Origin of the sequence: Neobacillus cucumis (assembly GCF_016908975.1) — a bacterium.
Classification (GTDB): domain Bacteria; phylum Bacillota; class Bacilli; order Bacillales; family Cytobacillaceae; genus Neobacillus; species Neobacillus cucumis.
This window is the reverse complement of sequence record NZ_JAFBEX010000001.1, coordinates 1-230686: the sequence shown is the minus strand read 5'-3', so window position 1 is coordinate 230686 and position 230686 is coordinate 1. Positions and strand designations below refer to the sequence as shown.

Genomic DNA, 230686 nt, shown 5'->3' with positions numbered 1-230686 from the left:
TTGAAAAATACAAACAGCTGGTTGAGGAATACCTGAACGAACCGATTCCAGAAAGTATCGACGTAAAGGATGAAGATTAGTTTTGGCGTGGTGTCAGGCACCATTCGTGGACACTGTCCGTGTGGAAGAGACAGAGTGAGGTGATTATATGTGTAATATTTTCCTTAAAAGGGTTTATGAACCATATGACGAGATGGATGGCTGCAGAATCTTGGTGGACCGGCTGTGGCCTCGGGGGATCTCGAAGGATGCTGTGAAGTTGAATTATTGGTTTAAGGAGGTTGCCCCGAGTAATGAGTTGCGGAAGTCTTTTTGTCATATACCCGAACTATTCGAAGAGTTTCGCAGCAGGTATCTCGAGGAGCTTCGCAGTGATGAAAAGAAACGTGATTTGGTAGGGCAGATACTTCAGTTGGCAGCTGAGGGTAGAGTGACACTTTTGTATGGTGCCAAGGAGCCTATCTATAATCATGCTCGAGTGCTGGTGGAGGAACTTAACAGACAAACTGTTGAGTGAGGGAAAATTAATCCAAATGAGGTGTTCATGAGGACAACCCAATGAGCTTGGAGAGGGTACCCTGTCCTCATGAAGTGATCATGAGGACACCTCGACGAGTTAGAGAGGGAAATATATCCAAAAGTAACCTTTTTGCAAAATAAAAAACGCCCTGTTTAAGTGGCGTTTAAATGACGTATAGGTAAACGGATAGAAAATGCGCTAAGGTCCCAAGTAAGATGAAAATATGAAAAATCTCATGGAAGCCTAAATGTTTAGTCTCTATAAATTTTGGTTTTGCCCCGTAAATGACTCCGCCGATGGTGTAGAAAATACCTCCGATAATAAGCAAATACAAGCCGTTGGGGTTTATACTTCCAGATAGTGGAGAGAAAACAAATACAACCATCCAGCCCATTGCAATATACAAGACTGTTGAAATCCAGCGCGGACATTTAAACCAAACCATTTTAAACACCACACCGCTAATCGCAACAGCAGAGATAATCGAAAATAACATGGCCCCTGTTTTACCATTTAAACTAATAAAACAAAATGGTGTATACGTTCCCGCAATCAAGACAAAAATCATCGAATGATCTAGCCTGCGTAAAAAGGCGATGACCTTATCCTGTGCAATGACCATATGATAGGTTGCCGATGCGGAGTAGAGCAAAATCATACTCACCCCAAAAATAATCACAGCTGTAAGGGCTAGCGGAGTTGGGGTTGTCATCGCCGCTTTAATGACCATTGCCAGCAAGCCAACGAACGATAAAACAGCTCCTGCTAAATGGGTTAATCCATTTATGGGTTCCCGAATGTATTGATGCATTTATTTACCTCCTAACACATTATGTAGTTTCGATAACTACTTATAATAATACTAATAAAACAACACCTAGTCAATCTTTAACTTATTATGTATAATAAAATTATCGATTAAGTTAGTGGGGTTTATAAAATGAAAAATATCAAACATATCGTCGATTCGTTAGCTCTTGAAACTAATTTAACTTTGGATGAAATACCTAACATTGATTTATATATGGACCAGGTTATTCAATTGTTTGAAAATAAATTTAACGACACAAAACGGAATCAAGAAGATAAGATTCTGACTAAAACCATGATCAACAATTATGCAAAAGGAAAATTAATTTTTCCGATTCAAAATAAAAAATATTCGAAAGAGCATCTAATATTAATGAGCCTAATTTATCAGCTGAAGGGGGCTCTTTCCATAAATGATATAAAAGTGACACTAAGTGGTATTAATAAAAAGATGATGAATGAAGGAATGGATTTAGATACTTTTTATTCGAGTCACCTACAACTTACTAGCCAGAATGTTGTTGAATTTATGGAAGATATTGAAGAGCTAACGGAAGATGTAAAAGAGCAAGTTACAAAAGCTAACCAGGAAGATGCTGGGTATTTGGAACAGGTACTTATGATTTCGTCCCTTGTTCATATGAGTAATTTATACCGAAGATTGGCTGAAAAGCTGGTAGATGAAATAGTGATTGAAAAAGAAGGTAAGCGTCAAAAATAAGATTTGACGCTTTTTTCAATTCGCTCCTTTTGTTTTGATGATAATCTCTTGAACGCCTGACCCTACCACAATGTCTTCTGGAGAGCAGTCTTGTATTTTAATGGAATCAGCGCGGTTCTCTCCACCAAAAACCTTAATGCTTGCCCCGCGGTTTTTGAAATTTTTTATCGTAACGTTATTCAAAATCACATTTCTTGCTCGATATTGCACTGCAATCACCGGGTTGCCCCTAAAGTCGTATTCAGGATCCCCAATAACGGTAAAATGGTTTATCACAACATTTTTATAGGCAGAGATCACCATGGCGCGTGGTGTAGAATCCTGATATAAATCAGAAAAAACGGGTGCAATTGAAACGAGGTTTATAGCAGTAATATGATAAGCACTTTTCGATTCCGAATCGTTCAGTTTATGATGGCCGATATGGCGGAAGTTAAACGAACGATTATCATTTATCGAAATATGGCCAATGATTGTGACATTTGATGCTGCAGAGGAATTCTCATGAGCCTTTACCTCTACACCGCCAAAGCATCTGGCACTTGAATTGTTCACTAATAAAACATTCCGTGAACCGTCATCAATTTCAAATCCATTTGAATTAGAGAAGCCTTGTTGATGGGCTCTGCCGCTTGGATCGCACATATGAGAATTGGAGATGTAAATATAATCACTGTGATGTGTTGTGATTCCGTCGTCACCAAAACCGTAACCAGTCAAATGGTCTAGCCAAATGTATTTACTGCCGCCCCGAGCTCGATATCCGTCACCAGCATAATTGTATATTGTTGAAGAAATATCAAAACAATGAAGACCAGGATTGATGGCTTCCACGTCTTTCACCCAGCCATAGGTAACATTTGCATAGGTTAAACAGCTGGAATGGTTCCCCCTTGTACTTGTTTTAGGTACAGCGCCGAGCCTTTCGACATTCCAATCTAGACTAACTCCCTGAACGCAAAGGTGATGGTTACCTTTCCAATGTTTCGCATTTGTAATTAATCTTGTTCCCTTAGAAGCGTTTTGGTGAAGTTTAATTGTGGTCTTGCCCATTCCTGAGCCAATAAGCCATGTCCAGGATGGCAGTCTAATCCCTTTCGTGATATAGATTCCAGGGGGGACAAGTACCTTAACTCTGCCGTTTCCGATTGCCTTTTTAAAAGCAGCGGTACAATCTGTTTTTCCATCACCAATGGCACCACAATCCACTACATTGATTTCTTTTTTAGTATTTTCATCTAATTGCTTATATTCTTTATCTAGGGTTTCCTTCCAATCGGGAATAACATTGCCATGATGGTCTAGCATTACTTGTGTTGGTTCTAAAATTTCATACCGTTCAGCAGTTAGTTTTTTAGAAATAGATACGGAGGGGGTACCGAAGGGCTTAGGTACAATGGAATTGTTACATGATCCAAGCAATAAAGATTCATGGATCAATTTATCTAAATCTAGCCTGTTTCCAGCCATTTGTTCAAGTAGCACTTTATTTTGGCGTGGATCATGGGTTTTATCAAAATTCGGCATTTGTTTTCACTCCAAAAAGGCTTATTAAAATGTAGTATAACCTGTTCAGGATTGAATTTGAAAATCCGTGATTTGCACCTAACATAAGTAGGAGAAATTTCCGAATTTTTTGTGAAAAATTAGTGTGTTCTTAGAGAAAAGGAACTATTTGGTTTACGATGGGAGTGAGGATGATTAAAGGAGGGAACAAGATGAAAAATCTACAGTCGATAAGTTATTGGTCGTACTGATTTCTCTGTTTTCTTTTGTTGCTGCTGCCTTTGCTATAGTTAAAAACCAAGGTCAGAGACAATATGAATTTAAGTCTATTTTTGGGGAAAGTGTGCCGATTTATGGAAAAGGACTCTATCAGCACGATTCCATTGCAATGGCCACACAGACTATCGCACAGGATTATGTGACCTTATTTTTAGGCATTCCTTTGCTCATATTTGCACTTATTTTAACTAAAAGAGGTTTGGTGAAGGGGAGGTTGCTTCTAACAGGAACACTTGGCTACTTCTTATATACCTACGCTTCTTATTCATTCCTCTCTATGTATAACCCCATGTTTCTTGTTTATGTGATGATCATGTCGGCTAGTTTCTTTGCCTTTACCATAACGATGATGTCCATGGATATTCCGAGCTTGCCACGTGTTTTTAAAGAGTTACTTCCAGTTAAATTTATCAGCGGTTTCTTATTTGTTGTTTCTTTTGTGTTTGGATTGATGTGGCTTGGGAAAGTCGTTCCGTCCTTGATAAACCATACGGCACCCGAGGGTTTAGAACATTACACCACCCTAATCATCCAAGCATTAGACCTTGGCTTTGTGGTACCGGTGGGAGTCCTTGCTGCCACTTTACTCATGAAACGAAAACCATTTGGCTATCTCCTAGCAGCTATAATTACCTTTAAAGATACAACCCTACTAACAGCCCTAACCGCCATGGTCATTCTACAAGTCCTAACAGGTATACACATCAACCCAGTCATTATTGCCCTCATCATCATCATCAACATCATTTTCATTTTAACCATGATACTCATCATGAAAAACGTAAAAGAGGTGACAGGCACCGACCATGACAATAGTAAAATACAATCATACTAATATGAAATCGCTATCAATGAAAATATTGATTTTTTATTAAAAATACAAAAAATATTTTATAACAGAAATTATAGTGGGTGAGGATATGGATTTTCGGGATTTTGACATATTGCAAATTCTATTCGAGGAGAAAAATATAAAAAGGGCAGCAGAACGTTTATATCTTTCACAGCTAGCCATAACGTACCGAATTAATAAGTTGGAAAGAGATTTAGATATTCCGATTTTGATTAGGGGAAATAAGGGTGTCCAATTCACGCTGCAGGGGGAATTTCTAGTAGAAAATTCTAAGAGGCTCTTACATGACAGGGATAGCATGATTGATCAAGTCCAAAATTTGGCCGAGGATGTACAAGGAACTTTAAGGCTTGGGGTTTCGAATAACTTTGCCATTTCAAAGTTCCCGCCGATTATAGCCAGTTTCAACAAGGTCTTTCCGAAAGTGAAAATTCAACTCCAAACAGGGTTAGGTATCGAAATCATGAAACTATTGGAAGAAGGGGAAATCCATATCGGTATCGAGAGTGCGGGGTAAAAGGTTTTAATTGATAGTAGCAAAATCTGCTTAATTTCAAAAGAAGAAATGACTTTGCAAGACTTGCCTTCCGAGAATATGATTTATATTGCAACCCCGTCCATCAAAAAGGTGTTCACCAACTGGTGGCCAGCTATGTTTAAAACCGCACCAATGATTACGATGGAAACAGATTATGTAGAAACAGGCAAACGGATGGTGATAAATGGATTAGGTGTTGCCTTTGTACCAGCGTTTTGTCTAGAGCCGAGTGATCCTGTCCATATAATCGAACTAGATCAAATGGCAAAAGAAGAATATATCATGGAGAGCTGGATGAATTATAGGGAATCCACAGTCGAACTATCAGTGGTAAGAGAATTTATTCAATTTATGAAGGACAGAATCTAAAAATTCATTCCTTGAAAAAAACCTTTCATAGCGATTTATAAAGGTTTCCGTTTTGAGGTGCTTTTTTAAAAATAGGTACCTAAAAGACAGTCATATTGGCATCCATATTGGTATATAAAAAATAAAACTCACTCCTCTTTAAATAAGATGTCTTGTCCTTAATTGAGTAACCATCGAAAGTGAAATAAGCGGAAATTTTTCGGTTAAATGTAGCATGGAGCTCGTTTCGGGGTAAATAAGCGGAGCATTTCCGCTTATGCAAGGCAAAATTCCCTATTTTCGTATTTTTCGAGTCAATAGGCGGAATCTCTCCGTCTATTTAAGCCTTTTTTAATAATAGTTTCTAATTAAGCGGAATTTTTCCGTTTATTTATCAGATCGGGTGCTTAACCTGATCCCCCCAACCGATAAGTGCGGCTCTACTCGATCCTAGATGCAGGAATCAGCAGATAAAAGCTCTATAAAATTGGTACTCAAAACAGCATTGCAATCTTTTCGAACATTTTTTGACATTTTGAAAGTAATGGATAAATGATATCAAAATGAAAAAAACTAACAAATGTTCGGAGGTGGAAGAAATGGAAGAGAAAGATTATCAAAAAATTTACGAAGAGTATAAGGCACAAAGTGAGAAGCAGGCACAAATCGAAGCAATGCAAGGCAATAGCTCCGGAAAAGAGGAATTTGTGGCTGTTAAAAAAAATGATGATGGTGATATTATTGCTTTTAAAACAAGTTCGGGGCGGGAGCTTGATTATGTAACCGCATTAAGTGAAGCAAAGGCAGGGAAGCTCGCTCATGTTGATGTTTTTCATAAATACGGGCGGGACATCATCCGGAGTGAGCCGGATGGCATCAAAGAAAACAATCTTGATCGGCTGCCAGAATTTTAAAATGAAAAATGCGCTAGGGCTTATAGGCCCTGCGCATTATCTTTTAGTTGCTTCGTATTGATTAATTTTATCTTCGTAGGTTAAAGTTACGCCAATTTCATCCCAGCCATTTAGCAGCATTTCTTTAGGGTATGGGGCAATATCAAATGTAAGTTCAAAGCCCTCATTGTCGTATACTTTTTGTGCCTCAAGGTCAACAGTTAATGTATATTCAGTAGACTCAGCCTTTTTGATAATAGTCTGAACCTGATCCTCACTAGCAACAATCGCGAGAATCCCATTTTTCACACAGTTGTTTTTAAAAATATCAGCATAGCTTGGGGCAATAATGATTTTGAATCCAAAATCTTGAACCGCCCATGGGGCATGCTCACGAGAAGAGCCGCAGCCAAAATTTTCACCAGAAACTAGAATGGAAGCTCCCTTATACTTGGCATCGTTCAGAGAAAAATCAGGGCGTGGATTCCCATTGTCATCAAAACGCCAGTTATAAAATAAAAATTGACCAAAGCCACTGCGTTCAATCCGTTTCAAAAACTGCTTAGGGATAATTTGGTCAGTATCAATATTAGTCCGGTTTAATGGATAGACAAGACCTTGATGTTGACGTAATGGTTCCATATTAAATGACCTCCTGTGCAGTAAATTGACGAACATCAACAAAATGGCCAGCTACCGCAGCCGCTGCAGCCATTTCTGGGCTTACAAGGTGTGTACGGGCACCATTTCCTTGACGACCTTCAAAGTTACGGTTAGAAGTAGAAGCACAGCGTCCGCCTGGAGGAACGATATCATCATTCATCGCAAGACACATACTACAGCCCGCTTCACGCCATTCAAAACCAGCTTCGATAAATACTTGATCGATGCCTTCTTTTTCAGCAGCCAGTTTAACGCTGAAAGAACCTGGAACGACAATCGCTTTGACACCAGAATTTACTTTTCGTCCGCGGATAACTTCAGCGGCTTTACGTAAATCGCTTAATCTTGAGTTGGTACAAGAACCGATAAACACATGATCGATTGCCACACTTGAAAGAGGCTGTCCAGCTTCTAGTCCCATATATTCAAGGGCACGGTTAATTTCGTCTTTTTCACTTGGCTTGTCCGCATCCTCAGGACTTGGAACGTTAGCGGATACTGGAAGACACATGCCAGGGTTTGTTCCCCAAGTCACCTGTGGTTCCACTTCAGCTGCTTCAATTTCAACGACTGTATCATAAACTGCGCCTTCATCTGTTGCAAGTGCACGCCATTTTTCTACAGCCTTTTCAAACTCTTCACCTTGTGGGGCATACCTGCGACCGCGTAAGTATTCAAAAGTCGTTTCGTCTGGAGTAATTAATCCTGCTCTAGCACCAGCTTCAATTGACATGTTACAGATTGTCATACGCTCATCCATAGAAAGTGCTCGGATGGCTTCACCAGTGTATTCAATGACATAACCAGTTCCAAACTGAACACCAAATTTACCGATAATCGCTAAGATTAAATCTTTCGCTGTAACACCTGTACCAAGTTTTCCATTTACCTTTACATTTAAGGTTTTTGGTTTTGCCTGCCAAAGGGTTTGGGTGGCAAGAACATGTTCTACTTCGCTTGTTCCAATACCAAAGGCTAAGGCACCAAATGCACCGTGCGTGGAGGTATGACTGTCACCACAGACAATGGTTTTACCTGGTTGGGTAAGACCAAGTTCAGGTCCGATTACATGGACGATTCCATTATCAGGATGATGAATGTCGGCAAGTTCTACTCCGAATTCCTGACAGTTCGTTTGTAGGGTATCGATTTGATTTTTTGAAACAGGATCATTAATAACAAGCCGCTGACGTGTTGGTACGTTATGATCCATGGTCGCAAAAGTTAAATCAGGGCGGCGTACCTTGCGCCCGTTCATTCGTAAGCCCTCAAATGCTTGAGGGGAAGTTACTTCATGAACTAAATGTAAATCAATATAAAGTAAATCTGGTTTTCCTTCTTCTTGATGAACGACATGTTGTTCCCAAATTTTTTGGATAATCGTTTTTGGTGTTTGCATAGCCACACTTCCTCACGATAGTAGATTTATATAGATGGAAAAATTGTGGGTAAACCATTTAACAAAATGGTTTACCCTATAAAAGAATTAATAATAACAACTAGCGATGCATTTAGACGCATGTTGCGATTTAATATAATCAACAATTAACTTCGTCATTTCGGCAGTTCCTACTTGGCGTCCCTCTGCAATTTGAAGATCGCCTGTATGGAACCCTGAGTCAAGAACCGACTGCACTGCATCTTCAATCACTTTTGCTTCATTGTTTAGATCAAATGAATAACGAAGCATCATCGCAGCGGATAAAATCATCGCAGATGGATTAGCAATTCCTTTGCCAGCAATGTCAGGTGCAGAACCATGAACTGGTTCGTACAGTCCAACGCCGTCTTCACGCAAGCTTGCTGAAGGAAGCATGCCAATCGAGCCAGTTAAAACAGAAGCTTCATCACTTAAAATATCCCCAAATAGATTTTCTGTCACAATAACATCAAACTGAGTTGGGTTCGTGATTAGTTTCATTGCAGCGGCATCAACTAGGAGATGTTCAACCACAACATCTGGATATTGAGCCTTTTTCTCTTCAACTACTTCACGCCACATTTTGCTGGATTCAAGGACATTGGCCTTATCAACAGAAGTAAGGTGACCCTTGCGTTGCTGAGCAGCCTGGAAGCCTTTTTCTACGATTCTTTCAATTTCTTTGCGAGTATAAGAAAGAGTGTCGACTACAGAAGTTCCATTATCGCGCCGTTCACTTGGTGTACCGAAATAAAGCCCGCCTGTTAATTCACGTACAATGAGGAGGTCGCTTCCTGCCACCACTTCTTCTTTCAGTGGGGATGCATGAAGAAGATTTTTGAATCCCTTAATCGGCCTTAAATTTGCATATAAATCCAGTGCTTTCCGAATCCCTAGCAAGCCACGTTCTGGACGAAGATGGGAAGGATTTTGATCCCATTTTGGTCCGCCCACGGCACCTAGTAAAACAGCATCTGCTTGTTTACAAGCTGATACTGTTGAATCCGGAAGGGGAGTGCCATGCAGGTCAATGGCTGCTCCTCCGATTTCATGGGTTTCAAAGCTAAAATTGTGATTAAATTCTTCCGCGATCGCTTGTAATACGTCTTTTGCGGAATTAATGACTTCCTTGCCAATCCCATCACCGGGAAGTAAGACAATATGTTTTTTCACTAGAAGCAACCTCCTCATTTTTCTATTATAACTTTTTATAGTACTGGTTCTTGAATCAATGCTTTTTGGTTAAAAAATACACGATTGACTGCATTCAAGAAGGCCTTTGCTGATGCCGCCAAGACGTCCTGTACAGAGCCATGTCCACTGACAGTTGAGTTGTTTACTGTCATTTTTATATGGACCTCAGCGAGTGCGTCCCGTCCTTGCCCGACAGAACTTAGTCTGAAATCAGTCAAATGTATTTCTTCATCAATTAGTGCTTCAAGAGTGTTCATTAATGCTTCAACGCTTCCAGAACCCATCCGTGCTGTTTCAACCCGTTTTCCTTCAGGGGTTGTTAAGGCAACAGTGGCAGTAGGGAGGTTGGCTGAACCATAATGGACTTGAAAAGCAACTAATTCATATTTTTTTTCATCGATTGTCGCTGTTTGAATATCCGTTAAAATTGTAAATAAATCCTCATCGGTTACTTCCTTTTTACGACCGTTAATTGTTTAAATGAAGTAAACGCTTCGGCAAGTTTATCAGCAGATAAGGTATAGCCCAATTGTTCAATCTTGTCTTTAAAGGCATGCCTACCGGAATGTTTTCCAAGAACTAAATCATTGTAAGTAACTCCGACTAATTCAGGGGTGATAATCTCATAGGTTAAGGCGTTCTTTAAGACGCCATCCTGATGGATTCCAGATTCATGAGCGAAGACATTTCGTCCGACAACTGCTTTGTTAGGAGGGACCATCATGCCTGTCAATCGGCTGACTAAATTGCTAGTACGTTTGATTTCCTTTAAGACGAGATTTGTTGTAAAAGGGTACTTATCTTTACGGATATTTAAGGCAACGGCAATCTCTTCTAAAGAAGCGTTCCCCGCACGTTCCCCGATTCCGTTAATCGTACCTTCGACCTGGGTAACCCCGTTTTCAATCGCCGCCAAGGAATTGGCAACGGCCATTCCTAAATTATCGTGACACGGACAAGAAAGAGCAGCTTTATGAATATTAGGAACATTTTCTCTAATATAACGGAACATCCGGCCATATTCTTCAGGAGTTGTATATCCTACGGTATCTGGGAGATTGATGACAGTTGCACCTGCATCAATTACCTTTGTAATAATTTGAACTAGAAAATCAAATCAGATCGTGATGCATCTTCAGCAGACCATTCGATATGCGGGAATTTCTGTCTCGCATATCGAACCATGTCTACTGCTGAGTTAATGGATATTAACGTGAACCATTACCCACTGTTTCTTTCTTTGCGTTTACAGGCTTTTTAATAAATGGCATTAAGGCACGAAGTTCGCGGCCAACAACCTCGATTTGGTGATTGTTTTCTGCGCGGTTAATCGCATTGAATTGCGGGCGGTTTGTTTGGTTCTCTAAGATCCAGCCTTGAGCAAACTTACCAGTTTGGATATCTTTTAATACTTCTTTCATACGTGCTTTTGTATCTTCGTTTACTACACGTGGTCCAGAAACGAAATCTCCCCATTGTGCAGTGTCAGAGATAGAGTAACGCATGTTTTCTAATCCACCTTCATATAAAAGGTCAACGATTAATTTTAATTCATGTAAACACTCGAAATAAGCAACTTCAGGCTGATAACCTGCTTCTACTAATGTTTCGAAACCAGCTTTGATTAGGGCAGTAGCACCACCGCAAAGAACCGCTTGTTCTCCGAATAAATCTGTTTCTGTTTCTTCTTGGAAAGTAGTTTCCAATACACCTGCACGTGCAGAGCCAATACCTTTTGCATAAGCAAGTGCAACATCACGCGCTTGACCAGTGTAGTCTTGGTAAACTGCATATAGAGCTGGAACTCCGGCACCTTCTGTATAAGTACGGCGAACTAAATGTCCTGGACCTTTTGGTGCTACTAAGAATACGTCAACATCAGCTGGAGGAACGATTTGGCTGAAGTGAACATTAAAACCATGTGCAAATACTAAGGCATTACCAGCTTGAAGGTTAGCTTTAATGCTTTCTTCATATACTTTTGGTTGCATTTCATCTGGAAGAAGAACCATAACTACCTCAGCAGCAGCAGTTGCTTCAGCAACAGAAGTAACTTCTAAACCATCTTCAACTGCTTTATCCCATGATTTTCCTTCACGTAAACCAACTACTACATCAAAGCCGCTTTCTTTTAAGTTTAAAGCATGAGCATGACCTTGAGAGCCATATCCGATAACTGCAATTTTCTTTCCTTGTAAAACCTGCTCTTGAATATCTCCGTTATAAAGTACTTTTACCATTGTGAATCATCCTTTCAGGAATATTATTATTTTAATAGTGCGTGTGTTGCTAGATCGTTTACTTGCGGCTGATGACCACGTTGGAGGGCGGTCAAGCCAGTTCTGGCAATTTCTTTAATGCCATATGGCCTGAGCAGTTCAATTAAGGCATCAATTTTATCAGGACGACCTGTAATTTGAACCGCTAGACTATCTTTACTTACATCAATAATTAAGGCACGGAACGGATCAATGATTCCGTTGATTTCACTGCGAAGCTGGCTTGTAGAAGCTACTTTTATTAGAGCGAGCTCACGTGCCACAATTGCTTTATCAGTAATATCTGAAACCTTTAAAACATCAATTTGCTTGTTTAATTGTTTCGTCACCTGTTCAAGGCGCTGTTCGTCTTCAACCTCTACTACTAAGGTCATTTTTGAAATGCCCTCTGTTTCAGATGGACCAACAGATATACTTGAAATATTGAACTGACGTCTTTGTAAGAGACCAGTGACGCGGTTTAAGACACCGCTTCGATCTTGGACTGTAGCTGTTATGATCCGTTTCATGGTTTCACCCCAATCATCTCATGAATTCCTTTTCCAGGGGCAATCATCGGGAATACTTTTTCTTGCTGCAGGACACGACAATCAACTAATACCGGACCATTATGAGCAAATACTTCCGGTAAAACTGTAACAAGTTCTTCCTCATTATTAACCCGATAACCCTTAATCGAATAGCTGTCTGCAAGTTTGACAAAATCAGGCTGTGTATGAAGGATCGATTCTGAAATCCGGTTTCCGTGTAAGAGTTCCTGCCATTGGCGAACCATACCTAGGGCACCGTTGTTGACAATAATGATTTTTACAGGAAGATTTCTTTCATAGATAATCCCTAATTCCTGAAGTGTCATCTGGAAGCCGCCATCACCAACAATTGCCACAACCGTACTATCCGGTTCAGCAATTTGTGCGCCAATCGCAGCAGGGAAGCCAAAGCCCATAGTTCCAAGTCCGCCAGAAGTGATCCAGCGATGCGGCTGCTTAAAGGTGTAATACTGTGCAGCCCACATTTGATGCTGCCCTACATCGGTAGAAACGATAGCATCACCGTTTGTTACTTTGTGGACTGCTTCAATTACCCATTGCGGACACATGCCATTTGGATCATGTTTATACCAAAGCGGATATTCTTGTTTATTTTGGCGTAATTTTTCAAGCCATTCAGCCGTATTTGGTGATTCAAATTCTTGCTCTAGCAGTTCGTTAAGTGCCTCTTTTGTATCAGAAACGATTGGAAGATGTGTTGGAACATTTTTACCAATTTCAGCAGGATCGATATCGATATGCGCCACTTTTGCAAATGGTGCAAAGTGCTTTAAGTTACCTGTTAGTCTGTCATCGAATCGTGCTCCGAAGTTGATAAGCAGATCACATTCGTAAATTGCCATGTTTGCTGCATATGTTCCGTGCATTCCACCCATTCCTAATGAGAGGGGGGTATCTGCTGGAAAGGTGCCAAGTCCAAGTAAAGTAGTAACAACTGGAATTTGATGTTTTTCTGCAAAAGCTGTTAACTCGGCAGATGCTTTTCCATGGAGAACACCGGCTCCAGAAAGAATGACAGGTTTCGTTGCTTTCGAAATAGAATCGGCAAGCTTTTTAATTTGTATTGGATTAGGCTTTGTTGTTGGCTGGTATCCAGGTAAATCTATGCTTGCTTCTTCAGGTTCTTCGGTTAATAGTCCAGCTGAAATATCCTTAGGGACATCGACTAAGACTGGTCCAGGCCGTCCGGTAGAAGCAATATGAAAAGCTTCCTTGACGATGCGCGGGAGGTCCTCGATGGATTGTACCTGATAGTTATGTTTGGTAATTGGTGTCGTGATAGCCATAATGTCAGCTTCTTGGAAGGCATCCGTTCCGATTATGCTTCTGGCCACCTGCCCGGTGAAAACAACAAGGGGCAGGGAATCCATCATTGCATCAGTAATTCCTGTCACAAGATTGGTTGCCCCAGGTCCTGAGGTAGCAATGACGACTCCAGGTTTGCCAGTAACTCGGGCATACCCTTCAGCAGCATGGATCATTCCTTGTTCATGTCGGAAGAGAACATGCTCGATTGTACCCCGGGCCCGGTAAATGGCATCGTATATTGGCAGTACTGCGCCTCCGGGATATCCAAATAGTGTATCTACCCCTTCTTTTTTTAGTAAGTCGATGAGTAGGTCTGCGCCGGTTCTCGGCTCGGTACTAGTTTGGACCTCAAGCTTCTTTGCTTCTACTTTCACGTCTTAATCCCTCCTTAAAGGTAAAAATTGAATGTAGATGTCGAAAAATTGCGATTTGTGTAAATATGTCGTTTTTTATTATTATAATATAGAAATTTGTAAATAAACAGAAAATTTTAATGGTAAAACTTGATACTTGTAAATAAATCTTTGTAACATAGTAAAAAAGACCTATTCTCCTCGAATTAACTGCATGCATCATAACAACAAAGCAGAATAATCGGGGAGAAAAGGTCTTTCATTTTCTCGGTACCACCCGTTTTTTACAGTATCCTCACGAATACTGCCTTAGGAAGCGTTACTAAAGATAACGCTTCTTTTGGTAACAGGTGGATCAAGAATACCACCTGATTGAACCTACTTTGAAAATCATTTCAGTCCAACACTCAGGGATGATGTCAGAATAAGTTGTATTACTGGGCTTCCAGCAACCCCAGCTCTCTGAAAATACAAATTCTTATTCCTTTATTCCCGTCATCGATTTCAATTATTTACTTTTCAAAAATAAAATCACACATGTAGTACTTTAGCTTCCTTAAGGAAGGGGAGGAGTACTAGGTATTCCCATGGTCTTTCAAAATTCTATATCTTCATTACCCCGCCTGTGTTAGCAGAGGTTACGAGTTTAGCATATCGTGCAAGATAACCAGATTTAATTTTTGGTTCTGGTTTAATCCAGTTTTGACGTCTCTCTGCTAACACTTCTTCATCCACGATAAGTTCAATGGAACGTGCATCGAGGTCAATTATTATTTTGTCACCATTTTCAACGAGACCGATTGGTCCACCTTCTGCTGCTTCAGGTGAGATATGACCAATGGAAATTCCGCGGCTTGCCCCCGAGAAGCGACCGTCAGTGATGAGGGCAACTTCTTTTCCTAAGCCTCGGCCCATAATAGCTGAGGTTGGAGCTAACATTTCCGGCATTCCTGGACCGCCTTTAGGACCTTCGTAGCGAATGACCACTACATGGCCGGCTTTAACCGTTCCATTATGAATGCTTTCTAATGCCTCATCTTGGGATTCAAACACAATGGCTTCACCTAAGAATGTTTTAATGGAAGGATCTACAGCACCAACTTTGATTACGGCGCCATCTGGAGCAATGTTTCCATATAGGATGGATAGTCCACCAACTGGGCTATATGGATTATCTTTTGTCCGGATGACAGCTTCATTTGTGATTGTTGCGTCCTTCACATTTTCACGAAGAGTTTTTCCAGTAATCGTTAGGCAGTTATCATGCAAAGCACCTTCAACTTTATAAAGTTCATTGATGATGGCACTTACACCGCCTGCGCGATGAACATCGTCCATCGAATAATCAGATGCTGGCATAATCTTGGAAAGGTATGGAACTCTTTCAGCAATTTTATTGATTTCGCCAAGATCATAATCAATACCAGCTTCATAAGCAATCGCCAATGTGTGTAACACCGTATTAGTTGAACCGCCCATTGCCATATCGAGTGCAAAAGCATTATCAATGGCTTCTCTTGTAATGATATCGCGAGGTTTAATATCTTTTTTGATTAAATCAATCAAATGTCTAGCTGCTTGTTTAATTAGTTCATGTCTTTCTTCGGAAGTGGCAACCATCGTGCCGTTACCAGGAACCGTCATTCCTAAAACTTCCATTAAACAGTTCATGGAGTTTGCTGTGAACATTCCTGAACATGAGCCACAAGTAGGGCAGGCATTTGTTTCAATCTCAAGCAACTGGGCTTGGCTGATTGTGCCATTATGGTAAGCACCAACACCTTCAAAAACTGAAGTAAGGGAAAGATTTTTTCCTGTAGATGGTGAGACACCAGCCTCCATTGGACCGCCAGAAACGAAAACAGATGGTACGTTTGTTCTTGCGGCTGCCATTAACATCCCTGGGGTGATTTTGTCACAGTTTGGAATGTAAAAAACACCATCAAACCAGTGTGCGTTAATTACTGTTTCAGCACTGTCGGCAATGATTTCACGGCTTGGAAGGGAGTAACGCATTCCAATATGTCCCATGGCGATTCCATCATCGACACCGATTGTATTAAATTCAAATGGAATACCTCCGGCTTCCCGGATCGCTTCTTTAACAATTTCACCGAAATGATTAAGGTGTTTATGTCCTGGGATAATATCAATATACGAGTTACAAACTCCAATGAATGGCTTTTCGAGGTCACTCGTTTTTACCCCTGTTGCATATAATAAGCTGCGGTGGGGAGCACGATCAATTCCCTTTTTAATCATATCGCTACGCATTTTTTTAGCTCCTAACTGACAAAGGTATGGTTTTAGGATACCAAACCACTCCGTCGATTATGACAATTTTTCTACCAACTTCTTTTTCCCATTGTGTAGGAATAAAGGCTGGGTGTTAATTGATGATTTAGTTTCGATTATCATACAACCAAACGAGAACATGGTCAATATAAAAATCTGACAATTCAAACAAATCTAAAAATCTGGTAGCGTTTTCATTATTGGTCTAATAAGGAATTTATGAATAAAAAATTTTTAAAAAATTTTTTATTCTTTGAAAGTGAGAGGAGAAAATTCGGGGTAATTTCAGGTATAAGTAGGGAAGAGAGGGATAAAAGTTTGGTTGGAAACTACTAAACAAATCAGGGAAAATGTTAGATTAGTATAGTAGTTCATCAACCAATTTTTGCCAAATATTCATAAACCTGTCTTAAATACTGGAAACCCATTTCCTCTGCCAGCTGTAAATAATGTTTCCAAATTTTTGCTGTCATAATTGCGTCACTTAGGGCGTGGTGGCGATCTGCTACCTTTATGCCGCATTCCTCGCAAACTTCTTCCAGTGGAGCTGATTTCATATAGGGGTTTGAGAGACGGATGAGAAAAGAAGTATCTACAATACGGTGGTCAAATCGTGTTCGTAATACATCGCTGGTTATTTTTTTCATAAAAGCCTGCTCATGACTGGCGTGGTGGGCAACAAGAAGATCGCTTTTTATAAATTGGAAGAATTGCATTAGGGCTTCTGCTGCTATTGGGGCGTTTCTTAAGTCTTCATCATATATATTCGTTAATGCCGAAATCTCCTCCGATAGTGGAAGAGTTGATTGGACTAACGTATAAAATGTTTCTTGTTCTCGGAGTTGGTTTCCCGTCATCTTGACGGCACCAATTGAAATGATTTGATCGCCTTTTTCCGGATAAAAACCGGTCGTTTCTAAATCGAAGACTACGACTTTTAACTCATTTAATGGGACGTCTAAGTTGTTCTTTTGTTTCATTTCTCTTTGTAATTCTCGAAGGAAAGCCATCTGCTGCAGAGAAGATTGGTTTTGTAAGCTTGCGTAAAGGTTTGAATTCACTTTTCCGGATAATTGGCGAAAAAATTGAATCATATTATTCATCCTCATTTGAACCATCCTTTTCTAGTAACCTTTTCATATGATGAAAGAGGGCAGCTCCATTTTTAATGATGTCTTTTAATTCTCTTATCTGTTCTTTTGTTAGCTTATTAATAGTTAAATAATGTCCGGAATCATAGTCTTTATGGTCTGAAAATAGTAGTCGATAGTTTAGCAGTTTAATAAATTGTTGTTTTAAAAATGCTTTTTCTCCTGCAGGAAAATAGAATGCTGGTATTTTTTCGAGTCGAAATAATGAAGATGTTTCGTGTAATTTTTCTTTCATCGAAAGGAGGCGGATTGCATTCACATATGGAAAAAGGCCGATTTCTTTGATATTTAATTTTCCAGTGTGAACTCCGTGAGTTTCTACTAAAAGTTGACCTAAGACGTTAATCCCTTTTTTTAGATGAAGTGTATTACTTAGTGATTTTGCTAATAGGTTATGTTGATTCATGTTTAAATAAATGTGGTCTTTAAGCTTTTGAAGAAAGGTATTTTCTCCATACATTGTTCTGCCGTCTAGAAAGATGAGTAAATAGCGAATTGATTCCCATTTCGATTCAACTATCCATTTCGATAATTCCTGCTCCCATTCGTGAAGTGATTTACACCAGAATGGATTGCTAGCCATAACACCGCCGTCACAATATCTGTAACCAACTTGATAGAGGCCTTTTGAAATTTCTTTTCCTAATTGTAAAAAGTAAGATTTGTTTTCATCGGATGAATCAAGATAAATAATCCCATGGTCTTGATCACTCCACACTGATTGTTCTAATCTGCCGGCACTACCCATTACAAAGAAGGTGAACGGTGAAGGTGGTGGTCCACTATGATCAGTGACTTGTCTAAGTGCAATCGATACTACCCGCTGAAAGATTTCATCATGCAATGCATTTAATTGAAAGTGGTCATGACAAACATGTTGCATAGCTGACCCTCGGTATTGAAGAGTTTCCAGATATGGGCTCTCTAGCATCGTGTACCCCCCTAAAAATTCAAATAGCAGTCAGACCCTTTAGAAAAAAGGGAATGACCGCTGTAATAAAAATTGTCTAGTTCCAGCGCCTAGGGGCTCGGGGTCATAAGCCAATCCGTCAAGAAGGCTAAAGAACAGCCTTCCCGCCGGCTCGTCTTATGCCTGTCGCCCCTGTTCAAGGCGCTTCCGCTTTTCTTATTTATTGAACCTTAAATTGCTGTTCTGCTTTTACTAATTCAGGGTATCCGTAGCTGCCATGTTCACTCATATCAAGACCGATGATTTCCTCCTCTTCAGTGACACGTAATCCATTCATTACTTTCTTCATGATGGCTAAAATAATAAATGAGGCAATAAAAGCGAATGCTCCACAAGTGAAAACCCCTAATGCTTGAACCCCAAGTTGATGTAATCCACCGCCATAAAATAATCCTGGCGCACCAACAGTGGCTAATTTTTTTGTAGCAAAGAAACCAGTTGATAAGGTTCCCCAAACACCGGCAGTCCCATGAACGGATAGAGCTGCAATTGGATCGTCAATTTTAAATTTCTCGAAGAAGCGAATGCTATAAAATACTAAAATTCCAGAGATAAAGCCAATTACTACTGCTGCCCATGTATCAACGAAAGCACAAGATGCTGTAATGGCAACAAGACCTGCTAAAGCGCCGTTTAACATCATTGGCACATCTGCTTTACCTAATACCATCCAAGAAATAATCATAGCAGCGACCGTTCCAGCTGCAGCAGCTAGATTTGTATTTAAGGCAACAAATCCAAAGAATCCTTTGTCAACAGATAGTGTGCTACCGGCATTAAATCCAAACCAGCCAACCCATAAAAGTAGTACACTTAATGCTGTGAATACTTGGTTATGACCTGCAAGGTTATTAGCAGAACCATCTTTGTTGTATTTCCCAATCCTTGGTTTTAATATAATGGTAGCCGCAAGTGCTGCCATTGCACCAGTTAAGTGAACAACCGTAGATCCAGCGAAGTCTTGATCACCATGCTCAGCTAACCAACCGCCGCCCCAAATCCAGTGAGCGATAGGAGGGTATACGATGGCTGAGAAAAGCACTGAAAATACTAGGTATGCACTGAGTTTAGCTCGTTCAGCAAATCCCCCAAATGCAATCGTTAAAGAGATACCAGCAAAAGCTAATTGGAACATAAAGAATACAGCACCTGAAAGTGACAAACTATCTATCTCGTAACCTGAGTAGAAAAAATCGGATAATCCAATCAGTGGGTTGCCTTTTCCGAAAATCAACCCAAACCCAACTGCCCAGAAAATAATAGAACCGATACTAAATGTTAAGATGGTTTTACCTGCAATATGACCTGCGTTTTTCATCCGGGTAGAACCTGTTTCTAAAAGAATAAAACCTCCGATCATTAAAATAACAAGTATCGCACCTAACATAACCCAAAGGCTGTTCATTAAGAATGTAGTATCCATTTGTACTCCCCCTTTATTAAATGATGTTAATTTTTATAACATCCTCTGTAGTTGTATTTTCACATGAATGAGGGGGTGGTATCTATAAATGTGGTAGATTTTCTAACATGGTTTTTAAAATAAGGGGAAAAATCTTACCAAATAGGCAAAGGAAAAGCCTCGTTTCTGTGTGGAAATCGAGGCTTTTGAAAGTTAAGGGGAGCTTCTTCGTAACCCAAATTGAGCATTGAGTTGTCCTTGTATCATTTTGCGGCGAATTTCATCTTGATTTTGTTTCTTCTGTTCCCTAAGCATTTCTTTTCTGATTTCATGTGTTTGAATTCCGTCCTCAATTTTGTTAGCGATGTCCATTAATAATTCTACATCGGAAAAGGAGAATTTGCGGCTACCGCCAGCCGATCTTTCAGGGAATATTAGTTTTCTTTCTTCGTAATATCGTATTTGTCTTTCGGAAAGTCCCGTCAAATCTCTGACAATGCCAATCGTTATAACTTTTTTGTCTTTGTAAGATAAGTCTTTTCCCATTTTAGTTGCTCACCACACCCCATGTTACCTATAGTTTGAATATTTTTATTATTATATGTTACATTTCCTTACATGAAAATGGATACTTGTGCTTATTTGCCTGATTGATTGGAAAATATCATATTGGAGTAGAAGGACATTATTTATTGGAGGACATTGACTTTTTATATAGAATTTCCAGTTCGCTGACTGTCAGAGATTGAAGCTCAACAGGTGTATAAAATAAATCTGTACTCTCTAATTTTTTTATATAAAATTGCTTTAGTCTTTCAAGGCCTCTTCGTAAGTGGGTTGTCACTTTCTTTCCCTCCTTTAGATACTAGGCATTTTGAAGTTTTCTTAAAAGTTCATGTCCTTTCGAGCCCATTGTTTTCATGAGTTCTTCATATAATTCATCTCGTAATTTATCTAACTGTAAGATTTGCAGCGCTAATTTAATTTCATGTTTCTGATTCATCCGATTATCCCCCTTCGATATGTTTATAATCAAAAATTAACTGATTTTTCTGCTTTTGTCAGTGAAGATGTTAGAAAGGTTGACAGGATATTTTGAAAAGTCTGGATTGATTTTGAAAGAAATTCTAACCAATGAAAAGAACCGGCTGTAGACCGGTTCTTAGGCTGTTGAAAAACGCTCGTCAGCATATTGTTTTATTCAATTACTTTAATAATTCCCTGCGTTAATTTGTTTTAATATGATTAGTATATTTCGGCTTTTCAACAAGAGTGTTGATTAACGCTCCAGGCTCTTCGCTTTCCGCGGGCGTGCCGGGGAGCCTCCTCATCGCTTCGCTCTTGCGGGGTCTCCCCTGCCCCGTACTCCCGCAGGAGTCTTCGTGCCTTCCGCGCCAATCAACAGAGTGTTTTCAATAAGGATTTCAACCAAACTAGTGGAAATTTACATATGTAAAATAACAAGATTTATACATTTGACCTAATAGCCAGGAATTAACATACAGAACAACAACTTGTAAGGGTTATGAGAATCCAAGAAGAGTCCACTACTATCCTAATGTACACGCTCAAAAAATAAGATTGCAATACACTTGGCAAGGTTAGAAAAAGTTCGTTGCAATAATTAGGTTGATTTGCCTTCCGGTTGATTGGAGCGGAGGGCACTCGACTCCTATGGGATAGAGAGGTCACTGGAGACCCCGCAGGCGCCATAGCGCCGAGGTGGTTCCAGGACCTCCCTGCGGAAAGCGAGTGCCAGGAGCGGAAATCAACAGGCCCAAATGTAAGGGCATCTCATCAATGGATTTGGTAATTAGATACTGACATAATAAAAAAATTGCCTAGAAAAATACCAATTCTCGACAATCTAAGAACCGGCTGTAGACCGGTTCTTAAGATGAATTAAAATTCTCCGTCAAAGGGTGTAAATGGAATATGGAGGCGATTCTCAACTGCTCTTAGACGTTGATTTACACGTTGGAGCCGTCTTTGAAGCTGATTAATTTCTCTTTCTTGACGCTCATTTTGCCTTTCAAGCTGATTAACTCGACGTTCAAGCTGCTGAGGTTGCCGATTCGGGTCGTATAGGTCAACTGGTGTATAGGAATCGACTGGTGTATAGGAATCGACTGGTGTATAGGAATGAATAGGTGCATAGGAATGATATTGATCTACTGGAACATAGGTGTGATACTCAACGGGTATTTGTGGACATTGATAATAACCGTAGGGATTCATCATATAGGCATCTCTCCTTATATATAGTACGTTATAGATTATGTGATGGGGTATAGAGAGAAACGGCGAATGCCTATGGGAAATGGTCCTGAACTCAGCAATTTGAACTATTTATCTATAAAAGATTTATATTTTACATAATTTTGGAATTATAATTTTTAGAGATAAATGCTTAATGTTTATTTTTATGCATGGTAATTTCTACAATAATAGTTTTAAACAAACGCTTACATTAATGAATTTCGAATAAAACCTACTATATAATAGGTTGAATTTAGTCTACTAACGTATTAATATAGTAAGAAAATAAAATATTGAATAAAAAAACAAAACAAGTTATAATCATTTATAGTTTAAAAATTAAAAATAAAATTATTATAAAAAAATAAATAGGAGGTTTAAGCATGAAAAAATTTAAATTTGTTTCTACTTTAATGGTGGTCGGTTTACTTCTGCTCCTATCAGCGTGTGGTACTAGTAAAAATGAGGGAAGTGCGAAGAAAACACTCAGAGTTGTGACCGACGCGGCCTATGCGCCATTTGAATACCAAAAACAAGGGAAAGTCGTTGGTTTTGATGTGGATTTTGTTAACGCAGTTGCTAAGGAAGCTGGATACAATGTAAATGTTGAACATGTTGGCTGGGATCCAATCTTTGTTGAGATTGAAAAGAAAACAGCAGACTTTGCTGCATCTGCGATTACCATTACACCAGAGCGTCAACAGAGCTATGACTTTACAGTTCCTTATTTCTTATCCAAAAATGAAATCTTAGTTCCAAAAGGAAGTTCTATTAAAAGTGCAAAGGATTTAGAGGGCAAAAAGATAGCCGTACAAAATGGAACAACTGGACAAGCAGTAGTAGAAAAATTATTTGGAAAAAATAACCCTAATATTAAGAAGTTTAAAAATAACAATCTAGCCATTCTTGAATTGGAAAATGGCGGAGTTGACGCAGTTGTTGCTGATAACACAGTTATTGAAACCTATGTTAAAAATAATCCAAAAGATAATTTCAAATTCATTGAAGATGATACTGCTTTTTCAAAAGAATTTTATGGTCTACTATTACCAAAAGACAGTAAGTTGAAGCCTGAACTAGATAAGGCAGTCAAGGCAGTCATTGACAATGGAACATATGCAAAAATCTATAAAAAGTGGTTTGGTGTGGAACCAGATACACAAACATTAAAAGAACAACAAAAGTAAACTAATGAAATTGCGTAACTTCTATATTCATAGGCAGTTACGCAATTTTTGCTTAACTAAACTAATTAGCCTACTCAGATGGCGGAGGGATCATAATGGATTTCAGGTGGGATATTATTGTAGATTATGCGCCCTTACTTTTAAAAGGGACATTATTAACGATTGGTTTTTCAATCGCAAGTATTATTATTGGTACTATCCTTGGTTTATTTATAGGTTTGGGGAAAATGATGAAAAAAAGGCTATATTCCTTGCCTTTTAGATGGTATATAAACTTTTTCCGAGGCACACCGTTAATGGTGCAAATTCTATTAATTCATTTTGCTGTAGTACCAGCAATACTCGGTACGACAAATGCAATCGTGGCCGCAATCTTAGCACTTTCCTTGAACTCGGCAGCGTATGTAGCAGAAATCTTCCGAGCAGGTATTCAATCGATTGATAAAGGGCAAATGGAAGCTGCTCGTTCGCTTGGGATGACACATGTACAAGCTATGAGGTATGTGATTCTGCCGCAAGCTATTAAACGAATGATTCCTCCACTTGGAAATGAATTTATCGTATTAATAAAAGATTCTTCATTGGCGGCATTGATTGCAGCTCCTGAGTTAATGTACTGGGGACAGGCTATGCAAGGGGAGTATATGCGTCCGTGGGAGCCATATCTTTCATCAGCGGCAATTTATTTGATGTTAACTTTATCTCTTAACTTCCTATTAGGTAAACTTGAAAGGAGGTTTGCAACAGAATGATTCAGGTGAAAAATTTAAAAAAGTCATTTGGAACCAATGAGGTTCTTAAGGATATTAATGTAACGGTTAAGCCCCAAGAGGTTGTAGTTGTCATTGGTCCCTCTGGTTCTGGAAAGTCGACGTTTCTTCGCTGTATCAATATGTTAGAAACCATTACGGGCGGACAAATCCTAATTGAGGGTGTAGATATTACCGATAAAAAAACGGATATTAACAAAATTAGGACCGAAGTGGGGATGGTGTTTCAACAATTTAACCTTTTTCCTCATAAAAAGGTGATTGAAAATATCATGCTAGCTCCTATGAAGGTAAGAAATATTCCTGCGGATAAGGCAAGAGCAAAAGGGATGGAGCTGTTACGGAAAGTTGGACTAGAAGATAAGGCGGATGCCTATCCTGATTCTTTGTCTGGCGGGCAGAAACAGCGCGTGGCGATTGCCAGGGCTCTTGCGATGGAACCAAAGATTATGTTGTTTGATGAACCTACATCTGCTCTCGACCCTGAGATGGTTGGAGAGGTACTAGAAGTAATGAAGGACCTTGCCAAAGAGGGAATGACGATGGTGGTGGTTACCCATGAAATGGGTTTTGCCAAAGAAGTGGGCGATCGCGTTATTTTTATGGACGGCGGCTTGGTTGTGGAAGATAAGGTTCCGAGTGAGTTGTTTGACAATCCACAAGAGGAACGGACGAAGACATTTTTGAGTAAGGTATTATAGATTGGATGGGGGCCTTTTAGAAAGGCCCCTTTTGTTGTGCTCAGGGAAGTGAATTATTTTATAATATGAAAAGATAACCATATATTAATCATTCAAAATGAAACACTTCCGTAATTTTATCTGCTCTAATCCGATTTTGACACAACTTGAACAGCTGTGTGAGGAATTCTTCCACTTCTGTTGGTTTAGTTGGCAGTTTAATATGAACAGCAGTCGATCCAAACATTTTTTTAAAGTAGGCTTTTCTTTGGTCATTTTTTCCGTCCCGTTTTAATGGGTTGTAGGACCAAATCAAATAAAATCCATCTTCAAGTTCTTTTAATTGCCGTATCTCCGCGCAAGTGGTGGATTTATTATGTGTATAAATGACTAAATAAAAGTTGTCATTACGATGCCAATCAATGAATAAAAGATAATAGCCAGTCTCACGATCCGAGCGGATCACTTCATATGCGTCTAATACTTTCTTTCCATTTGTCCATTGGTGAAACTTGGGCAGCATCCCGCCAACTGTTTTTAGCTTTTTAATCTCGTATCCGTATGGATTAGAAAGCTCTATTTGTCTGATTATTTGGATAGCCTGTTCTTGTTCCAACTCTATTTTCCCCTTAAGTTATTTTGTTTCATTATACGGTGCAAAATGGAAAAAAAGGAAGTTTGCGTATATTTATTTTTCACCGGAAGGAAAAGTGCTATACTTAGTTTATTAATAATTCTGAAAAGCTGGTAAAGTGTTTGTCTTTAAAATGAAATACAACTGACATGATTTTAAAAAATTCCTTTGTTAGAATCGATTTAATTGGGACTTAAAATTCATTTGTACGTCGTATAGTATATGGAATAATTATGGCTCTTTTCCATATGAATGACATAGAGTGTTTGCAATTGGAGGGAAAGAAATGACGCTAGAGGATCAGTTAAAACAAAAAACGTATTATAAAATGTTCATAAATGAGCATGAAGAGATTCATCCGATTCGCGTTCTAGGTGAAGAGTTTCAGGAAGAGGCAAGCAAGGACCTCCCAAATCTATCAGCAATACGCTTTGCCCAAGGGGAAGTGTATTTTCATCATAAAGATTACGAAGCTGCCATTTTTAAATGGGAAAACATCACGGATGAACTCGTGCCATGGGCAAAGAAAAATACAGCGGATGCCTATTATGAACTGGGATTACTATCTACAGCAGAAGATATTTACACTACCATATCAACTGACAATGATACATTAAATACAGAAGTCGCATTGCAGCTATTTTCACTGTATTTTGAGCGCGGTAAGACGGACGCAGCCATTTCTACGATCAAAAGGACCATTGCCGCAAACCCAGAATATCCAAACGTGACTGAGATTGCCCGAGCCTTTTTTGAAGGACAGCAGGATTGGAATAATGCTGTGGAATTGGCCATATCCGAAGCTATGCGTTCTGGGGAGCTAAGTTGGTTTGAAATACTAAACGACTATGTAGACAAGGGAGTTACCAAAGCCCACGCCCCGGGCTATTTTACCCAAGCCTTAATTCTATTGTTTCAAATTGATAAGAAAAAGTTTGAACAACTCGTATCCTCATTATGGAAAAGCTACCAACATGAAGAATCCTATTTTACGTGGATTAGAGAAATAAACCAGTTATTCTTCCAACTGGATTTAGAAAGAGAAGATAACTGGCACGAGCTATCAAAGCTTCATAAACATGAATATTTCGATTTGATTGAAGGCAGATATTATATAAAAATGCTGCAAGAATTTGTTCCAGATTTGTTGACCAACTGGCTTCGCTTAGCGGATGAAAGAAATGTCGTGATAGCCGCGGCGGCAGTGCTTTCCTGGAATGAATTGTTTCCAACAAGTATTAGTTTATCCATTGTTACTGAGGCGGAAAAGCTGATTAGTGTAACTGAGACTGATATCGATGAACTTGAAGAAAGTTTAGCCCTTTTTGACACCATCATTGATTGGGCAGTGGCACATGATATGGGTGCGAATAATCGTTATAAATGGCTGGTTGAACAATTAGTCGATTTTGATAGACAACATCTTCTTGTTACCGGCTTATCAGGAAGTGGAAAATCGACTTTTGTGAACAGTGTTTTAGGAGAAGATCTCCAGGATAGCCCAACCTCTTCTATCGTTATGTTTAAGGATGGTAAAGAGGAGGAAATAATTGAAATTACCGATCGAGAGATTTCTAGATTAGAAGGCTTTACTGAATTTCAAGAGCGAATGGACCGCCGCCGTCATGCTCTAGAATCAATTATTGATTTCAAGCTTCCAAATCAATTTTTGCAGGAAAATAAACTGGCCTTTATTGATACCCCAGGATTAAAGGGGAACCACAATGACCGCTTTGAAGTGTTGAAAAACTTGCATGTGGCCGATGCTGTTTTGTTTGTGATTGATGGGAATGCACCGTTTAGGGATAAAGAACGCGGGATATTGGTGCAAATTCAAGAATTGGCACCTGATATTCCGGTCCACTTTCTGTTAAGCAAGATGGATACTATTGCCGATGAGCAGGAAGCTCTAAGAATTTACCAAGAAACCAAGTCCTTGATCCAATCAATTTTACCGGATGCAACCGTGTTTGCCTTCTCTTCGCAATACGAGAGAGGTCAGCAGATGAAGGATATTAAAGAGTTTCTGCAGTCAATCAAAGTGACTAGAAACTTAGAGGATAAACGTCTGGCAAAGCTGTTGTATTTTATCCGAACCACTATTGCTAGTCTTTTACAAAGACGGATTGATGTTGAAAATCAATTGGTAGAATCGATCCGCTGGAATGAAGAAATGCACACGAAATTAAATGGGGCGGTTAACCAGGTTAAGGATACAGTAGTACAGAAAACACGTGCCATTTCTAACTCGTACCAGACCATTAGGGAATCAATTCAAAAGGATATTGAAAAGGCCGTTCCTGCCATGTTAAAAGAGTGCTCTTCTCTTATTAAAGAGGATAGCAACTTTAGTAATATTCATCTGGACTTGAACAATGAAATGAACCGCCGACTACAAGAATACTTGGAACTAACGGTTCTGCCTAAATATTATCACTCCTTACAGGAATGGATTAATACTAGTAAAGAGGAATTTGATCAGGCTCAGGAATATTTAAATGAATTGAGTGAGGGCTTCAATCTAATGTATGGGGAAGATCATCTAGCACTTGTTTGTGATATTAAGGTTCTGGATGACTGGCTTCGTGACATAGATCGTATGACTAGCCGATTCCAGCTAGAAGCTGTCAATATCCTTCTCCGCCGCACGCCATCACAATTTTTATTAAAAAGCGCTGGCAAATTGTTTGGTGCAATATCGCAAAATACAGCGATGCTTTATAACAAGTACAAAGCTTTTGTAGAAAATGATGATTACGCCGAAACGATTGCCGATGTAAGTAAGCAATTTTTCCAGCCGTTTGAGTTATTTGAAAAATCTCTAGAGCGGGATATTACTTTATTTTTCAGAAATCCGTTAAATAGATTAACAGCTGCTGTAGATGAAGCAAGAGTAGGTATTGAGTCCAACCAGGATCTACTTAATAAAATGAACGCCAATCCAGAGATGTTCCGCGATCCGTTAACCCTATTCGGAGTAAGACTTCGTCAATTTGAATGGATGACAGTGGCTGGTAAAGGAATGCAAACCATATATTAAAAAAGTAGAAAAAAACATTCCGTTTTTATTTCGGAATGTTTTTTTCTATTATTTATTATTCTGTGACAGCCATTCTGCCATTTGTTGTGATATTCTTTTAGATAGTAAATTCCGTTTTTGCTGTCTTTCTAACACCCATTTAATAGCCTTTATGATAATTAACCAAATTAATGTTCGGAATTTTTCCGTCTAGATAGGTCTTTAAATTTGGAATGAGAATATTCTCAATGACTCGTTCATTATAGTGCTCTGTGGACCCTGAAGTGTGTGGAGTAATAATGACATTGTCCATCTCCCATAATGGACTTTCTGGCATGAGTGGTTCTGTCTCAAATACGTCGAGGCCTGCACCTGCAATGGTGCCTTCTTGTAAGGCCTGTACTAGGTCCTCCTCCACAACAACTTCTCCTCTTCCTATATTGATAAAATAGGCAGAGGACTTCATTTGATTGAATTGCTTTTCCCCAAATAAGTGATGGGTTTCTGGTGTAAGGGGTAGTATGGCCACTACATAGTCACATTTGGGCAGCAGCTGATCTAATTGGTCTGAAGTATACATCTCATCGACAAAGTCAGCAGGTTTTCCGGAGTGCCTCGCACCAAGTACCGTCATGCCAAATGCCTTGGCAATTTTAGCCGTTTCTTTTCCAATTTCGCCAACGCCAATAATTCCAATTGTTTTTTCATGAATCTCGAGTTTGATGCTGGAATGGTCCCATGTTTTTGTTTGTTGATTTTTTACATAGGTATGGATTTTTCTTGTTAGACCTAACATTAAGGCAAAAATAGTTTCCGAAATCGGGTAGGCATGTACACCGTTGGCGCTCGTTAATATCGTATTTTTTATTTGAAGCCGCTCGAGGGGAAGTGAATCTACTCCGGCACTCCAAGTTTGCAGCCATTTAAGACTGGACACTTCTTCAAGACAATAATCTGCTAAACCACCTTTCCAGCCGACAATGATTTCAGCATCTTTAGCATGTTCCTTCCATAGGGCTGGCTCTTTGCCGACAATAACGTCCCATTCAGGGACCATGTGTTTTATTTGTGCTATGTGTTCCGGTTTAAGGTTTTGTGTAATTACAATTTTCCGTTTGCTCATATTAGTAACTCCCACCTTATTGTTGATATAGAATAATCATATCGTATTTACGGTTGAAAATTAATCCTTTCCGCTGAGGATTCTCTCTTTATGGGTTATGAATCTATTTTTTTTGTGCCGTTGCATAAATAAGTGCAAAAAAATTCAAAAGAATTTTTACTTATTACAATAGAAGTACATAGTGCGTTATCATGCAGAATAGAAATTAATATAAATAATGGAAGAATTTCTCTTTGTTTTTGGAGGAATTACCATTTTGTATGTAGAATTGTCCCCATAATTGTGGGAAATTCCTAAATTTCCCTATGCATATGTAGAATCCCACACGGCTACTACCTATTTATACCGGAATGTTAATAATCTTGGGTTATAGGAAGGAAGAGTGAAGATGCGTGATGTAGTAATTATTGAAGGTGTCCGTACACCAGTAGGAAGAAAAAATGGGATGTTAAAGGATATACGGCCTGATGATCTGGCTGCATTAACCTTACAAGAGCTGGTTAATCGGGCAGGAATTGATCCAGCGATTATTGATGACGTTATTTTAGGGTGCGTTACCCAATCAGGAGAACAGGCCGGTGATATTGCACGGGTAGCTGCGTTAATTGCCGGATTCCCAATCGAGGTTCCAGGTACGACAATCGATCGTCAATGCGGCTCCAGTCAACAAGCCGTTCATTTTGCGGCACAAGCTATCCTTTCCGGAGACATGGATGTGGTTATAGCCGGAGGGGTTGAAAGTATGTCTCGTGTTCCAATGGGGTCTAACTACAAGGGAGCTGACGAACCGTTTAGCCCGAATTTACGGTCAAAGTATGAAATGATTCATCAGGGATTTTCTGCGGAACGGATTGCTGAAAAATATCGATTTACCCGTGCTGAGCTGGACCAATTCTCGCTTGAGAGTCATCAAAAAGCTCTTAAGGCACAGAAAGAAGGATATTTTTTCAGAGAGATTTTTCCAATCGAAGTGACCCTTCCAGACGGAACAACGGCTGTGATTACAGAGGATTCTGGACCAAGAAAAGGAACTTCTCTAGAAGCTTTGGCGGGGCTACGTCCATCCTTTAAGGAAGACGGGGTAATTCATGCCGGAAACTCCAGCCAAATTAGTGATGGTGCTGCTGCTATTTTATTGATGTCTCGGGAAAAAGCGGAGGAACTTGATTTGCAACCGCGTTTCCGCGTCCATACACGAGTGGTTGTCGGGTCTGACCCAACTTTGATGCTGACTGGACCGATTCCGGCGACACAAAAGGCCTTAGAAAAATCAGGTCTCTCGATTCATGATATTGATGTATTCGAGGTCAATGAAGCTTTTGCACCAGTAACGCTAGCGTGGTTGAAGGAGACAGGAGCTGACCCGGCAAAGCTAAACCCTAACGGCGGCGCCATCGCCTTAGGCCATCCTCTTGGCGGCAGCGGTGCACGCTTAATGGTTACGATGATGCACGAGCTCGAGCGGACTAGCGGACGATATGGATTACAAACGATGTGTGAGGGACACGGGATGGCGAATGCCACTATTATAGAAAGATTAGATTAATCCTAAAGTGCTGCAGGAAATTTGGTTTTAGATTAGAGATTTTAAGTAATATTTTTAAATAAAAACAATCTAAGACTATTGGTGATACCGATAGTCTTATTTTTTGTGTTGATAGAAGGGGGTTACTCGCGGATAAGAAGAAAATACTCTCGCATAAGAGGAGATTACTCTCGTTTAGAAAAAATACTCTCGGATAGGAGAAAATTACTCGTGGATAAGAAGAGGTTACTCGCGGATAAGAGGAAAATACTCTCGGATAAGGGGAGATTACTCTCGTTTAGAAAATACTCTCGAATAGGAGAAAATTACTCGTGGATAAGGAGAGGTTACTCGCGAATAAGAGGAAAATACTCTCGGATAAGAGGAGATTACTCTCGTTTAGAAAAAATACTCTCGGATAGGAGAAAATTACTCGTGGATAAGGAGAGGTTACTCGCGGATAAGAGGAAAATACTCTCGGATAAGCGGAGATTACTCTCGTTTAGAAAAAATACTCTCGGATAGGAGAAAATTACTCGTGGATAAGAAGAGGTTACTCGCGGATAAGAGGAAAATACTCTGGGATTGAATAAGTTTACTCTCGTTCAATAAAACATACCCTGAGATAATAAATTATTAAAGCACCTCCCTCCCTAAAGCAGTATAATAAAGACAGTTACTTAAATTGTATTTTGAGAAAGGAGAACTCATTTTGTTCGATCAAGCACTTTCCCTGCTAAAAACTCACTTCGGATACAGCGCCTTCCGGAACGGACAAGAGCAAGTCATCCGGTCGGTATTAACAGGACGGAATACCATTTGTGTCATGCCGACAGGAGGTGGGAAATCCATTTGTTATCAAATTCCAGCCCTCGTCCTTTCAGGTACCACAATCGTGATTTCCCCACTCATTTCCTTAATGAAGGACCAAGTCGATGCCCTCATCCAAGTAGGAATCCCAGCTACCTTTATTAATAGCTCATTAAGTTTTTCAGAAGCCAATAGGAGAATTAATCAAGCAAAAGAGGGGAAATACAAGTTATTATATATAGCTCCTGAAAGATTAGAGTCATATGATTTTATTGAGGACCTTCGCCAGATGGAAATTCCATTAGTGGCGGTGGACGAAGCACACTGTATTTCCCAATGGGGGCATGATTTCCGCCCTAGCTATCGTCATATTCAGCAGATGGTCAACAGCCTTCCGCAAAAACCAGCAGTCCTTGCCCTAACCGCAACGGCAACACCAAGAGTTCGGGAGGACATTTGTTACTCACTTCAAATTGACCAAGCAAATAGCATTATCACCGGATTTGAACGGGAAAATTTATCATTCTCAGTGATCAAAGGTCAGGATCGGCTAAAGTATCTCCTCAGTTATCTTAAAAAAAATCAACAAGAAGCGGGCATTATCTACGCTGCCACAAGGAAAAATGTTGATCAGCTCTACGAAAAATTGCGTAAGGAACAAATAAATGTTGCTAGGTATCATGCAGGGATGGGAGATTCTGAGCGGGCTCGTGAACAAGAACGCTTTTTGGAGGATAAAGCATCTGTTATGGTGGCGACCTCCGCGTTTGGAATGGGAATTGATAAATCCAATATTCGTTATGTCGTTCATTTTCAAATGCCGAAAAATATGGAAAGTTATTATCAAGAAGCCGGCCGTGCGGGGCGAGACGGGTTGGCTAGTGAATGTGTTTTACTTTATTCCCCGCAGGATGTACAAGTTCAACGTTTCTTAATCGATCAATCCAGTGACCGAAGCAGGATGACGCAAGAACTGGAAAAACTGCAGCAGATGGCCGATTATTGTCATACGGAGAACTGTCTCCAGGAGTTTATTTTAAAATACTTTGGTGAAACGGAAACAGAGAGCTGTGGCAGATGCGGAAATTGTTTGGATGCTAGAACTAAAATCGATGTAACTAAAGAGGCACAAATGGTCTTGTCCTGTGTGATTCGTATGGGGCAACGATTTGGAAAAAATCTTACAGCGCAAGTCTTAACAGGCTCAAAGAACAAAAAAGTTACCGAGTTAGGCTTTGATCATCTGTCTACATATGGAATTATGAATAATCAGAGTACAAAAGAAGTGGGGGAATTTATTGAGTTTCTCATTTCACAGGAATTAATCGCTATTGAGCAAGGGCAATTTCCAACGATCTTTGTGTCACCGAAAGGAAAGGATGTCCTTTTAGGCAAGCAGCAGGTGTATCGAAGAGAAGCAGTCCAGGTTAAACAAGTTTCAAAAAATGATCCGCTGTTTGAAGAATTACGAGAAGTTCGGAAGCGAATTGCTGAAGTGGAACATGTGCCGCCATTTGTCATCTTTTCGGATGCAGCTATTAAGGATATGTGTGCTAAACAGCCGAAAACAAGTGAGGAATTTTTACAGGTAAGTGGAGTAGGTGAGAACAAGCTGAAAAAATATGGCCTAGAATTCCTGCAAGCCATTCGTGATTTTCTCGAAGAACATCCAGATTATCAAAGCGAGGTACTCCCGGCAACAAATACAACGAAAAAAACGGCCAAAAAGACCGTTCGGGATTCTCATATCGAAACGTATAACTTGTACCAAGAAAATCTTTCGCTCCAAGAAATTGCGAAACGCCGAGACCTATCACTCCAAACCATTGAGGAGCATATGATTCAATGTGCACAGCAGGGAATGAACATTAATATCAGAGAATGCATTCCGGATGAGTACTTGCCATTATTAGAGCAGGCTGTAGCAGAAGTCGGGAGAAGTCGCTTAAAACCAATAAAAGAACTTCTTCCTGAAGAAGTCAGCTACTTTATGATCAAAGTGTACCTTAATGTGTTAAGTAGAGAATAGTGGGCTGGAAAATATCCAGCTCTACTAAAACAATTATTATTTTTAGAATATTCATAATTGTTGTCGATAACTCATTGTTTTTGTTGATATTTCCCTGGGAATTTGTCGATATGTTAAACAGGGCCTAATTTTTAATCTCCTGTTCCTTATCATACTCCGCTAAGTAAGGCTTATTGGCATAATAATACATCATCGCCATGAAAACCGCACCGCCAATTAAATTGCCAATCGTAACAGGCACTAAATTATGAACAACCCCCGCCCAAGATATGGTCCCAGGATGATTTAATACAAGTGCGATGGCGAATGTACACATATTGGCAATACTATGCTCGTATCCTGAAATAAAGAAACAAAATACAAATAACATCATGGCAAACATCTTTGGTCCATCACCTTTTAAACCCATTGGAAGGAAAAAGGCCATACAAACTAGCCAGTTACAAAGAATTGCTCTAAAGAATAACTGAGTTGTTGGAACCTGCATTTTCACTTCTACGACATGAAGTAAAAAGCCATTAACAGAAGCATCTGCATATAGTCCGGTAGTGAAAATAATAAAGGCGAACACGGCTGCTCCTAAAATATTTCCGATATAGCTGCAAATCCATAGTTTTATAACATCCACCCAAGCCATTTTTTTACGCAGTGCAGCATAGGTGTAATAGAAAGTATTACCCGTAAATAAATCACCGCCACCGTATGCAATTAAAATAATTGCTGATCCAAAGGTAAGTGCTGCCATAGGATAGGCAAGAGGAGAATCTTTAAGAAAGAAGAAATTGCCTGTCTTGAAGGCTACAATTACACCAAAACCGATAAACATGCTCGCAAGCATTGCCCGTAAAAGATAACGAAGGATGCTTTGTCGGAAGATTTTAATCTTTTTTAAGGCCAGCTTTTCCGCTTCATGTAAAGGTTGCATTTCCATAAAGATTACCACCATTCTAACGTTTAATATTATTTGTATATTGTAAACGAAAAAGGTCGGATTATGTGTCTTTTTGGATAATGTTCCTTGAATAGACACATTTTTTCATACATAGAATTTTGTAATAGTTAATACAACCGTTTTACCTCTAAATCAGATATAATAAAAAAAGTTTTTAAGACAGATTTTTAAGGAGTTTATATGTTAACTAGAAAAAAAATAGCCCCCCAATATGACCCATGGGAAGCTTATTTAGATGTTGAAGAGTATGGGAAGACACTACTTTCGAATATCGAATTTACCACGACAACACTTTGCAATATGCGGTGTGAACATTGTGCGGTTGGCTATACACTACAGACAAAGGATCCCGAAGCATTGCCGTTAGATTTGCTTTTAAAAAGATTAGATGAGATTCCGGCACTTCGTTCCATAAGTATTACAGGCGGAGAACCAATGCTTTCCTTATCCTCCGTAAAAAATTATGTGGTACCAATTTTAAAGTATGCTCATGAGCGTGGCGTACGTACCCAAATCAATTCCAATTTAACCCTTGAATTAGGACGATATGAACTAATTGTCCCTTATTTAGATGTTTTACATATTTCACATAACTGGGGCACAGTCGATGATTTTGTCGAGGGCGGTTTTGCAAGAATGGAGAAACGGCCTGATTTTAAACAACGGGAAGCATACTTTACGAGAATGATAGAAAACAGCCGTGAGCTTGTGAAAGCAGGAATCATGGTTTCGGCAGAGACTATGTTAAACAAGCGAACTCTTCCACACTTAGAAAAAATTCACCGGCAAATCGTTGACGAGATGTTATGTCAACGACATGAGGTTCATCCTATGTATCCTAGTGATTTTGCTAGTAATCTTGAAACACTTCCACTAGAGGAAGTAAGAGCGGCAATTCATCATTTACTGGATATTAGGGATGAAGATGTATGGATGTTGTTTGGGACGTTGCCATTTTATGCATGCAGCATCAACCCGGAAGATTTGAAGTTGTTGGAGCGGTTATATAAAAGCAAAAATGTAACGGTTCGGAATGATCCGGATGGTCGGTCGCGGTTGAATGTTAATATCTTTACAGGGGATATTATCGTGACCGACTTTGGTGACACACCGCCTCTTGGGAACATTCAAACCACTACTTTACTTGATACCTATCAAACTTGGCAATCCTCAAATATAGCAAAGGGATTGAGCTGCCATTGTCCGCAAGTTGCCTGCTTGGGACCTAACATACTGGTAAAGAATAGTTATTATCAAAATGAAGATTTTACGATGAGAAAGGCGAAAATTACTAAGTTATAGTAGTTTACTAAATGGTGACCTTAATAGGCCACCATTTTTACTTTTCAAAGGATACTAGATTGTTTATTATAAACTTTAGTAAATAGGAAGTGGATATTATTTCTGGAAAATGACCCCATATGCTTTGATTCAACATCCTGTACAAGAGGAAATTATTTACGGAAAATTACTAATTGTCATTTAGCATTACTATTGTATATTATTTAGTAGTAGAGTGTAATTTTTCTAAATATAAAGGTTAGGGAAGAATGAACATACAGGAGAGGCCATGATAAGAACCACAAAAATTACAATAACAAAAAAATATTTGCTCATTTTTTCCGCTGTTTTTCTGATTCCTTCTTTTGTGATCTATCAGGTCATTGTCGGATATGCGCATAAAGTATTGGAAGCGGATATTATTCATCGAAATAAAATCAGTGCAGGAGCCCTTGTTAATAGGTTAAATAATGAGGTCAACAACGTCGTACTCCAGCTGCAGTTGGTTGCTGATACAAAAAGCCGGGAAACCATGTTTGAACGGGCGAAACATACCATTTCCCAGAGCTCCATTATTCATTCTATCTACCTGATTGATGCCAATAAACAAGTGCAATTTGAGGCGCCTTTTAATGAAAAAGGAAACGGACAAATCTATCAATACCCACAGTTTGAACAAATGCGCTGGACTTATACATATACTGTTTCAGGGCTAATCCAAAATTATCGAAAAGAAGATGCGGTTACCGTAGCTATTCCGCTTATTACGGCAGGTCACACCTTCCAAGGAGTCCTTGTAGCAGAACTAAGCCGTGACTATCTGTCAGATGTCCTTAAAAGTATTAGCGACACACAAGGCGGTTTTTCCTCTTTACTTGACGAGGATGGTCGCGTGATTGCTTCGACTGACAGGAAGGAATGGGGTAAGAAGATGGACACAGATGCTGTTCAAAGTCAGCTTGCGCTCGACGAAGAAGGAACAAAGGAGAGCACCTATCACGGACAAGCCAGCATCGTAGCATACCAGACAATGTGGAGTAATTGGGGTCTTACACTAGGTGTACCAGAGAAGGTAGCTTTTCAACCCATTACCAAACTTTCACTTGCTTTAAAAGCAGGTTTTGCTGCGGTTTTCTTGTTTTCCATCTTTTTTATCATCTTTGGCTTGCGTAGTTTGATCTACCCTATTGTACTGCTTACCAAATGGGCTAAGTATTATCAAAAAGGGGACTTTTTCCAGAGGGTGCCAATCAAAAAGCGCAAAGATGAATTGGGTATTCTGTACACCACTATGCATAAAATGGGCGAGGGTCTAAAGAAGAACGAGCGCTTCTTGCATGATGTCATTGAATCTATTCCGTACGCTCTTATTACAGTTGACCCGAAAGGAACCATCACCCATATAAACGGAAATTTTGCTAGATTAAGCGGTATAAATGTTCAACAATTAAAGGGCAAAAAAATGATATCGCTTCCATTTGAACTGCCTTTATACCCAGTAGGTGAAAAAGAATTTCAGCTTACCGACTTAAAAGGAAAACGGCACATTATAAAACTAGTAACTTCACCATTTGAAGATGGCATGATTGCCGTTCTCCAGGATATCTCTCAATTGAAGTTGTGGGAAACCCATTTTCAGCAAAGTGAAAAACTGGCAACCATTGGTCAAATCACCACTGGTATTGCCCATGAATTGAAAAACCCGCTTGCAGTGCTGGCTAGTACTACAGAACTGCTCAAGGAGGAGTTTTGCGAAGGAGCAGAACCGGACATTATTGCCACTTTTATCGACGACATTGATGAGGAAGTACGTCGGATGAGCGGAATAGTGGCAGATTTCCTTAATTTTGCTCGTACGAAAAATGACGATGAAACCTGGGTGAAAATGGACCATCTGCTTGATAGGGTGATTCATTTGCTGAGGATCAAATTCAACGAAGCGGGAGTAGAGGCGGTACGCGATTATCCACAGTTGGTTCCACCGATTCTCGCGAAACCAAACAAACTGATGCAGGTTTTCTTAAACCTCTTTCTTAATAGTATGGAAGCTATGCCAAACGGTGGGACTGTCCGAATTAAAATTCGCAAGGTGGAAAATGCCACTTTAATCGTCACTGTGAGTGATACGGGAGAGGGCATTTCTCAGCAAGACCTTGAATGGCTGTTTAATCCTTTCTATTCCACTAAAAAACAAGGATCAGGCTTAGGCTTGACCATTGCTAGAGATATTATGATCGAACATGGGGGATCCATTAAAATCGAAAGTAATACGGAAAAAAGACAAGGTACGACGATTCAATGTATTTTTCCAAAACGAACTGGGAAGGGGACTGACAACAGTGATTACCACAAAGTGGAGCGAACAATTGGTTAATCCGACAGTTGTACTTGTCGTGGACGATGAAGTTAAACTGTGCCGAAATATTGCATACAAACTAAAAAAGGAAGGTTTTTCCACACTTGAAGCGTATCAAGGCAAGACGGCAGTTGACATTGTAAAAAAGACAAAAGTCGACGTTGTCATTCTTGACTTTATGCTTACAGATACAACCGGACTTGATGTACTTCATCAAATTAAACAGATTTCTCCTGAAACTGTTGTCTATATGTTGACTGCTCATGGGAACATTGAAAATGCAGTTGCAGCCATGAAACTTGGAGCTGAGGATTTTTTTAACAAACCAATTGAACTTAAAGTTCTAACTGAAGCAGTTAAAAGGCTCTCCTTAAATCCTGTCCACCCGGGAAAAGAAGAGTTGATTTGGCAAAGTAAAAAAATGAAACAGGTGCTTCAATGGTTGGAACCGATTACTCAAACCGATGCAAGCGTTATGTTGCTGGGAGAAAGCGGTGTTGGCAAAACAGCGTTGGCCAAATGGATTCATAGCCACAGCGAGAGAGCAGAAGGGCCTTTTATCTCGATCAATTGTGCGGCTATTCCTGAGAACCTGTTGGAGAGTGAACTGTTTGGTGTGCAAAAAGGGGCGTTTACAGGTGCCACTGAATCTCGTGCCGGCAAATTTGAAGCGGCAAATGGAGGAACTATTTTCTTGGATGAAATTGGTGAAATTTCCTTGCCGATGCAAGCAAAACTTTTGCACGTAATCGAAGAGAAAAAGCTGATGCGCCTCGGGAGCCATACAGAAAAAGCCGTTGATATTCGCATTTTGTCGGCAACAAATAAACCGGTTCGCCAGCTTGTCCAAGATGGGAAGTTCCGCAATGATCTCTATTATCGGCTGAATGTTGTAGAAATTGAGATTCCCCCGCTCCGCGAGCGGAAGGAGGATATTCCTTTCCTGCTAAACCAGCAGCTTCAGCGCCTAAATCAAAAATATAAAAAAGCCCTTTCCTTTTCAACTGAAGCGGTGCAAGCACTTTGCGAGTATGCCTGGCCGGGCAATATTCGTGAACTCTTAAACGTAACGGAGCGGACGCATATTTTAAAAAGGTCAGGAAGCATTGAGCCGGAAGACCTAACATTTGATGAAACAATTAAAAAAGAGATGGTCAAAAAAGATTCTACTTTTTCAAATATAAACCTGCAAGAAACCTTAGATAATGTGGAGGTGCAGTTGATTGAAAAAGCCCTTCAGGAAAGTGGCGGAAACCAAACGAAAGCTGCTGACCTGCTTGGCATCTCCCGTAACACGCTAATTTACAAAATGAAAAAGCTGAGAAAAGCATGAAGATTGGACGCGTTTGCTTGATCCTCATGTTGCTAAGTGTTTTAGGCGCATGCAGTCCTTTGAGCAAGGGATCCTACATTTCTGGTTCCAAAGGACGACCCGTTCAAAAAGGGGAAATTACCATCGGCTCAAAGTCAATGACTGAGCAGTACCTTCTGATGAAAATAACATCTTTAGTGTTGCAGGCACACGGTTATCATGTGAAAGAATTGGTATTTTTGGATAGTCCAGCAATCCGTTCTGCCATGGAGAATGGCAAAGTTGATTTATATTGGGAATATACTTCCACGGCTCAGGTTAACTACCTAAAAAGGCCCCCAATATTTAATCCGGATAAGGCATATCAAGCGGTAGCAAAAGAGGATGGGAAAAGGGGCATCATATGGCTGCCAAGGAGTCAGATGAACAGCAATTGGGCGGTCCTCGTAAACGAGGATTTGGCCAATAAACTTCATATAAAAACCATAAGCGATCTTGCTGACTATATTCGTCGTGATAATGGTTCGATAAAAATCGCCATGAATGAGGAGTACCTGAATAGGGTAGATGGATTTAAGCAATTGGAGCAAGTGTACCAGTTTTCCGTACCAAATGATAAAATTATAGCCGTTGATACCAGTCTCTTATCGCAAGCGGTACTAGAAGGGCGGGTTGAAGTGGCGGTCGGCATGGCGAATGATGCACGAGTTAAATTCAATCATCTCGTCATACTTAAGGATGACCGTCATGTTTTCCCTCCTTACGATGCGGCCCCTGTGATCTTAAACCAAACATTGACGAAAAAACCGGAACTGCGGGAAATTCTCACACAAATTTCAAATGTCCTGACGAACCAAAATATGCTGGAACTTTTATACAAGGTAGACATTCAACACCAGGACATTGCCCAAACGGCTTGGACTTTTTTAAGAGATCACCATCTATTGCAGCATTAGACTTGTTATTGTGAGGCAATAGTATTATCACCAACGAAATGGAATATCCCTCGAATTTATCAGCGAATATAGATGAGAAACAGGTCGAAAGGACGTCCTGTTTCTTTTTTTTGCAAAAAAGTAAGCGGTTGCACAAAAATCCAACAACAAAACTGTAAAATTTTTGTGCAGTTCACTTTGAAATTTAGCGGAAAATGCTCAATAATGTGTCGAAATAGTGACATTACAAGGTATATGTAAAGTTGGCACGGTACTTGCATTAATAAAAGTATAAACAAAGAGAGGTGAGAGTATTTGGGATGGACACCAAAGAAAATGAAGTGTGGGAAAAAGAGGGTGAGAGAACATGAAATTTTTATTTACTAACTTTGACAGTGTTTGGCAGCTTTTTTTACAGCATTTATCGATGACAGTCATTGCATTGGGGATAGCGTTGCTCATTGCGATTCCACTCGGTATTCTTGTCAGCAAGTTTCAACGATTGTATTTTCCTGTGACAGGCTTTTTCGGAATCCTTTATACCATTCCAAGTCTTGCATTATTCGCATTTTTGATACCGGTTACAGGACTTGATGTACAGACCGCTATAGTAGGTTTAGTAGCTTACTCGCAAATGATCTTGATCCGCAATGTCGTCGCGGCAATCAAGGGAATTGACCCACTGATGTTGGAAGCGGCCAAAGGGATGGGGATGAATCGAGGACAAGTCCTCATGAAAATTGAGATTCCGCTAGCTGTTCCTGTTATTATCGCCGGCATTCGTGTGGCAGCTGTTTCAACAATCAGTATTGGTTCCGTGGCAGCTTGGATTGGAGCTGGCGGGCTTGGTACTTTAATCTTCGATGGACTGTATCGTTCCTACCCAGACAAAATTATCGCCGGTACAGTCAGTATTGCCGTTTTGGCAATTCTTGCAGATTTATTATTCCGCGGAATTGAATGGATGTTCCGTCCGAAAATGGCTTAGGAAAGGGGGATAGTAATCATGTTCAGTGAAATTCAAAACTATTTTTCTACCAATGCACACGCTTTTTACTCAAATCTCATTCAGCATATCGCGTTGAGTCTAGTTTCCATTCTTGTAGCGATGGTCATTTGTATTCCGTTGGGAATTTACATCTCAAAGACTACAAAAATAGCAGAACCTGTTATAAATCTTGTTAACATCACACGTGTTATCCCGAGCCTTGCGATTCTGGCCTTGGCCATGCCAATTCTCGGTGTTGGATTTAAGCCAGCTTTGTTGGCCTTAACAGTTCTTGCTTGTCCGCCAATTTTGATTAATACCTATGTGGCCTTCAAAGAAATTGATCCCTTAATTAGGGAAGCAGCATATGGAATGGGAATGAGTAGAATTCAAACCACTGGTAAAGTCGAATTCCCTTTAGCTTTGCCTGTCATGCTAGCCGGCATTCGAACCGCTTCGGTTGAAGTTATTGCTAGTGCCACTTTGGCCGTCTTAATCGGTGGCGGAGGATTAGGGAATTACATTATGAATGGGATTGCAATGTTTGATACTGGGCTTTTAATGATAGGGGCAGTTCCCGTGGCCTTGTTAGCTGTCCTAAGTGAATCATTGTTTGGCTTGCTATTAAAAAGAGTAACGATTTATCAACGTTAAGGAGGAGAAAAGTATGAAAAAAACAACGATATATACAGGTATATTAACTGGTGCATTGGTGTTGTCTTTAGTAGGGTGCGGAAGTTCAAACCAATCGACAAGTGCTTCTGGCGGGAAAAAGGATCCGATTGTAGTAGGTTCAAAGAATAACACAGAGAATTACATTCAAGGGGAAATGTTTGCGGACATATTGGAAGCCAATCATGTTCCGGTTGTACGTAAGCTTAACCTTGGAGGAACAAATGTTACTTTCCAAGCCATTAAAAGCGGTCAAGTTGACATGTATCCGGAGTACACTGGCACAGGATTGGTTGATATCTTAAAGAAACCGTTGGAAAAGGACCAGAAAAAGGTGCTGACAGAAGTTAGTGACGGATTTAAACAATGGAACATTGAATGGCTGCAGCCAGCACCTCTGAATAGTACCTACGGATTTGCCGTAAAGAAAGCAACTGCTGAAAAATATAACTTAAAAACAATTTCAGATTTAGCGAAACACAGCAAAGACCTAGTGCTCTCTTTCCCGCAAGAATTTGATGTCCGCCCAGATGCATTGCCAGGATTGCAAAAATACTATAAGGATCAAGGTGGATTTAAATTTAAGAATCAATTCCAAATTGACTATAGCTTGCGCTATCAGCCGCTGATGCAAGGAAAATCCGATGTAACCGTTTCGGTGGGTTCTGACGGAGATGTCGCTGGAAATCATTTGGTTGTCTTAAAAGATGATATTGAATTTTTCCCTGCTTACAATGTTGCACCGATCATTAGTGACAAAAAGTTAAAGGAATATCCACAAATTAAAGCTCCGCTTGAAAAATTAATGTCCTTACTGACTGATGAGCAAATGCAAAAGCTGGATTGGGAAGTTGATGGACCCGATAAGAAAGAAATCAAAGATGTGGCCAAAGACTTCTTAACGAAAAATGGATTATTGAAATAAATTGAAAACCCGTTATGGTCTATATAATTTGGAGGTGAGGAAATGGGAATCGTTTTTAAAAATATCGTAAAAAAATACCGGGGAGCTAAGTCCACTGCGGTAAATAATGTAAATTTATCAATCGAAGAAGGCGAGTTCATCGTCTTCCTCGGTCACTCCGGGTGTGGAAAAACGACACTCTTGAAGATGGTAAACCGCCTTTATGAACCAACTTCCGGAACCATTGAAATCGACGGTGTCGATATTACCCAGATGAAAGAAGAGAACTTACGGAGAGGCATTGGGTATGTCATTCAGCAAAATGGCCTGTTTCCCCATATGAAGATTGAGGACAATATTGCCGTTGTACCAAAGTTGCTTGGTTGGGAGAAAGCCAAAATCAACAAACGAATTGATGAACTATTAACGCTTGTGCACTTAGATCCAAAACAGTTCCGTAGTCGCTATCCCCGCCAGTTGTCAGGAGGACAGCAGCAACGGGTTGGGATTGCCCGGGCCATGGCATCAGATCCTTCGATCCTTTTGATGGATGAGCCTTTTGGCGCCATTGATGCCATTACAAGAACAAGTCTTCAAGATGAACTTATTCGTATCCAAAAGGAACTAAAGAAGACCATCCTTTTCGTCACCCATGACGTGGACGAGGCGTTTCGTTTAGCGGATCGAATTGTGGTGATGGCTGAAGGAAAAATCGTACAGGCTGATTCTCCTTATCGACTACTTACAAACCCGGCCAACGATTTTGTCAAACAGTTACTTGGAAATCGGGATATTTACCGCCGAATGAACTTGCTTACGGTAGCGGATGTCATTGAATTAATGCCAACAGGGTCCAAGGCCAATCGGGCTATTGCTGTTCGCATCGATGATCCATTAACTCAATCGTTTACCAAATTGGTTGAATCAGGAGAAACTGAAATTCCAGTAGTGGATGACAGTGAGCGAGTGGTTGGCTACATTACACTTAATCACATCACACACCAGCTTCGAATAGCGAAATAGAAGCTGAAATTGGGCAGATATAAAATTCTTTTGCTTTGGTGGTGATTTTCATAACTATCATTGAAAATTCGGAAAAACGAAGTGAAATAGATTCGTTTGGTACTGTTGAAATATCAAATCATTTATTATATGGGATTCAAACAGTTCGGGCATTACAAAATCTTTCATTCTCTGGTAAAGCATTAAGTCTATATCCAACGTATATCAAATCACTTGCAATGGTTAAAAAGGCTGCTGCACTTACTAATATAGAAACAGCTGCTATAGATGAATCCCTTGGATCTTGTATTCTTGCAGCATGTGATGAAGTAATTTCCGGCAGGCATTTGGATCAATTTCCGATTGATATTCTCCATGGTGGCGGGGGAATTGGTACAAATATGAACATAAATGAAGTCATCGCAAATTTAGCAAATGAAATGACGGGGAGTAAGAGAGGGAGTTATTCCCCTATTCATCCAACCGATCATGTGAATGTCTCTCAGTCTACTTCTGATGTATGTCACACGGCAATGAGGATAGCCATTATAAAAGAATATGGGCAGCTCGAATTATCTTTAAGAAAAGTCCAGGCTTCTCTTGATAAAATGGCAGATTCATGTATTGAAGTTACAACCATTTCACGGACATGTTTACAAGATGCAATGAGGGTTCAATTAGGTGATTCTTTCAGCGGATATGCTGCTGTGTTATCAAGAAGACACCAATCGCTGAAAAAGAGTGTTATGGATTTGAAAAAGGTAAACCTAGGTGGCACAGTAATTGGAACGGGTAGTGGAGCTTCTAAAAGATATCAGGAATTAGTTATTGGTAACATTTCAAAAGTGACTGGTTTTCAGCTTCAAAAACGAGAAAATTTATTTGATGCCGCCCAAAACATCGATGATCTTGCAAATGTCTCCAAACAATTAACATTACTTGCCACCTGTTTAATCAAAATAGGGAAAGATTTACGCCTGTTATCTTCCGGACCGGAAGCTGGTTTTTCTGAAATTATTCTTCCATCCTTAATGGCTGGTTCGTCGTTCTTTCCGGGAAAAGTAAATCCAGTCATTCCGGAAACATTGATTCAAAGCTGCTTTCAGGTATTAGGATGTGACCGAGTAGTCCAGGCAACTTTAGAACATGGAGAATTAGATTTAAACATTTTTGAAGGAGCGTCCGGAGGGAATATCTTAGATGCTATGAAAATGCTAGAAAAATCACTTAACCTATTTAGCGAAAAGTGTTTGGATGGCATAAAGGTGAATAAGGAAAAATGCGAGGAGTATGCTAATAGTTTTATACCATCTGTAGTTGAATTAAAAGAGAAGCATGGATATTCCTTTGTATCAAAATTAATGAAGGATAAGGGCATGAAAGGTGTAAAGGAATTTTTAAATAGTGGAGGTCTTGAAATTGACTAAATTAGAGAATAAAAAAATATTTGAAGGAATCGAACAACCAAAATTAGAATGGGCACAAGAATGGTTACTAGAAACCAAAAAGTTATACATCAATGGAGAATGGACAGACAGCAGCAGTAACGAAATGATTGAATCTATTAATCCAGCAACTGGAAAAGTAATAGGGAAAATACAAGGAGCAACAAAAGAAGACATTGATAAGGCAGTTTCTGCTGCCCGTGCTGCTTTTGATCAAGGTCCGTGGCGTCAAGTAACACGGAAAGAAAGGGCGAAAATCCTCCGCCAAATTAGTGCACTCATGAAAGAACATCAGTCTGAATTAGCGACTTTAGAGGCACTGGATAATGGGAAACTATACACGGAAGCGTATAAGGATGATGTTCAGGAAGCTTTGGAGTTGTTCGAATATTATGCAGGCTGGACTGATAAGTATTATGGTGAAAATAATCCTGTTGAGGGGGATTTTTTAAGCGTAACAACTAGAGACCCTATCGGTGTCTGCGGTCAAATTGTTCCATTTAACTTTCCAATCGATATGGCTGCCTGGAAACTTGCTCCTGCGCTTGCGATGGGAAATACAGTAATCCTTAAGCCATCTAGTACAACATCTTTTTCAGCAATAAGACTAATTGAAATTATTCATGAGGCTGATATCTTACCTCCAGGTGTCATCAATCTAATCCTTGGGAAAGGAAAGATTGGTTCATATATTTCCCGTCATATGGATGTTGATAAAGTCTCTTTTACCGGAAGTACTGGAGTCGGCAAGCAGCTTGTTCACGATTCTGCAGACTCCAATCTTAAACCAATTACACTTGAACTCGGAGGAAAATCACCGAATATTATTTTCAGTGATGCTCCTAATGTGGACGCATCCATTGAACGTTCTTTTTATGGATTATTTACTCATAAAGGTGAGAAATGTTCTGCACCAACAAGACTGTTTGTTCAACTGGATATTTATGAAAAAGCGGTCAATCGTTTAGCGGAACTTGCTAATAGTTATAAATTAGGAGACCCATTCGATCCAGAATCAAACCAAGGTGCCCAAGTTTCAAAAGCACATATGGAAAGCATTCTAAGCTATATTGAAAGCGGTATTCAAGAAGGCGCTCGTCTTGTTGCTGGCGGGGAACGGGATCTAACGGGTGAAAATGCGAATGGATATTTTGTACGCCCGACCATTTTTGCTGATGTAGACAATAAAATGAAAATTGCTCAAGAAGAAATTTTCGGACCTGTCCTTTGTGTGATTCCATTCGATACGGAGGAAGAGGTTGTTAAAATGGCAAATGATACCATTTATGGTTTGGCTGCCGGGCTTTGGACAAATGACGTTTCCCGAGCAAACCGTGTGGCCAAAAAATTGGAGGCTGGAATGGTATTTGTAAATAAGTATGGATGCTATGACTTTGCAAGCCCATTTGGCGGCTGGAAACAAAGCGGCTGGGGAAAAGAATATGCCATCCATTCATTACAATCCTATACAAAAACAAAAGCAGTTTGGTTTGCTTACTAACAATAAAAGGGTGAAAAGATGATGAAAATGAAAGCAGCCGTAATGACTGGTTATGGTCAACCATTAGAAGTAAAAGAAGTTGAGATCGCTGAACCTAAAGCAAATGAAGTGCTTGTAAAAATAGCAGCAACTGGTGTATGTCATAGTGATTTAAATGCATTAAACGATGAAACCACACCGATTCCAACCATACTCGGGCATGAAGGGGCAGGAATAGTGGAGGAAGTGGGGCCAAATGTAAAAAATGTAAAACCGGGTGATAAAGTAGCTTTAAGCTGGGTCCCTTATTGTGGCACATGTGAGTTTTGTATTACAGGAAATGTTCATTTATGTGAATCAGCTTTTGGTCCTATGTTTAATGGCACATTGCTAGATGGAACATCCCGTTTAAGCTGCGATGGAGAAAAAGTCTATCATAATTCTTTATTATCCACATTTTCCGAATATGCTGTTGTTCCTGAAATGTCATGTGTAAAAATACCTGATGAAATGCCCCTTGCCCAAGCATCTTTAATTGGATGCGGGGTTGCAACAGGATATGGTGCGGCTGTTAATGCTGCTGGTGTCAAACCTGGATCAACTGTCGCTATTTTCGGAATCGGAGGTGTTGGAGTTAATGCCATTCAGGGAGCTAGGATTGCCGGTGCTTCCAAAATTATTGCTTGTGATGTAAAGGCATCCAATCTTGAAATTGCGAAAAAATTTGGGGCGACTGATACAGTAAATGTTGCAGAAGAAAATGCGGAAGAAGCATTGAAATTATTAACTGGCGGATTTGGAGTCCACTATGCAATTGATTGTACGGGAAATACAAATGCAGCTGAAAGTGCTTGGAAAGGAACAAGAAAGGGTGGAACCGTAGTCATTGTTGGGGCTTTTAACCCTTCGAAGGTTCTAAGCCTTCCAGCCGGCGGCTTTCATCGTGTAGGGAAGGTTCTTAAAGGAAGTTTTTATGGGGATACACAGCCTTTTAGAGATTTTCCTATCATTTCGAAGCTATATTTAGATGGTCGATTTAATCTGGACGATCTAGTTTTAGACCGAATAAAGTTAGATGATATTAATAAAGCATTTGACTCTTTTCATGATTGTTGTTCTATTAATGTCGGAAGAACGGTAATTGAATTTCCAATTGACAAAAAACCTGCATTATCTGTGGCCAATTCAGAAGGTAAAGAGATCAATTAAGATTAAGAGGGCGGTATAAACATGAATACTGAAAAAGTAAGTATTAATGATTTCTCGATGGATTTTTTTAGCTTAAAAGGAAAAGTAGCCATTATCACAGGAGGAAATTCCGGATTGGGACAGGGTTTTGCACTTGCACTTGCAAAAGCAGGCGCGGACATTTTTGCCGTTAGCATCGCTGATGACAATGGTGAAACAAAAAACATGATTGAGGCAGAAGGTGTTAAGTACCATCTTATGCTAACAGACCTTACTGAAGAGGGTGCCTGTAAAAAAGTTGCGGAAGAATGTATCAATACTTATGGAAGAATAGATATTCTCATGAATAACGCTGGTATGTGTATTAACGAACCAGATGTAACCAAGTTTACTAGAATCCAATGGGATAAAATGGTCGCTGTTAATTTAACGGCAGGTTTTGAATTATCTCATGAAGTGGCAAAGTACATGATTCCGCAAAAAAGTGGAAAAATCATTAATACTTGTTCCCTGTTTTCATACCTTGGAGGTCAATGGTCACCAGCATATGCTGCAACTAAACACGGTTTAGCAGGATTTACGAAAGCCTATTGTGATGAATTAGCTCAGTTTAATATTCAAGTGAACGGAATTGCACCAGGATATTTTGCTACAGCGGTAACAGCAGAGACAAGAGCTAATCCAGAGGCGAATCAACGTATTTTAAATCATATTCCAGCAAATAGATGGGGAAATATCTTAGATTTAATGGGTACAGTTGTATTTTTGGCTTCAGATGCTTCAAATTATGTCAATGGTACTTTAGTAAATGTTGATGGTGGATACTTAGTAAGATAACGAGAAGTAGAAACGGATAAAAAGGAGAAATACACAATGGCTAATGAACAGTTACTAAAGACAGAAAATAATGTTAAAGAACAGTTATTAAAAGAATTAGAGTCTATTATTTCAGTAGAACAGATCAATACAGATCATGAAGCACTTTATGATGCATCAGCAGATCGGTATAAAAAATATGCAAAAGCTAAAAAAGTCCTTGATGTTCCAATGCCAATGGCAATTGTATACCCGCACTCTGCAGAAGAAGTTCAGTCACTTCTAATGTTCTGTAATAAAAACAAGATCAATGTTATTCCTAGAAGCGGTAAAACCGCTACAGAAGGCGGCCTTGAAAACTGGAAAGAAACGGCTTTAGTAATTGATGGATCCAGAATGAATAAAATCATCAAAATCGATCCATATAATATGCAAGCAACTGTACAAGCAGGTGTGAAATTACAAACGTTAGAAGATGAGTTGCGTAAAATAGGTTACACTACAGGTCACTCTCCACAATCGAAACCAGTTGCACAGTATGGTGGATTATTGGCAACGAGAAGTATTGGACAATTTTCTACTTTATACGGTGCAATTGAGGATATGGTTGTGGGATTAGAATGTGTATTTCCAAACGGCCAAATTTCAAGAATAAAAAATGTTCCAAGAAGAGCAGGAGGACCAGATATAAGACATATTGTCATTGGAAATGAAGGAACATTATGCTATATAACAGAAGTTACAATTAAAATCTTTAAATATTACCCTGAAAACAATGTTTTCCACGGTTATTTATTAAAAGATATTGATACAGGTATCAAAGTTTTACGAGAAGTTATTACAAATGGCTTTAGACCATCGGTTGCACGTGTCTATTCCGAAGAAGATGCAAGGCAACATTTTTCTCATTTCAATAAAGATAAATGTGTGTTGATTTTTATGACTGAAGGGCCAGTAGGTATTGTCAAGGCAACGAGTGAAGCGATTGAAGAAGCAGTTGCCAAGTTTCAGGAAGGAATCATTGAAAAAGTGGAAGACCAATTAATCGAAAATTGGTTCAACAACTTGAACTGGACGCAGGAACGCATTGATCATGAAATCCAAACAATGATTGATCATGATAAGCATGACGGTTTTACAACAGAAGTCTCAGCTGACTGGGAGAACATTGTAAAGATTTATCACAATGTAATAAAAAGAATAAGGGAAGAGTTTGATAGAAAAGAAGATATAACAATGCTTGGTGGACATTCATCCCATAGTTATCTAAACGGAACGAATATGTACTTTGTATACAACTACAATATTAATTGTGCACCAGAGGATGAAATGAGAATTTATCACCATCCGATCCAAACCATCATTGTTGAAGAAACATTAAAGCTTGGCGGTTCCATGTGTCATCACCATGGTATTGGAAAATACCGCAGCGAGTGGACATTGGAAGAGCATGGTTCTGCTTACTATATGCTCGAAAAATTAAAAGAAGCTTTTGACCCAAATGGGATCATGAATTTTGGTACCATTTTCCCTCAAGAAGAAGGCCAAAAATATATAAAAGGTTAACATAAGGTGATCGTATGAGCAGGTATGTAATGGGAATTGACAATGGCTCGCAAAGCACAAAAGTAGCTATATATGATTTAGAAGGAAATGAAGTTGCTTTTGGCTTTTATAGTTTAAAAGAGACTTTATCACCTCAACCAGGCGTAGTCATACATCCTGATGATGATTTATGGGACAGTGTGTATGGAGCAATTAAAAACTGTCTAGCTAAATTTACCGGCAATCCAAAAGAGATTGCCGGAGTTGGCTTATGTACCATTCGGTGCTGTCGTGTTTTGTTAAAAGAAGATGGCCATCTAGCGTATCCTGTAATAAGCTGGATGGATTCTAGACTTAACAAACCATATGTACACACTGATGATCAAGTAAAGTATGTAACGACTACTTCTGGTTATCTAGGCTTTAGGTTGACAGGGGAATTTAAGGACACTGCTTCAAATTATGAAGTTCATTGGCCACTAGACCGCGAAACGTTAGATTGGTCCCAAGACGATGAAGTTTTTAAAGCAAATGGATTGAAAAGAGAGATGGTATTTGATCTCGTAAAGCCGGGCGAAAAGTTAGGAACGCTGAGAAAAGAATTGGTTCTTGAGTTTGGTTTTAATAATGATATAGCAGTAGTTGCAACATCAAATGACAAAGCTGTAGAGGCTTTGGGCTCCGGAATTAAGGACGAAGGGACCATTATGATATCTCTTGGAACATTTATTTCGTCTATGTTGTTAAGAAATAAATATAAGGAAAATGCGATTAATTTTTTTCCTACGCTCGCATGTATTCCATTTAAATATGTTTATGAATCAAATGGAATCAGACGCGGTATGTGGACAGTGAGCTGGTTTAAAAAACTAATCGGTGCAGAACTCGTTACAGAAGCTGGAAAACAAGGTGTATCGGAAGAGGAATACTTAAATAGTAAAGCGCAAGAGGTTCCAGTGGGCAGTGACGGTCTGATAACCATCTTAGACTGGTTATCTACACCATCTATTCCATATCGAAAAGGTGTCATGATCGGTTTTGATCAGCGCCATACAAAATACCACATTTATCGTTCGATTTTGGAAGCAATTGCTTTTAATATCAAAAACAATATTGATGATATGTTAGATGAAATAGATGTAAGGTTAAATGATGTAGTTGTAATAGGTGGTGGCTCCAAAAGTGATGTGATTATGCAAATTATTGCTGATCTTTTTGGACTGCCAGTTCACAGACGGGAAGGCAGCAGTAGTGCGTGTTTAGGTGCTGCTATCTGTGTATGCCAACATTTATCCATTTACAAAGATTTTTATGAGGCTACAAGTAAAATGGTGAAAACTCAACAAACGTTTCTACCAAACTCAAAAAATCACGTACTCTACAATAAAATTAATGATACTGTCGTTAAAAATGTGAGAGTTCATACAGATGAGATTTTAAAATTAACTTATCCCATTTTTAACTAGATTCCACTCTATATAAAATAGGAACTGGAAAAATAATAGATTATCTTATTTTTTTAGGAGTTTCGATTATTTAAACTATAATGAATTGGGTTGGTATCGTATAGGAATGCAGGTACTACAAAAAACACAAACAATAGTTCGTTATCAAAAACATAATGGTAAGGTATTGTACGGAATGGTTGAGGATGACGAAATTTTACAATTGTCGAGTAGTTTTACTGAAATTGTAAACAATAAATTAATATTTGATGGTGTAAGACTTAAATTTAATGATGTCAAAATTTTGGAGCCAGTTTCACCCTCAAAAGTAGTTAATTTCGGCTGGACATATGCTGAACATGCAAAAGAGACGGGGGGAAAAGCTAATCTAAAGGAACCATTTCTTTTTTTAAAGCCGACAACTTCCTTGATTCCCAATGAAGAGGAAATCATTCTTCCTTCCAGTGATTTAACCAAACAGGTAGAAATGGAGGGGGAAGTTGCACTCGTTATTGGGAAACGCGGAAAAAATATAAAAGAAAATGAGGCATTGGATTATGTCTTTGGCTGTACCATTTTTAATGATGTAACGGCAAGAGATCTTACAAAAAAGGATCCCCAGTTTACCCGCGGCAAAGGTTTTGATACCTTTGGTCCATTGGGGCCTTGGATTGTAACAGGTCTAGATCCAACCAATTTACGAATTGTTACCACACTAAATGGCAAAGTTGTTCAGGATGGCAACACGAATCAGATGTCACTTTCCATTCCTTACCTTATTAGTTGGATTTCACAGATCATGACGCTGGAACCAGGAGATATTTTAGCTACTGGTTCACCTTCAGGGAGTTGTCCAATGAAGTCAGGTGACGTAGTTTCTGTCGAAGTAGAGAATATCGGAAAGTTATGTAACTATGTAAAATAACAAATGTAAATTTTTGTCCTGGGGTAGCGTGCTTAGGCCCCAACATATTAGTGAAGAATACTTATTATCAAAATAGGGATTTTACTCTTCAAAGGGAAAAAATTCAAAATGAAATTTAATTCCAAAAGGGCGGTCTTTAATAAAATAGACCGTCTTTTTTTTGTTAGAAACTGTTCCCTAGGAGGGATTAAATTTGGTTAAAATAGAAGTATCTTAAAAAGGAGAAATAGATAATGAACACGACGATCCTAATTGCAGATGATGATGTTAATATCCGGAGGGTTACGCAACTTTATTTGGAGAATGAGGGGTTTCAAATAAAAATTGCTTGTGACGGGAAAGAAGCACTCGACATATTGGAACAAGAGAAAATTGATTGTGCAGTCATTGATATCATGATGCCAAATATAGATGGCTTTGAACTTTGTAAGAAAATAAAAGCCTTCTATGATATTCCGGTTTTGATGTTAACTGCTAGAGCTGAGTTGGATGATTCGATTAAAGGTTTTAAACTGGGGACTGATGATTATGTAACGAAACCATTTCATCCAGCTGAGCTTGTTATGAGGGTAAAATCATTGTTAAAAAGGTATCGTGTTGCTTCGGACCGCAGTATTACTTTTAATAAAATGACGATTAATAGTGATAGCTATAAAGTTCAGATTAAAGATAGGGAGTTCCTATTGCCCATAAAGCAATTTGATCTGCTATTTATGTTAGCTAGCCATCCGGGGAAAATTTTCACCAGAGATCAATTAATTGAAAGCATCTGGGGGCTTGATTATGAAGGTGATGAAAGAACGGTTGATACTCATATAAAAAAACTGCGCAAGCAATTTAAAGATTATGAGGACATTCTCCAAATTTGTACGATTAGAGGACTTGGTTATAAATTAGAGGTATTGTCATGATCCAGTCTATATACTTAAAAAATTGTTTGAATTACTTTTTTGTTATTATCGTGTCATTAATCATTTCCTTTTTAATTACTTCACTTATTTATCAAAATCAAATTATTAAATTCCGAGAAACTGAGGTAATGGACCAGGGAAGAGGAATGACTCATTTATACCAATCCTTGGGGAATAAAGGCTTTAATGAATATCTTAAAAGCACTAACCTGTCTTATGATGTCTATCTTTATAATAAAAATGGTTTAGTATTAAAAACTCCAAGCGCTCCAAATTTAAGTGGATTAAGTAAAAAAACGATTATGGATGTTGTAGCAGGTAATGTATATCGGAAATTGGAATATCGCCCTCGCAAAATGCTGATTGGACTGCCATCGGACAGGAAAAATGCTAAATTTGCTCTATTTATTAAACCGAGTCTAAAAGAACCATTTAGTCAGATTAGAAACATCTTAATAACATCATTATTAATTGTACTGTTTATTGGAATCTCTCTTATTCTAATTACTACCCGTTTTTTAGTGAGACCCCTTGTTCACATCACCAATGCAACAAATGAACTTGCTAGAGGAAATTTTCAAATCCATTTGGATGTAAAGAGCAAAGATCAAATTGGTCAATTAGCCCAAAGCTTTAATTATATGGTCAAGGAATTACATAATACAGAGCAAATGCGTAAGGATTTCGTTGCAAATGTATCCCATGAGCTTCAGTCACCTCTTGCTGCAATAAAGGGCATGACCATCGCATTAAAGGATGAAGCTGTAAGGCCAGAGGAAGGACAGCTTTATTTGGAACAAATTCTGCTTGAGAGTGAGCGACTTTCGGGTTTAACCAAACAGCTATTAAATCTATCCATTCTTGAGGCGAACAAGTCACCTTTTAAACCAAAACACTACCAGGTGGATCGACAATTACGAAATCAGCTTGTTGCCATGCAATCCCTATGGATGGAAAGAAATCTTGAAATTGATTTTGATATTCCAAAACTCGAAATTTTTGCCGATGAATCATTAATGAATCAAGTGTGGGTCAATTTATATACAAATGCTATTAAATATAATTTTGATTATGGCAGAATTTCAGTTCGAGGATATGATCAGGGTAATCATGTTGAAATTTTTATTAGCAATACGGGTTTAAATATACCTAAAAAAGATATCCCTCATATTTTTGAACGGTTTTATCGAGGTGAAAAAGCGCATACCCGGGCGAGTGAAAGCTATGGGCTTGGACTGGCTGTAGTGAAAAGAATTATAGATTTGCATAAAGGGAGTATTTCCGTCGAGAGTGAGGAAGGGAAAGAAACTATCTTTAGAATTTGTTTGAATAATGAATAGATCATTTAGAGAGCAGTCCTTGTGCGGACTGCTTTTTTTGCCGATAGGAAAGTATAACTTTCCTATCAGGCATAAGGGCAACTACGCCTCTGTCTTCGCCAATCGGCGAGTTTTCTTTATGAAATTTTTTAATGTGATTAGGTCACACAGAGGACACAAAACTATTATATTCTGTTACTTGTATGCTTATAAAATATAGAGTTTTAACTAGAAAGGCAGGATGACAACAAATGCATTTTCTAACCAAGTTTTCTCTTAGAAACCCCGTTGCAATTGTTATTCTCGTTTTATTGATTGCAATTGGCGGCATATTATCAGCTTTTGGATTACAGGAAGACCTTATGCCCAATATGTCGGTTCCTATTATCTCGATCATGACGACATACCCAGGCACATCTCCCAGCCAAGTAGCAACAGATGTGACAAAGCCAATTGAAAAGGCCCTTAATGGTGCACAAGATGTACAAACGATTACATCAACCTCGGTAGCGAATGTCTCGCAAATCGAGCTTCAATTAAATATGAATGCAGATTTAAAATCTGACTTACAAACTGTCGAACAGATTGTCAACCAAGTTCAGTTGCCATCCACAGCAACGAAACCAAATGTAAGATCCTTCTCGTTCAGCAATACCCCGGTTCTGACATTTACGGTTGCATCCAACAAATTGTCGAGCGAAGAGCTTAAAAATGTTGTCAATAATAATGTGGTGCCTTCTCTGCAAGGTGTAGCTGGAGTGGCAACTGTTAGTGCAGCAGGTGCGGATGCAGACAATGTGATGATTCAATTTGATCCTGCAAAACTAAGCCAATATAACTTAACTCTTCAAAAGGTGCTTCAGGATTTGCAGAATGACAATTCGTCTGTACCACTTGGAACTGCCACTGCAGATGGAAAAGTTCAACCAGTACAATTAAACTCAACATTTAAATCACTGGCGGATATTCAAAACTTACAAATTGGTATTCCAGCTAACCAATCAGCAAACATGCAAAAAGCGCTTGGAAATAGTTTGAGTCAAATGGGACAGTCGATTGGCCAAGTTGCTCAAAGTGTTGGTCAGGTTGCGCAAGGAGTTGGTCAGCTTGGCCAAAGTGTAGGTCAACTAGGTCAAGGCGTAGGGCTTTTGCAGGCTGAAAACCAGATGCTCACCTCTCTACAACAAATTCAGGGGCAAATTTTTGGTGCAGAGCTGTCTCTTAATCACCAAATGGCGCAGCCGAAGGAAAGCCAAGACCCGCAAAAGATTGCCAAACTGCAGGGTCAGATTACGGCCTTAGAGAATGCACAAACAAAGCTTCAGCAGCAATTGACGCAAATCCAGTCAAAAATGGGCACAGCATCCAGCGCATCCAGTGCGACTGGCGGCATGACCAAACCTACTGCAAAACAGCAAACTCAGCTAAAACAGCCTTCAATAAGTACCGATACTACTAATTCTCAATCAACGACACTTGACACTATTTCACTCTCTAAGATTGCGACTGTGTCAATGCAGCCTCCTACTGGAGGATCAATTAATAGGACAAATGGACAGCAGAGTATGTTAGTGTCTGTTTCCAAAACCGAAGATGCTAACACAGTAACTGTGGTGAAAGAAATCAATAATCAATTCAAAACATTAAAGAAGCAGTTACCAAAAGGAGTTAATATTGTACCATTATATGATTCATCGAAAATGATTACAGATTCTGTAAATGGAATGGTACGGGAGGCCGTTTTAGGGGCGGTATTCGCGGTGATTGTCATCCTGTTGTTCCTGAGAAACTTTTTAACAACAGTTGTTGCCATTGTTTCCATCCCCATTTCCATTCTTACAGCGATTATTTTACTTGCCCGCTATGGTGTCACACTTAATATCATGACACTCGGAGGACTTGCGGTGGCGACAGGGCGTGTCGTTGACGACAGTATCGTTGTCATTGAAAATATCTATCGAACGTGGAAAAACGGATTAGGATTTGGCAAAAAACTAGTATTATACGCAACAAAAGAGGTTGGAAATGCCATTTTATCATCTACATTGGCAACCATCGCTGTCTTCCTTCCACTTGGTATGGTTGGGGGAATGGTTGGGAAAATATTCTTCCCGTTTGCGCTAACGGTTGTGTGTTCATTAGCATCTTCACTGATTGTTGCTTTGACGATTGTACCAATTCTTGCATGGTTGTTTGTAGTTCGTAAGCCCGTTAAGAATCTTGCATATGATTGGTTGGATACGAATGACAATCCAAATGGAATTATTCATCCGGAAATGCAGAAGGGAGAACCAGCAAACAGTCATAATCCGTTTGTAGCAGCAACGCTGGTACAACGTCCATGGCAAAAACGCTATCATTTAATTCTGAATTGGTGCTTAAACCATAAAGGTTGGGTTATATTTGGAACAGTCATTGCCTTTGTGGCGTCACTGATGGTCTTGCCTTTTGTGGGAAGTACCTTTATTCCAAATTCAATGCAGCAATCTGCTACCATTTCGATTGCAATGCCGGCAGGGACAACGCTAGATGTAACAGATGCGAAGGCAAAACAAGTAGAACAGACACTGAAACAGGACTCATCAGAGATTTCGCGCATCAACACTTCTGTAGGTGGTGGCGGAACGGGTATGAGAGGTGGCGGTACACAAGCAACCAATACCGCTTCGTTAAATATTGCATTAAATGCAACTGCGAATGTCAACCAATTTTTAGCAAAAGTCAGAAAGCAAACAACAAATCTAACAACAAATGGAACAACTATTCAGGTTAAGGGACAAATGAGTGGTGGGGGCGGTACATCGTTTGATATCGTTGTTAACGGTTCAAATGAGGCCTCTATATCGCAAGCAGCAACTCAAATTACGAATCGATTGCAAAACTTTTCAGGCTTGGCTAATGTAAAAAGCAACTTGGCGGAAACTCAACCTGAAATCAGCGTGGTACCAAATATGGAATCAGCCGCGAATTATGGTTTAACTGCACAGCAAATTGCAGGTGCAGTCCGAAACTATCTTTCTCAGCAAAATATTGGTACCGTAAATATTAACGGACAAACATATAACATGAATGTTATGTTGAATAGTTCCACTGCATTGAATAATTTGGCGGCTATTCAGGGACTTCCAATCAGTACATCGACCGGTCAAACTGTAAAGGTAGGTGATGTTGCAAGTGTCAGCAGTGTGCAAACGCCGACATCCGTATTACATCAAGATGGAGATTCGTATGCCGAAATCTCAGGTGATTATACAACTCAGAACACCGGTAAAATATTGAAGAGCGCATTGAAGGCAATTAATGCATTAAAACTTCCTTCTGGAGTTCAAGTTGGTCAATCGTCATCCGTTATGCAGCAAAATCAGAGTTTTACTCAACTTATTGAGGCAATCCTGGTTGCAATTGGTGCTGTCTACATTGTCATGCTGGTTCTGTTTGGAGGATGGTCGGCACCATTTGCCATTCTTTTCTCTATGCCAGTCGCATTAATAGGTGCGTTCTTTGGAACCTTCATCGCCCATCAACCGCTTAGCGTCTCGTCGCTGATTGGTATTTTGATGTTAATGGGTATTGTTGTGACAAACGCAATTGTCCTTATTCAGCGAGTCGAACAACAAAGAGCTCTTGGGATGAGTATTCGACAGGCGTTGCTTGAAGCAGGAACGACGAGACTTCGCCCAATCATGATGACTGCTATTGCAACGATTTGTGCATTGATTCCCTTAGCAGCAGGAGCATCTGAAGGAGTATTAATCTCGCAAGGTCTTGCAGTTGTGGTAATAGGTGGACTCGTTACTTCGACCATCTTAACCTTGTGTATTGTTCCGTTGGTCTATGAACTGCTTCACTTGCGTACACATCGGCGAGAAATGAAACAAAAAGCTGTCATTTAATCATGAATTCATGTAGGGAAATTATCCCCTCCAAACAACCAATAACGGTTGTTGTTTGATAACCATTTCGAAGTGAATATTTAGAAATAATGGCAGCCTAAAAAGCTGCTATTTTTTTGTTGACTAATATCTTTGTTTAATCATTTTTATAATTGAGTTTAATAAAAGACTTTTATTGTCTCTTTTTTTGGTAGTTTGGAACAATAATCATGATAGGAGGGAAAATCCATGGATTATATTGATGCCTTTTTACGTAGCAAGAATTGGCTGGATACCGATTTAGATTCAAGGTATATAAACATTAATCATCCCTATGCGATCCTTGTTTCAGAGGATGAAGGACAAATTACCTTAAGAGGGAATACTGGATTTGACAATGGCCAGAATGGTGAGGAAATCTTTAGCTTTACTTCCGTAAGGGAGCTACAGGAGTGGTTTGAAAATAATATTGGTGAGTAATGAAGGGGGGATGGCCTAATTATGTTAGGTCATCCTTTTTTAGTGTCCAAGATTATAACCATTGGGTGTTAGGCATCCATTGCCACTACACTTAATCCACTCGTTCCGTAAAATTCAACCCTGTTAGCTTTCATAAAATAAGCCCCATGAATCGACGATGCATCGAGCATTTGTAAAGTGTGTTTGATTTATGAAAAAAAATTTCATATAATAAGTATATAAACTAAAATTTATTTCGGAGGTTTTTCTTATGAATATCGGTTTAATTGGTTTAGGCAAAATGGGTTATAATTTAGCCCTTAATTTAATGGGGCATAAACATAATGTAGTTGCATTTGATGTAAATAATGAAACGGTTAAAACAATTAGTGAAGAAGGGGTAGTTGGTGCTGAGTCCATTAAAGCGCTTGTAAATAAGCTTTCTGCTCCTAGAATCATATGGTTGATGGTTCCAGCAGGTCCAATTACGGAAAAAGTGATAGAGGAGCTTAAGGGTTTGTTATGCGAGGGTGATATCGTGATTGATGGAGGAAATTCCCACTATAAAGACTCCATCCGAAGAGGAAAGGAATTTGCTGAGAAGGGCGTCCATTTCTTTGACGCAGGAACAAGCGGAGGCATGGCAGGTGCAAGAGAAGGCGCTTGTATGATGGTTGGCGGAGATAAAGAAATCTTCAGAACTATTGAACCTATTTTTCGTGATATCAGTGTAGAAAATGGCTATTTATATGCAGGCAAGAGCGGCAGCGGTCACTTCTTGAAAATGATTCATAACGGAATTGAATATGGAATGATGCAGGCAATAGCAGAAGGATTTGAAGTTTTGGAAAAAAGCGATTTTGACTTTGATTATGAAAAAGTTGCCCGTGTTTGGAATAATGGGTCAGTAATCCGTTCTTGGCTGATGGAGCTAACGGAAAATGCTTTTTCAAAGGATCCTAAGCTTGATTCGATTAAGGGTGTGATGCACTCTTCTGGAGAAGGGAAATGGACGATTGAAACAGCGCTTGAACTCCAGACCGCGATGCCTGTTACGGCTTTGTCACTAATGATGCGATATCGTTCGCTTGATGAAGATACCTTTACTGGTAAGGTTGTGGCTGCTTTAAGAAATGAATTTGGCGGACATGCAGTCGTAAAATAAATCATAGAAAAAATAAGCAACCGGCTTTTTTAAGCGGATGCTTATTTTTTTTGCTATGATTTGCAATTTTAAAGAAAACCTTGCTTTATTTTACCCATTTCTCTTGAAATTGGGTGACTGAGCTATATTCTCTTTTTGTACCTGAATTAAGCATTTAATCTAAATCGTTGACCAAAAAAATTTCAAAAAGTAAAAAAAGGGCGGATGTTAATGGTAAAATTAGGGAAAAGAACACCTATGTTGAATACTTAAATGGAGATTAGATAAGTAAGTATAAAAGGTTGTGGGGACAATGGAAGTAATGAAACAATTAAACTTGGTAGTACGTTTCTTGTTGGAGATTATGGCGTTGGTGATAATTGGTTATTGGGGATTTCAAACGCCACAGGGGACATTTCTAAAGTTTGTTTTCGCGATTGGTTCGCCGCTTGTTTTAGCCATCATCTGGGGAATGTTCGGTGCCCCGAAAGCACCATGTAGACTAAGCGGAACTTCATTTCTGTTTCTAGAGATAATTGTTTTCGGATTACCAGTTGTTGCTTTGCTGTTAATTGACAAAACAACATTTGCCTCAATCTACGGTGTAGTGGTAATCTTGAATTTGGTTTTAATGAAAGTATGGCATCAGTAAAAATAACAGGCAGCCCATCCAATGATAAGGCTGCTTGTTATTTTTGAAGGATTGCCTCAGACACTTCTTTTGATATAAACTAAAGTATTAATGTTGAAACATGTGGTGGGTAGTAGATGGACAAAATAGTTGAACAGACATATGAAATTATGGAAGTATGCTTGCTGGCAGGGAAAATTATGCTGCAGAGCGGCGCTGAAACTTATCGTGTTGAAGATACCATGATGAGGATAGCCGCTTCTTTTGGTATTGAAAAATCACATAGTTATGTCACGCCAACGGGTATCATTTTCTCCGCGGAGGGTTCGGAACCAACCAAAACAAAACTAATACGAATATCAGAACGGTCAACCGATTTGAAAAAGGTAGCCTTAGTAAATAGTATTTCGCGAAGCATTAGCAGCGGAGAATTGAATTTGGAGGAAGCCTTGAACAGATTAAAGGATCTCGAAAATCTTAATGTGACCTTCCCGATGCGCTATCAAGTTGCAGCAGCTTCAGTGTCAAGTGGCTGTTTTATGATCATGTTAAATGGAGGCTGGAATGATTTTATTCCTGCTATGATTACTGGTGGAGCAGGATACATAAGCTTTATGGCCTTTCATCGCTTTGTACCGATTAAATTCTTTTCAGAGTTTTTAGCATCATTCTTAATCGGATTAATTTCTTTACTTTTTGTTAGAATCGGTCTAGGTCATAAATTAGATACGATTATCATCGGTTCGGTAATGACGTTGGTGCCTGGGCTTTCAGTGACTAATGCTATCCGGGATTTAATGGCAGGGCATCTGGTTTCAGGGCTTTCTAAAGGGGCAGAGGCTTTTCTGACGGCCTTTGCCATTGGGGCTGGAATTGCGTTTGTATTATCATTTTTACAGTAGAAAGGTGAGCAAGGGTGAATATTCTTTCACAAATTATAACTAGTTTCCTTGGTACAGCTGCATTTGGAATCCTGTTTAACGCACCAAAAAAATCCTTACTAAAATGCGGTTTAATTGGGATGGGTGGATGGTTAATTTATTATTTTCTCTATGAATATAAAAATGATGCGATTTTAGCAACGGTGGCTGCAACGATATTTATAGCAGTCCTCAGTCATAAAATGGCAAAGATTTATAAAATGCCAGTGATTATATTTAGTGTTGCCGGAATTATTCCGCTGGTCCCCGGCGGGCTGGCATACGATGCTATGAGAAATATTGTCGAAAATAACTTTAACGATGCCATTGCACTATCAGCACAAGTCCTCATGGTGGCAGGTTCAATTGCCTTTGGACTAGTTTTTTCTGAAGTTATTAATCAGGTTGTGAAGAAAATAAAACATTAATGAAACAAATACCATCAAGAAAACACCTGAGCGTCTCATGAAACGAATGCAACAGCTCAAGAGGATAGCAGCAATTGCATCCTCTTTTTCTTTACTGTTTTCTTCCTAAAACCCACAAAATTAATCTACTATGACTAATTTCCATATAAAAAGGTATTTATAGAATTTAGATTTTTCACAGGTCTCTAACCGTTTTCATGTTTTCTTCTGTTAAAAAATTTTTTTTCAAAAATATATTGATAAAAGAAATATTTTTTCGTATAATTTAAATAGAAATTGAAAGTGCTTTCATAGTTGAGTAATTTGCTAAAACCTAAATAAAAGATCTGAGGTGGAATGATACTCTTCCAATTGGAAAAATTATTAAAGCAGATTGACTTCACTAAAAACTTAGCGGGTAAACATTAGGGGAAGGTGACATTATGTATCATTTAATTATTACTTTATTAGCAATTATTTTAGTTGTTTTAGGCGTATCATGGTTCAAATGGCATGCATTTATTAGTTTAACGGTAGCGACTCTATTTCTCGCTATATTTTCAGGTTTATCGATGGATAAAATTGTAAGCGGGATCGAAACAGGTGTTGGAGGAACTTTAGGACACTTAGTTGGAATTTTAGCACTAGGAACAATCTTAGGAAAAATGATGGCCGAATCTGGTGCGGGAATCCAAATTGCTGATTTCTTCGTTAAAAAATTTGGAGTCAAATTGCTGCCATGGGCAATGATGCTCGCAGGGTTTATTATCGGAATACCCGTATTTTTTGAGGTCGGAATTTTAATTGTACTTCCATTAGTTATTTCTATTCACAAAACATCAAAACAAAACATCTTGTTGATTGCCCTTCCTGCAATTGCAGGGTTGTCAATTGTTCATGGTTTAGTACCGCCTCATCCGGGGGCTATTGCCGCAATAGCGATCTATAATGCGAATCTTGGCAAAGTCCTTTTATATTCACTTATCATTGCCATTCCTTCAGTAATCATAGCTGGTCCTATTTTTGCAAAGTGGGTTCATAAACGCGTGATTCCAGAAGGAGAACCTGAATTAATTAGAATCAAGGTTCCAAAAAAATTGCCTGGTACAGGAATTTCATTCTTTATCATTTTACTTCCTGTTATATTGATCATTTTATCATCGTTTGCACCTTATTTTGGATTATCTGCGGGAATAACAAAGTTCTTTAGCTTTATCGGCAGCCCATTAATTGCATTATTAATTGCTTGCTTCGCAGCATTTTATTTCCTCGGCATTCGTCAAGGCTATGATAAAAACGAAATTAAGAAATTTGCAGAAGAGTGCCTTCTTCCAGTTGGTTCGATTATTGCCATCATTGGAGCTGGCGGCGGATTTAAACAAATCCTCATTGATAGCGGCGTAGCAACAACAATCGGGGACATGTCACACCATATGAACCTTTCACCGCTTGTTTTAGCATTTATTATTGCAGGGTTAATCCGTATAGCAACTGGATCAGCAACTGTTGCTTTAACAACAGCAGCTGGAATTGTCGCACCAATGGTGAAAAATATGACCGGAGTTAACTTGGAACTGCTAGTTATTGTAACCGGTGCAGGATCATTGATGTTCTCACATGTAAATGATGCAGGATTCTGGATGGTGAAAGAATACCTAGGATTAAGCGTGAAAGAAACGTTTAAAACATGGACCGTATTGGAGACTATTCTATCATTTGTCGCTTTTGCGGTTGCTTTAATCGTAAATATGTTTGTATAATAGTCCAAAAACTCCCTCTATTTCTTTTAGAGGGAGTATTTGGTTTGATTAGATCCAGGAAGTAAAAAATTTTTCCAAGGAAACATTTGATGATAAAAAATATTTTTGTATACTCAGAGAGTAAAGAAAAATTTTTTATAGAATCCTTCCGTTTGAAATAAGGTGATAAGAGGAACGATACATATAAGAGAATTCGCGAACTTAATACAATAATTGAATTTTTTTTTTCCTAATTAAGGAGGAAGAGTAGTGAAAACAAAATATGTGATCGGAGTAGATATTGGTACGACAAGTGCAAAGGCAGTACTTTACACAAAGGATGGAACTGTCATAGCCAATCACAGGATTGAATATCCATTGTATTCCCCTACTCCGGAAACGGCAGAACAAAATCCGGAAGAAATATTTCGGGCAGTCATTAACACCATCAAAAAAACGATGCAAGAAAGTCTTGTAAATCCAAAGGATATACTTTGTGTTTCCTTTAGTTCTGTCATGCATAGCGTCATTGCTGTTGATAAAGAAGGAAAACCACTAACAGAATGTATAACTTGGGCAGACAACAGAAGTTCGGACTGGGTTGAAAAAATAAAAACCAAAATGAACGGTCATGAAATTTACCTTAGAACAGGGACACCTATTCATCCGATGTCACCGCTCGCAAAGCTGGTTTGGCTGCAACATGATTATTCTGAGCTTTTTTTGAAAAGCTATAAATTTATTTCAATTAAAGAATATATCTTTTTTAAACTTTTCGGAGAGTATGTAATTGATTACTCGATTGCTTCCTCAACGGGTTTATTTAATATTTATTCCTTAACATGGGACGAGGAAGCCCTTAAAGTGGCCGGAGTGACAAGTGATCAACTTTCCAAACCCGTTCCTACCACACATAAAATGAGCGGGTTAAACGAAGCCTTTGCAAAAGATATGAACTTGCTTCCTTTCACCCCATTTATTGTAGGTGCAGGTGATGGCGTTTTATCGAATTTAGGAGTAAATGCGATTGAACCAGGAGTAGTAGCCGTTACTATAGGAACAAGCGGGGCCATACGAGCGGTATCAGATCGGCCAATTACTGACCCTAAAGAAAGGATTTTTTGTTATGCGCTGACAGAAAATCATTGGGTGATTGGAGGAGCAGTAAACAATGGCGGGATGATTTTTCGCTGGGCAAAGGAACAGCTGGGAGATTCAATAGCAGCGGCTGCGAAACGCTTGGGGAAAGACCCGTATGATGTCCTTTCCGAAATAGCCGACAGAGTGACACCGGGATCTGATGGTTTATTATTTCTACCATATCTAGCCGGTGAAAGAGCACCATTATGGGATTCTAACGCCAGAGGATCATTTTTTGGACTGGGGATGCATCATAAAAAAGAACATCTCATTCGCGCAGTCATGGAAGGTGTCATTTTTAACTTATATACGGTATTGTTAGCTTTGTCTGAATTAATCGGAGAGCCTCAAAAAATCCATGCCACTGGAGGCTTTGCCAGGTCGGAGCTTTGGCGGCAAATGATGGCTGACATTTTTAATCATGATGTTTACATTCCCGAAAGCTTTGAAAGTTCTTGTCTTGGTGCTGCAATTTTAGGGTTATACAGTATAGGTGAAGTTGATTCACTCCATGTCGTTTCCGAAATGGTTGGAGCTACTTTTCACCATACTCCAAATAGTGAAAATGTATCCATATATAAAGACTTAACGCCCATTTATATTCGAAGCTCAAGACTTATACAGCAGGAATATGAAAGTATTGCTTCCTTTCAGAAAAAATGGGTATAGAATAACGCAAAAAGCGATCAGTCACTTGATCGCTTTTTAGCCGTCCATTAAATTTTAGTCTTTAAAATAGCTTTTCTCACTTTTTCCAGAGATTCTTGTGACACTTCTTTATTTTTTATCATGATATTTACATAAAGGACATCAATGATGCTTAACTGTGCAATTCTAGAGGCCAAAGCTTCAGACCGATATTTGGTTTCTTCCGAACTGGTTAATAGCACCACATCGGCCTTTTGGCTGATCGGCGATTTTGGGAAACTAGTAATCCCTATTGTTTTAGCACCGTTTTCAAGTGCAACAGTAAGAATATTTATCGTATCTGAGTTTGTACCGGAATGAGATATTACCACGGCCAGATCCTTTGGAGTAAGCTGGGATGCAGCCATGAGCTGAAAATGGGAATCAGTAAAAGCATACGCTTTAACTCCAGTTCGTACAAACTTGTGGAAAGCATCCATTGCAATGATGGATGAACCGCCTGTTCCAAAAAAATGAACTTTATCCGCAGTAGAAATCAATTCGACTGCCTTTTTAATTGTCTCTCTATCCAACAGTTGCAACGTATTTTCCATTGTTTGAATATTTGACTTAAAGACCTTTTCAGTGATTTCCTGTTCATTATCTTCCTCAGTAATCTCTTCATGTATTTCTTTACTGGGAATATTCGTTTCTGAAGCGAGTGCAATTTTCATTGCCTGATAGCCTTTAAATCCAATGCGCTTGCAAAAACGGAATACAGTTGCATCTGCAACTCCGAGATCCTCAGCCACTTCATTTATTGTGCCATGAACAATCTTTTCGGGATTTTTTAATATATAGTCAGCAATTTGCTTCTCTTTTTCGCTAAATCGTGGATAGTAGGAACGTATTTTATTAAAACAGTTGTTTGTCATAAGCCTAACCTCTTTTTTAAGGTTTATATATACCAAATAGTATATCATAAAACGTTTTCATGAAAAATTTTTTTTTGAGAATGATTGGGAGCAGAACTATACACTGCAGTTGAAGTATTGATTTCAAAAAAGTAGTAGGAAATGAAAAAAATTTTTTTCTAGAGTTGGTGCGAAAACGGTTTCCAAAATCCTGATAATCGACTATAATAACATTAAAAGAAATATTTTTTCGTAAAATAAATTATTAGAAAAAATTTTTTTCATAATCAATTAAGTTAAACAACCATAATATAAAATTCGGGAAAAAACATGTGAAAGAAGGCGATTAAATGGGCCAGCCTCATTATTTAGGAGTAGATATTGGCACGACAAGTACGAAAGCAGTTCTATTTAAGAAGGACGGAACCGTGGTTGGAATGCATCATGTAGAATATCCACTCTATAGCCCCTCCCCTGCAATAGCAGAACAAAATCCGGACGAGATATTGGCTGCTGTGATAGAAACAATTAAAGTCGCCGTACAAAAAGGCGGGATTAAATCTACAGATCTTGCACTTGTGTCATTCAGCTCTGCTATGCATAGCGTTATTGCTGTTGATGAATACGGCAAACCGCTAACGAAATGTATTACTTGGGCTGACAGCAGGGCAACAAAAACGGCAGAGATGATCAAAAATGAATTGAATGGACTTGCAATTTATATGAGAACAGGGACACCTATTCATCCAATGTCACCGCTGGCGAAAATAGCCTGGCTGCGGACAGAACATCCTGATGTGTTCGCCCGTGCAAGTAAATTTATCGGGATTAAGGAATTTATTTTCCATAAATTCTTTAGTCATTATGTGGTCGACCACTCCATAGCTTCAGCGATGGGGATGTTCAATTTAAAGAATCTGACATGGGATGAAGAGGCTTTAAGTGTTGCAGGAATCTCCAGCGAACAATTATCGGAACCTGTTTCTACCACCTTTTACTTAAAAGGAATAAAAGAAGATTATGCTAATGAAATGGGGATTTCAACAGAAACACCATTTGTTGTAGGAGCAAGTGACGGTGTGTTGTCAAACTTAGGGGTTAATGCGATAGACCCGGGGGTTGTCGCTGTCACGATTGGGACAAGCGGTGCCATCCGAACAGTTACGGATAAACCGGTTACGGACCCTAAAGGCAGAATTTTCTGCTATGCATTGACCGAGAACCATTGGGTTGTTGGCGGACCTGTCAATAATGGAGGAATGACCTTTAGATGGGTACGGGATGAACTTGCATCTGCAGAAGTGGAGACGGCAAAGCGCCTTGGAATCGATCCATATGAAGTGCTGACAAAGATCGCCTCCCGTGTTTCACCAGGTGCAGATGGACTGATTTTCCATCCGTATCTTGCCGGAGAGCGGGCACCGCTTTGGAATGCCAACGCCAGGGGTTCATTCTTTGGACTTGGACTCCATCATAAACGGGAGCATATGGTTAGAGCAGTCTTAGAAGGAGTGATCTTAAATCTTTATACCGTTCTTCTTGCCTTGCAAGAAAGTATTGGTGTACCGAGCAAAATTCAAGCCACCGGGGGATTTGCAAGATCAGAACTATGGCGCCAAATGATGGCGGATATTTTTAACCAAAAGGTGGTTGTACCTGAGAGTTTTGAAAGCTCTTGTCTTGGTGCAGTGGTTTTAGGAATGTATGCGCTTGGGGAAATTGATGACTTTTCCATCATGTCTGAATTAGTGGGTTCTACTCATGAGCATGAGCCGCTTGAAGATAATATTGAAATTTATCAAGACCTAGTCAAGATATACATCCGTGTTTCACGATCTTTGGAAAAAGAGTATGAGGATATGGCTGACTTTCAGAAAAAATGGGTTAAATAATCAAACGGTTCCCGTGTTTCTACGTTGAATTTATTGTTGATATTTTGGTATGATTTCTTATAAGAGTTGTACTAATATATTTCGGGAGTTTATTTATCATATGAAGGAACTTGATCATTCTGCTCTTTCACAAAACATTCAATTGTTTTTAGATCGATTAGATAAAAATGGGGAATCACGCTTACCGCAGCGTGCGTATTTTGCAACGCGGCATGCCATACGACAACTTGAACTTCCTCCAGGACAAACCGTATTAGAAAGGGAAATGGCTGATATCTTGGGGATGAGTAGAACCCCAGTTCGTGAAGCTTTAGTGCGTTTAGAGATGGAAGGATGGGTACGGCTCATACCTCGCCGCGGGTTTGTTGTAGCCCCTATTGTAGCAGATGATCTTCAACATATTTATGATGTGGTCGAAGTGCTTGATGGGGTCTCCGGCAGACTGGCTACTATGCGTGCTACCCCTGAAGAATTAGACAAACTGGATCGGTTGATTGAAGAACAAGAAAAAGCACTAGAATTGGGCGATCTGCTTTTTTGGACTGACCTTGATGAGCAATTTCATCAACTCATTGTCGATTTAGCTCAAAATCCTCGTCTTAGAGGTGTTATGGATAGTCAATCTGATCAACTTTATCGTGCTCGACTTTATACGATTCAATTTCGCCCTAATCCAACACGATCCATCATGGACCACAGGGCCATTGTGGCGGTTATGCGGGCAGCGGAACCGGATGCTGCACAAACAATGCTACAATCACACCGTCATAGAGCCCGTAGTGAAATATTAGAAATTATCCGATCCCTACCTTAGTCGTATTAAAAAGAAAAAGGCTGGAGCAGACGTACTAGAAATCTGCTCCAGCTTTTTTAATAAAACAGCTCTATGCTAAATCACATAATTACTAAGTTTCCCAATCTTCTTTACTTCCACCGAAACCACGTCACCTGACTTCATTGGGCAACTGCCAGAAGGGGAACCGGTTGCCAAAACATCACCTGGCTCTAGGGTCATCACCTTTGAAATCCAACTAATTAAGTAAGGGATGGAAAGTGACATTTGATTCGTGTTCCCGTCTTGTACGACTCTGCCGTTTAAAGTGGTCACGATTTGTAAATTAGTTGGATCGATACCTGTCACGATACACGGACCCAATGGACCAAAAGTGTCAAACCCTTTGCCGCGTGTAAACTGGGGATCCTTTTTTGTCAGGTCTCTTGCGGTTACATCGTTAAAGATCGTACAGCCAAAAACATAATCCAATGCCTCTTCTACTTTTATATTTTTGCCGCGTTTTCCAATAATAAGGGCTACTTCACCTTCCATTTCCACTTGTTGGGTTAAATCACTTGCCGGAAGAATGATTTTGCCTTGATTAGGAATGAGGGAAGATGCCGGTTTTAAGAATAAAAACGGTTCTTTGAGATTCGCCAACCCCCCAGTCTCTTTCGCGTGTGCAGCATAGGTCCAGCCGAAATTGACCACCTTTGAGGGTACTACGGGCACCAAAATTTTCACATCATGATAGTTCACTCTTACGCCATCAAATTTGATTTCATTATTGACAATTTCCGTGAAAGTGCTGGACAATTGTAAAATTTCGTCATCCTCAACGATTCCGTAAAAGATGCTCCCCTTACTTGTCTGATAGCGAACGATCGATTGTGTTTTTTGTAGTACCTGCATGACCATACCATACCAACTCCATCTATTGATAAAATAATCTTAGCTCATCCGACCCATTACAGAGCGGATGAGCAATAGTAAAGATATGTCAAACGCGGTTTTGTATTTGAACATTTTCTGGAAGATTAAGTTTTCTTCCATTTAGAGAAGAAACAATGGATTACTTGATAAATCGAACCTGCTGTGCGATTAACTCATATTGTTCGTCCTTCTTTTTATTGAACTCCACTTTATTTTCTTCATAGATGTTATTACCTTCTGTGTCAATGGAAACAATCAGAGGACCAAATTCATTCACTTCACATACCCAAAGAGATTCAGGCATTCCAAGGTCTTTCCAGTGAACTTCTGTGATCTGCTCCACCTTAGTTGCCGCAAAAACCGCATTTCCGGCAGGGAAGACGAGATGCAGCGCTTTGTGAGTTTTGCAGCCTTCTTCGGTGTTCTTTCCCATTCCGCCTTTTCCGACAATGAGTTTTACACCTGTTTCTTCAATAAATTCCTTTTCAAACTTTTCCATTCTCATGCTGGTCGTAGGGCCAACCGAAACGATTTCATATTTTTCATCCCCAAGGTCTCTAACAATAGGGCCGGCATGGAAAATCGCTTTCCCTCTAAGATCAACAGGTAATGGAATTTTTTCTTCAATGAGCCTTCTATGAGCAACATCTCTGCAGGTAACAATGGTGCCTGTTAGATAGATAATGTCTCCAATTCGGATATCCTTAAGATCTTCGTCTTTTATCGGTGTTGTTAAAACTTTCTTACTCATAGTGTTACCCCCTCGTGAGTGCTGATTTCATAGTTTAAATTGCGGTCAAAGGTGATTTTGCCTCTTCGATGGGACCAGCATCCTGTGTTAACTGCGACTCCAATTGTAGAAGGATGTCTTGCGGTATTGACTACATTAACACCCATTACTGATTTCGATCCCTTCAGTCCCTGAGGTCCAAGGCCGATGGCGTTAATGCCATCCTCAAGAAGTTGTTCCATCTTTGCTGCATTCTCATTTTCATTACGACTTCCAACAGGTCTCATTAAGGCTAATTTTGAATTTAAAGCTGCTGTCTCAACTGAAGTACCGACGCCAACGCCTACAAGAAGTGGGGGGCAGGCATTGACTCCGTAACTTGTCATGCGATCCAATACAAACTTAACTACCCCTTCATAGCCTTCGCCAGGCATGAGAACGGTTGCAACTCCGGGAAGGGTACATCCGCCTCCGGCCATATACGTGTAGATTTCCACTTTGTCACTGTCTTCTTCAATTTCCCAGAAGATACTAGGTGAGCCGTTCCCGATATTCTTTCCTGTATTGTATTCATCGAATGTTTCTACAGAATTGTGTCGTAAAGGTGTTTCTTTAGTTGACTTATAGACACTGTCCCTTAGAATTTGATCCAATTGGCCAATTAATGGGAAGTTCTGGCCACACTTTACAAAAAACTGAAGAACGCCTGTATCTTGACATGAAGGTCTCTTTAATTCAGAAGCCAGCTTTTGATTTTCAAACATGGTGTTGTAAATGATTTTTGCAAGAGGGTTACTTTCATCCTCGCTTAGCTCTTTTAGTTTATTTTCCACATCATCAGGAAGTTTGTAGCTGACAAGAGAGATGAACTTTGACATTAGGCCTGTCATTTTTTCTTTTTGCTGTACTTTTTCCATCATTGCTTCCATAGTAACGCTCCTTTTTTATGTTTAGTTTGTGAACGAGTAAAGTAGTGATTGTGTGTTAATGACTTTATACGTCCATTATTAAACAACGTATACATTAACGTCAATAGATTTTATTAAAATTTATATTTATTTCGTCCTTTAAAAAATTAGGTATTTAGTATGGTATGGTGGGTTTTTATTGATTTAATGCTTTTTATAGAAGTTAAACTAAGATTGTCAATTGTTAAAGTTATATGAAATTTTAAAAAAACATTGACATTAATGTATGCATTAAGTGATAATTTGTGTAAGGGTTTTCACCAGTGGTGCAAATTGTATATGATATAGAAGGAGGTTAACGAATGTCCGAGTAACCGATCGCAGCCTTTTCATTAGATGCAAGGAGATGATTGAAGAAAAGCTATTAATCTATCACCTTGCAAAAATTTTCCGCTAGTCAAGTTTATTAATATGTGAAAACTCTGAAGGAGAATATCCACTTATTTAGGGGGGCATTTTATGAGTGTCAACATGCAGGATTTGAAAGCGATTACCAAGAAAACGAATGTACGTTATTTGACTTTGGCTATATTATTTATCACGACCGCCGTTAACTATATAGACCGATCGGCACTAAGTGTTGCGGCCCCTGTAATGAACAAAGATCTACAATTGGATGCGGTGTCATTAGGAATTGCCTTCTCTGCCTTCAACTGGGCATATGCTTTTCTGCAAATCCCAGGCGGATGGTTACTGGATCGATTTGGAGCCCGTGTTGTTTATGGAGTTGGGTTGTTTGTATGGTCACTATTCACCTTGTTTCAAGGGTGGGTTAGCGGTTTTCTTATGTTATTCATTCTAAGATTTATAGTAGGGGTTGCAGAGGCGCCATCGTTTCCGGGGAACAGTCGATTGACCGCTATGTGGTTTCCTCAGAATGAACGCGGACGGGCTGTCTCTGTCTATAATTCGGCCCAATATTTTGGATTAGCGTTATTTACGCCTGTGTTAGCTGTGCTTCTACAAAAATATGGCTGGCATATGATTTTTATAGTTGCTGGTTTAGCGGGAATCGTGGTCTCGTTTGTTTGGTTTAGGAATATTCACGAACCAAAAAAACATCCAAAAGCAAATCAAGCTGAAATAGATTATATCGTTGAAGGCGGCGGCTTGGCGAATGCAAGTGATAAGCCGATTAAAATCAAGTGGGCCCATGCAAAATTGCTATTGACCAACAGACAAATGATCGGAATCTATGTCGCGCAATTTTGCCTTAACACGATTGTTTGGTTCTTTTTAACTTGGTTCCCTACTTATCTTGTGCAAGAAAAGCATATGTCTATGCTCAAGGTTGGCTTTATGGCTTCGATTCCATATGCGGGTGCGTTTTTCGGTGGTATTCTTGGCGGATACATATCTGACTACTTGTTAAAACGTGGAAAGTCTCTTGGGGCAGCGCGTAAAACCCCGATTATCATAGGATTCTTGTTTTCGAGTATCATTGTCTTAGCGAACTATACATCATCCCCAGCACTTATTATGCTTATTATGTCCGTTGCGTTTTTCGCCAAAGGGATGGCAGGGGCAACCTGGACACTCGTTGGCGATATGTCACCAAAAGAAATTATTGGACTAAGCGGAGGAATCTTCAATACATCCGGTAACTTGGCCGGTATTGTCATTCCAATCGTAGTAGGATATATCTTAAGTACAACACACTCCTTCAGTGCTGCTCTATTCTTTATTGGTGCAGTTTTACTCATCGGAGCATTATCTTACATCTTTGTGGTAAACAAAGTAGAACGGCTAGAACTACCTCCTGAACTAAAAGAGGACAAGCCGCCTATACTAAAAGTACAGGGATAAGGAAAATCAGCGGAACATCAAGACGTTCTCATAGTAGGCAATCTGAAGTTTTGTGTATAAAAAAGGCACAACTAGCTTGATGAGCTGGTTGTGCCTTTGCTGTTTTTATAGGTAAGATCCTCACGTAAAATTTTTTGAATGCCAGATAAGAATGAAGTCGTTGTTCCGTCCTAAGGGAATTCCATTTTATTTTAAGGATAAATTAAGTAAAGCACATTATAATGTGTATTGGAAATGTTTTACTTTAAACAATAGGTATAATTTGATATTGTTATATAATAGTATTTTATGAACAACAAAGAATCTAACGAGGAATGGTTAATTGCCAATGAAAAAGTTTCTTATTACGATTGTGATTCTCTCACTTTCATTAATTGGTGGTAAGACAATTTTTGCGTTCATGTCTGAACGTCAAGCTGCTGCAAAGGTGATTGAAGCTGCCGCTTTACCAACACGAAAATTGGAACTTCAGGCAAAGAAGGCTCCGAGCTTACCTGATAGTATTGTACTTGATGTGCCGTTAATCCTGCAAATGGATCAACCGCTTCTATATAATGGCTGTGAAGTGACAAGTCTTGCGATGATTCTGAACTATTCTGGTGTAAAGGTAACAAAGAATGAGTTAGCCAAAAATATAAAAACAGTCCCGTTTACCTACAGCGATGGTCTAAAAGGAAATCCGAATGTTGGGTTTGTTGGAGATATGGCACACGGTCCTGGACTTGGTGTATATAATGGTCCGGTTTTTGAACTTGCGCAAAAGTATGTGGGCGCTAGAGCTGTTAATCTCACCGGTAAACCATTTTCGAATATTCTAAAAGAGGTAGGACAAGGGCGTCCTGTCTGGATTATAACTACGTCCAGCTTTACACCGGCATCGGTCTTTCAAACCTGGAATACTCCCCAAGGTAAAATCAAAATTACCTTTAGTGAACATAGTGTAGCTATAACTGGTTATGATAAAAATTATATCTATATTAATAATCCGTATGGGGGAAAAAATATGAAATTAAATCGTGAAAGTTTTATTAAAGCTTGGGAGCAAATGGGGAAACAAGCAATCGTGATTTCGAAATTAAATATATAAATTGGACGAAGGCAGAGGGATAATCCCTCTGCCTTCTTTTTGAAGATGATTCATTTAAGAATCTATTGTAACTTGTGAATGGTTGTTGTATAAATCTTGACCATAGCAAGGTAAAAATTTTATTTATTGTAATTGTTCATAACAAGTTTGCCGCGGTTATTCTTCCACCTGATGGTTTATACCTAAACGACGTAAGCCCTACCTCTCTTACATCCTAACGGCTCCGAGGCCGATCCAGTGTGAATAAGTTATTATCTTAAAACATAAGCAGAATGCCAGTAAAATTCTTATATTGCTTTATCTTCTCTCTTACAAGTTACTTTATAATGTGAAGCACAAATGATTATATTACACTAAATTTTAGGTTATGTCAATTAAATGGGGTGATGATTTTGTTGCATTAGTTAGTTCTTGTTATTGTTACGTTGGGAATAGGGATAATACTTTCTTGAAATAGTGAAAGTTTTGCGTAGGAAAGATAATTATAGTAAAAAATAAAACCAATTACCTTAATAGATGTGGGAATTTCTGTATTGGAACTATTTTGAAATAATTTATTTTTTAAAAATTTATTGCTTTTTCTGAAAAATAATTATATTATTTCAAATATAAGTTTTCGGTTAATACTTTCAGAAATTTTAGAAAATAGACCCAAGGAGGGTTCAAATATGGACTTATTCAGGAAGAAATCTATCCAACAGCTTATCCAAGAAGTTGGTCAAAAAGATATAACATTAAAGAAGGAATTAGGAGCTTTTGATCTATCAATGCTCGGCATCGGTGCCATTATTGGTACTGGTATATTTGTTTTAACTGGGGTGGCTGCGGCCGAACATGCAGGCCCAGCATTAATATTATCTTTTATCTTATCAGGATTAGCCTGTGTCTTTGCAGCTCTTTGTTACGCAGAATTTGCCTCAACCGTTCCGGTTTCGGGAAGTGCTTATACTTACAGCTATGCAACATTTGGTGAATTAATTGCCTGGATCTTAGGCTGGGATTTAATTCTTGAATATGGTCTTGCCTCTTCAGCAGTTGCAAGTGGCTGGTCCGGTTATTTACAAGGACTCTTAGCAGGATTTGGTATCCATTTTCCTAAGGCGATTACAAGTGCTTACAACCCTGCAAATGGAACTTTTATTGATGTTCCAGCAATCCTAATCGTTTTTATAATCACAATGTTATTAACGCAAGGTGTAAAAAAGTCAGCTCGATTAAATACAATTATGGTTCTTATCAAGCTAGCGGTGGTTGTATTATTTATTGCTGTTGGCGTATGGTATGTAAAACCAGGAAATTGGACTCCGTTTATGCCGTTTGGTTTCTCAGGTGTGGCAACTGGTGCCGCTACTGTATTCTTTGCTTATATCGGTTTTGACGCTGTTTCAACTGCAGCGGAAGAAGTAAGAAATCCACAGAAAAATATGCCGATTGGTATCATTGCCTCATTATTAGTTTGTACGGTACTATACATCGTTGTATCGGGCATTTTAACAGGGATTGTTCCTTATCAAAAGTTAGATGTTAAAAACCCAGTGGCCTTTGCACTAAACTATATTCACCAAGACTGGGTAGCAGGTTTTATTTCTCTAGGAGCACTTGCCGGTATTACTACTGTATTATTAGTTATGATTTATGGACAAACACGTTTATTCTACGCAATTAGCCGTGATGGATTATTGCCAAAAGTATTCTCTAAAATTGATAAAAAGAAGCAAACACCAATGGTTAACTCATGGATCACTTGTATTTTAGTATCAATCTTCGCAGGATTAGTTCCGTTAGGAAGACTTGCGGAGTTGGTAAATATTGGTACATTATTTGCTTTTATGACCGTTTCGATTGGGATCATGTATCTACGTAAAAATAAGCAAGGTTCAAAAACTGGTTTCCGTGTACCATTCGTGCCATACATTCCAATTCTTGCTTTCATTTTCTGTGGATATCTTGCCTTACAGCTTCCAGCTATATCTTGGGTAAGTTTTGGTATCTGGTTAGTAATTGGATTATTTGTTTATTTTGGTTATGGACGCAGGCATTCAACACTTAACACTAAAGCTGGCCGTATGGAGAAAGTCAGCTAAATAATTGGAAAAAGAACTTGCTTCTCGCAAGTTCTTTTTTTGTTCAAATAAAATCGAAATATGTCGAAAATCATCAGTTTAGACAAAAAATATGTCATTTTTATTCATGAATGATGGTAGAATGGAAGCAGGAATAAATAGCTAACTTTTTTATTACAGATTTATTTAGGGAGAAAAATATGAAAGAGGGAAATAGTAACCCCAAGTTAATTTTTGAAGAGAAAAAGGCGATTGTATTATTTTTATGGTTGTTTTATATCGTGTATTATTCTTTTGAGACTTTTTACTTCATAAGTAGTAACTCAGTAATATATAAACAAAAGACTATGATTCCAACAAGTATGGGAAGCCTTATTTTAATTATGGCGGTTCTAATTTTCGGTGTTTATTTTTTAAAAAAGGGTAATCCCTTTATTGTAAAGTATATCTACATTTATAGTTATTTAGGTATTGATTTTCTTGATACCTTAATGTCCTATTGGGGGACAAAAGTCCCGTATTCATCTGGAAATATTGTAGAGATTTTATTCTTTCTTTTTAGCCCGATTTTTGTGAATAAGAGATATTTTTGGGTTGTTTCACTAGGTCTTATAGGCAAAGAAATCATTTTAGGCTTGGTTTTACAAAGTATGCAGGTATTAATGACGATTGTTATATATATTATCCTAGCCTTAATCGCTTATACAGTTCTAATTCGATTTAATTCTTACATTAAATCATTGACAAATGCTTATGAAGAATTACGTCAAAAAGAGAAGTTAGCGGTCATAGGTCAAATGGCTGCAGGGATCGCACACGAAATTCGTAACCCCCTTTCCTCTTTAAAAGGCTTTACACAACTGCAACATGAGAGATTTCCGGATACTAACGACTATTATCCCATTATGATTCAGGAAATTGATCGAATTAACTCAATTGTTGATGATCTAATGTATATTGGAAAGCCAAAAAAAATTATGTTTGAAAAGGCAAGCATTGAGGAAATTGTTGCCTACACCTTATCAATTATCCAGTATCAGGCAGAGAGACAGGGGATAACAATTGAAACCATTATGGCTGGACCATTGCCGCCGCTTCATTGCGATGAAAAACAACTAAAACAAGTGTTTATTAATCTGATAAAAAATGCAATTGAAGCGATGCCTCTCGGAGGACGGATTCAGATCCATGTAAAAGTTATCGATAAACAGCAAAAATTAACGATATCGATTCAAGATGAAGGAGTTGGTATTGCTAATGAGAACATCCTAAATCTTGGCGAACCTTTCTTTACTACCAAAAAGGATGGAACGGGTTTAGGTTTAATGGTTACCAATCAAATCATTAATGATCATTTTGGAGAAATTAAAATTGAAAGTTTTCTAAATGTTGGAACTAAGGTTATAGTAATTTTACCGATTATTAATAAAAATAACTAATATTTTACCGGATATTCCAATTTGTTTGAAAAAGAACAATTTCTACTTTTTGATTAAAAATATTTCTTTTTTATACATAAATCCATCGAATTTATTGTACTTATAATAAATTAAATGTTTTATAATGTAGGAAAGTGTCGGAAAAGGTTGACGATATTTGAGTTAATTTGTGGTCAATTTTATCAAACTTAAAAGGGATATTACAATCCTTATGAGAGGTTTACAAATGAAGAAACAAATAATTGATCGTAATATAATAAATCAAGAAACCCGGACGTTAAAGTGGTTCTTAGTTTTATTTTTTATTATTGCTATTACCGTTGATATTTTATTTAATTTTATCTCGCAATATATTCCCCAGCTAAAAGGTGATACACCGGGTAAATTGATTTATTGGGTTTATATTTTCATGTTTGCATTAATACCATTAGCACACTATCTGATAAAGAAACAAAAGCCACACTATATAAAATTTATCTATTTCATTAGTTATACTTCCTTATATTTCTTGAATGAGGTTGTAACGTATATTGATAACCCCAAACTATACAGTGGTGGAAATGTAATAGAAATGTTTTGGATTTTACTTTCACCTATATTTGTCAGTAAACTCTTTGTGATTACTGTGTCTGTTGGGTTAACTTTAAAATACATTATTGTGGGGATTATTATTAAATCCCCTGTGGCTTTGTTAGGTATAGTAATGGTGGCTCTGCTCTCAGTAATCTCGTTTATATTACTATTCCGCTTCCAAGCCTACGTGAGTGCTGTTAAAACTTCTTACGACCAACAGCTTACAGGATTAGTAAAAGGAGTTATTGCAACACTTGAACTTAAGGATCCTTATACAAGAGGTCATAGTGAACGAGTTGCAAGTTATGCCTATGAGTTAGCAAAAGTAACGGGGAAACTTAACGAAAAAGAACTTAATTCTTTTAATTTTGCTTGTTTACTTCACGATATTGGAAAAATACACATACCAGATCAAATCCTAATGAAACCTACAAGGCTGACAGCTGAAGAATATGAAATCATTAAATCCCACACTACTATAGGAGCAGATGCAGTTTCGAGAGTAGTAGGTTTAAATAGCGGCATTGAAGTCATTCGATCACATCATGAGAGATGGGATGGAAAAGGATATCCAGACCAATTAAAAGGGGAGGAAATCCCGTTCCTTGCTCGGGTTGCGTCCATTGCAGATGCTTTCGATGCAATGACATCGAATAGATCCTATAGAAATGCATTATCTATCGAAGAAGCTTATAAACGAATTCTAGAGAGTAAAGGTACCCAGTTTGACCCTGAATTAGTTAGTTATTTTCAAAAGGCATTTCCAAAATGGAAAGAAATCCATGATGAGTATAAATAAAGAAGTAGATTACGATCAAGTTATAGCTTTACTCTAATTTAAGGAGGTGAGAACCATGAAAATCCGTAAATTAAAAAAAGTAAAAGCAACTTCTTGTTGGTTATGTTTTTTGTTCACTAATGGTGGCTAAATGAATATAAAAATTAATTCTTCACTAAGGTTAGTTCCAATTGAGATAAGGAAAGACAAAAAACATTATATTGTAGAAAATAAAATTTCAAGTGAATTTTATGAAATGCCTGAAATATGTATAGATGCGATTAATTTAATTAACCATGGAAAAATTCTAGCTGAAATTGAATGTCAACTTAAGGACAAGTATCCAAAAGAAGATGTTAATTTAGTTGATTTTGCCTTACAACTACAAGATTTACATTTAATTGAAGTGATTGACGGAATAAATGTGGTTAGAGAAGAAAAGAAAAAGGAACAGTTAGGTTTTTTATGGCTATCACCAAGAATAGGTAAGTTCTTTTTTAATAAGTTTTCGTATTACTTGTATGGAACATTATTTATCTTAAATATAGTTCTTTTACTAACTCATTCTTACCTTTTTCCACACTACAAGGATTTGTTCCTTTTTGATTATATGGCATTGAATATTCCAGCATGGATTGTAATAACATTTCTAACAGTATTCATTCATGAATTTGGCCATGTGTTAGCCATAAGAGCAAAAAACCTCCCTACTAAATTGGGAGCTGGTCATCGTCTATTTGTAGTTGTACTTGAAACAGATATGTCATCTGTGTGGAAACTTCCCTTAAAAGAACGGAATGTATTATTCTTGGCAGGTCTTTGCTTTGACACTGTGATCTTATCGATTGCTTTACTTAGTCAACTTATTGCAGGAGATGGCTCAGAGATTTTTCTGGGTATCATGAATATAATTGTTTTAGACACGTTTATTCGAATGATTTATCAACTTTGCATCTACATGAAAACCGATTTTTATTATGTATTAGAAAATGTTTCTGGCTGTTATAATTTAATGGAAAATGCTCAGCGCTTGATAAGAAGGAAACTTCCGCTATTAAAGTTTAATGAGGTAGAAGACGAAGTATTTGATGGAGAAAGGAAAACCGTTTTTATTTATTCTATTTTCTATTTAATTGGGGTAGGATTGACGGTTTCACTTTATGTTTTCTTCTATATCCCACAATTATTATTTGCTTGGAAGAAGGTTCTACCTGGATTTTCTTATGGAGCGGGTTCAATTTCATTTTGGGATGCTTTTTTTTCTCTTTTCAAATAATCATTGGTCTAGGACTACTATTCTACTCGTGGCGGAAAAAGTATATATAATAATGGCTCGGTTTAATCCTAGCCTTTTTTTTTGAGGTCTGCTATTATTTGTGACAAAACTCTGTCTAAATTTCAATAATTAGGGGTTTTTTCCCCTCATAATAGGGGTTTTCCCTGATATAGATAACACATCCGTTTTTCTTACAATAAGGGTAAGAAAAACGGATGTGTTATTTTTTTTGAGGAGGATCAAGAAAATGCAATCAACTACCTTAGCAAATACCAAAAAAGAGGGTCGCTCTTTTAATAATGCTTTTGCTTCCCACTTTGCTAAATCCATTTTTTTAAGCATCGTCGGACTTTTGATTTTAACCTTTATCGGAACAAGAATGTTCACCCATTTTGACCTAAATCTATACGGATATATGGTTGGAACCCTCGTCTTTATCGGAGGTTTCTTCTATCGCTTTATTGCTTGGGGAGAAAGACCACCAACCAAAATTATCATCAAAAAAGGTTTAAGGCTGTTATTCAGAAAAAACACTCCAAAAACAGCAGTCAATCACTTAGCGATTTACGATTTCATTCGTAACCGGGGACTTTATCGCTGGACCCAGCATATCTTAATCGGTTGGGGTTGTCTCCTAGCATGTGCGGTTACCTTTCCACTTGTTTTCAGCTGGATGTACTTCACGATGGAGGATAATGGATACTATACCATCGTATTGTTCGGAATGAACATCATGCATGTTAAAGCAGATGGAATCATTGCTTGGATGTCCTATAATGCCTTAAATATTGCCGCCATTATGGTTACCACAGGAGTATGTATGGCACTGCACCGCCGCTTGAAAAATATGCAGGCGAGAGCAGAACAAAAGTTTATGTATGATTTCTTACCACTTTATCTATTATTGTTTATCTCTGTTACAGGCCTTTTATTAACGGTCCAAAACATATTTTTACATGGATGGATGCAGCCGCAAATGTCGCTGATTCACCAATTTTCAGTAATAATAACGTTAATTTACCTTCCATTCGGGAAGTTAGCCCATATACCATTCCGTCCAATGAGCGTCTTCGCAAGAAATTATCGCGAACATTACGGTGAACAAGAAATGAAAAAATGTAAGGTGTGCGGAGATCATTTTGTATCCGTTGAACAATCAAACGATGTCATCAATGTACTAGGTGTCAATCACATGGAATTTAACATGAAAGATGGCTTTAATCTTGCAGAATTATGTCTGTCATGCCGCCGAAAATATCGTATTGCAAGATTTTCAGGGTTCCCAACGCACCAAGTAAAGGTCAAGGAGGCAAATCAGAATGCAAAAGGTTAATGAAAAAGGCCCAAGAGACAAATTTTTTAAAGAAATCGAAAATGTACGCCACCCAAATGAAACGCTTGTTAAAACCCATTGCAGCTATTGCGGTATGCAGTGCGGCATGAACTTGCGTGTTGATACAAGAACAAACAAAATCATTGGGGTTGAACCCCGCTATGATTGGCCGGTAAATGTAGGGAAAATGTGTCCTAAAGGGGTTACTGCTTACCAGCAAACCAACCACACCGATCGTATTTTAAAACCGTTAATCCGTGACAATGCCTCCTTTAAGGGAACGAAAGAGGGTTTCCGCGAAGCAACATGGGATGAAGCATATGATCTAATCGCAAAGAAATTTATAGAATTACAAGCGAAATATGGGAAAGATACATTATCTGTATACAGTGGTGTTTCGATGACAAATGAGAAATGCTATTTAACAGGTAAATTTGCACGAGTTGCCTTGCAAACACGCTATATCGACTATAATGGTCGCTTCTGTATGTCTAGCGCAGCCGGCGGCTTTCTTCGTTCTTTTGGAGTCGATCGGGGATCAACATTACCATGGACAGATATACATGAAACAGATTGCTTATTTATTGCAGGAAGTAACACAGCAGAATGTCATCCAACATCCATGTTCCGCATATGGAATGTCCAAGAAAGAGGGGGTTACTTAATTGTAGCTGACCCGCGTGAAACACCAATCGCAAGAAGAGCTGATGTTCACTTAGATTTACGACCAGGTACAGATCTTGCCCTTGCGAATGGTATCCTTAACCTCTTGATTCAAAACGGATATGCTGATAAAGAATTTGTTAATAATCACACAAATGGATTTGAAGAAACAAAAGAATTAGTGAAGGAATTTACACCAGAATACACAAGCAAAATTACAGGAATTGCTGTTGAAAAAATTATCCGCGCTGCCGAAATTTACGGTAAAGCTCCCAATGCGATTGTCATGTTCGCCCGCGGGATTGAGCAACAGCACAAAGGTGTAGATAACGTATCTGCATACACAAATATGGCGCTTGTAACAGGGAAGATTGGACGGCCAAAATCAGGTGTTGCTACTTTCACTGGTCAAGGTAATGGCCAAGGGGGCCGCGAACATGGTCAGAAATCAGACTTACTGCCTGGCTACCGTAAACTTACCAACCCTAAACATGTAGAAGAAGTCTGCAAGGTATGGGGAATTACTCCTGAAGAAATGCCACAGCCAGGGGTTTCTGCTTATGAAATGATTGAATTAATGGAGCAAAAAACCATTCGTGGCCTATACTTACTTTGCTCAAACCCAGCTGTATCTGCACCAAACTTAAATCTTGTCCGTAAAGCGTTAAAAAGCTTAGATTTTATGGTTTGTGTTGATTTTTATCTTTCTGAATCAGCTGAATTTGCAGATGTGGTTCTTCCAACGGTTACATGGTCGGAAGATGAAGGAACAGTGACAAACTTAGAAGGACGTATAATTAAAATCAATAAAGCGCAAGAACCGCTTGGTGAATCGAAGTCAGACTGGCAAATTCAAGTGGAGCTTTCTGAACGTTTAGGAAGAGGCAAATACTTCTCCCACTTAAAAACAGCTAGAGATGTCGCAGATGAGTTTCGTCTTGCCTCCAAAGGCGGATATGCGGACTACTATGGTGCAACATGGGATAAAATCGACAAGCAAGACGGAGTATTCTGGCCTTGCCGTGATGAAAACGATCCAGGAACACCACATATGTTCTTAGATAAAAAGTTCTATCATCCGGACGGGAAAGCCAAAATTTGCGCACTACCATACCGTCCCCCTGCTGAAGAGCCGGATACAAAATATCCATTACGCTTAACGACTGGACGCGTTGTCTTCCATTACTTATCAGGAAATCAAACTCGCCGTATTCAATTCTTGCGAGACATGTGCCCTGAGCCATATGTAGAAGTGCACCCAGAAACAGCAGCGAAATACAATATTGAACATGAAGAATATGTCCGCCTTTTTACTCGTAGAGGTGAAGCAGAATATAAAGTGAAAATTACAGAAGCCATTCGGAAGGACACTGTATTTGTGCCTTACCATTTTGGCCACGATAAATCTATTAATCTACTAACGATTGCCGCACTTGATCCGATGTCAAGAATGCCGGAATTCAAAGCATGTGCAGCGCAGATAGAAAAGCTTGCAAGAGAGGCGGTTCAGTAATGAAAAAGAGATTATATTTAGAACTTGAAAATTGTATCGGCTGCCGTTCTTGTTTAGCTGCCTGCACACAATGCGGTGGGCACGAAGAGCGTAACCGCAACTATGTTTATGACGTTAACCCGCTTGTTAATCGTCAAACAATGCCGCTTATGTGTCTTCACTGTGTCAATCCGGCATGTGCGAGAAGCTGTCCGGCACAGGCAATCCAAATTCATGAAACGGGGGCCGTTTTATCAGCTCTTGTTGAAAAATGCATTGGATGCCAAAACTGTACAATTGCCTGCCCTTATGGAATACCTAAGTTTGATACAGAGCAGAATTTAATGTATAAATGTGATTTATGTATTGACCGTTCAAAAGATGGAATTCCACCAATGTGTGCGAGTGTTTGTCCATCTAATACATTACAATGGTTGACTGACGAGGAAATTGAAGCAAAGCAGAAGCAATTTAACCTCGATAATGGCAAGTGGGTAACAAGTATGCCTTACTTAGAAGGCGAAACGAATGTAAAAGTGAATCTTCCTGGTATCTTGCAGGGCGTCACTAAACTGTTTTAGGAGGGATTCGCGTGTCAGATAAAAATAATAAGATCCCGTTCAATGAAGATAACTATACACATAATATTAATCGCAATAATGAGCGAAAGCTAGACCGCCGTGGTTTCATGAAAACATTGGTGGGGGCAGCCGGAGTGTTCGCGGTTTCCTCTCTCCCATGGGGAGCCTTAGCGGCAAAGGAACTTACCGGTCTTAGTGATAAAAAATATCCTAAGCATAAGATTACAGATGTTAGTAAAATTCCCGTTGGAGATGCGGTTGACTTTGCCTTTCCAGGAGAACACGATAGCGCCATTTTAATCAGGTTGTCTGAAAATAAATATGTGGCTTATCAAAATGCCTGTACCCATCTCCGTTGCCCGGTGTTTTGGAAAAAGGACGAAGGTGAAATGCTTTGTCCATGCCACCACGGAAAATTTGATGTCAAAACCGGTGAACCGATTGCCGGACCGCCAAGACGGCCACTGCCTGAAATCTATGTCAAAGTAGAAAACGGTGGGGTTTATGCCGTGGGGGTGAAACGTTATGAAGCGTAGTTACGTACCAGTTGGACTCCTTTTAGCTGTACTGATGTTAAACATTATTTTTACACAATGGATGGTTCATCAATACTTCTATCAACATTATACGAATACCATCATTGCTGCCGTCATCAACGTTATTTTGTTTCCGATTGCCTTTCTTATTTATAAAAAAGGTGTGAATATCCATGACTAGTGAAACTTATATTGATTTTTGTTTTGTAAGACCTACACTAGGCGGTTTTGCAAGGGAAATTGATGAACTGTTGAAACAAACCTTTGCGAAAAAGCGATTAAATTGGTTTTTGGAAGAAAAGACCAGTGAAGGCATTGAAATCGTTGTGGCCGAGATTAAAGGGATGAGCAAATGGCAGTCAGAAGAAGAAACGATCGAATTTATCGAAGAACATGCTACAGAGGCCTTTTGGGAATATCTGCAGGGCTACAAAATGTTCATTTATCCTGTTTTGAAAGGATGTAATAGTTGTGGAACTCATTAATCTAGAAGATGTGAAAAAGTTTACAGGGGTTCCCGTTGAAATTTTCATCCAGGACGAACAAGCTGGAGATCAGGCTGCAAGAGTAAAAAAAACAATTAAAAAAGTAAAGTATTGTCCTGATCATACGCATATCCGTTTTTATTTTGATGATTTTTATTTTCTTGCCGTACCGCTTACAAGTAAAATCAATGAGTCTGACGAAGAGTGGTCTGCATTTGATGTTGACAGTGGTTTAACCTATCAATTAAAAAAGGTTCAGGTCTTTTAACAAGAACCTGCCTTTTTTTAGCAAATGGGATTGATTTCTTAAGAATAGTAAATAAGGTAAAAAGGGGGGACCATAATGGATGTATTGCAGACAAGACAGAGGCTAAATTCTTATATTATTGATTCACAGGAGGAAGAAATCAAACGAATTGCCTTAGAGCTGCATGAAGGTGTCGGTCAAAATTTATATAGTATTTTAACAGGATTGCAGGTTGTCGGATCTGCTATATCCGAAGAAGGTATGAAAAGTTATGTGCGTGAAATGTCGCAGCTCATTGAAAAAACGATTCAGGAAATCAGACTATTATCTGTAGAATTGCATCCTCCTACCCTGACCACCTTTGGTTTATATCCGGCTATGAAAAGCTATCTGAAGTTATATACATCAACATTTGGGATTTTGGTGGACTTAGAAATAGTTGGAAAAGAGGTGTCTCTGCCAGAGCGCTCGAATATTGCCGTTTTTCGTGTTTGTCAAGAAGCCCTGGAGAATATTGCTAAGTATGCCGATACATCGAAAGTCAAAATGACTTTTCTTTATAGCGATACAGAATTAAAGATTAGTATTCAAGACTTTGGTAGAGGATTTAAACTGGAAGAACATGAAGATTCCCATCATTCATCAGGACTTGCTGTAATGAAAGAGAGAATGCTCCTCACTGGCGGTAAGTGTACCATTTCTTCTAAAATAGGTGAAGGGACATCCATTGAACTATTCCTGCCCTTATAGAAGCAAAGGAGATTTTATCATTGATAAAAATTCTATTAGTTGATGATCATGCTGTTGTTAGAAGCGGTTTAAAGATGTTGTTGAACACTAATCCTGAAATGGAAGTCATTGGGGAGGCATCCGAAGGAAACGAAGGGATAAAAAAAGCACTAAAATTGAAACCAAATGTGGTGGTCATGGATTTAAGTATGCCACATGGAAAAGACGGTCTCTCCGCAACGAAAGAGCTAAAAAAACTTCTGCCAGAGATAAATATATTAATCTTAACCATGCATGATGATGAGGAATATCTATTCCGTGCCATTGAAGGCGGAGCTTCTGGATGTATTCTAAAAAGTGCACCGCATTCTGAGTTAATGTCTGCGATTGATTCTGTGGCAAAGGGGAATGCCTATCTTCATCCTGCTGCACAAAAACGGTTAATGGAAGAATACTTGGCAGGGGCTAAACATGATAGTAATGATATGTATCATCTGTTATCAGATCGGGAACAAGAAGTACTTACTCTTGTTGCAAAAGGGTATTCAAATAAAGAAATCGCAGAGCAGTTAGTGATAAGTGTTAAAACAGTCGAAACCCATAAAGGAAAAGTAATGGAAAAGCTGCAATTCAAAACACGTCCTGAGCTAGTAGAGTATGCCGTCAAAAAAGGGCTCTTAGGTTACAGGATTTAAGGGAGCCTTTAGATGACGGAAATAAAGGAATTACCAGACGTTATTAAAATATGTAAACAATTAAAGGAACAGGTTTCTTGTGATTTTGTTGGGCTTGCTATCCAAAATAAAGTAGGTCCAGACGTAAGGTGGCATTATGCTGTCGGCAATTTAAACGATAAATATAAACGAATAACGGTCCGCTTTGGGAAAGGAATCGCCGGTAAAATCATCTCAAGCGGAACCCCGATGATGCATACTAATTTTCCTCATCATGTTACAGGTAAAGTCACGGATTATCCGATTGCTCTTGCTGAGAAGCTGAATACTTGCTATGCGGTTCCTCTTTTTTTTAACCATGTTCCAAAAGGGGTATTACTGGTTGGAAACCGAGAATATCGATCCTTTAATGATTCTGAGCGGGAAAGGGTACTAGAAGAGGCTCAGGTATTGGAAGAGATTCTTAAGGATTATTTGGACTTTAAATCAGGGGGATTGTGAATCATGGATATTCAGCAGAAGAGAAATGAACTGATGGATTATAAATTTGCCCTTGATGAATCATCCATTGTCGCTATAACTGATTCAAGAGGTACGATTACATACGTAAATGACCAATTTTGCTATATATCGAAATACTCACGGGAAGAGCTCATTGGTAACGACCATCGAATTGTAAATTCTGGGTACCACTCAAATGAATATTTCAAACAGATGTGGAAGACCATCGGATCGGGAAAAGTTTGGAAGGGTGAAATTTTAAATAAAGCTAAAGATAACACCTATTACTGGGTTGATACTACGATTGTTCCATTTTTAAATGAAAAAGAAAAGCCGTATCAATATGTAGCTATTCGTTATGAAATTACGGAAAGAAAGCGTGTCGAACAAGAACTGCAAAAAATGATGACCACCATTATCGATGTGCAAGAAGAAGAACGAAAAAGGCTTTCACGTAATTTACATGATGGAATTGGACAAAACCTTTATAGTCATTTGATTACGATTAATCGTCTTATGGCTGAGGTTGATCATCCGCTGTTACATCAGATGCATGAAGAAGCAGCGCAACTGATTGAGGAGATTCGGGAAATCTCATGGGAGCTAAGGCCCTCAGTTCTTGATGACCTAGGTTTAATTCCTGCTATCCGATCTTTTCTATCCCGTTATTCTGACCATTATAATATCGATGTTTATTTTGACTGTGTCTTAAATAAGCGTCTTTCAATCAGTATTGAACTAACCATTTATCGCATTATACAAGAAGCATTAACCAATATAAGGAAATATGCGGAAGTTACAGAAGCAGCGGTTACGATAAGGGAAATGGAAGATTTGGTAAGGGTCATGGTAGAAGATACGGGAAAAGGGTTTAATATAGAAAAGCAGACTCATGGCGTCGGTTTGTTTAGTATGGATGAACGGGCACGATCCGTTGGTGGTGAGCTAACAATCGCCGCTTCACTGGGAAAAGGAACAAAAGTAATTTTAGATATACCGGTATCAAAAGACAAAGAACCAGGTCTTCAGTAAACAAAAAAACCACTAAGAGTGGTTTTTTAATAGATAAGAAGTATAAACATTGTCTTTGAGAATTGTCCAGCTCCAGCGCTTAGCCCCTCGAGGTCACAAACATATCCAGTTGCGGCTCCTTGGGACTCGAAGCCTAAGCCACCCCCTGAAGAAGGCAAAGAACGCCTTCTTGCAGTGTGCGTCTTAGCCTAGAGTCCCAGGGCAGTCGCCTCCACATTTAAGTCAATCCGTCCAAAAGGTTAAAAGGCAACCTTTCGGCCGGCTTGTCTTGTGCTTGGCTACAGAAAACTATGATTTTCTGTTCGCATTAAGGGAGACTAATCTCTGGCTACGCTTTTCTTGCCATCGATAAATCTCCCTATATCGGGGCTGACCAAGGCGCTTGCGCTTTTCTTAATCTCGCATTGCTCCCGCCTCTCGGGAAGTTATGTCACCTTGTCCTGCGTTTACATCTTTTTGAATTTCTTGTTTAACTTTTTGTGCATCCGTTCCGGCAAATTCTGGTTGCATAATAGAACCCATACTCTCTTTAGTTTGTTGTTTCTGTTGCATACTTGTCGTCCTCCTCTATTTCTTGTTTAACTATCTAATTATTTACCAAAAACAACTTCCTTATTAATAAGGGTTTTATTTCAAGAGGGATGCCTTGTTGTTATAAGTTTTGCTCGCTGCGTATTTTATTGAGTAATACCCTGCACCCGGCTGAAACAAGACGATAGGTTTGATCAAAATCACCTGTAAAAAATGGATCGGGGATATCCTTCTTGTATCTGGTCAGGTCAAGTAGCCTAATAATCTTTGGATGATTACGCATGCCGGTTATCTTGTAAATATTTTTTAGGTTGCTTTCGTCCATACCAATAATATAGTCGAATTTCCAGAAGTCATTTTTCTTTAGTTGGCGTCCAACAAGCCCATCAGAGGGGATATTGTACTTTTTTAAAATATTAAGAGTTCCCTCGTGGGGAGGGAAGCCGATTTGCCATGAACTGGTTGCAGCGGAATCAACTGTGATTTTGTTTGCCAAGTTTTCCTTTTTGACTAAATAGCGAAACAAAGCTTCAGCCATCGGTGAACGGCAAATATTCCCCAGGCATACAAATAAAACATTAATCATGTACTTACCCTCATTTCATCTTTCTTTACCTATAAATAAGAGTCTATGTACAAAACAGAATTATGGAACGGCGATGGTGACTTAAGCCGAAAATATAAAAAATGCTCAGGGTTAGCCCTGAGCATTTTTTATTCAAAACGGAACCTGTTTTTATTAGAAAAAAGAGGTTCTCTTTTGTTAAATCTTAAACGAACTTTTTAGTGAAACAATTCGATTAAATACAAGCTTATCTACTGTCGTATCTTTAGGATCGACGTTGAAATAGCCATGGCGGAAAAATTGGAATTTATCCTGCGGTACGCTTTCCCTCATATTCGGCTCGACAAAGCCTTGCAAGACTTCTAATGAGTTTGGATTTACATGATCAAGGAAAGACGTTTTTTCTTCCACATCGTTTTCCTCCGTAATATCCAAAATAAGCGGTTCGTATAAACGGAATTCAGCTGGAACGGCATGTGTCGCTTCGACCCAGTGAATCGTTCCTTTTACTTTTCTTCCGGTAAAGCCTGTACCGCTCTTTGTCTCAGGATCATAAGTACAACGAAGTTCGACCACTTCACCATTTGCATCCTTGACAACCTCTTCACATTTAATGAAATAAGCATGTTTTAAGCGAACCTCGTTACCAGGAAATAGGCGGAAATATTTCTTTGGAGGATTCTCCATAAAATCATCTTTTTCAATATAAATTTCACGAGAAAATGGAATTTTCCGCATTCCCATATCCGGATTTTCTGGGTTGATTTCGGCATCCAATAATTCTATTTGTCCTTCTGGATAATTCGTAATAACCACTTTTAATGGGTTAATCACACCCATTGTCCGCGGTACTTTTAATTTTAAATCTTCACGGACATAGTGTTCGAGCATTTGCGAATCAACTGCACCAGACCCCTTGTGAACACCGGTTTCCTTGACAAAAGCACGAATTGATTCTGGCGTAAAGCCTTTCCGTCTCATACCAGAAATGGTTGGCATGCGCGGGTCATCCCAGCCATCGACAAACCCTTCTTCCACTAATTGCTTGAGCTTCCGCTTACTCATTACGGTATTCGTAACATTCAATCGGCCGAATTCGATTTGTTGAGGTGTGCTCTCCATAGCACATTGTTCGACAACCCAGTTATATAATGGTCGTTGATCTTCGAATTCAATTGTACAGATCGAATGGGTTACCCCCTCAATCGCATCCTCAAGCGGATGAGCGAAAGCATACATAGGATAGATGCACCATTTATCACCTGTATTATGGTGCGTTGCATGGGAGATGCGGTAAATAACCGGGTCACGTAGATTGATGTTAGGTGAACTCATATCAATTTTTGCGCGCAGTACCTTTTGACCATTATCAAATTCTCCAGCACGCATCCGTTTAAATAAATCAAGATTCTCTTCAACGGAACGGTCTCTGTAAGGACTATTCTTTCCAGGGGCTGTCAATGTCCCACGGTATTCACGAATTTCATCCGCTGATAAATCATCTACATAGGCAAGGCCTTTTTCAATTAAAAGAACTGCGCGGTTGTACATTTCCTCAAAATAATCCGAAGCAAAGTATAAGTTATCCCATTCGAATCCAAGCCATTTAACATCTTCTTTAATGGAGTTTACAAACTCTATATCTTCCTTTAATGGATTGGTATCATCAAAACGTAAGTTGGTTTGTCCATTAAAATCATCAGCTAATCCGAAGTTGATAATAATTGACTTAGCATGACCAATATGCAAATACCCGTTTGGCTCTGGTGGGAATCGTGTGATAATCTTTTGGTGTTTACCTGATTCCAAATCTTTGATCATAATATCTTTTATGAAATTGGATGTATGATTTTCCACCTTTTCAACCCTCTTTCTCATCAGTGTCTGCTTTTATATGATTCAAAGCCTTACACTTTTCTAAATATCTATTACATATAAATAACATAAAATCAGATATTTTTCCATTGTTCCCATCATTTCATGTTCAAAACAGGAAGAATATGAAAAATTACTTGTTTATATTGGAAAAAGGTGCTTAAAAAGGATAAAATGGTATCTTGAAGTATTTAATAGGAAGAGGTAGGAGTATGATCAACTTTGCAACAGTAGGTACCGGATGGATTACAGAAGCCTTTATCCAAGCAGCGAGACTTAGTGAACAATACCAATTAGTAGGGGTATATTCACGGACTGAAGAAAAAGCAAAACAGCTTGCCCAACAATATAACGCACCAAACTATTATACAGATTTAGAAGAAATGGCCAAAAGCGACGAGATCCAGGCAGTTTACATTGCGTCACCGAATTCACTTCATTTCGAACAAACGTTAATCTTTTTAAAAAATAAAAAGCATGTGATCTGTGAAAAGCCGATTTTCTCTAATTCAGCTGAATTAGCAACCGCCTATAAAATGGCTGAGGAAAATGGCGTTTTCTTATTTGAGGCAATTCGGAATATCCACACGCCAAATTTTAAAATTCTAAAGGAAAAGCTGCACATGGCTGGCCAACTAAGAAGTGCAATCCTTCCGTATTTGCAATACTCCTCACGCTATGATGCCTTTTTAAAAGGAGAGGAACCCAATATTTTCTCTGCCGAATACTCAGGAGGGGCACTTGTCGATTTAGGTGTTTATCCAATATATTTAGCAGTAGGACTGTTTGGGGAACCGAAGAAGGTATCCTATCACCCTGTAATCTTACGAAGTGGTGTCGATGGAAGCGGAACTTTACTATTAGAATACGATGGATTTGTTTGTACAATTCTCTGTTCAAAAATAGTACATTCCGTCCTTCCTTGTGAAATAAATGGAGAGAAAGGGACATTTGTCCTTGAAGATGCGGCCCCAATTTCGAAAATTCTGTTCCATGATTCACATACAAAGGAAAGTCAAATCTTAAGTGTGGACCAGGAACAACAAAACATGGTCTATGAATGTATCAATATCGCCAACATTATTCAAAACCATCATACAATGGAATATAATCAATTGAAAGATTGGAGTAACATCGTTCTTCGAATTACCGAAGAGGCAAGAAGGCAGAATAACATTGTCTTTGGAGTAGAGAAATAAGTATATCCAGCGGAAACGTTCCGCTGGATTTTTTATTGTGTATCTTACTTATTCCAATTTGTATTGGTACTATATTGAGACTAATAAATTTTTGACAAAAATAAGAATGGTAATGTGACATTTTCTTGAAACCAAGAAAACGGATGATTAATATCACATCCCTCCAATTTCGCGTTCATTATAGTTAGGTTAATAATGAATGGAGGAACCAGTATGAAGTCTATGGCTTGGTATCGAAAAAAATTAAAACATAAACCCATACAGATTACGAGATATGCGGTTCAAGCTGTTTTTATGTTATTTTCACTATACATAGGTTTGCAATTTTATCAATTTTATGAGCATTTTGTCACGAATGGCAAAACACCTTTCGTTGAACGGCCTTCAGCTGTCGAGGGTTTTTTGCCCATTAGTGCCCTCGTGGCGTTAAAGGTGTGGCTAACAAGCGGAGATTTTGATGTTGTCCATCCTGCCGGTCTTGTGTTGCTTTCGTTTTTTGTGGGGACAGGGCTCCTTCTTCGGAAGTCCTTCTGCAGCTGGATTTGTCCGATAGGCACCGTCAATGAACTACTTGCCTGGGTTGGTAGAAAAATATTTAAAAAGAACGTTGATATGCCTAGGTGGCTTGTGTGGCTGTTAACCCCAATTAAGTATATTCTGTTGTTATTTTTTATAAGCATGGTCATGCAGATGGATATCTTTAGTGCGAAAAGTTTTTTAGTTGATAATTATAATAAAGTCTCCGATGTGAAAATGCTCTTGTTATTCTTAAATATTAGTGGATTTATGTTGAAGTTCATTATTGTTATTTTTATTTTATCTTTATTTTTTAGAAATTTCTGGTGCCGGTTCCTATGCCCTTACGGAGCCTTAATTAGTTTGGGATCTATTTTTAGAATAACTAAAATTGAGCGAAAGGTTGATACATGTACCAACTGCGGAATGTGTACAAAGGTTTGTCCGCAGCGTTTAAAGGTTCATAAGCTGGAAAAGGTAAATTCACTTAATTGCTCTGCGTGTATGTCATGTGTAGAAGCATGCCCGATTAAAGATACATTGTACATGACGGTTGCCAAGAAGAAGGTCAATAAATGGGTTGTTCCGGTTACATTCTTTGTTTTATTCTTCGTTGTGATTGGAGTTGCGAAAATGACTGGGCACTGGAATACCATTATTACTTATGAAGAATGGAAACAATTAATCCCTGAAGCCCGTTATATTGGTCATTAATATATTAAAGCAAGTAGTTTAAATCATTTATTATTTCGCTGTGTTAACATGGATGTTGATTTCCGCTCCAAGCGCTCGCTTTCCGAGGGCGTGCCGGGGAGCCTCCTCGGCGATGAAAGCGCCTGTGGGGTCTCCTCTGCCCCGTACTCCCGCAGGAGTCGAGCGCCTTCCGCTCCAATCAACATCGTTCCGAAATCAACAATATCCTTTAACACAGCCTATAATTTAATAATGATAAAAGTTAGTACACTTCATTAGTGTGCTATTTTTTTGTCATCACACTTATTATCTAATATTTTCATATATATATTAAAAAATAATGGGTGTGAAACAATGGTTGGATTTTATCAAGAAGTAAGGGGAGTTTATTTATTTCCTGCGGCTTTTCGCGAAATTGGCGGAACCAAATGGGGGTACATCAATGCGAAAGGTAAAGTGGTGCTTCCACCTATCTATGACCAAGCGGAAGATTATCAAGATAATGGATTAGCCATTGTTCATCTAATGGATAAATCAGGAATTATTAATGAACAAGGTTATTTTATCGTGAAACCCAAATATGATACGATTCAGTCGTTTTCAGAGGGGCGTTCGATTGTCAATGACCGAGAAGGAAACAAAGTCATTGATGAAAGTGGCAAAGTGATTACCGATAGGGCTTATACGGTAATCAGCCCTGAATATATACAGGGACGCGTGGAAGCTGCAGAAACAGACGAACAAGGGAATTATCAGTATGGGTATTTAAATAAAAGAGGTAAGATAGTGATTCCGCTCATCTATGAATCGACAAGTGAATTTACTGAGGGAAGGGCTGTTGTTAAAACGTTAAAGGGGCAGTATCAATTAATTGACCTTACAGGTAAAGTATTGCAAACCTATCCATATGCATGGGTAGGCAATTATGGTCAAGGGCTTCTCTCCTTTAAAAAAAGTAATGATGGAAAATATGGCTATATCGATATTCAGGGAAACATTGTTATGGAGCCAAATTTCACAACAGCAGAGCGTTTTGTTGATAGTCGTGCTGTTGTCAGTATAGACGGTGATCAGCGAGGCTTATATGGACTCATTAAACCTGATGGAAATTATATAATAAAGCCTCATTATAACGGGATTGTATACTTAGGGGAAAACCGGTTTGCCATTGGGAAGGAGCTCGATCCAAAACAGGCATGTATAAGATCGATTTTTGCAGTGGCTGACCATGAAGGACATCTATTAACTGGGTTTATTTTTCGTGAAATCGGACACTTTCAGGACGGACTGGCATCTGTATCTGATGATCAGTATACCTACTTTATTGATACTCTTGGGAATCGAGTGGTTCACTTACCCCAAGTAAGCGGAGGTGGGTGGCTTAGTTTTGATAAGACGCTTATAAAAGGTGATATTGATCAACGCGTGATTTATTTTAGTCAAACGAATGAGCTGATTTGGGAACAAGCATCTATTTTTCCATTAACGAAACAACTAGCCATTTTAGAACAAAAATATAGGCCTAATTTTGATTATCTTATATACTACCCTGAGATTAAAGGAATGACAAATCCTGCTCAGGTAAATGAAAAGCTAAAGGAAATGGCTGGGGTTAAACCAGTCCCGTCGACTCCATTAGAATATAGTTATACAGGTGATTTTGAGATTACTTTTTTCATGAAAGATTTATTAGTGCTTGAAATCACAGGATACGAATATCCATTTTGTGCGGCACATGGGATGCCAATCAAAAAATATGCACATATAAATCTGAGAACGGGCAAGTTCTATCAATTGAAAGATCTTTTCAAGGCAGGAAGTCCATATGTTAAGGCAATCAGTGATTTGATTGAGGAACAGATAAAAAGTAATGATGAGTATTCATACCTCTTTCCAAATGAATACCATGGTATACAATCGGCTCAGCCGTTTTTTATCAGTGAAACTGGCTTGAATATCTTTTTTCACCCTTACGATATTGCCTCATTTGCAGCCGGTTTTCCTACATTTACGATCTCATTTCATGAACTTAAGGAATGGATAGATGTTAACGGTGAGTTTTGGAGGACATTTCGTTCATAATAGAAGACCGATAAAAAGCGTGGATTCAGGAGGATTCACGCTTATTTATGATTATTAAATTTTACAAACTTCTTCCTTATAACAAACCAGTAGCAGCTGAGACCAATAATGAGGAAAAGACAAACTACAAATGGGACAATGTAATCTTTAAATGAAGCTAGATATGCAATTATACTTAACATCATATTCAACTCCAATATTTTGTTTATCTAGATGTAATTCTATCATCTATTGCACTCTAATTAATCGAATCACCGCATTGTTCACAAACCTTTCGAAATTAAGGACCTTAGCATAGGTTCTTAATGATGCTTTATTAAGAACTTAAATGTTTGTTATAATGTAATTGGCCAGGTTTTTTTTAAACCGACATAAATTGGATTATTAGGTTAAATAATAGTAAAAAGGGGGTATCTGAGTGGATAAGATTCAGGATAATAAATTTGAAGACTCGTTTTTACCGATGACATCTGTAGGTAGCGGAGTTGGTGAAGCTGTGCTTCCTGATGTCTATTGCTACACGAATCAAATTGTCAATCTTGTCGTTGTAGGAAATCCAAGTGATTCAAATGAATTTGTATTGATTGACACAGGCATGCCAAGGTCGGATGCTCAAATTAAGGACATGTTGCAAGAACGTTTTCGGGAAAAGGCTTTTCCGAGAGCAATCATCCTAACCCATGGACATTTCGATCATGTTGGCTCCCTTACTGCTTTATTAGAGGATTGGGACATTCCAGTATATGCGCATGAAAAAGAACTCCCTTATTTAACTGGTAAAGAGGATTATCCGCCTGGAGATCCCAGTGTGGACAGCGGGCTTGTAGCTAGAATGTCTCCGATGTTTCCGAATCATGGAATTGATATTAGTCCACACGTGCGGGCGCTTCCAAGTGATGGAACGGTTCCCAATATGCCAGGCTGGAGATGGATACATACTCCAGGACATACACCGGGTCATATCTCCTTATTCAGAGACCAAGACAAAGCCCTTATAGTTGGTGATGCCTTTGTCACTGTAAAACAGGAATCTCTTTATAAGGTCGTGACACAAACACAGGAAATTAGCGGTCCGCCTAGATATTTTACGACAGATTGGGATGCGGCTTTCGAGTCTGTTAAAAAATTGGAAGCCCTAAAGCCACAGATTGCTGTGACCGGGCATGGAATCCCGATGAGCGGAGAGGAGCTATCTAAGAACCTTAGCTATTTGGTAGCGAATTTTAAAAGAATAGCTAAACCTGATAGTGGGAAGTATGTAAATTAATAAGTTTCTAGGGTTGCCTTAAAGCAGCCTCTCCTTTTCTTGTTTTTGTTCGTAATAAAGAAGATTTAGATTAGTATAACCATAAAAGGAGGAGCCATGAACCCTTGTATTTTTTTACTTGCAGCTGGTTTATTAGATGCAATCTTGACGCAAGTTGGAATATCAACTGGATTAATTAAAGAAGGGAATCCAATGATGAGCCAAGTGATTAGCAAAGGCTGGTCCTATTTTTATTTTATTAAGATCATCCTTCCGCTTATGCTGCTTGGTTTATTTTATCTGAAACCATTTATAGGTAGGGTAAGAAAGCTGCTCCTTACAACTTGTGTCCTATATTCATCAGTTCTTATCTATCACATGGTCTGGATCATCCTCTACCTCAAAACATCAACATAATTCCAAACTAGACACCTTCCACATAATAAGATAGTATCAATACGATATGTAATAACCAATAATAAACGTAAAAAATGATTTTGAAATAAAAGGAGTACAAAATGTTAAACACTTTACACCCTTTTTTACAGGAAGCGTGGCAAAAATCAGGATTCCAGGCCCCAACTTCTATCCAGGAATCAGCCATCCCACTAATACTTGAAGGCAGGGATGTGGTGGCCGAATCACCTACAGGTACCGGGAAGACACTTGCCTATTTGCTTCCATTGTTACATAAAATCGATAGCAAGACACCTTCCTTACAGGCAGTAGTACTGGCCTCTTCACAAGAGCTTGTTATGCAGGTATTTCAAGAATTCCAAAAGTGGTCGGAAGGAAGCGGGATTAGAGGGACGTCCATCATTGGCGGTGCAAACCTAAAACGACAGCTTGAAAAATTAAAGAAACGACCGCATATTATATTTGCTACCCCAGGACGGTTACTGGAGTTAATCAAGCAAAAAAAAGTAAAGATGCATGAAATCAAGATGGTGGTCCTTGATGAGGGAGACCAGCTGTTAATTCCAGAGCATTTACAGACAGTCCAGCAGATTATTAAATCAACCATGGGAGACAGGCAAGTTGTATTATTTTCGGCTACAATGAAGCAAGCAACTGAAAAATTAGCTAAAGAAATGACTAAAGACCCTGAAGTAATACGGATTGAAAAAGATGAGGCTGCTTCCTCTGGAGAAGTGGAACATATTTATTTCTTGTGTGAGCAAAGAGATAAAATTAAGCTGCTTGAAAAAATTGCTCGCCTTGAGAATAGTAAATCACTTGCTTTTATAAATGATATTGGTGAGATTCAAGTATTCAAAGAGAAATTATTATTTAAGGATTTATCTATTGGGATACTTCATAGTGATATGAAAAAGCTAGAACGACAAGCCGCGTTAAAGGATTTCCGTGATGGAAAAATGAAAATGCTGATTGCCACAGATATTGCTGCACGGGGGCTCGATATTCAAGGAGTAAGCCATGTGGTCCAGATTGACTTTCCTAAGGATATCAGCCAATATGTCCACAGAGCTGGCAGAACCGGAAGAATGGGTGCTGACGGGACTGTCATATCACTGGTAACCGAACGTGAAGAACGAGAATTGAAGCGTTTTTGCCGGGAATTACAAATTCCGCTTCACAAGAGAATTTTTTATCAAGGAAAAATGGTAGCGGAAGACCAAAGAAAACAAAAGCAAAATCGTTAAAAAGAAGCAGTGGTTTTTTCCACTGCTTTTTTATTGACGTTGACTTGCATTTTTATATGGAAAATATAGGGGAAAATCATGCGAAATCCTAAATTGAAAAAATTATTGGAAGAATGGCTTGAAGAAGTGACCATCCGTGAGATACAGGAAAAATTAACAAGTGGTGACCTTACCTCTAAAGAGCTTGTATTGCTGTACTTGAAGAGAATCTCTATTTATGACAAGTCCATTCATTCGATCCTTGAAATCAATCCTGATGCCTTACATATTGCGGAAGCGCTAGACATAGAACGAAAAAGATCCGGTTCGCGCAGCCCGTTGCATGGAATTCCAATTTTAATCAAGGATAATATTGACACTCACGATAAAATGCATACAAGTGCAGGTTCATTGGCATTAAAGGATTCAATTGCTTTAGAGGATTCAGCCGTGGCGGAGCAATTACGTAAAGCGGGGGTAATTGTAATTGGTAAAACCAATATGACCGAATGGGCAAACTTTATGGCATATGGAATGAAGAGTGGTTATAGCTCGAGAGGCGGGCAGGTCCTTAATCCATATGGACCAGGAAAATTCGATGTGGGAGGCTCTAGTTCAGGTTCGGGAGCAGCGATTGCCGCGAATTTTGCTGTTGCAGCTGTTGGGACGGAAACTTCTGGTTCTATCTTAAATCCTTCCTGTCAGAACTCTTTGGTGGGAATTAAGCCTACGGTTGGGTTAATTAGCAGGAGAGGAATTATTCCGATTGCACATACACAGGATACAGCCGGTCCTATGGCAAGGACAGGTGAAGATGCCGCTATATTGCTTACGGCACTTTGTGGAATGGATGAGCGTGACCCAATTACGAAAACCAATCCTTTCATAGGTACAGACTTTTCAAGTTTTCTTCGGAAAGACGGTCTTAAAGGAAAAAAAATAGGTATTGCAAAAGAAGGATTTTTTGAGCTTTTAACTAAAGATAAGACAGACGTTGTGAAAGCTGCACTAGAGGTAATAAAAAACTCAGAGGCTGAGGTAGTGGAAGATATCATGATTCCTTCTGTAAATGCTGAATGGAAATATGATGTTCTGATGTATGAATTTAAACCTGATTTAAATGCCTATTTAAGTAAACTTTCCCCGTCGATATCTATTAGAACACTTGCTGATTTAATCGAATTTAATAAAAAAAATAAAGAACAAATGCTGAAATATGGACAAGATGTGCTGGTAGAATCAGAATTAACAAGCGGATCATTAACGGAGCCAGCTTATATCGATGCATTAGCATTTGATCTATATCATTCCACCAAGCAAGGGATTGATTTTGCTCTAGAAAAGAGTGGATTAGATGTGATTGTGATTCCAAATGATGAAGGGTCACATATTAGTGCAAAGGCAGGTTATCCCACAATAACAGTTCCGGCAGGGTATACTTCAGCCGGAGAACCTGTCGGTATTTCATTTGCCGGAACCGCCTTTAGTGAACCTGTATTAATTGAAATTGCTTATGCCTTTGAGCAAATAACACGTTGCAGAAAAGCACCTATCTTCGTGCAGGAATAGGGGGAATCTGTTTCATCCATACTATAAAAGATTTCTTGAAAAGGAGATGGTAGTGTGGGAAAACAGAAGTTAGGAAATGCCAATGCACAGCGTAATAATAATCGTAAAAAGGGCATGAAAGACAGTGATGAATTAGTGGAATTTACAACTGGTGAAGAGTTAAAACGGAATCGTCCGAATAGCAAATAAAAGGGAACGCCTCCTCCGAAGGGAAGGGGCGTTCTTTTAATTTGGGATAGAAAGGTGAGAATTGTTAATATATTCGATTTTTGTTAATATCAGCCCTCACCTTATCAAACCTCCCCTTTTCGAAGAAGCCCGAGCGGCTTATGAGTTGGACCCTCAATTACATCTCCTGCATACGAGTAGCGTGACCCGTGGCATGGGCAGTCCCAAGACTTTTCAGCATGGTTCCATTCACATTCACAACCAAGGTGGGTACAGGTTGTATCGACTATATAAAGCGTTCCATTATCATCCTTATAGGCGCCGGCACGTTTTCCTTGATACAAGACAACGGAACCTTCTCCGTTTTGTAAGTCATCCGGAACTCGTTCAATCATCTCAAGTTTGCCTTTTAGCAAGTGCTTGGCCACATCCGCATTGGTAGTAATGACACTCTTCAAATCAGGGTCAGCTTGGAACCTTGACGGAGAGTATATGTCTTCAAACCGGTTTGAACCGCGGACAATCAAATCTGTTAAAAGATGAGCCGCTAATATTCCTGTAGACATGCCCCACTTTTTATAGCCAGTTGCCACTAAAACATTTTTACGTTGAGATGTGTATGGTCCAATATAAGGAATTTTATCAAGTGTTACATTATCCTGTGCTGACCAGCGGTATTGGTATTCATTTATTCCAAAGACCTCTTCAGTAAAGTGCTGCAGTTCTTCAAAGTGCTTTAAGGTGTCAACACCCTGACCTGTTTTGTGGTTTTCTCCACCTACAATCAGCAGATTTTCGCCATTATCAAGTGGTGTATAGCGAATCGAACGTGATGGACTGTCTGCACTGATATACATTCCGCCAGGATATTCTTGATTAGTCTTGACCCCGATGGCATATGAGCGATCCGCATACATTTTTGCAAAATATAGTCCCGGTTTATCGTAAAAAGGAAAATGGGAAGCAATAATCACATGCTTAGCGGTTACTCTTTGGCCAGATTTAGTGACAACCTTTGGTTCTTGGTAGTCATCTTCAATACCGTCCGCAACTGTATTCTCATACACAGAGCAGCCTGCATTAATAGCTTCCTCTAAAAGTGCTTTTAAAAATTTCAATGGATGAAACTGAGCCTGATTGCTCATCATTAGTGCGGCTTTAACGGGTATATTAAATGGAATTGAGTCTTTTAAGGCCCCAGCAATGTCGAGGCTTTTATATGCCTCCCACTCATTTTTTAGCTTAGCCGCATACTCATCCGTTGTGGCATAAACATAAGCCTCCTGCTTGCTAAAGTCACAATCAATACCTTTCTCTTTGACAGTATTCTCGACAAACTGAACCGCCATCATCATTGATTCATAATACTTTCTTGCTTTTTCTTTCCCCAAATGATGAATGAACTCATCATAAATAAGCCCGTGTTGTGCTGTTAATTTTGCGGTTGTGTGTCCGGTCGTTCCGTTTAAAATGCCGCCAGCTTCAAGAATGGCAACATTTAGCCCCTCCTTAGTCAATAAGTAGGCCGCGGTAATTCCAGTAATTCCCCCGCCAACAATAGCAACATCAACATTTATATCTTGGTCTAATGATTGAAATGTCGGTAGTTCGATTTCACGCCAATAGGTACGTGGAAACTTCTTTTGGGTGTTGTCAGTTGAACTCATATGTATTCCTCCGCTTTAGATTATTCACATGTTTAATTTTTCCTAAAGTGAAAAAAACATGTAAGGCAGAAGACACATTATTTTTCTCGAAAAATAAAAAAACCCGCTGTTTTGGCGAGTTTTAAGGGAATTCAGAGGGAAGGTTATGGGGAATCTTGTTCTGATTTAATTTTATCAATTCTATGGGCATCGTCTGTATCCAGTCCTTGCCGTAAGAAATGAATAAAGGTACCTCCTGCAATGCCAAGACAAAGGACGAAAGCAATCGTTGTTATCCACCATATTGTCATTGGATTACCCCCTTTAAATATGCTTAAAGCTCAAAGCATATCTAAATATATGCGCAGGAGGGATTATTTCTTCCACTTTGTCTAGGGTTTGCTGGTATCTTTTTTCTGAAGTTCTGCATAATAATCGACCTTTTTTATGTTCACTCCAACAAAGGTTTCAATAATGGATTGGCCGCCGGCAATGGATAGAATTAAAATGATCACAAAAGTGACCTTTGGAAAAAGCAGATAAAAGGCGCCTAAAAAAATAGCACTCCAAACGCCCGCACACCAATAACATTTTAATAAGTAGCCGAACATTGATTTGGGTACTTCCTTTGTTTTTGTACCCTCAGCGGTTTCGACTTTGATCTTTTTTACAAATGGGCGGCGGATAAATTCGGTAATCTTATCAAACACAATCAAATGGGTTAATCGGTAGCTCGCTAGGATTAACATAATATAAGTCAGCCCAGAAATGTTTGTCACTTTTAGAGTCCTCCAAAAACTGTTCTACTTTAGTAGAATTTTTTTTTTGCTATTTGTATATTTTGAGCTGGAAATCAAAATTATATATCGAGGAGGCGATAAAATGAGAAAATCTTTTTGGTTTGGATTTCTATTTATAATATCTTTATTTTGTATACCAAGTATTTCTTTTGCGCAGCAAATTTACACGGTTCAGTCTGGGGATTCACTTTGGAAAATTGCGGTCAGATTTCAAGTAGGGATTAGCGAAATTATTTCCGCAAACCCACAATTTAAGAATCCTAATTTAATCTATCCTGGTCAAAAGGTTACGATTCCTGACTTAAGCGGTGTAAAATCAATTGAAAATCAAGTCATCCAATTGACCAATCAGGAGCGAGTAAAAAATGGACTTCCAGCCATGACAGCAGATTGGGAGCTGTCTCGTGTAGCGCGTTACAAAGCAATGGATATGAGGGATAAAAATTACTTTAGTCATACAAGCCCAACGTATGGCAGCCCATTTACGATGATGCAGAATTTTGGTATCACCTACCGGACAGCAGCGGAAAACATTGCTGCAGGCCAAACGACACCACAATCGGTTGTACAGTCATGGATGAACAGTTCAGGTCACAGAGCTAATATCCTCAGCTCCAATACGCGGATAGGAGTTGGTTACGCTAAGGGCGGTTCATATGGTTATTACTGGGTACAGATGTTTATATCAAAATAATACCAGCAAGGGTCAGTATCTTGAACAAAAGCTTCAAGGGCTGACCTTTTCTACGTCTTAAGACCGAGAACAAAATCAAGCTTAGGCGCAATTATGTGCAGAAAGGAATAAAGGTATGATGAAATAAAGAAAAATCGATGGAAACAACGAATTTTTTGTCTTTAAATGGTATTCTATAAGAAAAGCGGTATTCAGTAGAACAACGGAGCAAGCAGGCGTAGTACAACTGCGTCTTTTTCGATAGAAATAATACATAAAAGGGAGGGTGGCCAATGTTTAAAAATGCAAAAAATGATTATCTGGGCTGGTTAGTAATGGTAGGAATGGTGATCCTCCTTTTGGAGATTTTATTTTTTAACAGAGGGCTGATATTCTCCCTTTTTATTGCAGGCGGGATGATTTATCTAGGACGGAAGAAGTCTGGTAAAAAGCTGGGGAAAGTTCTTTTTATCGCAGGGATTGTCTTTTTTATTCTTAGTATTGTTAATATGATGACCTTTAAGTTTATATTATTAGCTATTTTATTGCACTTTTTTATCCAATATTTTAATCAGAAGAAGCAGCCTAAGAAACTATCACCAGAGCTAATTTCCAAAGATCCCACACAGATAGAGGAAACGTTGATTAGCTATGAAACATTATTTCATAATATTCCTTTTGGACAGCAAAAAACGCCTCTTGGTGTATATGAATGGGATGATGTAAACATACAAGCTGGGATTGGGGATACCACCATCGATCTTAGCTTTACTATGCTTCCAAAGGGAGAAGCAGTGATTTTTATCCGGAATATTATTGGAAATATTCATATCTTGGTTCCATATGAGACTGAAGTAAGCATTCACCATTCTGGTATCGTGGGTTCAGCCAACGTGTTTGGCAATTACGGAGGGAAATTATTCAATCAAGTGTTTCATCTAAAAACGCCTGGCTATGATCATGCAGAGGCAAAAGTGAAAATTGTGACATCGCTTGTGGTTGGAAATTTAGAGGTGAGCCGGATATGAGTTCAACCCAGCGGCAAATTATTTGGAGTTTATGGTTTTCGTTTCTGCTGGCATTAGTCATTGGCGCGGTTTTAATCTATGTCTTCCCATTGGGAGACTGGTCGGAATTATGGACGAGGGACTTCATGAATATTCCAATTGTCATTTTTGTTCCAGTCTTTAGTATTGCCATTGGTATATTCTTAGGCGGCCTTTCAGGGCTTTTTTGGAGGAAACAGTTACATTTGATTGAGCATTCCTTGCATCAGCTAGAAGAAGGAAGACAAATAGAAGGAACAGAAAAGCCTTCGGTTTCGGAAATACAAGCGATTGCCAGCCGAATTGATAAAATTGGCAAGCAAATGTCTGAACAGGCCAAATTATCACAGCGTTTAGCAACTGAAAAGGTAGAAGATCAAGAGGCCAGGATTCAGGAAATCATCGAGCAGGAGCGGAATCGTCTTGCCAGGGAATTGCATGATTCGGTGAGTCAGCAATTGTTTGCAGCCTCAATGATGATGTCAGCCATTAATGAAACCAAAGTACAAACAGAAAATGATCGTGAAACTAAACAATTAAAATTAGTGGAAGACATGATCCATCAATCGCAATTAGAAATGCGGGCACTCCTTTTACATTTACGTCCTGTTGCTCTTAAGAATAAGTCGCTTCAGGAAGGAATTGAGGAACTGTTAATCGAATTATCTCAAAAGGTGACAATGGAAGTTAAATGGAAACTTGAGGAATTCCCATTAGATAAAGGGGTAGAGGACCACCTATTTCGAATTCTACAAGAATCAGTTTCCAACACTCTCAGACACTCAAAAGCAACCCAATTTGAAGTATTGTTAGTGAAAAGGGATGACCTTGTGATTCTAAGGATTGTAGATGATGGAATTGGCTTTGAAGTAAATGAAATGAAAGCAGGCTCTTATGGCATGCAAAACATGCGTGAAAGAGCGGTTGAGATAGGTGGCACCTTAAAAGTCGTAAGTGTTAAAAATAAGGGAACAAGGCTGGAAGTAAAGGTTCCGGTGATAATTAATGGAGATGGTGTGAATGATTAGAGTAGTGTTTGTCGATGACCACGAGATGGTTAGAATTGGGGTATCTTCTTACCTTTCAGCACAGCCGGACATTGAAGTAGTGGGAGAGGCTGATAATGGAAAACAAGGCGTCGAACTTGCTTTAGCTCTTCGTCCTGACATTATATTAATGGATCTCGTAATGAAGGAAATGGACGGGATTGAAGCAACCCGACAAATAATTGACGAGTGGCCTGATGCTAAGATTATTATTGTGACAAGCTTTTTGGATGATGAAAAGGTATATCCGGCACTTGAAGCTGGGGCAACAAGTTATATGCTGAAAACCTCAAAGGCCAGCGAAATCGCCAATGCGGTTCGCGCAACCTATAATGGGCAATCGGTTCTTGAGACAGAAGTAACTGGAAAAATGATGGTCAAAATGCGTCAAAAAACTACCCAATTGCCACACGAAGAATTAACGAGCCGCGAACTGGAAATCCTGCTGTTGATGGCAGAGGGGAAGACCAATCAGGACATTGCGGATGAGTTATTTATTGCTCTAAAAACAGTCAAAACACATGTTAGTAATATTTTAAGCAAACTAAATGTCCAAGATCGTACTCAAGCAGTTATCTATGCCTTTAAACATTCCTTAATAAAATAACACCCGAGGCCTCCCAATAATTTGGGAGGTTTTTCAAATTTTTAAAAAAAACATTGAAAATTGTTCTCATTTATTGGTATTATATTAATAATGAAAATCATTCTCACTATTAATCTATTGGAGGAATATCAAAAAATGAAATTACATACATTATCTGGTGTTTTACTACTATCTAGCAGTCTTCTATTTGGCTGTTCCAACTCCGATCAAGCCTCTTCTGCAGAAAAGGTAAAGGAAACCACTAGCACATCAGATGTAGCGTTAAAAGGGGTAACAGATGAATATAGGATATATGCAATCACCGAGATTGAAGAATTTGTGAAGGCAACAGAAGCATTCACAACAGCTGTTAAAAACGGCGACCTTAACAAGGCAAAGGAACTTTATGGACCAGCGCGGATGTATTATGAGCGCGCTGAGCCAATCGCTGAGGTGTTTGGTGACTTAGATCCAAAAATCGATGCCCGTGAAGGGGATGTCTCTGCCTCGGAATGGAGTGGATACCACCGAATTGAAAAAGGATTATGGATGGAAAACACTACAAAGGGTTATGAGCAAGTGGCTGACCAATTGATGAAGGATGTCAATTTGCTGCGTGCAAAAGTCGAAACGGTTGATGTGACACCCGATGTCTTAATCACCGGGGCAGTTGACCTATTAAATGAAGTGTCGACATCAAAAGTAACCGGAGAAGAGGATCGCTACTCTCACACTGATCTATACGACTTCGCGGCAAATGTTGAAGGGGCGGAGAAAATTTTCCAATTACTAAAGCCAACACTTGAGAAAAAAGATAAAGAAGTTTCAACAGAGATAGACGCTCGTTTTGATGATGTATTTAAGCTGCTAAACCAGTATAAAAAAGGTGATGGCTATATGCTTTATACAGAATTGACAGAAGCACAGGTAAAAGAACTTAGCCAAGCCATTGATGCTCTTGCAGAACCACTTTCACAAATCGGTATTATTACGGAGGCGTCTTAATTGACAAACAATTTAAACAGCTTAGAGGCATTAACTGAAAAAAAGGTTTCTAGACGGGATATCCTAAAAACCGCCGGAATCGGTGGCGTGGGGGTCATATTAGGGGCTTCAGGACTTGGCGGGGTCCTTGCTCTGAAAGAGAGCAAGGCATCAAGTCCTGAATTGAACCAAGATGCTGTCCCTTTTTATGGAAAACATCAGAGTGGCATTACCACCAAAGCTCAAAATCATGTTTATTTTGTTTCATTAGATATTACAACTACTCATAAAGACGATTTGGCTGATTTGTTTAAGGAATGGACCAAGGCGGCTGCACTGATGATAGAAGGAAAGGCAATCGGTGAACTTTCAAGTAATGAATTGTTACCTCCAAAAGATACGGGGGAGGCTGCAGGGCTGTCACCGTCCAACTTAACGATTACATTTGGAGTCGGACCAAGTCTTTTTGTAAAAGACAACCAAGACCGCTTTGGATTAAAAAACAAGCAGCCCAAGGAGTTAGTGGATCTCCCGGCATTTCCTCTCGATGCATTGGAAGCGGAATGGACCGGAGGCGATCTTTGTATCCAAGCCTGTGCGGATGATCTTCAGGTGGCCTTCCATGCTGTGAGAAATTTAATCCGGATTGCAAGAGGAAAAGCCACACTAAAATGGGCCCAAACAGGTTTCCAGCGAACAAAGCAGGCTGATTCCAAAAATGAAACACCAAGGAATTTATTTGGTTTTAAAGATGGGACGGTAAATCCGAATGTGGATAGTGAAAAACAACTGAACCAACATGTTTGGGTTCAGTCTGGGGATGGTCCTGATTGGCTTGTAAATGGCAGTTACCTAGTTGTCCGCAGGATTCAAATGTTTATCGAGGTCTGGGACCGCACAAATTTACGGGAACAAGAAAATACCTTTGGCCGCTATCGGGACAGTGGTGCGCCATTAGGGCAAAAAAATGAATTGGATCATCTAGATTTCAATCATAAAAAGGAAAATGGTGAAGACTATATTCCTAGCAATTCTCATGTACGATTATCCCATGGAGATGGCAGCCAGCAAATTCTCCGCCGAGCCTATTCGTATGCAGATGGAATGGATTTGAAAACAGGCAGCTTTGATGCGGGTCTATTGTTTTTATGTTTCCAGCGAAAACCAAGCAAACAGTTTATCCCGATTCAAACCCGGTTAGCGAAAATGGATAAATTAAACGAATATACATCCCACCGTGGAAGTGCCATTTTTGCTTGCTTACCTGGAGCGAAACAGGGTGGTTTTATAGGAGAAACACTATTTAACTAGTGGTTTTCTTTTAACAGAGGAGCGAAAAATATGAAGTGTTTAAAATGGAAGCCTTTATTAATGCTGGTTATGCTTATCAGTTATTTGCAGCTGAGCCTTCCCGTAGCAGCAGCAGAGAATCATGATGAACTGTTCGTTTTAATTGGCGATAGTTTAATGAAGGCTAAAGATGGCGAAAAAAAGGTTGTAGCCCAAAATATGGGGCAGTTTGCTAACGAATGGAAGTCCATTAAGCAAGCCGATAGCAAACAAGCCCAAAAAGTGGATTCAGCATTAAAAGAGGTTCAACGTTTACTAGCTAAAGATGATGTGAATAAAGAGGCACTGTCAAAAAGTCTTTCAGCACTATCAAGTGCTGTTGTTCAATATGATGAGGAGCAAAATCCACAGGATAAAGAAAAGGGGAAAGAAAAAGTTAAGCAATTGCTTCCAATTATTACGTTGATGGAGGATTCGGTTAAAAAAGGAGACACGGCTCAATTAAAGAGTCAATATCAACAATTAACGAATGAGTGGAATACTACTTCGGAAAAGGTTGTTCACGATGAGAGTATTGGAGCATACGGGAATATTGAAAAATACTCGGCACTTATTCGGATTGCCATAACACAGGAACCTGCTGATTTAAACAAAGCCGCACAAAATTTGGATCTGTTAAGAACCGAAGTGGAAAACTTTCTTGCTGGAAAAGCATCCAAGCAGGTCGAAGGAGATTATACCTTAGCTGACTTAGCGACATTGTTAAGTGATTCCGACAAGGCTATCTCTCAAAAGGATTATAATGGTGCCAGTGAATATTTAAATAAAATCCTGACAATTTGGCCCATGGTCGAGGGAGATGTCCAAACACGGGACAGCAGTCTGTACAGTGATTTGGAAACAAAGGTACCTTCTGCTATCAGTTTGTTAAATTCACAGAATGTCAAAGCGGATAAAGCTTCTGAAATTGTAAAAAATCTTTCTGATCGGCTTGCACCTTTATTAAGTAAAACAAGTTACTCTTTGTGGGATGCAGCCCTGATTTTACTCCGAGAAGGATTAGAAGGGTTATTAGTTGTAGTAACACTGATTGCCTTTTTGAAAAAGATGGGGCAATCGTCCAAACAAAAATGGATTTGGACCGGAGTGGCTGCAGGCATTTTAGCGAGCGCCGTATTAGCCGTGATGATTAATATCGTCTTTTCCAAATTCGTGGCTGCTTCAAGCCGGGAATACATTGAAGGAATTACCGGAGTAGTCGCGGTGGTCATGATGCTGACAGTCGGTGCATGGCTCCATAATAAATCAAGTATCGGGAATTGGAATCAGTATATTAATCAGCAAATGCAGCAGGCGATCGCAAAAGGAAGCTTGATGAGTTTTGCCTTTATCAGTTTTCTATCTGTTTTCCGTGAAGGGGCAGAAACGATTATTTTCTATACAGGAATTACCCCTTATATTAGTTTAGCAGAATTGTTATTAGGAATTGGCCTGGCGATTGTCCTGTTGGTGATTGTCGGTTTTGCGATTATCCATTATAGTGTCAAAATTCCGATTCGCATGTTTTTTAGAACAGCAACGATTTTTATATATTTCTTAGCGTTTAAAATTCTAGGGATCAGCATCCATGCACTCCAAGTTTCAAACGTGCTTTCAACGACGACAGTGGAGCGATTACCGTTTATTGACTGGCTTGGGCTATATCCAACGTATGAAACTACTTTAACGCAAATTGGCTTGTTATTTATTATTTTCTTGACGATGTATTTAGTGAAAAAAAGTGAACGTAAACAAGTCATTTCAACAAATGTTTAATGGGCTGGCAATCAGCCCTTTTTGTTTTCTAAAAATTTCCCCTACTATTCAAGGAACTTGTCTCATAAGTTATAAAAAGAGATGAGAGTAAGGGAGATTTGTAAATTGGGTATTTATTATAGAGGAATCTTTTTTCTAGCCGCTTCTGCATTCTTAGGTGAAATGATTGAAGTCCTAATTAATATGATTTTAGCGAGGGAACTGGGATCACATGGGTTGGGAATGTATATGACGATTCTTCCATCGATTTTTTTGCTTGTCTTATTGTCGAGCTTTGAATTACAGGTTTCAATTTCAAAATTCATCGCGGAACGAGAACAGCGATATCACCGAAACATTCTCTACCATGCCTTAACCATTACAATCACGTTTACCAGTATTCTTTTTTTAGCCGCCGCCGCACTCCTTCCATTTATCCCAGTCTTTAATGATTACCATCCCTATATCAGATGGCTAGTGCTGACTCTCATCCCTGTCATTTCCTTCACCTCTGTCGCGAGGGGATATTTTATGGGAGTACAAGAGATGGGGAAAATTGCGGTCTCTAACTTTTTGCGAAAGTCTGTACAGCTTGCAGGTTTGTTTCTTCTATTTCGCTTCTTCAAATTTGATGCAGAGGCGTCCTTGTTGATTGCTATTTGCGCTTTGATTGGCAGTGAAGTGATTGTCTTTTTATATTTATTCTATTTGTTTATCATTCAATTCCAGCAGTTAAAGCGTAAACCTTTCTCTAATATGAATCGAAAAGGGGTCCGGAAAAACTTAATTGCAGTGTCGATTCCGACGACAGGATTACGGCTGTTCTCCGCGATTATGGGTGCTTTTCAACCCTTTGTTATCAAGGGAGCTTTGGTTTATTCTGGTTTATCCAGTACTCTCGCAACGGAGCAATTTGGCATGCTGATGGGGGTGGCTGCATCGATTGGTTTTTTCCCTGCTTTTATCGCCCATTCGTTAATGATTGTGTTGATACCGGCTGTATCTAAAACCAATGCCCAGGGGGATTACCAAACCTTGCAGAAAATGCTTCAGCAGGTTATGACCATCACGCTATTTTATGGGATTCCGGCGGTGACAATTTTTTATTTCTGGGCACCCGAATTAACATCTTTATTTTTTAAATCTGACACCTCTGCCATTTATCTGCAGTTACTTTGGCCGTATTTTCTCTTTCATTTCTTTATCATGCCGATGCAGGCGTTTTTGATTGGTCTTGATATGTTGAAAGAATTATTTTTTCATATTATTTGGGCGACCATTATCTCGATCGGTCTAATTCTTTGGCTTGGTTCCTCGCATGATTGGCAGATGAATGGGGTCATCATCGGCATGAATACAGGGGCCGTTCTTTTAGCACTTATGCATTATTTAACGATTTGTAAGAAGATTGGCGTTTCTATCTTTATGAAAGGGTTAGTAACGAAAGCAACTGATCGGTAATTAGAAAGAAAAAAAGCAGGAGCTCGGTTTACACCGAGCTCCTGATGTATTATTTTCTAGTCTCTGCTAGATACAATCCCGAGGATTCGTAGAATACTGATGAACAAGTTAATAAAGTCCAAATATAGGTTTAAAGCCATCAGTGGCACATCTTCTGGTCTTACACCGTAATGCTTCATACGGCTAATATCAAAAAGAACATAACCGCTGAATACTAATACCCCGATAAAAGAATAGGCTAGTAGTCCAGTTGAACTTAACGGCAAGAACATATTATAAATCCCAATGGCGATTAAGGCTAAGATGGCTGCGAGTAAAAACCCGCCTAAGAAAGAAAAATTACGTTTAGACTTTGCCGCGTAAATGGAAATACCAGTAAATACAACGGTTGTGCTGGCAAATGCCATCCCCACTACATTTGCCCCAGCCGTTGACAGATAGTAAGCGATAATTGGATACAGTGTAATTCCTGAAATAAATGTAAAAGTGTACAGGAACCCGTAGGAAACGGCTTTTCTCCTTCTAAAGAAAAAAGCGGTAATCAGCATTACAAATTCTAAAATCATTAACGGCATAAATAATCCAGGCGGCACGACAAATGCCCCGGCCATCGTCCCTAAGAAGGCGATCGCTAAAGAAAGAGCAAACGTTCTAAAAACGGAAGGAATAAATTCAGTCGATGTTTGTGTATACAAAACTCTTCACCTCAAAATGAATTTGAATAGAAAGTCCTAAAAAGCTTTCTTATTAAGATATACGTATGAATGGTCAAGATGTTTCATTTTTTCTAATAAATTCTTGGTTTTCTTTTAATAAATCACGAATCTCAGTTAAAAGTTCTTCCTGACGGTCTACCTGTACCACAATCTCTGCGGGTGCTTCTTTCTTTTTAAAACGGTTAATAAATTTTACAAATAAGAAAACGGAAAATGAGATGATAAAGAAATCAACAACTGACTGGATGAACTTTCCGTATGCCAAACTATGATAGGAAAGCTCTGCAAAAGAGTTTAATTTTCCTGTTAATAATCCAACTAATGGCATGATAATATCGGCAACAAGAGAAGAGACGATTTTACCGAATGCCCCGCCAATGATCACCCCAACCGCTAAGTCAATTACATTGCCTTTCATGGCAAACTGTTTAAATTCACTCCACATAGTAGTAGTCTCCCTTACTTTTTTCTTAATTGTTCATTTTAACTAACCCTATTAAGAAAGGCAACTACTTGTTAATGGTATGTCTATCTTGTTATTACACTTTATGCAAAAATAGTTATTTTGTCCTTCTTTTACTTCTGGCTAATTGATATGGGTTAATAGTTTTAATAACACTTCAACTAAAGTTGGATTGGGAAGGGCTGCCTTTTTAGGCAGCCTTTTGTGCGACGGGCAGTCGCATAGGGCGTGAATAATCCACTGCCCTTCTTTTTCTTTTTCAGGACAGAGACGTCATCTCGATGAAACGACTGGTTGAAAGAGAAGAATTAGAATTCCAGATGGTGAAAGTCCATCCCCGAGAAGACTGACCTAGCTCGGGAAGCCTAATCTAGGGCAGTTGCCGTGAGGTGCTGTCTGAAGGAGATGTGGAAAACCGAGAGGTCCATAGGCGAAGAAATAGACCCTAATGCAATAAGTGTGAATCACGGCGGCGGGATAAGTTGGCGACTTTGCGAAAAATGAGGAAGCCCACTATAAAAAGGTATTTTCTTTAGAAGTCAGAGCGAGAAAATGCAGCTTATCACGTGATGGTGAAGGGTATGTTTAGAAGGAAGATGCGATGACCCCGTGAGATTCTCTTCTTACCAAACAGGCAGGGTTCTAGTTTATAAGGGAAATCCGAAGTGACGAAGAACGGAGGAGAATTCAGACGTTCTCATAGTACGGAAGTAGCTTGATGACCATAACATCAAGTGAACGGAAGGGGAACGACCTATGGCTCTATGCCATGAACAAGATGTAATGTTAACAATCACGTTACTGCGGTAAAACTGTTTGAATGTACATTAAGGAAAGGCATGGAATACGCAATGAATCAAGAATGGAAATTTAAGTTACACAGTGTCTATGGACAGCTTCTATTCGACCGTAAGCTAACACAAAGCTTTGAACAAGTTAAAGCGAACAATGGAGCTGGTGGAATAGACGGAGAAACAATAGAAAGTTATGATGCTAAACTGCATGAGAACATCATGATGCTTTTAGAAAAGTTGAAATCGAAGACCTATCAAGCCCAACCAGTCAGAAGAGTATACATTCCAAAGAAAGACGGGAAAAAGAGACCGCTGGGAATTCCAACAATTGAGGACCGAATAGTCCAACAAAGCGTTGTAAACGTACTTCAACCAAAATTTGAAGACAATCTTTTTCACAATTGGTCAGTGGGTTACCGACCAAATCGAGGGGTTCAAAGAGCCCTACAAATAATTCTTTGGAACATTGAACAAGGATATAATCATATTTACGATTGTGATATAAAAGGTTTCTTTGACAATATACCACACAAGAATCTTATCAAAGTCTTAAAGAAATATGTATCGGACCGTACGGTCCTTGGCTTAATTGAACAATGGTTAAAAGCTGGTTTCATGGAAGAAGGAAAACTTATACACTCTGATTATGGCACCCCGCAAGGAGGGGTAATTTCCCCGCTACTGGCTAATGTATATTTGAATGAATTAGACTGGGAGTGGGACTTAAATGGTATAAGATTTGTTCGCTACGCTGATGATTTCTTATTATTTGCCAAATCTAAAGAGGAAATAGAGAAGGCTGCATCTCTGACCAAAAGAAAGCTACAAGAAATGGGCTTAGAGGTTTCCAAAGAGAAAACAAAAGTGGTTAATTTTCGGAAAGATGACTTCGACTTTCTAGGGTTTACTTTTCACCATTGGGAAACAGGTAAAGATAAGAAACCTGAGTTTCGTGTAACACCAAAGAAAGAGTCTATAAAGGATTTTCGAATGAAAATTAAAGATAAGACTAGAAAGACATTAACTTTAAGCAAAGAAGAATGGGTTAATCGAGTAAACCCAATTATACGAGGGAAAGTTAACTATTATGTGACCATAATTAAAGCCATTAAAGCTAATGAAGAATTAGGTCAGAAAAGCCACTGTATAACTCGATGGATGAGGAATATCTTCCTAAACATAGATGGATACATAAGAAAAAGACTGCGTGTAGCATTTATTCATAAGCATCCTAACCAGAAGAAAGAACAAAAGATGCGTTATAAATGGAGTAACAGTTTCTTTGTAGGAATTAAATTGATACCCAGCTATTGGCTGTATCTGAATAAAGCCTATGGCTATACCCTTGAGGATTACGTTAGAGAAATGAAAATTAAAGGGAAACTGAAGCAACAAAATGCAGTAAAACGAGCAAAAGAAAAAGGCGAAGAGTACTTTACTCCTCACCGATTACGAAAGATGCAAAATGCCTGGAACGCATAATCTTGATTAACATTGTAACATACGGGTAAGCCGTATGCCTTAGTAGGGCACGTACGGTTTGATAAGGGGGAAGCCATGAGAGTGGTTTCCCTACTTTATTGTGCATATTGGCGGTCAATAAATTTGATCGAAGAGACGTTCATAACCCCCGAAGGTTCAAAAACTAAAGTCATTCGGTAGATAAGAGACGTTCATAACCCCCGAAGGTTCAAAAACTAGAGTCGTTCGGTGGATAAGAGACGTTCATAACCCCCGAAGCGCCAAAAAACAGAGTGGTTCGGGGGATAAGAGGTGTTCATAACCCCGAAGGCCCAAAAAACAGAGTGGTTCGGGGGTTAAGTGCAGGTGTGTTGAGCTCGAGTTTTTAGAACGCCCAATTACCCGCTCGAAAGATTGCTTCTGTCTTTCCATCAGCTGTAATGCCATCAATGTCCATTTTGTCAGAACCAATCATGAAATCCACATGGGTAATACTTTCGTTAAGTCCATTTTGTGCTAACTCCTCTGAAGACATCTGCTTTCCGCCTTCAAGACAGAATGCGTAGGCACTGCCGATCGCCAAATGGTTTGAGGCATTTTCGTCAAATAAGGTATTAAAGAACAGCACATTTGACTCAGAAATTGGAGAGTTGAAAGGTACAAGCGCTACTTCGCCAAGATAATGCGAACCTTCGTCTGTTTCAACAAGGCGCTTCAAGATCTCTTCGCCTTCTTCCGCTTTCACATTAACAATTTTTCCATTTTCAAAGGTTACAGAGAAACGGTCAATGATATTGCCGCCATAGCTTAAAGGCTTCGTACTGGCAACAGTACCATTGACACCTGTCTTCAATGGTACGGTGAAAACCTCTTCAGTTGGCATATTGGCCATAAACTCAAACCCTTTTACATTTACACTGCCTGCCCCTACCCATAGATGCTTCTCCGGCAGTTCAATCGTTAAATCAGTTCCTGGAGCTATATAATGTAACTTTTTATATCTTTTTTCATTTAAGTAATGGACTTTTTCATGTAGTGTCTCATCATGTTTTTTCCATGCTTCTACCGGATTTTCAACGTCTACCCGAACCGCTTTGAAAATAGCTTCCCAGAGCTTATTTACCTGATTGTCACTAGGTTCATCCGGGAAAACCTTTGCTGCCCAATCCTTCGATGCAGCAGCAATGACGGTCCAGCTCACCTTGTCAGATTGTGCCGCTTTACGATAATTAGCAAGCGCCTTTCCAGCTGCTTTTTGAAAATTAGCAATCCGTTCCGGATTCACCCCTTTTAACAAATCAGGACTTGAAGAAATGATGGACATAAACGCTGCACCACTTGCCGCTAAATCATCCATCTCCTTTGCACGCCAAACCGGATACTCTAAAAAGGATTCATCTGGTGCTAAATCATATTTTGTTCTACTGACAATATCATCGGTCCAATTGACAATGACATTAAAGGCACCTGTTTCGTAAGCTTTTTTGACAACCAGACGCACAAATTCAGCTGCATCTAGTGTGGTATTGATGACCAACGTTTGACCTTTTTGAATATTAACTCCGACTTTAACGGCAAGCTCTGCATATTTTTCTAGTTTTTTTAGGAATTCGCTCATCATTTATATCTCCTTTTATCAGAATCTTCCTATATTGTAGCGTGTTTAATTGGAAAAATAAACCGAAGTCAATCGAGCAAATGATTTAAGCAATAAGCCTGCTTCTTTGTTTTTCGAACACATAAAACATAACCCAATATAATCCCGCACTTGCAAGCGCAAGAAGGCAGAGAATGATAAAGGTCCAGCTATAGCCAACCCAGACAGTCATTGGAATTGCAAGAGGGGCAATCGTACGGCTGATGGTAAAGCGTAAGCTTGCTGCCGCAAAGTATTGACCTCTCATGTGCTCCGGCGCAAGTTTGGAAACAAAGCTTTGCTGCAGCCCGGCTCCCATTAATTCTGCAAACGTAAAAAAGGCCATAGCTAAAATCAATCCCCAAACCCAATGTGTCTGGCTAAAAACAACGATAGAGATTGCATAAACTATAGAGGAAAGGATAAAAACGTTTCTTTCATAATATCGACCCATCCACTTCGTTACAAAAACGGTCAATAAGGCAACGAGAAAACCGTTCTCAGCTAAAACAATTCCAAAAGCCTGCTCGCCATTGACTACAACAGACCAATCTCCAAACTTAAAAAGACTTTGTTTGTTTACAAAATCTTTAATATAAACAGGAATTAATAAGTCCAACTGCATAAAAGTCTGTCCAGCTAAGACACCAGCCACAATGAATAAAAGGAATGTCTTGTCTTTAGCAATTAAGCTATAATCTTTCAATTGGTTTCTTAAAAAATAATACCATTTGCCCTCGGTGGATAATGTTGTTCTTCGTTGCTGAGGGACCGTTTCTCGTGTCCATTTTGATAGAATTAAGCCAACTAAATGACAGATTAATCCTGCAAAGAGTAACAGTTGAAAACGATAGGATACATAAAAAATAGATCCCAATATGGGTCCGACTACTACGGCTATATTGATAGAAGTATAAAAAATAGCAAACACATCACCACGATCTTTTTCATCGACCACGTCTGCGACCATTGCCTGACTTGCAGGCCAGTAGAAGGCGCCAAAAACACCTGCTATCGTAAATGCAAGAAATCCTAATAATGGAGATTGAAGCCATGGGGAACTTGCTAAGGCGAAGCATACGAACGAAAAACCTTGTCCAACCGACGCTAGAACCATCATCCGTTTTCTGCCAAATCGGTCGGCACAGTATCCACCCATTAAATTAGCTATTACAGAAAAAATCTGCGAAAGTACTAATAATAAACCTGCTTTATTTTTACCAAACTCTTCAGCAAAATAAATCGATAAGAACGGAAAAAACATCCAATAGGTAGTATTCATCATTAATTCCGCACCTAATCGAACTCTTAAATTTGTATCCCAATCCCGTATTCTCATGATGTAAAATCCTCAATTCTCTATTTTCGTGCTACTTTATCATACGTTCCCATGTAAGTGTTTTCAAGAAAAAAAGGAATATATTCCTGCCTTTTACATTACTCGTTATTTTGTAACGCTTGTTTAAGCAAGTCGCCAAGACTAATGCCGAAATCATCTTTTTCTTTATAACCAGAAGACATGCCTAGGAGTCTGGGGCTTACAATATGTCGCTTATTTTCCTTGACACGATCGACCAATGCAGTTAAATCAATTAAATATAATAAAAACAAATTCTAGGATAATTAGATAATTCAAAACAAAAAATATATACATATTTAAAAAATGTATTTACAAATTTATAATAAAGGATTTACAATGTGATTGTACACGATATTTTAAATGGGAGGGAACGTAATGACTAGAAGATTAAGAGATGGCTTTTTATGGGGGAACTCAGTTTCAAGTATGCAAACAGAAGGTGCCTGGAATGAAGGCGGCAAAGGAATGTCCGTCTATGATATTCGAGAAGCAACGGAATGTTCAGCAGATTGGAAAGTAGCTACAGATAGTTATCATCGTTATGAAGAAGATTTTGATTACATGCAGCAGCTCGGCATGAATTGTTATCGTTTTCAAATTTCCTGGAGTCGTGTGAATCCTTTAGGCGATGGAGATTTCAATGAAGAAGGTATCGCCTTTTATGACAAATTTATTGATGCTTTAATTGAACGCGGAATTGAGCCGATGATTTGTTTATATCATTTTGATATGCCGCTTCATTTGGCTGAAAAATATAATGGCTTTGTTAGCAGGGAAGTAGTCGATGCTTTTGTTCGTTATGGAAAAGAAATGGTCAACCGCTTTGCCCATAAGGTTAAATATTGGATCACATTTAATGAACAAAATATTTTTCATATGGGGTCTGGGGCCTTTAGAATCAGCGGCTATATGAACGGTGAAAAGACATTGGATGAAAATTATCAAATTCAGCATCATACCATGATGGCTCACGCTTATATTGCTAATTATATCCATGAAAACTATAAAGACGTTTTAATTGGCGGCATGCTGGCATACTTGGAAGTATATCCAGCAACCTGCAAACCAAAGGACATTTTATATGCAAGAAAGATTGACGAATTTTTCAATCACAATCTATTGGAAGCCTTTACATACGGGAAATACTCCGGTGAAGTTATGGCGTATGTTAAACATGAAACCATTAATATGGGAATTCAAGAAGGTGACTTAGAAGAATTAGCGAAACTTCGAAGCGACTTCTTGACTTTCAGCTATTATGCCAGTAAAACTGTTAATAGTGACCTAGTTCCAGAGGGTACTCCGGTAAATTATTATATGGAAAAAGGCGATCAAAACAACCCATATTTAAAAGCAACAGAATGGAACTGGCAGATTGATCCACTTGGATTCAGAGATATATTAAATAAAATGTACAATCGTTATAAATTGCCTATTTTTCCAATCGAAAATGGGATCGGAGTGATTGAGTCTTGGGACGGTGAGCATGAAATCCAGGATGATTACCGCATTGAATACCATCGCGATCATATCCAGGCCATGAAGGATGCCATCTTTATTGACGGTGTAGATGTGATTGGTTATTTAGGCTGGGGATTGATTGATATTTTAAGTTCGCAGGGGGATATGCGCAAACGCTATGGCGTAGTGTATGTCAACCGTGAGAATCATGATTTAAAAGATTTAAAGCGTGTACCAAAGAAAAGCTTTAAGTGGATGCAAAAAGTAATTAAAAGTAATGGTGAAGACTTAGCGGTACTTGAATCTATTAAAACGAATTGAAGGAGAATAAGAGATGAGTAAAAACGCTCAATTGGATTCCTCTGAAAAAATGTCTTTTATGGATAGATTCACCATGTTTGCTGCTAGATTAGGCAGCCAAGTTCATCTTAGTTCCTTAAGAGATGCTTTTGCCGTCATTATGCCCTTATTCATTTTAGCTGGCTTAGCGGTATTGATTAATAATGTTGTGTTTCCATGGTTTTTTAAAGGAGACGTATTGGCAAAATCCCAATATTGGGGAACGGCTGTTACAAATGGAACGTTAAATATAGCTGGATTATTGATTGCACCGATGATTGCTTACGCTCTATCCAGAAATAAGCAGTTTAAAAATCCGATTGCATCTGCATCTATTGCATTGGCAACTCTTGTCATTATGATGCCGAACACCGTTTCGATTATTCCGGATGGAGCCAAAAAAGCGGTAGATGTTTCTGGTATTTTGACATTTACCAATATGGGTACGAAAGGGATGTTTGCCGGAATTATTATTGGACTTGTGGCAACCGAATTATTTATCAGAATATCCAATATTAAGAAGCTAGAAATTAATTTAGGGGAAAATATCCCACCTGCAGTCGGAAAGTCCTTTGGTGTTATGATTCCTGCTATCTTAGTTTTATCCCTATTTGGGGTCATCTCGTTAATTTTAACAGTAGGGTTTAATACCAATTTAATCGCATTAATTTCAACGATGATTCAAGAACCATTACGCAAAATTGGAACCAGTTTATTCGGTACTGTTATCATTTACAGCATTGGTAACTTCCTGTTCTCGGTGGGAATCCACCAGACAGTTGTCAATGGTGCATTATTGGACCCGCTGCTGCTGGCAAATATGAATGACAATATGTTGGCCTATGCCCATCACCAAGCCATTCCGCATATTATTAATAGTGCCTTTGTTCCTACATTTGGAATGATTGGTGGTACAGGCAGCACGATTTCTCTAATTATTGCCACTTTTCTTTTTGGAAGAAGTAAAGCGCCAAAGGAAGTTGCCAAGTTGGCAACTGGCCCTGGACTCTTTAACATTAATGAACCCGTTATATTTGGATATCCAATCGTCTTTAATATCCCAATGATGATTCCGTTTGTCTTATTGCCGGCTTTAGGCATCATCTTCGCTTATGCGATGACAGCGATTGGATTCATGAGTAAATGTGTAGTTTATATCCCATGGACGACGCCGCCATTACTTAGTGCCTATTTGGCAACTGCTGGAGACTGGAAAGCTGTTATCGTACAAGCTGTGATTATTATTGGAGGAGCTTTCCTCTACCTGCCATTTATGAAGATAAGTGAACGTGTAAGTGAGATTAATAAAGCTGCGTAGAGCTATTCAAAATGGTTTGTCCATGTTATTATTTTAGTAGTGGGAAAATCGACCTTGAACATATGCTTCAAGGTGATTTTCCCTTTTTTAAGATAATTAGAGAGTAATGTTTGTTTCCAGATGGTACATAATAGATTTTGAGGTGTGGAAATGGCCAAGTATAAACGGATAGCAGAGGAAATCCGAAATCGGATTATCAATACAGTATATGACTCATCCAAACCCATTCCCGAACAAGAAAAATTGGCCCAAGAGTTTCAAACAAGCCGGGTTACCATAAAGAAAGCATTGGATTTATTAGCTGTCGAAGGACTCGTTTATAGCAAACAGGGTTCTGGAACCTTTGTCAGGAAAAATGCACTGCAGATGTCCATGTTGGATACCCGGGCAGATGAATATTCAGGATTAACCAATCAGATTGGGGATGAAAGTAAAATCACAAGTGTCATTGTCTCCTTCAATGTTCGTTTTCCAGACGAGGATGAATGTGAAAAGTTGATTACTACTAGAAATCAGCCGATTTATGATATTATTCGATTTAGGTTATTAAATGATGAACCTTATACAATCGAGCACACGAAAATGCCTGTTCATGTGATTCCAAATCTAACAGAAGAAATTTTACACCAGTCCATTTACCAATATATTAAAAATGATCTTGGATTGAAAATTGCCGGAGCAAATAGACGTATCCGGGCAGACCGGCCCGATGAGTTTGACAAAAAATATTTAAAATGTAATGAATGTGAACCCATTCTTGAGGTAAATCAAGTTGTGTACCTAGAAAGTGGTGTTCCATTTGAATACTCTCGAACACGCCATCGTTATGATATGGGGGATGTGTTAGTGGTGGATTTAAAATATAGCAACTAAAAAAGTGAGTTAGATAAAAATACAATTTGCAGGGAAATATACGCTTTCTCGACAATCCAAAAGAAAAGACTACAACAGTAGTCTTTTCTTTTTATAAATTAAAATATTGGGCAGCATCAACCATAGATATGGTATTCTGCAATTTAATACTTAGTATGCTATATTAAAGTTCAGGTTAAATGGTTTACCGAAAGGGTGTTTAAATAAAGTGAAAAAAAGTGTTGTTATAGCTGAAAAACCTTCCGTTGCACGAGATATTGCGCGCGTATTAAATTGTAACAAAAAAGGAAATGGCTTTTTAGAAGGAGATAAGTATATCGTTACATGGGCGCTTGGGCATTTAGTTACATTGGCCGACCCTGAAGTTTATGATGATAAATATAAAACATGGAAACTTGAAGACTTGCCAATGTTGCCTAATGAGCTAAAGCTTGTCGTTATTAAGCAAACAGGTAAACAGTTTAATTCAGTAAAAAGCCAATTACTCCGTTCTGATGTAGGGGAGATTATAATTGCAACGGATGCCGGTCGTGAAGGTGAATTAGTTGCTCGCTGGATCATTGCAAAAGTGAAAATTAACAAACCTATAAAACGTTTATGGATTTCATCTGTTACGGATAAAGCCATTAAAGATGGATTCAATCATTTGAAGTCGGGAAAAGCGTATGAAAACCTCTATTCTTCTGCTGTCGCACGCTCCGAGGCTGACTGGTATATAGGTCTTAATGCAACCCGTGCTTTAACTACCCGGTTCAACGCCCAGCTAAACTGTGGTCGTGTTCAAACTCCTACTGTGGCAATCATTGCAGCACGAGAGGAGGAAATCAAAAATTTTAAACCACAGACCTATTATGGCATTGAGGCACAGACAACCGATAAATTGAAGCTGACCTGGCAGGATGCAAAAGGGAACAGCCGCAGCTTTAATAAAGATATCATTGATGTGATTGTGAAAAAATTGGGAACAAAAAATGCCATTGTAACGGAGATTGAAAGGAAGCCGAAGAAGTCATTTTCTCCGGGACTTTATGACTTAACCGAATTACAGCGTGATGCTAATAAAATATTCGGTTACTCGGCTAAGGAGACGCTGAATATTATGCAAAAGCTGTATGAACAGCACAAAGTGTTAACGTATCCCCGCACGGATTCACGCTTTATTTCATCAGATATTGTTCCTACAATTCCTGAGCGTCTAAAAGCGTGTGGAGTTAGTGAATATCGGTTATTGACAAACAAAATCTTACAAAAGCCAATTAAGGCTTCTAAAACGTTTGTGGATGATAGCAAAGTATCCGACCACCATGCAATCATTCCAACTGAGGGATACGTAAACTATTCAGCTTTTACAGATAAAGAACGTAAAATTTATGACTTAGTCATTAAACGGTTCCTAGCTGTCTTACTCCCCGCGTTTGAGTATGAACAATTAACGCTTCGGGCGAAAATCGGTGAGGAAAGCTTTGTTGCTAGAGGAAAAACGATTTTATCGATTGGCTGGAAAGAGGTTTATAATAATCACTTGGAAGATGACGATGAAAGTGATGATCTGAAAGAACAGATTCTTCCTCGGATTGAAAAAGGTTCTACATTAAACGTGAATCTAATCGCACAAACATCTGGTCAAACAAAGCCCCCAGCACGTTTTACAGAAGCGAGCCTTTTATCGGCAATGGAAAATCCCGTTAAGTATATGGAGACCCAGGATAAACAGCTCGCTAATACTTTGAAATCAACGGGCGGATTAGGAACAGTTGCGACACGTGCAGATATAATTGAAAAACTATTCAATTCATTCCTTATCGAAAAGCGTGGAAAAGATATCTATCTTACTTCTAAAGGACGTCAATTGCTTGATTTAGTCCCCGAAGAGCTAAAATCCCCAGTATTGACAGCAGAATGGGAGCTAAAGCTTGATCAAATTGCTCGTGGCCAGCTAAAAAAAGAAGTGTTTATAAGTGAGATGAAGAATTACACCAAAGAAATTGTAGCTGAAATTAAGGCAAGCAGTAAGAAATACAAGCATGACAACATTTCTACGAAAAGTTGCCCGGACTGTGGAAAACCAATGCTCGAAGTAAACGGCAAGAAAGGGAAAATGCTTGTATGCCAAGACCGTGAATGTGGACATCGAAAAAATGTATCTAGAGTCACAAATGCACGCTGTCCGCAATGCCATAAAAAACTGGAGCTTCGCGGCGAAGGAGAGGGACAAATTTTCGTTTGTAAATGCGGGCATCGCGAGAAACTATCGGCATTCGAAGCGCGCCGTAAAAAAGAATCTTCTGGTAAAGTCGATAAACGTACGGTGCAAAAGTATCTGAAAAACCAAAACAAGGAAGAAGAACCGGTAAATACTGCTTTGGCAGATGCTTTAAAGAAATTGAATCTGAAGTAAGGTGTATATGAGGAGTGTTTGATTTATAGAACACCTCCTCCTTTACGTAGAATTAGCTCTAAAATTGGCGAATTTCCACTCATTGACAGCTAAGGTTTTCCCCGCATACAATTAAATTATCCTAATGAATGGAATGATGAGCGATGTGGCATTCCCAGAGCATTAAATTTAAACTGACAAAAGAGGCTGGTTTCCTAATCGAAATGGTTTAGGAATCCAGCCTCTTTCTTTATTCTACTAAATTGGTAGAGGAGAGAGATAAATGATTACATTAACGGGTGATGATTTAACATTGAAGCAAGTAAAAGAGGTCTTGTTTCTCAAGAAAAAGGTTACTGCCTCAGCGAAAAGTTTGCAGGCTGTTCAAAAAAGCAGGGAGGCAGTCGAAAAAATTGTCTCTGAGTCACGTGTAGTGTACGGGATTACAACAGGTTTTGGGAAATTTAGCGATGTATTAATCGACCGAACACATGTACAGGATCTCCAGCTAAATTTAATTCGTTCCCATGCCTGCGGAGTAGGGGAACCTTTTCCGGAAGTCGTTGCGAAAGCAATGGTTTTACTTCGAGCTAACGCATTGTTAAAAGGTTACTCTGGAATAAGACCCATGATTATTGAAAAATTATTAGCATTCGTTAATGCGGACATTATCCCCGTCGTACCACAGCAAGGGTCACTCGGAGCAAGCGGTGATTTAGCCCCACTTTCCCATCTTGCTTTGGTATTAATTGGGGAGGGAGAGGTCTTTTACAAAGGAAAACGAATGGATTCCTTAACTGCCCTTCAGCAGGAGGGAATCTTGCCAGTTGTCTTAGATGCCAAGGAAGGGCTGGCACTAATTAATGGTACACAGGCCATGACGGCTATGGGCGTGGTCGGTTACTTAGAAGCAGAGGAGCTAGCCTTTGAAAGTGAACTGATTGCCTCCATGACAATGGAAGCTTTAAATGGAATTATTGATGCTTTTGCTGAGGAAGTGCAGGTAGCAAGAGGATATAAACAACAAATCGAGACCGCAGCAAGAATCCGCCATTATCTTCAAGATAGCCTGTTAACGACCCAACAGGGGGAATTAAGGGTTCAGGATGCTTATTCGCTCAGATGCATCCCTCAGGTTCATGGAGCAACTTGGCAGGCACTCGATTATGTCAAAGAGAAATTAGAAATTGAAATGAATGCTGCAACCGACAACCCGCTTATTTTTAATGACGGGGAAATAGTCATCTCAGGCGGGAATTTTCATGGGCAGCCTATAGCCTTGGCCATGGATTTTATGAAAATAGCTGTTTCGGAACTCGCTAATATCTCGGAACGGCGGATTGAGCGACTAGTCAATCCGCAGCTAAATAATTTGCCGCCATTCTTAAGCCCGCAGCCGGGTCTTCAATCTGGTGCGATGATAATGCAGTATGTTGCTGCAGCTCTTGTTTCAGAGAACAAAACACTCGCCCACCCTGCAAGCATTGATTCAATACCTTCTTCTGCTAACCAAGAAGATCATGTCAGTATGGGCACAATTGCTTCAAGGCATGCGTACCAGATTATTGAAAACGTAAGAAGAGTCCTTGCTATTGAACTTATCTGTGCCATGCAGGCGGTAGAATTTCGTGGTATTGAAAAAATGGCGTCACTAACAAAGGCGTTTTACGAAAAAGGACGTGAACAAGTATCTTCCATAAAAGCTGATCGAGTTTTTTCAAAGGATATTGAAAGGGCAGCACAATGGTTAAAAACATTAGACTTTCACCAATTTATGAAAGACCATTTAAAAAAGGCGTGAAACACCCACGCCTCTTACTTCATATGATTTGGGAGCCAGCGCCCTGTATCTTCACGCTGTTCATCCTCATTCTCCAGTCTGTTTTTAAACGCTTCTTGGGTAACAATTAATTCCTCATCCCCTATGGCTTCCTTAACATGTTTTTCTGTCAGGCTATCCTTTGGGAAGTTACCAGGATGGTGTTTCTTTTTGTGTTCAAAATGTTCTCCACGTGCCAATCTAAACACTCCTTTCTTCTTCATATCTAGTTTCTCCAACCACCTTAAGATTACATTGGTATCATTTTTCCAATTTATCAACCATGAATCAGATGGTAAAATGAAGTAAAAAGGAGGCAGCAAGATGGACTTTTTTCAGATTCTTTCAGAAGATAAAATAAGAAAAGCTTATCAGGATGGGGAATTTAACGCTCTTCCCGGTTTTGGCAAACCAATGGTACAGGAAGACTTATCTGGAATACCAGAGGAACTGCGCATGGCCTATAAAATAATGAAAAATGCCGGTTATACGGAAGAAGAAGGACAGTTAAGGAAAGAAATGATGAGCATAGAAAGTTTGCTTCATAAATGTGATGAAGAGGAGAAGGATAGCCTTCAGAGAAAATTAAATGAGAAACTCTTAAGGTTTAATCAGTTAATGTCAAAACGAGGCGTAAAAACAAATTCTTCTGTCTTTAAAAATTATGAACTGAGAGTACAACGTAAACTTAACAAGTAAAAGCTGGGTGGAGTGCCAAACTGTTCTTCAGCAGCTTTTTTTCATGTTTAACTGGTTCGCACATTTTATCCAGTAAAAAGCCGGCAATAATGACAATGGCAACAGGGATAGAAAAATTCAAAACATGAAGAATGGTCATAAAACAGACCACTCCCTAAATATTTTCAATATATTGAGTTAATTTAAATGTTTATTATACTATATGCCTATTGTCACATTTTAGACAAATTCAACTTTATAAAAAGTGGAAGATTTTTGTAAAAACAAAGAGGGTTTTTGTAGAACTATGGAAAAAATTGACTAAAAAAGTTGTTTGAAAATTAGGTTAGTACGACAAAAACCAACACATTACAAAAAGTGTAATCGATATAATGAACATATACTAATGATTGAGTAAAAGGACCTGGATAATATGTCACACAAAGTGGCAAGGATACAGAAAAGGGCAAACCTGTTGAAAGGCAGGGACGCAAAGCCGAGGATCTATGGCAATCTTTAAATTGCTATGATGGCCGGGTTGCCTGGAATACATGAGTATTTTGGGAGTGAGTAAAAATGTTGATTACAGAAAACGAAGCAGATGTCATTGATCAAGAATGGGAGAAACTTATTTTAGAGGCAAGAACAATCGGACTATCAATTGAAGATGTGCGGAACTTTTTACTCCAAGAGGATATTAAATCAGGTACATATTAAAAAAAAGCATTCTACAAAAAACCTTGTAGAATGCTTTTTTTATTCATTGGTGTTTTGATTAATGCGCCACTTATTGAATTCGAGGAAATCCTTAAACTGCTCTTTAGAAACACCTGAATTCATGGCCTCTTTTACAAGATTCATCCATTCAGTATCTAAATCTTCCTTATTAATTTGTTCATGAATCAAATGTTCAACGGGTAAATTTAATACCCCAGCAATTTTTTCTAGAAATTGAATAGAAGGGTTTTTTTGTAAGTTTCTTTCTAGTGAGCTTAAATAAGATTTAGCTACTCCCGCCTGTTCAGCAAGTTCGGAAAGTGACATTTTCTTTTCTAAGCGGAATTTTTTTACGCGGTCACCGATCATTATAGTCTCACACACCTAAAATTTATTTTATCCGAATAAAGTAAACCTATGAAGCCATTGGATCCATTTCTTTATATCCATTCTATCAAAAAGGATAGGGAAGTACCATATTAAGAACGAACTATTATTACAATATCATGAACAATAAGGATTTTTTCCTAGTCGTACTTGAAAAATGTATGTTTTGAAAAAATAAGTAGATAGCGGTAATATTAAATGTATGCCATAGAAATACTGTAGTATAATTTTTCTTATCAACCATACAGCGAACTAAATAAATGAATTCTACATAAATATAATCAAAAAGGCAGGGAAACAGATGATTGTATTAAAATCGCAACGTGAAATTGAAGCAATGAAGAAGGCTGGTGAAATTCTTGCAGCCTGTCATAAGGAAATAGCGAAAATAATTAAACCAGGCATTACCACTTGGGAAATAGAAGAATTTGTTGATGGATTTCTTAAGAAACATGGAGCAACTCCAGAACAAAAAGGTTATAAAGGCTATGAGTATGCGACTTGTGCAAGTATTAATGACGAAATATGCCATGGCTTCCCTAGGAAGGAACCATTAAAGGATGGAGATATCGTTACCATTGATATGGTTGTTAATTACAATGGTGCGTTAGCGGATTCAGCTTGGTCTTACGGTGTTGGTCAGCTTTCAGAAGAAACAATCCACCTATTGAAGGTAACCAAAGAAGCCTTATACAAAGGGATTGAGCAGGCTGTTGTCGGCAATCGAATCGGCGATATTGGTCATGCTATTCAAACCTATGTGGAAAGCGAAGGGCTTTCAGTTGTCCGAGACTTTATTGGTCATGGCATTGGCGCAGTTATCCACGAGAAACCAGATGTTCCCCATTATGGTTTGCCTGGTAAGGGTGCACGAATTAAAGAAGGAATGGTATTTACGATTGAACCAATGGTAAATATCGGTCGTTATCAGACGAAGATGGATCTTAACGGCTGGACTGCTAGGACCATTGATGGAAAGTACTCTGCTCAATATGAACACACATTGGCCATTACAAAGGATGGTCCGGTCATCCTAACCGAACAAAAATAAGCAAAAGACCCGTTAATATCAAACTTAACGGGTCTTTCCTTTAACGATAAGAGAGTTAAAATTTATTCTTCGAGAATTGTCCAGCTCCAGCGCCTAGCCCCTCGAGGTCACAAGCTTATCCAGTTGCGGCTCCTTGGAACTCAAGTCATAAGCCCCCCCTGAAGAAGGCAAAGAACGCCTTCTTGCAGGGTGAGTCTTAGCCTAAAGTCCCAGAACAGTCGCCTCCACTTTTAGATCAAGCCGTCCAAAAGGTTAAAAGGCAACCTTTCGGCCGGCTTGTCTTGTGCTTGGCTACAGAAAACTATCGTTTTCTGTTCGCATTAAGGGAGACTAATCTCTGGCTACGCTTTGCTTGCCATCGAAATCTCCCTATATCGGGGCTGACCAAGCCGCTTGCGCTTTTCTTATTTTTTTCGTAAATTTCCTAGCTCTTCTACTAATGCTTGCATTTCGTTCGGACTGAAAGACTTCTTTTTAAGAACCATTTCATAAATCTCTTTTAACTCTTCGTACATATCTTCATCAAAATGGGAGGGCTTGATGGCGCCAAGGTTGAGTACCTTTAATTTTTCTTTTATTTGTTCAATCATAAATTCTACATTTTCAACAGACTTTTCTGCTAAATTCATTTTATCACCCTTTTTTGATCAATTTTAATCCCATCTTTTCATGTTAAAAAGTATCTGTCAATACTAATCTTTCTTGTAGTTTAACCAAAGAAACTAATTAATGACTAAGAGTAGAATTCATTAGAACGGTTTGATAACCGCAAATAAATGGTATGATATACATTGGTATTATTTTCTTTTATGGAAACCAATGATAATTATCATCTTCGGAGGAGAGGTTAAAATGACAAGGAAAAATCAGTTTTGGAAAGGTATGCTGCTAGGGGCAATTGCGGGAGGCGCCTTGAGTTTATTAGATCGAAATACACGCGAGGTGATGAAAGAAAACGTAAAAAAGACCTCCGAAAGCCTAGGACATTTGGTTTGTCACCCCGATGAAATATCTAATAAAGTGAAGAGAACCGCAGCCAAACTTAAATCCACCTTTGAAGCGGTAAGTGAGGATATAACCTATATAACGGAAAAAGTAGAGGAATTAAGAGAACTGACACCCCAAGTGACTGAATTACTTAAAGAAACAAAAGATACTTTTACTGTTGAGGATGAAGAGGAACTTTTAAAAGAGGTAACAGAAAGAGAATAATTCTGATTAAGAAGGAGGATTTAAATGGACAAGGAAGTAAACGTACGCTCTTCATTGCTGAAATTACTTTGGCATCGGATTGAAGAAGATGATCTTCCCGGCTTAAGTGCACAATTGGCCTATTTTTTTCTTCTTTCCTTATTTCCGCTCCTGATTGTATTATTTACACTTCTACCGTATTTCCCGATTCCGCACCAGGATATGCTCGGGATGATACGTGATTTTGCACCTGCTGAGGCAATGCAATTAATTGAAAAAAATGTGAAGGAAATTATGAGCCAGCGAAATGGAGGTCTACTTTCGTTTGGGGTTATTGGTACGATTTGGTCGGCCTCAAACGGTATTAACGCGATCGTAAGGGCTTTTAATAAGGCTTATAATGTGAAGGAAAGTCGGTCTTTCATAGTGGCACGAGGAATGGCGATTTTATTAACATTTGGGATGATTTTTGTTTTCTTACTCGCTATCATTCTCCCTGTATTTGGCAGGGAAATAGGTCTTTTTTTATTCTCAAAATTGGGCTATACTTCACAATTTATAAAGGTTTGGGATACGTTAAGCTGGCTGGTCAGTGCCATTATTCTCTTTCTTATCTTTACCGGATTATATTGGATTGCACCTAATGTAAAGCTCCGCTGTAGAAGTGCTTTCCCAGGTGCGCTTTTTGCTACGCTAGGCTGGATTATTTCGTCAATCGGTTTATCTTTTTACGTCAATAATATTAGTAACTATTCCCTTACTTACGGTGGTATTGGGGCGATCATTGTTTTAATGATTTGGTTATATCTATCCGCCTTTATTATTATTTTAGGCGGAGAAGTAAATGCCTTTTATAGTGAAAAAAAACGGACAAACTGTTAACACTTACCTTCATGAAAAAATTTATTCCGTCCAAACTATCATGGAGGGCATAGTCCCCGAACAACAAGGGAGGATGACACCATGACCAAGCATACGAAAAAAGATGGCAGCACAAAGCAAAAGGGAAAAGGCAGTAAAGGGAATAAAACTTCAGGTTCTGCAAATGGATCTAACGGCTATCACTAAGCCATAACATAAAAAGACCGGGTGTTTAATCACCCGGTCCTTTACTTGAATAGAAAGTATAAATTTCGGCTTTGAGAATGGTCCAGCTCCAGGCGCCATCGACTCGAGGTTACAAGCCAATCCGTCCAAAAGGTTAAAGAACAAACCTTTCGGCCGGCTCGTCTTGTGCTTGTCGCCGAAATCTAAGCGCCTTGCGCTTTTCTTATGATTTTAACAACCTAAGGCTATTTAAAATCACAAGGATGGTACTTCCTTCATGGCCAATGACTCCAAAAGGCAAATCAAGCCATTGAAAGAAATTGGAGCATATCAACAGCATAATAACTGTAATAGAGAAAATCACATTTTGTTTAATGATTTTGTTCATTCGTTGCGAAAGGCGAATTGCTTCTGCGATTTTAGGAAGATCATTTTTCATTAGGACAATATCAGCTGTTTCTAGGGCTACATCGGTTCCTTCACCCATGGCAATGCCAACATGAGCAACGGCTAAGGCTGGGGCATCATTTATACCATCCCCGACCATGGCCACGGTTTTATATTGATTTTTAAGCTGTTTTACCTTTTCAACCTTTTCCTCTGGAAGACATTCAGCGAAAAATTCATCCACATGACTTTCGCCAGCAATTGCACGCGCTGTTTTTTCACTATCACCAGTCAACATGATGGTTTTTATATTTTGCTTTCTTAAATCCTGAATCGCATGTTTTGTTTCTTCCCGGACCACGTCCTTTAAGGCAAACATGGCACTAAGAACACCATCAATCTCAATAAAAACTAAGGTATTGCCTAAACAAGCTAATTCTTTTGTCTGCCCCTCAGCAAACATATCTAAGTGGTTGTTTGTCATAAAGGAGGCTTTCCCAATTTTCCATTGTTCCCCGTTAATCGATGCTTTCACACCCCAGCCAGGTATATCTTCAAGGCTGTCCGGTTGTAGTAAATCCATTTTTAGTGTTTGTTTTGCATATTTAACAATCGCTTGTGCAAGTGGATGTGTTGATAAGTTCTCAATCGATGCTGCTTTTAGAATCAGTTCATCTTTATTGAGTCCGTTTATGACTATTACGTCCGTCACCTCCGGCTTTCCTTTCGTTAGCGTACCGGTTTTATCAAATGCAATGGCTTCTAAATGTCCTAAATTTTCTAAATGGACACCGCCTTTTACTAAAATTCCATGTCTTGCTCCGTTTGAAATCGCAGAAAGGGTAGCAGGCATAATGGATGCTACAAGGGCGCAAGGTGATGCCACTACTAATAGAATCATTGCACGATAGAAAGACTCATGCCAGCTCCATCCAAGCAAGAAATAGGGTAAAAAGAACATGCAAATGACGACGAGCAGGACCACTTTGACGTAGGTTCCTTCAAATCGCTCAATAAATAACTGTGAGGGTGATTTTTCACTTTGGGCGGTCTGAACAAGCTGAATTATTTTTTGAAACAGGGTATCAGTGCTTTCTTTCGTCACTTGAACGGTAATGGAACCTGACAAATTGACCGTTCCCGCAAACACTTCTGCTTGTTCACTCTTAGATACAGGCATGGATTCACCCGTTATGGCTGCTTCATCGATATTCGACTGCCCCTTGAAGATCATCCCATCTGATGGGATGCGCTCACCAGGTTTAATTAAGATATGGTCCCCCACAGATAGTTCGGAAACAGCTACTCGCTGTTCATAACCATCGGTAATCCTTAAGGCCTCTTGTGGCTGAAGCTCCATTAAAGAAGAGATTTCCTTATGGCTTTTATTCATGGTGTACGTTTCCAATGCGCCGCTGACAGCAAATATGAAGATTAATACGGCCCCCTCGGTCCAATACCCAATAATCGCCGAACCAACTGCTGCAAATATCATCAGCATTTCGACGTTCAATTCTTTATTTTCGTAGGTGGCTTCAATTCCTTCTTTTGCTTTGGCAAAGCCGCCAATCACAAAAGCAAGTAAATAGGCAATAATCGATTCGACACCTTCCCCATATCGATCAAACAGCCAGCCTGCCAAAATTAAAACACCACTTAAACCAGCAGCGATTAATTCGATATGTGGTTTTATTTTTTCAAGAAAACTGACTTCCTGAATCCCCTTTGTTAAGACTTTTGCTTCAGTACTCATTTTCTCCCTCCTCATTTCCGCTAATTTTTTCGTTATTTAGCTCCCCTTTACTTAGTAATTGAGAAGAATAATCAAATTCACTACCCTTAAAAAACACGAAAGCTGTCATCAAGTGATGACAGCAAACTCTCTACATGTATTCTTTTTATTTATTTTACCATATATTCTATGCGATAAGATATGAATTTGCTTACATTTTCCTTTAGGAGGAGCGGAGCAACAGCTCTCTAGACATTTTACTTATTTTTAGGTAAATTTAGGTTTAAGTGGGAAAAATAAGTGAAAATCTGGAGTGAACTGGAGGAAATGCATTGACGAATAAAATTTTCATGCTAATGACATTCATAGGTGTTCCATTATCTGTGATTGGAACAATGATGCATTGGTCAAATATAATCCTATTTATCCTTTATTGTTTAACGATTATTTCGTTATCCAGTTTTATGGGTAGAGCGACTGAAAGTCTCGCGATTGTGGCAGGACCCCGGATTGGCGGACTATTAAACGCAACATTTGGAAATGCAGTTGAGCTCATTATATCAATCTTTGCTTTAAAGGCTGGGTTAGTTGAGGTCGTCCTTGCTTCTTTAACCGGTTCTGTATTAGGGAACCTACTCCTTGTTGCAGGACTTTCTTTTTTTGTAGGGGGCTTAAAATATAAACGTCAGGAGTTTAATGTATATGATGCCAGACATAATTCCGGATTGCTTATGTTTGCCGTCATGATTGCCTTTGTAATTCCGGAAGTGTTTTCGATTAATATGAACAAAACTAATACACTAACGTTAAGTATTGGCACATCGATCATTTTAATTCTTCTATATTTAGCTGCTCTCTTCTTTAAGTTGGTTACCCATCGTGGTGTATACCAATCAGCAGCCCCTAAAGAGGTTCAGGAGGAAGAGGAACCGGAGTGGGGAAAAGGGAAGGCGATTTTGGTTCTGTTCATCGCAACCATTGCCGTCGCTTATATATCCGAGCATCTAGTTCATACCTTTGAGTACGTTGGTGAGACATTCGGCTGGTCGGATTTATTTATCGGTATCATTATCGTAGCCATTGTCGGGAATGCTGCAGAACATGCCTCAGCAGTCTTAATGGCATTTAAAAATAAAATGGATATCGCTGTTGAAATTGCGATAGGATCTACTTTGCAAGTGGCGATGTTTGTATTACCGGTGCTTGTCCTCGTTTCACTCTTATTTGAAAAGTCAATGCCGCTGATCTTTAGCTGGCAGGAGTTAATCGCCATGGTTTCTTCTGTATTATTGATGGTGGTTATTTCAAATGACGGAGAATCTAACTGGTTCGAAGGATTAACGTTATTAGCCGCCTATGTCATAATGGGGATTGGATTTTTCTTATTGTAAACATAGAAAAGACTCTATGCCTAATTGGTATAGAGTCTCCTTTTTTTCAAATACTTTTTCAATGTATGGGTAAATCTTCATGCAAGTGCTTAATGAAATACACTTGTTATTAGGGTTCAAAATCAATCGCTTTCATTAGTGGGTACCATCAATCACCAACCTTCATGTTTAATGTGAATCAATAGAAAAACACGAGTGTTGAATTTCATATAAGACGGGAATCCCAACCTCCTTAGTCTAAGTAAATAGTCTGCCGATTGATTACTGCCCTCCTTTTTAAAAGGTTAAGTTTATTATAAATCCTAGTTAAAATTTTGTAAATAATCAGATTATTACATTTTTGTTACTTTTGTACTCAATCGAAGGAATGAGAACTTAAATATTCATAGTAATGTGAAAAAAGTCATCACTCCGTATGGATAATATTGCGGAACTCCGAAAAAACTACTAGTAGACTGATTAATGTTTTTACTGAAAGGAGTTCCAACCGTTGAAGAAAAATGCTTCTTTACTTTTGTGTCTGCTATTAATGTTAACCATTATACCGTCTGCTTTTGCTCAAAAAGCCCCGGTAAAACCAGATGCTGTAAAATATCAAGTTCCACCGTCCGTTCGTAATATTTCGAAAGAAAATACGTATCCAAACTCGACACAGGACTTACCATTGTTGCAGCCAAGTGATTTGACTAAAAAGCTGATTAATTCTTCAAGAATTAAAATTCAAAATCCAGATTTGATTCGGATGCTTAATGAGACTAGTATTAACAGCACTCCGTTTGCAATAGGTTATAGAGCGATTATTTATCTAGGTCAATGGCCTTTAAACTATGAATCATCCGAAACATCACCAAATTGGGAGTATCAAAAAATTAATACCAATTATTTTGATAATCGTGGCGGCAATGTTCCGTACCAAATTAAATATGTGCAGGAAGCCCAAAAAGTCATAAGAGGCGGATTGACATCTAAAATTCCGAATGCAGAAGAAGTTAAAAAGATGATGTTGTTAAAGGCAATGGAAAAGACACGTCTACCATTAGCTTTTGAAACTATTATTGGTGCCGGGACGAAAAATGATCATATTTATAATATTCCACCTAATCGCTTAGGCTACTTATATGCTTATGCACCAGGGGTAAATGAAAAAGGGAAAGTAACTTACGGGGAAGTTTATTTAATGCTGAAAGGTAGTAAGAAGTTTATTGTCATCAAGAATGTGACCTCCCAAGGCATTGGTGCTTGGATCCCTGTTCAGGATTATGTTTCCTTTGGCTTTGCTGCTTCAGAGCGTCCAAGATAAGTTGAATTTATCGAACTCCTCAAACTGGGGGGTTCTTTTTTTGATAAAAGTGGGCAAAATAGGATTAACCCATTGCCAAAATTCCTTTATTTCGATAGGATGGAACGGTAATGAAAGGAGTGTTTTATTTGGGCAGCCCAATTCAAAATAAGAATTCGCAAGTTGATTTCTTAAAACACCGATTAAATATATTTATTGATGTACTGGATGCGATTGATCCAGAAGATGCTGATTTAGAGGATATTGATCGTTTAATTTCTATGCTTGACGAGATGGAATCGAAATGCCGCGAATTTAATAATCGTGAAGTAACGGAGTCTGTTTAAGAACAGGCTCTTTTTAATGGACTTGTACTTGTTTCCAAAAGGAAGCAAATTCTTTAATTCTCCTGTTTATAAGAGTATAATGTAAGCGTACAAATAGTTGTAAAATTGGGAATCGATTAATTGGGGAACAAAGGGAAAGGGGCACTCGAATTGAATATTGAAAAATTTCAAGAAAGTATGTACGAGCTGATTGTTGAAACATCCACCAAGCTTCCAAAAGACGTTCGTCGTGCGGTCTTAGCTGCGAAGGAAAAAGAAAACGCTGGGACTCGTGCTGCAATGAGTCTTTCCACTATTACGGAAAATATTAAAATGGCGGACGAGCAAGTATCGCCGATTTGTCAGGATACCGGTCTGCCAACTTTTAAAATTAAAACACCTATAGGTGTAAATCAACTGGAGTTGAAAGACGCGATCCGAAATGCGATTGTTCTTGCAACTAAAAGAGGAAAGTTGCGTCCGAACTCGGTTGATTCTTTAACTGGTGAAAATAGCGGCGACAATCTCGGTGCTGGATTGCCAGTTATTAAATTTGATCAATGGGAAAAAGACTATATTGATGTCCGATTGATTTTAAAAGGCGGCGGCTGTGAAAATAAGAATATTCAATACAGCTTACCATGTGAATTAGAAGGACTTGGTCGTGCCGGTCGTGACCTTGATGGCATCCGCAAATGTATTATGCATTCGGTTTACCAGGCACAAGGCCAAGGCTGTAGCGCTGGTTTTATTGGGGTCGGTATTGGTGGAGACCGTTCGTCAGGCTATGATTTGGCGAAAGAGCAATTATTCCGTTCTGTAGAAGATGTCAATCCAAACGAAGACCTTCGTAAATTGGAAGAATACGTGCTGGAAAATGCAAATAAGCTAGGAATTGGAACCATGGGCTTTGGCGGTGAAGCAACCCTTTTAGGGTGTAAAATCGGCGTTATGAACCGTATTCCAGCAAGTTTCTATGTTTCTGTTGCTTATAATTGCTGGGCATTCCGCCGCTTAGGTGTGAGTGTTGATGCTGAGTCAGGTGAAATTAAAGAGTGGGCTTACCAAGATGGTGAATTCATTGATTTTAAAGAGAATGAGGCTGATAAAGAAACAGCTGCTGCTACTTCTGCAGATGTGATTACATTAGAGGCCCCAATTACGGAAGAAAAAATCCGCTCACTTAAAGTGGGTGACGTTGTTCAAATTAACGGATTAATGTACACCGGCCGTGATGCGATTCATAAGTATTTAAGTGATCATGATGCACCTGTTGATTTGAATGGACAAGTTATCTACCACTGTGGACCGGTAATGTTGAAGGATGAGAAGGGCGAGTGGCATGTGAAGGCTGCCGGTCCGACAACAAGTATTCGTGAGGAGCCTTATCAAGGGGATATAATGAAGAAGTTTGGGATCCGTGCAGTCATTGGTAAGGGCGGAATGGGACCTAAAACGTTAGCGGCTTTGAAAGAGCATGGTGGCGTATACTTGAACGCCATTGGCGGTGCTGCGCAGTATTATGCGGATTGTATTAAAGGTGTTGAAGGCGTGGATTTAATGCAGTTCGGTATTCCAGAAGCGATGTGGCACCTTCGCGTTGAAGGTTTTACCGCCGTTGTCACGATGGACTCTCATGGCAACAGCCTTCATGCTGATGTTGATAAGTCATCTTTAGAGAAATTAGCTCAATTTAAAGAGAAGGTTTTTAAATAAGAGGGGTTTTGGGGGATAGGCGTGCGCCTATCTCTTTTTTTGTGGTTGGGAGGTGGATGTGGGGGCTGGGGCGGATTTGTTAATATATCCTGAAATTTGTTATTATGGGAGCAAATTTTGTTAATATCTATGCGAAATTTGTTAATATCCTCAGATTTTTGTTAATATCACCCGTGAATTTTTTAATAAAGCTTTAAAGCGGTAAAGCAAAGAAGCAATAGAGTAGGAGGAATTCTTAAAATGATGTCGAAATAGATAATAAAATAGCAGAAGGAGGGAGAAATTTGTTCGATTTACAGTTAATTAAACCGATTACGTTACAACAGGCAGAAGCTGCTCAAAGAAGATTGTCAACTAACCATCCCATGATGGCAGAAGTAGAGTCAAAAATCAGAATTTTAGCTTCAGGATATAAAGGTGAGAGGACGTTAAACTATTTTCTTGGATTACTCCCCGAAAAAAACTATCATATATTTCACGGTCTCCGACTTCCTGTCAGAAATTCCTTCTTCCAAATGGTTGCACACCTTCTTTCTCCAAGACTAATCATCCTCATAGAGTCAAAAAACTATTCCGGAACACGTACATTAGAAAAACACCAGTTAAAGCAAGAGGTCAATAATTCGAAATGATCTATGATAATCCAATTGCACAAGTGAACAGACATAAAATTCTTTTACAATATTTTTTCAAAAGTATCAAATTCCTCCTATTCCCATTGAGACTGTAGTTGTTTTCACTAATTCATCAGCAGAAGTGAAGATTGCTCTAGGATATAATGAAGCTGAAAAAATGATTTGCAAAGCCGCTAACCTTTTGAAGAAAATAGAAGACCTTGAGAAATACTATTCAAAGGATAGAGTAGATCAAAAAACGATTGGAAAAATTAAAAGACTACTTTTAAGTAAACACACACCATATAGGTCCGATTTCTTAAAACGCTGAGTATAGATAAAAGAGATATTGTTCCAGGGGTTCGCTGTTTAATCTGTGTGTATCTACCTATGGACTACAAAGGAAACAAATGGATATGCCCGGTTTGTAAAAATATTACAAAGGAGGGTGGCCTTGAAGCGATTAATGATTTTTTCCTTCTTATTAACACCTCAATTTCCAATTCGGGACTACGAGAATTTCTGCAACTTCCCACAAGAAGGGCCTCCTCCTATCAATTAGAATTACTAAATTTACCTTCTACCGGAACGAAAAAAGGCCGCATCTACCAACCCCCTAAAGATTTCCTATAAATACTAATTATCCTTTTCCCTTTTTTAACAAAAAATAAAATAAACCAATCATAGGGGGAACATGGATGAAACGTTTAATGATTTTGTTTGCGATTATGTGCTTACTGCTCCCAACAAGTACATACGCGGCAGTATCCAATCAACCGATTCACTGGGGATTTAAAAGAGCCCAAAATGAAATACCGCCTGAGGCAGGCGCACAGTATGACCAACTGCTTGCCAGGTACGGGGCTTTTTACAAAGGAGATCCCAATTCTAAAATCTTATATCTTACCTTTGACAGCGGATATGAAAATGGCTTCACTCCTAAAATTCTTGAGGTATTGAAAAAAGAAAAAGTGCCGGCAACCTTTTTTGTGACAGGGCACTTTTTAAATTCACAGCCTGGACTTGCCAAACAAATGGTGAAAGAGGGACATATCATTGGCAACCATTCCTGGGGTCATACCGACTTCACAGCTGTGGGAGATGCAAAAATCCGTGAAGAACTTCAAAAAGTTAAGGTTAAAACAACAGAAGTAACCGGACAAAAAGAAATGAAATACCTTCGTCCGCCCCGCGGCGTTTTCAGTGAAAGAACGTTGAAAGTTGCGAAAGAAGAAGGCTACACGCATGTCTTTTGGTCACTTGCTTTCGTTGATTGGAATGTGAATCAGCAGAAAGGTTGGCAATATTCCTACAATAATATCATGAAGCAAATCCATCCAGGCTGTGTAATCCTGCTTCATTCTATTTCCAAGGACAACGCCGATGCATTAGAACAGGCGATTAAAGACTTGAAAAAGAGAGGCTATAAATTTAAAAGTCTTGATGATTTTCCAAAACCCCAATAATCAATCAAAGCCGGATTCAACAGAATTCGGCTTTTCTCCATGAATCGTGCTATAATACAATTCAAGCTTTTGAAAAATTTGGAGTGAGCAAAATGAAAACCGAACAAGGTATTAAAATACAATTGAAACAAACCTTTCCGTTAACGATTAAAAGGCTCGGGATTAATGGGGAAGGTGTGGGATATTTTAAAAAGCAGGTGGTCTTTGTACCAGGGGCCCTGCCTGGTGAAGAAGTTGTCGTGGAAGCAACTAAAATCAATCCTAAATTTGCTGAGGGAAAGATCAAAAAAATTCGGGTAAAATCTCCACACCGCGTTCAGCCGCCATGTCCATTTTATGAGCAATGCGGTGGCTGCCAGCTTCAACATTTGCAATACGGACAGCAGCTAAAGGAAAAGCGCGATATTATTATCCAGTCCCTTGAGCGGCATACCCAGCTAAAAGTGGACAAAATCGATATTCGCGAAACCATCGGGATGGAAAATCCTTGGGGCTACCGGAATAAAAGCAGTTTTCAAGTCGCACAGAAAAATGGCAAGGTATTAGCAGGATTATATGGGATGAATTCACACCAGCTGATTGATATTGAACATTGTGCGGTCCAACATTCCCAGACAAATGAAGCTGTCACAACTGTAAAATCGATTTTACAAGCCCTGCAAATTCCTATTTATAATGAAAAAACTCGAAAAGGAATTGTTCGAACCATTGTTGCGCGAGTGGGAGTGGAAACAGAGGAGCTACAGGTAGTACTGATTACTACTCAAAAAGACCTTCCTAAAAAGGAAACAATCATTGAAGAAATTCAAAAAAGATTACCAAAAGTAAAATCAATCGTGCAAAACATAAACGGTGAAAAAACCTCGCTCATTTTTGGAGCCGAAACCCTTGCCCTTGCTGGTGAAGAGTTTATTCAAGAGACCTTGGGGGATTTGCAATTCGAACTGTCAGCCCGAACGTTTTTTCAGCTGAATCCAATCCAAACCGTCAAGCTTTACGATGAGGTGAAAAAAGCAGCAGCACTTACTGGAAAAGAGAAGATTGTCGATGCTTATTGTGGTGTTGGAACCATCGGATTGTGGCTCGCTGATCAGGCAGCAGAGGTTCGCGGCATGGATGTGATTCCTGAATCGATTGACGATGCGAAGAAAAATGCCAAGCGACATGGATTGACGAATACAAAGTATGTACCTGGGAAAACCGAAGAGATATTGCCTAAGTGGGTAAAAAAAGGCTGGAAGCCGGATGTCATCGTTGTGGACCCACCTCGAACGGGATTAGACAATCAACTTCTGCAAACCATTTTGCAGGTTAAACCGGAGAAATTGATTTATGTTTCCTGTAATCCGTCAACCTTAGCGAAGGATATTCAGACTTTAAGTTCAAAATATGATGTAAGTTATATTCAACCTGTAGATATGTTTCCGCATACGGCGCACGTGGAGTGTGTGGCGCAACTCATATTAAAGAGAGGCAACTAACCGCTTTGGGAGTTGCCTCTTTTTGTTTCCTTACCACAGACGTGTTTCTTGTTGATAGTCAGACTGTATTTTCTGCGTAGTACTTTTGCTAATTTCTGATAACCTTAAATTTTTTACGCCGCTAGTTGTTGTTCATTTTCATGATCAAATCTTTGAAATCTAATAAGCGAGTAAACAAGTACCAGCGTCACTCCAAGCGCCAAATAAGGGAGGTGAGGAGAATGAATGGATTGGACAAACAGGTACAGTACGAGATACATAATCGAACGACCAAGTGTGATTAAATATTCACGTTTTAAAAGAATCACGATTTGATTTTCTTTTTTCATGCCATTTAAATATCTGAAAAAGGTATTGTCCATTGTGTACCCATACATGTAAACAGAAATCACAAGTCCGACCATTGCCACCAAATAAAGCGGCTTAATATTTGCGAAGCCGGCAAGCAAAATGAATGCCATACTTATTAATGTATAAATGACAAATTGTGTTTCAATTTTCAATTGTTTTAATCTCGATATATAGAAAATACCAATGGTTAAAACTACAATATTTAACACATTTAAATACGATACATAAAGCGCATTTTTGGATAAAACTACCATCAAAATGACTTGAAGGCACGCCATGCACTCCAATACACCTGCTGTAAGAACTCCAAAAGGGACCATTTGTTTGGACACTTTAACAGTCCTATAATCGTTGACGAACTTCGATTTAAACTCAGCTTCAATTGAGGGCATCTTGCTGACTGAAACAAAATAAAAGACCGAAATTAAAAGCATTAAACAAAATGAAACCGCGAAACTAAAATAATAAATTAAAAAAGAGTTAATGAGTGGAATTACAATCATTAAAATGTTTTTTACATAACCAATACGCGAATTAAAGGTATTGAGTTCAGATCGATTCGATAGAACACTTAAGGCGTAATTGGAAGAGGAATAAAAGAAACCAAAAACGCAGCCATAACAAGCTGCAGAAAGAACAAGAAGGGAAATATGACCTAAGTGAGAACTTAAGAGAAGGACAATAAATAGTATGATGGCTGAAACAGCGCTTAGGTAATAACTTGTTTTTAATTTATTTTTGAATAGATAATATGTTCCGATTGTATAGGCAAAACACGACAAAAAATAGCTTAAGCCATTAAAGGCAATCAGTGGTCCCAGTGTTGTACTGTTTTTCCAGAAATAATAACTGATAAAAATTGTGCTGTACCCGGTTATGCTTAAGAAAACCGATTGAAGAAGGAACAGCTTTTTCAGGTCCGAATTCATTAGGAACACCTCTTCTAGTTGAATTAAAGTTTTTGCACCATTAGTTTAAAGGGAAAACAAAGTCTTGTAAAGGAGAAAAGATTAACATTCATGGTGGAAAATTATGATTGGAAACTACCAGCACCTCATGTGTTGCCACATACACTCTGGACATGTGGAATGCTGCGCGTTGTTAAAATTACGCTAAATAATAGCACAGATGGTAACGAGAATCTGTAAAAGATTCTCGCCGTCCCGTCTGAAGGAGATGTAGGGATGAGCATAGGTGAAGATTGACTTTACCATATTCAAATGATTTCAATATCTAATTCCTTATACTTGTTAAAATTATAACTCAAAGATCCATCTTCCGTAATCAAGTAATCAAGTGATGAAACGGGACCTATTAAGTAATTGGAAATGGTATTAAGCTTTCTTTTGGTTACAAGACTGGCAATTTTATCGGAACTATTAATCATCTGCCGTTTGACATAAGACTCTTCTAAATGAGGAATGCTAATACCAAATTCTGGATGAAGGGAATATACTCCTAAAAAACAAAGATCTGCTCTAATATTTTTAAGTGTCTCGATCACCTCAAACCCTACAGTGACCAGAGATTCTTTAAAGAAGGAGCCACCTAAAAGGATAACCTCAATATTTGGATGTTTTGATACTGCCAAACTAATGGATGGACTATTGGTAATAATAGTTCCTTTAAAATCGTAGGGAATTTCTTTGGCCAAAAAAAGATTAGTTGTACTTCCCCCATCTAATAAAAGAACTTGTCCATCTTTAATAAGCTTGATTCCTTTTAAAGCTAATTCTTTTTTAGCATCTATGTTTTCCTCAGTTCGTTCAATAAAGGTCACAGGACCTGCAGAAACAGGAAATGCTCCTCCATGGACTCGTTTGAGAAGACCTAATGAATCCATCTCTCTTAAATCTCTTCTGATTGTATCCTCGGAAACATCCCATTTTAGACTTAACTCTTTAGCAACTACTTTTCCTTCCCTCTCAAGCATATGTAGAATTTCGCTTTGTCTTTCTTTTCTTAACATTCTAGTCACCCACAGTGTTTTGCATGTTTTTTCTTACATTATATATTTTTTTCTGGAATGTACAAATTTAAGATTGATTTTTTTGAAAGAAAATTAAAAATACTTCTTGTTTTTTCTCGTTTTTAATTATATTATATCCTTAAATGAGAAAAAAAGTGCTTTTTAGTGCAAAAACAAGAAATGTGAAGAATTAAACGTGCAAGGGTATAAGAATTTGAGGAGGAAAATAAACGATGAATCATAACGTTGAAACACTAGCTGTTAATACGATTCGTACTTTATCAATTGACGCCATTAATCGTGCTAATTCTGGTCATCCAGGACTTCCTATGGGAGCTGCTCCAATGGCGTATGCGCTATGGGCTAACCATTTGAAGCACAATCCTGGAAATGCAAAATGGTTTGACCGGGATCGATTTGTTCTTTCTGCGGGGCATGGTTCCAGCATGTTATATAGCTTGCTTCATTTAGCTGGGTACAATGTTTCTCTAGAAGATTTGAAAAATTTCCGAAAACTGAATAGCAAAACACCAGGTCATCCGGAATTTGGTCATACAGATGGGGTTGAAGCTACAACGGGTCCTTTAGGACAAGGGATTGCGAATGCAGTCGGGATGGCAATGGCTGAAGCTCATTTAGCTGCGAAGTTTAACCAAGATGGATTTCCTGTAATTGACCATTACACCTATACTTTAGTTGGTGATGGAGATTTAATGGAAGGTATCTCATATGAGGCTATGTCTATGGCGGGTCATATGAAACTGGGAAAATTAATAGCCTTATATGACTCAAATGACATCTCTTTGGACGGTTCCTTAAACCTTTCGTTTTCAGAGGATATTCAAAAACGTGCTGAATCTGCTCATTGGCAATATTTACGCGTGGAAGATGGAAATAATGTTGCTGATATCGAAAAGGCAATTGCATTAGCGAAACAAAATACGGATCAACCAACACTGATTGAGATTAGAACGATTATTGGTTACGGTAGTCCGAAAGTTGCTGGAACAAACAAAGCACATGGAAATCCTCTTGGGGCAGAAGAAGCGAAAGCAACAAAGCAAGCATATGGCTGGAACTATGAGGAAGATTTCTTCGTGCCGGAAGAAGTAAAGGCTCATTTTGCAGAATTAAAACAAAGAGGGATTAGGAAAGAAGAACAATGGAATGAATTGTTCCGTTCTTATAAAGAGGCATATCCTGCATTAGCAAATGAACTAGAACAAGCCATTACAGGTGAAGTTCTGATTGAGGCAAAAGATATTTTGACGTTTGATACAGAGAATGCTATTTCAACTCGTGTGGCGAGCGAAAAGGCAATTAATCATTTTGTGAAATCAATCCCGTCCATCTTTGGGGGAAGCGCAGACCTTTCGCACTCTACTATGACCGATATTAAGGGAGAGGCAGCATACGCAGTAGAGTCTTTTGATGGCCGAAATGTTTACTTTGGTGTCCGCGAACATGCAATGGGAGCAGCCGGAAATGGCATGGCCCTTCATGGCGGGGTGAAGCCTTTTGTGAGTACATTCTTTGTGTTCAATGATTACTTAAGACCTTCTATTCGTCTTGCTGCTTTGCAAAAGTTACCAGTCACCTATGTCTTTACCCATGATTCCATTGCGGTTGGTGAAGACGGTCCGACTCATGAACCGATTGAGCATCTGGCTGCTCTTCGTGCAATCCCAGGCCTTACAGTCATTCGCCCATCAGATGCAAACGAAACGGCAAATGCTTGGGCGTATGCCTTGCAGCAAACGGATGGTCCGGTTGCTTTGGTACTGAGCCGTCAAAACCTGCCTGTGTTCCATGAAACAGCAGCGAAAATAGAGAATCTTTCTAAGGGTGCCTATGTATTAACGCAAACGAGTGAAAATCCAGATGTGATTTTGATTGCGACGGGTTCGGAAGTATCTTTAGCGGTTAACGCAAAAGCTGAACTAGAAAAAGAGGATGTATCCGTTCGTGTTGTGGCAATTCCAAGTTGGGAACTCTTCGATCGTCAATCGAAAGAGTATAAAGAGCTTGTTCTGCCTGCTTCTGTTACGAAGCGTGTCGCACTTGAAATGGGTATTTCCCTTGGCTGGGAACGTTATGTAGGATTCGAAGGAGAAATTTTATCTATCGAAACGTTTGGTGCTTCAGGAACGGGAGCCGAGGTTATGGAGCTATTTGGTTTTACGACAGCAAATGTTGTTCAAACAGCAAAAGGTTTACTTCAAAAGACAAAAAGCTTATTACATTCTTAAAATGGAGGGAAATGAATCATGAAATTTTTTATTGATACGGCCAATCTTGAGGATATCAAAAAAGCATATAAAATTGGTGTTTTAGCTGGTGTTACAACCAATCCTTCTTTAGTTGCTAAAGAGGGTGTGAAATTCGAAGATCGGATTGCTGAAATTTGCCAAGCAGTTCCACGTGTAGAATCTGTATCAGCTGAAGTAACGCCAGATGCAATCACTGCTGATGAAATGATTGCGCAAGCGGACGAACTTATTAAAATCAACGGCGGGGATGACAAGGTTACAATCAAACTCCCTATGACATTAGCTGGTTTAGAGGCTTGCCGTTATCTTGCCGATAAAGGCGTTAAAACGAACGTTACATTAATCTTTACAGTGAATCAAGCGTTATTAGCGGCTCGTGCAGGAGCAACGTATGTATCTCCATTCTTAGGCCGCTTGGATGACATTTCTGAGGACGGCGTACAATTAGTATCAAAAGTAGCTGAATTGTTCCGTATTCATAATTTTGATACGCAAATCATCGCGGCATCTGTCCGTCATCCAGATCACGTAACTCGTGTAGCGATGGCTGGCGCTCACATCGCAACGATACCTTATACAGTCATTGAACAAATTTCTAAGCATCCATTAACAGATCAGGGTATGGAAAAATTTGCTGATGATTGGAAAAAAACTCTTCAGAACTAAATAGTGAAAAAGGGGACAATCATTAAAAATTGTCCCCTTTTTCAAATTTAAAACACAAATCGCAAGACCATTATAGAGATGATTCCAGCTATAACAGTTCCTAATAAACTGCGTGTTACAATGGCAATAATAAAAGCAGGCAACGCGGCGATTAGTTCAAGGTTATTTTGCAAAGGTTCCAGTTTTCCGTTTGGCATTATCAACTCTTGCCCCACTAAGGCTGCCATAACGGCAATGGGAACGTAGTTCAACCATCGCATGGCCCATTCTGGCAGTTCAATACGACTTAAGATAGCAATTGGAAGCACTCTTGGAAAAAATGTTACAAGAGCTGTGCCTAAAATAATTAAAAATATGGACCATCTTACTTCCATTTTTCCACCGCCATTCCTATGGTTGAAGCAATAATTGTTGCCACAATCACACCTACACTTCCGGATGTCACCAAACTTACCCCGACAACAATGGCAACAGCACTTAAAGCAACAATCACATCTTCCAGCAATTTTCTTCGGCTGGCCATCTGCAGGACAAGTAGGCCAATGAACATTCCCGGCAATGCAAAATCAAGACCGAATTTTTCCGGGTTCGAAATCCATTCGCCGAAAAATGCCCCTGCGATATTGGCGATAAACCAATTTAAATAAGCAGTTATATTTAAACCATACATCCATTTTTCGCTGAGCCATTTCTTACTTGCTGCTTCATTCATTGCTACACCAAATGTCTCATCTGTAAGTAAAGAACCTATAAATATGTTTTTGAAAGGTGTAAGATGACGGAAATATGGCGATATTGCCGCGCTCATTAATAGATGGCGGAGGTTCACAAAGAAAATAGTGAAAATAATCGCTAGCGTGGGACTATTAGCTCCAATCATCGCAGCAGCAATAAATTGACCAGAACCTGCGTATAAAAGCAATGATATCAAACCAATTTCAACAATCGAAAGTCCTGCTGTCTTTTCTACCACACCAGCCGCAAATCCAATACTTAAATAACCAAGTACAGTGGGCAGACAATCCCGTACACCGGCAAGGAAGCTATTTTCTTCCCGCAAAAAAGTGTTATCACTTATGTTCATTAACTTTCCCCCACTTATAGCAATAATTTGTATGTAAATTACTTTAACATCCTCATTGTATGGCTTCAATGATATAATTGTATGCAATACAATTTTCGAGGAGGATGTAATATGCCCGTGAATTCATTTGAAGATTATCCTATGTCGTGGAAGCCGGATAAAAAACAGCTTGTCCCTCCATTGTATCGATCGATTGCCAGTTTAATGGAATATGATATTCTCAATGGCTTTCTCGCACCCAATACGAAACTTCCTCCTCAACGAGAATTAGCAGATTATCTTGATATTAACCTTAGCACTGTCACAAGGGCATTTAAAATTTGCGAAGTGAAAGGATTAATCTATGCCGTTACCGGCAGGGGAACCTATGTTACTCCCAATTTAAAAAATGCTATTTTTATGGCGGACAATGATGAAAATAGGAATTATATCGAGATGGGGATTATCAAACCTCTAGATAACACAAACTCATCTGTCGCAAAAGCAATTAAAAGCATTGCCAGCAAAGATTATCTGGAAAATTTATTAGATTACAGACACCCGTTGGGAATGCCTTATCATCGAATGGCAGCCAAAAAGTGGATGAAGCGCTTTAACATGGAGGTACCCATTGAAAATATTGCGATCACTTCCGGAGGGCAAAATTCGTTTTCGCTTATTCTAATGGCCTTGTTTCATCCGGGAGATAAAATAGCGGTTGATGTAAATACTTATCCTAATTTTATTGAACTGGCAAAAATATTGAATATCCAATTAATCCCTATTGAGGGAGATGAGTTAGGCATGAAGCCGGAGAGATTAGATGCCGTCTGCAGAACAAATCCATTGCAGGGCATTTATTTGAGTCCCTCCTGCAATAATCCTACTGCTGTAACAATGAATATGAAGCGCAGAAAGGAAATAGCAGAGGTCATCAATAAACAGGGACTTATTTTAATAGAGGATGATGTATACTCTTTCCTGGCACCAAATGGCTATTTCCCGATTTCGCATTTTGTACCGGAAAGGTTTGTTTATATTCTTAGTATTGCAAAATCACTCAGCTCTGGTATTCGTGTTGCATTTATCGCTTACGCCAATCAGTTTGTTGACAAAATTACGTATGGAATTTTCAATCTCAACGTCAAAACGTCTGCCTTAAATGCAGAAATTATAACAGAATTAATTAATACAGGGGCTGCTGAACAAATCATTGGGAAAAAGCGGGAAATTTCGCAAGAACGGAACCGGCTTTACCAGCAATATTTTCAATTCAATCATCAGAGCGAAAACCCTATTAGTTTTTTTCGCTGGTTACCATTGCATAAAGAATGGCAGCTAAACCAGTTTGAGCATATGGCTTTAAACCAGGGAATCCATGTTTATCATTCTCATCGTTTCTTGGTCAAAAAAGATGAATCTCCTCAATTTATTCGTATTTCACTTACATCACCTATGGACTCCGATGAATTAGAAAAAGGGCTTTGCATCCTAAAAAGATTTTTGTTAGATTCGTAAATACTAATCTTATTAAAGATAATCAACAATATTAATTGATTTGTTGAGTAATCAACGAATTACGGTAATTTAACCATTGAAAGTATGAAGGGCTTTTTTATAATTATAAACAGATGTTGATTATTCAAACAGTATTAATTTTTTATGCGTACATGGATTTTACTGGATCATAATATCCACATGTCCAAACTTTATTAATAAGATGCAAAAGTCAAAAAAGGAGACAAAAGCATGTTTAACGAAACTTTCAAATTATCAAATGATGTAGAAATTCCAAAATTAGGACTTGGCACCTGGCTACTTGACGATGCGCAGGCAGCACAGGCAGTTCGTGATGCGGTATCTATCGGATATCGTCATATTGATACTGCTCAGGCTTATAAGAATGAAGCTGGTGTTGGCGAAGCAATCCGTTCCTGCGGTGTTGCAAGAGAAGAACTTTTCATCACGACCAAGGTTGTGGCAGAAGCAAAGACCTATAATGCAGCTGCGCAGTCCATTGATGAGTCTTTAGCTAAAATGGGACTGGATTATATTGACCTTCTGATTATCCACAGCCCACAGCCTTGGGTGGAATTCCGTGATGAGAACCGTTACTTCGAGGAAAACAAAGAAGTATGGAAAGCGATGGAGGATGCCTATAAGACAGGCAAGGTAAAGGCAATCGGTCTATCTAACTTCCTTCAGGATGATATAGAGAATATTCTTGCGAGCTGTGAGATCAAGCCAATGGTAAATCAGATCTTGGCCCATGTAAGTAATACTCCTATAGAACTAATTGAATTCTGCCAGAAGAATGACATCTTGGTAGAGGCATATTCACCAATTGCACACGGGGCAATTCTGGATCATGCAGAGGTTAAGATAATAGCTGATAAGTATGAAGTATCTGTTGCTCAGCTTTGCCTACGTTATGCGATCCAGCTTGGTCTCGTAGTCATTCCTAAGACAGCAAATCCAGATCACATGAGAAACAATGCAGAGCTTGATTTTGCTATTAGCGATGCAGATATGGAGACTTTGAAGAACGTAGAGCACATTCAAGATTATGGTGAACATAGCTTCTTCCCGGTATTTGGCGGGAAATTAAAATAATCATCTAAAGAATGAGGACAAAAAGAAGAAGCAGGGACCCAATAAGGGTCACCTGCTGCTATTTATATAGTTCGACGTGAGAAGTTTGTCTAAAAATCAAAAATTTGTCTAATTTACAGGTTTAACCTATAAAAATATATTATTTTATAAAGTAATATAAGCTATTATCCTCTTAATAATTGAAGATGGTAATCATTTATACCTATTATAATTAGGTACCATGTCAAGGTCATAGAAAAAGGCTAAAAGATAATTCCTATACTGTTTAGGGTTCGTCTTTTTTATAAATGTTAAAGAACATGAGAATAAAAATAGTTTAGTAATATAGTACCAATATTATTGACATAATAGAATTTCTGGATTAATGTAAAAAAGTAATAATACCGATAAGAATATGGGGGATTAATTGTGAAAAAAGTATTACTGTTTTTTGTAGGTTTATCTTTAGTATTTGCACTAGCTGCATGTAACAGTACAGATAAAAAGAATGATTCAGCATCATCGACTAATAAGACGCTTTATGATCAAATTAAAGCTAAAGGTGAAGTAACGATTGGTACAGAAGGTACATACGCTCCTTTTACCTATCATGATAAAAATGATAAATTAACAGGTTTTGATATTGAAATTGCAACAGAAGTATTTAAGCGTCTAAATATTAAGCCAAAATTTATTGAAACAAAATGGGACGGCATGATCGCCGGCTTGGATGCGAAACGTTATGATATGGTTGCAAACGAGGTTGCGGTTCGTCCTGAACGCCTTCAAAAATATGATATGTCAAATCCTTATATCGCTTCAAAGGCAGTGTTAGTTGTAAAATCAGATAATACTACGATTAAATCGCTGGATGATTTGAAAGGAAAAAAAGTTGGACAATCATTAGATAGTAATTACCGAGTTGTTGCTGAACAACATGGAGCAACTAATACTGTTGTTGACGGTTTTAACCAAGCAATTGATTTGTTAACATCTAATCGAATTGACGGAACTATTAATGATAGTCTTTCTTATTTAGACCTAAAGAAACAACGTCCTGAATTGCCAATTAAGGTTGTTTATACAGAGCCAAATGCAACACAAAACGCTTTTCTATTCCGCAAAGACAACCCTGACTTAGTTAAGGCTGTAAATAAGGCATTGGCAGATATGCAAAAAGACGGAACTTACTTAAAGATTTCTAAAAAATATTTTGGAGAAGATGTTTCTAAGTAAAGGATTGATTCAAATTGATGGCAGATGATCGTTTACACCGGATAATAGGAATCCTTAGTGATTCCTTTTTTCCTCTTTTAAAGGCGGGATTGTATTTTACAATCCCTTTAACATTAGTTTCCTTTGCACTGGGGATTATTCTTGCTTTCTTTACTGCTTTAGCACGGCTCTCAAGTAACAAACAGTTGAATTTTATTGCGAGATTTTATGTGTGGATTTTCCGTGGTACGCCGTTATTAGTGCAGCTTTTTATTCTTTTTTATGGATTCCCAAGTATGGGAATCACGTTAAATCCATTTCCGGCTGCAGTGATTGGCTTTACCCTAAATGTGGGTGCATATAGCTCTGAAATTATTCGTGCAGCTATCCAATCCATTCCAAAGGGACAATGGGAGGCTGCCTTTTCAATTGGGATGACAAAGTCGCAGGCGATGAGAAGAATTATTTTGCCGCAAGCAGTAAGAGTATCCCTGCCGCCGCTTGGGAATTCCTTTATCAGTCTTGTAAAAGATACCTCCCTAGCAGCGACGATTACGGTTACCGAAATGTTTCAAAAAGGTCAACAAATTGCTTCCGTTACGTATGAACCACTTTGGTTATATATTGAAGTGGCTATCATTTATTTGATTTTTTGTACCTTCCTATCTTATCTGCAATCGAAGCTTGAGCAGCGCTATGAAAAAGGCGTTGCGAAATAATGGATGGAGGGAGATTTATGATTTCAGTTGAAAAAGTGTCTAAGCGATATGGAGAATTAGAGGTCCTTAAGGGAATAAGCTTATCCATCGAGAAAGGTAAGACAGCTGTTATTATCGGCCCTTCCGGTTCAGGCAAAACCACATTTTTACGCTGCTTAAATTTACTTGAAACTCCTGAATCTGGGGAAATAACGTTAGGTGATAAGTCCATTGATTTTTCTGGGAAAACAAAATTGTCATCTTCGATCGTAACGTCATTTCGCCAGCAAACAGGAATGGTATTTCAAAATTATAATTTATTTCCACATTTAACAGCGCTTGAGAACGTAATGGAAGGTCAAGTTATTGTCTTAAAGCGAGAAAAAACAGCTGCTCGGGAAAAAGCATTGGCTTTACTTGACAGAGTTGGTTTGCGAGATAAAGCGAATATGTATCCACATCAATTATCTGGGGGACAACAGCAGCGTGTGGGGATAGCTCGTGCGATGGGGTTGGATCCGGCTGTATTGTTATTTGATGAACCTACTTCCGCCCTGGATCCTGAATTGGTCGGTGAAGTGCTAAAAGTAATGAAAGACCTTGCTGATGAGGGAATGACGATGGTTGTGGTAACACATGAGATGTCATTTGCTCAAAATGTTGCTGATCAGGTTATTTTTATGGATCAAGGGGTCATTGTTGAAAAAGGTACACCAGAGGAAATTTTTACTAATAATCAAAATCCAAGATTGGTCCAATTTTTAAATAAAGTGATTGGTAGATAAAAATTTGATAATATAAACAACGCTGTTTGTTCTAGCCTAGAGCCCAATTCCTTTTTATTAAATTGGGCTCTTTTTTATTAAAATAAAAGAAATAATAAATATATCTGTAGTAAAGTCATGTTTAATCGGATGCAATATGAATTTTGAAGAATTAAATGCAACTAGGGGTGATCACATGAATGAAACCATAAAAATAATCAAAAATCATCGTTCTGTAAGGGAGTTTGACCCTGAGAAAGATGTAAGTGATGCTCAGGTGAAGGAGATTATTGAGGCTGCGATGGCGGCTCCCAATTGGGTCAATGGTCAACAAGTGACTGTTATCGAGGTAAGAGACCCTGTAAAGAAATCGACATTGTCTGAAGCTGCGGGTAATCAAAGGTGGGTGAAAGAGGCACCTGTTTTTCTATTGTTTTGCATGGATTTTTATCGGGCGAAACTGGCAGCTGAAAAGAATGGTACTGATTTTCAAATTGTTGAGGATTTAGAGGCAGTTATAGTCGGTTCAACTGATGTTGGAATTGCGATTGGAAGTGCCGTAATTGCAGCTGAATCGATGGGACTAGGAATTGTACCAATCGGAGGAGTAAGGAAAAATCCAAAAGTCTTTGTTGATTTATTAAACCTGCCGGAATATGTTTATCCGATTTCAGGACTAGTCATTGGACATCCAAGGACGCTTCCTGGTCAAAAACCAAGATTACCTCTTAAGGCGACATATCAAAAAGAAAAGTATGATGCTAACGTTCAAATGGACATCATTAATCAATATGATGAAACTATTTCAACTTATATGTCAAATCGGACGAGTGGTCAGGATTCTAGTGACTGGTCAAGTAAAATTGCTCAATTTTACGATAAAGGATTTGAACAATACGCCAAAAACACTAGTCCTACCATTAAACATCAAGGATTTCGTTATCAGTAGAAAAATTGATAAAAAAAGAAACGAGTTACAATTTAACGGGTTCTCTTGATGGGAAGTTGAGTGATAAAAACACAGTTTTTCGTATCTAATTCGGTAAATAAATCTACTTAAAAATAACATTATTTTAAAAAGAAAAGAGCATCATTTGGATGCTCTTTCCCATTCATCTATTTCCTTCATATATGCAAAAAAAAATCTTGCAAATCACCATTAAATGATTCTTTACCCCCGCGAAACTTCATTTCGTTTTCTTCTTGTTTGCCAGGTAGGGAATGCATTTCTAGAGATCACTTAAACTTGTCTCTGTTATAACTAAATGCTGATTTGCTGTATTTGAAAAATAAACGGTAAAATTCCGCCTAAATTGGGTAATACACATATTTCCTTAAAAATAAAGGAAGTTTTTCCGTCTATATTATTCAAATCTAAGGATTCTGTCTTGTTTAGAGCAGCTAAACGGAATTTCTCCGCTTATTTCTACTTCTTGATCTTCCTCTTTATACATTAACCGGAAATTCTCCGCCTATGAATTCTCATACCTACACGAAAATCAACAATGAATACTTACAGATCCTTAAACTAAAAAATTGCACACTTTTAACAGTAGATTTAGACAAAAAAAGCACCTTAATTAGAAAGAACATAAATCATTGTACATTATTTTCTACTACTGAATCCAACGCGTTTTTTCGCATAAAAACATTAAAAACGGCTTATATCTGACATTCCGATTATGCGAAATGGTCTACGATTCTTTTTGTTATTTTGGGTAAAACTCCACCTGGAGTGAACCCGTTAGTTACAATTCCGTTTCTTTTTTTCTGTTCAATTACAAAAATGCTACGCAGGTTAAGAGAAAATGTCGATAATTTTACAGATTATTCTACATAAAATTACAATTATATTACATTATCGACTCATTCATTGTTTTTGCTTCTCTTAAACTATAAACTAGGAATATATTAAGAAAAAGTTAAGAATGAATATATACATAGGTTATAAGAGGAGATTCTAAAATGATTAGAAAAATATTGAAATATACGGTATCCGCTTCCATAATCGCTACGCTGATTCAAACAACCCCTGTTTTTGCTAGTCCAGTGACACAAGGACAAATCAATGCGACACAAGGACAAATAGATAACTTTGAAACGAAGGTTGAACAATTAGACAACCGTATTTCTTTGGCGATGGATAAAAGTCAACAACTTAGCAATCAAATAAAAACTCAACAAGGAAAAATTGAAGGAACAAAGGTAGAAATCCAAAATGCTCAACAGTCTTTAGATGCTCACAAACAGGTTTATGCCGAACGGTTAAAGAGCATTCAATTAGAAGGAAAACAGTCTGTTGCCACTTACGCAGAACTTTTGCTTTCGTCTAATAACATTTCAGAGTTTTTGACTCGTTTTACTGCGATTACTAGTATAATGCAAAGTGACACCGATTTGCTTAATGGTCTAAATGAAAAAGAACAAGCCTTAAAAAGTGCAAAACAAAAATTAGAAAATGAATACAATCAATTAAAAAAGAGCCAAGATCAATTAGCTTCTGAACAAAAACAGATTCAAGAAGATAAGAATGAAATTGAAAAAGAATTAGCAGCTGCGAAAAACACATTACAAACCCAAAAGACTCAATTGGCAGCGCAACAGGCTGAAGAAGCCCGTAAACTTGCGGAACAACGTGCTGCACAAGCTGCACAACAGCTTGCACAACAACAAGCTCAACAGCGTGCTCAACAAAGTCAGCCAAAGACTGTTCAACAAGTTCAGCCACAGCCTCAAACACAAGAACCAGCACCAGTGAAGAGCCCTGTTAAGACACCTGCAAAGTCAACACAACCGGTTACGCCAGTTGCTCCAGTTAATTCTGGATCTGCAAGTGCAGTAATTGCGTACGCGAAACAATTCTTGGGCGTTCCTTATGTATGGGGCGGTACAACGCCAAACGGATTTGATTGTTCAGGATTCACTTCCTATGTGTTTAGGAATGCTGCTGGCATCAGTCTTCCAAGAGTGTCAAGAGATCAGCAGAATGTTGGTACCAGAATTTCTCCAAGTCAAGTACAACCAGGAGATTTAATATTCAGAGGTAACCCTGCTTATCATGTTGCTATTTATATTGGTGGTGGGCAATATATCCACGCACCGCATACAGGTGACGTAGTCAAAATCTCTGCATATAATCCGTCCGATTGGGATAGTGCAGCTAGAGTTCTAAATTAGATCTAACGATTTTGATGTATATTTACTAATCTTATAATCTAAAAACATCCTATTTACGAGAATAGGATGTTTTTTTATGTTTAAAAACCAAAGGTCCAATCAACTCTGATAGGATCTTTTTTTGTAGAGCAATTCAAAATCTTATATTATGAGTTAAACAGAATTGTGAAAAACATGTCAGATAATATGACAACATTGTACAAAAACTATTGATTTCAACTTATAATCAATTTATTAAGTTAACAATGTTGTATAAATTAAAAATATATAGACAAAAGTGTTCAAAAAATATTAAAATAGTGTAAGTACTTACATAACCATTTAAGGAGGATTGAGAGATTTGGAATTAATAATGAGAAACATGTTTCAATCACTTGGGAAAAACACTTCCGCCAATAAACTTGCAAAGAAATATGGATTGCGTTTTGGGGCAAGCCGTTTTGTAGCAGGTGAATCTATTAAATCTGCTATTGAGGCTGTGAAAAGGCTAAATAGCGAGGGTAAGGTTGTGACCTTGGACCATTTGGGGGAATTTGTTTATACCGAAGAAGAGGCACTTGAATCTGCTGCCATGTGTATTCAAACTTTGGATGCGATTAATGAGGCAGGTGTTAATTCAAATCTTTCCCTTAAAATGACATCTCTTGGTCTTGATATAAGCAAAGAGCTGTGTATGAAAAATATGCGTAAAATTCTTGACCGTGCTAAACTCTATAATAATTTTGTTCGAATTGATATGGAGGATTATGCGCATTGCCAAATATCAATCGATATTTACAAAGAGCTTCGCAAGGAATATGACAATGTCGGCCTGGTCATTCAAGCTTATCTTTTCAGGACCGAGCAGGATATTGCCGACTTAAATCAACTGAATGCAAACTTGCGCCTTGTAAAAGGGGCTTACAAAGAATCACCGACTGCAGCCTTTCCTGAGAAAAAAGATGTGGATGAGAACTACAAAAAAATCATTAAGCAACATCTTTTAAACGGCAACTATACTGCAATAGCTACCCATGACGAAACAATGATTGAATATACAAAGTCAGTGGTAAGTGAGCATCAAATACCAAAAATTCAATTTGAATTCCAAATGCTCTATGGTATTTGTGAAGATATTCAAGCAAGACTTGTAAGCGAAGGGTTTAAAGTCCGTGTATATGTCCCATATGGAGACGATTGGTTTGGTTATTTCATGAGACGTTTAGCAGAGAGACCTGCAAATGTATGGTTTGTACTTAAAAATCTACTAAAATAAAAAATTGATATAAAGAGGAGTCGAATTAATATGACAACAACTTTTCAAATAACACCTTTTAAAAATGAACCTTTTACTAATTTTTCGATGGAAGAAAATAAGCAATCCATGTATGCAGCTCTTGCAAAAGTTAAAAAGGAGTTTGGCAAAAAATATCCGATCGTAATAGGAAGCGAAAAAGTGTTTACTGAAGAGCAAACCGTTTCTATTAATCCGGGAAATGTCGATGAAATTATTGGAACTGTTAGTAAAGGGAATCAGGAGCTAGCTGAAAAGGCTATGCAGGAAGCTTTGAAAACATTTGAAATGTGGAAAAAGGTTGACCCAGCAGTACGTGCAGAGTATTTATTCAAAGCAGCGGACTTAATGAGACAGCGCAAGCATGAGTTTTCCTCCTATCTAGTATATGAGTCAGGGAAAAACTGGGCTGAGGCGGATGCGGATACAGCAGAGGCCATTGATTTTATGGAGTTTTATGCGAGGGAAATGATTCGTCTGAGTGAAACAAGCATTCATCAGCCGCTTACTAAAATTGAAGGGGAAGACAACCAAATTTCTTATATTCCTTTGGGCGTTGGAATTGTCATATCTCCATTCAACTTCCCATTGGCCATTATGGCAGGTACGACAGTAGCAGCGATTGTATCCGGAAATACCGTTATTTTAAAGCCTGCAGATGCGACTCCTGTGATTGCAGCTAAGTTTGTGGAATTAATGGAAGAGGTTGGACTACCTTCAGGTGTACTTAACTTTATGCCTGGGGATGGAATCGACGTGGGAGAGTATTTGGTTGAACATCCAAAAACACGTTTCATCTCGTTTACAGGTTCACGTGCTGTAGGATGCCGAATCTATGAGCGGGCATCAAAGGTTCAGCCAGGTCAGCTTTGGTTAAAGCGTGTCATCGCTGAAATGGGTGGGAAAGATGGTGTTGTCGTTGATGAAACAGCTGACTTGGATGCAGCTGCAGCGGCCATTGTTGCTTCAGCTTATGGTTTTCAGGGACAAAAATGCTCTGCTGGATCTAGAGCGATTATTGTAGAATCCGTTTATGACCAAGTAGTGGATAAGGTAGTAGAATTGACCAAAGCTCTATCCGTTGGTCTACCGGAAGAAAACTGTTCAGTAGGTCCAGTGATAGATCAGAAATCGGTCGATAAAATTATGGGCTATATTGAAATTGGTAAAACGGAAGGCAGACTGCTTACTGGTGGTTCAAGAGCGGAAGGGAACGGCTATTATATTGAACCAACTATTTTTGCTGATTTAGATCCAAAAGCCCGTATTATGCAGGAGGAAATCTTTGGACCAGTCCTAGCGATTGCCAAAGCTGCTGACTGGAGAGAAGCAATTGAGATTTATAATAATACGGAGTATGGTTTGACAGGTGCCTACCATTCAAAAGATGAGGAACGAATCAATTATGCTCTTGAGAAAATGCATTGTGGCAATCTGTATATCAATAAAAAGTGTACTGGTGCATTAGTTGGAGCACATCCATTTGGCGGTTTTAATATGTCTGGCACGGATTCAAAAGCAGGCGGATACGATTACTTACTGTTATTTACTCAGGCAAAGTTAAAATCTAAAAAACTATCATAACAATAAAAATCGGGGGAGCTCTCTAGGAGGGGGGCTCTTCCGAGGAAATTAACCAAGGGGTCTTCTACGAATGTAAACGCTTTAATTTAAGGTTGATACGAAGAACGGGGGATGACGATTGAATACACAGATACTTATTTCGATTGGTATTTATTTGGTGGGAATGCTGTTTATTGGTTATTTCGCCTACAAACGAACTTCTAATCTAGCAGATTATATGATTGGCGGAAGGGGCCTAGGAGCTGCAGTTACTGCATTAAGTGCCGGGGCATCTGATATGAGCGGATGGCTGCTAATGGGATTGCCTGGTGCAATGTTTTCCCAAGGCTTGAGCGCATCTTGGATTGCCATTGGTCTGACAATAGGCGCATACTTAAACTGGCTTTACATAGCTCCAAGACTAAGAATTTATACAGAAACAGCTAATAATTCAATGACGATTCCTGCTTATTTGGAAAATCGTTTTGGGGATCAGTCGTCCATGCTGCGGTTAACTTCCGGACTTGTCATTATTGTTTTCTTTACTTTCTATGTTTCATCCGGAATGGTTTCAGGCGGGGTGCTTTTTGAATCAACGTTCAATCTGCACTATCAGGCAGGCCTTTGGATCGTCGCTGCGGTAGTAATTGGCTATACTCTATTTGGCGGGTTTTTAGCGGTAAGTTGGACTGATTTTGTTCAGGGATTAATCATGGTGGTTGCTCTAATTCTTGTTCCGACTGTCACTATTATGGAGGTAGGCGGGTTTGGACCGGCTTTTACTGAGATAAAAGGAATTAATCCTAAGTTATTTGATATTTTTAAAGGGACTTCATTAGTGGGAATTATTTCGTTAATGGCATGGGGGTTAGGCTACTTTGGACAGCCTCATATCATTGTACGCTTTATGGCAATCTCATCTGTTAAACAGATTAAAAAAGCTCGGAGAATTGGCATGGGATGGATGATTTTCTCTGTCGGAGGAGCGATGTTTACTGGGTTTATTGGAATCTCTTTTTATTCAAAACAAGGACTAAATCTTGCAGATCCAGAAACGATTTTTATTAAATTAAGTGAAATTCTTTTCCACCCTCTTATTACTGGATTTTTGTTAGCTGCGTTATTAGCGGCGGTGATGAGTACGATTTCTTCACAGCTTTTGGTGACGGCCAGTTCCCTGACAGAGGATGTTTATAAAACATTCTTCCGCAGATCTGCAACAGACAAAGAGCTGCTGCTCGTGAGCAGGCTTTCGGTCCTGGTGGTATCGTTCATTGCTGTGTTACTTGCTTTCAATAAAAATGGAACAATTCTTTCGCTTGTTGCCTATGCATGGGCAGGATTTGGAGCTGCTTTTGGTCCTGTTATTTTATTAAGTCTTTACTGGAAACGAATGAATCGGTGGGGGGCTCTTGCCGGAATAATTTCCGGAGCCATTACCGTCATTATTTGGGCAAATGTCCCAGTATTAGCGAAAAGTCTATATGAGATGATTCCAGGGTTCCTTGTCAGTTTGACCGCAATCTGGATTGTTAGTCTGGCTACTCCGGAACCTAGTGAACAGTTAAAAAGGGAATTTGATCGATATAAACAATCAGCTTAATATCCCCACTAGAAATTTCAAGAAAAGGTTCAATCATCCTGTTTGACAAAGCTGATATCCGTTCCAACGGATTCAGCTTTTTTACTGGAATCTTGGCTTTGCGCATTTACAGTAAGGAGAGTTAAAATGAAGCGATTAAGTGGATATAGCGTTTCATTTTGTGTTAAAGTGATAAAAAAAGTGGGAAAGGATTTTAGTATGTTCAAAAGTGCACAATATCAATTGGATTACTCCTTTACAATTGTAAATGATCGTACACCATTAACTGAAATAAAAAAGAAACTGAAAGAGTATAATTTTGTCATTGTAGCTGGTGGAACATACTTTATCATTAATAACTACGAATATAACCTGATGGCTATAGGAAACGACTTTACGCCTATTATTGATTGGCTTCTACATCTGAACTGGCTGCCCTCAACAGTCGTTTCGGCTGACAAAGGTCTTACGGCGGAAGTGGACTGGAGGAGACCGGTCCTTTTTAAAGATGAAAGGGAATACATGGGAATTCTAACATCAGGGAAGGAAATAGCAAAACTTAAGAAAGAGAACCTTAAGAGTTCAGCTTATTTTAAAACCTTGGCAGAGACCATAAGCGATTCTGTTACAGCCGTGGATGAAGCAGGAAATGTGGTTTACTGGAATACAACAGCAGAAGAGACATACAAAATAAAAAAGAAATTTATCTTGGGTAAAAGAATCGGTGAGCACTTTAATGATGAATCTGTTATCCTTCATCGAATACTGAGTGAAGGGCGGCCTGTAAGAGGGGAGTATCATCGTCCAAATAAAGATACGCATGTTTTGATAAATGCCTTACCGATAATAATTAATAACGAAATAATCGGCGGTGTCGCTACCGAACATAATATTACCAATATTATCCGGCTTAACGAAGAGCTGGATTCAAATTCATCTTTACTAGTCTCTAAAACAAATCCATTTTCTAGTATTGTTACGGGAAGCTCGAGATTTCAAGAGGCCTTGAAAATTGCGCAAAAAGTTGCTCATGCTGACATACCTGTCCATTTAACAGGTGAACCTGGTTCAGGTAAGGAAATGCTGGCGCAAGCAATTCATTATGGCGGTGCCAAAGCAGAAGAAGCATTTATCACCTTGAATTGTTCAGTCATTCCAGCGGCTATGTTGGAAATTGAACTTTTTGGTTTTCAAAAGGATATCGACACCTCCGAACAGCAAACTTTGCAAATTGGAAGGATTGAACAGGCTTCTAATGGTACGTTATTTATTGAAGATGTTGATAAAATGCCGTTATCCATTCAGGGGAAGTTGCTAGACTACCTAGTCGACCATAGTTTTTACAGGGTTGGAGGGGGAGAAAAGATTACAGCTCCTACCCGAATTATAACCTCAACATCCGAATCCATTGACCTATTGCTAAGAGAAGGAAGTCTTAATGAAAAGCTCTACTTTCATCTCTCGGTCATAACAATCGATATTCCGCCGCTTCGGACAAGAAAAGAAGATATTGCCTCATGGGTTGATAAATATTTCAAGGAATTTAGCTCCAAGTATAAAAAAATGGCTCCTGGGATTCATCCCGAAACGATGCGCTACTTAGTGGACTATGATTGGCCTGGGAATTTGCGTGAACTCAGGAATGCAATCGAACGGATGGTTCTACTAAATGATAAACAGATTATTACAAGTGAACAATTGCCAGACAACATAAAAAGCAAAGTGATTGTTAGTAAGAATGAAGAAGAAGTTGAAAGTAGCACGACGGAAATTTCCTCAAAAAATGCCGAAGCGTCGCAAATAGAAGAGGCATTAAGAAAAACGTATGGAAATAAAAGTGCGGCAGCGAGTTTGCTTGGTATTTCAAGGGGGACGCTATACAACAAAATAAAAGAATATGGTTTAGGTTGAGTGCTAAAACGTGAATTTATGATAAAAGAATAAAGAAAAATGGTGAGGAGGTATAAGAAAATTTGGTTCCGATAAAAGCAGTTGTTTTAGCAGCGGGTGTTTCCTCTAGGATGGGGGAGTTTAAGCCTTTGCTTCCGATTGAGGGAAAACCGATGCTAGAGATTGTTTTAACAAAAGTTTTATCATTTCCGTTTAAAGCTGTATTAGCAGTTGTGGGCTATAAGGCAGATGAACTGAGAGAGGCTATACATGTTCAAGATGATCGGTTTAATTGGATCATTAATGAGCACTTCTTAGTCGGATTAAGTAGTTCGATAAAGGCCGCAATAGATTCCTTTCATAATGAATCAAGTGGTATTTTAGTATTCTTGGGTGACCAACCATTGCTAAAGACATCCACAATCGACCAAATCCTCAAGGTAATCATTGAAAAGGGATTGGCACAATCTAAAAGCATTGTTCAACCAACTTTTAATGGAACACCTGGACATCCCGTTTTTATTTCTGCTCCTATGATCCCTTATCTGAAAACAATAAACGGGGACCAAGGGGCTAAACCAATCTTTAAATACGCTGATCAACATATTTACCTTCCCATTGATGATGAAGGTGCGATTATAGATGTGGATACTAAACAGGATTACCAAAATATAGTGAACCATTCAAAATGAGGCTGCTATCTTCAAGGATGCAGCCTTTTTGATTCCTGATAAAAGCATATCTCACATGACATTGGAGACGAAAAGATATAATAATAATACGGAGGCAGAAATCAAAAAGGAATATCACCTATTAATACAAATTATAAATATAAATATATGTAGAAAAGGAGCTACCGATGACAAAACTAGGTTGGAACTTTGATAACAGTTACGCACGACTTCCTAAATCATTTTTTACAACACAGAACCCGACCCCAGTAAATTCTCCAAAGTTAGTCGTTCTTAATGTACCCTTGGCAGAATCCTTAGGTTTGGATGCTAAAGCACTGCAAAGCGAAGAGAACACGGAGGTGTTTGCGGGTAATAAGATACCCGTAGGTGCTTCACCGCTTGCGCAAGCCTATGCTGGTCATCAATTTGGTCATTTTACTATGTTAGGAGATGGCCGGGCCATCTTAATTGGCGAGCAGATAACACCTCAAGGTGACAGGGTTGATGTTCAGCTCAAAGGTCCAGGCAGAACTGCATACTCCCGCGGGGGAGATGGCCGGGCAGCACTTGGACCCATGCTTCGTGAATATATTATCAGTGAAGCCATGCATGCACTGGGAATTCCGACAACGCGAAGTTTGGCAGTGGTCACAACAGGAGAAACCATTATCCGTGAAACCCTGCTTCCTGGTGCAATCTTAACGCGGATTGCTGCTAGTCACATCCGTGTTGGAACTTTTCAATATGCAGCAGGTAAAGGCGATGTGGATGATCTTCAAGCTTTGGCCGATTACACCATAAAGCGTCATTATCCCAATATTGAGGGTGAGGAAAATCGATACCTTGCACTGCTTCAAGAAGTTGTTAAACGACAGGCCGCTTTGATTGCCAAATGGCAGCTAGTAGGTTTTATTCATGGAGTGATGAACACTGATAATATGACCATTAGTGGAGAAACCATAGATTATGGACCTTGCGCCTTTATGGATCAGTATGATCCGTCAACTGTTTTCAGTTCCATTGACAGAGAAGGGCGCTACGCCTATGCTAATCAGCCGTATATAGGCGGATGGAATCTGGCACGATTTGCAGAAACCTTATTGCCTCTTCTACATGAAAATCAGGAGCAAGCTGTCCAATTAGCGCAGGAGACTATTTCACAATTCACAAACTTATATCAAACCAATTGGCTTAAAGGAATGAGATCAAAACTAGGCATTTTTAACGAAGGGGAACAGGATGAATCTTTATTTGAAGAGCTCCTCAATCTAATGCATAAGTATCAGGTCGACTACACTAATACTTTCCGCAGCTTAACCTTTGCTCAATATGATGATAAAAAGTTATTTGAGAAACCTGAATTTTTACAATGGAAGGAGCGGTGGCAGGCCAGACTTGGAAGTCAGAAGGAAACGGAAGAGGAATCAAATCGGTTAATGCAAAACAGTAACCCTGCGGTAATCCCCCGGAACCACCGGGTAGAAGAAGCACTTGAAGCCGCAGTTACTCAAGGGGATTACAGTGTAATGAACAAACTATTACAAGTACTCTCAAACCCGTATGCACACAATCCGGAACAGGAGGAATACTGTACACTGCCTGAGCCGTCTATTCGTCCTTACCAAACCTTTTGCGGTACATAAGTGAAAAAGGTTTTAATGGAACTTTAAGAAAATACTGATAACTTATTGCCAAAAATGGGAAAATATTATATAGTTAAGATGGACATAGAGTAATTGCTCTATTCTACCGGATAATGGAGAAGATAGTTAAAACTTAAAATGGTAACGAATTCTAGAAATTGATGCTAGATTTTAAAGCCACAGTAAGCTGCAGGGAATTCCCTGCTCTTATTGTGGCTTTTTTATTTCATAAATTAAGAAAGGAGGGTCTGCCTTATGGTAATGCATGGAACCGATCGAAAGAGTGTTCTTTTAAAAGTATATAGGGATACGAACATGGATAAGGACTTTTCGATCCTATCTAAAAATCGTGATGCATTTATATTAGTTGACCTAGAAGGGAAAATTGAATATTCCAGCCATGCTTGTGAACCCTTATTAGGTTATTCGAGGGATACTTTGCATCAGATAACATTAAATAAATTGTTTGTTTCAGACTATTTAAATCAAGAGCAAACCTTCTTTAAAGGGAGAGAACAGGAAAAACTTGATAACTTTGATGCCCAGCTACAAGTCATTGAAGGAAGTATCTTAGATGTAAACGTTACTTCGATTCCTATTTTTTTTGAACAGGATTACCTTGGCGCGTATCTAGTCATTAAGGATATCACATCTATAAAGCAGAACAGGTTAGCGATGGAACGTGAAAAAGAGTATCATGCCTTAATTAATAATTTATCTCGTTTATCTGAAAAACAAGCTACCGCTGGTCAGCTGGCTGCCGGGATTGCCCATGAGATCCGCAACCCCATTACCGCCATCAAGGGCTTTTTACATTTACTAATGGGAGAAAACGTGGGGAATAGAATCTATTTTGAAATTATTAATTCCGAAATTGACCGGATTGAAGAAATTCTAAAAGAGTTAATGGTCCTCGCAAAGCCAAACAAACAAAAGTATGAGCGGGTAAATCTTCAGAGTTTATTAGAGCAGGTTATTACCTTAATGGCTTCGCAGGCCCTCTTAAATAATATTCAAATGGAAACACAGTTTAATTTCACTAATACATGGATTATTGGTGATAATAATCAATTGAAACAAGTTTTTATTAATTATATAAAAAATGCAATTGAAGCCATGCCCGAGGGGGGGATGCTGCGTATAAATGCAATGCCTCTTGTTGGCGGTCGGGTCCGAGTTAGTATAACCGACCAAGGCAGCGGAATTCCTGAAGATATACTTAATCAAATAGGCCAGCCTTTTTTTACCACAAAAGAAAATGGAACGGGGCTGGGGCTGTTGGTAAGCCGACAAATAATAAAAGAACATAAAGGGGATTTATTTATAGAAAGTAGTAGGAATGGAACAACTATTCATGTGGAATTTCCTCTATTTTCAGAACAATAATTTTTATTTCATCGTAATTTTTCAGCTAATATTGTTGTTTTCCTGTGAATTTAATGTTATTATTAATTTTGCCTAATGTCTTGCTGTCATTAGTTTTGGGAAACATGATTAAAGCCTATTTATTATAATAATATATTCTCATTGTGATGGTAAATGGTAGAAACTAATTTTTAAAAGTCGTCTTAACCGTGGCCTAACTTCCTTTTGTGAAGTTAGGCCTTTTTATATTGTATCAAGGGGGATTTGAATGGTTGCAACTCAAGAGGATTTGCTATCTCTGAGCAGTTCAGTTAGTAAAATATTAAAGCGGGGGTTTGGAAAAGGACCGGAAACATGTTATACAGTCTTAAGAGAAAACAGATTATATGTTTATATCCGTAATTTTTTGACGCCTGCCGAAGAAATTTTAACAGATAAGAAAGAATATAATCTGGTGATGAAATTTCGGACATCTGTCATTGAAGCCATGACCAAAGAAATAATGGACGAGGCCTCCGAACTATTAGACATTCCCTTTGAATCGCTCTATCAAGATTGGAATTATCATTCTAATTCGGGCATTATACTTTTAGTCAATCATAGTTTCAATCCTGATGTGAAGATTGATGAAAGTTTCGAGAGGAAATTATTTCGTTTATGTAGAATAGTTGGTTCAAAGCTGCATAAAATCCCCGACGAGTTAAAGATTGTTAAATACACTCAGAATATTTGTGCGATTGAATCAAAGGGGGTCATGCTTCCGTTGGATTATTTATTATCAGAACAGGGGAGTACAGACCTTTTATTTACCCATGTCAGGGAAATTAAAAAGGGATACTTTCAGCATAGAGAATTATTTGAAGACATGTTTAATCGAACGATTGAGGATTTATTTATCATGTGGGACTATAAAAAAAATAAAAGTTACTTAATCTTTAGTTTCAATAAGGTTTATACTTAAAAATTCAATAAAGTTTTGCTGTCTGGACATGATAGTGTTAGGCAGTTTTTTTGCTTGTTGAAAGTGAGGTCGAATTACGGATGTCAGTGCCACTGCAACAAAAGCTAATGGATATAAGCAGTCTAACAAGTAAATTGTTAAGGAAAAATTTTGGACGTGGTCCGGAATCTTGCTATGCTTATGCGAATGAGCGATTTTTGGTTTTTTATATACGGGGGTTTTTGTCGCCATTGGAATCTACTTTGCTTGAGAACGGTAATCCTGATAATATTGAAATTTCGCGTAATATCGTTATGAAAACGGTCCTTAACCAATTAAGAGGGATTATTGAATTAGAATTTGAACAAGATGTCGAATGCTTTTATCATGATTGGAATTATCCGCAAAATACAGGAATGATCACGGTTCAATTCGAAGGTGATATTAATGAACCTGTTAGTCAGAATCAACCTATCTCGTTTGATCCGAAACCTTTAATTAATGAGGTTGAAAGAATTAGTATTTTGGTACAAAAAAGGCCGGAAAAAACAGAGGCGATCTGTATCTCTCCAAAAATACATGTGGTAAAAAGAGAAGGGATCTTAGTTCAGATTGAAAAGATGTTAATCGCTAAGGGATATGAACATACTTTGCTAGTTACCAAGGATGAACTAGAAAAGTCCTATTTGCATAGAGATGGGCGTTTTGAAGAAATCTTCCGGAATCCTGTTGCCGATATTTTCGTGGATTGGGACTTAAGTGAAGACCGGAGTATTATCTGCTTTGTACTAAAATAGGATGGTGAATAATTATTGATTTTAAGCTGAATTTTTCTTAAGGAAAATTTGGCTTTTTTTATGGCTCAACTTTTGTAATAAGTATTGACAGAATAATCAAATAAGGATTAGTATAAAAGAGTATTAAATATTTACGAACGTCATTCGATAATGTCGAACAAAAAGGAGAATCCATAGTGGCGGAACGTTTGATTCAATCAATAGAAAGAGCAGCAGATGTCCTAGAACTATTTTTAACTTCAACTCCAGAACTAAGTATCAAAGAAATGAGCGACAGATTGAACTTATCAAAAAGTACCGTTCACGGCATTATCAAAACATTAGAGCACCGAGGCTATCTTCAACAAAATCCAGATGATTTGAAATATCGGCTAGGAATTAGACTTCTTGAACTAGGAAACTATGTAGGAAAACATCTGGATATCGGCAGAATAGCCAGACCGATTATTAGAGAACTTGTTGACGATCTAAATGAAACCGTTCACTTAGTAACCCTACAGCGAAATGAACTTATTTACATCGAAAAAGTAGAAGGTCCCAGTGCTCTTACCATTTATTCGCATATTGGGAAAAGGGCCCCATTTCATTGCACCGGTGTCGGTAAAGCGATTCTGTCTCAGCTAAGTGAAGAAGAAACAGATCGAATATTATCCTCAGCCAACTTGGAAGCATTTACGGAATTTACGACAACAAATATTGAGGATATCAAAAAGCTTTTACCAACGATACGGGAACAAGGTTATGCGGTTGATGATGAAGAAATTGAGCTTGGGCTAAAATGTATAGCTGCTCCGATTTTTAATCATCAAGGCAATGTAATCGCTTCAATCAGCTGTGCTGCCCCAAAGGTAAGGTTAGATGAAAAGCGGCTTCCAAAGGTCATCAATGGGATTAAAAAAGCAGCTGCTGAGATTTCAAAAGGGTTAGGTTATTTAGGGTAATAATTCATCTTTTAGTGAGTGCATACATAAAAATGGAAGTTTAGGAGGAGATCTATTTTGTCAAAAGTAAAAGTTGCCATCCTTGGCTCGGGGAACATCGGAACAGATTTAATGGTCAAACTAGGACGCTCTGAATTTTTAGAACTAACTGCTGTCATTGGTATTGACCCGCAATCAGATGGTTTACGACGTGCTAGAGAATTAGGTTATGCAGGGGTAGATACAGGAATTGATGGTTTCCTTGAAGATCCAGATTTAAAAGCGGATATCGTTTTTGATGCAACAAGTGCAAAAGCACATCTTTATAATGCTAAAGTTTTAAAAAAGGCAGGTATAAAAGTAATCGATATGACACCTGCAGCTGTAGGGCCTTATGTATGTGCTGCCGTTAATATAGAAGACCACTTGGATAAGAATAACATCAACCTGATTACTTGCGGCGGTCAAGCAACCATTCCAATGGTTCATGCTGTTAACCGAGTAGCTCAGGTAGAGTACGCTGAAATTGTGGCCACCATTTCTAGTAGAAGTGCAGGACCTGGAACTCGGGCAAATATCGATGAATTTACTGAGACAACATCACGAGCAATTGAAAAGGTTGGCGGAGCCAAAAAAGGTAAGGCGATTATCATCCTAAACCCAGCGGAACCGCCCATTATCATGCGGGATACTGTTTATGCACTTGTAGAAGAAGGAAGTATGGACGAAGAAGCCATTACGAAATCAATTGAAGAAATGATTAAAGTGGTTCAATCATATGTACCTGGTTATCGACTTCGCACGGAACCGATTTTTGATGGTAATAAAGTGACTATATTTTTAGAAGTAGAAGGTGCTGGTGATTACCTGCCAAAATATGCAGGAAACCTAGATATCATGACATCAGCAGGTGTGAAGATTGCTGAGGCATTCGCAAAAAAACTACTTACAAAAGAAACAGTTTGATCTGATAGGAGGGAAATAAAATGAAAAATGAAAGAGATATCCTCATTACGGAGGTAGCTTTACGGGACGGAAGCCATGCGATTAACCACCAATTCACGGTCGAGCAAGTACTTAAAATAACGAAAGCATTAAATGGTGCCCATGTACCTTTTATCGAAGTATCTCATGGAGATGGACTAGCAGGGTCTTCCTTACAGTATGGTCTTTCTCGTACCAATGAAATGGAATTAATTGAAGCAGCTGTATCGGTAGCAGATAAGTCTAAAATCGCGGTACTGCTTCTACCTGGAATTGGTACGTTGCATGAATTAAAAGAAGCCGCTAATTTAGGTGCGAAAATGGCTCGGATTGCCACCCATGTAACAGAAGCAGACGTAGCTCCACAGCATATTGCTTATGCAAAAGAATTAGGAATGGAAACAGTAGGATTCTTAATGATGAATCATATGGCACCAGTTAATAAATTAGTAGAACAAGCCCAATTAATGGAAAGCTATGGTGCAGACACGGTATATGTTGTAGACTCAGCGGGTTTTCTGCTGCCTGACCAAGTGCGTGAACGGATTCGTGCCTTGAAACAGTCTGTGGGTATTAATATTGGTTTCCATGGTCATAACAATCTATCACTTGCAATGGCCAATACACTTGTGGCGATTGAAGAGGGAGCAACTCGTATTGACGGAAGTGTACGCTGCCTTGGTGCTGGAGCAGGTAACACCCAGACAGAAGTATTGGTAGCGGTTTGTGAACGGATGGGAATCAAAACAGGAGTAGATTTATATAAAATGATGGATTTAGCGGAAGAGATTGTGGCGTCTATGTTACAAGTGCCGCAGGAAATTACAAGAGACAGTTTAACATTAGGGTATGCGGGTGTATACTCAAGCTTTGCTCTTCACGCCAAACGGGCTGCCGCAAAATTCGGCGTGGATTCACGTGATATTTTAATAGAATTAGGAAAGCGAAAAGTGGTTGGCGGTCAAGAGGACATGATTGTGGATGTGGCTGCTGAAATTGCCAAGCAAAACAATAAAGTAGTGCTGGGGTAAGAGATTCATAGTAAAAAAAGCAAGTAGGTTCTGTCGCTCGTGACATGCTTACTTGCTTTTTTCTTTTAGAAGAGTATATTAGTAATTGTTTTTATTTGGATAATTTCTTATTTGCCCCATTATTCAAAAAAATGTGATAAAATAATCAAAATAGTATTAAAATTATGTGACTATATTTTTATTTTCAAGGATTTATAGGAACTAAGGATGGGAGCCGTAATCATGAAGGAGCTAAAAATTGATATCACTCTAAGCACAGAAAAAAAACAAAAGCCATCATTTGACAATTTAGAGTTCGGGAAATACTTTACTGACCATATGTTTATCTGGAACTATACAGAAGGCAAAGGATGGCATGACCCTCGAATTGTCCCGTATCAACCCATTACGCTAGACCCAGCTGCAACTGTTTTCCATTATGGACAAACAGTCTTTGAAGGCTTAAAAGCATATATGACTAAGGACGAACAAGTTTTATTGTTTAGACCAGATGAAAACTTTAAACGGTTTAACAGATCCAATGACCGGTTAGTTATGCCAGAACTTGATGAGGAGGGTGCACTAAGCGCCTTAAAGCAATTAATTCAAATTGAACGGGATTGGATTCCTACTGCGGAAGGGACATCCCTCTATATCCGTCCATTTATGATCGCAACGGAAGCATTTTTGGGTGTACATCCTGCAAAAACCTATCAATTTATGATTATTCTTTCACCAGTAGGTGCTTATTATAAAGAGGGTATCAATCCGGTTAAAATTGCTGTGGAAAGTGAATATGTACGTGCTGTTGCTGGCGGAACTGGAAATGCTAAGACAGCAGGGAACTACGCAGCAAGCTTAAAGGCAGGCGAAATTGCCGAGAAAAATGGTTATTCACAGGTGTTATGGCTTGATGGTAAAGAGAATCAATATATCGAAGAAGTTGGCAGTATGAACGTCTTCTTTAAAATCAATGGTGAGGTTATAACTCCGGCTTTAAATGGGAGCATCCTTGAAGGGATTACCCGTAAATCGGTTATCGAGCTATTGAATTACATGAATGTACCAGTTGTTGAGCGAAAGCTTTCAATCCATGAAATTCAGCAGGCCTATCAGGATGGAGTATTAGAGGAAGCATTTGGTTCAGGAACGGCCGCTGTTATCTCTCCAATCGGAGAATTACTATGGAAAAACGAGAAAATGTTGATTAATAATGGAGAGATTGGTTCTTTATCGAAGCAAGTATATGATACACTAACGGGAATCCAAAATGGCATAAAAGAAGATCCTTTTGGATGGTCTGTAAGAATCTAAGGTGAAGAATGATGACCATAAAAAAAGTCTCGTTGATTGGTTTGGGAGCATTAGGAATTTTATTTGGTAACCAATTATCCAAAAAAATCCCTTCGGCTGATTTAAGAATAATCGCTGATCGAACCCGAATTCAAAGTTATCAAGACGAGGGTGTCTATTGTAATGGAGAACTCTGTCATTTTCAATATATGACACCTGAAGAAGTGTGCGAGCCTGCTGATTTACTGATTATCGCAGTTAAATTTAATGGTTTAAATGAGGCCATTCAATCAGTAAAACACCATGTTGGTAAGAAAACACTGATTATCTCTCTCTTAAATGGAATCACTAGTGAAGAAATAATTGGTGAGGCATATGGTATTGAGAAAGTGTTGTATTGTGTGGCACAAGGTATGGATGCTGTAAAAGTGGGGAACCGTTTAACTTATGATCATATGGGCATGCTCTGTTTTGGTGAAAAAGAACCAGTGCTAAATTCGGAAAAGGTAAACCGTTTAGCTGATTTTTTTGAAAAAATGGAGATCCCATATGAGACTGACCCCGACATGGGAAAAAGGCTTTGGGGTAAATTCATGCTAAATGTTGGGGTTAATCAAACGGTTGCGGTATTTGAAAGCGACTATGGTGAAGTGCAGCAGGATGGACCGGCAAGAAGCATGATGATCTCAGCGATGAGAGAGGTGATTGCCCTCTCATCAAGAGAAGGAGTTAAGCTAACGGAAAATGATTTAGATTATTGGTTAAGGGTACTAGGAACTTTAAGTCCAGATGGAAAGCCGTCGATGGCGCAAGATGTCGAGGCTAGACGGTTCAGTGAAGTTGATTTATTTTCTGGTACAGTAGTGGAACTCGGTAAAAAATACGGAATCCCTACACCAGTCAATCAAGAGTTGTTTGAAAGAATTAAGCAGCTTGAGAGTCAATATACTGGTATAAAAATTTAAAGAAAAAGTAAAGGCAGCTTCCTAATCGGGAGCTGCCTTTATTTGTATGATGAAATAAAGGTAAGTGGAAAATGATTGTATTTTAAAATATTATAATGTTATAATGTGTTAGTATGATAATATGTTAACGTACTAAAGGGTTTTTACTATTAATCTTGTAAAAGGTGGTTATACATGATGAAACGTATTGCAACAATTATCTTGGCCATTGCAGCCGTATTTTCTCTTTTGACTGCTTGCTCAGGCAAAACATCTGGAAATGGGAATGACAATACACTGGTCATCGGGATTGATGATAAATTTGCTCCAATGGGATTCAGAGATGAAAATAACAAAATTGTTGGATTTGATATAGATTTAGCAAAAGCTGCAGCCGAAAAAATGGGCAAAAAGGTACAGTTTCAGCCAATCGATTGGAGTACAAAAGAGTCTGAACTTAGCAGCGGACGGATTGATCTTATTTGGAATGGATATACCATAACAGATGAACGGAAGAAAAAGGTATTGTTTACAAAGCCATATTTAAAAAATGCTCAGGTAGTAGTAACTAGAAATGATTCTAACATCACTAAACTTTCTGATTTAGCAGGTAAGGTTGTAGGTCTGCAATCACTTTCTTCGGCATCTGATGCATTAAATGCGAACCCAATTAAATCAAAATTAAAGACCATTACTGAGTTTAAAGATAATGTTTCAGCTTTAAATGACTTAAAGAGCGGTCGTTTGGATGCTGTAGTTATTGATGAAGTTGTCATTAATTATTATATGACAAAAGAAAAAGATACTTTTAAAATATTAGATGAATCCCTTGCTCCGGAAGAATACGGAGTAGGTGTGAAAAAAGGAAATGAAGATTTACTAAAAAAACTTCAAAAAGCCCTTAATGACATGAGTACAGATGGTACGGCAGCGAAAATTTCAACTAAGTGGTTTGGAGAAGATAAGGTATTAAAGTAGTATCGATTGAGGTAAAACAGGATTTCCGTAGGAAAGCCTGTTTTGTTTGTTAATAGGAAAAGTGAAACTCTGGTCTAACATGTAAGTTGGTACCTGCAATTCGTAAGTTTATGTTTTTCTAAATGGAGGAAAATGTTGAATGTCTATTGATTATATTATTTCGATCTTGCCGCCAATGCTTGAAGGGGCCCAGATGACCGTCCTATTGTTCTTCATTGCAATTGTACTGGCGATTCCATTAGGCTTTTTATTAACATTAGCAGTGAGAAGCCAAATTAAACCATTGTCATGGCTTGCTCAAACTTATATCTATGTTATGCGGGGAACACCACTGTTATTGCAATTATTGTTTATCTGTTTTGGGCTGCCAATGATTCCTGTTATCGGTGAGTATCTCGTTTTGGACCGTTTTGTTGCAGCGTGCTTAGGGTTTATTTTAAATTATGCCGCTTATTTTGCGGAAATTTTTCGAGGCGGGCTATTGGCCATTGATAAAGGGCAATACGAGGCATCCCAAGTACTAGGGCTGAATCGCTGGCAAATGACAACTAGAATTATTTTGCCGCAAATGTTCCGGATTGCTCTTCCGGCAGTCGCGAATGAGTCTGTTACACTCGTAAAAGATACCGCGCTCCTCTATGCAGTCGCAGTACCAGAATTATTGCATTTTGCCGAAACAGCAGTCAATCGTGATTTTACCATTGTACCATTCGTTGTCGCTGGGGTTATTTACCTTTTGATGACTCTTGTATTAACACTAGTATTCAAGTGGATTGAAAATAGATTTAGATTTGAATAAAGGTATGGGTGATTTATGTCAATCATTGAAGTTTCAAACCTCAAAAAATCTTATGGGAATTTAGATGTTTTAAAAAATATTACTTTTGATGTAAATAAAAATGATGTTGTAGCAGTCATCGGTCCGTCTGGTTCCGGTAAAAGCACGATGCTTCGAAGTCTTGTCCACCTTGAACAAGTTGACGCAGGCAGTATCAGTGTTGCAGGGGATTATTTGGTGAAAGAGGGGGTCTATCCAAAACTCTCTGAAATCAAGCAGATTACCGCCAAAATGGGAATGGTTTTTCAGCATTTTAATTTGTTCCCGCATCTCACTGTTCAGGAAAATTTGATGATTGCTCCTAAATTGGTGAAAAAGGAAACTGCTGCCGCCCTGGAGCAGCGAAGCTCGGAACTTCTTGATAAAATCGGTCTATTAAACCGAGCTAAGGCGTATCCAGCTAATTTATCGGGCGGGCAAAAGCAGCGCGTAGCCATTGCACGGGCACTTATGATGAGCCCTGATATCCTATTGTTTGATGAGCCTACCTCAGCTCTTGATCCTGAATTAACAGGGGAAGTTCTTCAAGTAATGAAGAATTTAGCAGAATCGCATATGACCATGATTGTGGTTACACATGAAATGGGTTTTGCAAAAGAAGTAGCAAATCGGGTTATCTTCATGGACAATGGGGAGATTATCGAGTCTGGACCTCCGTCTGAAATTTTTACCAATCCTCAATTTGAACGAACAAAGGCTTTTTTAAACCGAAGTTTATAAACAGTAGAGCTCATCTTTTTAAGGATGGGCTCTTTTTTATCGCAGAATTCAAAGGTACATTACAACAAGCTCTTAATGATGTTATATATGATAGTCAATTAAATAAATAATATAAATCCAAGTTGGTTAGGGAAGGATATAAGTAAAAAAAGGAGGTCCTTTCTCAATGGATTTGAATCCGTTTACCAATAAGGATAAGGATAACGAAGAAAAGGAAAAACTTGCAGCCATTCTTGAAAATTCTAAAGAAATGGAAGAAGAGTTGATGCGGACGTATCTCATAACAGCAGAGCGAATTCATGATAATGATGTATTAAAAGAGCGACTTGAGAACTTTGCCCAAGGTAACGCCAAACGGACGAAACAGTTAATGGATGAATTGAATAATCTTACAGATAAATAAAAAAAGGTGAAAGTTCTCTTTTAATTAAAAGAGATTTTCACCTTTTTTTTTACCGAATGCCTTTCATTAATCCCTGAATCTTTGGTGCTAGCATTAATAGAATCATCCCAAGGACGATGGAAGCACCGCCGATTACACCAAAGTAGGTCATTTCTGATGCAGGTGTATAGAATTTAACTACCTGTGCATTTAATGCCTGGGCAGCTGCACTTGATAAGAACCACAAACTCATCGTTTGCGCAGAAAATGCTGCTGGGGCTAATTTTGTAGTAGCTGATAGTCCAACAGGTGATAAACATAATTCACCTAATACAACAATTAGATAACTAAGAACGAGCCATAATGGATTTACTAACGAGTCCGTTCCACCGAAATAAGCAGGAACAAGAATCACCATAAAGGATAAACCGGCAAATAATAAGCCAAGTGAAAATTTTTGCGGAATGGAAGGCTCACGCTTTCCTAATTTCACCCAAATTGCCGCGAATACTGGAGCCAATACAATAATAAATAAAGGGTTTAATGATTGAAACCACGCTGGAGAAATATGCAATCCAGCAAAATCTAATTGTGTACGTTTATCAGCATAGTTTGCAAGGATGGTAGAACCCTGCTCCTGAATAGCCCAGAACATCACGGAAGCAATAAATAACGGAATATATGCAATAACACGTGAGCGCTCTACAGATGTAGTTTTAGGGCTTGTGTACATACGAATAAAGTAAATAGTTGGAATTAGTATTCCTAGAATACTTACAATATTAATAAATCCTTCAAATGTTAATTTCCCACTTGGAATCGTCATAAAACAAATAATAGCAATAACAATAATCGCAAAAGCGAAATAAGTATATACTTTTTTCTTTTCAGCAGATGTAAACGGGTTTGTTACCGTTGTTCCAGCAAGTCCAAGGTTTTTCTTCTTTGTTATAAGGAATAAAATAAGTCCAAGGAACATACCTACCGCTGCGATACCAAATCCCAAGTGGAAGCTAGTATTCATGATGGTTTTAGATCCAACAATTAATGGTGAAAGAAAGGCACCTGCGTTAATACCCATGTAAAAAATACTAAAACCAGCATCACGGCGGTTATCGTTTTCAGCATACATTTCACCAACAACGGTTGAAACATTTGGTTTTAATAATCCGGTACCCAAGACAATTAGTACCATTGAAACAAAGAAAAAGGCGATACTTCCAGGAATGGCAAGGGCAATGTGACCCAGCATAATGAGAATTCCACCAATGAAAACTGCTTTTGAGGTACCAAAGATACGGTCAGCGAACCAGCCGCCAATAATCCCTGACATATATACGAGGGAACCATAAATGGACATAATAGACAATGCCAAGGTTTGGTCCATGCCTAAACCGCCCTTGGTTACACTATAATACATATAGTAAACGAGAATAGCTCTCATTCCGTAATACGAAAATCTCTCCCAGAATTCGGTGAAGAAAAGGGTAAATAAACCTTTTGGGTGACCAAAGAATCCTTTCTGAGGTACACTATCCACAATTTTCTGTTTATTTATGTTTGACATTAAATAACCTCCTTTTACATTATTCTATAATAATTTTGTATTTTTGAATTGTCAAAAACTTTTTTTGGAAAATAGATTTGTAATAAATAAAAACCTAGATAATTCAATATATTCAGGATTACCAAGGGTAAAAAGAAAGTTTTTTGGGAATAATATCTCATTTCTGACAAGAATTATTATTCACTCTATTTAATTGGTGACAGGCACCATTTTTTTTTAAGATAAGAAATTATAAAAATTGACTTTGAGAATTGTCCAGCTCTAGCGCCTAGCCCCTCGAGGTCACAAGACAAGCCATCCAAAAGGTTAAAAAGCAACCTTTCGGCTGGCTTGTCTTGTGCTTGTCGGGGCTGAGCAAGGCGCTTGCGCTTTACTTTTAAAAATAGGCTTTACAGTGATTGACTTTGACGTTGCGTAAAGGTGTATTGTTGATTTAGAGGAGGTGATGGTGTGGAGTATACAGTGCAAAGGTTGGCTTCTTTGGCGGGTATCAGCACTAGAACGCTAAGATACTATGACGAAATAGGGATTCTTAAGCCGGCAAGAATTAGTTCGTCAGGATATCGGATCTATGGCCAGGAAGAAGTCGACCGGCTGCAGCAGATTCTTTTTTTTAGAGAATTAGATGTCAGCTTAGATAAAATTAAAGAAATAATCACAGATCCTTCATTTGATGGTGCGGCCGCACTTAGAGAACATCGTGAAAAACTCCTTGAGAAAAAGAAGCAATTAGAGTTATTAATTGCTAATGTCGATAAAACTATTGCGTTAACGGAAGGGAGAATGGAGATGTCTAATAAAGAAAAGTTCGAAGGTTTTAAGAAAAAGATGATTGAGGATAATGAAAAACAATTTGGGCAAGAAATACGCCAAAAATATGGTAATGACAAGGTAGATCAATCGAATGCTAAGGTAACGAATATGACCGAGGTGCAGTATAATGAAGTAACTGCGTTAGCTGAAAAAATCAAACTCACTTTAGCGGAGGCTTTTAAAACAGGTGATCCTAAAGGAGAATTGGCCCAAAAAGCGGCTGAGCTGCATAAGCAATGGTTATTGTTTTATTGGAACGAATACAGTAAAGAGGCCCATGCCGGTCTTGCTCAAATGTATGTTGATGATGAAAGATTTACTGCTTACTATGATAAGGAGCAGCCCGGTACAGCTGAATTTTTAAGAGATGCGATAAATATTTACACTGGGATCAAGAAGTAATCTAGGTGCCTGACACTATGGTGTCAGGCACCATTTTTTAGTTTAGTCAATTCTTTAAAGTGGAAAGTCGAAAAGTTGTATGAATAATTGGTTCTAAAATTCAATAGATTATAGAAGCTTTTGTTTCGAATAGTAGAAAAGAGAAAAGTAGGTGTGAAGGTGGAGAAAGGGCCTATTCTGCGAATTAATGATTTAAAAGTGTCATTTCAATCGGGAGGGAAATATATCCCTGCTGTTGATGGAGTGAGTTTTGAATTAAAAGAGGGAGAAATACTCGGAATCGTTGGTGAATCAGGAAGCGGCAAGAGTGTCACCGCCTTATCTGTAATGGGGTTAATACCATCGCCTCAGGGAAAAGTGGACAATGGCAGCATTATTTTTGAGGAAAAAGAGATAACGAATATTTCTGAGAGCGAGTGGAGAAAAATACGTGGTAATCAAATATCCATGATTTTTCAGGAACCAATGACATCCTTAAATCCTTTATTCACCATTGGGAACCAACTAAAGGAAACGATTCGGTTACATACCAATCTAACAAAAAAAGAATCAAAGATGCGTAGTATCGAATTATTGCGGCTTGTTGGGATTCCTAGAGTAGAAGGGATTTTAAAGGAGTATCCTCACCAATTATCAGGAGGGATGAGGCAGCGGGTAATGATTGCAATGGCAATGGCCTGCCATCCTGAGGTATTAATAGCGGACGAGCCCACAACAGCACTAGATGTCACGATTCAAGCGCAAATTCTCGCGCTAATGAAGGAGTTAAATAAAAAAACGAATACTTCTATCATCCTCATTACGCATGATTTAGGAGTTGTTGCAAGTATTTGTGAAAAAGTGATGGTCATGTATGCAGGGCAAATTGTGGAGCAAGGTGAAGTCAGGGAAGTACTGAAGAATCCTGGGCATCCCTATACAAAGGGACTATTAAAATCCGCACCCGATATAAGAGAACATAAAGAACGGCTCTATAGTATTCCGGGAACAGTCCCGGCGCCAGGTACAGTGAAACAAGGCTGCCGCTTTGCTGCTAGATGTTCAGAGTCCTTTGCAAGGTGCCAAACGGAAGATCCGAAATTATATGTTTCTAGCAATGATGGACATTTAGTACGCTGCTTTTTACATTCAGTAAAGGAGGGGAGTGATCAGCATGCCGGAGTTACTACTTGAGGTTAATGGTCTTAAAAAATACTTTCCGATAACAGGTGGACTTTTTGGCAGGAAACAAGGGGAAGTAAAGGCTGTGGATGATGTTTCTTTTTATGTAAAAAAAGGAGAAACGCTCGGTATTGTCGGTGAAAGCGGCTGTGGGAAATCGACTACTGGACGCTTACTGATGCGCTTGATTGAAGCCAGCAGCGGGAAGATTCTCTTCGAAGATCAAGAAATTACTAGAATGTCAAAGTCAGAATTAAGAAGATTGCGGCGCGATATACAAATGGTCTTTCAAGATCCTTATGCCTCCTTAAACCCCAGACATTCAATTGAACAGATTCTTGAAGAGCCATTGATTGTACATGGAATAGGGACAAAAGAAGAAAGGCGGAAGCAGGTAAGGGATATGCTTGACGTAGTTGGCTTGAGCAGCTACCACGCCAAACGATATCCTCATCAATTTAGCGGCGGACAGCGTCAGCGGATTGGAATAGCCAAGGCACTTATGACGAAACCAAAGCTGATTATTGCCGATGAACCCGTCTCAGCATTAGATGTTTCTATTCAGGCCCAAGTCCTAAATTTAATGAAGGATATTCAAAACGAGTTTCAGCTTACCTATATATTTATTTCCCATGATTTAGGGGTAGTCAGACACATTTGTAATCGGGTCGGTGTGATGTATTTAGGAAGATTGATAGAGTTAGCCGAAAGTGAAGAGTTATATCAAAATTCGTATCATCCTTATACAAAGGCACTGCTTGCAGCGGTACCTATTCCGGACCCCGATAGTAAGAAGGAAATGATTTTCATTGAGGGTGAGATGCCAAGTCCAGCAAACCCTCCATCAGGCTGTGCCTTCCATACCAGGTGTTCACAGGGATTGGATATTTGTAAAACAACTAGACCTCGAGAACATGATCTAAAGGGTCATCTTGTTGCATGTCACTTATATAACAAGTGATATGTCTCATTCATGATAATAAATAAAAATAATTGGGAGGAACAAACGTTATGAGGAAAAAAAGTTCTTTTAAACTGCTGTTGATCGCTTTGCTAGCCATTAGTATGTTTTTGGCTGGGTGCAACAGCAAATCAAACCAAGCAGGGGGAAAGAAAGAACCTGCCTCTGGAAGTGAAACGAAAAAGGATACTCTCGTATATGGCCGTGGAGGAGATTCTACCTCATTAGACCCTATAACCTCAACAGAAGGAGAAACATTTAAAGTAACCGACAACATTTTTGAAAACCTACTACAATATGGCGACCAAGACACCACTATTCACCCCGGACTTGCTGAATCATGGGAAGTTACTCCGGATGGATTAACTTACACATTTAATCTTCGGCAAGGAGTTAAATTCCACGATGGCACGGATTTTAATGCAGAAGCAGTTGTATTTAACTTTGACCGCTGGATGAATGGAAACGCGGACAGCTTCCCTTACTACACCATGTTTGGTGGTTATAAAGGGGATAAAGGTCACGTTATTAAAGAGGTAAAAGCCATTGATGATTATACCGTTCAGTTTGTATTGACCAGACCACAGGCGCCATTCCTAAAGAACTTGGCCATGTCTCCGTTTGGAATTGCCAGTCCGACGGCTGTTAAAAAATACGGTGACAAATTTAGAGAACATCCTGTTGGAACAGGTCCTTTTAAATTTGTTGATTGGAAAGAAAACGACTCAATTACCCTCGAGAAAAACCCTGATTACTGGCAAAAAGGCTATCCTAAGTTAAACAAAGTTGTTTTTCGTGTCATTCCTGAAAATACGGCTCGTCTTAACGCCCTAGCTAATGGCGAAATAGACATAATGGATGGTTTGAACAATTCAGATGAAGCAACAGTAAAAGCAAATGACCAGCTCCAAGTGATTGAACGTCCATCTATGAACGTAGGGTATATTGGATTAACTACCACTCATAAGCCATTTGACAACAAGCTTGTTCGCCAAGCGATGAATTACGCGATTGATAAAAAAGCGATTATCGATGCGTTTTATGGAGGTAAGGCTTTAGAGGCTGTTAATCCAATGCCTCCTTCGATTGAAGGCTATAACAAGTCCATTGAGCCGTACCCATATGATTTAGAGAAAGCCAAACAATTATTAAAAGAGGCCGGTTACGAAAAAGGATTTGAAACGGACCTTTGGGCGATGCCGGTAGCTCGTCCGTATATGCCTGAAGCACAAAAGGTAGCAGAGGTCATTCAAGAAAGCCTAAGTAAGATTGGTGTCAAAGTCAAAATACAATCGGTTGACTGGGCAACCTATTTAGAGAAAGCAGCTAAAGGTGAGTTTGATATGTTCATGCTTGGATGGACAGGGGATAATGGTGATCCCGATAACTTCTTATACACCTTGCTTGATAAAGACAGCATTGGAAGTAATAACTATTCCTACTACAGCAATGACCAATTGCACGATATCTTAATTAAAGCCCAGACAGAAACAGACCAGGCAAAGCGTAATGCCCTTTATGAGCAAGCTCAAGTGATTATCCATGATGATGCTCCATGGGTGCCGCTCGTACACTCTACACCATTATTAGCAGCAGCGAAAGACGTAGTTAATTATCTGCCGAACCCAACAGGCTCAGAACCTCTGACAAAAGTTGAATTCAAATAAGAAGGTAAAAAGGGAGGGATTTTTCCCTCTCTTTTATTCAATACAAAAGAGGTGAAAAGAATTGTTTACTTACACAGTCCGCCGCCTGTTCTCTTTAATACCCGTTTTAATTGGGATGACCCTGGTTGTTTTTGCGATTATCCATGCCATTCCTGGGAATCCAGCCCAAGTCATTCTTGGTCAAAGAGCAACGGAAGAATCGATTGCTGTGCTGACAAAGCAACTAGGATTGGACAGACCTTGGTATATACAATATTTCGAATATATAAAAGCATTGCTCCATGGAGATTTAGGCATTTCTTTGAGGACAAGAGGTTCAATTAATCAGGAAATTTGGCCTTTCCTTGCTGCAACAGCGGAATTAACGATTGTATCCATGTGTATTGCTGTTGTTATAGGAGTAAACGCAGGGATTGTTAGTGCTTGGTTCTCAAAATCATGGTTTGATTATGCTGCCATGGTCCTTGCTCTTGTTGGAGTATCACTTCCAATATTTTGGCTTGGATTAATGGAGCAGTGGGTATTTTCCATACATTTAGGGTGGCTCCCAACTACAGGAAGAGAGGATGTTCGGGATCCTATATCCGCTATTACCAATCTTTACTTACTAGATACATTGCTACAAGGTAGATTTGATCAGTTTATCGTAGTGCTCAAACATTTGATCCTTCCAAGCATAGCGCTAGCTACCATTCCGATGGCGATTATAGCCAGGATGACTCGTACGGCCATGCTTGAAGTGATGAAATCCGATTACATCCGTACAGCAAGAGCAAAAGGTCTAAGTATGTTTGGGGTAGTCTATAAACACTCATTAAAAAATGCCATTATTCCGGTATTAACAATCATTGGGCTGCAAACAGGCCTTCTGTTGGGTGGTGCCATCCTGACAGAAACAATCTTTGGCTGGCCAGGAATCGGCAGATATTTATATGATGCGATTGGTTATCGCGATTATCCGGTGATTCAGTCAGGCATTTTAATCATCGCGGCTATCTTTGTTCTTATCAATCTAATAGTGGATTTATTATACGTTTTTATAGATCCAAGAATTAAATATACCAAATAAGGGAGGGGTTTATGAGTGGCTGAGCTAGCAAAAAGACCGGCACATATAGCTGCCGAAGTAGTTGAAGAGAAGCTGCCTACCCCGTGGAAGGATGCATGGATTTCATTTTATAAAAACCGATTAGCACTAGTGGGTTTAGGAATTGTTGTTTTTTTTATCATGATTGCCATACTGGCCCCGATACTTGCTCCCTATAGTTTTAAAGAGCAAGTACTAGCCGACCGTATGCTCCCGCCTTCGGGCCACCATTGGTTCGGCACAGATGATTTTGGCCGTGACATTTTCTCACGTATTGTCTATGGAGCTAGAATTTCCCTGTGGGTTGGCTTTTTCTCTGTTTTAGGATCTGTTATTTGTGGAACCATCTTAGGAATTATAGCAGGATATTATGGCCGCTGGGTTGATACCATCATCTCGCGTGTTTTTGATGTTTTGCTTGCATTTCCAAGCATTTTATTAGCTATTGCGGTTGTGGCCATCCTTGGCCCATCCTTACAAAATGCTCTAATTGCTATAGCAGTAATAAATATTCCCAACTTTGGACGGCTTGTCCGCTCGAGGGTGCTGAGTGTTAAACAAGAAGAATATATTATGGCTGCAAGAGCTGTAGGTATGAGGGATTCACGAATTCTCTTCCTGCATATTTTACCTAACAGTATTTCACCAGTAATTGTCCAAGCTACTCTAGCCATTGCCACATCTATAATTGAAGCAGCAGCACTTGGATTCCTGGGAATGGGGGCACAGGCGCCAACACCAGAATGGGGGAAGATGCTGGCAGATTCAAAGAATTATATTACCCAAGCGCCATGGACATTGTTCTTTCCAGGGATGGCCATCATGCTGACGGTGTTAGGTTTTAACTTAATGGGGGATGGTCTCCGAGATGTTCTTGACCCGAAGATGAAAAACTAACTGAACGTTGAAGCTTTTGAGACTTCCAATGGGAGTCTTTTTCTTTTGATAGTAATATGTTCAAAATGTCACATAACCATTGTTTTTCTATAGTAGGAAAGATTATAATTATGACAAGATAATAGTACGAAATTCTGAAAAAAATGTTATTTTTTATCACCATGGGGGGAGATTCTAATGGTACAGCGAGAAGTTTCATTAAAAGAGATGAGTATTGTTTTTATAGGGTTTATGGGTGTAGGTAAAACTACTATCGGTAAATTAGTAGCCAAAAAACTGTATCGCGATTTTATTGATATTGATGCGGAAATTGAAAAAGAGTATGGGATGCCAACATCACAGATCTTTAATAAGATTGGTGAAAAGGCATTTCGTGAACGGGAAAAAAGCCTTATTACAACTGTGTCTAAGCAGAAAATGAAGGTTATTTCCTTAGGAGGCGGGGCTTTTTTACAGGAAGAAATCAAACAGGCTTGTTTAGAAAACTGCCTTGTTTTCTTTCTAGATTTATCTTGGGAGAATTGGAAGGATCGAATCAGTCTACTTATTGACAGCCGTCCTGTCTTACAAGGAAAATCACTAACTGAAATTGAAGATTTGTTCTATAAGCGCCAGGAGATATACGCGGACCATCATTCTAAAGTAACTACTGATAATCAGAATGTAGAGGAAGTAGCGGATTACATTGTCGAATCATTAAAACTGGCATGGGAATTGTATGGTGTGAAATAAAGGAATACTTGATAAATGGTTCACGGAAAGAAACCTTTTTCACTATGGTCATATGTGGAAAAGGTTTCTTTTTTATTTTTTGAAACTTAGAATCATAGATATAAACTATAGATTATCGTCCATTTTTCAATTAGACTTTATAGAACTACTGACTTATACTCAAAGTGTATTAAAAAATACATCGAAGGATGTTGCTAACTATATAATCGCGGCTCAATGTAACGATGACCAATAAAACGCTAGATTGAAAAGAGTTTTTATTTTAATACTAGAAGAGGACTGGGGAAATATGATAAACACAATTACAGTCAGAGGAATCACACTTGGTGAAGGTGCTCCAAAAATTTGTGTTCCAATGGTAGGAACTAGCCTTAATCAATTGATAGAAGAAGCAAACTATTTAAAAACACTTGATTTAGATGTAGTTGAGTGGCGGGTTGATTTCTTTGAACATGTTGAAGAGCTTGAAAAAGTGAAGGAGGCTTTAAGAGAAATTAGAGCCATTCTTACAGAAACACCGCTTGTTTTCACTTTCCGCAGTGCTAAAGAAGGTGGAGAAAAAGAAGTAAGTACAGCTTTTTATTTTGAGTTAAATAAAGCTATTGCTGAAACAGGCTTAGTTGATATTGTTGATGTTGAGTTATTTAATGAAGAAAGTAATGTAAAAGAATTAATTCATGCAGCACATGCCAAGAATGTATTTGTGATTATTTCCAACCATGATTTTCACGGGACACCTGCAAAAGAAGAGATTATCACTCGTTTACGTAAGGCTCAGGAATTGGGAGGAGACCTGCCGAAGATTGCTGTTATGCCAAAGAGTACAGCTGACGTCCTAACATTGCTGGAAGCTACCACTACAATGAATGAACAGTATGCTGACAGACCAATCATTACCATGTCTATGTCAGGTAAAGGTGTTATTAGCCGCTTAGCGGGAGAAATTTTTGGATCAGCTCTTACCTTTGGAGCAGCTAAGAAAGCCTCTGCACCAGGACAAGTAGCCGTTCAAGAACTGCGCAGCGTATTGAATCTGCTCCATACGAGTTTATAAATTAGTTATTTTATAAAGAAAAATCGTGAAGTTCCTATCATACAGGAACTTCTTTTTTATTTGCATAGAATTTGTATAATCTTACAAAGAGTGTTGTAAGCGTTTACAAAAATACACACAGTAAATTTCAGTAAAAATCGAAAATTAAGCTAATTAGGTGTTGAATAATTATATAAAAATATGTATAATAATTCATTATGAAAGCGACTTGGGAGTGGAAGAAATGAAAGCAGCAATCATCGGTGGAACGGGTTATGGTTCAATTGAGTTAGTTAGGTTAATTAATAAGCACCCATACTTGGAGATTGGTTCAGTTGTTTCCAACTCTCAAGCTGGAGTTCAATTTAGTGATGTGTATCCACATCTTTCAAATATTGTGGTTCAACCTTTAGAAAAATTTGATGCTAATAGATTAAGTGAAGAAAATGAAATTGTCTTTCTTGCCACCCCTTCAGGTGTAAGCAGTAAACTTGCACCAGAATTACTTGAAAAGGGAATAAAATGTATTGATTTATCTGGAGATTTCCGGCTGAGGTCAGGCGTTGAATATGAGACCTGGTATAAACACACACCACCGGAAGAGAAGTACTTAAAACAGGCAGTCTATGGTTTAAGTGAAATCTATAAAGAGGAAATAAGGGATTCTAATTTCATAGCTAATCCCGGCTGCTATCCGACTGCTACTAATTTGGGTCTTTTACCCATTCTTAAATCAAAATTAGCAGATGAAGCGTTTATTATTATTGATGCTAAATCGGGAGTCTCTGGAGCTGGAAGAGGTCAGTCATTAACTTCTCATTACTCGGAGATGAATGAAAACTTTAAAGCTTATAAACTAGGAAAACATCAACATATTCCTGAGATTGAACAAGTTCTGTCTGACGAGAGTGGTAATTCGATTACCGTTACCTTTACTACACATTTAGTTCCAATGACAAGGGGAATCATGTGTACGATGTACGTGAACCTAAAGGAAAAAATTTCTACAAATAAAGTTATCGATTTATATAAACAATTTTATCAAGAGTCTCATTTTATAAGAATACGGCCGGAAGGAAATATTCCTTCAACAAAAGAAGTAATGGGATCAAACTTCTGTGATATTGGTTTGCATGTGGATGAACGAACCAATCGGTTAACTGTCATTTCCGTTATCGACAATTTAGTAAAAGGCGCTGCAGGTCAAGCGATTCAGAATGCTAATCTGATGAATGGCTGGGATGAACAAACTGGGCTTACAGATTTACCAATGTATCCATAATGAAAAAATCAATAAATTACTAGTTAAATAGCCCGGTTAAATGCCAAGGGTAACTTAAGGGGGAAAACAAATTGACACAGGCCACATCAACTAACAAGATCGTTGTACTTGGAAATGAAAGTGTAACCTTACCAAAAGGGTATAAAGCGGGCGGTATGCATTGCGGAATAAAGAAGAAGCGTCTTGATTTAGGATATATCGTATCAGATGTTCCAGCAGCAGTAGCAGGAGTTTTTACAACGAATATTTTCCAAGCGGCGCCACTAATCGTAACGCAAGAAAGCATAGCAAAAGAAAAGAAAGTTCAAGCCATACTTGTAAACTCAGGTAATGCCAATGCTTGTACAGGCGAGCAGGGGTTACTTGATGCAAAGGCAATGCAAAATAATTTCGCAAACGAGTTAGGCATAGAGCCGCATCTTGTTGCCGTCACCTCAACTGGAGTAATAGGCGAATTGCTGCAAATGGATTGCATTAATAGTGGGATCAAACAAATCCTCCAATCAGAATATGAACAAGAGGAAAATTTTAAACAAGCCATTTTAACAACAGATACTTGTATAAAACAAATTGGTGTTCAATTAACAATAGATGGAAAGACCATTTCAATCGGCGGTGCGGCAAAGGGTTCAGGGATGATTCACCCGAATATGGCAACCATGCTTGGCTTTGTGACAACCGATGCAAATGTTGCCCAAGATGATTTGTTAGCTGCACTAAAGGATGTAACCAACACAACATTCAACATGATCACTGTTGATGGAGACACCAGTACCAATGACATGGTTCTGGTTATGGCGAATGGCTTAGCTGGTAATGAGCAGCTAACAAAAGCGCATCCGGAATGGGATATATTTGTAGAAGGACTTGGGATTGTTTGCAAGGAACTTGCCAAGAAAATAGCTAGAGACGGTGAAGGAGCAACAAAACTTGTGGAAGTGCAAGTAAGTGGAGCCTTTAGCACAGATGCTGCTAAAACAGTTGGAAAATCAATCATTTCTTCTAATCTTGTGAAAACAGCTATTTATGGAACAGATCCTAACTGGGGACGAATTGTTACAGCAGCAGGATACAGCGGGGTTCCAATTGTACCTAATTTATTAGAAGTATCTATCGGTCAATTCAAAGTGTTTGAAAAGGGTCTTCCAAGCCCAATCGTTGAAGAAGATGTGAAAAATTACCTAGAACAAGAAAATGTTGTTATATATGTTAACTTAAATCAAGGTGACTACAGTGCAACTGCCTGGGGATGCGATCTTACTTACGATTATGTAAAAATTAATGCATCCTACCGCACTTAAGGGAGGACAAAAATGAAATATTTAGTCATTAAGTGTGGCGGAAGTGTGTTAGAAAATCTGCCAAGATCTTTTTATGAAGATATCGTAAAAATGCATACATCTAGTGAGTGGACGCCCATTATTGTTCATGGTGGGGGCCCGCTGATCACGTCCTTATTAAAAAGTTTAAACGTTGAAACCCAATTCGTGAACGGACTAAGAGTAACGGACCATCAAGTGTTAGACGTGGTCGAAATGGTATTAAGTGGATCAGTCAATAAACAAGTGGTTCGAAACCTAGTAGAAGTCGGTGGAACCGCTGTTGGTATTAGTGGAGTGGATGGAGGATTGCTAAAAGCAGCTCCAACACCTAATGCGAAAACCTTAGGATTTGTAGGAGAAGTGGTTGAAGTGAACCACAGAATTATCGAAGGAATTGTTAATCAAGGTTTTATCCCGGTAATTTCTCCTGTTGGAATTGACTCAAGCGGTCAGCGTTATAACATCAATGGTGATATAGCAGCCTCAGCGATTGCCAAAGCTTTGGAAGCAAACCTATGTTTCATCAGTGATATTCCAGGTATCCTTGTTGACAATGACGGGGTAAAAACAAAGCTTGATAAGGTCTCAAAGGCAATCATTGAGCAGATGATAGAAGACGAAACCATTTATGGAGGGATGATACCAAAGGTTCAAGCCGCGATTGACGGTCTTGTTCATAACATTCCTGAAGTTGGAATCATAAATGGTTTTGAAAAGAATAGCTTATTAGATTATTCAAACGGTAAATGCGTCGGCACAAAAATTGTCTTAGAAGAGGAGATTGCGTAATGGTGAACGAAACTTCTGTCTCCCTAACCACACCGGTAATGGCCACATACGGCCGCTTTCCTGTCACCTTAGTAAAGGGAAAAGGAAGCTACGTGTGGGACGACCAAGGGAACCAATACTTAGATTTTACATCAGGTATCGCTACTTGTAACTTAGGGCATGTTCCCAATCCAGTAAAAGAAAAGCTAGAAGAACAATTGCAAAATTTGTGGCATTGTTCAAATTTATATAACATTCCTAATCAACAAAAGCTGGCTGCATTACTAACAGAAAATAGCTGTGGTAATCAGGTCTTCTTTTGCAATAGTGGTGCGGAAGCAAATGAAGCCGCGATTAAACTGGCAAGAAGGTATGCTAATAAGGTAAAGGGAAATCGTTCATCGGAGATTGTTACATTTCAACAATCATTTCACGGAAGAACGTTAGGCACCTTAGCTGCAACAGGCCAAGAAAAAATTCAGCACGGCTTTGCACCTCTTATGCCAGGGTTCAGTTATTTTCCATATAACGACGAAGCAGCACTCGAACAGCTTAGCAGCCTTAAGCCTGCAGCGGTTTTACTAGAACTTGTTCAAGGGGAAGGCGGGGTTATTCCAGCAAGTAAGGAATGGGTAACAAAGCTCGCCCAAATCTGTAAGGAAAATGACATTCTTCTAATGGTGGATGAAATTCAAACAGGAATTGGCAGAACGGGCACATTATTTGCTTATGAGCAATATTCGATCGAACCGGATGTGATTAGTATTGCAAAAGGTTTAGGTTCCGGTTTTCCAATTGGAGCCATCATTGCGAAAGAAGAAGCAGCAAAAGGGTTTGAACCAGGCAGTCATGGAAGTACCTTTGGCGGAAATCCGTTGGCAACAGCAGCAGGGCTTGCCACTGTTACACATATAATTGAGAGCAACTTGCTCGGAGATGTTAAGGAAACAGTTGATTATCTAGATCAACAGCTACATGCATTAAAAGAGAAGTACTCTTTTATAAAAGACGTTCGCGGTAAAGGACTTTTAAAAGGACTAGTAGTGGAGATTAATGCGTTAGAAATCGTACAAAAGGCAATCACTAACCAACTATTAATTTTAACTGCTGGACCGAATGTCGTTCGGATTTTACCGCCATTAACAGTAACTAAAGAAGAAATAAATGAGTTTACAAACAAATTGGAAAAAACATTCCAAAGTATAGAGAAAGGCGTGTGACGATTTTGGAAAAGGGGTATCTAACTTTGGAAACAGGGGAAGTATTTGAAGGCATCCTTATGGGGGCTGAAAAGGATTCTCTTGGAGAGGTTGTTTTTAATACAAGTATGACTGGTTATCAAGAAATCATTACAGACCCATCGTATGCGGGACAAATTATTACTTTCTGCTATCCAATTATTGGAAACTATGGTGTCAATGCATTAGATGATGAGAGCATTACTCCAGCCTTAGCAGGAGTTGTGATTGGTGACTTATGTGAAGAGCCTAGTCATTATCAATCTATAAATAAATTTTCAGAAAAGCTTAAAAATGCAGGGGTTGCCGGGATTGCCGGGGTAGACACAAGACGTCTTGTCAAAACTATTCGCAGTCGAGGTACGGTAAAAGGGTATTTAGGAAAAGAAAAGAAAAATATTGTGCCTAATGATTTAAAAACGACAATGTGGGTGGATAAAGTATCTACCAAAAAGATTCAATATTTCAAGAATAATGGTCCACACGTAGTGCTAATGGACTTCGGATATAAAAAGTCAATCCTTCATGCTCTACTAGAGGAAAATTGTTCTGTAACAATTGTTCCTTACACAACAACATTCGAGAAAATTAAATCTTTAAACCCGGATGGTATTTTATTAAGTAACGGACCTGGAGACCCAATGCAGTTAAAAGCGTGGTTCCCGGAAATTAAAAAAATAACACAGGCTTACCCAACACTTGGTATATGCTTGGGACATCAGTTAATTGCCCTATCATATGGAGCAAAAACGACAAAACTGCCTTACGGACATCGAGGCGGAAACCATCCAGTTAAAGAACTAAATACTGGAAAGGTGAAAATAACTGCACAAAATCATAGCTATGTTGTGCTAGATGAGAGTATTGATCAAAAGGTATTTGATGTTTCCTACCGAAATATAAATGACAAATCAATTGAGGGGCTGCAACATAAATTGTACCCAATTCAAACCGTTCAATTTCATCCGGAAGCACATCCCGGACCAAGCGACACGGAATATATTTTTAAAGACTTTGTGAGTCAGATTGCATCATTGGGAGAGAACATTTATGCCGTTAAATAAAAATCTAAAAAAAGTACTCGTAATTGGTTCAGGACCAATTGTAATAGGGCAGGCAGCAGAATTTGACTATGCCGGCACACAGGCGTGTATCGCCTTAAAAGAAGAAGGAATAGAAGTTGTTCTCATTAATAACAATCCAGCCACCATTATGACAGATGAAGCAGTGGCGGATAAAGTATATATTGAACCATTAAATGTAGAAACCATTGAGAAGATTATCCAAAAAGAACAACCTGATGGGGTAATTGGTACACTTGGCGGTCAAACAGGATTAAATTTAACTGTTCAGCTATTTGAACAGAAAATTTTAGAAAAATACAATGTTAAATTATTAGGTACTTCGGTGGCATCCATTAAAAATGGTGAGGACCGTGAGAAGTTCCGTAACTTAATGTTAAAAATAGGTGAACCAATCCCTGAATCTGAAATCATTCACAGTTATGAAGAAGGAGTTCAGTTTGTTCAAAAGATTGGGTTCCCAGTTATCATTCGCCCTGCCTATACATTAGGAGGAGAGGGTGGAGGTTTCGCCCATAATGATGAGGAACTTGAAATTGTACTAAAAAAAGGGTTAGCAGCGAGTCCTATTCATCAAGTCTTAGTGGAAAAGAGCATTAAAGGCTGGAAGGAAATTGAATATGAAGTCATGAGGGATGCAAATGATACGTGCATCATTGTTTGTAATATGGAAAATATGGACCCAGTAGGCGTTCATACGGGCGATTCCATTGTTGTGGCTCCATCACAAACATTAACAGATGTTCAATATCAAATGCTTCGTGACGTTTCGATAAAAGTAATAAAAGAATTAGAGATTATTGGCGGATGTAATATTCAGATGGCTTTGCATCCTGAATCAAATCAATACTATATTATCGAAGTAAATCCAAGGGTAAGCCGTTCATCGGCGTTGGCTTCAAAGGCAACAGGATATCCAATCGCAAGGATGGCAGCAAAGTGTGCGATTGGTTACCATCTTGATGAGATTGTGAACCCGATAACAGGTAATACATTTGCATCTTTTGAGCCAGCGATTGATTATATTGTGGTGAAACTGCCTCGCTTTCCATTTGACAAATTCCCTGAAGCCGACCGAACACTAGGAACACAAATGAAAGCAACTGGGGAAGTTATGGCAATTGACCGAACGTTTGAGGGAGCTTTAAACAAAGCGATTCGTTCTATGGAAATGAATGTTTATGGTCTCTGCCAAACAGCTTATGAGTCATTAGAAGAGTCTTCCTTATTTGATTTGCTTAAAGTAGCAAATGATAAGCGCCTATTTGTCATTGCCGAAGCATTTAGAAGAGGCATCACACTTCAAAAAGTACAACAACTGACAGAAATTGACCTATGGTTTTTACACAAAATTAGCTCAATCGTTGCGTTAGAAAAGGAACTAGCTTCCTATCAATGGACTTCTGCTCCAACTGACCTGCTTAAAAGAGCCAAACGAAATAATGTGGCAGACAAATTAATAGCGCAAATCTATCAAATTCCGGAAAAACAAGTACGAGACAAGTGGAAAGAGCTCGGATGGAAGCCTGGCTACAAAATGGTAGATACGTGTTCCGCTGAATTTGATGCGATTACACCTTACTATTATTCTACTTGGCATGGCAGTGATGAGGTAGAAATCACTGACAAGAAAAAGATTCTTGTTATTGGATCTGGTCCGATCCGTATCGGGCAAGGAATCGAATTTGATTATTGCTCTGTTCACGCGGCTAAAGCTCTCAAGAAAAAAGGTTTTGAAGCCGTCGTAATTAATAACAACCCAGAAACGGTAAGTACAGACTATTCAGTTGCAGACAGTTTATATTTTGAACCGCTAGCTGCTGAAGATGTCTTACATGTAATTGAAAAAGAAAAAGTCGACGGTGTGTTAATCCAGTTTGGTGGTCAAACAGCGATTAATCTAGCTCATGATTTAGAAGAAGAAGGAATTAAGATTTTAGGAACAACAGTTAAGAATGTGGATCGTTTAGAGGATCGAAAGGAATTTTATCAACTTCTAGATGAATTAGCAATTCCACATATTGAGGGGAAAACTGTCTCTCATCCAGAAGAACTGTTTAAAGCAGCATCTGTCTTAGGTTATCCGGTGCTTGTTCGTCCATCGTATGTTATTGGCGGTCAATCGATGTTTACGATTTTTTCAGAACAAGAATTAACACAATATATTACCCAGCTTGAAGAAAATTCAAATGCAGAGATGTGGCCATTATTAGTAGATAAGTTTTTACCTGGTCAAGAGTGTGAAGTGGATGTCATAAGTGATGGAAAACAGATTGTGGTTCCTGGGATTTTTGAACATATCGAAAAAGCAGGAGTACATTCCGGAGACAGTATCACAGTGTTTCCACCTATTTCACTAACTGGTAAGGTAAAAGAAACATTAATTGATTATGCAGGCAGAATCGCAAAATCAGCACCTGTTGTAGGGATCATGAATATCCAATTTGTGATTCATGATGAGACGGTTTATGTGCTAGAAGTAAATCCTCGCTCATCACGTACAGTTCCGATTATTAGTAAAGTCACTGGAGTGCCAATGATTGAGTGGGCAACAAATGTACAATTAGGTGATTCGCTAACGGAGTTAAGCCAAGATTTAGGATTACTAGAAGAACCAAGCTACTTTGCCGTTAAAGCACCTGTATTTTCGTCAAGTAAGCTTAAGGGAGTCGATCCTGTACTTGGACCTGAAATGAAGTCAACAGGGGAAGCACTAGGAATTGATACTAGTTTCCAAGCAGCCCTTCAAAAATCAGTGCCTTTAATCAATGGAATCAAGGACGAAAGTTACCTCCTTTGTTCGATTTCGGACAGAGAAAAAACAGAAAGTCTTGCCATTTTAAAGGAATTGGTGAAAGAAGATTACAAGCTTGCCGCCACAGAGGGAACGGCTCTGTTTCTAAAGTCTAATGGCTTTGCTGTGGATTTAGTGGTTCAAGATGAAAAAGATTTAAATGATATTTTCCGAAATAAACCGATTCAAGCCGTTATTAATATACCGAGCCAAGGTCGTAATAAAAATAAATTTGGTTACCAGATTCGTGAGTATGCAGTCCGCTATAAGATACCTGTGTTTACACACCTAGATACAATTGAAACGACATTAGGTGTGCAAAAGAAATTTGGGGCTGATTATGAAGTAAGGACGGTTAGCGAGTATTACAATTTTGAGAAAGAAGGTGCCGTTCATGTTAGAAGCAATTAATGCGGACGGAAAAAGCATCGTTAGCAAACAAACATTAAAGGGTATGAATTTTTTGCAGCTTGCAGATTATAGTACGGATCAAATCCTTTATTTGCTTAATGAAGCAGTGGAATTGAAAAAATTACAAAAACAGGGTAAACCACATCCTTTCTTAAGTGGAAAGGTATTAGGGATGATATTTGAAAAATCCTCCACACGTACAAGGGTTTCCTTTGAAGTGGGGATGCTCCAGCTTGGCGGGCATGCGATCTTCTTGAGCTCAAAAGACATTCAGCTTGGCCGCGGCGAGAGCATTTCAGATACTGCTAAGGTTTTGTCCCGTTATATTGATGGAATCATGATTCGAACCTTTTCGCATGAATCCGTTGAAGAGTTAGCTTCTCATGCAACAGTCCCTGTTATTAATGGATTAACAGACCTGCAGCACCCTACCCAGGTGCTTGCAGACTTATTAACTATCCTTGAGCATAAAGGGAAGTTAGCGGGATTGAAGCTTTGCTATATTGGGGATGGGAATAATAATATGGCCCATTCTTTAATGGAAGGTGCCGTAAAGGTTGGAATGAACATCAGTATCGCGAGCCCAGAAGGGTATATGCCTAATGAAGGAATTACCGAGAAGGCAGTTCAAGCAGGAACTGAAACGGGAAGTACGGTAACAATTACCAATAATCCTATTGAAGCGATCAAGGATGCCGATGTTGTTGTCACAGATGTTTGGACCAGCATGGGCCAAGAAGAGGAAACAGCGATTCGTTTAAAGGCATTCCAAGCTTTTCAAGTCAATGAAGAACTATGCAGCCATGCGAATAAAGATTATATCTTTTTACATTGTTTACCTGCACATCGTGGTGAAGAAGTAACCAGTGAGATTATTGATGGTCCACATTCAGTTGTATTTGATGAAGCTGAAAACCGTCTGCATGCACAAAAAGCAATTTTAAAACTTTTACTAGCATAATGGGTTCCTTTTTTATGAGATGTGTTGTATAATCATTCTATCGAATGAATAAAAATCCATAAATAGTATTCAAGGAGAGTTAAAATAGATATGACTAAGGAAAAGATTGTATTAGCATACTCAGGCGGTTTAGATACATCAGTATCAGTTAAATGGATCCAAGAAAAGTACGGTTATGATGTAATAGCCCTAGGTTTAGATGTAGGTGAAGGAAAAGACTTAGATGCTATTAAAAATAAAGCATTACAAGTTGGCGCTTCGAAAGCGTATATGATAGATGCAAAAGAATTACTAGCAAAAGAATATATTTTACCTGCTTTAAAGGCAAACTGTTTATATGAAGGAAAGTACCCATTATCTTCAGCACTATCAAGACCGCTTATTTCTAAATTATTAGTAGAAGTTGCGGAAAAAGAAGGGGCAACGGCTGTTGCGCACGGATGTACAGGGAAAGGAAATGACCAAGTTCGTTTTGAGGTATCCATCCAAGCATTAAATCCAAGTTTAAAGGTTGTTGCACCTGTTCGTGAGTGGGGAATGACCCGTGACGAGGAAATTAAATATGCGGAAGAAAACGGGATTCCTATTCCAGTCAATTTAGACAATCCGTTTTCCATTGATGCTAATATCTGGGGACGTGCTTGTGAAGCAGGAGTTCTCGAAGATCCATGGGCAGAAGCGCCTGAAGCGGCATTTGATTGGACTAATCCGATTGAGTTAACACCGGATGAAGCTGAATATATTGAAATTGAATTTGAACAAGGGGTACCGGTTGCTCTAAACGGTGAAAAGCTTCCTTTAGTTCAACTTATTGAAACACTTAATACACTTGGCGGTAAGCATGGTGTTGGTCGTATCGATCACATTGAAAATAGATTAGTAGGGATTAAGTCAAGAGAAGTGTATGAAAACCCTGCAGCATTAATTTTAATCAATGCCCACAAGGAATTAGAGTTCTTAACTTTAACTCGTGAAGTAACACAATTCAAGACACAGGTTGAACAGCAAATGGCAAAGATTATTTATGAAGGTCTTTGGTATTCTCCAATCAAACCGGCACTTGATGCGTTTATCAATGAGACACAAAAGGTAGTAACTGGAACACTCCGTGTGAAGTTGCTTAAAGGCACTCATACAGTGGTTGGAAGAAAATCTCCACACAGCCTATACAACGAAGAACTAGCTACTTATGCAAAAGGCGATGCTTTTGATCATAATGCGGCTGTTGGCTTTATCAAGCTATGGGGACTGCCAACTAAAGTTTATTCTGAAGTAAATAACAAAGAAACGATTTTAAAATAAATCCGGATTGCCCTCGAATCCATTTTTCGGGGGCTGTCTTCTTTATTGTAGACTAGGAAGTATAAAATTGACTTTGAGAATTGTCTAGCTCCAGCGCCTAGCCCCTCGAGGTCACAAGACAATCCGTCCAAAAGGTTAAAAGGCAACCTTTCGGCCGGCTTGTCTTGTGCTTGGCTACAGAAAACTATCGTTTTCTGTACGCATTAAGGGAGACTAATCTCTGGCTAAGCTTTGCTTGCCAGAGATAAATCTCCCTATATCGGGGCTAACCAAGGCGCTTGCGCTTTTCTTATTAGGAGGAACAGTAATGTCGAAGTTATGGGGCGGTCGTTTTACGAAAGAAACCAACAAGCTCGTGGAGGAATTTACAGCATCCATTCCTTTTGATCAAAAGTTAGCAAAAGAAGATATTGCTGGCAGCATTGCGCATGTTCAAATGCTCGGGGAATGCGGTATTATTCCAACGGAGGATGCAGCTAAAATTAAGGATGGCCTGCTCGCCATAAAGAAAATGGTGGATGCTAATGAGGTTGAGTTTTTAGTGGAAGATGAAGATATTCATATGAATATCGAAAAGCTTTTAATTGAAAAAATTGGTCCTGTCGGCGGTAAACTTCATACAGGAAGAAGCCGTAATGACCAAGTGGCAACAGATATGCATCTTTACTTGAGAACTAAAACAACTGAACTCATTAAATTAATTGAGGACGTTCAGCAAGCATTAGTCGGTCAGGCAAAAGAGCACATTCATACCTTAATTCCTGGGTACACTCATTTGCAGCGAGCACAACCAGTATCCTTTGCACATCATTTAATGGCTTATTTTTGGATGTTTGAGCGTGATAAAGAAAGACTGATCGATTCACTAAAACGAGTTAATTGGCTGCCTCTTGGTTCTGGTGCGCTAGCAGGAACTACTTTCCCAATCAACCGTGAGTTAGTCGCGGAAATTTTAGGCTTTGAAACGGTTTATCCGAATAGTATGGATGCAGTAAGCGACCGCGACTTTATTTTGGAATTTTTATCGATTGGGTCTATAATTATGACACATATTTCTCGTTTTTCTGAGGAATTGGTCATTTGGTCAAGCCAGGAATTTCAGTTTGTGGAACTAGATGATTCTTTCTGTACCGGTTCAAGTATCATGCCTCAAAAGAAAAACCCAGATGTACCTGAATTGCTGCGCGGAAAAACAGGCCGAACATATGGCAACCTGATTGGATTACTAACCGTTCTTAAAGGCTTACCACTCGCTTATAATAAAGATTTACAAGAAGATAAAGAAGGTATGTTTGATACGGTAGAAACACTTGAGGGTTCTTTAAAGCTGTTGGCTCCAATGGTCGAGACGATGACAGTGAATAAAGATGTGATGAGAAAAGCGATTAATAATGATTTTTCGAATGCGACGGATATTGCTGATTATTTGGTTAGAAAGGGCTTGCCATTCCGTGAAGCACATGAAGTAATTGGAAAAATCGTTTTATATTCCATTCAATCAAATAAATTCTTATTGGATTTAAGTTTTGAGGAGTATCAGAAATTCAGTCCTTTATTTGAAGAAGATATTTACAAAGTTTTGGCTCCTGAGCATGTTGTTGCCGTTAGAAATAGCTTTGGCGGCACTGCACCAGAACAGGTGGAGTATCAAATAAAGCTTGCTGAAGGAAAACTTCTAAGATAACGAAAGAAATATTCACGCTCGCCGATTGGCGGGCTTTCTTCTTATATTCTATTAAGTGATATTTAGAGAATATATTGACATTTACAAATAATTAAACTAGAATACTTTTTATAACTTAACTTGGAAATTAATGAAAAATAATATAATGACTCTTATCGAGAGTGGCGGAGGGACTAGGCCCGATGAAGCCCGGCAACCTTCAAGGTGTTCCTTGAAAAGGTGCTAATTCCTGCAGGTTATGATGTAACCTGAAAGATAAGGGGAGGATTGCACCCTCTTCTTATAGAAGAGGGTTTTTCTTATTTTTTAGAAATTTTATGTAGAAACCAAATTGAATTAGAAGGGTGGATTAACATGTCTGTAATTAAAGTGGCAATCCTCGGTTTTGGCACCGTCGGTGAAGGATTTTATAGGACGATACAATCTCATTCAGAAGAGCTCACAGCCGTTTTAGGGAGAAAAGTAGAAGTTGCTGCAGTTCTAGTTAAAAACAAGCAGAAGGAAAGGAATATAAGCAAGGATGTATTCATAACAACGGAATTTACGGATATATTAAATCTGCCACAGGTCGATGTTGTTGTTGAAGCGATCGTTGATAAAGATCCTACCTACTCTTTCTTAAAACAAGCCATTCAGCGTGGCTGTCATATTATTACAGCAAATAAAGAAATGTTTGCCCACTATGGACAAGAGCTGCTAGAACTGGCGAAAGTACATAATGTGTCGGTAGGATATGAAGCGACCGTAGCTGGAGGAATCCCTGTCATTCAAACACTAAGACAATTATTAAATGTTAATAGAGTTCAGCAAATTCATGGGATTTTAAATGGTACATCGAACTTCATACTAACTGAAATGCGCGAAAAAAAGCTTTCATTTGCTGATGCTTTACGAGCAGCCCAGGAAAATGGCTATGCTGAGGCGGATCCTACAAATGATGTGGAGGGCTTTGATGCCTTTTATAAAGCGATGATTCTAAGCCGACTTGCTTTTGGTGAAGATCCAAATTGGCATGATGTTGATCGAAAGGGAATTACCTCCATTACAAGTGATTTAATTGATATTGCTTTACAGTTTGGTCTAAGGTTTAAACATATTGCTAGTATTAAGAAAAAAGGCAATCAATTAATTGCATCTGTTAAACCGGTTCTTGTTGGAAAGGAACACCCTTTATATCACGTTGAAGGGGTGCAGAATGCTGTGAATATCTATTCCGATATTGTTGGGCAAATAACCCTTCAAGGACCAGGGGCTGGAATGTATCCAACAGCGAGTGCTGTGATCGAGGATTTAGTCTATGTCTGTCAAAATCGACGGGCAAACCAAGGGTTTACATCAGCAATTGAAAGCTGTTCAATCGTAGAAAAGAGCCAGGAAGAAGAAACTTGGTTAATCAAAGGATTGTTAAATACCTTAAATGAGCAGCCAATTAATGTAATTGATCAGGTAGAAGAAGGAATATGGATTGTCAAAGCGACCAGTGAAGAAGTAGCGCAGCTAACAAAACTGAATCAAGAACTTGTATGTTTTCCAATTATTGGTGAATTTGAAAGTGAGCACGATTTGGCAAAATTAGTTGTATAGATTATTTTTACTAAGAAGCAGGGTCTCACCCTGCTTCTATTTGATTTAACATTTAAGGTTATTTTCTGTTTTTTACACGTTGATTAGCGGCATTCGCTCTTGCTTGAGCCTCAAGATCCGCTTGATCAGCTAGTTCAGCTGAATACTCGACATCTTGTCCATCTGTTTTTAAATTTTTAGGAACTTGTGGAAGTGACGCTTTATTATTGCTCTTTTGTCCGTGTGTTCGACCCATGAAAAAGACCCCTTTCAGAATTAAACTAATGGGAGAGCAATTGCCCTCAAGATTAGTTTTAACGGTTTGAAAGGAGTCCATTAATGGTAAAATCTTTAATTTAACTCTTAGAATTTTATTTAGATACGAGTCTTTTTATCCGTAAAACCGGCGGCACGATCCGCCATCTTAAAATCGCGCTGGTAACGTACCTCTTGCATACTTGACAAAGTATATTTTCCTCCGCCTCTGCTGTCCTTCTTTTTCTTTTCACCCATTGTGCTCAACCCTTTCAGCTTTTTGTGAAAAATAGTGTAAATCATATGTACTTATTTCCATTTTTACCTTTTCCCGAAAAATGATACCGTTTTTCGATATATTATAAAAAAAAGATTCATTAGTATGGTAAAGTAATTTTGAGGTGAAGGATATGGCCATTATTACAAAAATCACCACACAGCAGAAGAATCAAGACCGCTTTAATGTATTTATTGATTATGGCAACGGTAAAGGGGAAGAATTTGCTTTCAGTGTCGACAGCGAAGTATTAATTAAGTTTCAGTTAAAAAAGGGAATGGAGCTCGATGACTTTTCCTTCTTAGAAATTCAATACCAGGATGATATTCGTAAGGCTTACAATTTGGCCGTCAATTATTTGGCGAGAAGAATGAGGTCGAAAAAGGAAATTGAAGACTATCTTGTCCAAAAAGAAGTGGACGAGCCCGTTATTAATGAGGTTATCCATAAGTTAACTGAGCAGAGGTATATTAATGATCAAGAATATGCTGTAGCCTTTGTTAGGACTCAGGCAAATACGACCGATAAGGGGCCAAATGTAGTGAAAATGGAATTAAAGGAAAAAGGGATTCCAGATGGGATTTTACTTGAGGCGTTGGATGAATTTCCGTTTAAGCAGCAAATTGAGAAGGCTGGGAAAATAACGGAGAAATTTTATCAGAAAAATGCGAAGGAATCATCAAAAATCAAAAAACAAAAGCTTGAGCAGTTACTCCTTAGAAAAGGGTACTCGTATGAGGTAATAAATATTGTGGAAAATGAACCGGGAGAACTGGCACAAGATGATGACGAAATAGAAGCTGTTAGATTCCAAGGTGAGAAAGCCCATAGAAAGTATGCACATCTCGATGGATATGAGTATCAGCAAAAGATAAAACAGGCATTGTACCGTAAAGGATTTAGCATGGATTTAATTGAGCGCTTTTTGAAAGAGAAGGAAGAAAATGAGTGACAAATTTTTTGGGTAGTCTGGAGATAGGATAGAACGTAGCAGACGAGTTGATTCGGACAGATAGAGGAAGAATCGTTGTTGCCGAGTCCGAATGAGAGGGATATTCGGACAGGAGGAGCCGGAAAAAAGCCCAGGCTTGTCCGAATGTAAGAGAGATTCGGACAAGAAGAGGGAGAAATGCCCTTGAAGAGTCCGAATGAGAGGACTATTCGGACAGGAGGAGCCGGAAAAAGCCAAGGCTTGTCCGAATGTAAGCGAGATTCGGACAGGAAGAGGGAGAAATGCCCTTGAAGAGTCCGAATGAGAGGTCTATTCGGACAGGAGGAGCCGGAAAAAGCCAAGGCTTGTCCGAATGCAAGGGAGATTCGGACAGGAAGAGGGAGAAATGCCCTTGAAGAGTCCGAATAAGGGGGCTATTCGGACAGGAAAAAGGCCCCCAGCTTGTCCAAATACTAGCCCAATTTAGCTAAAGAGTCTGCAAAACGAACATAATTATGTGCGAAATACCTATTATTTTTAGTAATAAAAAAAATCAAATAGGAGGGTGAAGCTTCATGCATCAACAAGAAAGACGTTACAGTGAAATAACTGAACATGAATTAAGACAGGAAATTGCTGATTTAAAAGAAAAGGCGAGAAAAGCAGAGCAAATGGGAATGGTAAACGAATTCGCTGTTCTTGAAAGAAAAGTCCAAATGGCTCGAGCGTATATGATGGACCCCGATTCATTCAAGCCTGGAGAGATTTATCAAATCGAAGGGGATCCAGGTGAATATTTTAAAATTGACTATATGAACGGTGTTTTTGCCTGGGGCTACCGATTACAAGGCGATGGTAAAGAAGAGGCCTTACCTATCTCGATGTTGACTCCTTTAAAATAAACTATTAAACAAACCAGAAGCAAAAACTTCTGGTTTGTCTTTGAAATTTGAGAATTCTCATGCTACAGCGCCTAGGGCTCAGGGGTCTATAGCTAATCCGTCAAGAAGGCTAAAAGACAGCCTTCTTGACGAATCGTCTTATGCTTGTCGCCCTGTTCAAGGCGCTTCAGTCTTCTTTATTTCCTCAAAGATTGCGGTGATTCGTCATCTCGCTCGCCAGATGCACGCATGCGCTCTTGAGGGTGAGTATTGATGGTGCCGTCAGCGCGGGTAGACGCATATTCTGCTTTTGCCCGCGGTTCTCCCTCAAGCTTGTTACTATGTTGGTTTGGGAAATTAGTTGCCTTATTTCTCATGCTGTACCTCCAAATAGGGAATGAGAAAAACGTGAAAAGCATCATATTCCAAGTGCTAACCACGTACCGTTAGTATTGACACGTAGAGTGAAGGTTATGTTATAAGAAAATGGTAATGAGGTGTTTTCGATCGATGAATGAGTACCATGAAAGATTAATTAGGATGTTAATGGAAAAAAACTCCCTGCTTAGCTATGAGCAAGCACGTACATGGGTGGAGCTATTATGGGATGATTTTGAAACATCCTATGCAAAAGCTGGACGACAATACAAAGGCAGAGAAATGGCAGAACGGATTGTTACACAGTGGATTCAGAATTATGGTGACAAGTTACATGAGTTTGTTGCAACAAATCCTAAATATAAAAAATACTTGATTCAATAATGATAGCTTTAGGCGCCTGCCTATCGGCTTGTGACCTCGAGCCGATAGGCAGCGGCTAAAGCTGGACAATAATGAAGAAGGGCTTGGTTTAGCCCTTCTTAACTGGGGATGATGCTCAACTTCTTCCGTAATTTCTTCTCGCTAAATACCCAGCCTGTATAGGAGCTGATCGGATTAAGGTCGCAATCTAACTGGACAACTGCGACAAATGGGTAATGACCATTACTCCGATAACGTAAATCAATAAAGCGGACTTCGTAAAAATCATTATATTCATCAACTTCCCATCGATATACAGGTGAGAAAGAAAGAAAAGCCGAAAGATTTTTATCCTTCTTAGCCGCTTCAATTACAGGTGTATTTGGTACAGGAACACGAATGAATCGATCAAGGAACTCAACTTGATTATTTACAGACCTTCCAACAAAAAATTCCTCTTTATTCATCGCAGCAATTCTCCATTGATGAAATCTCATGGTAGGTGCAATAATAATTTCTGTCGCATCTGGTATGATTTTTTTCACTTCATATAAGACTTTATTTTTTGCGATATATCTCCTAATGTAGTAAACGATAATCACAGCATACATAATTAAAAAGGTAGCACCCGGATTAGCTCCGAGAAACCAGATAAATATTCCGATAATGTGGATAGTGAAAATAACTGGATCAAATGTATTAATTACTCCTAGTGCAACCCACTTATTGGAGAAAGGTCTCAATGCTTGTGTACCATAAGCATTAAAAATATCAACAAAAACATGGATAAACACAGCAGCAAAAGTCCAAGCCCATAAATGTAATAAGTTTCCACCAGTGAAAAATGGATAGATAACAGCGACGATTAATAATGGCCATAAGATAACTGCTGGAATCGAATGGGTGACTCCTCGATGGTTTCTAATATAAATCGCATTGTTTCTTAGTTTTAAGACAGTGTCAATATCTGGTATTTGTGAACCTGCTATCGTCCCAATTAATACGCTTGTAGCGACAGCATGATTGCTAGCAACCACTGGATCCAGAGTTGCTAGACCACCTAAAGCAATACCCATTACGACATGTGTTCCAGTATCCAAAAAAGTATTCCTCCTTTAATAACATCTTGTCAAAAAAGTAATTTTCGCTTATCGTAGATAAAAGTTGAGAATTATCATTTTCTACTTTGTAAGAATTTGCGCTTGCGCTTTTCTTATTAGATAAGCATATAAAATTCGTCTTTGGGAATTGTCCAGCTCCAGCGCCTAGCCCCTCGAGGTCTTAAGCCACTCCCAAAATGAAGGCAAAAAACGCCTTCCTTTTGGGAGCGTCTTAAGCTTGTCAGGGCTGACCAAGGCGCTTCTGCTTTTCTTTTTATTTTCCCTTTTTTCGTGGTGTTTAACAATCTGGAGGAACAAAAGTTATGATTATTGAACATGAAAATTCAGAAAAAATCAATATTAATGCATTTCAAAATGACTTAATTTCCTGGTTTAAAAGAGAGCAGCGTGATTTACCTTGGCGAAAGGATCAAGATCCATATAAGGTCTGGGTGTCAGAAATTATGCTTCAACAAACTAGGGTGGATACAGTAATCCCTTATTTCAATCGGTTTATTAACCTGTTTCCGACGATTGATGATTTAGCTGATGCTGATGAAGATAAAGTACTTAAAGCTTGGGAAGGTCTAGGCTATTATTCTAGGGTACGGAACCTTCAATCCGCTGTAAAGGAAGTAAGGGAGAAATACAATGGTGAAGTCCCGAATACTCCAAAGCAAATCGCTGAACTAAAGGGAGTGGGACCATATACGGCTGGTGCGATATTAAGCATTGCCTATGGGATTCCGGAACCAGCTGTCGATGGAAATGTAATGAGAGTCTTATCGCGGATTCTATCGATTTGGGATGATATAGCGAAACCCTCTTCAAGAAAAATATTTGAAAAGGCAGTCCGTGACTTAATCTCACATGATGATCCTTCGTCTTTTAACCAAGCTTTAATGGAACTTGGTGCATTAATCTGTACACCAACGTCACCTTCGTGTTTATTATGCCCAGTTCGTGAGCACTGCAAGGCGTTTTTCGATGGTGTTCAGGAAGAACTACCAGTTAAAACTAAAAAAACAAAAACACGTGATGTTCAACTTGCCGCTGCTGTTCTTCGGAAACAGGATGGAAAAATACTTATTCATAAACGACCTGCTAAAGGCTTACTTGCAAATTTATGGGAATTTCCTAACGTTGAATTGCATCACAGTTTACAAAATGAACGTGAGGAAGTTGTTCAGCTTTTTAACCAAGAACTTCAGTTAGAAGCCAACTTCGAAAAGATTATTGGTCAAATTGAGCATGTTTTTTCTCATTTAATTTGGAATATTAAGGTGTATAAGGGAACTATATCAACTGATTTTCAGGAAAATGAGGAATGGAAGCTTGTCTCCATCAAGGAAATGGAGCAGTATGCCTTTCCTGTTTCCTATCAAAAAATGTTTCAAATGTATCTGGAATCTTTGGAGGAATAAACGCAAACTGCGTTTATTCCTCTTTTATTTATATTAATCATATACTGTTTTGGTTCCATGAGTATAGTCGGCTTCTTGACGTTTCATTCCGCCGCGATTTTCTATTTCTTCAATAATCTCACGGTGAATAGTCTGTCCTTCACTATTCAGATATGGTGCTATTTGCTGAAAGGAATGATGAAAAAAGGCTAATTCACTATCCTGCCAATCTGTTTTAGCCATCATCGAAAGCTCTGTCATATCGCGTCCTACATACATAACCCATAACTCCCCTTAACTGTATTTGATTTTAGTGTTTTATATTAATTGTCTTCTATTCATGGAAAAGATAAAATGAATAGAAAAGTGAATCCTTTAATCTTATACATAGAAGGGAAATTTAAGAATGACACAAAAAGTAGCACTTATTACAGGTAGCAGTAGAGGGATTGGCAAGGCAACGGCCCTTCGTTTAGCAGAAGCAGGCTATGATATTGTGATTAACTATGCACGTAGTAAAAAGTCCGCCCTCGAGGTTGCAGAACAAATAGAAGCAATGGGCAGGAAAGTATTAATTGTGAAAGCCAATGTTGGTGACGTAGCAAAAATTAAAGATATGTTTTCCCAAATTGATCAAGAATTTGGCCGATTAGATGTTTTTGTTAATAATGCTGCATCTGGAGTCCAGCGCCCAGTTATGGAGTTAGAGGAGTCGCACTGGGACTGGACATTAAATATTAATAGCAAGGCTTTGTTATTTTGTGCACAAGAAGCAGCAAAGCTAATGGAAAGAAACGGCGGCGGAAAAATTGTTAGCATTAGTTCGCTTGGATCCATTCGTTATTTGGAAAATTATACAGTAGTTGGTGTTTCAAAAGCTGCTCTGGAAGCTTTAACTAGGTACTTAGCAGTTGAATTAGCACCAAAAAATATTATTGTTAATGCTGTTTCTGGCGGAGCTGTCGATACCGAGGCGTTAAAACATTTTCCTAACAGAGAAGAATTGTTGCAGGAAGCAAAGGAAAAGACTCCTGCTGGGAGAATGGTGGAAATTGATGATATGGTAAATAGTGTCATGTTCCTCTTATCTGATGAATCCAGTATGATTAGAGGACAAACGATCATTGTTGATGGTGGAATTTCGTTACTTGTTTAAAAAATTTTTTTAAAATAATTTTTGGGGATATTCTCCACGAAGCAGGGACATATTAAATTTCGTGGAGGTGATAAATATGGCAAACTTTAATCAACAGCCAAACAAAACTTCAGCAGGTACAAACATCCAAGAAGTAAGACAACAGAATGCTCAATCTGCACAAGGAAGTTCTTCTTTTGGAACTGAATTTGCAAGCGAGACTAATGCTGCTGAAGTAAGAAAACAAAACGCTCAATCAGCTGGTTTTGCTGGAGCTGGCGCTACTGGTGCTGCTGGTCAATTCGGAACTGAATTCGCTAGCGAAACTAACGCTTCTGAAGTAAGACAACAAAACCAACAATCTCAAGCTCGTAAGAACCAAGGCAGCGGTCAATTCGGCCAAAGCTAATAGAAAATACTTAAAAGGAGGCACTCTTTTTCGAAGGAGTGTCTTCTTTCATTTAGGAGCTTCCGCTTTTCTTCTTGTCCAGCTCCAGGGCCCAGCGGCTAGTGTCCTTCAAGCATCTCTCTACGATAAGTCAACACGAAAAAGCTTGTGCTCTTCGTGTTTCCTTTATCTCAGTCGATGCTCTCCAGGCCATACGCCGCTTAACGGGCGCTTCCGCTTTTCGAATTCGACAAAACTTCCTTATTGTCTACATAAATAGTCAAAGGGAAAATACAGTTGTTCAAGAATACATATAAATAGCAAAAATAAGGCGGTGAGGGAAGTGGATCATTTTAACCGATTAGTTTCCGAACAGATGGTGACAATGGAAAAATTACTATATCTACAAGGAGAACTAGAGCGGTGCCAACTTATCGAAGAAGAGCTTCAGATGCTGCAAAATGAAACGAATCTAGAGAGCATCCAAAGCGATATTAAGTCCATGAAAAAAGAGCTAAAAGAGATACAACAAATTTTTGAAACACAGACGGAGGAGCTCATTAACTCTTATCGGGAAATGAACTTTACCCCTTCTTTGTAATTTTTGATACAAAATTAACAAAAAAATACACATTTTTTTACAAAGAGCCAGTGAATTCTGGCTCTTTTGTTTTAAATTCTTGTCTTAACCGTTATAATAATAGAAAATAGGAATTTTACTTTGTTACCTGTAGTCGATATTTAAATGGTTAAGAACTAGGTTTCAAAGCGTTCAGAAATGAAGGTAGGGGAGAAAATGGTCGTACCCATCGAAGGTGAACCAATGCAAATACATAGCTATAAACACAATGGGCACATCCATCGCGTCTGGGAAGAAACAACAGTATTAAAAGGGTCTCAGAATTTAGTGATAGGCGGAAATGACCGGACACTTGTGACAGAATCAGATGGCAGAACATGGATAACTAGAGAGCCAGCGATTTGTTATTTCCACTCTCAATACTGGTTCAACGTAATTGGTATGCTTCGTGAAGATGGCATTCACTATTATTGTAATATTAGTTCACCATTTATTTTCGATGGTGAAGCACTTAAGTATATTGATTATGATTTAGATATTAAAGTGTTTCCAGATATGACCTTTAACTTACTAGACGAAGATGAGTATGAACGTCATCGGCGTGAGATGAATTATCCAGATGTCATTGATAAAATATTAAAAAGAAATGTTGACAAATTAATTCAAATGATACGGCAGCGCAACGGTCCTTTTGCACCTGATTTTATAGACATTTGGTATGAGCGTTATTTAACTTACAGACGTTAGATTATTTCCTCTGTAAAAAGAACCTGTTGTTCAGAGAACAACAGGTTCTATCTGTTTTTGTAACATACCAAAGAGGAGGGGATTGTTTGACCAGTATTCGCAGATACCTTCAATTTGTTAAGCCTTATCGTATTCAGATTATATGGACCATCATCATTGGGATTATAAAATTTTCTATCCCGCTGATTATTCCTATGCTAATCAAGTATGTGGTTGATGATATTATTGGGAATAAGGGACTCGCTCAAGATGAGAAACTTCATAAACTACTGTTAATGATGGGAGTCATGGTTGTTGTATTCGTCTTTTTAAGACCACCGATTGAATATTATCGTCAGTATTTTGCTCAATGGACCTCGAGTAAAATTTTATATGATATTCGTGACCAAATGTACACCCATATTCAAAAGCTTAGCTTCCGCTATTTTTCCAATAACCGTGCTGGAGAAATTATTTCTCGTGTGATCAATGATGTAGAGCAGACTAAGACCTTTGTTACATCAGGATTAATGAATCTTTGGCTTGATATCGCAACGATTGTACTTGCGCTTGTCTTTATGTTTTATATGAATGTGAAATTAACGGTCATTTCCATATTATTATTCCCTCTCTATGCCTTCTCAGTGCGTTACTTTTTTGGAAATCTTCGAACATTAACAAGAACACGTTCTCAAGCCCTTGCCGAAGTACAAAGCTATTTGCATGAGAGAGTTCAGGGAATGTCGGTAATCAAGAGCTTTGCAATTGAAGAGTTTGAGCAAACGCAGTTTGATAAACAAAATAAAAATTTCTTAGAAAAGGCATTAAAGCATACTAGCTGGAACGCTAAGTCTTTTGCAGCTGTAAACACGATTACAGATATCGCCCCGTTAATCGTTATTGGTTACTCAGCCTACTTAGTTATTCAGCATCAATTATCACTTGGAACAATGGTTGCTTTTTTTGCTTATATTGATAGACTCTATAATCCCTTAAGAAGACTTGTGAACTCATCCACTACGATTACTCAATCCTTTGCTTCCATGGACCGGGTGTTTGAATTTCTTGATGAGAAATATGACATCGTCGATGAACCGAATGCTCGGGATTTAGGAGAGGTAAAAGGTGATATTTCATTTGATCATGTTTCCTTTGCATATGAAAATAATGGTGAGTTGGTCTTAAAAGATATCCATTTAGATGTAAAAAAGGGGGAAACAATCGCCCTTGTTGGGATGAGTGGAGGAGGAAAATCAACGTTCGTCAGTCTTATACCCCGATTCTATGATGTAACAAAAGGGAGAATAACCTTGGATGGAGTTGATATTCGGCAATTTAAAGTACAAACCTTAAGAGATAAAATTGGTGTTGTGTTTCAAGATAATATATTGTTTAGTGAATCGGTTAAAAATAATATTTTATTAGGAAATCCTAATGCATCTGAGGAAGAGGTGTACCAGGCAGCCAAAGCGGCAAATGCTCATGATTTTATCCTAAATCTGTCAGATGGATACAACACGAAAGTTGGAGAACGCGGGGTAAAGCTTTCAGGAGGTCAGAAGCAACGTGTGGCTATTGCCAGGGTATTTTTAAAGAATCCCCCTTTATTGATCCTAGATGAAGCTACATCCGCCTTAGACTTAGAAAGCGAGCATCTAATCCAAGAATCTCTGGAGGCTTTAGCAAAGAAAAGGACTACCTTTATTGTTGCCCATCGCTTGTCGACAATTACCCATGCAAATCGGATTGTTCTAATTGAGCATGGACAAATTGTTGAGATTGGGACACATGAGGAACTAATGGCAAAGAAGGGAAATTACTATAAGCTATTCCAAGTCCAACAGCTTGAAAATAAAGAGCAAGCATCAGTATAGGTAAAAAAACATAAATATATAAATAGACCCCGGGCAATTGCTCGGGGTCTTGTTGTTATTCAGATACTTCAACGGATACTTCATTTTGATGATAGATGTGAAAGCTTGTAATGAGAGTATCAAGATGTTCTACCTGTTCTCCGTAGTCTATAATGGTGGCAATAATTTGCATGGAATGATATAAATGCGGATTATCTTGCCCATCATTTTCTCTTACATGCTTTAAATAGAAATCAAATAACTCCTTTTTATTAATGCAATTTGTTTCTTTGACATTAGATGGAGGAGTAGGAATTTTTCCAATAAATCGGAGTAAAACTTGTTCATGATGATAAATTAAACTATCTAACTGGTCTTGGATAGACTGCTTAAAGGTCTCAGGCAGCTGTAGAAGCTCATTTTCAAAGCGATGCAGCCTTTTTAAAGTATCCAGGGCTTTTTTCGCCGTCACATTCAATTGACGATAAATAACTAACTTTCGTGATTTCTCAAGTTTGACTTTCTTAAAATAACTACGTTCTTCTTTATACATTGTATACAATTGCTCCATGGAATGGATGCTTTCTTTAAAAATCTTAATATCCGTTTTGAGCAATTGGTGGTCATAGTCATGTCTGGTACTTAACCGAATCCACTTAATAATCTCCTCCGTAGTCTGAACAATTTTAAAGTAAAGTTTAGTTTCATACCTTGGCGGCATAAAAATAAGATTTACCAAAAAGGCAGAAAACACTCCAATCATAATCGTCGAGAAACGGATCCCAGCAAATTGAATAAAATTACCACTTTGCGTCTCCATGATGGAAATTAAGGTTACGAGTGACAATCCAATGGTATTCTCAAGTTTAAGCTTAAGATTAAGACTAATAACAACGATAGCAGCGAGACCAATAACAATGATGTGATTTCCTAAAAGTAGAACAAAAATGACCGCAAACAATGCTCCGATAATATTTCCTTGAATCTGTTCAATAATAGTCAAATAGGAACGATATATCGTTGGTTGAATCGCAAAGATTGCAGCAATCCCGGCAAAGACAGGGGAGGGTGAATGCAGCACCTGACCTAAGAAAAGGGATAAGGCAATGGCTATTCCCGTTTTTAAAATGCGGGCACCTAACTTCATCTCAACTAATTTCCTTTCAAATGTTCATTTGTCAGTTCAATGAATAACAAATATGTACTATACAATGTTTACTCCATATAATCAAGAGATATTATCATAATTTATATATTTAGTATATATAAAAAAAATGTAAAAAACGCCCACTTTAATCAGCGGACGTTTTTTACATTTTTTAAGCATATAGTTATAATAATCAACTTTGAGAAATGTCCAGCTTCAGCACCCAGCGGCTAATGTCCTTCGTGCTTCTTCCTACGATAAGTCAACATCGAATCGACTCGAGCTCCGTGTTTCCTTTATCTCAGTCGAATCACTCCAGGCCATACGCCGCTAAACGGGTGCTTACGCTTTTCTAATCACTCAGTTGAAACAGATGGATCTGCCTGCTCTTTAACAGGTAGGATTTGCACAAAGTGATTTTCTGGGTTTTCTAATAGTTTTTGAAGATCATTAGCTTCTTCAGATTGCCCATTTTGCGCAAGTAATTCAGTATATTTGCCTAATAATTCGTTAATATCCTTTTTACCATTTTCGTTTAGGTTCACCACAGATACTTTTGCACCTTTTGCAACACGGCGAGTTATAGCATCCTTAGTTAGACCCATCTCAGGCTGGTGTCGAACATATACTACACCACCGGTCATACCTGCACAAATCCATGGACCTGGGTCACCAAGAACAAGACCGCGGCCATTTGTCATATATTCAAAGGCAAAACCTTTAATATTTGCATTTGCACCGACATTTCCAGCCTCTTTTTCTGGGATAGGTTTCTTAAGTGATCCACCAATAATTAAATCTGCTCCAGAAAGACGGATTCCCGCACGTGCATCAGCATTTCCCTGAGCAACAAGGAGACCTTTTTGAGCTCCATATCCGAATCCTTTACCTACTGAACCATTTAAATAACGGCCATTTTTTCCTTTAGATTTGAGGACGTGAATATTACCGCCGAAGGATGTTTTTCCGACACCGTCTTGACCACCACCATTGACAGTAATCTCAATACCTTCAGAGTTATATGCACCTAAGCCGTTACCTGGAATTGAGCCTTCCTTATACTTGAGTTGAACTGGTGTTAATTGCTTATAGGAACCGTCTAATCTGCCGCGTACGCGGTGGCATGATACACGGCTTCCTAATACTCGTTGTTCGGATGTTACACTTAAGAATTCGCGAGATGAATGTAGTTCATCAACACTAGAATCAAGATATTCTGCACCAGCTGCAACTTGCATTTGAACTTCCTCTAATGACTTGGAAGCTTCAACTTTAGCAAATTGGCTAATTTCAAGTGGTTTTAATAGGTATGATAGGTTAAGTTGATCTTCACCTTTAATTTGTTCAAGTAATTCTGAATGCCCTACAGCATCTTGTAAATTTTTAATTCCTAATGATGCAGCAAGTGCTTTTAATTCCGTACCAAAAGCAGTAAATAGATTCATAATTCCTTGAACAGCTAAATCTAATTGTCTAGGAACAAAACGACGAAGACCGTGTTCTTTTGCTTGTGCTTCTGATTCGATTTGAGTTGCAATACCCACGTGGCAAGTGTCCAAATGACAGCCACGGCAAGTTGTACAGCCAATAGAAAGCATTGCTAATGTACCGAAGCCAACCCGGTTAGCACCTAAAAGCATAAGTTTGATTACATCCATTGCACTCTTTACGCCGCCATCTGCCCAAATTTCAACCTTATGGCGAAGTCCGCTTTCTAAAAGGGCGTTATGTGCTGCCTTTACCCCAATTTCAACTGGTAGGCCAACATATTGAAGGGCATGGATTCTCGCAGCGCCTGTACCGCCATCAAATCCGCTTAGTGTAATGATATCTGCACCTGCTTTTGCAATACCAACGGCAATTGTACCAATATTAGGGACGACAGGGACTTTTACTGCAATCTTAGCTTGGTCATTCGCTGTTTTTAATTCCAAAATCATTTGAGCCAAATCTTCAATCGAATAGATATCATGGTTATTGGATGGCGAAATTAAATCAGAACCAAGTGTTGCGTTACGAGCTGCAGCAACCTTTGCAGTAACTTTTGATCCAGGCAAGTGTCCACCTTCACCAGGTTTTGCACCTTGACCAATCTTAATTTCTAATAGATTGGAAGAGTTTAACAGTTCGGCATTTACCCCGAATCGTCCTGAGGCGATTTGTTGTCCTCTTGTCTTTGGATATTTACCAAGCATATCCTTAATTTCGCCGCCTTCACCATTCAAACTCACCATGTTCAAACGATTTGCACCTTCGGCATATGCTCTAAATGCAATTTCGTTCTGTGAGCCAAATGACATCGATGAAATTAAGAAAGGTAAATCATGTTCTCCAACACGAAGCTCGACATCTTCTGGTGATAGGGCTTTATTGCTCTTTTTAAGTTGAACCAGATGGCGAATAGTGGTTGGGTTTTGCTCCTCTTGCTCAGTGATTTTATCGCGATATACACTGTAGTCACCAGTGGAAGCCACCTCACCAATTGCTTTCCAGATGCGTGGGAAGAGGTGGAATGTTTTGCCAACTCTTTCTTTTTCACTCTGGTAATCTGCAGCTCTTTTGATTGCGTCCTGCTTCATGGCTTCAAAATCCATCTTGATTTCACTTGAACCAAAGAAGTTTACAATATTTAATAATTTGGCAACTTCTTCATGTAATCCAATGCTCGAATATAGTCTGCCGTATCCACGCAGCTCGTGAATACCAATGGTAGAAATAACTTTTTCTAAACCTTTTGTTAAGGCACTATATAGGTTTGTTAATGGTTTTGTCATTTCATCTTGAACCGTTAAGAACATGTAATATGGGCTAATTAAATCTGCACCTAAACCAAAAACAGTAATAATATCATGAAGTGAGCGAATCGCAGCAGAGCGTAATACTAAAGAACAATCTCTTCTTAATTCCGCTTTTACTAATGCTTGATCAATAGCTGAAGTAGCTAAATGCGGATCAATCCAGTACGAATCCTCTTGGTGTGCTTTTGCATCATCTAGAATAAGCAAACTTTTACCTGCATGAACGGCTTGAACGGCTTCATTTGCAAGTCTTGCTAATGCGTCGTCCAAATTCTCACTGCCTGCAAAGGTTGTAGAAATGAAAGCAGCTAATTTCTGTTCTTGAAAATGTTGAACTACTTGATCAAAGCTTGGCTGTCCCAATTCCTCTGCACATACGAATCCAGCTTTTCCTTCCAATAATAATGGAGTAGTAAGCTCGATAACAGCATTTGCTTTCTCAGCTGCAAATAACACTGGACGTTTTCCAATAATGACACGGGTAGAGAAGTGCTCAGTTTCACGATCACGGTCAATCGCTGGATTTGTTACAACCGCTACACTTTCTTTAATATAATCAGCGATATTTACACGCTCTGGATTAAGGGCAGCAAGTGGAGCATCGTGCCCTAATGAACGAATAGGCTCGACACCTTTTTCGGCCATTTGCTCAATTAATTGGATATGGTCACGTTCCCAGCCAAAAGCCTTGTATTGTCCATTATGGATTTTATCTGGATAACTCATGGTAATCGTTTTGTTAAATGTAGGAGCCTGCAAACGCGCTCTTGACTCACTGATTGCTAAACGATCATTGTAACGACTGTATACTTCGTTTTGGTAACGGCTATACTCGTAAACTTCTAATGTCTCTCCGTTCCATTTAAAACCAACCTTTTCACCAGGTGCTAATGGTTTAGGATCATTTACATATTCACTTGAAGGAATAATTCCTGGTTCGGAAGAGAATAGATAAGAGCTTTCAGTCTCAAGCATCCATAATGGACGTAAACCTAAAGCATCTACACTAAATACAGCCTCATCACCATGACGAGAAATAATACCTGCTGGTCCTTGAGCAAAATGACCCCATGCTTCACGAAGATACGTATATAGATCTTGAAGATGCTCAGGATATGCTTTGATTTCATTAACGATAGGCGGAAATAACAAATCCATTGTTTCAAATAAAGTGTATCCATCACGGCAGATTAAAGTCTCCATTGTACGACTTAAATCCTGTGAGTCACTTCCATCTTTAACAAGCGGAACACCTATCATTCTTGCTTCGTCACGCAGCTTGGCAATGGTATTAATTTCACCATTATGTCCTAGGACGCTAAAAGGCTGCACACGGAAAAAGCTTGATAGTGTGTTGGTAGAATAACGATTATGACCTAGTGTCATGGTTGAAGCGACAAGCGGACTTGCTAGGTCATGATAGTATCGAGGTAAAATATCTCCAGCACCCATAACTTTATATACCACATGATGTTGACTTAAAGAGGCAACATGCACGTGCTCATTGGTTTCAATATCTATAAGAGCATCAAAGAGATTCTTGCTGAGATCCTGGTCTTTCTTTGCAGATACACAAGCGAATTGCCAAAACACAGGGTTTTCTTGAATGGCAATGGGACCGAGGGCAGATGAATCTGTCACTTCATTAGTTTCAAAAACTAAAGTTAACTCGTATGTTTCTAATTTCTTTTGTAATTCTTGTTTAGTAGATTCCCAGTTAACTTTTTGGCTGATAAACACATGTCCGACGGCAAAATCTTCTTGATCAACAAGGTTTGGATCAAGGTTGGCATCACTTAATTTTTCCTTCCAAAGCTTGATTGGAATATCCATATGGATTCCAACGCCATCGCCTTCGCCATTAATAAAGCCTGCACGATGATTCATCGTCACAAGGGCCTCTATACAGTCAAAAATATTTTTTCTAGTCGGGATTTTGCTTTTTTCAAGACAAGCAACAATTCCACAAGCATCATGTTCTTGCTTATGGAAATCTTTAAACAGGGAAGGGGTCCAGTTTTGTGACATGATTAATGGCTTTATCGGTTAACCGTTAAAGCCGCTTCACCTCCTATGGCTCTATATATTTAATAATCTACTGAATTTAGAAATAGCTTTAACTCTATAATATTAAAAGATGTAAAAAATTTAAAAACAAATAATACCCTAATATTATCACAAGAATTTTCAGAAATCAAATAAATATGCAAAAATTTGGATAAAAAAGCGCGCTGAAAAATATGCAAATCTAGGAAGAAACAGGTTGATGTAACCGTTTTCAGGTGTATTTAAATTAGAAAAAGGGAGTAATTAACTCTCCCTTTTGTGCATGAAAAAATGTATAATTATTCGTTCTTGAGTGAAGAAAATGCATTCCTTACTGCGTGTAATGTGGCTTCAATATCCTCTTCTGTATGTGCAATGGTTAAGAACCATGCTTCATATTTTGAAGGAGCAAGATTAATTCCTTGATGAAGCATCAGTTTGAAAAATTTAGCGAACATTTGCCCATCGGTGTTTTCTGCCTGCTCATAGTTTTCAATCTTTTCATTTGTAAAATAAACGGTAAGGGCCCCTTTCAAACGGTTAATTGTTATTTCAATACCATTTTCCTTAGCGGCTTCTAAGATTCCATCTTCAAGCATTGCTCCTAAACGATCTAAATAATCATATACTCCATCTTGCTTTAGTACTTCTAGGCAGGCAATTCCTGAAAGGATGGAAGCCGGATTCCCAGCCATCGTTCCAGCTTGATAGGCTGCTCCAAGCGGGGCAACTTTATCCATAATTTCTTTACGTCCGCCATAGGCTCCAATTGGAAGACCACCGCCAATAATTTTTCCGAGTGCGGTTAAATCAGGTTGCACTCCTAGTAAATCTTGTGCACCGCCATACATAAAACGGAAGGCTGTAATGACTTCATCATAAATAACCAATGCACCAGCTTCATGGGTCAGGTCATTGACTTGTTGTAAGAAGCCTGGTTTTGGTTCAACAATACCGAAGTTTCCGACGATTGGTTCAACTAATACAGCAGCAATTTGGTCTCCCCATTTTTCTAATGCTTGTTTGAAGGGTTCAATGTCATTGAAAGGAACTGTAATGACTTCTTGGGCAATACTTTTTGGAACTCCAGCAGAATCTGGAGTTCCTAATGTGGATGGGCCTGAACCTGCTGCAACAAGCACAAGGTCTGAATGACCATGATAGCAGCCTGCAAATTTAATAATTTTATCACGTCCTGTATGGGCACGTGCAACACGAATAGTGGACATGACTGCCTCTGTTCCCGAATTAACAAAACGAACTTTATCTAAAGAAGGAATGGCTTCCTTTAACATTTTTGCAAATTTGATTTCATGAGGGGTTGGCGTTCCATAAAGGATCCCTGTTTCCGCAGCGCGTTTAATCGCTTCCGTTATATGTGGGTGAGCATGACCAGTAATGATTGGACCATATGCTGCCAGATAGTCAATATACTGATTGCCGTCAACATCCCAAAAATAAGCACCAAGACCACGTTCCATTACGACTGGAGCACCGCCGCCAACTGCCTTATAAGACCTTGAAGGGCTGTTGACTCCGCCAACGATATGTTCTAATGCTTCATTATGTAATCTTTCAGAATTGGTAAATCGCACAATAGTTCCTCCTTATTTATGTATCTTCTTATTTTAGCACTTTTTTTGTTGACTTCTATCTGTTTTATATTTTTAGAAAATTTGTTGAAATAATGGATAGTTGTTTTATCAAAAGGATTTGGCTAAACTATTTCATTAGGGCAATTCTTCAGGAGGAATAATAATAATGGATCATGCAATTTTAGTTAATAATTTACGAAAAGAGTTTAAAGCCTACTCCAGCCGTACCGGTTTAAAAGGTGCGTTCCGGGATTTGTTTACGCGCAATTATAAAGTAGTCCCTGCGGTTAATGATATTAATTTTTCAGTTAAGCAAGGAGAAATGGTTGGCTATATTGGTGAAAACGGTGCTGGTAAATCGACAACCATTAAAATGCTAACGGGGATTTTAACACCGACATCTGGTGAAATCATGGTAAATGGGATGAATCCACATAAGGAAAGAGAAGAATTTGTACAGACTATTGGAGTGGTTTTTGGACAGCGTTCCCAATTATGGTGGGATATTGCGGTGCAGGAATCATTCCGATTGTTGAAAAAAGTCTATAAAGTTTCGGATGAGCAGTATGACCAGCACATGAACCATGTGATAAGAACATTAGATATTGAACCACTCTTAGACAAGCCCGTTCGCAAGCTATCACTTGGTCAAAGAATGCGATGTGAACTAGCTGCTGCCTTAATTCATAACCCACCACTTCTTTTTTTAGATGAACCGACCATTGGTTTAGATGTTTTAGTAAAGTTGAAAATTCGTGAATTTTTAAAGGAAATAAACGAGAAATACAACACGACTATACTTTTGACTACCCATGATCTTTCAGATATTGAAGCATTATGTGAGCGAGTTATCATGTTAGATGAAGGCAAAGTCATTTATGATGGGGGATTAAGGGAACTGAGAGAAAAATGGGCCGATCAAAAAGAATTACAGTTCCAATTCCTTGAAACAGTTGATATTCCAGCTGTACGAAAAATTACTAACGGACTGCCTGTGGTGTGGAATATGGATGAAAAAGAACACACTTTTACAGCGACAGTAGAGGACCGTGATGAATTAATTTCACAGGTGATTGCAGAAATTGTTGCTGCGTTTAAAATTAAAGATGTAAAAATAAACGAGACTTCGACAGAAGAAATCATTCGAAATATTTATGAAAAGGGTGCTGTGGAAGTTGGATAAATATATAGAAATGATTAGAATCCGATTTCTAATGATGCTTGCATACCGTACTGATTATTATACCGGGATTCTCATCTATAGTATTAATATAGGTGCGTACTATTTTCTTTGGACTGCCATTTATGGAGGAAAAGAACAAATCCAAGGACTTTCTGTCGTTCAGATGACAACCTATGTAGCTGTTTCTTGGATGGCAAGGGCTTTTTATTTTAATAATATTGACCGTGAGATGGCTCAAGAAATAATGGACGGAAAAGTAGCAGTTGAATTAATCAGACCATACAATTATCTGGGAATGAAAACGATGCAGGGTTTGGGGGAAGGGATTTTCAGACTATTTTTCTTTTCAACTCCAGGGCTAATCATTGTTTACTTTGTTTTCCCGATACAGTTTACTTGGGATTTAGGTGTTTGGGGCTTATTTGCCATTTCCATTTTATTAAGTTTTTTCATTAATACAGAGCTAAATTTGTTAACTGGAATAACGACCTTCTTCTTATATAATAATGCCGGATTGATTCGTGCAAAGCGAGTGGTCATCGATTTGTTTTCCGGACTTCTACTGCCAATTAGTTTCTTTCCAGGTTGGGCTCAAACCATAATGGGGTTTTTGCCTTTTCAAGGGATCAGTTATATCCCAAGTATGATTTTTACCAAAGGATTTTCACACGATCAGGCACTGGCAGCCATCGGTCAACAATTCATTTGGGTTTTCGTCTTAATTTTACCGATACAACTGCTTTGGCATATAGCGAAAAAACAGTTGATTATTCAAGGAGGGTAATCTGTGTTTTATTTTTCCATGTTTTTTCAATATATCTCTCAATATTTAAAAACAAGATTTCAATACAGGGCTGATCTTTTTGTGGAGTTTTTCTCGGATTTGCTTTCCCAAGCCATTAATCTTGTATTTATATTAGTTGTATTTGGACATACCCATTTATTGCATGGATGGAATAAGGAAGAAATTATATTTATCTATGGTTTTTTCTTAGTCCCATTTGCGGTTTTTTCAACCTTTTTTAATATTTGGGATTTTAATGAACGCTATATCGTTAAGGGTGAACTGGACCGAATTTTGACAAGGCCTATACATAGTCTATTCCAAATTGTCCTAGAAAGAATTGAACTTGAATCCCTCTTAGGAGCAATAACTGGAATTGCTGTTATGTTTTATGCCGGCAGCAGGCTCCATTTAGACGTTGATTGGTATGATCCGTTTTTGTTTATTCTTTTTGTCTTAGGAGGGGCACTGGTTTATGGCGGTGTCTTTATAATGCTGGCTTGCATAAGCTTTTGGGCCGATGCCAGGACGTCGCTAATGCCGATGATGTATAATATCAGCAATTATGGAAGGTATCCAGTTAATATCTATAATCAATTAATTCGATTTGTTTTAACATGGATTTTACCATTTGCTTTTGTAGGTGTGTACCCAGCAGCTTTCTTTTTAGAAAAACAAGAATGGTACTGGTATTCTTTTTTAACACCTGTTATTGGTGTTGTATTCTTTATTCTCTCGATTATGCTTTGGAATCAAGGTGTAAAAAAATATCGAGGAGCTGGGAATTAATTACCTTTATGAATATTTTAAGTGTGACCGGGCAGCTCCCCGGTTTTTTGATATTTTAATGTCCAAGCCCGCATAGAAATAGAGTAAGTAGCATTTCTAGGGGTGGTTCTTTGTTCTATTTTTTACTGCCAATCGTCATATTTTGTATTTTTATGAGCTTGCGAACATTATTCATTCCGAATACGCTTAAGGGGAAATTTGTCTCGGTTGAGAATTTCTTATATTTAGGAGCTGTCTATCTAACAATCATCATCGGTTTTGGATTAATTTACATTTTGTTTAATCTAATCGGTATGCCTTTGCTGCGTGAAATAAATTATCCTCATAAAAATATTTTCGAAACAAGCTTTTATTTTAGCGCCATGACGCTTTTTTCAGTTGGAAATGGTGATGTTTTGCCACAAGGATTAGGACGGATGGTTGCTGTTATTGAGGCCTTAATTGGCTATACACTGCCGGCTGCTTTTGTAGCTAGAGTAGTGCTGAATAAGGAAAAGTAGTCCCTTTGATATTGTTTAGTTGTGTTATCAAGTCAGATTGGTTACGCTAAGAAGATAACTAATCATTAACTAAGCAAAGGAAGAGGTAAAATGACAGTAGAAGTAGGAAATCTTGCACCTGATTTTGAATTAAAAGCAACGAATGGCGAAAATGTTAGGTTAACAGATTTTAGAGGGAAAAATGTGGTATTGTACTTCTATCCAAAAGATATGACCCCAGGGTGCACCACACAAGCATGTGATTTTCGCGATCTCCATCAAAGCTTTACAGAGTTAGATTGTGTAATCGTTGGAATCAGCCCAGATCCTCAAGACAAGCATGAAAAATTCATTGAAAAATATAGCCTGCCGTTTTTACTTCTAGTTGATGACGAACATAAGGCAGCTGAATTGTATGAAGTTTGGAAACTAAAGAAGAATTTTGGAAAAGAGTATATGGGAATTGAAAGATCAACGTTTGTTATTGATAAAGAAGGTACGTTAGCCAAAGAGTGGCGTAAGGTGAAAGTGCAAGGACATGTGGAACAAGCCTTACAGTATGTAAAAGAGAATTTAGTCTAATGTTAGTCCCCATAATTGCGTGAATATTCCTAGCTTTATTCAAATTGTTTTGGTTAAGAGAGAACAGTTTGGAAATGCTAAATAGGTATTGTAATCAACAGTTTGGGGGTTTTGTTTTGTATTTCTATAAGGAAGATTTAATTAACATGATTGTCCCTGATAAACCGGATCCAGCAGCGGCCAAGGTACTTCAAGAAGCTTTGGGCGGAAGATTCGGGGAAATGCGGACGATGATGCAATTCTTTTTCCAAAGCTCTAACTTCCGCGGAAACCAAAAGCAATATCGTGATTTAATTCGAGGAGTTTTTTTTAGAGGAAATTAGTCATGTTGAACTTGTTCAAACAACAATCAATCAACTCTTAAATGGATCAGGTGAAGAAGCGGTTGGGGCTGGAGGAAGCATGGGTGCTCCACTTGAGGAAGCCGTTAAAGAACACTCTAATCCTCATCACTTTATTATGGGAGCACAAAGCTCGCTTCCAGTGGATGCGGGAGGTAATCCTTGGACTGGAAGCTATGTTTACAGTCACGGAAACTTAGTTAGCGATTTATTGGACAATCTAGTGCTGGAATCAACAGGTGTCCTGCAAAAGTCACGTATTTATGAGATGAGTTCTAATAAGACCTTTAGAGAAACATTAGCGTTCTTGATTGTCAGAGATAACGCGCACCAAAATGCTTTTGCAAAGGCGTTAGAAACATTAGGAGTCAATTGGGGAAAACTTTTTCCTGTTCCGAATTACGATATCAATAAGTATCCAGAATGTCGTAAATACGTTGAAATGGGCTTCCATAATGCCCAATTTAATTTTAGATTGGATGAAACCCTTATTGGACAAATCTTTCAGGGACAATCTCCGAGTAGAAATGATGGCACACTTCAAGTTATTCCACCACCAGAAGGATATCCAGTTCCGGTACTTCCAGAAATGCCAAATGAACATAGTCCAGGATTATATGATTTAAATAATTAAACACATTAAAGAGGATGAATACATGTATTATGTGTTCATCCTTTTTGATTGATTACAATTATATTTCAATAATAATAGGGAGGATCATTGGTTTTCGTTTTGTTTGATTAAATAAGTATTGTCCGACTGATTTTTTAATACTTTGCTTAATTACATTCCATTGACGGATATTATCTGCCTGCATGTCATTAACAGTCTTTTTGACCAGTCGATTTACCTCTTTTAACAGTTCATCAGAGTCTCTTGCATAAACAAACCCTCGCGTAATGGTATCAGGCCCCGAAATAATCTTTCTATCTCCTTTACTAATAGTAATTACAACGACAAGCATTCCATCTTCAGAAAGTTGTTTTCTGTCACGTAATACAATGTCTCCAACATCGCCAACACCGATTCCATCTACATATGTATCCCCAGCAGGAATGGATCGGGTCTGGCGAGCTTCACCATGCCGTACATCCACGACGTCTCCATTTTTAATGATAAATGTATGCCCTTTTTCTACGCCAACTGATTCCGCTAACATTCGGTGATGGTGAAGCATGCGATGTTCACCATGGATAGGAATAAAATAAGTGGGTTTCATTAATGTCAGCATGAGTTTTAGGTCTTCCTGATAGCCGTGGCCGGAAACATGCATGCCTGTTGTACTCCCAGAACCGTAAATAACTTTAGCTCCTAGTTGAAATAAATTGTCGATAATCCGCGAAACATCCTTTTCATTTCCAGGGATTGGAGATGCGGCTAGAATTACAGTATCTCCTGGATAAATAGCGACATCACGGTAGTTTCCACTTGCTAATCGTGATAGAGCAGCCATTGGTTCGCCTTGACTTCCAGTACAGAGAATGGCTACCTTATCAGTAGGCATTTTATCAACATCAGCTGCTTCGATTAACATACCTTCAGGAATATTTAAATACCCTCTTTCGATAGCTACATTGACCACATTGACCATACTGCGACCGAGTAATGCTAACTTCCGATTTGTCCTTATAGCGGACTCAACTACCTGTTGAACCCGATTAACATTTGATGCGAAGGTAGAAATGAAAATTTTCCCTCTAGCCTTAATAAAGGCTTCATCCATATGAGCACCGACCATTTGCTCGGAAGGCGTTAGTCCTTTCCGCTCAGCATTGGTGCTTTCTGATACTAAAACTAGAACTCCTTGTTGTCCAATTTCCGCCATTTTATGTATATCTGAATATTGGTTATTAGCAGGTGTTAAATCAAATTTAAAATCACCTGTATGGACTACATTTCCTTCAGGAGTATGAAAGACAATTCCAAGACAGTCAGGAATACTGTGACTTACTTTAAAGAAGGTTATCTGTACGTGACCAAAATCCAACTTTGAATTAGAGTCTATTGTGATAAGCTTGGAGTCTCCTTTTAGTCTGTGCTCATCAATTTTTAATTCGATTAGCCCTAATGTAAATTGTGTAGCATAAATCGGTACATTTAATTTTCTTAAAAAGTAGGGAATGCCGCCAATATGGTCTTCATGACCATGTGTCACAATCATCGCTTTGATTTTGTCCCGATTGTCCTCTAGATAAGTAATATCAGGGATGATTAAATCTATTCCTAGTAAGCTTTCATCAGGGAACTTCCCACCGCAGTCAATAATAAAAATATCTTCTTCATACTGGACAACATACATATTTTTGCCGATTTCATTTATACCGCCAAGAGCGAATATGGATAAGGCGCTTTCAGTCATGATTTTTATTTCCTCCTCCAATCCTAAATACGTTTATTATTCCTAGTCTGGAGCACTTTAATGCAGGAGAAAGTCGTCTATTCTAAATGTCTTTTCAAGGGTGGATATTACATACTTTTTTCAGCCTATTTTATCAAGTAAAGGCATTTGTCCAATGCAAGAAACGTTAAATTGAATATCATTCTATTAGGGCATACCTCCTCAGATAAATTTTTTGGGTCCATAGCGACCCTTTTTTTATGTGAAAAACAATATTATGATTACAACTTTTCGAAATATAAATATAAGTGTAAGATGAAGAAAATAGTGCTTTGTTAATACTGGTATGGAGGGGGATTCAAGTGAAAATCTATACAAAAACTGGTGATAAAGGGACGACTTCTTTGATATATGGACAAAGAGTAGCGAAAGATGACATGAAAGTTGAGGCATACGGAACTTGCGATGAAGCAAACTCTGCGATTGGTCTTGCTTTAAGTTACTTGAAAAATGAAAATTTTCAAGGGAAAGCAATAATTGAAAATGAATATCATAAAATACAAACAAACCTTTTTCACGTTGGTGCCGAATTAGCTACACCAAAAGGTAAAGAAGTAAAGTGGAAACTTACTCCTTCCGATATTGAACAATTAGAAAAACAGATTGATGAATGGGATTCATTACTGCCGGGACTAACCAATTTTATTCTGCCAGGAGGGCATCCTGCAGGTGCTGCCTTCCATTTAGCAAGAACCATCGTACGCCGAGCTGAACGATGTGCTGTTTCATTAGGTGATGATGTAAATCCGCTTGTCCTAGCCTATTTAAACCGACTTTCAGATCTCTTGTTTGTTTCAGCAAGATATGTAAATAATAAATTAGGACAAAAAGAACAAACATTACATGGTAATAGTTAGTAACAAATAGTAATTATTAGATTACAATGTTGACAAAAGTACAAAAGACCTAGTAAAATTAATTATAACAATTATAATCTAATAATATTTTTTAGGAAGAAGGTGCATGACGATGAATCATTTAAAAGAAGCGTTGGATACCTTGAAAGAAACAGGTGTGCGAATTACTCCGCAACGTCATGCGATACTTGAATATTTAATAAACTCGATGTCACATCCTACTGCAGATGAAATTTATAAAGCGCTTGAAGGAAAATTCCCTAATATGAGTGTGGCAACAGTTTACAATAATCTAAGAGTATTTCGTGAAGTTGGACTTGTTAAGGAATTAACCTATGGGGACGCATCCGCTCGTTTTGATTTTGTAACCTCACATCATTACCATGTTATTTGTGAAAACTGTGGAAAAATCGTTGATTTTCATTATCCTGGTCTAGATGAAGTCGAGCATCTAGCTTCGCATGTAACTGGTTTTAAAGTTCAAAATCACCGTATGGAGATTTATGGTTCTTGTCCTGAGTGTGCTAGTAAGGAAGTACATTGATGATAACGAAAAAAGAGGATGACTTTAGCTTTATGGTTATTAAACCATAGGCTTGGGTCATCCTCTTTTTATTTACTTTACTTATGATGATTATAATCTTCATTGAATTGTTTTCCCTCGAGGTTAGGATCTAATGTTAATGGTTCACGACAATACATGCACATATCTACCCGCCCAAGCATTTTAGTAGGTTTTCCGCAGTTTGGACACATAACTTGAATAGTTTTCGTGGAAAGCATACCAATCCAGAAATAAACAATTGTACTTGCGATAATAAAAATGAGACCTAAGAGCATAAAGATGGTCATAATAACTGGTGATGTACGAAAATAAATCCCGACATACATAACAATAAATCCAATGAAGATTAAGGATAACGCAAAGGTGCGGATTTTATTGATTTTACTCGAATATTTTGCCATGTTTCTCCCTCCTAGACAAACTATACCATATTTATTTTCGAAGAAAAAATACAAAGAATGTCGAAAATTGTCTTATGTAAAAGAAGGAAATTAAGTGCCACTGTCGAAAATATAATGCTACCTAAATAAAATGGAGGAATGATGAATGGAAGACATCCTTCGGCCTATTTATCAAGAGAGGGCGAGTCAATCCAATACACTTGGAGTTTTGTTGGTTGAAAAAAAACATAAATCGGGTCATATTACTGATACATTTGATGTCATATTGTTGATAGTTGTAAAAGAAGCAGATCAGCCATTATTTATTAAACATTATACTTATGATGATGGGAAAAAGGCTGCTTTGCATATCGTAACAGAATCCCAACTACAGGAATGGCTCTTATTAGGAACAAATAGAAAAATATTTGAATGGCTCCATGAAGCAAAAATTCTATTTGATCGTAATGAATTCGTCATAAACTTAAAAACTGAGCTTCGAGATTTTCCGTTTAATGGACGAAAAATCAAAATGGGATTGGAATTTGCTAAATTAATTCGTCGGTATGTAGATGGTAAAGCGTTATTTGAGAGTGGTCAATTTCTAGATGCTTATAACCATGTTGTTCATTCTCTACATCATCTAGCCCGATTAGCTATAATAGAAAATGGTCTACATCCTGAACTTACGGTTTGGCAACAAGTAAAACAAATTGAGCCGGAAATTTATAAATTATATGTAGAACTAGTGAATAGTGAAGAAACATTAGAAAAGAGATTGGAGCTTTTGTTTCTAGCAAGTGAGTTTATGATTCATTCTAGAACAGTTATTGGTGCGGCTCATTTATTAGAAGTGTTAGGGAGAAAGGAAAAGTGGTTATTTAATGAAATTATGACTGATAATGAATTGATTCCTTACTCTGTGGATCTTGCTGTACTTATTGAATACTTAATAGAAAAACATCTTATAGAGGTAGTAAATGTAGAGACCAAAGGACATGGTGTGTTTCATCGATGTTATCGTATTGCATAATTTCTTCAAAAAGATGAAAAAAGGTATTGACCTTTATAGAAATACTTGATATATTAATAACCGTCGCTGCGAACATTCATTAAAAAATTCGTAAGTGACGGTTCAATGCTTTTTTGAAAAAAAGTGTTGACAACAGAAGTTAAGATATGTTAAATTAATAAAGTCGCTTGAAAGTGACGATGAATTGTTCTTTGAAAACTAAACAAACAAAAACGTCAACAAACAATAATATTCATTTCTTATGAAATGAAGCCAACGTAACAAAATGAGCTAATCAACTTTCTTGGAGAGTTTGATCCTGGCTCAGGACGAACGCTGGCGGCGTGCCTAATACATGCAAGTCGAGCGAATCAATAGGAGCTTGCTCCTGTTGGTTAGCGGCGGACGGGTGAGTAACACGTGGGCAACCTGCCTGTAAGACTGGGATAACACCGGGAAACCGGTGCTAATACCGGATAATTCATTCCCTCTCATGAGGGAATGTTGAAAGTCGGTTTCGGCTGACACTTACAGATGGGCCCGCGGCGCATTAGCTAGTTGGTGAGGTAACGGCTCACCAAGGCGACGATGCGTAGCCGACCTGAGAGGGTGATCGGCCACACTGGGACTGAGACACGGCCCAGACTCCTACGGGAGGCAGCAGTA

General features: G+C 38.7%; 205 protein-coding genes, 1 rRNA gene, 4 pseudogenes and 2 riboswitches (1 of these 212 cut by a window edge). Of the genes and pseudogenes, 156 read left to right on the top strand and 54 right to left on the bottom strand.

From position 1 onward, the window contains the following. Positions 1–80 carry the end of an excisionase family DNA-binding protein gene (locus JOC76_RS01050; protein WP_205175375.1) on the top strand. 151 nt of this gene lie to the left of the window's left edge, so 80 of the gene's 231 nt are visible here — the last part of the coding sequence; its start codon lies beyond the left edge, outside the window; the stop codon is at positions 78–80. Between the two features lie 68 nt (positions 81–148). Continuing rightward, complete coding sequence (locus JOC76_RS01045) at positions 149–517, top strand: DUF488 domain-containing protein (protein ID WP_205175374.1); 369 nt, start codon at positions 149–151, stop codon at positions 515–517. A 166-nt stretch (positions 518–683) separates the two neighbouring features. Here JOC76_RS01045 and trhA read toward each other — a convergent pair whose 3' ends face one another. After that, a complete protein-coding gene (trhA, locus tag JOC76_RS01040; protein ID WP_205175373.1) occupies positions 684–1331 on the bottom strand; it encodes a PAQR family membrane homeostasis protein TrhA in 648 nt (215 codons plus the stop codon). Between the two features lie 129 nt (positions 1332–1460). Here trhA and JOC76_RS01035 point away from each other — a divergent pair, with 129 nt between their 5' ends. Next, positions 1461–2051: a DUF1836 domain-containing protein gene (locus JOC76_RS01035; protein ID WP_205175372.1), complete on the top strand. Its 591-nt coding sequence runs from the start codon at positions 1461–1463 to the stop codon at positions 2049–2051. A 15-nt stretch (positions 2052–2066) separates the two neighbouring features. Here JOC76_RS01035 and JOC76_RS01030 read toward each other — a convergent pair whose 3' ends face one another. Further along, complete coding sequence (locus JOC76_RS01030; protein WP_205175370.1) at positions 2067–3578, bottom strand: glycosyl hydrolase family 28-related protein; 1512 nt, start codon at positions 3576–3578, stop codon at positions 2067–2069. Between the two features lie 217 nt (positions 3579–3795). Here JOC76_RS01030 and JOC76_RS01025 point away from each other — a divergent pair, with 217 nt between their 5' ends. The 3 genes and pseudogenes from JOC76_RS01025 (at position 3796) to JOC76_RS01010 (ending at position 6489) form a co-directional block, all read left to right on the top strand. After that, positions 3796–4671 (top strand): hypothetical protein, encoded by an 876-nt coding sequence (locus JOC76_RS01025; protein WP_205175368.1) that lies wholly within the window; start codon positions 3796–3798, stop codon positions 4669–4671. A gap of 85 nt (positions 4672–4756) precedes the next feature. Beyond that, a pseudogene (locus JOC76_RS29725) lies at positions 4757–5596 on the top strand (LysR family transcriptional regulator). A 578-nt stretch (positions 5597–6174) separates the two neighbouring features. Continuing rightward, the gene (locus tag JOC76_RS01010) at positions 6175–6489 is read left to right on the top strand and encodes a DUF3892 domain-containing protein (protein WP_205175362.1); all 315 of its coding nucleotides are present in this window, start codon (positions 6175–6177) and stop codon (positions 6487–6489) included. Positions 6490–6525: 36 nt separating this feature from the next. Here the strand turns inward: JOC76_RS01010 and leuD are convergent, their stop codons facing one another. From leuD to JOC76_RS00935, 15 genes and pseudogenes are all read right to left on the bottom strand, one after another. Then, on the bottom strand, positions 6526–7110 hold the full coding sequence (leuD, locus tag JOC76_RS01005; protein WP_205175360.1) for a 3-isopropylmalate dehydratase small subunit: 585 nt from the start codon (positions 7108–7110) through the stop codon (positions 6526–6528). A gap of 1 nt (position 7111) precedes the next feature. Further along, a complete protein-coding gene (gene leuC, locus JOC76_RS01000) occupies positions 7112–8530 on the bottom strand; it encodes a 3-isopropylmalate dehydratase large subunit (protein WP_205175358.1) in 1419 nt (472 codons plus the stop codon). Positions 8531–8617: 87 nt separating this feature from the next. Beyond that, positions 8618–9724, bottom strand: a complete 1107-nt coding sequence (gene leuB, locus JOC76_RS00995; protein WP_205175356.1) for a 3-isopropylmalate dehydrogenase — start codon at positions 9722–9724, stop codon at positions 8618–8620. 35 nt (positions 9725–9759) lie between these two features. Next, positions 9760–10948 (bottom strand): annotated as a pseudogene (locus JOC76_RS00990) (2-isopropylmalate synthase); the annotation flags it as partial. Between the two features lie 5 nt (positions 10949–10953). After that, positions 10954–11985, bottom strand: a complete 1032-nt coding sequence (gene ilvC, locus JOC76_RS00985) for a ketol-acid reductoisomerase (RefSeq protein ID WP_205175354.1) — start codon at positions 11983–11985, stop codon at positions 10954–10956. Positions 11986–12011: 26 nt separating this feature from the next. Then, positions 12012–12533 carry an acetolactate synthase small subunit gene (ilvN, locus tag JOC76_RS00980; protein WP_205175352.1) on the bottom strand — a complete coding sequence of 174 codons (522 nt, stop codon included), beginning with the start codon at positions 12531–12533 and terminating at the stop codon, positions 12012–12014. After that, positions 12530–14257, bottom strand: coding sequence for an acetolactate synthase large subunit (gene ilvB / locus JOC76_RS00975; RefSeq protein WP_205175345.1), 1728 nt, complete (start codon positions 14255–14257; stop codon positions 12530–12532). The genes ilvN and ilvB overlap by 4 nt, the downstream gene beginning before the upstream one ends. Before the next feature lie 582 nt (positions 14258–14839). Further along, positions 14840–16510, bottom strand: coding sequence for a dihydroxy-acid dehydratase (ilvD, locus tag JOC76_RS00970; RefSeq protein ID WP_205175343.1), 1671 nt, complete (start codon positions 16508–16510; stop codon positions 14840–14842). 395 nt (positions 16511–16905) lie between these two features. Further along, positions 16906–17634, bottom strand: a complete 729-nt coding sequence (locus JOC76_RS00965; protein ID WP_239557461.1) for an exonuclease domain-containing protein — start codon at positions 17632–17634, stop codon at positions 16906–16908. Then, the gene (locus tag JOC76_RS00960; RefSeq protein WP_205175338.1) at positions 17627–18613 is read right to left on the bottom strand and encodes a DUF294 nucleotidyltransferase-like domain-containing protein; all 987 of its coding nucleotides are present in this window, start codon (positions 18611–18613) and stop codon (positions 17627–17629) included. Before JOC76_RS00960 ends, JOC76_RS00965 begins: the two co-directional genes overlap by 8 nt. 199 nt (positions 18614–18812) lie before the next feature. Beyond that, positions 18813–20075, bottom strand: coding sequence for an ammonium transporter (locus JOC76_RS00955; protein ID WP_205175336.1), 1263 nt, complete (start codon positions 20073–20075; stop codon positions 18813–18815). 192 nt (positions 20076–20267) lie between these two features. Then, a complete protein-coding gene (locus JOC76_RS00950) occupies positions 20268–20600 on the bottom strand; it encodes a MerR family transcriptional regulator (protein ID WP_205175334.1) in 333 nt (110 codons plus the stop codon). Between the two features lie 139 nt (positions 20601–20739). Beyond that, positions 20740–20898, bottom strand: a complete 159-nt coding sequence (locus tag JOC76_RS00945; RefSeq protein WP_205175332.1) for a hypothetical protein — start codon at positions 20896–20898, stop codon at positions 20740–20742. A 21-nt stretch (positions 20899–20919) separates the two neighbouring features. Beyond that, entirely contained in the window at positions 20920–21057 is a 138-nt protein-coding gene (ykzB, locus tag JOC76_RS00940; protein WP_205175330.1) for a protein YkzB, read from the bottom strand. Positions 21058–21956: 899 nt separating this feature from the next. Further along, positions 21957–22292: a PilN family protein gene (locus JOC76_RS00935; protein ID WP_205175713.1), complete on the bottom strand. Its 336-nt coding sequence runs from the start codon at positions 22290–22292 to the stop codon at positions 21957–21959. 404 nt (positions 22293–22696) lie between these two features. Here JOC76_RS00935 and JOC76_RS00930 point away from each other — a divergent pair, with 404 nt between their 5' ends. The 3 genes from JOC76_RS00930 (at position 22697) to JOC76_RS00920 (ending at position 24971) form a co-directional block, all read left to right on the top strand. Then, positions 22697–23500 carry a basic amino acid ABC transporter substrate-binding protein gene (locus JOC76_RS00930; protein WP_205175328.1) on the top strand — a complete coding sequence of 268 codons (804 nt, stop codon included), beginning with the start codon at positions 22697–22699 and terminating at the stop codon, positions 23498–23500. A gap of 95 nt (positions 23501–23595) precedes the next feature. Next, positions 23596–24252, top strand: coding sequence for an amino acid ABC transporter permease (locus JOC76_RS00925; RefSeq protein WP_205175326.1), 657 nt, complete (start codon positions 23596–23598; stop codon positions 24250–24252). Further along, positions 24249–24971 (top strand): amino acid ABC transporter ATP-binding protein, encoded by a 723-nt coding sequence (locus JOC76_RS00920; protein WP_205175324.1) that lies wholly within the window; start codon positions 24249–24251, stop codon positions 24969–24971. The genes JOC76_RS00925 and JOC76_RS00920 overlap by 4 nt, the downstream gene beginning before the upstream one ends. Positions 24972–25059: 88 nt before the next feature. Here the strand turns inward: JOC76_RS00920 and JOC76_RS00915 are convergent, their stop codons facing one another. Next, entirely contained in the window at positions 25060–25566 is a 507-nt protein-coding gene (locus tag JOC76_RS00915; RefSeq protein WP_205175322.1) for a hypothetical protein, read from the bottom strand. A 304-nt stretch (positions 25567–25870) separates the two neighbouring features. Here JOC76_RS00915 and JOC76_RS00910 point away from each other — a divergent pair, with 304 nt between their 5' ends. Continuing rightward, positions 25871–28624 (top strand): dynamin family protein, encoded by a 2754-nt coding sequence (locus tag JOC76_RS00910; RefSeq protein WP_205175320.1) that lies wholly within the window; start codon positions 25871–25873, stop codon positions 28622–28624. Positions 28625–28763: 139 nt separating this feature from the next. Here JOC76_RS00910 and JOC76_RS00905 read toward each other — a convergent pair whose 3' ends face one another. Then, positions 28764–29726: a D-2-hydroxyacid dehydrogenase gene (locus JOC76_RS00905; RefSeq protein WP_205175318.1), complete on the bottom strand. Its 963-nt coding sequence runs from the start codon at positions 29724–29726 to the stop codon at positions 28764–28766. 388 nt (positions 29727–30114) lie between these two features. On the opposite strand from JOC76_RS00905, the gene JOC76_RS00900 reads away from it, so the two are divergent. The 3 genes from JOC76_RS00900 to recQ all read left to right on the top strand — a co-directional run bounded on the left by JOC76_RS00900 (position 30115) and on the right by recQ (position 34090). Continuing rightward, entirely contained in the window at positions 30115–31272 is a 1158-nt protein-coding gene (locus tag JOC76_RS00900; RefSeq protein WP_205175316.1) for a thiolase family protein, read from the top strand. Between the two features lie 210 nt (positions 31273–31482). Continuing rightward, positions 31483–31776, top strand: coding sequence for a hypothetical protein (locus JOC76_RS00895; RefSeq protein WP_205175314.1), 294 nt, complete (start codon positions 31483–31485; stop codon positions 31774–31776). Positions 31777–31963: 187 nt separating this feature from the next. After that, positions 31964–34090, top strand: coding sequence for a DNA helicase RecQ (recQ, locus tag JOC76_RS00890; protein WP_205175311.1), 2127 nt, complete (start codon positions 31964–31966; stop codon positions 34088–34090). Positions 34091–34214: 124 nt separating this feature from the next. Here the strand turns inward: recQ and JOC76_RS00885 are convergent, their stop codons facing one another. After that, positions 34215–35021, bottom strand: a complete 807-nt coding sequence (locus tag JOC76_RS00885; protein ID WP_205175309.1) for a formate/nitrite transporter family protein — start codon at positions 35019–35021, stop codon at positions 34215–34217. A 201-nt stretch (positions 35022–35222) separates the two neighbouring features. On the opposite strand from JOC76_RS00885, the gene yfkAB reads away from it, so the two are divergent. The 26 genes and pseudogenes from yfkAB to gntK (JOC76_RS00755) all read left to right on the top strand — a co-directional run bounded on the left by yfkAB (position 35223) and on the right by gntK (JOC76_RS00755) (position 66547). Continuing rightward, on the top strand, positions 35223–36344 hold the full coding sequence (gene yfkAB, locus JOC76_RS00880; protein WP_205175307.1) for a radical SAM/CxCxxxxC motif protein YfkAB: 1122 nt from the start codon (positions 35223–35225) through the stop codon (positions 36342–36344). A 268-nt stretch (positions 36345–36612) separates the two neighbouring features. Next, on the top strand, positions 36613–38697 hold the full coding sequence (locus JOC76_RS00875) for an ATP-binding protein (RefSeq protein WP_205175305.1): 2085 nt from the start codon (positions 36613–36615) through the stop codon (positions 38695–38697). Then, positions 38663–40012, top strand: coding sequence for a sigma-54-dependent transcriptional regulator (locus JOC76_RS00870; protein WP_205175303.1), 1350 nt, complete (start codon positions 38663–38665; stop codon positions 40010–40012). Before JOC76_RS00875 ends, JOC76_RS00870 begins: the two co-directional genes overlap by 35 nt. Next, positions 40009–40947, top strand: a complete 939-nt coding sequence (locus JOC76_RS00865; protein ID WP_205175301.1) for an ABC transporter substrate-binding protein — start codon at positions 40009–40011, stop codon at positions 40945–40947. Before JOC76_RS00870 ends, JOC76_RS00865 begins: the two co-directional genes overlap by 4 nt. A 346-nt stretch (positions 40948–41293) precedes the next feature. Next, positions 41294–41914 (top strand): ABC transporter permease, encoded by a 621-nt coding sequence (locus tag JOC76_RS00860; RefSeq protein WP_205175300.1) that lies wholly within the window; start codon positions 41294–41296, stop codon positions 41912–41914. Positions 41915–41932: 18 nt separating this feature from the next. Next, entirely contained in the window at positions 41933–42568 is a 636-nt protein-coding gene (locus JOC76_RS00855; RefSeq protein WP_205175298.1) for an ABC transporter permease, read from the top strand. A 13-nt stretch (positions 42569–42581) separates the two neighbouring features. Further along, entirely contained in the window at positions 42582–43511 is a 930-nt protein-coding gene (locus tag JOC76_RS00850) for an ABC transporter substrate-binding protein (protein WP_205175296.1), read from the top strand. Between the two features lie 42 nt (positions 43512–43553). Beyond that, entirely contained in the window at positions 43554–44513 is a 960-nt protein-coding gene (locus tag JOC76_RS00845; protein WP_205175294.1) for an ABC transporter ATP-binding protein, read from the top strand. Positions 44514–44551: 38 nt separating this feature from the next. Continuing rightward, on the top strand, positions 44552–45919 hold the full coding sequence (locus JOC76_RS00840) for a lyase family protein (protein WP_307784672.1): 1368 nt from the start codon (positions 44552–44554) through the stop codon (positions 45917–45919). Then, positions 45912–47438, top strand: coding sequence for an aldehyde dehydrogenase family protein (locus JOC76_RS00835; protein WP_205175293.1), 1527 nt, complete (start codon positions 45912–45914; stop codon positions 47436–47438). The genes JOC76_RS00840 and JOC76_RS00835 overlap by 8 nt, the downstream gene beginning before the upstream one ends. Positions 47439–47456: 18 nt before the next feature. After that, positions 47457–48626 (top strand): Zn-dependent alcohol dehydrogenase, encoded by a 1170-nt coding sequence (locus JOC76_RS00830; protein ID WP_239557459.1) that lies wholly within the window; start codon positions 47457–47459, stop codon positions 48624–48626. Positions 48627–48647: 21 nt separating this feature from the next. Further along, positions 48648–49442 (top strand): SDR family NAD(P)-dependent oxidoreductase, encoded by a 795-nt coding sequence (locus JOC76_RS00825; RefSeq protein ID WP_205175292.1) that lies wholly within the window; start codon positions 48648–48650, stop codon positions 49440–49442. Positions 49443–49478: 36 nt separating this feature from the next. After that, a complete protein-coding gene (locus JOC76_RS00820) occupies positions 49479–50987 on the top strand; it encodes an FAD-binding oxidoreductase (protein WP_205175291.1) in 1509 nt (502 codons plus the stop codon). A gap of 14 nt (positions 50988–51001) precedes the next feature. Continuing rightward, a complete protein-coding gene (locus tag JOC76_RS00815; protein ID WP_205175290.1) occupies positions 51002–52432 on the top strand; it encodes an FGGY-family carbohydrate kinase in 1431 nt (476 codons plus the stop codon). Between the two features lie 106 nt (positions 52433–52538). Continuing rightward, positions 52539–53336, top strand: a complete 798-nt coding sequence (locus tag JOC76_RS00810) for a fumarylacetoacetate hydrolase family protein (RefSeq protein ID WP_205175289.1) — start codon at positions 52539–52541, stop codon at positions 53334–53336. 14 nt (positions 53337–53350) lie between these two features. After that, positions 53351–53455, top strand: a pseudogene (locus tag JOC76_RS00805) (hypothetical protein); the annotation flags it as partial. Positions 53456–53569: 114 nt separating this feature from the next. After that, positions 53570–54247: a response regulator transcription factor gene (locus JOC76_RS00800; protein ID WP_205175288.1), complete on the top strand. Its 678-nt coding sequence runs from the start codon at positions 53570–53572 to the stop codon at positions 54245–54247. Beyond that, a complete protein-coding gene (locus JOC76_RS00795; protein ID WP_205175287.1) occupies positions 54244–55587 on the top strand; it encodes a sensor histidine kinase in 1344 nt (447 codons plus the stop codon). Before JOC76_RS00800 ends, JOC76_RS00795 begins: the two co-directional genes overlap by 4 nt. A 230-nt stretch (positions 55588–55817) precedes the next feature. Beyond that, positions 55818–59459, top strand: a complete 3642-nt coding sequence (locus JOC76_RS00790) for an efflux RND transporter permease subunit (protein ID WP_205175286.1) — start codon at positions 55818–55820, stop codon at positions 59457–59459. Between the two features lie 228 nt (positions 59460–59687). Continuing rightward, positions 59688–59918 carry a hypothetical protein gene (locus JOC76_RS00785; protein WP_205175284.1) on the top strand — a complete coding sequence of 77 codons (231 nt, stop codon included), beginning with the start codon at positions 59688–59690 and terminating at the stop codon, positions 59916–59918. A 250-nt stretch (positions 59919–60168) separates the two neighbouring features. Further along, on the top strand, positions 60169–61062 hold the full coding sequence (gene gnd, locus JOC76_RS00780; protein WP_205175282.1) for a phosphogluconate dehydrogenase (NAD(+)-dependent, decarboxylating): 894 nt from the start codon (positions 60169–60171) through the stop codon (positions 61060–61062). 292 nt (positions 61063–61354) lie between these two features. After that, complete coding sequence (locus tag JOC76_RS00775) at positions 61355–61693, top strand: YrdB family protein (RefSeq protein WP_205175280.1); 339 nt, start codon at positions 61355–61357, stop codon at positions 61691–61693. A gap of 116 nt (positions 61694–61809) precedes the next feature. Then, the gene (locus JOC76_RS00770; RefSeq protein WP_205175278.1) at positions 61810–62574 is read left to right on the top strand and encodes a threonine/serine exporter family protein; all 765 of its coding nucleotides are present in this window, start codon (positions 61810–61812) and stop codon (positions 62572–62574) included. A 14-nt stretch (positions 62575–62588) separates the two neighbouring features. Beyond that, positions 62589–63020 carry a threonine/serine exporter family protein gene (locus JOC76_RS00765; protein WP_205175276.1) on the top strand — a complete coding sequence of 144 codons (432 nt, stop codon included), beginning with the start codon at positions 62589–62591 and terminating at the stop codon, positions 63018–63020. Between the two features lie 422 nt (positions 63021–63442). Next, positions 63443–64759 carry a GntT/GntP/DsdX family permease gene (locus JOC76_RS00760; protein ID WP_205175274.1) on the top strand — a complete coding sequence of 439 codons (1317 nt, stop codon included), beginning with the start codon at positions 63443–63445 and terminating at the stop codon, positions 64757–64759. A 264-nt stretch (positions 64760–65023) separates the two neighbouring features. Beyond that, entirely contained in the window at positions 65024–66547 is a 1524-nt protein-coding gene (gntK, locus tag JOC76_RS00755; RefSeq protein WP_205175709.1) for a gluconokinase, read from the top strand. Positions 66548–66594: 47 nt separating this feature from the next. Here the strand turns inward: gntK (JOC76_RS00755) and JOC76_RS00750 are convergent, their stop codons facing one another. After that, entirely contained in the window at positions 66595–67440 is an 846-nt protein-coding gene (locus JOC76_RS00750) for a MurR/RpiR family transcriptional regulator (protein ID WP_205175272.1), read from the bottom strand. A gap of 329 nt (positions 67441–67769) precedes the next feature. Between JOC76_RS00750 and gntK (JOC76_RS00745) the strand changes: the two genes are divergently transcribed. Both gntK (JOC76_RS00745) and JOC76_RS00740 read left to right on the top strand, forming a co-directional pair. Further along, positions 67770–69311 carry a gluconokinase gene (gntK, locus tag JOC76_RS00745; protein WP_205175270.1) on the top strand — a complete coding sequence of 514 codons (1542 nt, stop codon included), beginning with the start codon at positions 67770–67772 and terminating at the stop codon, positions 69309–69311. A 100-nt stretch (positions 69312–69411) separates the two neighbouring features. Further along, positions 69412–70125 carry a GntR family transcriptional regulator gene (locus tag JOC76_RS00740; protein ID WP_205175268.1) on the top strand — a complete coding sequence of 238 codons (714 nt, stop codon included), beginning with the start codon at positions 69412–69414 and terminating at the stop codon, positions 70123–70125. 75 nt (positions 70126–70200) lie between these two features. Here the strand turns inward: JOC76_RS00740 and JOC76_RS00735 are convergent, their stop codons facing one another. The 3 genes from JOC76_RS00735 to ttdA all read right to left on the bottom strand — a co-directional run bounded on the left by JOC76_RS00735 (position 70201) and on the right by ttdA (position 72678). Next, entirely contained in the window at positions 70201–71004 is an 804-nt protein-coding gene (locus JOC76_RS00735) for a fumarylacetoacetate hydrolase family protein (protein WP_239557458.1), read from the bottom strand. Between the two features lie 154 nt (positions 71005–71158). Further along, entirely contained in the window at positions 71159–71770 is a 612-nt protein-coding gene (gene ttdB, locus JOC76_RS00730; protein ID WP_205175266.1) for a L(+)-tartrate dehydratase subunit beta, read from the bottom strand. Next, positions 71767–72678: a L(+)-tartrate dehydratase subunit alpha gene (gene ttdA / locus JOC76_RS00725; RefSeq protein ID WP_239557457.1), complete on the bottom strand. Its 912-nt coding sequence runs from the start codon at positions 72676–72678 to the stop codon at positions 71767–71769. The genes ttdB and ttdA overlap by 4 nt, the downstream gene beginning before the upstream one ends. Before the next feature lie 498 nt (positions 72679–73176). On the opposite strand from ttdA, the gene JOC76_RS00720 reads away from it, so the two are divergent. The 17 genes from JOC76_RS00720 (at position 73177) to JOC76_RS00640 (ending at position 90012) form a co-directional block, all read left to right on the top strand. Beyond that, positions 73177–74523, top strand: coding sequence for an MFS transporter (locus JOC76_RS00720; RefSeq protein WP_205175265.1), 1347 nt, complete (start codon positions 73177–73179; stop codon positions 74521–74523). 328 nt (positions 74524–74851) lie between these two features. Further along, complete coding sequence (locus JOC76_RS00715) at positions 74852–75610, top strand: C39 family peptidase (protein WP_205175264.1); 759 nt, start codon at positions 74852–74854, stop codon at positions 75608–75610. 668 nt (positions 75611–76278) lie between these two features. Continuing rightward, entirely contained in the window at positions 76279–77694 is a 1416-nt protein-coding gene (gene bcaP / locus JOC76_RS00710; protein ID WP_205175263.1) for a branched-chain amino acid transporter BcaP, read from the top strand. Between the two features lie 179 nt (positions 77695–77873). Next, on the top strand, positions 77874–79112 hold the full coding sequence (locus JOC76_RS00705; RefSeq protein ID WP_205175262.1) for an ATP-binding protein: 1239 nt from the start codon (positions 77874–77876) through the stop codon (positions 79110–79112). Between the two features lie 226 nt (positions 79113–79338). Then, positions 79339–80484, top strand: a complete 1146-nt coding sequence (locus tag JOC76_RS00700) for an HD-GYP domain-containing protein (protein ID WP_205175261.1) — start codon at positions 79339–79341, stop codon at positions 80482–80484. Between the two features lie 130 nt (positions 80485–80614). Continuing rightward, the gene (locus tag JOC76_RS00695) at positions 80615–81739 is read left to right on the top strand and encodes a hypothetical protein (RefSeq protein WP_239557455.1); all 1125 of its coding nucleotides are present in this window, start codon (positions 80615–80617) and stop codon (positions 81737–81739) included. Between the two features lie 247 nt (positions 81740–81986). Then, positions 81987–83072 carry a hypothetical protein gene (locus JOC76_RS00690; protein WP_205175260.1) on the top strand — a complete coding sequence of 362 codons (1086 nt, stop codon included), beginning with the start codon at positions 81987–81989 and terminating at the stop codon, positions 83070–83072. Continuing rightward, on the top strand, positions 83059–85248 hold the full coding sequence (locus JOC76_RS00685; RefSeq protein WP_205175258.1) for a molybdopterin oxidoreductase family protein: 2190 nt from the start codon (positions 83059–83061) through the stop codon (positions 85246–85248). The genes JOC76_RS00690 and JOC76_RS00685 overlap by 14 nt, the downstream gene beginning before the upstream one ends. Continuing rightward, entirely contained in the window at positions 85248–85808 is a 561-nt protein-coding gene (locus JOC76_RS00680) for a 4Fe-4S dicluster domain-containing protein (protein WP_098527312.1), read from the top strand. Before JOC76_RS00685 ends, JOC76_RS00680 begins: the two co-directional genes overlap by 1 nt. Before the next feature lie 11 nt (positions 85809–85819). Next, positions 85820–86344, top strand: coding sequence for a Rieske (2Fe-2S) protein (locus JOC76_RS00675; protein WP_205175255.1), 525 nt, complete (start codon positions 85820–85822; stop codon positions 86342–86344). After that, positions 86334–86525, top strand: a complete 192-nt coding sequence (locus JOC76_RS00670; protein ID WP_205175253.1) for a hypothetical protein — start codon at positions 86334–86336, stop codon at positions 86523–86525. The genes JOC76_RS00675 and JOC76_RS00670 overlap by 11 nt, the downstream gene beginning before the upstream one ends. Next, entirely contained in the window at positions 86518–86829 is a 312-nt protein-coding gene (locus JOC76_RS00665; RefSeq protein ID WP_205175251.1) for a hypothetical protein, read from the top strand. Before JOC76_RS00670 ends, JOC76_RS00665 begins: the two co-directional genes overlap by 8 nt. Continuing rightward, complete coding sequence (locus tag JOC76_RS00660) at positions 86816–87097, top strand: hypothetical protein (protein WP_205175249.1); 282 nt, start codon at positions 86816–86818, stop codon at positions 87095–87097. Before JOC76_RS00665 ends, JOC76_RS00660 begins: the two co-directional genes overlap by 14 nt. Before the next feature lie 75 nt (positions 87098–87172). Then, on the top strand, positions 87173–87826 hold the full coding sequence (locus JOC76_RS00655) for a sensor histidine kinase (protein ID WP_205175247.1): 654 nt from the start codon (positions 87173–87175) through the stop codon (positions 87824–87826). A 20-nt stretch (positions 87827–87846) separates the two neighbouring features. Continuing rightward, positions 87847–88500 carry a response regulator gene (locus JOC76_RS00650; protein WP_275591312.1) on the top strand — a complete coding sequence of 218 codons (654 nt, stop codon included), beginning with the start codon at positions 87847–87849 and terminating at the stop codon, positions 88498–88500. 12 nt (positions 88501–88512) lie between these two features. Then, on the top strand, positions 88513–88980 hold the full coding sequence (locus JOC76_RS00645; protein ID WP_205175245.1) for a GAF domain-containing protein: 468 nt from the start codon (positions 88513–88515) through the stop codon (positions 88978–88980). Positions 88981–88983: 3 nt separating this feature from the next. Further along, positions 88984–90012, top strand: coding sequence for a sensor histidine kinase (locus JOC76_RS00640; RefSeq protein WP_205175244.1), 1029 nt, complete (start codon positions 88984–88986; stop codon positions 90010–90012). A 393-nt stretch (positions 90013–90405) separates the two neighbouring features. On the opposite strand, the gene JOC76_RS00635 is transcribed toward JOC76_RS00640, so the two are convergent. The 3 genes from JOC76_RS00635 to JOC76_RS00625 form a co-directional block, all read right to left on the bottom strand. Further along, the gene (locus JOC76_RS00635; protein WP_205175243.1) at positions 90406–90564 is read right to left on the bottom strand and encodes a hypothetical protein; all 159 of its coding nucleotides are present in this window, start codon (positions 90562–90564) and stop codon (positions 90406–90408) included. Positions 90565–90664: 100 nt separating this feature from the next. Continuing rightward, complete coding sequence (locus tag JOC76_RS00630) at positions 90665–91129, bottom strand: low molecular weight protein-tyrosine-phosphatase (RefSeq protein WP_205175242.1); 465 nt, start codon at positions 91127–91129, stop codon at positions 90665–90667. Between the two features lie 177 nt (positions 91130–91306). Beyond that, positions 91307–92986 (bottom strand): glutamine--tRNA ligase/YqeY domain fusion protein, encoded by a 1680-nt coding sequence (locus tag JOC76_RS00625; protein ID WP_239557454.1) that lies wholly within the window; start codon positions 92984–92986, stop codon positions 91307–91309. Between the two features lie 212 nt (positions 92987–93198). On the opposite strand from JOC76_RS00625, the gene JOC76_RS00620 reads away from it, so the two are divergent. From JOC76_RS00620 to ypzF, 8 genes are all read left to right on the top strand, one after another. Next, entirely contained in the window at positions 93199–94182 is a 984-nt protein-coding gene (locus JOC76_RS00620; protein ID WP_205175700.1) for a Gfo/Idh/MocA family protein, read from the top strand. Between the two features lie 213 nt (positions 94183–94395). After that, positions 94396–95412: a 4Fe-4S binding protein gene (locus JOC76_RS00615; protein WP_205175241.1), complete on the top strand. Its 1017-nt coding sequence runs from the start codon at positions 94396–94398 to the stop codon at positions 95410–95412. A gap of 333 nt (positions 95413–95745) precedes the next feature. Beyond that, positions 95746–97473 (top strand): WG repeat-containing protein, encoded by a 1728-nt coding sequence (locus JOC76_RS00610; protein WP_205175240.1) that lies wholly within the window; start codon positions 95746–95748, stop codon positions 97471–97473. Positions 97474–97936: 463 nt separating this feature from the next. Further along, a complete protein-coding gene (locus JOC76_RS00605) occupies positions 97937–98740 on the top strand; it encodes an MBL fold metallo-hydrolase (RefSeq protein WP_205175698.1) in 804 nt (267 codons plus the stop codon). A gap of 96 nt (positions 98741–98836) precedes the next feature. After that, positions 98837–99136, top strand: coding sequence for a DUF5658 family protein (locus JOC76_RS00600; protein WP_205175239.1), 300 nt, complete (start codon positions 98837–98839; stop codon positions 99134–99136). A 101-nt stretch (positions 99137–99237) separates the two neighbouring features. Then, on the top strand, positions 99238–100383 hold the full coding sequence (locus JOC76_RS00595) for a DEAD/DEAH box helicase (RefSeq protein ID WP_205175237.1): 1146 nt from the start codon (positions 99238–99240) through the stop codon (positions 100381–100383). A 78-nt stretch (positions 100384–100461) separates the two neighbouring features. Next, the gene (locus tag JOC76_RS00590; RefSeq protein WP_205175235.1) at positions 100462–101931 is read left to right on the top strand and encodes an amidase family protein; all 1470 of its coding nucleotides are present in this window, start codon (positions 100462–100464) and stop codon (positions 101929–101931) included. A 54-nt stretch (positions 101932–101985) separates the two neighbouring features. Beyond that, on the top strand, positions 101986–102120 hold the full coding sequence (gene ypzF, locus JOC76_RS30360) for a protein YpzF (RefSeq protein ID WP_307784671.1): 135 nt from the start codon (positions 101986–101988) through the stop codon (positions 102118–102120). 104 nt (positions 102121–102224) lie between these two features. On the opposite strand, the gene JOC76_RS00585 is transcribed toward ypzF, so the two are convergent. The 3 genes from JOC76_RS00585 to JOC76_RS00575 all read right to left on the bottom strand — a co-directional run bounded on the left by JOC76_RS00585 (position 102225) and on the right by JOC76_RS00575 (position 104524). Further along, positions 102225–103766, bottom strand: coding sequence for an FAD-dependent oxidoreductase (locus tag JOC76_RS00585; protein WP_205175233.1), 1542 nt, complete (start codon positions 103764–103766; stop codon positions 102225–102227). Between the two features lie 143 nt (positions 103767–103909). Next, entirely contained in the window at positions 103910–104056 is a 147-nt protein-coding gene (locus JOC76_RS00580) for a hypothetical protein (RefSeq protein ID WP_205175231.1), read from the bottom strand. An 81-nt stretch (positions 104057–104137) separates the two neighbouring features. Continuing rightward, the gene (locus JOC76_RS00575; RefSeq protein WP_205175229.1) at positions 104138–104524 is read right to left on the bottom strand and encodes a DUF1360 domain-containing protein; all 387 of its coding nucleotides are present in this window, start codon (positions 104522–104524) and stop codon (positions 104138–104140) included. Between the two features lie 103 nt (positions 104525–104627). On the opposite strand from JOC76_RS00575, the gene safA reads away from it, so the two are divergent. The 8 genes from safA to JOC76_RS00535 all read left to right on the top strand — a co-directional run bounded on the left by safA (position 104628) and on the right by JOC76_RS00535 (position 113425). Continuing rightward, the gene (gene safA / locus JOC76_RS00570; protein ID WP_205175227.1) at positions 104628–105239 is read left to right on the top strand and encodes a SafA/ExsA family spore coat assembly protein; all 612 of its coding nucleotides are present in this window, start codon (positions 104628–104630) and stop codon (positions 105237–105239) included. Between the two features lie 272 nt (positions 105240–105511). Then, positions 105512–106246 (top strand): cell wall-active antibiotics response protein LiaF, encoded by a 735-nt coding sequence (gene liaF, locus JOC76_RS00565; RefSeq protein ID WP_205175225.1) that lies wholly within the window; start codon positions 105512–105514, stop codon positions 106244–106246. Beyond that, positions 106243–107292, top strand: coding sequence for a sensor histidine kinase (locus tag JOC76_RS00560; RefSeq protein WP_205175223.1), 1050 nt, complete (start codon positions 106243–106245; stop codon positions 107290–107292). Before liaF ends, JOC76_RS00560 begins: the two co-directional genes overlap by 4 nt. Beyond that, positions 107285–107917 (top strand): response regulator transcription factor, encoded by a 633-nt coding sequence (locus JOC76_RS00555; RefSeq protein WP_205175222.1) that lies wholly within the window; start codon positions 107285–107287, stop codon positions 107915–107917. Before JOC76_RS00560 ends, JOC76_RS00555 begins: the two co-directional genes overlap by 8 nt. Before the next feature lie 135 nt (positions 107918–108052). Further along, the gene (efeO, locus tag JOC76_RS00550; protein WP_205175221.1) at positions 108053–108901 is read left to right on the top strand and encodes an iron uptake system protein EfeO; all 849 of its coding nucleotides are present in this window, start codon (positions 108053–108055) and stop codon (positions 108899–108901) included. Continuing rightward, on the top strand, positions 108902–110191 hold the full coding sequence (efeB, locus tag JOC76_RS00545) for an iron uptake transporter deferrochelatase/peroxidase subunit (protein ID WP_205175220.1): 1290 nt from the start codon (positions 108902–108904) through the stop codon (positions 110189–110191). It abuts the gene before it with no gap. A gap of 30 nt (positions 110192–110221) precedes the next feature. Next, positions 110222–111985, top strand: a complete 1764-nt coding sequence (locus tag JOC76_RS00540) for an FTR1 family iron permease (protein ID WP_205175219.1) — start codon at positions 110222–110224, stop codon at positions 111983–111985. A gap of 105 nt (positions 111986–112090) precedes the next feature. After that, positions 112091–113425, top strand: a complete 1335-nt coding sequence (locus JOC76_RS00535; protein ID WP_205175218.1) for an oligosaccharide flippase family protein — start codon at positions 112091–112093, stop codon at positions 113423–113425. 56 nt (positions 113426–113481) lie between these two features. Here the strand turns inward: JOC76_RS00535 and JOC76_RS00530 are convergent, their stop codons facing one another. Continuing rightward, positions 113482–114120, bottom strand: coding sequence for a Bax inhibitor-1/YccA family protein (locus JOC76_RS00530; protein WP_205175217.1), 639 nt, complete (start codon positions 114118–114120; stop codon positions 113482–113484). Positions 114121–114193: 73 nt separating this feature from the next. After that, entirely contained in the window at positions 114194–114586 is a 393-nt protein-coding gene (mscL, locus tag JOC76_RS00525; protein WP_205175216.1) for a large-conductance mechanosensitive channel protein MscL, read from the bottom strand. Positions 114587–115455: 869 nt separating this feature from the next. Between mscL and ltrA the strand changes: the two genes are divergently transcribed. Beyond that, positions 115456–116880 carry a group II intron reverse transcriptase/maturase gene (gene ltrA / locus JOC76_RS00520; RefSeq protein ID WP_205175214.1) on the top strand — a complete coding sequence of 475 codons (1425 nt, stop codon included), beginning with the start codon at positions 115456–115458 and terminating at the stop codon, positions 116878–116880. A 364-nt stretch (positions 116881–117244) separates the two neighbouring features. Here the strand turns inward: ltrA and JOC76_RS00515 are convergent, their stop codons facing one another. Both JOC76_RS00515 and JOC76_RS00510 read right to left on the bottom strand, forming a co-directional pair. Then, entirely contained in the window at positions 117245–118477 is a 1233-nt protein-coding gene (locus JOC76_RS00515; RefSeq protein WP_205175212.1) for an aminopeptidase, read from the bottom strand. A gap of 85 nt (positions 118478–118562) precedes the next feature. Beyond that, positions 118563–119834 (bottom strand): MDR family MFS transporter, encoded by a 1272-nt coding sequence (locus tag JOC76_RS00510; RefSeq protein WP_205175211.1) that lies wholly within the window; start codon positions 119832–119834, stop codon positions 118563–118565. Between the two features lie 396 nt (positions 119835–120230). Between JOC76_RS00510 and JOC76_RS00505 the strand changes: the two genes are divergently transcribed. From JOC76_RS00505 to hutH, 5 genes are all read left to right on the top strand, one after another. Then, positions 120231–121637 carry a glycoside hydrolase family 1 protein gene (locus tag JOC76_RS00505; protein ID WP_205175210.1) on the top strand — a complete coding sequence of 469 codons (1407 nt, stop codon included), beginning with the start codon at positions 120231–120233 and terminating at the stop codon, positions 121635–121637. Positions 121638–121650: 13 nt separating this feature from the next. Next, positions 121651–122973 carry a PTS sugar transporter subunit IIC gene (locus JOC76_RS00500; RefSeq protein ID WP_205175209.1) on the top strand — a complete coding sequence of 441 codons (1323 nt, stop codon included), beginning with the start codon at positions 121651–121653 and terminating at the stop codon, positions 122971–122973. 150 nt (positions 122974–123123) lie between these two features. Then, the gene (locus JOC76_RS00495; RefSeq protein ID WP_205175208.1) at positions 123124–123846 is read left to right on the top strand and encodes a GntR family transcriptional regulator; all 723 of its coding nucleotides are present in this window, start codon (positions 123124–123126) and stop codon (positions 123844–123846) included. 208 nt (positions 123847–124054) lie between these two features. Then, positions 124055–126244, top strand: coding sequence for a DNA topoisomerase III (locus JOC76_RS00490; RefSeq protein WP_205175207.1), 2190 nt, complete (start codon positions 124055–124057; stop codon positions 126242–126244). Positions 126245–126506: 262 nt separating this feature from the next. Then, positions 126507–128024 (top strand): histidine ammonia-lyase, encoded by a 1518-nt coding sequence (gene hutH / locus JOC76_RS00485; protein WP_205175206.1) that lies wholly within the window; start codon positions 126507–126509, stop codon positions 128022–128024. Positions 128025–128038: 14 nt separating this feature from the next. Here the strand turns inward: hutH and JOC76_RS00480 are convergent, their stop codons facing one another. Then, a complete protein-coding gene (locus tag JOC76_RS00480) occupies positions 128039–128266 on the bottom strand; it encodes a hypothetical protein (RefSeq protein WP_372441884.1) in 228 nt (75 codons plus the stop codon). Between the two features lie 100 nt (positions 128267–128366). On the opposite strand from JOC76_RS00480, the gene JOC76_RS00475 reads away from it, so the two are divergent. Then, positions 128367–128741, top strand: a complete 375-nt coding sequence (locus tag JOC76_RS00475; protein WP_205175204.1) for a DnaJ family domain-containing protein — start codon at positions 128367–128369, stop codon at positions 128739–128741. Here JOC76_RS00475 and JOC76_RS00470 read toward each other — a convergent pair. Continuing rightward, positions 128731–128880, bottom strand: coding sequence for a hypothetical protein (locus JOC76_RS00470; RefSeq protein ID WP_205175203.1), 150 nt, complete (start codon positions 128878–128880; stop codon positions 128731–128733). The two genes, JOC76_RS00475 and JOC76_RS00470, sit on opposite strands and share 11 nt — an antisense overlap. Positions 128881–129175: 295 nt before the next feature. Then, positions 129176–129266: riboswitch (cyclic di-GMP riboswitch) on the top strand. A 30-nt stretch (positions 129267–129296) separates the two neighbouring features. Between JOC76_RS00470 and JOC76_RS00465 the strand changes: the two genes are divergently transcribed. Then, positions 129297–129437, top strand: coding sequence for an anti-repressor SinI family protein (locus JOC76_RS00465; protein ID WP_275591311.1), 141 nt, complete (start codon positions 129297–129299; stop codon positions 129435–129437). A gap of 39 nt (positions 129438–129476) precedes the next feature. Here JOC76_RS00465 and JOC76_RS00460 read toward each other — a convergent pair whose 3' ends face one another. After that, on the bottom strand, positions 129477–129806 hold the full coding sequence (locus tag JOC76_RS00460) for a helix-turn-helix domain-containing protein (RefSeq protein WP_205175202.1): 330 nt from the start codon (positions 129804–129806) through the stop codon (positions 129477–129479). Between the two features lie 319 nt (positions 129807–130125). On the opposite strand from JOC76_RS00460, the gene map reads away from it, so the two are divergent. After that, complete coding sequence (gene map / locus JOC76_RS00455) at positions 130126–130875, top strand: type I methionyl aminopeptidase (protein ID WP_205175201.1); 750 nt, start codon at positions 130126–130128, stop codon at positions 130873–130875. Between the two features lie 404 nt (positions 130876–131279). On the opposite strand, the gene JOC76_RS00450 is transcribed toward map, so the two are convergent. Beyond that, positions 131280–131504: a DUF1128 domain-containing protein gene (locus JOC76_RS00450; protein ID WP_205175200.1), complete on the bottom strand. Its 225-nt coding sequence runs from the start codon at positions 131502–131504 to the stop codon at positions 131280–131282. Positions 131505–131727: 223 nt separating this feature from the next. On the opposite strand from JOC76_RS00450, the gene JOC76_RS00445 reads away from it, so the two are divergent. Together JOC76_RS00445 and JOC76_RS00440 are read left to right on the top strand one after the other, a co-directional pair. Beyond that, the gene (locus tag JOC76_RS00445; RefSeq protein ID WP_205175199.1) at positions 131728–132087 is read left to right on the top strand and encodes a YtxH domain-containing protein; all 360 of its coding nucleotides are present in this window, start codon (positions 131728–131730) and stop codon (positions 132085–132087) included. Between the two features lie 24 nt (positions 132088–132111). After that, positions 132112–132948, top strand: coding sequence for a YihY/virulence factor BrkB family protein (locus JOC76_RS00440; RefSeq protein WP_205175198.1), 837 nt, complete (start codon positions 132112–132114; stop codon positions 132946–132948). A 388-nt stretch (positions 132949–133336) separates the two neighbouring features. Here JOC76_RS00440 and JOC76_RS00435 read toward each other — a convergent pair whose 3' ends face one another. Further along, a complete protein-coding gene (locus JOC76_RS00435) occupies positions 133337–135253 on the bottom strand; it encodes a heavy metal translocating P-type ATPase (RefSeq protein WP_205175197.1) in 1917 nt (638 codons plus the stop codon). 311 nt (positions 135254–135564) lie between these two features. Between JOC76_RS00435 and cax the strand changes: the two genes are divergently transcribed. The 7 genes from cax to rlmD all read left to right on the top strand — a co-directional run bounded on the left by cax (position 135565) and on the right by rlmD (position 143505). Further along, positions 135565–136623 (top strand): calcium/proton exchanger, encoded by a 1059-nt coding sequence (gene cax, locus JOC76_RS00430; protein WP_205175195.1) that lies wholly within the window; start codon positions 135565–135567, stop codon positions 136621–136623. 490 nt (positions 136624–137113) lie between these two features. Further along, entirely contained in the window at positions 137114–137923 is an 810-nt protein-coding gene (locus JOC76_RS00425; RefSeq protein ID WP_205175193.1) for a YfkD famly protein, read from the top strand. 128 nt (positions 137924–138051) lie between these two features. Beyond that, positions 138052–138249: an SE1561 family protein gene (locus tag JOC76_RS00420; RefSeq protein ID WP_205175692.1), complete on the top strand. Its 198-nt coding sequence runs from the start codon at positions 138052–138054 to the stop codon at positions 138247–138249. A gap of 150 nt (positions 138250–138399) precedes the next feature. After that, positions 138400–139944 carry a fumarate hydratase gene (locus JOC76_RS00415; protein ID WP_275591310.1) on the top strand — a complete coding sequence of 515 codons (1545 nt, stop codon included), beginning with the start codon at positions 138400–138402 and terminating at the stop codon, positions 139942–139944. 284 nt (positions 139945–140228) lie between these two features. Beyond that, the gene (locus tag JOC76_RS00410; RefSeq protein WP_205175191.1) at positions 140229–140576 is read left to right on the top strand and encodes a nuclease-related domain-containing protein; all 348 of its coding nucleotides are present in this window, start codon (positions 140229–140231) and stop codon (positions 140574–140576) included. Positions 140577–141256: 680 nt separating this feature from the next. After that, complete coding sequence (gene pdaA, locus JOC76_RS00405; protein ID WP_205175189.1) at positions 141257–142024, top strand: delta-lactam-biosynthetic de-N-acetylase; 768 nt, start codon at positions 141257–141259, stop codon at positions 142022–142024. A 92-nt stretch (positions 142025–142116) separates the two neighbouring features. Beyond that, complete coding sequence (gene rlmD, locus JOC76_RS00400; RefSeq protein ID WP_205175187.1) at positions 142117–143505, top strand: 23S rRNA (uracil(1939)-C(5))-methyltransferase RlmD; 1389 nt, start codon at positions 142117–142119, stop codon at positions 143503–143505. A 113-nt stretch (positions 143506–143618) separates the two neighbouring features. On the opposite strand, the gene JOC76_RS00395 is transcribed toward rlmD, so the two are convergent. Together JOC76_RS00395 and JOC76_RS00390 are read right to left on the bottom strand one after the other, a co-directional pair. Next, a complete protein-coding gene (locus JOC76_RS00395) occupies positions 143619–144785 on the bottom strand; it encodes an MFS transporter (RefSeq protein ID WP_205175185.1) in 1167 nt (388 codons plus the stop codon). 287 nt (positions 144786–145072) lie between these two features. Then, positions 145073–145825 carry a DeoR/GlpR family DNA-binding transcription regulator gene (locus tag JOC76_RS00390; protein ID WP_205175182.1) on the bottom strand — a complete coding sequence of 251 codons (753 nt, stop codon included), beginning with the start codon at positions 145823–145825 and terminating at the stop codon, positions 145073–145075. Positions 145826–146058: 233 nt separating this feature from the next. Here JOC76_RS00390 and tkt point away from each other — a divergent pair, with 233 nt between their 5' ends. Next, positions 146059–148074, top strand: coding sequence for a transketolase (tkt, locus tag JOC76_RS00385; protein WP_205175180.1), 2016 nt, complete (start codon positions 146059–146061; stop codon positions 148072–148074). Between the two features lie 18 nt (positions 148075–148092). After that, entirely contained in the window at positions 148093–148761 is a 669-nt protein-coding gene (gene fsa, locus JOC76_RS00380; RefSeq protein WP_205175178.1) for a fructose-6-phosphate aldolase, read from the top strand. A 47-nt stretch (positions 148762–148808) separates the two neighbouring features. Here the strand turns inward: fsa and JOC76_RS00375 are convergent, their stop codons facing one another. Beyond that, positions 148809–149135, bottom strand: a complete 327-nt coding sequence (locus JOC76_RS00375; protein ID WP_205175176.1) for an AzlD domain-containing protein — start codon at positions 149133–149135, stop codon at positions 148809–148811. Next, positions 149126–149845, bottom strand: coding sequence for an AzlC family ABC transporter permease (locus JOC76_RS00370; protein ID WP_205175174.1), 720 nt, complete (start codon positions 149843–149845; stop codon positions 149126–149128). Before JOC76_RS00370 ends, JOC76_RS00375 begins: the two co-directional genes overlap by 10 nt. A gap of 111 nt (positions 149846–149956) precedes the next feature. On the opposite strand from JOC76_RS00370, the gene JOC76_RS00365 reads away from it, so the two are divergent. From JOC76_RS00365 to JOC76_RS00245, 25 genes are all read left to right on the top strand, one after another. Beyond that, entirely contained in the window at positions 149957–151342 is a 1386-nt protein-coding gene (locus JOC76_RS00365) for an aminotransferase-like domain-containing protein (RefSeq protein ID WP_205175172.1), read from the top strand. Positions 151343–151573: 231 nt separating this feature from the next. Continuing rightward, positions 151574–152437 (top strand): aldo/keto reductase, encoded by an 864-nt coding sequence (locus JOC76_RS00360; protein WP_205175170.1) that lies wholly within the window; start codon positions 151574–151576, stop codon positions 152435–152437. A gap of 408 nt (positions 152438–152845) precedes the next feature. Further along, on the top strand, positions 152846–153652 hold the full coding sequence (locus JOC76_RS00355) for an amino acid ABC transporter substrate-binding protein (RefSeq protein ID WP_205175168.1): 807 nt from the start codon (positions 152846–152848) through the stop codon (positions 153650–153652). A gap of 17 nt (positions 153653–153669) precedes the next feature. Beyond that, the gene (locus JOC76_RS00350; RefSeq protein WP_205175166.1) at positions 153670–154350 is read left to right on the top strand and encodes an amino acid ABC transporter permease; all 681 of its coding nucleotides are present in this window, start codon (positions 153670–153672) and stop codon (positions 154348–154350) included. A gap of 17 nt (positions 154351–154367) precedes the next feature. Continuing rightward, on the top strand, positions 154368–155114 hold the full coding sequence (locus JOC76_RS00345; RefSeq protein WP_205175164.1) for an amino acid ABC transporter ATP-binding protein: 747 nt from the start codon (positions 154368–154370) through the stop codon (positions 155112–155114). 175 nt (positions 155115–155289) lie between these two features. Continuing rightward, complete coding sequence (locus tag JOC76_RS00340; RefSeq protein WP_205175162.1) at positions 155290–156042, top strand: NADPH-dependent oxidoreductase; 753 nt, start codon at positions 155290–155292, stop codon at positions 156040–156042. Between the two features lie 1016 nt (positions 156043–157058). Beyond that, positions 157059–158270 (top strand): C40 family peptidase, encoded by a 1212-nt coding sequence (locus tag JOC76_RS00335; RefSeq protein WP_205175160.1) that lies wholly within the window; start codon positions 157059–157061, stop codon positions 158268–158270. Positions 158271–158610: 340 nt separating this feature from the next. Next, entirely contained in the window at positions 158611–159525 is a 915-nt protein-coding gene (locus JOC76_RS00330; RefSeq protein WP_205175159.1) for a proline dehydrogenase family protein, read from the top strand. Between the two features lie 30 nt (positions 159526–159555). Continuing rightward, positions 159556–161127 (top strand): L-glutamate gamma-semialdehyde dehydrogenase, encoded by a 1572-nt coding sequence (pruA, locus tag JOC76_RS00325; RefSeq protein WP_205175158.1) that lies wholly within the window; start codon positions 159556–159558, stop codon positions 161125–161127. Between the two features lie 118 nt (positions 161128–161245). Then, positions 161246–162709 carry a sodium/proline symporter PutP gene (gene putP / locus JOC76_RS00320; RefSeq protein ID WP_205175157.1) on the top strand — a complete coding sequence of 488 codons (1464 nt, stop codon included), beginning with the start codon at positions 161246–161248 and terminating at the stop codon, positions 162707–162709. Positions 162710–162835: 126 nt separating this feature from the next. Further along, entirely contained in the window at positions 162836–164599 is a 1764-nt protein-coding gene (locus tag JOC76_RS00315; RefSeq protein WP_239557452.1) for a sigma-54 interaction domain-containing protein, read from the top strand. 62 nt (positions 164600–164661) lie between these two features. After that, a complete protein-coding gene (locus tag JOC76_RS00310; RefSeq protein ID WP_205175156.1) occupies positions 164662–165270 on the top strand; it encodes a nucleotidyltransferase family protein in 609 nt (202 codons plus the stop codon). 167 nt (positions 165271–165437) lie between these two features. Next, the gene (locus JOC76_RS00305; protein ID WP_205175155.1) at positions 165438–166895 is read left to right on the top strand and encodes a protein adenylyltransferase SelO; all 1458 of its coding nucleotides are present in this window, start codon (positions 165438–165440) and stop codon (positions 166893–166895) included. 255 nt (positions 166896–167150) lie between these two features. Next, positions 167151–168281, top strand: coding sequence for an ATP-binding protein (locus tag JOC76_RS00300; RefSeq protein ID WP_205175154.1), 1131 nt, complete (start codon positions 167151–167153; stop codon positions 168279–168281). Positions 168282–168528: 247 nt separating this feature from the next. Beyond that, positions 168529–169221 (top strand): Na-translocating system protein MpsC family protein, encoded by a 693-nt coding sequence (locus JOC76_RS00295; RefSeq protein WP_205175152.1) that lies wholly within the window; start codon positions 168529–168531, stop codon positions 169219–169221. Positions 169222–169301: 80 nt separating this feature from the next. Further along, a complete protein-coding gene (locus tag JOC76_RS00290) occupies positions 169302–169997 on the top strand; it encodes a Na-translocating system protein MpsC family protein (RefSeq protein ID WP_239557451.1) in 696 nt (231 codons plus the stop codon). Positions 169998–170173: 176 nt separating this feature from the next. After that, positions 170174–170938, top strand: a complete 765-nt coding sequence (locus JOC76_RS00285) for an IclR family transcriptional regulator (RefSeq protein WP_205175150.1) — start codon at positions 170174–170176, stop codon at positions 170936–170938. 57 nt (positions 170939–170995) lie between these two features. Then, on the top strand, positions 170996–171883 hold the full coding sequence (locus JOC76_RS00280) for an acetaldehyde dehydrogenase (acetylating) (RefSeq protein WP_205175147.1): 888 nt from the start codon (positions 170996–170998) through the stop codon (positions 171881–171883). 20 nt (positions 171884–171903) lie between these two features. Beyond that, on the top strand, positions 171904–172932 hold the full coding sequence (gene dmpG, locus JOC76_RS00275) for a 4-hydroxy-2-oxovalerate aldolase (protein ID WP_205175145.1): 1029 nt from the start codon (positions 171904–171906) through the stop codon (positions 172930–172932). A 222-nt stretch (positions 172933–173154) separates the two neighbouring features. After that, positions 173155–174225 (top strand): branched-chain amino acid aminotransferase, encoded by a 1071-nt coding sequence (locus tag JOC76_RS00270; protein WP_205175144.1) that lies wholly within the window; start codon positions 173155–173157, stop codon positions 174223–174225. Positions 174226–174233: 8 nt separating this feature from the next. Then, positions 174234–175169 carry a ketopantoate reductase family protein gene (locus tag JOC76_RS00265; RefSeq protein ID WP_239557450.1) on the top strand — a complete coding sequence of 312 codons (936 nt, stop codon included), beginning with the start codon at positions 174234–174236 and terminating at the stop codon, positions 175167–175169. A 177-nt stretch (positions 175170–175346) separates the two neighbouring features. Beyond that, entirely contained in the window at positions 175347–176126 is a 780-nt protein-coding gene (locus JOC76_RS00260; protein WP_205175683.1) for an amino acid ABC transporter substrate-binding protein, read from the top strand. Positions 176127–176265: 139 nt separating this feature from the next. Further along, positions 176266–176925, top strand: coding sequence for an amino acid ABC transporter permease (locus JOC76_RS00255; RefSeq protein ID WP_205175142.1), 660 nt, complete (start codon positions 176266–176268; stop codon positions 176923–176925). Between the two features lie 15 nt (positions 176926–176940). Then, a complete protein-coding gene (locus tag JOC76_RS00250) occupies positions 176941–177684 on the top strand; it encodes an amino acid ABC transporter ATP-binding protein (RefSeq protein ID WP_239557449.1) in 744 nt (247 codons plus the stop codon). Between the two features lie 166 nt (positions 177685–177850). Next, positions 177851–178087, top strand: a complete 237-nt coding sequence (locus JOC76_RS00245; protein ID WP_205175141.1) for a hypothetical protein — start codon at positions 177851–177853, stop codon at positions 178085–178087. 49 nt (positions 178088–178136) lie between these two features. Here JOC76_RS00245 and JOC76_RS00240 read toward each other — a convergent pair whose 3' ends face one another. Next, complete coding sequence (locus JOC76_RS00240) at positions 178137–179633, bottom strand: peptide MFS transporter (protein ID WP_205175140.1); 1497 nt, start codon at positions 179631–179633, stop codon at positions 178137–178139. 450 nt (positions 179634–180083) lie between these two features. On the opposite strand from JOC76_RS00240, the gene JOC76_RS00235 reads away from it, so the two are divergent. The 18 genes from JOC76_RS00235 (at position 180084) to JOC76_RS00150 (ending at position 202814) form a co-directional block, all read left to right on the top strand. Continuing rightward, a complete protein-coding gene (locus JOC76_RS00235) occupies positions 180084–180848 on the top strand; it encodes a MerR family transcriptional regulator (protein ID WP_205175139.1) in 765 nt (254 codons plus the stop codon). A 159-nt stretch (positions 180849–181007) separates the two neighbouring features. Beyond that, positions 181008–182021: an ABC transporter ATP-binding protein gene (locus JOC76_RS00230; RefSeq protein ID WP_205175680.1), complete on the top strand. Its 1014-nt coding sequence runs from the start codon at positions 181008–181010 to the stop codon at positions 182019–182021. Beyond that, positions 182002–182970: an ABC transporter ATP-binding protein gene (locus JOC76_RS00225; RefSeq protein ID WP_205175137.1), complete on the top strand. Its 969-nt coding sequence runs from the start codon at positions 182002–182004 to the stop codon at positions 182968–182970. The genes JOC76_RS00230 and JOC76_RS00225 overlap by 20 nt, the downstream gene beginning before the upstream one ends. Before the next feature lie 50 nt (positions 182971–183020). Then, the gene (locus JOC76_RS00220) at positions 183021–184637 is read left to right on the top strand and encodes an ABC transporter substrate-binding protein (RefSeq protein WP_205175135.1); all 1617 of its coding nucleotides are present in this window, start codon (positions 183021–183023) and stop codon (positions 184635–184637) included. Between the two features lie 61 nt (positions 184638–184698). Beyond that, a complete protein-coding gene (locus JOC76_RS00215) occupies positions 184699–185706 on the top strand; it encodes an ABC transporter permease (RefSeq protein ID WP_205175133.1) in 1008 nt (335 codons plus the stop codon). Between the two features lie 15 nt (positions 185707–185721). After that, positions 185722–186621 (top strand): ABC transporter permease, encoded by a 900-nt coding sequence (locus JOC76_RS00210; RefSeq protein WP_205175131.1) that lies wholly within the window; start codon positions 185722–185724, stop codon positions 186619–186621. A gap of 177 nt (positions 186622–186798) precedes the next feature. After that, positions 186799–187353, top strand: coding sequence for a shikimate kinase (locus tag JOC76_RS00205; RefSeq protein WP_205175129.1), 555 nt, complete (start codon positions 186799–186801; stop codon positions 187351–187353). Between the two features lie 289 nt (positions 187354–187642). Continuing rightward, on the top strand, positions 187643–188407 hold the full coding sequence (gene aroD / locus JOC76_RS00200) for a type I 3-dehydroquinate dehydratase (RefSeq protein ID WP_205175128.1): 765 nt from the start codon (positions 187643–187645) through the stop codon (positions 188405–188407). A gap of 223 nt (positions 188408–188630) precedes the next feature. Next, positions 188631–189668: an N-acetyl-gamma-glutamyl-phosphate reductase gene (gene argC / locus JOC76_RS00195; protein ID WP_205175127.1), complete on the top strand. Its 1038-nt coding sequence runs from the start codon at positions 188631–188633 to the stop codon at positions 189666–189668. Between the two features lie 71 nt (positions 189669–189739). Further along, positions 189740–190969, top strand: a complete 1230-nt coding sequence (gene argJ, locus JOC76_RS00190; RefSeq protein WP_205175126.1) for a bifunctional glutamate N-acetyltransferase/amino-acid acetyltransferase ArgJ — start codon at positions 189740–189742, stop codon at positions 190967–190969. Positions 190970–190981: 12 nt separating this feature from the next. Beyond that, positions 190982–191779, top strand: a complete 798-nt coding sequence (gene argB / locus JOC76_RS00185) for an acetylglutamate kinase (protein ID WP_205175125.1) — start codon at positions 190982–190984, stop codon at positions 191777–191779. Further along, positions 191779–192978, top strand: a complete 1200-nt coding sequence (gene argD, locus JOC76_RS00180) for an acetylornithine transaminase (RefSeq protein WP_205175124.1) — start codon at positions 191779–191781, stop codon at positions 192976–192978. The genes argB and argD overlap by 1 nt, the downstream gene beginning before the upstream one ends. A gap of 5 nt (positions 192979–192983) precedes the next feature. Then, complete coding sequence (locus JOC76_RS00175; RefSeq protein ID WP_205175678.1) at positions 192984–194060, top strand: carbamoyl phosphate synthase small subunit; 1077 nt, start codon at positions 192984–192986, stop codon at positions 194058–194060. Continuing rightward, the gene (carB, locus tag JOC76_RS00170; protein ID WP_205175123.1) at positions 194047–197283 is read left to right on the top strand and encodes a carbamoyl-phosphate synthase (glutamine-hydrolyzing) large subunit; all 3237 of its coding nucleotides are present in this window, start codon (positions 194047–194049) and stop codon (positions 197281–197283) included. Before JOC76_RS00175 ends, carB begins: the two co-directional genes overlap by 14 nt. After that, entirely contained in the window at positions 197267–198244 is a 978-nt protein-coding gene (gene argF, locus JOC76_RS00165; RefSeq protein ID WP_205175121.1) for an ornithine carbamoyltransferase, read from the top strand. Before carB ends, argF begins: the two co-directional genes overlap by 17 nt. A gap of 90 nt (positions 198245–198334) precedes the next feature. After that, entirely contained in the window at positions 198335–199546 is a 1212-nt protein-coding gene (locus JOC76_RS00160; RefSeq protein WP_205175119.1) for an argininosuccinate synthase, read from the top strand. A gap of 307 nt (positions 199547–199853) precedes the next feature. Continuing rightward, positions 199854–201230 carry an argininosuccinate lyase gene (gene argH / locus JOC76_RS00155; protein ID WP_205175116.1) on the top strand — a complete coding sequence of 459 codons (1377 nt, stop codon included), beginning with the start codon at positions 199854–199856 and terminating at the stop codon, positions 201228–201230. Positions 201231–201379: 149 nt separating this feature from the next. Further along, positions 201380–201492, top strand: a riboswitch (SAM riboswitch). Between the two features lie 92 nt (positions 201493–201584). After that, entirely contained in the window at positions 201585–202814 is a 1230-nt protein-coding gene (locus JOC76_RS00150) for a homoserine dehydrogenase (RefSeq protein ID WP_205175114.1), read from the top strand. Between the two features lie 58 nt (positions 202815–202872). Here the strand turns inward: JOC76_RS00150 and JOC76_RS00145 are convergent, their stop codons facing one another. Continuing rightward, positions 202873–203049 (bottom strand): YfhD family protein, encoded by a 177-nt coding sequence (locus JOC76_RS00145; protein WP_205175112.1) that lies wholly within the window; start codon positions 203047–203049, stop codon positions 202873–202875. A gap of 119 nt (positions 203050–203168) precedes the next feature. Then, positions 203169–203351 carry a YfhE family protein gene (locus tag JOC76_RS00140; RefSeq protein ID WP_372441883.1) on the bottom strand — a complete coding sequence of 61 codons (183 nt, stop codon included), beginning with the start codon at positions 203349–203351 and terminating at the stop codon, positions 203169–203171. A gap of 107 nt (positions 203352–203458) precedes the next feature. On the opposite strand from JOC76_RS00140, the gene recX reads away from it, so the two are divergent. Together recX and JOC76_RS00130 are read left to right on the top strand one after the other, a co-directional pair. Further along, positions 203459–204277, top strand: a complete 819-nt coding sequence (gene recX, locus JOC76_RS00135; protein ID WP_205175110.1) for a recombination regulator RecX — start codon at positions 203459–203461, stop codon at positions 204275–204277. Between the two features lie 554 nt (positions 204278–204831). Then, positions 204832–205158 carry a YfhH family protein gene (locus JOC76_RS00130; RefSeq protein ID WP_205175109.1) on the top strand — a complete coding sequence of 109 codons (327 nt, stop codon included), beginning with the start codon at positions 204832–204834 and terminating at the stop codon, positions 205156–205158. Positions 205159–205334: 176 nt separating this feature from the next. Here JOC76_RS00130 and JOC76_RS00125 read toward each other — a convergent pair whose 3' ends face one another. After that, the gene (locus tag JOC76_RS00125; protein WP_205175108.1) at positions 205335–205514 is read right to left on the bottom strand and encodes a small, acid-soluble spore protein K; all 180 of its coding nucleotides are present in this window, start codon (positions 205512–205514) and stop codon (positions 205335–205337) included. Between the two features lie 133 nt (positions 205515–205647). On the opposite strand from JOC76_RS00125, the gene JOC76_RS00120 reads away from it, so the two are divergent. Continuing rightward, positions 205648–205899, top strand: coding sequence for a YfhJ family protein (locus tag JOC76_RS00120; protein WP_205175107.1), 252 nt, complete (start codon positions 205648–205650; stop codon positions 205897–205899). Positions 205900–205997: 98 nt separating this feature from the next. Here the strand turns inward: JOC76_RS00120 and JOC76_RS00115 are convergent, their stop codons facing one another. Then, positions 205998–206978, bottom strand: a complete 981-nt coding sequence (locus JOC76_RS00115; protein ID WP_205175106.1) for a metal-dependent hydrolase — start codon at positions 206976–206978, stop codon at positions 205998–206000. Positions 206979–207301: 323 nt separating this feature from the next. On the opposite strand from JOC76_RS00115, the gene mutY reads away from it, so the two are divergent. Then, complete coding sequence (mutY, locus tag JOC76_RS00110; RefSeq protein ID WP_205175105.1) at positions 207302–208402, top strand: A/G-specific adenine glycosylase; 1101 nt, start codon at positions 207302–207304, stop codon at positions 208400–208402. Between the two features lie 33 nt (positions 208403–208435). On the opposite strand, the gene yfhS is transcribed toward mutY, so the two are convergent. Continuing rightward, the gene (yfhS, locus tag JOC76_RS00105; protein WP_205175104.1) at positions 208436–208660 is read right to left on the bottom strand and encodes a mother cell protein YfhS; all 225 of its coding nucleotides are present in this window, start codon (positions 208658–208660) and stop codon (positions 208436–208438) included. Between the two features lie 127 nt (positions 208661–208787). Between yfhS and fabL the strand changes: the two genes are divergently transcribed. From fabL to JOC76_RS00080, 5 genes are all read left to right on the top strand, one after another. Next, positions 208788–209537, top strand: coding sequence for an enoyl-[acyl-carrier-protein] reductase FabL (fabL, locus tag JOC76_RS00100; RefSeq protein ID WP_205175102.1), 750 nt, complete (start codon positions 208788–208790; stop codon positions 209535–209537). 76 nt (positions 209538–209613) lie between these two features. Further along, positions 209614–209925 (top strand): gamma-type small acid-soluble spore protein, encoded by a 312-nt coding sequence (locus JOC76_RS00095; RefSeq protein WP_205175674.1) that lies wholly within the window; start codon positions 209614–209616, stop codon positions 209923–209925. A 322-nt stretch (positions 209926–210247) separates the two neighbouring features. After that, complete coding sequence (locus JOC76_RS00090) at positions 210248–210505, top strand: YgaB family protein (RefSeq protein WP_205175100.1); 258 nt, start codon at positions 210248–210250, stop codon at positions 210503–210505. Positions 210506–210700: 195 nt separating this feature from the next. Next, positions 210701–211231, top strand: a complete 531-nt coding sequence (gene ntdP, locus JOC76_RS00085) for a nucleoside tri-diphosphate phosphatase (RefSeq protein ID WP_205175672.1) — start codon at positions 210701–210703, stop codon at positions 211229–211231. An 86-nt stretch (positions 211232–211317) separates the two neighbouring features. Then, positions 211318–213084: an ABC transporter ATP-binding protein gene (locus tag JOC76_RS00080; protein WP_205175098.1), complete on the top strand. Its 1767-nt coding sequence runs from the start codon at positions 211318–211320 to the stop codon at positions 213082–213084. Positions 213085–213139: 55 nt separating this feature from the next. On the opposite strand, the gene JOC76_RS00075 is transcribed toward JOC76_RS00080, so the two are convergent. From JOC76_RS00075 to JOC76_RS00065, 3 genes are all read right to left on the bottom strand, one after another. Then, a complete protein-coding gene (locus JOC76_RS00075) occupies positions 213140–214210 on the bottom strand; it encodes an FUSC family protein (RefSeq protein WP_205175096.1) in 1071 nt (356 codons plus the stop codon). A 356-nt stretch (positions 214211–214566) separates the two neighbouring features. Further along, positions 214567–219036 carry a glutamate synthase-related protein gene (locus tag JOC76_RS00070; protein WP_205175094.1) on the bottom strand — a complete coding sequence of 1490 codons (4470 nt, stop codon included), beginning with the start codon at positions 219034–219036 and terminating at the stop codon, positions 214567–214569. Positions 219037–219353: 317 nt separating this feature from the next. After that, positions 219354–220649: a glutamate-1-semialdehyde 2,1-aminomutase gene (locus JOC76_RS00065; protein ID WP_205175093.1), complete on the bottom strand. Its 1296-nt coding sequence runs from the start codon at positions 220647–220649 to the stop codon at positions 219354–219356. A 166-nt stretch (positions 220650–220815) separates the two neighbouring features. On the opposite strand from JOC76_RS00065, the gene JOC76_RS00060 reads away from it, so the two are divergent. The 6 genes and pseudogenes from JOC76_RS00060 (at position 220816) to JOC76_RS00035 (ending at position 225441) form a co-directional block, all read left to right on the top strand. Then, on the top strand, positions 220816–221832 hold the full coding sequence (locus tag JOC76_RS00060) for an ABC transporter ATP-binding protein (RefSeq protein WP_205175092.1): 1017 nt from the start codon (positions 220816–220818) through the stop codon (positions 221830–221832). Further along, on the top strand, positions 221825–222616 hold the full coding sequence (locus JOC76_RS00055) for an ABC transporter permease (protein WP_205175091.1): 792 nt from the start codon (positions 221825–221827) through the stop codon (positions 222614–222616). The genes JOC76_RS00060 and JOC76_RS00055 overlap by 8 nt, the downstream gene beginning before the upstream one ends. 3 nt (positions 222617–222619) lie before the next feature. Continuing rightward, positions 222620–223405 (top strand): ABC transporter permease, encoded by a 786-nt coding sequence (locus JOC76_RS00050; RefSeq protein WP_205175090.1) that lies wholly within the window; start codon positions 222620–222622, stop codon positions 223403–223405. A gap of 110 nt (positions 223406–223515) precedes the next feature. Beyond that, positions 223516–223905 carry an ion channel gene (locus JOC76_RS00045; RefSeq protein ID WP_239557448.1) on the top strand — a complete coding sequence of 130 codons (390 nt, stop codon included), beginning with the start codon at positions 223516–223518 and terminating at the stop codon, positions 223903–223905. A 90-nt stretch (positions 223906–223995) separates the two neighbouring features. Further along, positions 223996–224466 (top strand): thioredoxin-dependent thiol peroxidase, encoded by a 471-nt coding sequence (gene bcp, locus JOC76_RS00040; RefSeq protein WP_205175089.1) that lies wholly within the window; start codon positions 223996–223998, stop codon positions 224464–224466. Positions 224467–224582: 116 nt separating this feature from the next. Beyond that, positions 224583–225441 (top strand): annotated as a pseudogene (locus tag JOC76_RS00035) (manganese catalase family protein). Positions 225442–225499: 58 nt separating this feature from the next. On the opposite strand, the gene JOC76_RS00030 reads toward JOC76_RS00035, so the two are convergent. Continuing rightward, entirely contained in the window at positions 225500–227167 is a 1668-nt protein-coding gene (locus tag JOC76_RS00030) for a ribonuclease J (protein WP_205175088.1), read from the bottom strand. 341 nt (positions 227168–227508) lie between these two features. Between JOC76_RS00030 and JOC76_RS00025 the strand changes: the two genes are divergently transcribed. Together JOC76_RS00025 and perR are read left to right on the top strand one after the other, a co-directional pair. Next, positions 227509–228063, top strand: a complete 555-nt coding sequence (locus tag JOC76_RS00025; RefSeq protein ID WP_205175086.1) for a cob(I)yrinic acid a,c-diamide adenosyltransferase — start codon at positions 227509–227511, stop codon at positions 228061–228063. 106 nt (positions 228064–228169) lie between these two features. Beyond that, positions 228170–228607, top strand: a complete 438-nt coding sequence (gene perR, locus JOC76_RS00020) for a peroxide-responsive transcriptional repressor PerR (RefSeq protein ID WP_205175084.1) — start codon at positions 228170–228172, stop codon at positions 228605–228607. Positions 228608–228684: 77 nt separating this feature from the next. Here perR and JOC76_RS00015 read toward each other — a convergent pair whose 3' ends face one another. Continuing rightward, positions 228685–229029, bottom strand: a complete 345-nt coding sequence (locus JOC76_RS00015) for a YgzB family protein (protein WP_205175081.1) — start codon at positions 229027–229029, stop codon at positions 228685–228687. A gap of 145 nt (positions 229030–229174) precedes the next feature. Between JOC76_RS00015 and JOC76_RS00010 the strand changes: the two genes are divergently transcribed. Beyond that, on the top strand, positions 229175–230041 hold the full coding sequence (locus JOC76_RS00010; RefSeq protein WP_205175079.1) for a nucleotidyltransferase-like protein: 867 nt from the start codon (positions 229175–229177) through the stop codon (positions 230039–230041). 280 nt (positions 230042–230321) lie between these two features. Then, positions 230322–230686: ribosomal RNA gene (locus JOC76_RS00005) — 16S ribosomal RNA — on the top strand; the annotation flags it as partial.

Bases quoted from the DNA above. Each gene is read 5' to 3' on its own strand.
- JOC76_RS00925 (WP_205175326.1), top strand. From the start codon at position 23,596: ATGGATTTCAGGTGGGATATTATTGTAGATTATGCGCCCTTACTTTTA.
- JOC76_RS00260 (WP_205175683.1), top strand. From the start codon at position 175,347: ATGAAACGTATTGCAACAATTATCTTGGCCATTGCAGCCGTATTTTCT.
- JOC76_RS00265 (WP_239557450.1), top strand. From the start codon at position 174,234: ATGATGACCATAAAAAAAGTCTCGTTGATTGGTTTGGGAGCATTAGGA.
- ilvD (WP_205175343.1), bottom strand. From the start codon at position 16,510: ATGCGTAGCGATATGATTAAAAAGGGAATTGATCGTGCTCCCCACCGC.
- JOC76_RS00670 (WP_205175253.1), top strand. From the start codon at position 86,334: ATGAAGCGTAGTTACGTACCAGTTGGACTCCTTTTAGCTGTACTGATG.
- JOC76_RS00515 (WP_205175212.1), bottom strand. From the start codon at position 118,477: ATGAGCGAATTCCTAAAAAAACTAGAAAAATATGCAGAGCTTGCCGTT.
- JOC76_RS00600 (WP_205175239.1), top strand. From the start codon at position 98,837: ATGAACCCTTGTATTTTTTTACTTGCAGCTGGTTTATTAGATGCAATC.
- JOC76_RS00440 (WP_205175198.1), top strand. From the start codon at position 132,112: ATGGACAAGGAAGTAAACGTACGCTCTTCATTGCTGAAATTACTTTGG.
- JOC76_RS00130 (WP_205175109.1), top strand. From the start codon at position 204,832: ATGCATCAACAAGAAAGACGTTACAGTGAAATAACTGAACATGAATTA.
- JOC76_RS00795 (WP_205175287.1), top strand. From the start codon at position 54,244: ATGATCCAGTCTATATACTTAAAAAATTGTTTGAATTACTTTTTTGTT.
- JOC76_RS00010 (WP_205175079.1), top strand. From the start codon at position 229,175: ATGGAAGACATCCTTCGGCCTATTTATCAAGAGAGGGCGAGTCAATCC.
- JOC76_RS00240 (WP_205175140.1), bottom strand. From the start codon at position 179,633: ATGTCAAACATAAATAAACAGAAAATTGTGGATAGTGTACCTCAGAAA.
- trhA (WP_205175373.1), bottom strand. From the start codon at position 1,331: ATGCATCAATACATTCGGGAACCCATAAATGGATTAACCCATTTAGCA.
- JOC76_RS00635 (WP_205175243.1), bottom strand. From the start codon at position 90,564: ATGCAACAGAAACAACAAACTAAAGAGAGTATGGGTTCTATTATGCAA.
- JOC76_RS00830 (WP_239557459.1), top strand. From the start codon at position 47,457: ATGATGAAAATGAAAGCAGCCGTAATGACTGGTTATGGTCAACCATTA.
- JOC76_RS00860 (WP_205175300.1), top strand. From the start codon at position 41,294: ATGAAATTTTTATTTACTAACTTTGACAGTGTTTGGCAGCTTTTTTTA.
- JOC76_RS00845 (WP_205175294.1), top strand. From the start codon at position 43,554: ATGGGAATCGTTTTTAAAAATATCGTAAAAAAATACCGGGGAGCTAAG.
- JOC76_RS00295 (WP_205175152.1), top strand. From the start codon at position 168,529: ATGGTTGCAACTCAAGAGGATTTGCTATCTCTGAGCAGTTCAGTTAGT.
- JOC76_RS00290 (WP_239557451.1), top strand. From the start codon at position 169,302: ATGTCAGTGCCACTGCAACAAAAGCTAATGGATATAAGCAGTCTAACA.
- JOC76_RS00095 (WP_205175674.1), top strand. From the start codon at position 209,614: ATGGCAAACTTTAATCAACAGCCAAACAAAACTTCAGCAGGTACAAAC.
- gnd (WP_205175282.1), top strand. From the start codon at position 60,169: ATGAATATCGGTTTAATTGGTTTAGGCAAAATGGGTTATAATTTAGCC.
- JOC76_RS00950 (WP_205175334.1), bottom strand. From the start codon at position 20,600: ATGGGAAAAGACTTATCTTACAAAGACAAAAAAGTTATAACGATTGGC.
- JOC76_RS00680 (WP_098527312.1), top strand. From the start codon at position 85,248: ATGAAAAAGAGATTATATTTAGAACTTGAAAATTGTATCGGCTGCCGT.
- JOC76_RS00445 (WP_205175199.1), top strand. From the start codon at position 131,728: ATGACAAGGAAAAATCAGTTTTGGAAAGGTATGCTGCTAGGGGCAATT.
- ntdP (WP_205175672.1), top strand. From the start codon at position 210,701: ATGGTCGTACCCATCGAAGGTGAACCAATGCAAATACATAGCTATAAA.
- pdaA (WP_205175189.1), top strand. From the start codon at position 141,257: ATGAAACGTTTAATGATTTTGTTTGCGATTATGTGCTTACTGCTCCCA.
- JOC76_RS00700 (WP_205175261.1), top strand. From the start codon at position 79,339: ATGAAGAAACAAATAATTGATCGTAATATAATAAATCAAGAAACCCGG.
- JOC76_RS00300 (WP_205175154.1), top strand. From the start codon at position 167,151: ATGGTAATGCATGGAACCGATCGAAAGAGTGTTCTTTTAAAAGTATAT.
- JOC76_RS00075 (WP_205175096.1), bottom strand. From the start codon at position 214,210: ATGAAGTTAGGTGCCCGCATTTTAAAAACGGGAATAGCCATTGCCTTA.
- pruA (WP_205175158.1), top strand. From the start codon at position 159,556: ATGACAACAACTTTTCAAATAACACCTTTTAAAAATGAACCTTTTACT.
- JOC76_RS00150 (WP_205175114.1), top strand. From the start codon at position 201,585: ATGTCTGTAATTAAAGTGGCAATCCTCGGTTTTGGCACCGTCGGTGAA.
- JOC76_RS00790 (WP_205175286.1), top strand. From the start codon at position 55,818: ATGCATTTTCTAACCAAGTTTTCTCTTAGAAACCCCGTTGCAATTGTT.
- JOC76_RS00435 (WP_205175197.1), bottom strand. From the start codon at position 135,253: ATGAGTACTGAAGCAAAAGTCTTAACAAAGGGGATTCAGGAAGTCAGT.
- JOC76_RS00800 (WP_205175288.1), top strand. From the start codon at position 53,570: ATGAACACGACGATCCTAATTGCAGATGATGATGTTAATATCCGGAGG.
- JOC76_RS00540 (WP_205175219.1), top strand. From the start codon at position 110,222: ATGAAGTGTTTAAAATGGAAGCCTTTATTAATGCTGGTTATGCTTATC.
- fabL (WP_205175102.1), top strand. From the start codon at position 208,788: ATGACACAAAAAGTAGCACTTATTACAGGTAGCAGTAGAGGGATTGGC.
- JOC76_RS00475 (WP_205175204.1), top strand. From the start codon at position 128,367: ATGGACTTTTTTCAGATTCTTTCAGAAGATAAAATAAGAAAAGCTTAT.
- JOC76_RS00855 (WP_205175298.1), top strand. From the start codon at position 41,933: ATGTTCAGTGAAATTCAAAACTATTTTTCTACCAATGCACACGCTTTT.
- JOC76_RS00245 (WP_205175141.1), top strand. From the start codon at position 177,851: ATGGATTTGAATCCGTTTACCAATAAGGATAAGGATAACGAAGAAAAG.
- rlmD (WP_205175187.1), top strand. From the start codon at position 142,117: ATGAAAACCGAACAAGGTATTAAAATACAATTGAAACAAACCTTTCCG.
- JOC76_RS00865 (WP_205175301.1), top strand. From the start codon at position 40,009: ATGAAGATTGGACGCGTTTGCTTGATCCTCATGTTGCTAAGTGTTTTA.
- ttdA (WP_239557457.1), bottom strand. From the start codon at position 72,678: ATGGAAGCAATGATGGAAAAAGTACAGCAAAAAGAAAAAATGACAGGC.
- JOC76_RS00770 (WP_205175278.1), top strand. From the start codon at position 61,810: ATGGACAAAATAGTTGAACAGACATATGAAATTATGGAAGTATGCTTG.
- JOC76_RS00900 (WP_205175316.1), top strand. From the start codon at position 30,115: ATGCGTGATGTAGTAATTATTGAAGGTGTCCGTACACCAGTAGGAAGA.
- bcp (WP_205175089.1), top strand. From the start codon at position 223,996: ATGACAGTAGAAGTAGGAAATCTTGCACCTGATTTTGAATTAAAAGCA.
- safA (WP_205175227.1), top strand. From the start codon at position 104,628: ATGAGAAAATCTTTTTGGTTTGGATTTCTATTTATAATATCTTTATTT.
- JOC76_RS00585 (WP_205175233.1), bottom strand. From the start codon at position 103,766: ATGAGTTCAACTGACAACACCCAAAAGAAGTTTCCACGTACCTATTGG.
- JOC76_RS00740 (WP_205175268.1), top strand. From the start codon at position 69,412: ATGAAGGAACTTGATCATTCTGCTCTTTCACAAAACATTCAATTGTTT.
- liaF (WP_205175225.1), top strand. From the start codon at position 105,512: ATGTTTAAAAATGCAAAAAATGATTATCTGGGCTGGTTAGTAATGGTA.
- JOC76_RS00480 (WP_372441884.1), bottom strand. From the start codon at position 128,266: ATGAAGAAGAAAGGAGTGTTTAGATTGGCACGTGGAGAACATTTTGAA.
- JOC76_RS00470 (WP_205175203.1), bottom strand. From the start codon at position 128,880: ATGACCATTCTTCATGTTTTGAATTTTTCTATCCCTGTTGCCATTGTC.
- JOC76_RS00905 (WP_205175318.1), bottom strand. From the start codon at position 29,726: ATGAGCAAACGGAAAATTGTAATTACACAAAACCTTAAACCGGAACAC.
- JOC76_RS00255 (WP_205175142.1), top strand. From the start codon at position 176,266: ATGTCTATTGATTATATTATTTCGATCTTGCCGCCAATGCTTGAAGGG.
- dmpG (WP_205175145.1), top strand. From the start codon at position 171,904: ATGAAAAATGAAAGAGATATCCTCATTACGGAGGTAGCTTTACGGGAC.
- JOC76_RS00510 (WP_205175211.1), bottom strand. From the start codon at position 119,834: ATGAGAATACGGGATTGGGATACAAATTTAAGAGTTCGATTAGGTGCG.
- JOC76_RS00920 (WP_205175324.1), top strand. From the start codon at position 24,249: ATGATTCAGGTGAAAAATTTAAAAAAGTCATTTGGAACCAATGAGGTT.
- JOC76_RS00610 (WP_205175240.1), top strand. From the start codon at position 95,746: ATGGTTGGATTTTATCAAGAAGTAAGGGGAGTTTATTTATTTCCTGCG.
- aroD (WP_205175128.1), top strand. From the start codon at position 187,643: ATGATAAACACAATTACAGTCAGAGGAATCACACTTGGTGAAGGTGCT.
- JOC76_RS00120 (WP_205175107.1), top strand. From the start codon at position 205,648: ATGAATGAGTACCATGAAAGATTAATTAGGATGTTAATGGAAAAAAAC.
- hutH (WP_205175206.1), top strand. From the start codon at position 126,507: ATGATTACATTAACGGGTGATGATTTAACATTGAAGCAAGTAAAAGAG.
- JOC76_RS00140 (WP_372441883.1), bottom strand. From the start codon at position 203,351: ATGATTTACACTATTTTTCACAAAAAGCTGAAAGGGTTGAGCACAATG.
- JOC76_RS00340 (WP_205175162.1), top strand. From the start codon at position 155,290: ATGAATGAAACCATAAAAATAATCAAAAATCATCGTTCTGTAAGGGAG.
- JOC76_RS00785 (WP_205175284.1), top strand. From the start codon at position 59,688: ATGGATTATATTGATGCCTTTTTACGTAGCAAGAATTGGCTGGATACC.
- JOC76_RS00955 (WP_205175336.1), bottom strand. From the start codon at position 20,075: ATGGATACTACATTCTTAATGAACAGCCTTTGGGTTATGTTAGGTGCG.
- JOC76_RS00070 (WP_205175094.1), bottom strand. From the start codon at position 219,036: ATGTCACAAAACTGGACCCCTTCCCTGTTTAAAGATTTCCATAAGCAA.
- JOC76_RS00960 (WP_205175338.1), bottom strand. From the start codon at position 18,613: ATGCTAGAGAGCCCATATCTGGAAACTCTTCAATACCGAGGGTCAGCT.
- JOC76_RS00360 (WP_205175170.1), top strand. From the start codon at position 151,574: ATGTTTAACGAAACTTTCAAATTATCAAATGATGTAGAAATTCCAAAA.
- JOC76_RS00750 (WP_205175272.1), bottom strand. From the start codon at position 67,440: ATGACAAACAACTGTTTTAATAAAATACGTTCCTACTATCCACGATTT.
- JOC76_RS00450 (WP_205175200.1), bottom strand. From the start codon at position 131,504: ATGAATTTAGCAGAAAAGTCTGTTGAAAATGTAGAATTTATGATTGAA.
- JOC76_RS01010 (WP_205175362.1), top strand. From the start codon at position 6,175: ATGGAAGAGAAAGATTATCAAAAAATTTACGAAGAGTATAAGGCACAA.
- JOC76_RS01030 (WP_205175370.1), bottom strand. From the start codon at position 3,578: ATGCCGAATTTTGATAAAACCCATGATCCACGCCAAAATAAAGTGCTA.
- argH (WP_205175116.1), top strand. From the start codon at position 199,854: ATGTCGAAGTTATGGGGCGGTCGTTTTACGAAAGAAACCAACAAGCTC.
- JOC76_RS00705 (WP_205175262.1), top strand. From the start codon at position 77,874: ATGAAAGAGGGAAATAGTAACCCCAAGTTAATTTTTGAAGAGAAAAAG.
- JOC76_RS00630 (WP_205175242.1), bottom strand. From the start codon at position 91,129: ATGATTAATGTTTTATTTGTATGCCTGGGGAATATTTGCCGTTCACCG.
- ykzB (WP_205175330.1), bottom strand. From the start codon at position 21,057: ATGAATCAGAAACATGAAATTAAATTAGCGCTGCAAATCTTACAGTTA.
- JOC76_RS01035 (WP_205175372.1), top strand. From the start codon at position 1,461: ATGAAAAATATCAAACATATCGTCGATTCGTTAGCTCTTGAAACTAAT.
- argC (WP_205175127.1), top strand. From the start codon at position 188,631: ATGAAAGCAGCAATCATCGGTGGAACGGGTTATGGTTCAATTGAGTTA.
- mscL (WP_205175216.1), bottom strand. From the start codon at position 114,586: ATGTGGAGTGAATTTAAACAGTTTGCCATGAAAGGCAATGTAATTGAC.
- leuC (WP_205175358.1), bottom strand. From the start codon at position 8,530: ATGCAAACACCAAAAACGATTATCCAAAAAATTTGGGAACAACATGTC.
- recX (WP_205175110.1), top strand. From the start codon at position 203,459: ATGGCCATTATTACAAAAATCACCACACAGCAGAAGAATCAAGACCGC.
- JOC76_RS00615 (WP_205175241.1), top strand. From the start codon at position 94,396: ATGAAGTCTATGGCTTGGTATCGAAAAAAATTAAAACATAAACCCATA.
- JOC76_RS00965 (WP_239557461.1), bottom strand. From the start codon at position 17,634: ATGAATAATATGATTCAATTTTTTCGCCAATTATCCGGAAAAGTGAAT.
- ttdB (WP_205175266.1), bottom strand. From the start codon at position 71,770: ATGAGTAAGAAAGTTTTAACAACACCGATAAAAGACGAAGATCTTAAG.
- efeO (WP_205175221.1), top strand. From the start codon at position 108,053: ATGAAATTACATACATTATCTGGTGTTTTACTACTATCTAGCAGTCTT.
- JOC76_RS00590 (WP_205175235.1), top strand. From the start codon at position 100,462: ATGCGAAATCCTAAATTGAAAAAATTATTGGAAGAATGGCTTGAAGAA.
- yfhS (WP_205175104.1), bottom strand. From the start codon at position 208,660: ATGTATGTAGGACGCGATATGACAGAGCTTTCGATGATGGCTAAAACA.
- JOC76_RS00370 (WP_205175174.1), bottom strand. From the start codon at position 149,845: ATGAACATAAGTGATAACACTTTTTTGCGGGAAGAAAATAGCTTCCTT.
- ilvC (WP_205175354.1), bottom strand. From the start codon at position 11,985: ATGGTAAAAGTACTTTATAACGGAGATATTCAAGAGCAGGTTTTACAA.
- JOC76_RS00810 (WP_205175289.1), top strand. From the start codon at position 52,539: ATGCAGGTACTACAAAAAACACAAACAATAGTTCGTTATCAAAAACAT.
- JOC76_RS00225 (WP_205175137.1), top strand. From the start codon at position 182,002: ATGCCGGAGTTACTACTTGAGGTTAATGGTCTTAAAAAATACTTTCCG.
- JOC76_RS01045 (WP_205175374.1), top strand. From the start codon at position 149: ATGTGTAATATTTTCCTTAAAAGGGTTTATGAACCATATGACGAGATG.
- JOC76_RS00685 (WP_205175258.1), top strand. From the start codon at position 83,059: ATGCAAAAGGTTAATGAAAAAGGCCCAAGAGACAAATTTTTTAAAGAA.
- JOC76_RS00850 (WP_205175296.1), top strand. From the start codon at position 42,582: ATGAAAAAAACAACGATATATACAGGTATATTAACTGGTGCATTGGTG.
- leuD (WP_205175360.1), bottom strand. From the start codon at position 7,110: ATGGAACCATTACGTCAACATCAAGGTCTTGTCTATCCATTAAACCGG.
- JOC76_RS00460 (WP_205175202.1), bottom strand. From the start codon at position 129,806: ATGATCGGTGACCGCGTAAAAAAATTCCGCTTAGAAAAGAAAATGTCA.
- JOC76_RS00365 (WP_205175172.1), top strand. From the start codon at position 149,957: ATGCCCGTGAATTCATTTGAAGATTATCCTATGTCGTGGAAGCCGGAT.
- mutY (WP_205175105.1), top strand. From the start codon at position 207,302: ATGATTATTGAACATGAAAATTCAGAAAAAATCAATATTAATGCATTT.
- JOC76_RS00605 (WP_205175698.1), top strand. From the start codon at position 97,937: ATGACATCTGTAGGTAGCGGAGTTGGTGAAGCTGTGCTTCCTGATGTC.
- carB (WP_205175123.1), top strand. From the start codon at position 194,047: ATGCCGTTAAATAAAAATCTAAAAAAAGTACTCGTAATTGGTTCAGGA.
- JOC76_RS00935 (WP_205175713.1), bottom strand. From the start codon at position 22,292: ATGAATCCCTACGGTTATTATCAATGTCCACAAATACCCGTTGAGTAT.
- JOC76_RS00645 (WP_205175245.1), top strand. From the start codon at position 88,513: ATGACGGAAATAAAGGAATTACCAGACGTTATTAAAATATGTAAACAA.
- JOC76_RS00305 (WP_205175155.1), top strand. From the start codon at position 165,438: ATGACAAAACTAGGTTGGAACTTTGATAACAGTTACGCACGACTTCCT.
- JOC76_RS00220 (WP_205175135.1), top strand. From the start codon at position 183,021: ATGAGGAAAAAAAGTTCTTTTAAACTGCTGTTGATCGCTTTGCTAGCC.
- tkt (WP_205175180.1), top strand. From the start codon at position 146,059: ATGAATCATAACGTTGAAACACTAGCTGTTAATACGATTCGTACTTTA.
- JOC76_RS00775 (WP_205175280.1), top strand. From the start codon at position 61,355: ATGGAAGTAATGAAACAATTAAACTTGGTAGTACGTTTCTTGTTGGAG.
- JOC76_RS00390 (WP_205175182.1), bottom strand. From the start codon at position 145,825: ATGTTAAGAAAAGAAAGACAAAGCGAAATTCTACATATGCTTGAGAGG.
- JOC76_RS00505 (WP_205175210.1), top strand. From the start codon at position 120,231: ATGACTAGAAGATTAAGAGATGGCTTTTTATGGGGGAACTCAGTTTCA.
- JOC76_RS00375 (WP_205175176.1), bottom strand. From the start codon at position 149,135: ATGGAAGTAAGATGGTCCATATTTTTAATTATTTTAGGCACAGCTCTT.
- JOC76_RS00205 (WP_205175129.1), top strand. From the start codon at position 186,799: ATGGTACAGCGAGAAGTTTCATTAAAAGAGATGAGTATTGTTTTTATA.
- JOC76_RS00465 (WP_275591311.1), top strand. From the start codon at position 129,297: ATGTTGATTACAGAAAACGAAGCAGATGTCATTGATCAAGAATGGGAG.
- JOC76_RS00640 (WP_205175244.1), top strand. From the start codon at position 88,984: ATGGATATTCAGCAGAAGAGAAATGAACTGATGGATTATAAATTTGCC.
- JOC76_RS00665 (WP_205175251.1), top strand. From the start codon at position 86,518: ATGACTAGTGAAACTTATATTGATTTTTGTTTTGTAAGACCTACACTA.
- JOC76_RS00825 (WP_205175292.1), top strand. From the start codon at position 48,648: ATGAATACTGAAAAAGTAAGTATTAATGATTTCTCGATGGATTTTTTT.
- JOC76_RS00690 (WP_205175260.1), top strand. From the start codon at position 81,987: ATGCAATCAACTACCTTAGCAAATACCAAAAAAGAGGGTCGCTCTTTT.
- JOC76_RS00160 (WP_205175119.1), top strand. From the start codon at position 198,335: ATGACTAAGGAAAAGATTGTATTAGCATACTCAGGCGGTTTAGATACA.
- JOC76_RS00560 (WP_205175223.1), top strand. From the start codon at position 106,243: ATGAGTTCAACCCAGCGGCAAATTATTTGGAGTTTATGGTTTTCGTTT.
- JOC76_RS00595 (WP_205175237.1), top strand. From the start codon at position 99,238: ATGTTAAACACTTTACACCCTTTTTTACAGGAAGCGTGGCAAAAATCA.
- fsa (WP_205175178.1), top strand. From the start codon at position 148,093: ATGAAATTTTTTATTGATACGGCCAATCTTGAGGATATCAAAAAAGCA.
- yfkAB (WP_205175307.1), top strand. From the start codon at position 35,223: ATGTTAACTAGAAAAAAAATAGCCCCCCAATATGACCCATGGGAAGCT.
- JOC76_RS00910 (WP_205175320.1), top strand. From the start codon at position 25,871: ATGACGCTAGAGGATCAGTTAAAACAAAAAACGTATTATAAAATGTTC.
- JOC76_RS00015 (WP_205175081.1), bottom strand. From the start codon at position 229,029: ATGGCAAAATATTCGAGTAAAATCAATAAAATCCGCACCTTTGCGTTA.
- JOC76_RS00720 (WP_205175265.1), top strand. From the start codon at position 73,177: ATGAGTGTCAACATGCAGGATTTGAAAGCGATTACCAAGAAAACGAAT.
- JOC76_RS00885 (WP_205175309.1), bottom strand. From the start codon at position 35,021: ATGGAAATGCAACCTTTACATGAAGCGGAAAAGCTGGCCTTAAAAAAG.
- JOC76_RS00715 (WP_205175264.1), top strand. From the start codon at position 74,852: ATGAAAAAGTTTCTTATTACGATTGTGATTCTCTCACTTTCATTAATT.
- JOC76_RS00345 (WP_205175164.1), top strand. From the start codon at position 154,368: ATGATTTCAGTTGAAAAAGTGTCTAAGCGATATGGAGAATTAGAGGTC.
- JOC76_RS00030 (WP_205175088.1), bottom strand. From the start codon at position 227,167: ATGACTGAAAGCGCCTTATCCATATTCGCTCTTGGCGGTATAAATGAA.
- JOC76_RS00820 (WP_205175291.1), top strand. From the start codon at position 49,479: ATGGCTAATGAACAGTTACTAAAGACAGAAAATAATGTTAAAGAACAG.
- map (WP_205175201.1), top strand. From the start codon at position 130,126: ATGATTGTATTAAAATCGCAACGTGAAATTGAAGCAATGAAGAAGGCT.
- argB (WP_205175125.1), top strand. From the start codon at position 190,982: ATGAAATATTTAGTCATTAAGTGTGGCGGAAGTGTGTTAGAAAATCTG.
- JOC76_RS00760 (WP_205175274.1), top strand. From the start codon at position 63,443: ATGTATCATTTAATTATTACTTTATTAGCAATTATTTTAGTTGTTTTA.
- JOC76_RS00350 (WP_205175166.1), top strand. From the start codon at position 153,670: ATGGCAGATGATCGTTTACACCGGATAATAGGAATCCTTAGTGATTCC.
- argF (WP_205175121.1), top strand. From the start codon at position 197,267: ATGTTAGAAGCAATTAATGCGGACGGAAAAAGCATCGTTAGCAAACAA.
- JOC76_RS00335 (WP_205175160.1), top strand. From the start codon at position 157,059: ATGATTAGAAAAATATTGAAATATACGGTATCCGCTTCCATAATCGCT.
- JOC76_RS00250 (WP_239557449.1), top strand. From the start codon at position 176,941: ATGTCAATCATTGAAGTTTCAAACCTCAAAAAATCTTATGGGAATTTA.
- JOC76_RS00695 (WP_239557455.1), top strand. From the start codon at position 80,615: ATGAATATAAAAATTAATTCTTCACTAAGGTTAGTTCCAATTGAGATA.
- gntK (WP_205175270.1), top strand. From the start codon at position 67,770: ATGGGCCAGCCTCATTATTTAGGAGTAGATATTGGCACGACAAGTACG.
- JOC76_RS00315 (WP_239557452.1), top strand. From the start codon at position 162,836: ATGAAGCGATTAAGTGGATATAGCGTTTCATTTTGTGTTAAAGTGATA.
- JOC76_RS00580 (WP_205175231.1), bottom strand. From the start codon at position 104,056: ATGACAATATGGTGGATAACAACGATTGCTTTCGTCCTTTGTCTTGGC.
- JOC76_RS00930 (WP_205175328.1), top strand. From the start codon at position 22,697: ATGAAAAAATTTAAATTTGTTTCTACTTTAATGGTGGTCGGTTTACTT.
- JOC76_RS00875 (WP_205175305.1), top strand. From the start codon at position 36,613: ATGATAAGAACCACAAAAATTACAATAACAAAAAAATATTTGCTCATT.
- JOC76_RS00555 (WP_205175222.1), top strand. From the start codon at position 107,285: ATGATTAGAGTAGTGTTTGTCGATGACCACGAGATGGTTAGAATTGGG.
- JOC76_RS00500 (WP_205175209.1), top strand. From the start codon at position 121,651: ATGAGTAAAAACGCTCAATTGGATTCCTCTGAAAAAATGTCTTTTATG.
- JOC76_RS00495 (WP_205175208.1), top strand. From the start codon at position 123,124: ATGGCCAAGTATAAACGGATAGCAGAGGAAATCCGAAATCGGATTATC.
- argD (WP_205175124.1), top strand. From the start codon at position 191,779: ATGGTGAACGAAACTTCTGTCTCCCTAACCACACCGGTAATGGCCACA.
- JOC76_RS00625 (WP_239557454.1), bottom strand. From the start codon at position 92,986: ATGAGAAAGAGGGTTGAAAAGGTGGAAAATCATACATCCAATTTCATA.
- JOC76_RS00145 (WP_205175112.1), bottom strand. From the start codon at position 203,049: ATGGGTCGAACACACGGACAAAAGAGCAATAATAAAGCGTCACTTCCA.
- JOC76_RS00655 (WP_205175247.1), top strand. From the start codon at position 87,173: ATGGATGTATTGCAGACAAGACAGAGGCTAAATTCTTATATTATTGAT.
- JOC76_RS00735 (WP_239557458.1), bottom strand. From the start codon at position 71,004: ATGGTCATGCAGGTACTACAAAAAACACAATCGATCGTTCGCTATCAG.
- JOC76_RS00395 (WP_205175185.1), bottom strand. From the start codon at position 144,785: ATGAATTCGGACCTGAAAAAGCTGTTCCTTCTTCAATCGGTTTTCTTA.
- JOC76_RS00125 (WP_205175108.1), bottom strand. From the start codon at position 205,514: ATGAGAAATAAGGCAACTAATTTCCCAAACCAACATAGTAACAAGCTT.
- bcaP (WP_205175263.1), top strand. From the start codon at position 76,279: ATGGACTTATTCAGGAAGAAATCTATCCAACAGCTTATCCAAGAAGTT.
- JOC76_RS00060 (WP_205175092.1), top strand. From the start codon at position 220,816: ATGGATCATGCAATTTTAGTTAATAATTTACGAAAAGAGTTTAAAGCC.
- JOC76_RS00815 (WP_205175290.1), top strand. From the start codon at position 51,002: ATGAGCAGGTATGTAATGGGAATTGACAATGGCTCGCAAAGCACAAAA.
- perR (WP_205175084.1), top strand. From the start codon at position 228,170: ATGACGATGAATCATTTAAAAGAAGCGTTGGATACCTTGAAAGAAACA.
- ltrA (WP_205175214.1), top strand. From the start codon at position 115,456: ATGAATCAAGAATGGAAATTTAAGTTACACAGTGTCTATGGACAGCTT.
- JOC76_RS00270 (WP_205175144.1), top strand. From the start codon at position 173,155: ATGAAGGAGCTAAAAATTGATATCACTCTAAGCACAGAAAAAAAACAA.
- ilvN (WP_205175352.1), bottom strand. From the start codon at position 12,533: ATGAAACGGATCATAACAGCTACAGTCCAAGATCGAAGCGGTGTCTTA.